Source organism: Rhodoferax sp. TS-BS-61-7, from assembly GCF_002943465.1.
Taxonomy (GTDB): domain Bacteria; phylum Pseudomonadota; class Gammaproteobacteria; order Burkholderiales; family Burkholderiaceae_C; genus Allorhodoferax.
In genome coordinates this window covers 1-227,001 of the sequence record NZ_PTQY01000005.1, presented here as the reverse complement: position 1 = coordinate 227,001, position 227,001 = coordinate 1, and the positions used below count along the sequence as shown (strand labels likewise).

Sequence of the window (227,001 nt, the reverse complement as noted above, 5' to 3'; positions counted from 1 at the left end):
GCCCGCTGAAAGTTCGCCATTCTGCCTGATGACAACTCCCAACACAGGCCCCTCAGATGTCGGCAACCCCCTCCCCCGTACTTGAAGAAGAAATCGACGATGACGGCCCCTCGGCCTGCGTCATGGCCTTCAACGCCAACGACCCCAGCGGCGGCGGCGGCACCTCCGCAGACCTCAGCGCGATCGCTTCCGTCGGTGCCCATGCACTCCCCGTCGTCACCGGGGTCTACGCCCGCGACACCTCAGAGATCGTGGACCACTTCCCTCTGGACGACGAGGCCGTGACCGAACAAGCCCGGGTGATTCTGGAGGACGTGCCCGCCCAGGTTTTCAAGGTCGGTTTTGTGGGCACCCCCGAGAACCTGAGCGCCATTGCCGAACTGGCATCCGACTATGCCGACGTGCCCTTGGTGGCCTACATGCCCGACCTCTCATGGTGGCAAGAAGACCAAATTGACCTGTACCAGGACGCTTGCACAGAGTTACTTTTGCCGCAGACCACAGTGTTGGTTGGAAACCACAGCACACTCGCGCGCTGGCTCTTGCCGGACTGGAGTTCCGACAAAAGCCCAAGCGCACGCGACATCGCCAAGGCCGCCAATGCCTTTGGTGTGCCCTACACCCTGGTCACCGGCATCCCGCTGCCCGACCAGTTCATCGACAACGTGCTGGCATCCCCCACCGCAGTTTTGTGCAGCGAGAAGTTTGAACGTTTCGAAGCCGTGTTTACCGGCGCGGGCGACACCTTGTCCGCCGCCCTGGCCGCCCTGATTGCCAGCGGCACCGAGCTCACCGAGGCGGTGACCGAGGCCCTAAGTTACCTGGACCGCTGCCTGGAAAGCGGCTTTCGCCCCGGCATGGGGCAGGTCATCCCGGACCGCCTGTTTTGGGCCCACCCAGAAACCGACGACGAAGACACCCCCGACGATGTGGACTTCGACCTGCCGCCACACGCCACACGCCACTGATCTCTCTTTTCCCTTCTTATGTCCATCGACCGCAACCAAACCCTCTTCGACCGCGCCAAACACGTCATCCCCGGCGGCGTGAACTCCCCCGTGCGCGCCTTCAAGGCCGTGGGTGGCACGCCCCGTTTTGTGCAGCGTGCCCAGGGCGCCTATTTTTGGGACGCCAATGGCAAGCGCCATATTGATTACATCGGATCCTGGGGCCCCATGATCCTGGGCCACGGCCACCCGGCGGTGCTGGAGGCCGTGCAAAAGGCCGCACTGGATGGCTTCTCCTTCGGCGCACCGACCGAGCGTGAAGTGGAACTGGCCGAAGCGATTCTGGAACGCGTGCCCAGCATGGACATGGTGCGCCTGGTCAGCAGCGGCACCGAAGCCGGTATGAGCGCCATCCGCCTGGCGCGCGGCGCCACCGGCCGCAGCAAGATTTTGAAGTTTGAAGGCTGCTACCACGGCCATGCCGATGCACTGCTGGTCAAGGCCGGCTCCGGCCTGGCCACCTTTGGCAACCCCACCAGTGCCGGCGTGCCGCCCGAGGTGGTGCAACACACGCTGGTGCTGGAGTACAACAACATCCAGCAACTGGAAGAAGCATTCGCGCTGCATGGCCAAGAACTCGCCTGCCTGATGATCGAACCAATCGCCGGCAACATGAACTTCGTACGTGCCAGCGTGCCCTTTATGCGGCGCTGCCGCGAGCTGTGCACCCAGTACGGCGCGCTGTTTGTGTTTGACGAGGTGATGACCGGCCTGCGCGTGGCCTTGGGCAGCGCCCAAAGCGTGTACGCCCGCAGCATCCCCGGCTTTGAGCCCGACATGACCGTGCTGGGCAAAGTCATCGGCGGCGGCATGCCACTGGCCGCCTTTGGTGGCAAACGCGCGGTGATGGAGCAGCTCGCACCACTCGGCCCGGTCTACCAGGCCGGCACCCTGTCGGGTAACCCCGTGGCCACGGCCTGCGGCTTGGCCACGCTCAAAGAAATTGGCAAACCCGGCTTCTACGAAGACCTGGGCCGCAAGACACAGCTGCTGATCAGCGGCCTGCAAGCCGAGGCCGACAAGGCCGGTGTGGACTTCTGCGGCGACAGCGAGGGCGGCATGTTCGGCTTCTTCCTGTTCAAGGAGTTGCCACAGAACTACGCCAAGGTGATGACCACCGACAACGCACGCTTCAACACCCTGTTCCACGGCCTGCTGGACCGCGGCGTCTACATTGCCCCGGCGCTGTACGAGGCCGGCTTTATGAGTGCGGCACACACTGATGCCGACATTGCAGAGACCGTGACCGCGGCGGCTGAAGTGTTTAAGTTGCTATCAAAATAGAAGCTTCTCGCGCATATCAAATAAGGGCTAGAGGCCAATTTGGCTCCTAGCCCTTATTTTTTATCTCAACGCCGAGGGCCTACCCGAGGGTTTTACTCGCCCACGTAGTTCTCGGGAAAGAAGTGGCGCTCGATCAGCTCGATCAGGATGTGCAGCACCTTGATGTGCAGCTCCTGCACACGGTCGGCATACGTACCACCTGGGGTGCATACGTACACATCACTCAGAGGCTCCAGCTTATCGCTGCGTTTGCCACTCAGGATGATGACTGTCATGCCCAGCGCCTTGGCGGCCTCGGCGGCCTTGATCACGTTTTTGCTGGTCCCGCTGGTGCTCAGCGCCACCAGGCAATCGCCGGGACGGCCATGGCCTTCGATGTAGCGGGCAAACACGTTGTCGTAGCCGTGGTCGTTGCCCACGCAGGTCAGGTGGCCGGCGTCACTGATGGCGGTGGCGCCCAGCGCCTTGCGGTCTTTGCGGTAACGGCCAGTCAGCTCTTCGGCAAAGTGCATCGCGTCACACATGGAGCCGCCGTTGCCGCAGGAGTAAACACGACCCTGCTTCTCAAACGTGGCAATCAGCAGCTGCGCCGCCTGCTCGACGGTCGCCAACGCGGCCGGGTTGGCCAGCAAGTTGGTTAATGCGGAGTGCGCCTCTTGCAGGCTGGAGGTGATGTGGTTTTGCATAACGCGCATTTTCCCCCAATCACTTCCCACGCTCCGCACACCCGCAGAACACACCTGCGCCCAAAGGGTGGATGGCACCCAATTTGCTATTAAAACAGGAGCTGCTTGCGCATACTCTACCTGGGCTAGAGACTCATTTGGCATAAAAAAGGCCGCCCGAGGGCGGCCTGTGCACGGCGGTTCCGGGCAATCCGGGTTAGTGGCGGAAGTGGCGCACGCCGCTGAACACCATGGACACGCCGCGTTCGTTGGCGGCGTCAATCACCTCTTGGTCGCGCATGGAGCCGCCGGGCTGGATGACGCAGGTGGCGCCCTGGTCGACCACTACGTCAAGACCATCACGGAACGGGAAGAAGGCGTCGCTGGCCACCACAGTGCCTGCCAGTGACAGGTTCGCGTGGCCGGCCTTGATGCTGGCGATGCGGGCCGAGTCCAGGCGGCTCATCTGGCCGGCGCCCACGCCCATGGTCATGCCGCCCTTGCAGAAGACGATGGCGTTGGACTTGACGTACTTGGCCACGGTCCAGGCGAACAGCAGGTCGTTCAGTTCTTCGGCGGTCGGTTGTTTGGTGGTCACGACTTTCAGGTCGCTCAACGCCAGCTCATGGTTGTCGGCGGTTTGCAGCAGGATGCCGGAGCCGATGCGTTTCATGTCCATGAGGTTGCGGCCCTGGTCCCACGCCGTCGATCCGCCCTTGGGCAGGTCAATTTGCAAAATGCGCACATTCACCTTGGACTTGAAGACCTCCAGTGCGGCAGGTGTGAAGCTGGGGGCCATCAACACTTCAACAAACTGTTTGGAGATTTGCTGGGCACCGGCTTCGTCCAACTCGCAGTTCAGCGCGATGATGCCGCCGAAGGCGCTGGTGGGGTCGGTCTGGAAGGCCTTGCTGTAGGCCTCCAGCGCGTGGGCTCCCACAGCCACGCCGCAGGGGTTCGCGTGTTTGACGATCACGCAGGCCGGGGTGTTGAAACTCTTCACACATTCCCACGCGGCATCCGCATCGGCAATGTTGTTGTAGCTCAGCTCTTTGCCTTGCAACTGCTTGGCGGTGACCAGCGAACCGGGCGCAGGGTACAGGTCGCGGTACAGCGCGGCCTGCTGGTGGCTGTTTTCGCCATAGCGAAGGTCTTGCACTTTGACGAAACGGCCATTGCTCTGGCCGGGGAACAGGTCCAGCGTGGGGGCCTTGTCGCCTGCGGGTACTGACTCGCCAATCTGGATGGCCGACAGGTAGTCGCTGATCGCACCGTCGTACTGGCTGATGCGGTTGAACGCGGCGATGGACAGGCCCAGCTTGGTCTTGTCGCTCACTTTGCCGTTGGCTTTCAGCTCGGCGATCACGGTGGTGTACTGGGCGGCGTCGGTCAGCACCGCCACGTCTTTCCAGTTCTTGGCGGCGCTGCGCACCATGGCGGGGCCGCCGATGTCGATGTTTTCGATCGCATCTTCCAGCGTGCAGCCGGCCTTGGCTACGGTGGCTTCAAACGGGTAAAGGTTCACCACGAGGAAATCGATGGTGTTGATGTCGTGTTCTTTCAAAGCCGCCATGTGTGCAGGAAAGTCGCGGCGCGCCAGCAGGCCACCGTGCACGCGCGGGTGCAGGGTCTTCACGCGGCCGTCCAGCATTTCGGGGAAGCCGGTCATCTCGGCCACTTCGGTCACAGGCAGACCTTTTTCGGCCAGCAGCTTGGCCGTGCCGCCGGTGGACAGGAGCTTGACGCCTTGGGCGTGCAGGGCCTGGGCGAGTTCGACGATGCCGGTCTTGTCGGAGACCGACAGCAATGCAGTGTGTTGTGCGTTCATGGTGCGGGGTAAAGTAAAAAGCAGAAAAGCGATTCACCAGCCCCGCGCCATGGCGGGGCCTGGCAGCGAGGGTTAAGAGAGCAGCTTGTGCTCGACCAGTTTTTTGCGCAAGGTGTTGCGGTTCAGGCCCAGCCACTGGGCCGCTTTGGATTGGTTGTGGTCGGCCTGGGCCATCACCACTTCGAGCAAGGGTTTCTCTACCGCGCGCACCAGCATGTCGTACATGCCATCAGGTTCGGTGCCGCCCAGGTCAGCGAAATACAACTCCAGGCTCGCGCGCACGCACTCATCAATGTGCTTCTTGCTCATGCTGCCAATTCCATCATGTCATGTCCCCTTGCCAGACTGGACGCGTGCCCCCGGCGCGGGATGCGGTCCATTTTTTCGTTCAGTTGATCCAAATAGTTTTCCACCGCCGCCACCTGTGCAGCACTGTCTTCGAGCAGGTTCATGCGCTGGCGGAAGTCTTCGCCCCCCGGCAGTTCGCGCAGGTACCAGCCAATGTGTTTGCGGGCCGAGCGCACACCGATGAACTCGTCGTACAGGCTGTAGTGGTCGTGCAGATGCTCGACCAGCAGACGTTTGACTTCACTCACCAGCGGTGGTGCAAGGTGCGTGCCAGTGGCCAGAAAATGCGCCACCTCGCGAAAGATCCAGGGGTAGCCCTGGGCGGCGCGGCCAATCATGATGGCGTCGGCGCCGGTGGCCTGCAGCACCTCGCGTGCTTTTTCGGGGCTGGTGATGTCACCATTGGCCACCACTGGGATCTTCAGCGCGGTTTTCACAGCGGCAATCGTGTCGTACTCGGCCGCGCCCTTGTAGCCCTGCTCACGCGTGCGGCCATGTACCGTCACCATCTGCACGCCCGCGGCCTCGGCCGCGCGCGCCAGCACCACGGCGTTCTTCTCGGCCTGGCACCAGCCGGTGCGCATCTTCAGCGTGACCGGCACGTTGCGCGGAGCGCAGGCCTCCACCACGGCTTCCACAATGTCGATGGCCAGTTGCTCGTCCTGCATCAGCGCGGAGCCGGCCCACTTGTTGCACACCTTCTTGGCCGGGCAGCCCATGTTGATGTCGATGATTTGCGCGCCGCGGTCAATGTTGTAGACGGCAGCCTCGGCCATCATGGCGGCCTCGGTGCCGGCAATCTGCACGGCAATCGGGCCGGGCTCACCGTCGTGGTTGGCGCGGCGGGAAGTCTTGAGGGTGTTCCACAGGTCTTTGCGCGAGGTGACCATCTCGCTCACCGCGTAGCCCGCGCCCAGGCGCTTGCACAGCTGCCGGAAGGGGCGGTCGGTCACCCCCGCCATGGGCGCGACAAAGAGGTGATTCGCCAACGCGAATGGACCGATGTGCATGGGCTGTGTGTGAAACGGGAGTGGCTTAAAAAGACAAGGGCCCCAGGACGTTGGGGCCGGCCTGCATTCTAACTGCCCAAAATTTCAGCAATTGAAATTCGCCTGCTGCAGCGCAGCGAAGCTGCACCCTGCCTATACTGCGCACGCCATGGACACCTGGATACCCAACCTGTTGAATCTGCTTGCGCTGCCCGAGTACAGCCTGGGCACCGTGTTTGTGGTGTCCTTCATCTCCGCCACGCTGTTGCCCATGGGGTCCGAGCCGGTGGTGTTCGGGCTGGTGCAGCTGAACCCCGACCTGTTTTGGCCCGTGGTGCTGGTGGCCACGGCGGGCAACACCCTGGGCGGCGCGGTGAGCTGGTGGATGGGGTATGGCGCACACCGTGTGGCCGACCACTATGGCAAAAGCGCACACCACCTGCGTGCATTGGACTGGCTGCGCAAGCTGGGCCCCAAAGCCTGCTTGCTGGCCTGGCTGCCTTTGGTGGGTGACCCGCTGTGCGCGGTGGCGGGTTGGCTCAAGCTGCCGTTCTGGCCCTGTGTGGCCTACATGGCGGTAGGCAAGCTGGCGCGGTACACCCTCATGACCGCCGCCCTTAGCGGATTGGCAACTCTTTGGTAAGCCGCACTAGATCTACGCAATTCGCTATTAATTCAATAGCTACTTGCGCAACATCCATGCCCCCTACCGCACCAAAACAAGTGCAGTCCCCAGCACGGTAAGCGCGGCACCCCACCAGGCGCCACGCGCGGGTGCACGCCCCAAGTGCCACCACAGCAAGGGCAGCACCAGCACGGGCGAGACGGACGACAGGATGCCCACCATGCCCACGTCGCCATAACGCAGGGCCAGCAAAATCAGGCTCATACCCAGCCCCATGCCAATCATGCCGCTCAGGGCCACCCAGGCCAGCACGCGGACTGACAGCGCGTTCTGCGTGCGCGCCACACCCACGCCCGCCCACAACAAAACCAGGTGCACCACACAGGTCGCGCCCACACGCACCACCGTGGCGGTGACCGGGTCCACACCGGCAGCCATGATGGGTTTGGCAATCAACGAGCCCAGTGCCTGGCACAGCGCAGCCAGCAGGCCCAGTGCCACACCCAGCGGCCAGTGACCGCGTGTGACTTCCAGCGCATGCGATTCGTTTTTGTGCGCGCCCAGCGCCACGGCCATCATCACGCCGCCCACCACCAGCGCACCACCCAACAGGGCCTGAGCGCCCATGCGCTCGTCCAGCACGGCAAAACCCAGCAGGGCACTGAAACAGGCATGGGTGGCAAACAACACGCCAGTGCGGCGCGGGCCCAGCCGGTTCATGGAGGCAAACAGCGCGGTGTCGCCCACAAAAATGCCTATCAAGCCGCTGAACGCCAGCACACCAAAGGAAGCCCAGGATAGCGTGTGCCAGCCCCCACTGAACACCACCACCGGCAGCAGCATGAGGAACACCAGCCCCATGCGCCAGCGCGTAAATGCAAACGCGCCCAGATGGCGCGCTTGCGGGGCCGAGAGCAGCCCGGTGACGGCCCAGCAGGCCGCAGCCCCCAGGGCCAGCCAGTCGTAGGACAGGGTCACGTTGTGGGGAAAAAGATGGCTTAGGAGCTGAACAGGAAGTTCATCACGTCGCCATCCTTGACGACGTATTCCTTGCCTTCGGCGCGCATCTTGCCCGCGTCTTTGGCGCCCTGCTCGCCCTTATTGGCGATGAAATCGTCAAACGCGATGGTCTGGGCACGGATGTAGCCTTTTTCGAAATCGGTGTGGATCACGCCGGCCGCTTGTGGCCCGGTGTCGCCCACATGGATGGTCCAGGCGCGCACTTCCTTCACACCGGCAGTAAAGTAGGTTTGCAGGCCCAGCAGCGTGTAGGCGGAGCGGATCAGGCGGTTCAAGCCCGGCTCGCTTTGCCCCAGCTCTTGCAGGAACTCGAGCCGGTCGGCATCTTCCATTTCCGACAGCTCGGCTTCGATCTTGGCGCAAATGGCCACCACGGGCGCGTTCTGCTTGGCGGCAAAGGCTTTCAGGCGGTCGAGGAAGGGGTTGTTCTCGAAGCCGTCTTCGGAGACGTTGGCCACAAACATCGCGGGTTTGGCGGTGATCAGAAAGAATTGCTTGAGCAGCGGCTGCTCTTCCTTGCTGAAGTCCAGTGTGCGCACGGGCTTGGCTTCGTTCAGCGCGGCCTGGCATTTCTCCAGAATCGCCACCAGCTTGATGGATTCCTTGTCGCCCGAGCGGGCCAGCTTGGTCACGCGGTGCAAGGCTTTCTCTACCGCACCCAAGTCGGCCAGGCACAGCTCGGTCTGGATCACTTCGATGTCGGCGATCGGGTCCACCTTGCCGGCCACGTGGATCACGTTGTCGTCTTCAAAGCAGCGCACCACGTTGATGGTGGCGTCGGTCTCACGGATGTGCGCCAGGAACTTGTTGCCCAGGCCTTCGCCGGTGCTGGCGCCGGCCACCAGGCCGGCAATGTCCACAAACTCCACAATCGCCGGCACGATGCGCTCGGGCGTGATGATGTCGGCCAACTGCTGCAGGCGCGGGTCCGGCACTTCCACTACGCCCACATTGGGCTCGATGGTGCAAAACGGATAATTTTCTGCAGCAATGCCCGCCTTGGTCAGGGCGTTGAACAGGGTACTTTTCCCTACATTGGGCAGGCCTACAATGCCACACTTCAAACTCATAACAAACCTCTAAAAACTGGGTGCCAAGTGTATGCCATACCTGCTTTTGCGCTTGATGCTGGCCCTGGCACTCGGCTTTGGCATGGGGTTGGCGCCTGTCTGGGCCGCCGCACCCGCAGTGCCAGAGACCCTGGTTTTGGGGGACGGCAACACGGCATTGGAGCTCACGGGTTCAGTGCCCACCTGGCTCGAAGGCGGCACGCGCGCCAGCATTGACGAGGTGGCCGCGGCCCCGCAGGCCTTTACCCCGGCATCGGCCCTGGCACGCCATGCCCTCAACGACGGCAATACCCTCTGGCTGCACCTGCGCCTGGTGCGCGCTGCCGGCAACACCGCGCACTGGACCCTGAATGTGCCCGCTCCTTTTGTGGACGCTGTCACGCTCTACCAGCGCAGCGACGCCAAGCAGTGGGTCGCCCAGTCGGCCGGCGACACGCTGCCCCAGACGCTGTGGAGCCGGCGCGGACTCTACCCCGAGTTCACCCTGGACCTGCCCAGCGGCGTGCCGCAAGATGTGTACTTGCAGGTGCGCAACTTCAAACATTTGAGCCTGCCGATACGCCTGGCCACAGCCCCGCTGCGTGACGGCCAGCGCCAACTCGAAAGCGTAGGCCTGGGCCTGGTGATCGGCACCCTGCTCACACTGGCCGCGCTGTCGGTCATCCGCCACTACGAGCACAAAAACCCGTTTGACCTCAAGGCCGCCTGGTACGGGCTGCTGGTCGCGATGTCGGTGGCGCAGGTCAATGGCGTGCTCAACGCTCTGCTGTGGAGCGCCTGGCCCACCTGGGCTGACTATGCCAACAGCATCCTGCCGCTGGTGGCCGTGGGCACATCGCTGCTGTTTGTGCGCAAGCTGTATGCGCTGTCCACCCACTTCCACCGTTACGACAAGGCGCTGGAAGTGATTGCCTGGGGCACCCTGGGCGCGGTGGTGGCGTATGTGCTGCTGGGGCGTGACATGGCGGATCGCATTGGCACCGTCGCCCTGCTGGTGGCCACCACCGCCGGCCTGCTGATCACGGTGATGAGCTGGCGCGGCGGCTCCACCATTGGTACCTGGCTGATGCTGGCCTATGTACCCCAGTTTCTCTGCCTGATGTGGCTGGTGGCCGAAGCCTTTGGCATGGTCACCACGCAGTGGGAAATGCGCTACTTCATGTCGCTAAGCGTGGCCCTGTCGGTCCCCACCCTCATTTACGCCCTGAGCCGCGCCACCCACGACCGCAAGGAAGTGGCCCTGCGCGCCGACCAGTTGCCCACGCAGGACGCCCTGACCGGGTTGCTGACCGCGCAAGCCTTTCAGAGCCATGTGGAAGACGCCTACCAGCGCGCCATTGGCACACGCGAACCCGTGGCCTTGGTCCTGGTAAGCGTGACCAACCTGGAGCGCATCCGCAGCACCATGGGCGACACCACGGCCGAGCAGTGCATGCTGCGGGCGGTGATCAAGCTGCACCGCATCTTGCGTGATGTGGACCCGGCGGCCCGCATTGGCACCGAACGTTTTGGCATGGTGTTGGAGGGCGTAGCCTCCCGCCAGGCACTGACCGAACGGCTGGTCAAGTTGGTGGCCTCGGGCCTGATTCCGCTGCAGGGGCTGCAGCCCGAAGTGACCCTGCAGTTCCAGGCCGCCTGCGTGTTGCTGCACGACAACCCGGTACCGCCCGAACGGGTGCTGGACGATTTGTCCGAGGTGCTGGCCGGCATTTCGCCACGCACGCGCCGCCCTATCCGGTTCCTGGAACCGGTGCCCACGCTGGCCGCGCCGCTGGCCCCACTGGCAGAGTCTGCATGACAGCGGGGACCGCACTGCGCAGCTGGTTTACGGGGTGTTTGCTCCTGTGCTGGGTTTGTGTGGGTGCGGCGCATGCACAAATTAATGCGCTGATCCTGTTGGACAGTGCCCATCCCAGCCTGCAGATTGGCGGCACCCTGGAGGTACTGACTGAAAGCGGCCCCAGTGCAGGCATCGACACGATCAGTAAAAAGTCTCGCGCCAGCTTTTCCCCCCTGCCTGCGGACCACCAATTTGGATTGCGCGACGAACGCACGCTGTGGATACGCCTGCGCTTGCAACGCGATGCCGGCGCGCCTGCCGACTGGACGCTGCACTTGCCACTGCCCTACCTGGACTACGCCGCCCTCTACCAACCCAACGCCAAGGGCGGCTGGAACCGACAACTGGCCGGCGATACCACGGCAGTGGCGCAATGGGACCACCCTTCGCTGTACCCAGACTTTGCCATCACCCTGCCCGAGCAAGGCGTGCACGAGGTGTACCTGGAAGTACGCAACTTCAAATCCGCCATGCTGCCCCTGCGCCTGGCCACCAAAAGCGTGCGCGACCGGCAGCAGGAGCTGGAGAACCTGGGCCTGGGCACCTTGATGGGCATGCTGCTCATGTTGGTCGGGGGGTGTGCCATCCACTACCTGCAAAGCCGCAGCGCAGTCGATGGCTGGTATACCGGCTACGCCGTGCTGGTGTCCCTGGTCACCACCAATGCCACAGGCCTCTCGGGTATGTGGTTGTGGCCCACCTCTCCCCTGTGGTCCAACTATGCCCACATGGCCCTGCCCGTATTGGGCGTGGGCGGCACACTGCTGTTTGTGCGCCACCTGTCCTCGCTGGACGTGGGTTACCCGCGTTTGGCCAAAGGGCTATACGCCTGCGGTCTGGCGTCCATGCCCATTGCACTGCTCACCGCTGCCATCGACCGCCAAATTGCTGACTACTTCAACTCGGTCTACCTGACCGCTGGCCCCATCCTCACCGTCATGTGCACCGCACTGACCTGGCGACGCGGCTATGCCGTGAGCAAATGGCTGTTCATGGCCTATGTGCCGCAGGCCCTGGCGGTGTTGGTGCTGGTGGCGCAGATGTGGCACCTGATTCCCGACTGGTGGCAAACACGTTACATGCTGGTGCTGGCCATCGCCATCACCGTACCTTTGTTGCAGCAGGCCCTGCATACCCGCATCCGTGAACGCCGCGAGGCCGAGGAACGTGCCAAGGCCCTGCCTACCCAAGACGCGCTGACTGGCTTGCTGACGGCGCCGCTGCTGCAACAGCAGGTGGCGCACGCCGTAAACCGGGCTCGGCACGACGGCGAGCCCTCGGCCATCGTGCTGGTGGATGTGGTGAATTTCAAATTCCTGCGCGAATCCTACGGCGACGCTGTGGCCGAACAGTGCCTGCTACGTGCCGCCGTCAAGCTGCACCGCGTGCTGCGCGATGTGGACCCGGCTGGCCGCCTGGATACGGCCCGCTTTGGCCTGGTGCTGGATGGTGTGACCGACCGCCAGGTGCTGACCGAGCGCATGGTGCGCCTGATTGCATCCGGTCTGATCCCGCTGCCCGGCCTCAAACCCGAGGTGACCTTGCAGTTCCACGTGGCCTGCGTGCTGCTGCACGAGGTCATTCCCTCGGCCGACAGCATTCTGGAAGAGCTGGGCAATGTGCTCGAAGGCATCTCGCCGCGCACGCGCCGCCCCATCCGTTTTCTGGAAGCGCCACACACCGAACCCGCCCCCCTGTCCTCGCTGCACTCCCGGCATGGCGCCAGCAGCGAAATGCCGACTCAACCGAACGCGTAGTCGCCGCGCACGGCCTGGCCCACCCGCAGCACGGTGCCGGCGCCATGGGTCACGATGGCGTTCATGCCAAAGGTAATGGCACCATTCACCCGCGCATCCTGGCGGTAGGCCTGCAGGGCATCCCCCACGCCAGGGTGGCTCTCGGCTGTCGCCGGGTCGATGTTCGGAATCGGGCAGCGCGCACAGGGCTTGACCAACTGCAGGCCGGCGAGCACGGCACCGTCTTCGGTCAGACACTCCAGCGGGCCCAGGTGGTCTTCGTCATGCGGCAGCAGGCCGCTGAGCACCACATTGGGCCGAAAGCGATCCATACCCACCGCCGGGTGGCCCTGGGCCGCCAGTCGGGTGTTGAGTTCGTCCATGGCACTGTCGGTGGTCACCAGCACCGGGTAACCGTCGGCAAACTGGGTGCTGGCGGCCACACCGCCGGTCCATTTCGTGCTGCAGGCGCGCTGCGCGGCGGGGTCAAAGCGCACCAGGCGCTGGGCTGGCGCGCCCAGAAACGTCTGCAGCCACTGGGCCGCCTCTGGCCCCATGTCCAGCGCGTCCACCACGTCGTCCCAGACCTGCACACGCAGACTGGGGCCACCCGCCTGCAGCGACACGCGTAACTGCGGCATGCCGGGCACCTGCAGCAGCAGCGCGTCAGGCGTGAGCTGCGGGTGAATCAGCGCCATACGTGCACATTCCCGCTGGCTCACAAACAGGCCCTCCGCGTCCACCACCATCCAGTAGCGGTCCCACTGCAGGCCGGTGTCCAGCAGCACCGCCTCGGTCACGGCCACTCCGGCGCAAGATTTCACCGGGTAAATCATCAGCTGGGCAATCTGCCCCAACACATCGCTGGCACCTTCACTCATCGGGGTCTTCCTGTTGCGGTCAAAGGGGCATGGTACCCGGCCTCCTACAATGGCCGCATGGCTTCTTCTTACGACATTGGCATCCGCGGCGCAGGCATTGTGGGGCGCACCCTGGCCCTGCATTTGGCAGCCAAACGGCTGCGCGTAGCGCTGTACGCGGCGCCCTCCACCCCGGCCGAGTCCGATGTGCGCGCCTACGCGCTGAACCAGCCCGCACGTGCGCTGCTAGAAGGTGTGCGCTGCTGGCCCGAGGCAGCCCAAGCTACGCCGGTGCTGCGCATGGAAGTGCATGGCGACCAGGGTGGCGAAGTGGCCTTTGATACCGCCCTGCAGGGCACGGACGCACTGAACTGGATCGTGGACGTGCCTGCACTGGAGGCCCAACTGGCCGAGGCAGTGCGTTTTCAACCCCTCATTGAAGTGGTGGACACCCCACCCCAAGCCACCCTCACCGTGGTGTGCGAAGGCCGGGCCAGCCGCACGCGCGAAGAACTGGGCGTGGACTTTGACGTCACGCCCTACGGCCAATGGGCGCTGGCCGCCCGCGTGACCTGCGCCCAGGGCCACGGCCAGGTGGCACGGCAGTGGTTCTCGCAGGGTGAGATCCTGGCCTTTCTGCCCATGGGTGGGCCGGATGGGAACTTATGCGCCGTGGTGTGGTCAGTCTCTCCAGACCGGGCCACTGCCCTGCAAGCCGCTACCGATATGGAATTTACCGATGCCCTGCAAGCCGCCAGCCACGATGCCCTGGGTGCCGTGACGCTGGAGAGCGCACGCAAAGTGTGGCCGCTGCAACATGCGCTGGCACGCCGCTGGAGCGGCCAATTCGCCCAAGCCAGCGCCACCGGTGCCTGGGTGCTGGCCGGCGACGCCGCCCACAATGTGCACCCGCTGGCCGGCCAGGGCCTGAACCTGGGCCTGGGCGATGTGGCCGAGCTGGTGCGTGTGCTGGACACCCGCCCCTACTGGCGCAGCGTGGCCGACCCCAAACTGCTGCGCAGCTACGAGCGCGCCCGCAAGGCCGACTTTGCCTTGGTAGGCGGCACGGGCGATGCCCTGCAACAACTGTTTGCCCACCCCCACGCAGCAGCGGCCGGCCTGCGCAACTGGGGCATGCAACGCTTCAATGCCAGCGGCCTGCTCAAACATTGGGTAGCGCGACGTGCCATGGGCGCCGCACACCTGTAATCCATTCCCTCACCACGAGACCTAAGCTGTGAAACTCTCCACCTCTCTTCTGGCCGCCGCACTGGCCCTTTGCACCCTGGGCAGCAACCTGCACGCCCAAGAGGCCGCTATCCGTGCCAACATCGGCAAACGCATTCCGCAGCTCAAAGAGATTGACGAGGTGCGCAAGACCAATATCCCCGGCATCTACGAAATCCGCGTGAATGGTGCTGAGGTCTACTACACAGACGCCAGCGGCGACCACCTCTTCCAGGGCAACCTGTTTTCCACCAAAGGCAAGGAACTGCGCAACCTGACCGAGGAGCGCATCAACAAACTCACCGCCGTCAAGTTCGACAGCCTGCCCTTCAAGGACGCCTTCACCATCGTGCGGGGCAATGGCCAGCGCAAGGTGGCGGTGTTTGAAGACCCCAACTGCGGCTACTGCAAACGCTTTGAGCGCGACCTGCAGAAGGTCGACAACGTCACCATCTACATGTTCCTCTACCCCATCCTGGGTGCAGACTCCACCGAAAAATCCAAGGCCATCTGGTGCGCCAAGGACAAGGTCACCGCCTGGCAAGACTGGATGCTGCGCGACCAGGCCGCCCCGACCGCGGCTGCCATGTGTGACGTGAGCCCGCTGGCGCGCAATGTGGAATTTGGCAAAACCTACCGCATCAACGGCACACCCACACTGATCTTCCAGGATGGCAACCGTGTGCCCGGCGCCATTGACGCACCGCAAATCGAGAAACACCTGGCTGCGGCCAAGGGCTAAGACCAACGCAGCACCCAGGGGCCGCAGATCGGCCCCCTTCCACTCCTGTTTTAATAGCTGCTTGCGCAGCATCCACAAGGGCTAGCGGCCTGTTTGACATGAAAATCACCTCCTCGCCCCGAAAAGCCGCTACCCCCATTCACTACCAGGTGGAGGTGCTGGACCCAGCCACCCACCTGTTCCAGGTCACCCTGACCGTACCCACCCCCGCTGCCACGCAAACCCTGCGCCTGCCGGTGTGGATTCCGGGGAGTTACCTGGTGCGCGAATTTGCCAAACACCTGCAAAAGCTGGAGGCCCGCCAAGCCGGCAAACGGGCGGCTGTGGTGCAGCAAGACAAGGCGACCTGGGAGGTGACATGCACCCCCGGCACGCCGCTGCAGGTGCAGTACGAGGTCTACGCGTTCGACAACTCGGTGCGTACTGCCTGGCTGGACGCCACGCGCGGCTTTTTCAACGGCACCAGCCTGTGCCTGCAGGTGGCCGGGCAAGCCGATGCCCCGCACACGCTGGCGCTGACGGCCAGCGACGCCCTCAAAGGCTGGAGCGTGGCCACCGGGCTGGAGCCGGTGCGCGTGACCAAGGCCGGCTTTGGCCTGTACCGCGCCGACAACTACGACACCTTGGTGGATTGCCCGGTGGAGATGGGCCCGTTCTGGAGCGGCAGCTTTGTGGCCTGCGGCATTCCGCACCGTTTTGTAGTGGCGGGTGCGCCGCCCAGTTTTGACGGCGCCCAGCTGCTGGCCGACACCCAGGCCATCTGCGAGGCCGAGCTGCGCTTCTGGCATGGCGATGCGGTCAGCACAGACATCAAAAAAGTGAGCGCCTCGCGCAAGCAGGACGGGGGGCAGAGCCCGATTCCATTCAAAAACTACGTCTTCATGCTAAATGCCGTGCACGACGGCTACGGTGGCCTGGAGCACAAAAACTCTACCGCGCTGATCTGCAACCGCAAGGACCTGCCACGCCAGCCGCGCAGCACGCTGGCCCCCACCACACACAAGCAGCCCGAGGGCTACACCACGCTGCTGGGCCTGATCAGCCACGAGTACTTCCACACCTGGAACGTCAAACGCCTGCGCCCGGCCGAACTGGCCACGTATGACTACACCCAAGAGAACTACACACAGCTGCTGTGGTTCTTTGAGGGCTTCACCAGCTATTTTGATGACCTGCTGCTGCGCCGCGCCAAACGCATCGACAACGCCACCTACCTCAAGCTGCTCACCAAAACCCTCAACCAGGTGGCCCAGACGCCGGGCCGCTTGGTGCAAAGCGTGGCGCAAAGCAGCTTTGACGCCTGGGTGAAGTACTACCGCCAGGACGAAAACACCGCCAACGCCACGGTGAGCTACTACACCAAGGGCTCACTGGTCGGCCTGTGCCTGGACCTGACGCTGCGCGCCGAAGGCAAAACCACACTGGACGCCGTGATGCGTGGCCTGTGGGCGCGCTGCGCTGGCGGCCCCATGGCCGAGGCCGACCTGCTGGCCGTGCTGCAGGCGCTGGGTGGCCGTTCGTTTGCCAAAGACATCGCCCACTGGGTGCACAGCACCAAAGAGCTGCCCGTGGCCGAACTGCTGGAGCAGCACGGCGTGCAGGTGAACCGCGAGACCGACCAGGTGGCCCAGCAACTGGGCCTGCGCGTGAAGGAAAACGGTGGCCTGTTTATCCAGCAAGTGCTGCGCGGCGGTGCTGCGGAGAAAGCGGGTTTTGCTGCCAATGACGAATGGCTGGCGGTGCAAACCGAAGGCGAGCCCTGGCGCATGCAGGCGCTGGACGATTTGACGCTGTACACCGGCAAAGCCAAGAAGGTCAGCGCACTGGTGTCACGCGACAAGCGATTGATGAGCTTGACACTGACCATGCCCGCCCCAAGCACCGCTGTGCGCCTGTCCATCCGCGACACGGTAGCAGTCGGCAAGTGGCTGGACGGCGCCTCCGGTATTGCCTGAACGACAACCGACACGCACCGCACGCCGAAGCGGGTGGGGCCGGGGCCCGATTTCTGGCCAGCAGGACAGTATGAGGGCCCCGGCCCCACCCGCTTCGGCGCACCAACCATGCAGGCAAGACGCGGCTAGCTCCCCGTGAACTTGGGAAGCCGTTTCTCGCGGAAAGCGCGTACCCCCTCCACATAATCATCGGTCCGCCCCATGGCACTTTGCGCATCGCGCTCGGCATCCAACTGCTGGTTCAACGTGCGCGCGGTGCCGTCCCGCAGCAAATGCCGCGTCGCTACCAGCGCCTGCGTGGGCATGGCGGCCAGGCGCTGCGCCATCTCCAGAGCCGCGGCCACACAGTCGTCGGCCACCTCCCAAATCAGCCCCCATTCTTTGGCCTGCGCGGCCATCAGCTTGTCGCCCGTCATGGCCAGCGCCAGCGCGCGTGGCATGCCCAGGCGCTGCGGCAAAAACCAGGTGCTGCCCGCATCGGGAATCAGGCCAATCTTGCTAAAGGCCTGGATGAAGCTGGCGCCGGGTGCCGCAATGGCAACGTCGCAGGCCAGCGCGAACGACATGCCAGCCCCGGCCGCCACGCCATTCACCGCCACCACTGTAGGCATGCGCAGCGCCTGCAGGCGGCGGGTGGTGGGGTTGAAAGCCTGCTCGATGCTCACCCCAGGATCGGGCCGCCCGGCCGGATGGGCGTCTGGCCCCAGCTCGCCGGTATTGAGGTCCGCCCCCGCGCAGAAGCCACGCCCTGCGCCCGTCAGCACCACAGCGCGGATGGCAGGATTGGCCTCCGCCCGGTCCAGCGTGGCCCACAGCGCGTGGTGCATCTCGCGGGTGAAGGCGTTGAGCGCGGCCGGGCGGTTCAGCGTGAGCATGGCCACGCCGCCGTGCTCGGCGTAAAGAACCAAAGCTTCCTGGGAGGAAGTCGTACCGGTGTCAGTCATGTGCAAACCCTCTTCGCTATAGTGCCAAGACGCAAAAATCTGGAGACCCCATCATGAGCTACGAATGCATCACCACCCGTATCGAAGGCGACAAGGTTGCCGTCATCACGCTGAACCGCCCCAAGGCGCTGAACGCGCTGAACGACCAGCTCATGGACGAGCTGGGCGCCGCGCTCAAGGGTTTTGACGCCGACCCGGCGATTGGCTGCATCGTGCTCACCGGCAGCGAAAAGGCCTTTGCTGCGGGCGCCGACATCACCGTGATGGCCAAGTTCAGCTTTGCCGATGCCTACAAGGGCGACTTCATCACCCGCAACTGGGAAACCATCCGCAGCGTGCGCAAGCCGGTGATTGCCGCAGTCAGCGGCTTCGCCCTGGGCGGCGGTTGTGAACTGGCCATGATGTGTGACTTCATCATCGCCGCCGACAACGCCAAGTTCGGCCAACCCGAAATCAAGCTGGGCATCATCCCTGGCGCCGGTGGTACGCAGCGCCTGCCCCGCGCCGTGGGCAAAGCCAAGGCCATGGACCTGGCGCTGACCGGCCGCATGATGGACGCGGCGGAAGCCGAGCGCGCCGGGCTGGTGAGCCGTGTGGTGCCGCTGGACAAACTGCAAGACGAAGCCCTGGGCGCCGCGCTGCAGATTTGTGCCTTCTCGCAAATCGCCACGATGGCGGCCAAAGAGGCTGTGAACCGGGCATTTGAAGGCACGTTGGCCGACGGGATTGTGTTTGAACGCCGCCTGTTCCACGCGCTGTTTGCCACCGCCGACCAGAAGGAAGGCATGGACGCCTTCGTAAACAAGCGCGCAGCCCAATTTACCCACCAATAATTTTTGGTCTATAATTCTGGGCTTCGGTCGTATAGCTCAGTTGGTTAGAGCGCAGCATTCATAATGCTGATGTCGGTGGTTCAAATCCACCTACGACCACCAAATTAAAAACCCGTAATTGTTCACACAATTACGGGTTTTTTCATTCTGGCGACCGGCCCGTACCAGGCCGTCGCAGCCCCAGACATACAACTCCTGAAAACGATGCCATAACGCAACGTTAGCCTCTTTTAGGCCTAAATGAAAGTAGATCTCAGGTGTGGAATCCCGAACAAGTGGCAGCAACAGCCACAGCAGTCCTTGTTGAGTACCTTGGTGTAGCCGCTCAGTTCGTTGTGGACGATGCCATGGAAGCCACAACCACAGGAGACAGCTTGCTACAGGCCAGCGAAGAAGTTCACCTGCGCTCCTTTTTGATCAACCTGCTCCAACAATTGCCAGCCGGCTTGCCCAGTGAGCGCATTCGCCAAGCTGTCTTGGAGCAATGTGGTCACAAAACACTCGCCAACACCCAACAAAAGAAGTAACCCATGAAAACCATCTCTATCAACCGCAATCTGATGATCGGCCTCGTAGCCATCATTGCGTTTTTTGTACTGCAGGCAGTCGGTGTGCTGACCATGGGACGCTACACCGAGCGGGAAGTCGTCGAGGTGGCTCGAAAAAATACCGTTGCACAGGTTGGCTTGGCTGAACTGTCTACCTTGGCGCAGCAGATTCGCCGATACGAAAAAGAGTACTTTATTTACGTCGACAACCCTGAGAAGCGCGCGCAGTACCAAAAAGAGTGGACAGGCACGATGGAAAAAATAAGCACGTTGCTGAGCCGCATGCGCGCGAATACGGACAGCGCCCTGAACGGGGATGATGTGACCCAGGTCGAAAAATGGACCGGTGCCAGTGCGTTCTACGCAGCAGAAATGACCAAAGTGTTTGCCGAAGTAAATGCCCGGGCCGACAAAATTCAACAAGAAACAGCACAAGCGCAAGCATTGGCAGCAGAAGTTGCGGCCAACAGCAAAGGTGCCAAAACCAAAGAGGTAACACCGCCTGTGTCGAATACACGCATGCTGATGCCCGATGAGGCCAACGACCTCATCAAGGCTGGCAAGGATCGCTTTTCCGCGGACCTGATCAAAGGCGTGGCAGAAACCTTTGCCCAAAAGAGCCAGGCCACATTGGCACTGACCACCGTGACCAATGAGGGTTTTAACAAGATGATCTATGGCGTGATGGCCACCGTGTTGATTGGTATTGCCATTGGCGTCTATCTCTTGATCAGCCTGCCCAAAAGTGTGTCTGAGCCTATTCAGACGTTGACAGAAATGGTCGACGCACTCAGCCGCGGAGAGTCCGCCAAGCCCGTCGCCAGTATCAAAGTTCAAGAGTTCAAAAACTTGTCTGCGGCCGTGGAGCGCATGCGCATTGCGCAAGAATTGATGCTGCAGCGCCTTAAAAAGCCCCGCTGAACAGCAAGGCCGGTAAAATCGGCGCCTTCCTCCACAGCCTCTGGATACACACCATGAACCGCTGCATTCGCGCCCTGAGCGCACTCTCTCTGCTGGCCGCCCTGCCTCTGGGCGGCATGGCGCAAACCAGCCCCACCACCCAACAGCTGACCGACAGCACCGGCACGGCAGTGGTGGCGGTACGGTCCTTCCCGCCCAAATCCTTGCGCGGCACGCTGCAGGTACTGGCACCGCCCGAGGTGCTGCTGAACAACAAGGTAGCGCGCCTCTCGCCCGGTGCCCGCATCCGCGGCGCCAATGGCATGCTGGCTATGTCGTCCGCCATGGTAGGCCTGACCCTGCCCGTGGTCTACCTGCTGGAGCCGCAAGGCATGTTGCATGAAGTGTGGGTGCTGACCGAGGTGGAAGCCAAACTCATGCCCACCGCGCCGGCCTACTCCACGCAGTAAGCGCCACCGCGCTACTTTCAAGCCAAATCGGCCTTTAGCCCTCGCCAGTACTGCGCGAGAAGCTCCTTTATTCATAGCATTTCTTCGGGATACATCATGTCCAAAAAAGTCTTTATCAAAACCTTTGGTTGCCAGATGAACGAGTACGACTCGGACAAGATGGTGGACGTGCTGGGCGCAGCCCAGGGTTACGAGCCCACACAAAACGTGGACGAGGCGGACCTGATTTTGTTCAACACCTGCTCGGTGCGTGAAAAGGCGCAGGAGAAGGTGTTTTCCGACCTGGGCCGCATCAAACACTTGAAGAAAAAAGGCGTGCAGATTGGTGTGGGTGGCTGTGTGGCCAGCCAAGAGGGCGCAGAGATTATCAAGCGCGCGCCCTATGTAGACGTGGTGTTTGGCCCGCAAACCCTGCACCGCCTGCCCGAGCTGCTCAACGCCCGCAAGGCGCTGGACAAACCGCAGGTAGACATCAGCTTCCCCGAGATTGAAAAGTTCGACCACCTGCCTCCCGCCAAGCTGGACGGTGCCAGCGCGTTTGTGAGCATCATGGAAGGCTGCTCCAAGTACTGCAGTTATTGCGTGGTGCCCTACACGCGTGGCGAGGAAGTGAACCGCCCGTTTGAAGACGTGCTGGTGGAGATTGCCGGCCTGGCCGACCAGGGCGTGAAGGAGGTGAACCTGCTGGGCCAGAACGTGAACGCCTGGCGCCACACCATGGGCGGCACCAACGAGATGGCCGACTTTGCAACGCTGCTGGAATACGTGAGCGACATTCCCGGCATCGAGCGCATCCGCTACACCACCAGCCACCCCAACGAGTTCACGCCCAGCCTGATTGCGGCCTACGACAAGTTACCCAAGCTGGTGAGTCACCTGCACCTGCCCGTGCAGCACGGTAGCGACAAGATTCTGATGGCCATGAAGCGCGGCTACACCGCCATGGAATACAAAAGCACCATCCGCAAGCTGCGCGCCATCCGCCCCGACATGTCGATCAGCTCGGACTTCATCGTCGGCTTCCCCGGCGAGACCGACGACGACTTTGCCAAGATGATGAAGCTGATTGCCGACATCGGCTTTGACAACTCCTTCAGCTTCATCTTCAGCCCCCGCCCCGGCACGCCCGCGGCCAATCTGCATGACGAGACCCCGCACGAGGTGAAGCTGGCGCGTTTGCAGGAGCTACAGGCGGCGATCAACGCCAACATCGCCACCATCAGCAACCAGCGCCTCGGCACGGTACAGCGCATTCTGGTGGAAGGCGCCAGCAAGCGTGACAACGGCGAACTGATGGGCCGCACCGAGTGCAACCGTGTGGTGAACTTTGCTGGCCAGCCACGCCTGGTGGGCCAGCTGGTGGATGTGACCATCACCGAGACCCGCAGCTACACGCTGCGCGGCGAGGTGCTGACGCAGGAGCTGGTGGGCGCCTAAGCCTGCACGACTTGACGCGCCAGCAGCGCCCTCAATTGCTATTATTTCAGGAGCTGCTTGCGCAATACCGGTAAGGGCTAGAGGCTGATTTCATCCAAAGTCAGTGCTCCGGCGGCTCCGCCGATGCGCGGCTTTCGTGCGCCGTGAGCAAGGCGCCCGCAGCACCACACACCGCAATCAGGCCCATGCCCGCCAGTGACCAGTGGTCGGGCACATGCGAGAACAGCAACCAGCCGCCCAGCATGGCAAAACCGATCTGCGCATACATATAGGGCATGAGGGTGGCCGCTGGCGCGCGCTTGAAGGCCAGGATGAACAGGAAGTGGCCGACCGTGCCCATCACGCCCATCAATAACAAGCCGCCCCACACCGCAGGTGCCGTGATCTCGACCCACACCCAGGGCAAGGCCAAGGCCGGCAACAACGCGCCCACCCAGCCGGTGTAGAACTGCATGGTCATGGGGTCTTCGGTGCGCGCCATGCGGCTGGTGAGCAGCTGAAACCCCGCATTTGCCACCACCACGCCCACCGGGAACAGCAAGGCCCAAGTAAAGTCTTGCCCGCCCGGGCGCACGATGGTCAAGGTACCGATGAAACCACCGGCCACCAGCAGCTTGCGCAGCGGCGACACGGTTTCGCGCAACATGCGCGCCGCCAGCAGCGTGACCACCAGGGGGGTGATCAGCACAATCGCCGTGAACTCGCCCACCGGCATGTGTTTGAGGCTGAGAAAGGCCAGCAGGCTGGTGGTGAGCAACAAGACTCCGCGCGCAATATGCAAGCCCAGGTGCCGGGTATGCAACAGCGCCCGCCCACGCTGGGGGTACACCGCCACCGTGGTGGCCACGGCCTGGAACAGGTAGCGAAACCCAATCGCCATCATCAGCGGCACACCCAGCGACACCCATTTGGTGGTGGTATCCAAGACCGCAAAACAGGCCATGGCCAACACGGCCAAGCCAATACCCGCCAAGGTGTTGGGGCGGGGGGATGACCTCAAAACGGCATTTTGGGCATGCCTTTCATGCCACCCATGCGTTTCATCATCTTCATCATGCCGCCGCCCTTCATCTTCTTCATCATGTCCTGCATCTGCTCAAACTCCTTGAGCATGCGGTTGACCTCTTGCACCTGCACGCCGGCACCGGCGGCAATGCGGCGCTTGCGCGTAGCCTTGATGAGATCGGGCTTGCGGCGCTCCAGCGGCGTCATGCTGTGGATGATGCCTTCCTTGCGTTTGATGTCTTTTTCGGCCTTGTCCATGTCCACCTGACCGGCCTTGGCCGCCATGGCGGCGGGCAGCTTGTCCATGAGGCTGGAGAGACCGCCCATTTGTTTCATCTGCTGGATCTGGGCCAGGAAGTCATTGAGGTCAAACCCCGCACCACTCTTGACCTTGGCCGCCAGCTTTTGTGCGGCTTCGATATTGACGCCGGCGGTGACCTGCTCCACCAGCGCCACGATGTCGCCCATGCCCAGGATGCGACCCGCATGGCGCTCGGCGTCGAACACCTCCAGGCCGTCCAGCTTTTCACTGGTACCGGCAAACTTGATGGGCGCACCGGTGACCTGGCGCACCGACAGCGCCGCACCGCCACGCGAATCACCATCGGTCTTGGTCAGGATGATGCCGGTCAGCGGCAGCGCTTCCTTGAAGGCCTTGGCGGTGTTCACCGCATCCTGGCCCTGCATGGCGTCCACCACGAACAGCGTTTCCACCGGGTTCAGCGCGGCGTGCAAGTTCTTGATTTCCAGCATCAGCGCTTCGTCAATCGCCAAGCGGCCCGCGGTGTCGACCAGCAACACGTCAAAGAAATGCTTCTTGGCGTAGTCCAGCGCGGCACGGCCAATGTCCACCGGGTTCTGGTCTGGCGTGCTGGGGAACCATTCGGCACCGGCCTGGGCCGTCACCGTCTTGAGCTGCTCGATGGCGGCCGGGCGGTACACGTCGCCCGACACCGTCAGCACTTTCTTTTTGCGCTTTTCGATCAGGTGTTTGGCCAGCTTGGCCGTGGTGGTGGTTTTACCCGCACCTTGCAAACCGGCCATCAGGATGACGGCGGGCGGTTGGGCCGCGAGGTTGATGTCGCTCACCCCCTCGCCCATGGTGGCGGCGAGCTCGCGGTTCACGATGCTGACCAGCACCTGGCCGGGCTGGAGTGAGCCCAGCACTTCCTGGCCCAGGGCCTTGTCTTTGACGCGGGCAATGAAGTCGCGCACCACCGGCAAGGCCACGTCGGCCTCCAGCAGCGCCATGCGCACCTCGCGCAGCATGTCGGTGACGTTGCTCTCGGTGATGCGGCCTTGGCCACGCAGGTCTTTGACGAGGCGGGAGAGTTTGTCGGTGAGGGCGGAGGCCATAAGACGTATTCCGGCAAGCGGAACCTGTGGTGAGGGCCAGCGGGGGCTGGCAGGGAGCAAAACGCTAAACTGTGGGCATGATTTTAGCCAGTGCGTCCCCCATCAGCCTGACCCTGTCGGTTTTGGCCGCCAGCGCCTACGCGTGGACGGCTCTGCGCGCGGCCCATCTGTCGGTGGGCGCGGCGCGGGCCTGGGTGGCCGTGGCCTGGGTGCTGCATGGCGTGGTGCTGGCCTGGGGCCTGCTGGGCGAGACCGTGCATTTCGGGTTTGCCCCCGCGCTGTCGGGCACCGCCTGGCTGGTGGCTGCGGTCTATACCGTGGAAAGCCAGGTGTTCCCCCAGCTGCAAACCCGCTGGGCCCTGGCCGCCCTGGGAGCCTTGGCCGTGGCGCTGGCCTTTGTGTTTCCCGGCACGGCCCTGTCGTCCTCGGCCTCCATCTGGCTGCCCCTGCATTTGTTGTTGGGGGTCGCCAGCTACGGCCTGTTTGGCACCGCCGTGGTACATGCCTGGTTCATGACCCGCGCGGAAACCCGGATTCGCCAGGCGGCTGACCCGCACAGTGGCTTGCCGTTGTTGACGCTGGAGCGTCTGACCTACCGCTTTGTCGCAGCCGGGTTTGTTTTGCTGAGTGCCACGCTGGTGATGGGGTTTGGGTTTGGTGACGTGGTGTATGGGCCGGCCCACGCCTGGCGCTGGGACCACAAGACGGTGTTTTCCGTGCTGGCCTGGCTCACCTTTGCCGTTTTGCTGGTCGGCCGTTACCAGTTTGGCTGGCGCGGCAAACAGGCCAACCGCATGTTGTACACCGGCACGGTGTTGCTGCTGCTGGCCTATGTGGGCTCGCGGTTTGTGCTCGAAGTGGTTTTGGGGCGCGGCGCATGAAGTATTTCATTGTCTTGGCCGTGGTGTTTCTGGTCGCCTGGCGCTGGCGCAGTGCGCGCAGCAGCACCCTGGAACACCAACAGCAACAAAAAGCCAAAGCGCAGGCGGGGCCAGCGGACATGGTGGCCTGCCGCCACTGCGGCCTGCACTTGCCAGAATCTGAATCGCTCCGTGGCCAACACGGTGTTTACTGCAGCCCAGCGCACCGCCAAGCGGCGGAGGGGTGATGCCCACCAACGCGCTTCCCGAGCACTCGTGGTTCGGCCCGGCGGCGCTGGAGCCCACGCCCGAGCCCCCCGAGGGCACCCAAGAGTTCTCACGCCTGTGGCAAGCCTTCATGACGGCGCGACTCACGCTGGGCTTGGTGTTGCTGGTACTGCAAGCGGGTCTGTATGCCACAGGGTCGGCCCAAAGTCGCACCCTCATCGGGATCTGCGCCGCGTACTTTCTGGGCACCCTGGCGGCAAAACGCTTGGTACGTCCGCGTTACCTCGGCCAGGCTTTCAACCGTGCCTGGGGGGTGCTGATCGGGCTGGACATTGGCGTGTTCTCGGCCTTGCAATGGCTACAGGGCGGCAACCTCAACTACACCCCCCTGTTTGCACTGCCCATTTTGCTGGCATCGGTACTGGGGTCCTTGCGCTTGGCGCTGGGCACGGCGGCGGGGGTCAGCATGCTGCTCCTGGGCGGTACCTTTTGGATATACAGCGACGCCCCTGGAGATGCCACCCCGGCGTTTGTGCAGGCGGCGCTGGCTGGCGCTGGTTATTTTTTAATTGCACTGCTGGCCAACCAGTTGGCGACCCGCCTGGCCAGCGAGGGAAAACGCGCACGCCTGAGCCAATTGGCAGCGACCATACAGCGCCAGGTGAATGAGTTGGTGATTGAGTCCCTGCCCGATGGGGTGCTCATTGTGGATGCGCAGGGCCTAGTACGGGCCGCCAACCCCGCTGCCCGCATGCTGTTGGGCAGCCCGCAACGGCCATTGCGCTCGGCCATGTTCGACCTCAAAGGCAGCCCTGCCTGGCAGCCCTTGCTGCACCTGACCCGCATGAGCACAGGCACCGGCCGCGCCCAGCAGGCAGAGGTCACCATCCACCACGCAGACAGCGGGCCGCGCCGGGTGATGGTTCGCACCAGCCTGGCGGCACCACAAGGCATCGCTCAAGACAGTTTGTGTGTTCTGTTCCTGCAAGACCAGCGCGAGCAGGAAGCCCGCTTGCGCACCGAAAAACTGGCCAGCATGGGGCGACTCTCCACCGCGGTGGCGCACGAAATACGCAATCCGTTGGCCGCCATTGCCCAGGCCAATGCCTTGCTGGACGAAGACATCAGTGACCCACGCCAGAAAAAACTGACCGCGATGGTGTCCCAAAACGCCAAACGGCTTGAAAAAATCGTGGATGACATCCTCAACGTGTCCCGTGTGCGCGGCAACGATCCCGCCTTGCTGGCCCAGCACATTCTTTTGCACGAGCTGGTACACCGCATTGCGTCGGATTGGGGACAGCAATCGGGGTACCTGCCTCAGTTGCATATTGAAGTCGATACCGAAGCGCTCCCGGTGCACTTTGATGCGGATCACCTGCGCCAGATTCTGGTGAATCTGCTGGAAAACGCACGGCGCTACGCCAGCAAGCGTGCCACCAGCATCCAGATACTGAGCCAGCGCTATGACCGCGTAGCACGCGTGACAGTGTGGAGCGATGGAGCCCCCATGGACGCGTCTGTGCAACGCCACCTGTTTGAACCGTTTTTCTCCTCCGAGAGCCGCTCCAGCGGTCTGGGTCTGTATATTTGCAGAGAGCTGTGCGAGCGCCATGGTGCCACCCTGGCCTACCACCGCAGCGCGCAGCCTATGGCGGGCCAAGCCACCGACGGCAATGCGTTTTCGATTACCTTGCCACTGATCGAGGACACAAGGCCAAACGACAATACGGAAGCACCATGGCAAACCTCCCTGTACTGAACGACGCGCGCATTCTGGTCATTGACGATGAACCAGACCTGCGCACGCTGTACGAGCTGACGCTGCTACGCGAGGGTTACCGTGTAGAGACCGCCGGTAGCGTGCAAGAGGCCAGGGACCAATTGGGTCAACAACGTTTTGACGCGATCATTACCGACATGCGCCTGCCCGATGGCTCGGGCACCGACATTCTGGCCCAGTTGCGGGCGGAGCAGCGCCCGGAGCGCTGCGTCGTGATTACCGCCTATGGGTCTGCTGAAAACGCCGTGGAGTCACTCAAAGCCGGGGCGTTTGACTACCTCTCCAAACCGGTTGACCTGAAACAGTTTCGCGCCGTCGTGGCCAACGCCCTGCAGGGCAATGCATTCACCCCACCGGTCCCGTCACGCAACCCGCCCCTGAAAACACCGCACAGTGGCGCCACCGCCAGTGCGGAAGCCGCGCTGGCCAAAATGGTCGGCACCTCCGGCGTCATGACGCAAGTGAAGGACCGGATCGTCAAGGTGGCCCGCAGCATGGCCCCGGTGCTTATCCGCGGTGAATCGGGTACCGGCAAAGAGCTGGTTGCAGGCGCCATCCACGCCAACAGCCACCGCGTCCAGGGACCCTGGGTTCCCGTGAACTGCAGCGCCATTCCGGAGAACCTGCTGGAAGCCGAGTTTTTTGGCGCCCGCAAAGGCGCATACACCGGTGCGAATCAGGACCGCGTCGGCTTTTTCCAAGCCGCCCATGGTGGCACCTTGTTTTTGGACGAAATTGGCGACCTGCCCCTGGCCATGCAGTCCAAGCTGCTACGCGCGATCCAGGAACGCAGCGTGCGGCCCCTGGGAGCGTTACAAGAAGAGCAGGTGGATGTCCGCATCGTCAGTGCCACCCACAAAGACTTGGCGGCCGAAGTACAGGCCGGACGGTTTCGACAGGACCTGTATTACCGCCTCAACGTCATCGACATTTACATCCCCCCTCTGCGCGAGCGCTGCGAAGACCTGCCAGCCTTGTGCCGGGCCCTGTTGATCAGGATCGCCGCTGAGTCCGGCATACCAGCACCTCAGCTGTCCGCCCCCGCCCTGGCGCAAATCTGCACACTGCCCCTGCCGGGCAATGTCCGGGAGCTGGAGAACGTGCTGCACCGCGCCATGGCGCTCTCCGAGGGGCCGGTACTTGAACTCGACACCCATGCGCTGAACACGCAGCCACAAGCTCTGCGCGAGGAGCCAGAACAGCCCGCGGCCCCTGACATCGCAGCGGCGCTTGCCCTGCCCTTACCTTTGGCAAGCAGCCTGCCAGAGTCCATCCCGAGTGACTTGCAAGTGCATCTGGATCGGATTGAGCGCGACATTCTGGTGCGTACCCTGCGTGAAACCCGCTTTAACCGCACCTCCGCAGCCCAGCGACTGGGCATCAGCCTGCGTCAAATCCGCTATCGAATGGCTCGCCTGCAAATTGACGTCCCCAATGCCTCCGACGAGCCCTCCGATGCCTGAAGAAGCACCTTCCTTATGGAAAGAGGGCTGGTATCGCTTCGCGCACCAATGCGCCTCACCCAATTTCGGCCCGCGGCCCGCCGGAGCATTGATCGATCTGGTGGTGCTGCACTCCATCAGTCTGCCACCCGGACAGTACGGCACCTCCCATGTCGCAGAGCTGTTCACCAATCGCCTGGATTGGGAGGCCCACCCTTACTTCAAGTCCATCGAAGGTTTGCAGGTGTCTGCCCATTTTTTCATCACACGACAGGGGGACCTTTGGCAGTTTGTGAGTTGCAAGGACCGCGCGTGGCACGCAGGGGTCTCCGCCTACCGAGGAAGAAGCAATTGCAATGACGACTCCATCGGCATTGAACTGGAGGGGCTGGAGGGGGACACCTTTGCACCAGCACAGTACGAGACATTGCAATCGCTGATTCCAGCCCTCAGCACACACTACCCGGTGCGGCACATTGCGGGCCATGAGCACATTGCCCCCGGACGCAAAGAAGATCCAGGCCCAGGCTTGCGATGGGACCTTTTGCGCAAAAGCCTGGGCTTTTCAGATGCCTGTTATCCACCCAGCACACGCAAGCAGCCTGGCTGAAAATATTTTTTCAGTGCCGTTTTGATAGGGTTTTCCAGCCGCGCACTGCGCTGGTTTTGCAAGAGGCGCTGATTCCATGCGCCTTTGCCGACCAAACGCGCTCGCAGAACGCGTCAAACCTCGCGATCGCCCCCCAAAGCTCCATTTCACGCGCGCCTCCCGATGCTGTTTTCCGGCATGTAATCCGCATGCCCCAACAGCAAGACCCCGCCAAGCGTCAATAGCAGCCTGTACACTACCTGTAGTGGCTTGCCTCCACCATAGACCCCAGATATAGTGTGTGCTGTTAGTGAAAACGACTGGCCCACGCAAGCAATAAGGGGCCGTTCATGCGCAACGACAAGCCCCAAAAAATACCGATTTAGACGAGGAAATCATGGAATCTGTTTCTACCGCAACGCCCACCCCCTCCAGCACGCTGCTGACTGCCCACAGCAGCAACAACGCCGAAGGTGGCATGGCCAACACCCTGGCCCACTACCAGATCATTCGCCGCAACGGCGCAGTGGTTCCCTTCGAGCCCAACAAAATTGCGGTTGCCCTGATGAAGGCATTCCTGGCCGTGCACGGCACCCAGGGCGCGGCCTCGGCCAGTGTGCGCGAAACAGTGGACGGATTGACCCAGCAGGTCATTCGCGCACTGATGCGCTCGCGCCCCGGTGGCGGCACCTTCCACATTGAAGATGTGCAAGACCAGGTCGAGCTGGGCCTGATGCGCGGCGGCCACCATGAGATCGCCCGCGCCTACGTGCTCTACCGCGAGCGCCGCACGCAAGAGCGTGCCAAGCAAGTGGCACAAACAGCACCAGCCTTGCCCACCATCCACGTGCTGGAAGGCGGTCAGCGTATTGCATTGGACTTGAACCAGCTGCAATCCCGCATTGAAACCGCATGCTCGGGTCTGGGCGCAGATGTCAAAGCCGACCCCATCGTCGCCGAAACCATGCGCAACCTGTACGACGGCGTACCCATGGACGAGGTCTACAAGGCCTCCATCCTGGCCGCCCGTACCCTGATCGAAAAAGACCCGGACTACACCTACGCGACAGCGCGTCTGCTGTTCCACACGATTTCCCGCGAAGTGCTGGGGCGCGATGTGGCCCAGGCCGACATGCAAGAGGCTTACGCCGACTACTTCCCTGGTTTTATCAAGCGCGGCGTGGATGCCGAGCTGCTGGACGAAAAGCTGCTGCAGTTCGACCTGAAGCGCCTGGGCGCCGCCCTCAAGGCCAGCCGCGACCTGCAATTTGATTACCTCGGTCTGCAGACGCTGTATGACCGCTACTTCCTGCACGAAGGCAAGACCCGCATCGAATTGCCCCAGGCTTTCTTCATGCGTGTGGCCATGGGCCTGTCGCTCAACGAGATCGACCGCGAAACCCGCGCCATCGAGTTCTACGAAGTGCTGTCCAGCTTCGACTTCATGTCCAGCACGCCCACGCTGTTCAACAGCGGCACGCTGCGCTCGCAACTCTCCAGCTGCTACCTGACCACCGTGCCCGACGACCTGGACGGCATTTACGAGTCCATCAAAGAAAACGCGCTGCTGTCCAAATTTGCCGGCGGCCTGGGTAACGACTGGACCCGTGTGCGTGCCCTGGGCTCCCATATCAAGGGCACCAACGGTGAATCCCAAGGCGTGGTCCCCTTCCTGAAAGTGGTGAACGACACCGCTGTGGCGGTAAACCAGGGTGGCAAGCGCAAGGGTGCGGTGTGCACCTACCTGGAAACTTGGCACCTGGACATCGAAGAGTTCCTGGAACTGCGCAAGAACACCGGCGATGACCGCCGCCGCACGCACGACATGAACACCGCCAACTGGATTCCCGATCTGTTCATGCGCCGCGTGATGGAGAAAGGTAGCTGGACCCTGTTCTCGCCCTCCAACGTCCCCGACCTGCACGACCTGTTTGGCGCCGACTTCGAAAAGGCCTATGTGGCCTACGAAGCCAAGGCCGCCCGCGGCGAGATCAAACCCTCGCGCACCATTGAGGCCAGCGACCTGTGGCGCAAGATGCTGACCATGCTGTTTGAAACCGGCCACCCCTGGATCACGTTCAAGGATGCCTGCAATGTGCGTTCGCCCCAGCAGCACGCTGGAGTCGTGCATTCGTCCAACCTGTGCACCGAGATCACACTCAACACCAGCGACACCGAAACCGCAGTCTGCAACCTGGGCTCGGTCAACCTGCGCCAGCATTTGAAAGACGGCAAGCTGGACCACGACAAACTCAAGCGCACCATAGCCACGGCCATGCGTATGTTGGACAACGTGATCGACATCAACTACTACGCGGTCAAGAAGGCACGTGATTCGAACATGCGCCACCGCCCCGTGGGTCTGGGTGTGATGGCCTTCCAGGACAGCCTGTACGCCCTGCGCATCCCTTACGCCAGCGATGCTGCCGTCCAGTTTGCTGACGAATCCATGGAAGCCATCAGTTACTACGCCTACTGGGCGTCTACGGAGTTGGCCCGTGAACGCGGCCAGTACTCCAGCTTCAAGGGCTCGCTGTGGGACAAGGGCATCCTGCCCCCCGACACCCTGGACATGCTGGCCCAGGCCCGTGGTGGTTATGTGGAAGTGGACCGTTCCTCCACCCTGGACTGGGATGCGCTGCGCAAGAAAATTGCCGCAGACGGCATGCGCAACTCCAACTGCGTAGCCATCGCGCCCACCGCCACCATCTCCAACATCATTGGTGTGGACGCGTCTATCGAACCTTGCTTCGGCAACCTGTCAGTGAAGTCCAATCTGTCGGGTGAATTCACCGTCATCAACAGCTATCTGGTGCGTGACCTCAAGGCCCTGGGCCTGTGGGACGACGTGATGGTGATGGACCTGAAACACTTCGACGGATCGCTGAGCCCCATCGACCGCGTGCCCCAAGAGATCAAGCAGCTCTACGCTACCGCGTTTGAAGTGGAAACCCGTTGGTTGGTGGAAGCTGCCGCACGTCGCCAGAAATGGATTGATCAGGCGCAATCGCTGAACATCTACATGGCCGGCGCATCGGGCAAGAAGCTCGACGAGACCTACAAGCTGGCGTGGTTGCGTGGTCTGAAAACCACCTACTACCTCCGCACCATGTCGGCCACCCACGTGGAGAAATCCACGGTCGCCGCGGGCCGCATGAATGCCGTGTCGTCGGGCAACGATGCACAAGGCTCCACCAAAATGTCCAGCGCATTGGAAGCCGCAGCAGCTGCAGCACAAGCGCAGATGGAGTTATCCAGCAACGCCGCAACAGACATCAAGTTCTGCGGTGTGGATGACCCCACCTGCGAGTCCTGCCAGTAACAAGAGAGGCGCATCGCGAGCACCATTGCGATGCAATTGAGCAACACAAATGGGCGGCGAAATGCATGACTTCTTTTCAATTCATTTCGCTGCTCTCATAATCCGCTGATTGGAATCATCTATGTTGACCTGGGACGAAGAAGTCAAGCCCACATCGCCGAGCAACTTTGCGCGCAACCCGTCTGAACAGCTGTCGGTTGCGCAGGCATCGGTCACTCCAGTTTCCGTGCAAACACCTGCTGCTGTAGCCGCTGTTATGCAGACCGGCACACCACGCCGCATCCGCGCCGATGACAAACGCATCATCAATGGCCAGACCGATGTGAACCAGCTGGTGCCCTTCAAGTACAAGTGGGCTTGGGAAAAATACTTGGCTTCCTGCGCCAACCACTGGATGCCGCAAGAAGTCAACATGACACGCGACATCGCCTTGTGGAAAGACCCCAATGGCCTGACCGAAGACGAACGCCGCATCGTCAAACGCAACCTCGGCTTCTTTGTCACCGCCGATTCGCTGGCTGCTAACAACATCGTGTTGGGCACCTACCGCCACATCACGGCGCCCGAGTGCCGCCAGTTTCTGTTGCGCCAGGCCTTTGAAGAAGCCATCCACACCCACGCTTACCAGTACATCGTGGAATCGCTGGGCCTGGATGAGAGCGAGATTTTCAACGCGTACAACGAAGTCCAATCCATCCGCGACAAAGACGAGTTCCTGATCCCGTTCATCTCGGCCATCATGGACCCCAACTTCCACACCGGCACTGCCGAGACCGACCAGACGCTACTCAAGTCGCTGATCGTGTTTGCCTGCCTGATGGAAGGCCTGTTCTTCTACGTGGGCTTTACGCAAATCTTGGCATTGGGTCGCCAGAACAAGATGACCGGTGCTGCAGAGCAGTACCAGTACATCCTGCGCGACGAGTCCATGCACTGCAACTTTGGCATCGACCTGATCAACCAGCTCAAGCTGGAAAACCCCCACCTGTGGACGGCGGAGTTCAAGGCAGAGATCAAGGCCCTGTTCGAGAAAGCTGTGGAACTGGAATACCGCTACGCGGAAGACACCATGCCACGTGGCGTGTTGGGCATGAACGCCTCCATGTTCAAAGGCTACCTGCGCTACATCGCCAACCGCCGTGCCACGCAGATTGGGCTGGAGCCCCTGTTCCCGAACGAGGAAAATCCCTTCCCCTGGATGAGCGAAATGATTGACTTGAAGAAGGAACGCAACTTCTTCGAAACCCGCGTGATCGAGTACCAATCGGGCGGCGCCCTGTCTTGGGATTGAAACGCTGATTATGTTTTCTAGAACTTCACGCCTCCAGCACCGCAGCACAGACTGCGGACTGGGAGCGTGTCACCGCGTTCATGTTGCTGGGACTGCGCCCAACAACATGAATCGCTTCTTGCACCCAACTGGCAAGAAGTGCTCTTTGTAAATTGATCAAGGAGAAAATCATGGCAACTGCAAAAAAACCGGCCGCAAAAAAGGCCGCTCCCGCGAAGAAAGCTGCTCCCGCTAAAAAAGTAGCAGCAAAGAAGGCAGCTCCTGCTAAAAAAGCCGCTCCCGCCAAAAAGGTAGCAGCGAAGAAGGCAGCTCCCGCTAAGAAAGCCGCTCCCGCCAAAAAGGTAGCAGCGAAGAAGGCAGCTCCCGCTAAAAAGGTAGCAGCGAAGAAGGCAGCTCCCGCTAAGAAAGCCGCTCCCGCCAAAAAGGTAGCAGCAAAGAAGGCAGCGCCTGCGAAAAAAGCAGCCGCGAAAAAGGCCCCAGCGAAGAAAGCCGCTGTTGCCAAAAAGCCTGCAGCGAAGAAGCCCGTAGCCAAAAAAGCAGCGAAGAAGCCCGCTGCGAAGAAAGCCGCGAAAGCACCCGCTGCCAAAGCTGCCCCTGCAGCCCCTGCGGCGCAAACCACGCTGAATCCGCAAGCGGCCTGGCCGTTTCCGACTTCCAGCAAGCCCTGAGCGTTTACGCCCTAGGCTCCAAAGCCCGACACCGCAAGGTCTCGGGCTTTTTTCATGGCGAGGTCAGGGGTAAAAAGCCAGCAAGCGGTAACCCGAAATGCGTTCGGTATTGCTGCCGGGTTTGACGGTGATGGGGATTGCTGTGGTGAGTTCGGCACCCGCGTCCAATGTGTCCTTGCCGCTGCCCAACTCCGACGCCAACAGCACACGGCGCACCACCGCCTGGTCCTGCAAATCGGTCAGGGTCAACTCCAGCGAGGGCACCGCCAGGGCAATCGCCGCGGTACTTTTCAGCGTGAAATTCAAACGGTACACGTCCGCACGCACTTTGGTGAAAGAGGAGCTGTCAATCACTACCGACTCGATCTGCCGAACGGGCAACACCTTGCAATCCAGCCACGCACAGACCGCCAGCAAAGCCTCTTTCGCAGCGGGCTCCGTGGCCGCAATGCGGTCGCGCTCATGCACCACCACCTGCAAGGCCAAAGCAGCCACCAGCACCAAGGCCACCAACGACAGCAGCACACGCACACTGGTGCGTTGCCACGCACTGGCCCCACGTGCCTGGCGCATGAACGACAACTTGGGGGTATCTGTGGGTTCTACCGTTTTAACCTGCACTTGCGCATACCGCGGCTCGACAGTTTGTGCCGGCTTGGCCAACACCGGAGACACCTCCTCTGGAGCTTCGGGCTCATCTCGTGCATGGCCGGGTCGCAAGTCCAACAGGTCATCCAGCCCAGGCTCCTGCACAAAGGGCGTCGCGTAACCATGCGGTGCTGCGCCCTCCGCCGCAGCGCCATCGCGGACGTCCAGCACGTCCACCACTGCAGCCTCGTTCAAGCCAAAGGTGGCCTCGTCAGCCGGGGGGGCAGTCTCTTGTTGCTCGTTGGCAAACCGCAGGGAAGACTTCCAATCGCCGCGGGCATCATCCGCCAGCACCGCCTCTTGAGCGGTTGGCTCTGGCTGCTGCTGGGGATCGGCGTAGAGGTGGGCGTTGGCGTCGAAGACTTCGTCGCACTGCCCACAACGCACCCAACCGTCCGAAATGCGCAACTGGTCTGGCACGACCTTGAACATCGTGGCGCAGGCAGGGCATTGGGTAATCAGGCTCATCGCGTCACATTGTAGAGCCGAGGTAGCCGCCGTCAGAGGGTGGCAGTCATCAGAATCCAGCCGTCTTCTTCGTCTGCCACCGACAGCGTGCAATAGGGGACATAGGCGGCAATCAACTCGTCGGCCTGCCGGGCCAGAATGCCCGCCAACACCAAATGCCCGCCCGCTTTCACATGCGCGCACAACAGCGGCGCCAGCACCTTGAGCGGCGTGGCGAGGATGTTGGCCAGCACCAGGGCATACACCCCCTCCGCCTTGTCGGGCAAGCCGGCCAACAGCTGCACGGCATTGGCATCGGCGTTCAGCACCGTGGACTGCACGGCTGCTTCATCAATATCCACCGCCACCACGTGCTTGGCACCAAACTTGGCCGCACCAATGGCCAAGATACCGGAGCCACAACCGTAGTCCAACACCTCGGACTGGTTCGGGTGGCCCGCGACCCAGCGCAGGCACATACGTGTAGTTGGATGGGTCCCGGTCCCAAAGGCCAAGCCCGGGTCCAGGCGAATGACCTGTTTGGCTTGCGCCGGAGGCTCATGCCAGGTGGGAACAATCCAGAACTCGGGCGTGATTTCCACGGGCACGAACTGCGACTGCGTCAAACGCACCCAATCCTGGTCTGCCACGGCAGCAATGCCCAGCACTTGGCAACCCGCAAAAAAGTCTTGTGCTTGCAACAGACGCGCGGCATCGTCGGCCAGCGCCTGGTCGGCAAACAGGGCAATCACGCGGGAACGCTGCCAACCGTCTTTGGGCGGCGGCATGCCGGGTTCGCCAAACAGGGCTTGCTCGGCATCGGTCTGGGCGTCCGCATCTTCCACGCTCACGCTCAGGGCGTCCAACGCGTCCAGCGCATCGCTCAGGCTTTCGACCCGGTCTTCGGGACACATCAAACGCAATTCAAACATGCCAGCCTTTACCGTTTGTGCTGTTCCAGCCAGTGTTCCAGGTAGTGGATGTTGGTTCCACCGTCCATGAACTTGGCGTCCACCATCAACTCGCGGTGCAGCGGGATGTTGGTGTTGATACCTTCCACCACCGTCTCGGCCAGCGCCGTGCGCATGCGGGCCATGGCCTGCTCGCGGGTGTCACCGTGCACAATGATTTTGCCAATCATGGAGTCGTAGTTGGGCGGCACAAAGTAGTTGGTGTAGACGTGTGAATCCACACGCACACCGGGGCCACCGGGCGCATGCCACATGGTCACACGGCCGGGCGACGGGATGAACTTGTAGGGGTCCTCGGCGTTCACACGGCACTCGATGGCGTGGCCACGCACCTCGATCTGGCGCTGGGTGAACGGCAGTTTCTCACCGGCAGCCACCATGATCTGGGTTTTGACAATGTCAATGCCCGTCACCATTTCGGTCACCGGGTGCTCCACCTGCACGCGGGTGTTCATTTCAATAAAGTAGAACTCACCGTCTTCATAGAGGAACTCGAAGGTACCGGCGCCGCGGTAACCAATCTTCTTGCAAGCCGCGACACAGCGCTCGCCAATACGCTCGATCAGCTTACGGTTGATGCCAGGCGCAGGGGATTCTTCCAACACCTTCTGGTGGCGGCGCTGCATGGAGCAGTCGCGTTCACCCAGGTAAACCGCATTCTTGTGTTTGTCTGCGAGGATCTGGATTTCAATGTGGCGTGGGTTCTGGAGAAACTTCTCCATATACACCGCCGGGTTGCCAAAGGCAGCTCCAGCTTCGGCCTTGGTCATGGCCACGGCGTTCACCAGCGCAGCTTCGGTGTGGACCACGCGCATGCCGCGCCCACCACCGCCGCCAGCCGCCTTGATGATGACAGGATAACCAACCGACTTGGCCATGCGTTTGATCAGTACGGGATCGTCCGGCAATTCGCCTTCAGAGCCTGGCACACAAGGCACACCGGCGCGGATCATGGCCTGCTTGGCCGAGACCTTGTCGCCCATGATGCGGATCGACTCAGGGGTAGGGCCGATAAACTGGAAACCGCTTTTCTCGACGCGCTCGGCAAAGTCGGCGTTTTCGCTCAAAAAGCCGTAGCCGGGGTGGATGGCCTCGGCATCCGTCACCTCGGCGGCCGAGATGATGGCCGGCATGTTGAGGTAACTCTGGGCCGACGGCGCGGGGCCGATGCACACCGCCTCTTCGGCCAGCTTGACGTATTTGGCTTCGCGGTCCGCCTCGGAATAGACCATGACGGCCTTGATACCCAGCTCGCGACAGGCGCGCTGGATACGCAAGGCAATCTCGCCACGGTTGGCGACCAGGATTTTCTTGAACATGGATGCGTGTGCTTATTCGATGGTGAACAAAGGCTGGCCGTATTCGACAGCCTGTCCGTTTTCACACAGGATTTGGGTCACGGTGCCCGACTTGTCGGCTTCGATCTCGTTGAGGATCTTCATGGCCTCAATGATGCAAATCGTCTCGCCCTGCTTGATAGTGTCGCCAATTTCCACGAAAGGCTTGGCACCGGGAGCAGACGACCGGTAGAACGTTCCGACCATAGGGGATTTCACGGCGTGGCCAGCGGGCACTTCCACCACAGGTGCAGCCACGGCGGCTGGCGCAGCTGCTGGTGCGGCAGGTGCATTCACGGGAGGGGCGGCGTACACAGGCTGTGCATAGCCTTGAACCACCGCACCACCGCCCTTGACGATACGCACCTTGCCTTCGGCTTCGGTGATTTCGAGTTCCGACACATTGGAATCCGAGACCAGGTCAATCAGGGTTTTGAGTTTGCGTAAATCCATGGAATCTCCAACAACCGACATTTGTGAAGCGGCGAATTTACCGCAAAAATGCCGGCATCTGCCGATAATTTTATTGATCTCTGGATAAATGAGGTCATTTCTGGCCATTTACCCCAGACGAAGGGTGGCTGCAAGCACCACCGGGGACGACACACCCACTAGGGTGAGCGCTCTATTTTAGCCCAGCCCAAGCCTGCAGGTCGGCGGGCAGCACGCGCCCCATTTTTCGCTGCTGTACCACCCCGTCACCCGACAGGACCACCGTGAACGGCAGACCACCGGTCAGATTGCCGAGGCTGCGCCCCAAGTCGGCGCCCGCCATACCTGCCAACGCCACCGGAAAATCCAGCGGCATACGCTGCAAAAAAGCCTGCACCGGCGCCTTCTTGTCGATAGCCAATGCCAACACTTGCCAACCGTTAGACCGATTTTCGCGGTAAAACTGATTGATCAGCGGCAACTCCTCCACACAGGGCGGACACCATGTGGCCCAAAAGTTGATCAGCAGCGGGCGCCCTTGAAAACCCTGTAATACCACCGGCGCGCCCTCGGGCGACTCCCAACGCTGGGCCCAAAATCCGGGCACTGGCTCCGCCACAGACGGACCAGCACCTTTCCAAACCGCAACGCCTGCACCTGCCAGGGCAGCACCAGCGGCCAGCCCCCTGAGCAACCAACGGCGCGAATGGGCGGCGGACGCCGATTCGGCCTGATCGGGGAGATGAGACGACTCAGTCATGGGCGGCATCCTGCAACAAACGGCGCAGCGCAGCGGCATCACCACGCGGACGGCGCCCGCGCGCATCGGGCTGGAGGGCGCCGCGCACATCGTCCAGGTCATACACCAACAGGTGCACACCAACCTGCTCGTTCAGCGGGCGGCACAGGGCATGCACACTCAGGGCATCCACCATCTCGCCATGCAAGCCCGGCACCGACCGGGCCTCAAAACGCACGCCACCATCAATCAGCGCAATTTCGGCCGATTTGGGGTCATCACAAAACAACTGCAGGTAAATGTCGGATCGGCGCGTGGCCGTGCCATGCCAGACCGCCCCGCCTACATGCGGGCGAAACGGGGCCAGGCGCTCCATCCACTCCAACGCCAGCTGGCGCAGGGCCTGCAGCTCCTGTGGCTGGGTGTCCGCACAAAACAGGGCGATGTACTCCTGCACCGCGGCTTCCAGCTGGTCGTTGTCTGGCAGGGCCGCACGCGCCGACACGCCCAACTGCTTGGCCGCACGGCGTTTGGCGGAGCCGTATTCCAGCCCCTCTTCCACCACCATGCGGGCGGCGGTGGCGGCGATTTCTTCTTTCAGGTCGTCCATAGCGCCATGGTACCGCGCCCCCTGTGACCCCGGTGCCGCACCGGGATTGCTTCAGTTTTGATAGCTGCTTGCGCAGATTACACGGGGGCTAGAGGCATAAAAGGCTTAAAAATTCCGCACCCCATAGGCACGTAAAATAAGCCCATGCATATTCATATTCTTGGTATTTGTGGCACCTTCATGGGCGGTTTGGCCGCCCTGGCCCGCGAGGCCGGCCACCGCGTCACGGGCTGCGACGCCGGTGTTTACCCCCCCATGAGCGACCAGCTGCGCGCCCTGGGCATTGAACTGATTGAAGGCTTTGGCGCCGACCAGATGGCGTTAAACCCCGACATGTTTGTCATCGGCAACGTGGTGAGCCGCGCCCACCTGGCCGACGGCACGCCCAAGTTCCCACTGATGGAAGCGATTCTGGACGCCGGCGCCCCCTACACCAGCGGCCCGCAGTGGTTGGCCGAGAATGTGCTGCAGGGTCGCCACGTGCTGGCTGTGGCTGGCACCCATGGCAAAACCACCACCACCGCCATGCTGACATGGATCTTGGAAAGCGCAGGCCTGCAACCCGGCTTCCTGGTTGGCGGCGTGCCCATGAACTTCGGCATCTCCGCGCGCTTGGGAGGCGGGACGGCACCGTCTTCTGCTCCGTGTCCCCCGCCCGCTTTGCGGGCTCCTCCTTTACCTACGCAGAACCCGGTGCCGTCCCATCTCCCCGTTTTTGTGATTGAAGCGGACGAATACGACACCGCCTTCTTCGACAAACGCAGCAAGTTTGTGCACTACCACCCGCGCACAGCCGTGCTCAACAACCTGGAATTCGACCACGCCGACATCTTTGACGATCTGGCCGCGATCGAACGCCAGTTCCACCACCTGGTGCGCACCGTACCCAGCACCGGGCGTGTGGTGGTGAATGGCCTGGAAGAAAGCCTGACCCGCGTGTTGCACCAGGGCTGCTGGAGCGAAGTGCGCAGCTTTGGCGCCGCCGTGAGCGACTTCACCGCCGTGGGCGAACCGCATGACTTTGCGGTGCACTACCAGGACCAACCAGTGGCCCATGTGCAGTGGGGCCTGGGCGGGGTGCACAACCAACTCAACGCACTGGCCGCAATCGCCGCGGCCGACCACGTGGGCGTGAGCCCGGCCATAGCGGCACAAGCACTGGCCAGCTTTGAAAACGTCAAGCGCCGCATGGAAGTGCGCGGCCAGGTCAGCCTGCGCAGCGGCGGCGCGCCCGTCACCGTATACGACGACTTTGCCCACCACCCCACCGCCATCCACACCACAGTCAACGGCCTGCGCCGCAAGGTCGGCGCGGCCCGCATCCTCGCCGTGTTCGAACCCCGCTCCAACACCATGAAGCTGGGCGCCATGAAAGCGCAGCTGCCCTGGAGCCTGGAAGAAACCGACTTGGCCTTTTGCCACAGCGGAGGCCTGGGCTGGGACGCAGCGGATGCGATGGCGCACATGGGCCCACGCGCCGTGGTGTCCGACTCCATTGACGACCTGGTCCGCCAGGTGGTGGCACAGGCCCGCCCGGGCGACCACATCCTCTGCATGAGCAATGGCGGCTTTGGCGGCATCCACGCCAAGCTGCTGAATTTGCTACAAAAACAGTAGCTACTTGCGCAGGCAGGACGGGGAAATTTCGCCATTTTGTCGATGAATTTCCGGGAATACCCTGAGCATGGACTGCGGAGATGCACTAAAAAAGAATGCCCGTGCCCGCTAAGATGCACTGACGAGTTAGCCGCCTTCACTGCATACCATGTCCCCAGTAGCCAAGCCCAAGAAGCGCAGCACCAGCCAGATCAAGACCTCGCAGTTCACACCCCATGGCGTGGTGGACATCTGGATGGAAGGCAGTCTGATGCACTACGAAGCGACTGGTCCGTTCAACACCGAGCTGGTGGACTGCCTGGCCATTGCCCAGCGTGACTACTTGCTGGCCACCCGGCCACAAGGGGCCTGGGTCAGTGTGTGCACCGTGGTGGGCAATGCCATGAGCAGCCCGGACGGTATTGCGCGTTATGCCGCCATCATGGCCGCGCCCAAGCCCGACAACATGATCCCCGTGGCTACGGCCTTTGTAATGGCGCCGGATGTGGAGGGTGGCAGCATCATGGCGCCGCAGTTCACCAAGATTTACGCCGACATTGGCCGCCCGTTCCAGATTTTTGAAACCATGGCGGCCGCCCAGGTATGGGCTGACGCCATGCTTGAACAAGCCCGCACGGCCCCAACCGCGCCGACCTGACCCCGCCGCTTATTTCAGCGCGCGGCGCGCCTGCACGGCCGCCGACAAGACCTCCAGCGACTCCATCGAATCGTCCCAGCCCAGGCAGGCGTCGGTAATGCTCTTGCCGTACTCCAGCTTGGTGGAGTCGTCTTTGCCAGGGGTGAACTTCTGGGCCCCGGCATTCAGGTGGCTTTCCACCATCACCCCAAACACACTCGTCGATCCGCCGCGAATCTGACCGGCGATGTCCTTGGCGACTTCCAGTTGTTTCTCATGCTGCTTGCTGCTGTTGGCGTGGCTGCAGTCCACCATCAGGGTCTGGGGCAGCTTGGCCTTGGCCAGGTCGGCGCAGGCGGCGGCCACGTTGGCGGCGTCGTAGTTGGGCGTCTTGCCACCGCGCAGGATGACGTGGCAGTCCGGGTTGCCATTGGTTTGCACAATCGCCACCTGGCCGTTTTTGTGCACCGACAGGAAGTGGTGCCCGCCAGCTGCGGCCTGGATGGCGTCAGTCGCGATCTTGATGTTGCCGTCGGTGCCGTTCTTGAAACCGATGGGGGCCGAGATACCGGAGGCCAGCTCGCGGTGCACCTGGCTCTCCGTCGTGCGCGCACCAATCGCGCCCCAGGAGATCAGGTCGCCCAGGTACTGGGGAGAAATCACGTCCAGGAACTCGCTGCCGGCGGGCAGGCCCAGGCGGTTGATTTCGATCAGCAGCTGGCGCGCAATGCGCAGGCCTTCGTCGATACGGAAGCTCTCGTCCAGGTAGGGGTCGTTGATCAGGCCCTTCCAGCCCACGGTAGTGCGGGGTTTTTCGAAGTACACGCGCATCACGATCTCCAGCGTGTCTTTGTACTTCTCGCGCTCAACCTTGAGGCGGCGCGCATAGTCCAGCGCGGCAGCCGGATCGTGGATGGAGCAGGGCCCGATGATGACCAGCAGGCGATCATCCTTGCCGGCCATGATGTTCTGGATGGCAGCGCGGGTGTCGGTGATCAGGGTCTCCACCGCGCTGCCGCGGATGGGGAAAAAGCGGATGAGGTGCTCAGGAGGTGGCAACACGGTGATGTCCTTGATGCGTTCGTCGTCGGTCTTGCTGGTGCGGTCGGCGGGATGGGATTGGCCGTACCAGTCACCGGTGGCCGTAGCGTGTGCATTCATGGGTCGCTCCTGAGGTCAAAGTTAAAGAGAAAAAGGCATAAAAAAACCGCCGGGGGTGCCGGCGGTTTTTGGGGAGATTCAGGACGTTTTTTTTGGGTACGTTCAGATCTCTCGACCGCCGGATGCGCGTGAGAACCAAAAGTAGCTAAAAAAGAAACGTGCTGAATGCATGGCTTCAATGTAGCACAGGTTGAAAACAGCGGGCTGACTGCCCGGTTCAGGCCGTGCCGCCCACGGTCAGGCCGTCAATGCGCAAGGTGGGCTGGCCCACACCCACGGGCACGCTTTGGCCCTCTTTGCCACAGGTGCCGACGCCGCTGTCCAGCTTCATGTCGTTGCCGATGAGGGAGACGCGTTTGAGGCACTCCGGGCCGCTGCCCACAATGGTGGCGCCCTTCACGGGGTACTGGATCTTGCCGTTTTCCACCCAATAGGCTTCCGAGGCCGAGAACACGAACTTGCCACTGGTGATGTCCACCTGACCACCGCCGAAGTTGACCGCATACAAGCCCTTCTTGATGCTCTTGACGATTTCCTGCGGGTCCTTGTCGCCACCTAGCATGTAGGTGTTGGTCATGCGGGGCATGGGCACGTGGGCGTAGCTTTCACGCCGGCCGTTGCCGGTCGGCGCCACGCCCATCAGGCGCGCGTTCATGCTGTCCTGGATGTAGCCCTTCAGGATGCCGTCTTCGATCAGCACATTGCGTTGGCTGGCATTGCCCTCGTCGTCCACGTTGAGCGAACCGCGGCGGTCGGCAATGGTGCCGTCATCGAGCACGGTCACGCCCTTGGCGGCGACGCGCTGGCCAATGCGGCCGCTGAAGGCGCTGCTGCCCTTGCGGTTGAAGTCACCCTCCAGCCCGTGGCCAATGGCCTCGTGCAGCAGGATGCCGGGCCAGCCAGAACCCAGCACCACGGTCATCTCGCCGGCCGGTGCAGGGCGTGCGTCCAGGTTGGTCAGCGCGGCGTGCACGGCCTGGTTCACATACTCTTCAATCTGCGCGTCGGTGAAATAGGCCAGGCCAAAACGGCCGCCACCGCCGCTGGAGCCGACTTCGCGCCGCCCCTTTTGCTCGGCAATCACGGTGACCGACAGGCGCACCAGTGGGCGCACATCGGCGGCAATGGTGCCGTCGGCGCGCGCCACCATCACCACGTCGTATTCGCTGGCCAGGCCGGCCATCACCTGGATGACGCGCGGGTCTTTGGCGCGGGCCAGCTTTTCCACCTTGCCCAGCAGTTCCACCTTGGTAGTGCTGTCCAGCGTGGAGATCGGGTCCACGCCGGCGTAGAGCTTGCGGCTGCTGGCGATTTTGGTGCTGGGGGTTTTGGTCCGCTTGGACTGGGCCGCGCTGGAGATGGTGCGCACGGTGCGTGCGGCGTCTAGCAGGCTGGCTTCGGAAATGTCGTCGGAGTAGGCGAAGGCGGTTTTCTCGCCGCTCACGGCGCGCACGCCCACGCCCTGGTCAATGCTGAAGGAACCCGTCTTCACAATGCCCTCTTCCAGGCTCCAGCCCTCGGAGCGCGTGTACTGGAAGTAGAGGTCTGCCTCATCCACCTGGTGCGCCTTGATTTCGTTCAGGGCACGGGTGAGATGGCTCTCATCCAGCCCAAACGGGGTCAGCAGCAGGGACTTGGCCGTGGCCAGGCGTTCAATGGTGGGTTCGCGAGAGATCATTCGGCCATTTTAGGCCGCTGCAGGAATGCCAGCAGGGCGCCGTCATCCAGCCCTTCCAGCCCTGCGGCTACTGCGGCGGCAAACACCGCACTGGCGTGGGCGCCCAGTGGCCCGGCAAAACCCGCGTGGGCTGCGGCCTCTTGCGCCAGGCGTGTGTCCTTGGCCAGCAGCGTCATGTGCGCACGCGGCGCCAGGTCTCCCGCAATCGCGCGGCGCATGCGGTCGCTGCCAATCCAGCTCTGGCCGCTAGACTGCTCCACCACGTCCAGCGTGCGGTTCAGGTCCAGGCCCAAACGGCTGGCCAGCGCCATCACCTCGGCTGCGCCCACCAGGTTGATGCCGGCCAGCAGGTTGTTGACGAGTTTGGTGCGCGCACCGTCGCCCACACGCTGGCTGATGCGAAACACCTTGCCCGAGAGCGCATCCAGCAACGGCTGCACACGCGCCACCACGGCGTCTTCGCCCGCCACCATCAGGCTCATGCTGCCGTCGCGTGCCCGCGCCGGGCCGCCGGACATGGGGGCGTCGATGGAGTGGATGCCGCGCTCGGCCAATTGGGCGGCAATGGATTCCACATCTTGTGGGGCGATGGTGGGGCACAGCAGCACCACATGGCCAGCGGGCAGGTGTGGGGCCAGCCCCTGGGGGCCGAAGAGTACGTCGCGGGTCTGTGCAGCATCCACCACACAGACGATGATTGCTACAGATTCAGTAGCTGCTTGCGCAATATCCACGGGGGCTATAGCACCAAAAGGCACCAAATCCTGCACCTTGGCAGTGTCCACATCGTGCACCCACGGCGCCCAGCGCAGTGCGCACAGGCGCTGCGCCATGGCGCCGCCCATATTGCCCACACCGATGATGCCAATCTTGCAGGTCATATCAAGATTGGACCAAGCGCTTGGAGTTGGCAATCGACATCAAAATTCCCAGCGCCAGCCCCAGCGTCACCATGGCGGTGCCGCCATAACTGATGAAAGGTAGCGGCACACCCACCACGGGCAGGATGCCACTGACCATGCCCATGTTCACAAAGGCGTAGGTGAAGAAGATCATGGTCACGGCCCCGGCCAGCAGGCGCGAGAACAGCGTGGGCGCCTCCAGCGCAATGGCCAAGCCCCGCAAAATCAGGAAGACAAAAGCGGCCAGCAGGCACAGGTTGCCGATCAGGCCAAACTCTTCCGAGAAGGCCGCAAAAATAAAGTCCGTGGTGCGCTCGGGAATGAACTCCAGATGGGTCTGTGTACCCTTCATGAAGCCCATACCGGTGATGCCACCGGAGCCAATGGCGATCATGCCCTGGATGATGTGAAAGCCCTTGCCCAGCGGGTCGCGCGTGGGGTCCAGCAGGGTGCAGATGCGTTGCTGCTGGTAGTCGTGCAACACGGCCCAGCGCATGCCGTCGGCGCACAGCTTGGGCTCAAACACCACCAACAGGACAATGCCCACCAACGCGATCGCCACCGGCGGAATCACCAGTTTCCAGCTCATGCCGGCAAAAAAGATCACTGCCAGCCCCGCCGCCAGCACCAGCAGCGAGGTGCCCAGGTCCGGCTGGCGCATGATCAGCCCCACGGGCAGCAGCAGCAGCAGGCCCGCCACCACAAAGTCCAACGGGCGCAGCTGGCCCTCGCGCTTCTGAAACCACCAGGCCAACATCAGCGGCATGGCGATCTTGAGAATCTCGCTGGGCTGGATCACGATGCCCACGTTCACCCAGCGCCGCGCACCCTTTTTGGTGATGCCAAACACCGCCACCGCCACCAGCAGCGCCACGCCCACCAGGTACAGCGGAACGGCCACCGCCATCAGGCGCTGCGGCGGCACCTGGGCCACCACAAACATGATGGTGGCAGCAATCAGCATGTTGCGGCCATGGTCCTCAAACCGCGTGCCATGGTCGTACCCCGACGAATACATGGTGAGCATGCCGGCGCAGGCCAGCATAAAGACCGCAAACGCCAGCGGCCCGTCGAAACCCGCAAACCAGGGCGCAATGCGCTGGCGCAGGGAGACTTTTCCAAATTGGTAAGACATAGGGGTCGAATTATCCCGCCAACTATCATGGCCCCATGGCTTCTCCCCCAACCACCCACCTGCTTTACTTGCACGGTTTCCGCTCCTCGCCCCAGTCCACCAAGGCGCGCACCCTGGCCGCCCACATGGCGGCCCACCACCCCCAGGTGCACTGGTGGTGCCCACAGCTGCCGCCCTCGCCCCGGGCCGCCATGGACATGTTGCTGAAGGGCATATCCCAATGGCCGCGGCAGACCATGGCTGCCGTGGGCTCCTCCTTGGGCGGTTTTTATGCCACCGGTGTGGCCGAACACACGGGCTGCCGAGCCGTGCTGGTCAACCCCGCGGTGGACCCGGCGCGGGACCTGGCCAAGTACATCGGTGAGCAAACCAGCTGGCACGACCCCGAGGAGCGCTTTTTCTTCCAACCCGAGTACGTGGACGAGCTGCGCGCCCTGGCCTGCGGCCCGCTGGCCCACCCGGAACGGTATTTGGCCTTTATCGCCAAGGGCGACGAGGTGCTGGACTGGCGCGAAATGCATGGGCGCTATGCCAGCAGCCCCCAGGTACTGCTGGAGGGCGGCGACCACGCGCTGAGCGACTTTGACACCCACCTGCCCCGGTTTCTGGGCTTTTTGGGAGTGGCCTGAAACGAGCCTCCCGAGCCGGTCGCAATTTGCAGGGACAATCTACCCCCTATGTTTGTACTGTTTGAAGAAGCCGGAAAGTTCATGGCCGGTCGTGTGCTGTCGGAGGCGGAAGCCTCTGCACAGGTGGAGCTGGATTCCGGCAAACGCGTCAAGGTCAAGGGCGCCAACATCCTGATCAAGTTCGAGAAACCCGCCCCGGCGGAGCTGATGGCGGCCGCCCAGGCCCAGGCCGAAGCCATCGAACTGGACATGGCCTATGAATTTGCACCCGAGACGGAATTCGGCTTTGCCGACTTGGCCAAAGACTATTTCTCGGCCAACGCTACCTTGACCGAGCAGGCCGGCATGTTGTTCAAGCTGTTCGACACGCCGCACTACTTCCGTCGCGCGGGCAAGGGCCGCTTCAAGAAGGCGCCGGCCGACATCATTGCACAGGCCTTGGCCGCGATTGAGAAAAAACGCGTGATCGCAGAGCAGATCGCCCAGTGGGCGACCGACCTGGGCGCGGGCACCTGCCCCGAGCCGATCAAAGAGCAGCTTTACAAAATTCTGTTCAAGCCCGACAAAAACGCACCCGAATACAAGGCGGTGGTCGAGGCCAGCCGCGCCACATACACCGCGCCGCTGGAACTGCTGCAAAAGGCCGGTGCAATCGCCTCGCCCTACCAGTTCCACTGGAAACGCTTTTTGCTGGAGAACTTCCCCAAAGGCACCGGCTTCCCGGCCATCACCGCGCCCGCCATTGCGGACGAGCTGCCCTTGGCGCCGGTGCAGGCCTATTCCATCGACGATTCGCAAACCACCGAGATTGACGACGCGCTGAGCCTGCAGGGTCTGGGCAGCGGCACGGTCACCATCGGCATCCACATCGCCGCGCCCGGACTGGCCGTGCAGCCCGGCAGCCCCATCGACATGCTGGGCCGCGCACGCCTGTCTACCGTCTACATGCCGGGCTACAAGGTCACCATGCTGCCCGACGACGTGGTGCAGACCTACACGCTGCAGGAAGGGCGCGACTGCCCGGCCCTGTCGCTGTATGTGACACTGGACGAGGCCACGCTGGAGATCAAGGCCAGCGAGACGAAACTGGAACGTGTGCCAATTGCACACAACCTGCGCCACGACCAGCTCGACGCCGTGGTCACCGAACCCTGGCTGCTGGACCCCGCGTTTGAGCATCAAATGACGCCCCAGCCCTTGCCAGCATTGCGCGAGCAGCTATCATTTTTATACCGCTTGGCGCGCGACCTGAAAGCCAAGCGCGAGGTGGTGCGCGGTAAACCCGAGACTTTCAACCGGCCGGACTACAACTTCCGCCTGGTGCGTGAGGCCGGTGCACAAGGTACCGAACCGCAAGGCCACGAAGAAGTGCAAATCAGCATCCGCCAACGCGGCGCGCCGCTGGACCTGATCGTGGCCGAGGCCATGATTTTGGCCAACAGCACCTGGGGCAACCTGATGGCCGAGATGGGCGTGCCCGCCATCTACCGCAGCCAGGCCAGCCTGGCACCCGGCGTGAAGGTGCGCATGGGCACCAAAGCGCTGCCGCACGCGGGCATTGGGGTCAAGAGTTACGCCTGGGCCACCTCGCCGCTGCGCCGCTACACCGACTTGGTGAACCAGTGGCAAATCATGGCCTGCGCACGCCACGGCAAGACCGCGGCACTGGTCGCACCGTTCAAGCCCAAAGACGCCGAGCTGTTCGCCATCATCTCGGCCTTTGACACGGCCTACAGCGCCTACAACGGCTACCAGGGCGCCATGGAGCGCTTCTGGACCATGCGCTATGTGCAGCAGCACGGCATCACCGAGTTGGTGGCCACGGTGTTCAAGGAAAACATGGTGCGCGCCGACGACATTCCGCTGGTGCTGCCCGTGATGGGCGCGCAAGGCCTGCCGCGCAACGCCAAGGTGCGTATCAAGCTGGGTGAGATGGACCTGATCACGCTGGACGTGCACGGCACGGTGGTGGAGCGCCTGGATGCCCCGGCCGAAACCCCGAACACCGAAGTGGACGAGAGCGAAGACGAAGACGATGTGGCCGGCCCGATTGCGATTGCCGTGGATGTGAACGAAGCGCCCGAGGGCGGCAGCGATAATTCCGCCTCGTGAAGCTGCACAACATCACCACCCTCCAATGGGCGCTGGGCGCCTCCCTCGCGGTCCACGCGGTGCTGCTGACCGTGCGTTTTGTCGACCCCGAGTCCTTCAACCGCGTGTTCGAAGACACGCCGCTGGAAGTGATTCTGGTCAACGCCAAGAGCAACGAGAAGCCCGACAAGGCCACGGCCATTGCGCAAGCCTCGCTGGCCGGGGGTGGGGATGCCGACAAAGGCCGCGCCAGCAGCCCCCTGCCACCGTCCTTGCTGACCGATGTAGGGGATGCGCTGGAAGAAGAAACAGCGCGCAAGTTGCAAACCCTGCAGGAGCAGCAGAACCTGCTGCTGGCCCAGGTGAAGAACCAACTGGCCGCCCTGCCCCCGCCCGACCCCAGCCAGGCCGCCAACAAGGCCGAGCAAGCCGAGCGCGAAGAGAAGCGCCGCCAGCTCATCAAGCTGCTGGCCGAGATTGAGCGGCGCATCAACATGGAAAACGCGCGGCCCAAGAAGCGCTACATCAGCCCCGCAGTGCGTGAGGAGGTGTACGCGGTGTATTACGACGGCCTGCGCCGTGCGATTGAAGACCGGGGCACTGAGAACTTTCCGCAAAGCGGTGGCAAAAAGCTGTACGGCGAATTGACCATGATCGTCACGGTGAACCATGACGGCCGCGTGATCGACACCGATGTGGTGCAAAGCTCCGGCAACACCGTACTGGACAAGCGCGCCGAAGCCATTGCCCGCACCGCCGGCCCCTTTGGCACCTTCAGCGCGGCCATGCGCCGCCAGGCAGACCAGATTCTGGTGGTCTCACGTTTCAAATTCACCCGCGAAGAGACCCTGGAAGCCAAGGTTTCCGCCTCGCAATGAAGAGCCTGTGGCGTTGGATTTGGCTGTGTGTGCTGGCCCTGCTGGCGCTGCAGCTGTACTTTGTCGGCCGTATCGCCGCCATGGCCGTGGTAGCGCCGCAAAGCACGGCGTTTGAACGCTCCGAGGCCTGGCGTGTGGTCACTGAAAAAGGTGAACTGCGTTGGCGCCAGCAGTGGGTGGACTACGCGCAAATCTCCGACCACCTCAAACGCGCGGTGATCGCCTCGGAAGACGACGGTTTCAGCCAGCACGACGGCGTGGACTGGGAAGCATTGGAAAATGCCTGGGCCAAAAACGCCAAGGCGGAGCAGCGCGCCGAGCAGAAGAAGACCACCAAACCGCCCAAAATTGTGGGTGGCTCCACCATCACGCAGCAGTTGGCCAAGAACCTGTTTTTGTCCGGCGAGCGCACGCTGATGCGCAAGGGACAGGAGTTTGTGCTGACGCTGCTGCTGGAGCAGTTGCTGAGCAAGCGGCGCATTCTGGAGATTTACCTCAACAGCGTGGAGTGGGGGGAAGGTGTGTTTGGCGCCGAAGCCGCCGCCCAGCACTATTTCCGCAAACCCGCCAGCAAGCTCAGCGCGTACGAGGCCGCGCGTCTGGCCGTGATGTTGCCGCGACCCAAGTACTTTGAGAAGGTACCCAACTCGGGTTACCTGGCCAACCGCGCGGGGACGATTGTGGCGCGCATGTCGGACGCGCAGCTGCCCTAGATTTCGGTTCTGCGTTTTTTCCGTTGCACGCAGCGGACCAGGGGTGAGCCCCGCCGCTCGTGTCCCCCGGGCCGTGAGGGCCCTCCTCCTTTACCTCGCTTTGGTGCTCACCCCTGGTCCGCTGCTCGGGTTGCGTGTGTAACGCTCACCCGCCAAACCGGCTCCGGTGGGTGGGGTGCTTCGCGCAGTGAGGTAAAGGAGGAGGCCCTGGAGGGCCGGGGGACACGAACGGAGCGAAGTACCCCGCCCGCCGGAGACAGCGAGAGAGAAAACCCCCAGCACCAGAGCCACAACCCCTAGGTATCATCCCCGCCATGCTAGCCAAGTTGATGAGTTACTTTTTGCTCGGTTTGATCCGGGTGCTGACCGGTGCGCAAGCGCGCTGGCACGGCTGCCCGCCCAAGGCCGAGCAGCGCATTTATTTTGCCAACCACCAAAGCCACGCCGACCTGGTGATGATCTGGGCCGCCCTGCCCAAAGAGCTACGCCACATCACCCGCGCCATTGCCGCCAAAGACTACTGGACCAAGACACCCTTCAAGAAATGGCTGACCACCGAAGTGTTCAACGTCATCTACGTCTCGCGCGACCGCACCGCTGATGAAGACCCGCTGGAACCGCTGATGGACGCACTCACCAATGGGGACTCGATCATCCTATTCCCCGAAGGCACACGCGGCCACTTTGAGGAACCGCAGGCCTTCAAGGCCGGGCTCTACAACCTGGCGACCAAGTTCCCCCACGTCGTGTTGGTCCCCGCGTGGATCAACAACGTGCAACACGTGTTGCCCAAAGGCGAAGTGGTGCCCGTCCCGGTGTTGTGCTCGGTCACCTTTGGCGCGCCCATGCAGGTGCAGGCCGGTGAAGACCACCGCAGCTTCCTGACCCGCGCACGCAATGCCGTCATCGCCCTGCGCGACGTCTAAGGGCTTCCATGTACTTTTATCTGAAGAACCTCACAGCCACGCAGCAGATTGGCGCGCTGTTCATCATCGTGTTCGGCCTGCTACTGCTCTCCAGCATCGTGGCCTTTGTGCTGTCGCTGCGCGAACATGCGGACGATGCCGCGGGCGACCTGCGCCGCAAGGAGCTGAAAAGCCTGGACGGCGTGATTCGCACCAGCTGGTTCATGATGTTTGTGTTCTGGATCGGTTGGGTGGCGGGCGACTGGGTCGCGCTCACGCTGTTTGGCCTGGTGTCCTTCTTCGCGCTGCGCGAATTCCTCACGCTGTCCCCCACACGCCGGGGCGACCACCGCAGCCTGGTGCTGGCCTTTTTTGTGGTGCTGCCGCTGCAGTACTGGCTGGTGGGCACCGAACACTTTGACATGTTTGCGGTGTTCATCCCGGTCTACGTGTTTCTGGCGTTACCGCTGACTAGTGCGCTGGCCAACGACCCACTGCGTTTTCTGGAGCGCAATGCCAAGCTGCAGTGGGGGATCATGGTCTGCATCTACGGCATGAGCCATGTGCCCGCGCTGCTGATGCTGAACTTCCCCGGATACGACAACAAAAATGCCTTCATGGTGTTTTTTCTGGTGCTGGTGGTGCAGACCTGCATGGCCACCCAACACCTGGTCTCGCGCAAGCTCATGCGCCCGCCCGTGGCACCGGCCATCAGCCAGAGTTTCAACTGGCCGAGCTGGTGGATTGGCATGGTGGTGGCCAGCCTGTTTGGTGCGCTTTTGGCCGGTATCACGCCCTGGGTGCCGGGCACCGCGTTTGCCTTCAGCTTCATCGCCTGCCTGGCGGGCTCCATGGGGCACTTTGTGATGAAGGCGCTGAAACGTGACCGCGGCATCCCCAGCTGGGGCAACGAAGGCAAGGGGGTCACCGGGGCCGGTGGCCTGCTGGACCGGGTCGATGCGCTGTGTTTTGCAGCACCCGTGTTTTTTCACTCAGCCAGGTGGTATTTTGACCTCTAGCACCCGTAGAACCTGCGCGAGCAGCTCCTGAAACCATAGCATGCGAATTCTTGGCATTGACCCCGGCCTGCGCACCACCGGCTTTGGTGTGGTGGACGTGGTGGGCGCCGACGTGCGTTATGTAGCCAGCGGCACCATCGGCACCCAGCACCTGGACACGCGCGCCCTGCCCGAGCGCCTGAAGGTGCTGTTTGACGGCATGGGCGAGGTGGTGCAGCGTTACCAGCCCACCTGCGCGTCGATCGAGATCGTGTTCGTCAACGTCAACCCGCAGTCCACCCTGCTGCTGGGCCAAGCGCGCGGCGCGCTGATCACCGCACTGGTCACCGCCGGGCTGCCGGTGGCCGAATACACCGCGCTGCAAATGAAACAGGCCGTGGCCGGCCACGGCCGCGCGCAGAAGGACCAGATCCAGGAGATGGTGAAACGCCTGCTGAGCCTGCCGGGCTTGCCCGGGCCCGACGCGGCTGATGCCCTGGGCCTGGCCATCACCCACGCCCATGCGGGCAAGGCCATGGCCCGGCTGGCCGCCGCGGACGGCCTGGGTGGCAATGGCAAGGTGTCCTACCGTGCTGGCCGGCGGCATTAAGCGCGCCTGGTTTGATCCAGCGTAAGACTGACGACATGGCCTGCCTGTAGTATCTAAACGCTGCACATTCCTTTCTGGTCCATGCCTTCTTCCCTGACGCGCAACTGCCTTCTCTCCCTGTCCATCGGGCTGCTCGCCTGGACTGCTGGGGCCGCCCCAGGTGGGGCCAACAGCCTGGTGGCCTACACCGAACAATGGCCACCCTACAACTTTGCCGAAGCGGGCAAGGTGCAGGGCATTGCCACCGATGTGCTGCGCGCCGCCTGTGAGCTGGCCCAGTTGCGCTGCAGCTTTCAGGTCGTGCCCTGGGCCCGCGGCTACAAAGTCGTGCGCCACACCCCCAACACCGTGCTCTACACCACCGCGCGCAAACCTGCACGGGAAGACCAGTTTCTCTGGGTCGGCCCTTTGCTGCCGCGCACCACCTGGGTCTACACCCGCAACATCCCCGGTGCGCCCATTCGGGATGCCAAAGAGCTGGCCCAACTGCGCATTGGCGTAGTGCGCGAGGAAGCCGCCCAGCAAGACCTGCTAGCCGCCGGTGTACCCGCAAGCGCACTGGTGGAAGAAAGCTCCAACGACGCGGTGTTTCGCATGTTGATGGGGGACTTGGTGCACGCCATGGTGGACACCGAGGTGGGCATGGCCTGGAATTTGCGCAGCGTGGGTCGCCCCGCAGGCAGTGTCAACAAGCTGCTCAAGCTCAGTGAAGACGGTGGCTACTACTTCGCTCTGAACCTGCAGACCGACCCGCACGTGGTGCGCAAACTGCAGCAGGCGATAGACAAACTCCGCGCGGAGGGGCGCCTGGACGCCATCGTCAAAAACTACGAACCAGCGCCTTAGGCCTTGGTGTCCAGCAAGGCGCCGGCCATCTGGTTACTCGTCTTGAACACCGCCAGGTTGGCAATAAAGCTGTGTTTGGCCTGCAGCTGGGTCACCACATCGGTCTCCAGCGCGTTACCTGCAACTTCGGCCTGACGTACCTCGGTGCTGACGCCGCCACCGGGCTGCTCGGTTTGCACAGTTTCCTGGCGTTTAAAACCTTCGGTGGCCAGGTTGGCCACGTTGTGGGCGCTGGTGTTGAGCGAAGTTTGGGCCGCGTTCATGCCCGAGAGGGCGATGGAAGACAAGGAGTTCATGGGGCAATCCTTTCGCGGCAGGGCCAGAGGTAGCAGAGCCTATTATGCAACCCGCTCCATGATGAGCACCGTGAAAAATCCCCCTGCGGCCAGCAGGGTCCATTTCAAAGTGACCCAACCATAGTGTTTGAAGCGCGGATTTCCGGTGCCAACATAGAAGGCAAAGCACACCGCCGCGCCCAGCAAACACAAAAGGATCAGCCAACGGAACAGCAGCATGGTGAGTGGGTACTTACCAAGCTCGCACGGGCTGGGCAAAGCCCACGGGCGCTTGTTTGACGTCTTCGAAGGTCACCACTTCCCAGCACTCAGGGTGGGCCTGCAGCTCGCGCAGCAGCTTGTTGTTCAGCGCATGGCCGGAGCGGCGCGCGCTGTAGGCCGCCAGCAGGGGCTTGCCCACGATGTAGAGGTCGCCCATGGCGTCCAGGATCTTGTGTTTGACGAACTCGTCGTCGTAACGCAGACCGTCGGCGTTCAGCACCTTGTAGTCGTCCATCACGATGGCGTTGTCCAGACCGCCGCCCAGGGCCAAGCCGTTGGAGCGCATCATTTCCACGTCTTTGGTAAAACCAAAGGTGCGGGCGCGTGCAATGTCACGCGAATACGAGCCGGTGCTCAGGTCAAACTCCACGCGCTGACCGGTAGAGTCCACCGCCGGGTGGTTGAAGTCGATCTCAAAACTGAGCTTGTAGCCGTGGTACGGATCCAGGCGCGCCCATTTCTCGTTGGCGCCCTCGCCTTCGCGCACTTCCACCGGTTTGATGAGCCGGATGAAGCGGCGCGGCGCGTTCTGCATCTCGATGCCCGCACTTTGCAGCAAGAACACAAACGAGGCGGCAGAACCGTCCAGGATCGGGATCTCTTCGGCCGTGATGTCCACAAACAGGTTGTCCACCCCCAGGCCGGCGCAGGCCGACATGAGGTGTTCCACCGTGTGCACCTTGGCATTGCCGCAGGACAGCGTGGACGCCAGGCGTGTATCGGTCACCGACTCGGCCGAGACCACAATGTCCGGCGCGTTCGGCAAATCCACCCGGCGAAACACAATGCCCGTATCCGGCGCAGCCGGGCGCAACGTGATTTCCACACGCTGGCCACTGTGCAGGCCCACGCCTACGGCGCGGGTCAGGGATTTGAGAGTTCGTTGTTTCAGCACAGACTGGATTTTACCGGGGCGCCAATTCACCTTCAGTCAGCCTGTTTACGGAGAAAGGCAGGGATTTCGTAATCATCCATGCCGCCGCTGGACAACGCGTCCACCTTGGCTGCGGCTTGCGTGCGGTTGGTGCGCCACACGCTGGGCGTGGCCATGCTGCCGTAGTCGGGCTGGCTGGCCGTGTGGCCCGTGCCACCCAAGGCCGCTGCGGCGCCGGAGGGCGAAGCAATGGTGTTGAGCGTGGGCACGTGGAAAGGCACGTTGTCGGTTCCGGTGCGCAGCACTTGCAGCGGAGGCGCTGTGCGGCGCGCGCCTTGGCGGCTCAAACCGGTAGCGACCACGGTCACACGAATTTCTTCACCCAACGAGTCGTCGTACGCAGTGCCGTAGATCACGTGTGCATCGGGCGATGCGTAGGCGCGGATGGTGTTCATCGCCAGCTTGGACTCGGACAGCTTGAGGCTGCCCTTGGCCGCGGTGATCAGCACCAACACGCCCTTGGCGCCCGACAGGTCGATGCCTTCGAGCAGCGGGCAGGCCACGGCCTGTTCGGCGGCGATGCGGGCGCGGTCCGGACCCTTGGCCACGGCCGTGCCCATCATGGCTTTGCCGGGTTCACCCATCACGGTGCGCACGTCTTCAAAGTCGACATTCACATGGCCGGGCACGTTGATGATTTCGGCAATGCCGCCCACGGCGTTTTTCAGCACGTCGTTGGCATGGGCAAAGGCTTCGTCCTGGCTCACATCGTCGCCCAGCACTTCCAGCAGCTTTTCGTTCAGCACCACGATCAGCGAATCCACATTGGCTTCGAGTTCAGCCAAGCCGGCATCGGCATTGGTCATGCGGCGACCACCTTCGAAGTCGAAGGGTTTGGTCACCACGCCCACCGTCAAGATGCCCATCTCTTTGGCCACACGCGCAATCACGGGGGCGGCGCCAGTACCGGTGCCACCGCCCATGCCGGCGGTGATGAACAACATGTGCGCGCCTTCGATGGCGGTGCGGATGTCCGCCTCGGCCTGATCGGCTGCCTCACGCCCCTTGTCGGGTTTGCTGCCGGCGCCCAGACCACTGCCACCCAGCTGGATGGTCTTGTGCGCGCTGCTGCGGGACAGGGCTTGCGCATCGGTGTTGGCGCAGATGAATTCCACACCGCCCACGGCGGTCTGGATCATGTGCTCAACGGCGTTACCGCCGCCACCGCCCACGCCGATGACCTTGATTTGGGTGCCTTGGTTAAACGCTTCTTCTTCGATCATTTCGATTGGCATGTTGTTACTCCTGAAAAACTATTTGAATGAATGGGTTGGGTTCTGTAAATCTGTTTGGGGGTGCGTGTTCATTTATGAAGGCGGACTCCCCCGTGCAAGCCAAAGTCTGTGTTTCATGGTTAAAAGTTCCCCACGAACCAGTCCTTGACGGAACCGAATGCTGTTTTCATCGAACCAGCTTTTTGCGCCACCTTGTAGCCGCGCATGCGGGCCAGGCGGGCTTCTTCCAGCAGGCCCATGACGGTGGCCGCACGGGGCTGCGCCACCATGTCAGCCAGCGCGCTGTTGTATTTGGGAATGCCACGGCGCACGGGTTTGAGGAAGATGTCCTCGCCCAGCTCGACCATGCCCGGCATGATGCAGCTGCCGCCGGTGAGCACGATGCCGCTGGACAACACCTCTTCATAGCCCGACTCGCGCATCACCTGGTTCACCAGGCTGAAGATTTCCTCGATGCGCGGTTCGATCACCCCAGCCAGCGCCTGGCGGCTCAGCATGCGCGGGCCGCGGTCACCCAGGCCGGGTACTTCCACCTGCACCTCGGGGTCCACCAGCAACTGCTTGGCGTGGCCGCTCTCGACCTTGATCTCTTCGGCGTCCTTGGTCGGTGTGCGCAGTGCCATGGCAATGTCGCTGGTGATCAGGTCCCCGGCAATCGGAATCACAGCGGTATGGCGGATTGCACCGTTGGTGAAGATCGCCACATCCGTCGTACCCGCGCCAATGTCCACCAGTGCTACGCCCAGCTCGCGCTCGTCTTCGGTCAACACGCTGAGGCTGCTGGCCAGCGGATTGAGCATGAGCTGCTCGACTTCCAGACCACAGCGGCGCACACACTTGATGATGTTCTCGGCCGCGCTCTGGGCGCCGGTCACGATATGCACCTTGGCTTCCAGACGGATGCCGCTCATGCCAATGGGTTCGCGCACATCCTGGCCGTCGATGATGAATTCCTGTGGCTCCACCAACAGTAGGCGCTGGTCGGTGCTGATGTTGATCGCCTTGGCGGTTTCCACCACGCGCGCCACATCGGCCTGCGTCACTTCGCGGTCTTTCACCGCCACCATGCCACTGCTGTTGATGCCACGGATATGGCTGCCCGTGATGCCGGTGTAGACACGGCTGATCTTGCAGTCGGCCATCAGCTCGGCCTCTTTCAGGGCCTGCTGGATGCTCGCCACCGTGGCGTCGATGTTGACCACCACGCCCCGCTTAAGGCCATTGCTGGGTGCAATGCCCAGGCCGGCCAGCTTGAGCTCGCCCCCGGGCATGACCTCGGCCACCACCGCCATCACCTTGGCGGTGCCGATGTCCAAACCGACTACCAAATCTTTGTACTCTTTTGCCATATGTGGTCCTGCAATGCCTTGTGCGCTACTTTTTGGGCGCATCCGCTACCAGCGTGCTCACGCCGCGCAGCTTGATGGCATACCCGTTTTCATGGCGCAGGTCTGCCGACTCCACGGCCTGCAGCGGCCGTGCGTAGCGGGAAGTCACCTGCGTCAAGGTTTTCAAAAATCGTTGCACGCGTGTATCCACCTCGGCCACCGTGCCGCGGCCCAGCTCCAGGCTGGCACCAGTGTCCAGGCGCGCGCGCCAACTGCCGCGGCCAGTCAGCTCCAGCTGCTCCAGCGGCATTTCCATCGTGGCGAACTGCGGCTCCAGCGTGCGATACATGGCCAACACCTCGGCGCTCTGCCCCTCAGGCCCGTGGAGGCGCGGCAGGCCCTCTTGCTCGACCTCCCCGACGTTGGCCTCAAACACCTCCCCCTGCTGGTTAATCAAGCGCGATTCAGCCTCCGCCCCCCAGTACGCCACCGCCTGGTGCTCCTGCAGATTCACATGCAGGCGGTTGGGAAACTCGCGGCGCACCACGGCACGGCGCACCCAGGGCACCGACTCAAAGGCCGAGCGCACCCGCGCCAGGTCCACCGTGAAGAACGTGCCGCTCAAACTGGGTGCCACATTGGCACGCAGGGTCAACGGGTTGTTGTGGTTCATGTCACCCGACACGCTGATGCCCTGCAAGTCAAACGCCGGCAGGCGCGACACCCAACGCCCTGCGGCCAACAGCGCCAGGCCGGCAAACGCCAGGAACAGCACCGCAGCGGTGGTGTTCATGAGTTTGACGTCCAGCGGTGTAGCCGCAGCAGCGTTCATTTCGATACGCTCCCGTCAGTACTGGTACTTTGCAGCAAACGCACACACAGGTCTTCGTAGCTGATGCCGGCGGCCTTGGCTGACATGGGCACCAACGAGTGGCCGGTCATGCCCGGCGAGGTGTTGATCTCCAGCAGGTAGGGCGTGCGTGTCTTGGCGTCGATCATCACGTCAGCCCGCGCCCAGCCGCGGCAGCCCAGCACCTGGTAGGCCTTGCTGACCAAGGCGCGAATCGCCGCCTCCTCGCCGTCGGGCAGACCGGCGGGCACGAGGTACTGCGTCACATCGGTGAAGTACTTGTTCTGGTAGTCGTAGTTGCCCTCGGGCGCCACGATGCGGATCACCGGGAAGGCCTCGGGCTGCTCGTTGGGGCCCAGCACCGGGCAGGTCACCTCATCACCGGCAATGAACTGCTCACACAGCACCATGGGGTCATGCTGCGAGGCCAGCGCGTAAGCCGCATCGCACTGGTCCGCCGACATCACCTTGGTGAAACCGATGGAAGACCCTTCACGCGCAGGCTTCACGATCATGGGCGCGCCCAGGGCGGCAAACGCCGCATGGGTTTGCGCCGCACTGCTGACCTGCTGCCAGGCCGGCGTGGACAGCCCCTCGAAGCGCCAGATGCGCTTGGTCATGACCTTGTCCATGGAGATGGCGGACGCCATGACGCCCGAGCCGGTGTAGGGAATGCCCAGCAATTCGAGCGCACCCTGCACCGTGCCGTCTTCACCAAAACGGCCATGCAGCGCGATGAAACAGCGCGCAAAACCTTCGCGCTTCAGATCATCCAGCGGACGCTGGGACGGGTCGAACGCATGCGCGTCCACCCCCTTGGACTGCAGCGCCTTGAGCACGCCACTACCCGACATGAGCGACACCTCACGCTCCGCCGAGGCGCCGCCCATCAGCACAGCCACCTTGCCCAAATTTGAATGATTTTGGCCCATAGCCCTTATCCCTTCTGCGCGAGCAGCTCCTGTTTTTGTAGCATGTCAGCAATTTTTCCGGGTACGGCACCAATCGACCCGGCGCCCATACACACCAGCACATCGCCGTCGCGGGCGTTGTCGATCGCGGCCTGCGGCATCGCGGCAATTTCGTCCACAAAGATCGGCTCCACCTTGCCGCCGATACGCAGCGCGCGCGCCAGCGAACGGCCATCGGCCGCCACGATGGGAGCTTCACCTGCGGCATAGACCTCGGCCAACAGCACGGCGTCGGCGCCCGCGCCAATCACCTTCACAAAGTCTTCAAAACAGTCCCGCGTGCGGGTGTAGCGGTGCGGCTGGAAGGCCAGTACCAGGCGGCGCCCCGGGAAGGCCCCGCGTGCAGCAGCCAGCGTGGCCGCCATTTCGACCGGGTGGTGGCCGTAGTCGTCGATGACGGTGACCGTGCCGCCCTGGGGCAAGGGCAGATCGCCATACCGCTGGAAGCGGCGGCCCACGCCCTTGAACTCGGCCAGCGCCTTGACCACGGCCGCATCAGGAATGTTGAGCTCCACCGCCACGGCAATGGCCGACAGCGCGTTGAGCACGTTGTGCAGACCGGGCAGGTTCAGCACCACCTCCAGGTCGGGCAGCACCACGCCGTTGCGGCGCTGCACCGTGAAGTGCATCTGCCCACCCACGGCACGTACGTTCACGGCGCGCACTTCGGCTTCTTCGTTGAAGCCGTAGCTGGTGATGGGGCACGTAACCTGTTCACAGATGTCGCGCACAGCGGCGTCATCGGTACAGAGGATGGCGGCGCCGTAAAACGGCATGCGGTGCAGGAAATCAACAAAGGCTTTTTTGAGCTTGCCGAAGTCGTGACCATAAGTTTCCATGTGGTCGGCGTCGATATTGGTCACCACGGCCATCACGGGCAGCAGGTTCAGGAAGGACGCATCACTTTCGTCGGCTTCCACCACGATGTAGTCACCACTGCCCAAGCGGGCGTTGGCACCGGCACTGTTCAGGCGGCCGCCAATCACAAAGGTAGGGTCCAGCCCGGCCTCGGCCAACACACTGGCCACCAGGCTGGTGGTGGTGGTTTTGCCGTGGGTGCCGGCAATGGCAATGCCCTGCTTGAGGCGCATCAGCTCCGCCAACATCAGCGCACGCGGCACGATGGGAATCTTCATCTCGCGGGCGCGGATGACTTCGGGGTTGTCCGACTGCACGGCGGTAGACGTGACCACCGCATCGGCCCCCGCCACGTTGTCGGCTGCGTGGCCTACGTACGTTGTGATGCCCAATGCCGCGAGGCGCTGGGTGGTGGCGTTGTCGGCCAGGTCGGAGCCCGAAATGACGTAGCCCAGGTTGCTCAGCACCTCGGCAATGCCGGACATGCCGGAGCCACCGACACCGACGAAATGAATGTGCTTGACGGCGTGTTTCATGTTGCGAGCTCCTCGCAGGCAGCCACCACCGCTTCGGTGGCATTCAGTTTTTGCATCTTTTTGGCCTCTAGCCCCCGTTGAATCAGCGCGGGGCGCTCTGTTTTCTGTAGCAATGTGGCCAATGCCTCGGGTGTCATCTCCGCCTGGGGCAGCAGCCAGCCGCCACCCTGGTCGACCAGGAAGCGGGCGTTGAAGGTCTGGTGGTCGTCCACCGCAGCGGGGAAAGGCACAAACACGGCGGCGGCGCCCACGGCGGCAATCTCGGTCACGGTGCTGGCGCCGGCGCGGCAGATCACCAGGTCGGCATCGGCAAACGCCTGGGCCGTGTTGTCGATGAATGGGGTCAGTGTGGCCAACACGCCGGCAGCAGCATAGTTGGCGCGCAGCTCGTCGATCTGTTTCTCGCCGGCCTGGTGCGTCACCACGGGGCGCTGCGCTTCGGGGATCAGCGCCAGTGCCAGCGGCACCATGGTGTTGAGCGCGCGCGCCCCCAGGCTGCCGCCCACCACCAACACCTTGAGCGGACCACTGCGGCCGGCAAAACGCGCATCGGGTGCGGGCAGGTTCAAAAACTCGGTACGCAGCGGGTTGCCTACCCACTCAGCTTTTTTCAGCACGTTCGGGAAAGCGGCAAACACACGATCCGCCACGCCGGCCAGCACCTTGTTGGCCATGCCAGCCACGGAGTTTTGCTCGTGCAGCACCAGGGGTTTGCCGCAGAGCACGCCCATCATGCCGCCGGGGAAGGTGATGTAGCCACCCAGACCCACCACCACATCGGGCTTCACGCGGCGCACCACCTGCAGGCTCTGCCAGAAGGCGCGCAGCAGCTTGAAGGGCAACAGCGCCAAGGTGGTGAGCCCCTTGCCACGCACCCCGCCAAAATCCACCAGCTCCAGCGGAATGCCGCGGGCAGGGACGATACGGCTTTCCATGCTGCCGGGCGCGCCCAGCCAGTGCACGCGCCAGCCCTTATCCCGCAAGGCCTGCGCCACGGCCAGGCCGGGGAAGATGTGGCCACCCGTGCCGCCGGCCATGATGAGGGCGCACTTCTGCGTCATACGCGCCCCCCGTGCATCAATTGTCTATTCTCATAGTCCACGCGCAGCACCACCGCAATCGCCACCAGGTTCAGCAAGATGGCCGATCCGCCGTAACTCATCAGTGGCAGGGTCAAGCCCTTGGTGGGCAGCGCGCCCAAGTTCACACCCATGTTGATAAAGGCCTGGAAGCCCATCCAGATGCCCACACCCTGCGCCACCAGACCGGCAAACACGCGGTCCAGCGCGATGGCCTGGCGGCCGATGTGCATGATCCGGCGCGTGAGCCACAGGAACAGGCCGATGACCACAACCACTCCGATCAGGCCGAACTCTTCGCCAATCACGGCCAGCAAAAAGTCGGTGTGGGCTTCGGGCAACCAGTGCAGTTTCTCGACGCTGCCGCCCAGGCCCACGCCAAACACCTCACCGCGACCAATCGCGATCAAAGAGTGCGACAACTGGTAACCCTTGCCCAGCGTCAGCTTTTCGTCCCAGGGATTCAAGTAGGCAAAAATGCGCTCGCGCCGCCATTCGGAGGTGGCAATTACGACGGCAAAAATCATCACCATCAGCGTGGCCATCAGGAAAAACATGCGGGCATTCACGCCGCCCAGGAACAGGATGCCCATGGCGATCACGGCAATCACCATGAAGGCGCCCATGTCGGGCTCAGCCAGCAGCAGCAGGCCAATCACCGCCACCGCCACCGCCATCGGGGCCACTGCGCGGAAGAAACGCTCCTTCACGTCCATCTTGCGCACCATGTAGTCGGCCGCATACAGCAGCACGGCAAACTTGGCCAGCTCGGACGGCTGGAAGTTCATGACGCCCAGCGAGATCCAGCGGCGGGCACCGTTCACGCCCTTGCCAATAAACGGCATCAGCACGGCAATCAACAGCACCAGCGACAGCACAAACAGCCAGGGTGCCAGCTTCTCCCAGGTCTGCATGGGGAACTGGAAGGCGATCAACGCGGCCACAAACGCCACCATGATGGAGAACGAATGCCGCACCACAAAGTGGGTGTGGGCGTAGTTGGAAAACTTGGGGTTGTCGGGCATGGCAATCGATGCCGAATACACCATGACCAAGCCCCACAGCAACAAGGCCACGGTGACCCACACCAGCGGCTGGTCGAACCCTTTCACCTGCGTGGGGGTGGTGTTGGCCGCAAACGAGCCACGCCCGCCCAGGCGCACCGGCAAGGCGCCCGAGGCCCCATCGGCCTTGGGGCTGAACCAGCCCATCAGGGTTTGGCGCAAGGCGGTCATGCCAGGTGCTCCATGTCCACACCGCTGGACAGGGCCAGCTCTTTCACCGCGGCACAGAAGACCTGGGCGCGGTGTTCGTAGTTCTTGAACATGTCAAAACTGGCGCAGGCCGGTGACATCAACACCGCGTCCCCCGCATGGGCGCGGGCGTTGGCCAGGGTCACGGCGGCTTCCATCGAATCGGCATCGACCAGCGGCACCTCGGCCGACACAATCGCCTCGCGGATCAGCGGCGCATCGCGGCCGATCAGCACCACGGCACGTGCGTAGCGGGCCAGCGGTGCGGCCAGCGGCGTGAAGTCCTGGCCCTTGCCCTCGCCGCCCAGAATCACCACCAGCTTGCGGTCGGCCCCAAGGCCCTGCAAGGCGGCCACGGTGGCACCCACATTGGTGCCCTTGCTGTCGTCAAAAAACTCCACGTCGTTGAGGATGCCAATGGGCTCCACGCGGTGCGGCTCGCCGCGGTACTCGCGCAGGCCAAACAAAATGGGGCCCAGTGCACAGCCTGCTGCGGCGCACAGCGCCAAGGCGGCCAGCGCATTGCTGGCGTTGTGGCGGCCACGGATGCGCAGTGCGTCGGCCGGCATCAGGCGCTGGAAGTGCAACTCTTCGGCTTCCTCCTTGCGCTTGCGGCGGGTTTCGTCGGCCTCCAGCGCACGCACCAGCCAGACCATGCCGTTGACTTCTTCCAGTCCAAAGTCGCCGGGGCGCTGGGGCATGTCGCTGCCAAAGGTGACGTGGGCGCGCTCCTGCGGGCGCTGCAGCTTGACGCGCACCGGCTCTGGCAGCATGGCCATCACGGCCGCATCGTCGCGGTTCAGCACCATCAGGCCCTGCTGGCCAAAGATGCGGGACTTGGCCTCGGCATAGGCTGGCATGCTGCCGTGCCAGTCCAGGTGGTCCTGCGTCACGTTGAGCACCACGGCCGCTGTGGGCTCAAAACCAGTCACGCCGTCCAGCTGAAAGCTGGACAACTCCAGCACCCAGACTTCGGGCAGGGTGTTGGCATCGAGGTGGCCCGACAGCGTGTCCAGCAGCGTGGGGCCAATGTTGCCGGCCACGGCCACGGTTTTGCCCGCATGGGCCACCAGTTGGCCGGTGAGCGAGGTGACGGTGGTTTTGCCATTGGTGCCGGTGATGGCCAACACCGCGGGGGCATAACCCTGGGCGCTGTGCAAGGCCTGCAAGGCCATGGCATACAAGCCCAATTCGCCTCCAACATAGATCCCTATTGCGCGAGCAGCTCCTAAAACAGGAGCAATCTCGTCCGAACTCAAACCCGGCGAACGGTACACGGCGTGCAGGGTCTGGCCCTCCACCAGGGCTGCGGAGAAGGCGCCGGGCACAAAACGCACGAGGGGCAATTCTTGTTGCAGCGTGGCCAGTTGGGGCGGCGCGTTGCGCGTGTCGGCCACGGTGATGCTGGCCGCACCGGTGCGGGCACACCAGCGCGCCATGGCCAGACCTGATGCACCCAGGCCCAGGATCAGAACGTGCTGGCCGGCCAGCGGCGCAAAGGGGGCATCAGCCGCTGCCGGCACGGCGTCAGGGCCCGCGTCGGGCGAACTCTCATCAGCAGGCGCCACGGCGGCGTCAGCCTGCAGCGTGGGCTCGGCCTTGTCTGCCTGCACATCGGCAAAAATCTGCGCCACAAAGGCTGCGGCGTCGCGCGCGGCCGTCAGCGTGGTGGGCAGACCACGGGCCTCTTTGACAGGTTCTGCCGCCAGCGGTACGGCCTGCGCCGCAGACGCCAATACCTCAGGCGCCTCCGACGCTGTGGGCGCATCCGCCAGTTCTGGCACCGTCACCGAAGCGGCATCGGACACAGGCTCCTGGACCTCTTCGGGCGGCAGTCCCTCGTGCACACGCGGCTCCACCCCGCCGTCCTGGGTGGACGCTGCGGGGTGTTCGCCGGGCAGGTGTGCTTCGTGTTCGTTCATCGCAACTTCAGGGTGGACAAGCCCACCAGGCACAAAAGCATGGTGATGATCCAGAAGCGGACCACCACCTGGGTTTCTTTCCACCCCGATTTTTCGAAGTGGTGGTGCAGCGGCGCCATCTTCAGCAAGCGGCGGCCTTCACCAAACTTCTTTTTGGTGTATTTGAAGTAGGTCACTTGCAGCATCACCGACAGGGCCTCGGCCACAAAAATGCCGCCCATGATGGCCAGCACAATTTCCTGGCGCACGATGATGGCAATGGTGCCCAGCGCACCGCCCAGGGCCAGCGCGCCCACGTCACCCATGAACACCTGCGCAGGATGGGTGTTGAACCACAAAAAGGCCAGGCCGGCACCGGCCATGGCGGCGCAGAAAATCATCAGTTCACCTGAACCCGGAATGTGCGGAAAAAACAGGTACTTGGAGTACACGGCGCTGCCCGTCACATAGGCAAACACGCCCAGCGCCGAGCCCACCATCACCACCGGCATGATGGCCAGGCCATCCAGCCCGTCAGTCAGATTCACAGCGTTGCTGGAGCCCACGATGACCAGGTAAGTCAGCACCACAAAGCCCAGCACCCCCAGCGGGTAACTCACCTCTTTGATAAAGGGCAACAAGAGACCGGCCTTGGGTGGCAGGTTCACGTCAAACCCGGAACGCACCCAGTTGAAAAACAGCTCCAACACGCGCAGATTGGAGCTCTCTGAAATGCTGAACACCAGATACAGAGCGGCCAGCAGGCCAATCACCGATTGCCAGAAATACTTCTCGCGCGAGCGCATGCCTTCGGGGTCTTTGTGCACCACCTTGCGCCAGTCGTCGGCCCAGCCAATGGCGCCAAAACCCAGCGTCACCAGCAGCACGATCCAGACAAAACGATTCGACAGGTCGGCCCACAGCAGGGTGGAGATGGCGATCGACAAGAGAATCAGCACCCCGCCCATGGTGGGCGTGCCACTTTTGCTCAGGTGGGTTTCCATGCCGTAGCCGCGAATGGGTTGGCCAATCTTGAGTTCACGCAGGCGGCGAATCACAAACGGACCTGCCGCCAACCCAATCAACAAGGCCGTCAAGGCGGCCAACACCGCACGGAAGGTGAGGTACTGGAAGACGCGAAAAAACCCGAATTCGGGCGACAGGGTTTGCAGCCATTGGGCCAGGCTCAGCAGCATGAAAACGCTCCAAAAATATCAAACAGCATGGGTGCCCCCTGCAGGGGCGGGCGCGGCGTGGGCCAGGGCCTCCACCACACGCTCCATGCGCATAAAACGCGATCCCTTGACCAACACACTGGCCACACCAGGCAACAGGGCACGGGCGCGCACCAGCAGCGCCTCGACGTCGGCAAAGTGCTCCGCCCCCGGGGAGGCCTGGACGGCGTGCACTGCCATTTCGCCCAAGGCCAACACATGGGTGATGCCCTGCGCGTGTGCAAAACGGCCGGCTTCGGCATGGAATTCGGGGCCTTGCTGACCCACTTCACCCATGTCGCCAAGCACCAGCAAACGCGGGCCTGGCAAGTCGGCCAGCACCTGAATAGCGGCACGCATGGAGTCGGGGTTGGCGTTGTAGGTGTCGTCCACCAGCGTGGCATGCAGCCCGCTGTGGCTGATCAACAGGGCACGGCAGCGGCCCTTGACCGGCACAAAGGCCTGCAGGCCCTGCGCCACCGCCTGGGTGCTGGCACCCGCGGCCAAGGCGCAGGCGGCCGCGGCCAGCGAGTTCTTCACGTTGTGGCGCCCGGCAATCGCCAAGCGGTAGCTCAGGGCGCCCCAGGGCGTGCTGGCCTGGACTTGCCAGGCACCATCCACCCACTCGGCGTCCGTGCACAGCACCTCTTGCACGGCACCGGCAGACTGCCAACCAAACTGCACGGTCTTGCGGTTCGCGGCCAGGCCTTGCCACACCGCGGTGTAGTCATCGTCCAGCGGGAAAACCGCCACACCGTCAGCAGGCAAGGCGGCAAGCACCGTGCCGTTTTCCTGGGCCACGGCCTCTACGGTGTGCATGAACTCCAGGTGCTCACGCTGCGCGTTGTTGACCAGGGCCACAGTGGGTTGGGCCATGGCGGCCAGCCCGGCGATCTCGCCAGGGTGGTTCATGCCCAGCTCGACCACAGCCAGGCGGTGCTCACTACGCAGGCGCAGCAGGGTCAGCGGCACACCAATGTCGTTGTTGAAGTTGCCACGCGTGGCCAGCGCCGCACCACCGGGGGCCTGTGCCTCCAGAATGGCGGCCACCATTTGTGTGACCGTGGTTTTGCCGTTGCTGCCGGTGACCGCCACCAGGGGCAAGGTGAACTGGGCGCGCCATGCGGTGGCCAACTGGGCCAGGGCCTGCTTGGTGTCGGCCACTTCGATGCGCGGCAAGCCTGCGGGGTAGGCCGAAGATTCCAGCCCGGCATGGCACAACACGGCCGTGGCACCTTGGGCCTGGGCATCGGGCAAAAAAGCATTCGCATCAAAACGCTCGCCCTGCAGGGCCACAAACAGATCACCGGCCTCAATCGTGCGGGTATCGGTGTGCACCCGTTGCACCGACAGGTCCGCCGGGCCCACCAGGTGCGCACCGTCCAACCAAGTGGCCACCTGGGCCAAAGTCATCATGGCACTCACGCAGCACCCCCGGATGTGGTTTGGCGAGCCTGCAACGCCGCCAGGGCATGTGCATGATCCGAAAAAGCATGCTTCACACCCGCCAGCTCCTGGGTTTCTTCATGGCCTTTGCCAGCCAGCAAAATCACATCGTTTGCCGCGGCCTCGCCCACGGTGCTGCGGATGGCCAATGCGCGGTCCACTTCCACGTCCACCCCTTTGTTGTCCACCAAGCCCAACAGGATTTGCGCCACGATGGCCTCGGGGCGTTCGCTGCGCGGGTTGTCACTGGTCACCACCACGCGGTCGGCATGCTGGGCGGCGATCGCCCCCATCAGCGGGCGTTTGGAGGCATCGCGGTCACCGCCACAGCCAAACACGGCCCAGAGCTGGCCGGCACGCGCTTGCGCCATGGGGCGCAGGGCTTGCAGGGCCTGGGCCAGCGCATCTGGCGTGTGGGCATAGTCAATTGCCACCAGGGGCTCGCCCTGCCCGCCCACACACTCCATGCGACCCGGTACGGGCAGCAGGGTGCTGCAGGCGGCCACGGCGGCGGCCAGCGGCACACCCAGGCAACGCATGGCGGCAATCACACCCAGCAAATTGGAAACGTTGTAATGGCCGATGACCTGGGACTGCAGGGTGCAAGACACATCGCCCTCCACCACCTCAAAGGCCATGCCACTGGCGGTGTGGCGCAATTGCTGGGCGCGCAGGCGTGCCGGCTGCTGGCTCGACACCGTCCACAGGTCCAGCGTGCCCGCCAGTTCGTCGGCCAGGATCGCACCATATCCGTCGTCGATGTTCACCACCGCATGGGCCAGGCCCGGCCAGGCAAACAGCTTGCGCTTGGCGACCCAATAGGCCTCCATGCTGCCGTGGTAATCCAGGTGGTCCTGGGTAAAGTTGGTAAACACCGCGACCTGGAGTTGGGTGCCGGCCAGGCGTTGCTCTTCAATCCCGATAGACGACGCTTCCATGGCACAGGCGCGTAAGCCCTGGTCTACAAACTGGCGCAATGTCTGTTGCACGCGCACGGGGTCGGGCGTCGTCAGCCCGGTGGACAACACATGGGGCGGCTGCCCTACGCCCAGCGTGCCAATCACCCCACACGGCAGCGCTTGCCCCGCAGGCAAAACACCCAGCGCCTGGGCCAACCACCAAGCGGTGCTGGTTTTGCCATTGGTGCCGGTCACCGCCACCACGGGCAGGGTCTGCGAGGGCTGGCCATAAAACTGGGCGGCAATCAGGCCCGCATCGGCCTTGAGACCGGCGTAACTGGCCACATGGTGGGCATCCAGCGCAAAAGCAGACGCACCGTCTTGCTCCACCAGGCAGGCCACCGCGCCACGGGCCAAGGCCTGGGGCGCAAAACTGCGGCCATCTACCGCGGCGCCTGGCCAGGCAATAAAAGCTTCCCCCGCCACCAGCTGCCGGCTGTCGGTGCGCAGAGCACCCGCCCCGCGCTCGCGCAGCCATTGCACCGCCTCTTGGGGTGACGTGAGGTGGCGCATCAGAAACTTTCCTCCACCGCGTCCGTCACGATCTGTGGGCGCACCGCCATGTCGGGCTGCACGCCCAACATGCGCAGGGTTTGCTGCACGGTTTCGCTGAACACGGGCGCCGCCACATCACCGCCAAAGTATTTGCCATTGCTGGGCTCGTCAATCATCACGGCCACCACAATGCGCGGGTTATCAATCGGGGCGACACCTACGAAGAAGCCGCGGTACTTTTTGTCCGCATACCCCTTGCCCTCTTGCTTGTGGGCGGTGCCGGTTTTGCCACCCACAGAGTAACCCATGGTCTGGGCTTTGGGCGCAGTGCCACCAGGGCCTGCGGCCATGTGCAACATGTTGAGCACGGACTTGGCATGGCGCGCCTCAAACACCCGCACACCGGCCACCTGCTCCGAAGTTTTGAGCAGGGTCACCGGCACCAACTCGCCATCCCGTGCAAACACACTGTAGGCGCGCGCCAGCTGAAACAGGCTGGCCGAGAGGCCGTAGCCATAACTCATGGTGGCCTGCTCAATCGGGCGCCAGGTCTTGTAGGCACGCAGACGACCACTCACCACACCAGGGAAAGGCACCTGGGGCTTTTGCCCCAACCCAACCTGGCTGAACATGTCCCACATCTCGTGGGGCTCCATTTGCATGGCCAACTTGACGGTGCCCACGTTGCTGGACTTCTGGATCACCTCACTCACGGACAACACGCCGTGGGGGTGCGAATCGGTGATGGTGGAACCCGTGATCGTGATGCGCCCCGGTGCGGTCTGGATCGGTGTCTCGGGCCGAACCATGCCCTGCTCCAGCGCCAAGGCCACCACAAACGGCTTCATGGTGGAGCCAGGCTCAAAGGTGTCGGTGAGCGCCCGGTTGCGCAACTGGGCACCCGTCAGATTGGCACGTTTGGCGGGTGAGTAGCTGGGGTAGTTGGCCAGCGCCAGCACTTCCCCTGTCAACACATCGAGTACCACCACGCTGCCCGCCTTGGCCTTGTTCTCCACAACGGCATCGCGCAGCTTCTGGTAGGCAAAAAACTGCACTTTGCTGTCGATGCTAAGTTGCAGGTCCTTGCCTTCGAGTGGCGGAATCTGGTCTCCTACGTCCTCCACCACCCGGCCCAAGCGGTCCTTGATCACGCGGCGTGAACCGCTACGACCGGCCAGCTCTTTGTTGAAGGTGAGCTCCACACCCTCCTGACCCTTGTCTTCCACATTGGTAAAGCCCACCACATGGACAGCGGACTCCCCCTCAGGGTACTCGCGCTTGTACTCCTTGCGCTGGTAGATGCCCTTGATGTTGAGCTCGGCAATTTGTTTGGCCACGGCAGCGTCCACCTGGCGCTTGATCCAGACAAAGGTCTTGTCCTCATTCGCCAGCTTGCGCGAAATGTCGGCCGCCGGCATCTCCAACAACTTGGCCAAACGCTGCAATTGCGCCTTGTCCATTTCCACGTCTTCGGGAATCGCCCAAATGCTGGGCGCGGGTACGCTGGAGGCTAGGATCAGCCCATTGCGGTCCAGAATGCGGCCGCGGTTGGCCGGCAAATCCAGTGTGCGCGCAAACCGCACCTCGCCCTGGCGCTGGAAAAAATCGTTCGCCACCACCTGGATATAGGCCGCACGGGCGGCCAGCCCCACAAAGCCCAGCGCAATCACGCCCACCACAAACTTGCTGCGCCACACCGGGGTGCGGCTGGCCAGCAGAGGACTGGAGGTGTACAACACGCTACGGCTCACGGCGTGGCCCCTGGCGCGGTGTAAGTCACGTAGGTGGTGATACCCGGTGTGGCCTGGCGCATTTGCAGCTGATCTTTGGCCAGGCGCTCCACGCGCGCAGGCGTTGCCTGGCCGCGTTTTTCCACCTGCAGGCGCTCAAACTCCGTCTCCAGCCGGCGCGCTTCGGCGCGCGCGCGCTCCAGCTCCACGAAGACACGGCGCGATTCGTACTGCATGCCCACCAAATACAAGGCGCTGGCCACCACAGCAAGGAGCAACACGAGATTCAACCGAATCACGCCGCCATCCTTTGCGCCACGCGCAAGATGGCACTGCGCGAGCGCGGATTGCCCGCCACTTCGGCCGCACTGGGCTTGATGCGGTCCAACGCTTTAAGCTTCATGACCTTGGGGGCGGCAAACGGCGCGCGGCGGTCGTACTCGTCTTTGGAGTGTTTGGCAATGAACTGCTTGACGATGCGGTCTTCCAGCGAATGGAAGCTGATCACCGCCAGGCGCCCACCGACCTCCAGCACGTCCAGGCTGGCGTCTAGCGCTTGTTGCAGCTCCTCAAGCTCGGCGTTGATGAAAATCCGAAGAGCCTGAAATGTGCGCGTTGCAGGGTTCTGGCCCTGCTCGCGGGTTTTGACCGTGTCAGCCACGAGTTGGGCCAGCTCGGAGGTGGTTGAAATTGGCCCCCGTTCCTGTCGGCGAGCAGCAATCGCCTTTGCAATTGGCCCAGCAAACCGTTCTTCACCATATTCACGTATCACCTCCGCGATTTGATTGATCTCGGCTGTTGCCAGCCACTGGGCCACACTCTCACCGCGCGTGGTATCCATGCGCATATCCAGGGGACCTTCAAAGCGGAAGCTGAAGCCCCGCTGTGGGTTGTCAATTTGGGGGGAACTCACGCCCAGGTCCATCAACACACCAGCCAGGCTGGCCGCAGGCAATTCACCCAAATGGGAGAAACCTTCGTGGCGGATGGAAAAACGGGGGTCGGTGATGCTGGCGGACTGCGCCACGGCGTCAGGGTCGCGGTCAAAGGCAACCAGGCGACCGGTGGGACTCAACTGCTCAAGAATGCGGCGCGAATGGCCGCCACGGCCAAAGGTCGCATCGACATAGGTGCCGTCCGCCGCGCCCGCATAGGGCAAACCGTCGTTGCTGAACAATGCGTCTACTGCTTCGTTCAACAAGACGGTGGTGTGGGTCCAAGGAGCTTCCACCGTCACACCTTAGAAAGAAAAGTCTTTAAAGACATCGGGCATTTCGCCCTGCATGGCCTTGGCCTCTTGGGCGTCGTAGGTGGCCTTGTCCCACAGCTCAAAGTGGTTGCCCATGCCCAGCAACATGGTGTCTTTGGCAATGCCAGCAGCTTCGCGCAGCTCGGGCGAAACCAACACGCGCCCCGTGGCGTCCATTTCCACGTCCATCGCGTTGCCCAGGAAGATGCGCTTCCACCACTGGGCCGACATCGGCAGGGCTGCAATACGTTCGCGGAATTTTTCCCACTCGGGGCGGGGAAACACCATCAGGCACCCGTGGGGGTGTTTGGTGATCGTGAGTTGGCCAGCCGCTGTCGCGCTCAAGACGTCACGATGCCGGGTCGGTACTGATAACCGACCCTTTGCATCCAGACTGAGAGACGAGGCCCCTTGGAACACCGTGAAATACCTACTTTTGTTGCGACAGCGTGGAAATAGCAATTGCGCGGCACTTTTCACCACTAAATTGCACTTTTTTGCACTGTATCAGCAAAAGCCGCGCTGGCAAGAGGGCTTGCGCGAAAATTTTCCAATGAAATCAAGGACTTAGAAGCGTTTTTGCAGGCGAATGGCAGGCAAAAATCGTTCTAAATTAAGCACTTAGCGCGCCTTATGAAAGTGATGCATGAAACACCCACCTCCCCTACCGTTTGTCCGAACGGCTTACAGGATGTAACGTGAAAGATCCTCGTTCTGGCTCAGCTCACCCAGGCGCGCATCCACATACACCGCATCAATCGACACGGTTTGCCCGGCCAAAGACGTAGCACCAAAGCTGACTTCGTCCAGCAGACGCTCCATCACGGTGGACAAGCGGCGCGCGCCGATATTCTCCGTGCGTTCGTTGATCTCAAAGGCAATCTGCGCCAGGCGCGTAATGCCCTCGGGGGTAAACGCCAACGTCACCTGCTCGGTGGCCAGCAGCGCCTGGTATTGCTTGACCAACGAGGCATGGGTCTGCGTGAGGATGGCTTCAAAGTCCTGCACGGACAGCGACTGCAGCTCCACCCGAATCGGGAAGCGCCCCTGCAGCTCCGGAATCAGGTCACTGGGTTTGCTCAGATGGAAAGCGCCGGACGCCACAAACAGAATGTGGTCGGTCTTGACCATGCCGTATTTGGTAGACACCGTGGTGCCCTCCACCAGCGGTAACAAATCTCGCTGCACACCTTGGCGCGACACCTCGGCCCCGCTGCCCTCACTGCGCGACGTGACCTTGTCGATTTCATCGATGAAAACAATGCCGTTCTGTTCCAGCAGGTGCAAGGCCTGGCTTTTGATATCTTCTTCGTTGACGAGTTTGGCGGCCTCTTCGTCCACCAGCAGCTTGTGGGCTTCGCTGATCTTGAGCTTGCGCGTCTGGCGTTTGTTCTGGCCCAGTTGGCCAAACATGCCACGCAGCTGCTCGGTCATTTCCTCCATGCCGGCAGGCCCCATGACTTCGAGCTGGGGTGTGGGCGCTGCCACGTCGATGTCGATCTCGCGATCGGCCAACAGGCCTTCGCGCAGTTTTTTGCGGAAGGTCTGGCGTGCCGTGTTTTCAGGCGTATCCGTGGCTGCCGCAAAACCAAATTCGCTACGGGGCGGTGGCACCAGAATGTCCAGAATCCGCTCTTCCGCCGCATCTTCGGCGCGGGCGCGCACCTTGGTTTTTTCGGCCTCACGGGTTTGTTTGACGGCAATGTCGGCCAGGTCGCGGATGATGGCATCCACATCCTTGCCCACGTAACCTACCTCCGTGAATTTGGTGGCCTCGACCTTGATAAAAGGCGCATCGGCCAGACGCGCCAGGCGGCGGGCGATCTCTGTCTTGCCCACCCCGGTGGGGCCAATCATCAGAATGTTTTTGGGCGTGATTTCACTGCGCAGCGCAGCGTCCACCATTTGCCGGCGCCAGCGGTTGCGCAGGGCAATCGCTACGGCGCGTTTGGCCTGGGCTTGTCCAACGATGTGTTTGTCCAGCTCGGCAACGATGTCCTGGGGTGTCATGGCGTGCATATCGGTCACAGGGTCTCAATGGTGTGGTGCATATTGGTGTAGATGCACAGTTCGCCCGCAATCTCCAGCGAACGTTTCACGATGTCTGCCGCGGGCAGTTCGGTGTGGTTGAGCAGCGCTACGGCCGCCGCCTGGGCGTAGGCACCGCCAGAACCAATGGTCACGATGCCGTTTTCGGGCTCCAGCACATCCCCGTTGCCCGTGATGATGAGGGAGGCATCTTTGTCGGCCACCGCCAGCATGGCTTCCAGCCGGCGCAACACGCGATCAGTGCGCCAGTCTTTCGTCAGTTCGATGGCGGCACGCACCAGATGCCCCTGGTGTTTGTCGAGTTTGGCCTCGAAGCGCTCAAACAGGGTGAAGGCGTCAGCCGTGGCACCGGCAAAACCCGCCAGCACCTTGCCGTGGTGCAACTTGCGCACCTTGCGGGCCGAGCCCTTGACCACGATATTGCCCAAAGTGACCTGGCCATCGCCGCCGATGGCGACCTGGTCGCCCTGCGGCGTCTTGCGCCGGACACTGATGATGGTGGTGCCGTGAAATTGTTCCATGGTGTGAAGGTGTGGTGGGTCGCACCAAAATCAAGCCCATGCGCACAAGGTGCGCACAATCACATGGCGCGGGGGACGACCCTGGCATGCTCATTGATGCCAATAACGTTGAAAAATGCAGCCACCAGGCGGTGAACGTCCTGGAACTGCACCAAGCTCCCCTCGGATTGGCGCAGGGCCACCCAGTTGAGGATGCTGCCCGCGGCGGAAAAATCCACTCGAATCAGACTGCGACAGGACACCACAATGCGCCCGCCTTCGTCGCGCGCGGCATCTAGGCCCGCCAGGGCCTGCGTGGCATCACCCAGAACATCACCACGCAGCTCCAGGCCAGAAACTGACACGCTGTCCATCAGCCCCATCGGCACTGTGGCCGCAGACTCAAAACTGGACGGCGACATGCCGGCACCTGGGGCGGCAATTTCTGCCGGCTCGTAATGGCAGCGGGCAGACTCCCAGGCCGGGGGCGAGACCTCGTAGGTCACGCAATAGTCCAGCGCGGCCAACTCAAACTCATCGAGCATCTGCATGGTGCGCAGCGCATTCAGGCGCACCGCCCACCAGGCCGGATCCACCGCACGATCGCCGGAGGGCGTTGTGGCACGCAAGGCCAGCACCAAGCTATCGGCACCACCAAACTGCAAGGCCACGGCCTCGTCACACAGACTACTGAACAGGCCGCCCAGCAAAGGCATGGCCTCCGCATCCAGAGCCGCCACAGCCGACCAGTCGATCACCCAGGGCATGGGCTGGGTGGACATGGCTTCGCGTAAATCTTCCATCGCCAGTGCGGTCAGCCGGGGCGGGCAGTGCCAGATCGCGTGGGTAACCCCCAGCACGCTGCGACCTGAACCCGAGGCAGAAAAAGGGGCTGCCGCGGTGGTGTCCATGCCTTGCGATGGCTCGGCCAGTGTGGCCCAGACGGGCACCGCATGGCCCCACACATGGGCCAGCTCCACCACCGCCCAATCAAAGCGCGCACGGTTGTTGGTGGCGCGGTACAAGTCCATCAGCGCCGCAGCCCAGGAGGTGGAAGCCTCCGGGGTGGCCGTGATGCTTTGCAAGGCGTTCAGCAACCCCGTTTCAGCCCCGGCATCGTCTCCATTGGCAAAACGGATGGCGGCCTCCTCCAACTCGGGGTCGGTGGCCATATCGTCCACCTCCATGGCAAACAACTTGGAGGTCGAAAAAGTCAGGTCAGTACCCCCATCCCCACCGCGGGTCGATGCGCTTGGCGCGGCACGTCCGGGCAAGGGCACATGGCTGGACATGGGCGGAGGCATGCCCATACCCATCTGCGTGGGGGCGTATTCAGAAGGGGCTGGCACAGCACCCGACACACTGGAGTGCAGCTCAGACGACTCCGTCGCCTCAAACCGCGATGACAAGGTGGCTGCTACCGTGGGCGCCGAAGCATGGATGGACACGGGCTCGGCGGGGGCCGTAGCATTACCTGCCACCGGGAAACCGCCCTGGGCCGCGGCGGCATCCTGCTTGCCTTTCCACCACTGCTTGGACATCTGCGCTTCGATTTCGTCGATTTTCTTCAGCGTCACCGCACGGCCATCGGGGTCCGTGGGAATACTGGTCTGAAAAAACGAAGGGCGGGCCAACGCTGCGGTGGCGGAGGGGTCGCGGTTGCGCAGCTTGCGCAACTGGTCAAATTCACGCTTGCGGACAAAATCGTTTTGCCGCTTGCGCTCAATCATGGCCTTCAGGGCCTGTTTGTCATACCCGCTGTCCTGTTCGGGCTCTGCGCGGTCCAACTCCGACCAATCCTTGGTCGGGTTGCGCACAAACATCGCCACCTTGGACAATAAACCGGGTCGATCGTCTTTGGTCGCCATAAATCAGGGGGCTTGCTCCGTAGGCTCAGGACTGGCGATTAATCGCCAAACATCTTCTGCTTGAGCTCGCGGCGCTGCTGCGCTTCGAGCGACAAGGTGGCCGTAGGACGGGCCAGCAGACGGCCGACGCCGATAGGCTCGCCGGTTTCATCGCAGTAGCCATAGTCACCTGCGTCGATGCGGGAGATCGACTGCTCAATTTTCTTGAGCAGCTTGCGTTCGCGGTCCCGGGTGCGCAGTTCCAGCGCGTGTTCTTCTTCAATCGTGGCGCGGTCTGCCGGGTCCGGCACCACCGAGGTGTCTTCCCGCAGGTGCTCGGTCGTTTCACCCGCACTGTTGAGGATGTCGCGCTTGAGGATGGAGAGCTTGAGGCGGAAGGCCGCCAGCTGCACATCGTTCATGTACTCGGAGTCGGGCATGGCCAGCAACTCGGCATCGGTCAACTCGGCCACCGGTTTGGACTTCCAGTTGTTGACAAGCTTGGCGTCTTTTTTGACGGCGGCGGGAATCACGGGGGCAATCACGGGGGAAGTCATGGTAAGGGTATAGCTGGCTTTGGCGGCTGTGGATGCCACAGATTGCGCCATGGAAGGCACGGTAAGTTGGGCCAACCGGGAGGATGGGCGTCCTGACTTGGCAGGCACCGCAGCCGCAGAAGCGGGTACAGGAGCCACTGCGGGAGCTTTGGCCACCACAGCAGCCACGGCCGCTTTGGCGGATGTGGTTTTGGCAGGGGCTGACACTTTGGCAGTGGGTTTGGCCGCCGGTTTCGCGGCAGCGGGTTTGATTTTAACTGCAGGCGCCTTGGCGGCTACTTTGGCCACCGGCTTGGCAGCGGGTTTGGCTGCCGCTTTGACCACGGGTTTCACCGCCGCCTTGGCGATCACCTTGGGGGCCGCTTTCGCAGCGGGCTTGGTAGGCGCCTTGGCCGCCGGTTTGGCACTCACTTTGGCCTTGGGGGCCGCCGCTTTGGCCACGGGTTTGCTCACAGTTTTGGGCGCCGCCTTTTTGGCTGCAGTTGGGGCTTGCACCTTCACTACCGGTTTGGCAGCCACTTTGGCTGCAGGTTTGGCCTTGACGTCTTTGGATTTCACGTCTTTGGCTTTGGTGTCTTTCCCGGATGTCGCTTTCACTTCTTGTCTCCTGGCAGTACTCGCCTGCGCACGGTCCCTGGTGGCTGCTTCCGTTTTTACCGCCTTGGAGGGCGGTGAAACGGGGGTTTCTTCGGCGCGCGAGTGTACAGGTTTCCCCATCGGGAAACCCATCAGTTGCAAAAGCGAGACAATCATTTGGCTCCCAGCCGGTATTTGGTGTGGTCTTGTGAAGGCGTATCAGACCAGGGACTGCTCCATGCCCTGCAAGAAGATGTCCTTGGGCAAATCAATGCCGATAAAGACCATTTTGCTGCACTTCTGCTCCCCCTCGGCCCAGGCGGGACCCAGATCGCTGCCCATGAGCTGGTGCACGCCCTGGAAGATCACCTTGCGTTCCGTTCCCTTCATAAAGAGCACACCTTTGTAACGCAGCATGCGCGGGCCATAGATGTTGACGATGGCGCCCAAAAAGTCTTCCAGTTTGGCCGGGTCAAAGGCGCGGTCGGACTTGAACACAAAACTTTTCACATCGTCATCGTGACGGTGGTGGTGGCCATGGCCGCCGTGGTCCCCATGCGCGTGGTCGTGCTGGTGCGAGGGGTGGTCGCAATGCTCACCGTGGGCATGGTCGTGATCGTGGTGGTCGTCTTCCTTGAGGAAGTCGGGGTCAATGTCCAGCTTGGCGTTCAGGTTAAACCCGCGCAGGTCAAACACCTCTTTCAGCGACACGTCACCAAAATGCACTGCCTTTTGCGGCGCACGCGGGTTCATGTGTTTGATGCGGTGCGTCAGCGCGTCCAGCTCGTCCTTGGACACCAGATCCGACTTGCTGATGAAGATCTGGTCGGCAAAACCGATCTGGCGGCGCGCTTCCTGGCGGTCGTTGAGCTGTTGCTCCGCATGTTTGGCGTCTACCAGCGTCAGGATGGAGTCCAACAGGTAGGTTTCTGCGATTTCGTCGTCCATGAAGAAGGTCTGCGCCACCGGGCCGGGGTCGGCCACGCCGGTGGTTTCGATCACGACACGCTCAAAGTCCAGTTCACCCTTGCGTTTTTTCTCGGCCAGGTCTTTCAGCGTGGTGCGCAGGTCCTCGCGGATGGTGCAGCAGACGCAGCCGTTGCTCATCTGGATGATTTGTTCATTGGTGTCGCTCACCAGAATGTCGCTGTCGATGTTTTCCTCACCGAACTCGTTCTCAATAACGGCGATCTTCTGGCCATGGGCCTCGGCCAACACGCGCTTCAAGAGCGTGGTTTTGCCGGAACCCAGAAAGCCGGTCAGGATGGTGGCGGGAATCAAGCTCATCGTGGTATCCAAAAATGGTGCACTGCAAAAAGAAGACAACTGCGAAGTGTAGTCAGCAATTCAAGGTTTCGCTGAGGCGGCCTTAACGCCGCATCACCACCAGCCCCTTGAGGTACTCGCCCTCGGGGAAGGCAATCGTCATCGGGTGGTCGGGCGCGCCGCCCATGCGCTCGGTGATGTAACCGTCCACCCCGGCGTCCGAGCCAGCCCCAGCAATGATTTTGTGGAACAGGTCGGCGCTGATGCCGCCCGAGCAGCTATAGGTAAACAACACGCCACCGGGCTCCAGCAGCTTGAAGGCCAGGCGGTTGATGTCTTTGTAGGCGCGGGCCGCCCGCTCCGCATGGGCCACGGTGGGGGCAAACTTGGGCGGGTCCAGGATGATGGCGTCAAAGGTGCGGCCCTCGGCCCCAAAGGCACGCAGGCTGGCGTTCACGTCGGCGTCCATGAAGGTGGCGCGGCTGGCGTCAAAGCCGTTCATCGCCACGTTGGCCGCGGCTTTTTCAATCGCCGGGCCGCTGGAGTCGATGGAGGTGACATGGCCTGCACCGCCCGACAGGGCCGCCACGGAGAAACCACCGGTATAGCAATAACAGTTGAGCACGCGCTGGAAGCCCAGGCGGCGCGTGGTCTCGGCAAAACGTTTGCGGCTGTCGCGTTGGTCCAGGTAAAAGCCGGTCTTGTGGCCTTCGGCGATGGACAGGGCCAGCTTCCACTCGTGCTCTTGCAGCACCAGGTCGGTAGGGCCGTCGCCACGCAGCCATCCCGTCACTTCGGGCAGGCCCTCCAGGGCACGGCTGCTGGCGTCCGAGCGCTCATACAGCTTGGTGAGGCCGGTGGCCACCAACAGCGCATCAGCAATCACGTCTTTCCACTTGTCTACGCCGGCCGAGGTGAACTGCGCCACCAGGGTGTCGCCATAGCGGTCCACGATCAGGCCGGGTAGGCCATCGGATTCGCCATGAACCAGGCGCACACCGTCACTTTTTATATCAAATCGGCCTCTAGCCCTTATGGATACTGCGCAAGCAGCTATAAAAAAGCTAGCGTCGATGCGCTGCGTTTCGTCAAAACTCCAGACCCGGGCGCGGATTTTGGACTGCGGACTGAACGCCGCCCAGCCCAGAAACTGACCCTCGGCCGACTCCACCCGCACGGTCTCGCCGCTGTCGCCCCCGCCCTTGGCGATGGCGGACTCAAAAATCCAGGGGTGGCGGCGCAACAGGGAGCGCTCTTTTCCGGCGCGCAGACGAATGGTTTTCATAGGCCAGTATTGTCGCTTGCGAGCGCGCCGCCTGTGGAATGGGCCTGCGGGCGGCCTCATACTGCCAAACGCACAGAAATCGGCCGCCCGCAGGCCCACTCCACAGGCTCGGAGCCTCGGCAGGCGTAGGGGAGTTAGGACCCTTTTTTCAACTTCGCCCGCGGGTGCGCCGCGTCATAGGCCTTGGCCAGGTGCTGGAAGTCCAGCCGCGTGTAGACCTGCGTGGTCGTGATGTTGGCGTGGCCCAGCAGCTCCTGCACCGCGCGCAAATCGCCACTGCTTTGCAGCACATGGCTGGCAAACGAGTGGCGCAGCATGTGCGGGTGCACCGGGGTGTTGAGGCCGGCCAACTGGCTGCGGCGTTTGAGGCGCTGCCAGATGCTTTGCGCGGTCAGGCGCGTGCCATTGCGCCCGGTGAACAGGGCCGCGCTGGCATTGGCCAGTGCGGCGGGCACCGGCGCGGCGCTGGCCGTGCCGCTAGGGCCGCGCAGGTCCAGCCAGCGCTGCAGCGCGGCTAGGGCCGAGGCGCCCACCGGCACCGTGCGGCGCTTGCTGCCCTTGCCCAGCACATGGGCCTCGGCCGCCTGCAGATCCACCCAGCCTTTGGCGTCTTTGCCCGCCACCACGTCCAGCCCCACGAGCTCGCCCACGCGCAGGCCACTGCCGTAGAGCAGCTCCACCATGGCCGCGTCACGCGCTTCCAGCCAGGCGTTGTCGTCGCTCTCAAAATTGGCAAATTGCACCGCGTCGTCCACGCCCAGGGCCTTGGGCAAGGGCTTGGGGGCTTTGGGGGAACGCACGTCTTGCACCGGGTTGCTGGCCACCAGGCCTTGCCGGCCCAGCCAGGTGTAGAAGCCGCGCCAGCCCGACAGGATGAGCGCAATGCCACGGCCGCTGCGCCCGCCGCTGTGCATCTGCGCCACCCAGCGGCGGATGTGGTGGTTCTTCACCTCGCGCAGTGCTATTTGGGCCTGGGTGGCGTTGGCCGCCAGCTTGCTCAGGTCCAGCGCGTACAGTTCCACCGTGCGCGTAGCCAAGCGTTTTTCGACGCGGACGTACTCCAGGTATTTTTCAACCAGGGCGGTGTCGTCCGCAGTCACGGCAATCGGGCGTTAACGCAGGCGCGACAGCGCGGCGCTGGCCAATTCGCCAATGCGCGCCAAAAATTCGGTGCCCATGCCGCTGTTGAAGCGGTGGGCATCGCTAGAGGCCAGCACCAGCATGCCAAAGGCCGGAGCACTGCTGCCCGCCACGCCGCTGCGCAGCGGAATCAGGGCCAGCGAGCTCACGTTGTGGGCGTCTTCCAGCCAGCTCACGGCTTCAAAGCCGGTGTTCAGGCCACAAAAGGGTTCGGTCAGAGAGCTGGCAAACACCTTGGCGTCGTCGCTCACGCCTTGCACACAACCCAGGCTGGCAAATTCGTCTGCCACGCCCCACAGGCGCAGGCCGACCTGCGGCACGGCGAACTGGTCCTTGATCTCCTGCACGATTTCCAGGGGCAGGTCGGCCAGGTTGGTGGTGAGGAACAACGAGCGCGCCCAGCGCAGGATCTTGTCGGACAACATGACGTTCTCGTTGCCGTTGCGGATCATTTCCATGATGCGCTGCTCCAGCAGCTTGATCTTCTCGCGCAGCATCTCGGCCTGGCGCTCTTGCAGGCTCACAGCGCGGTGGCTGTGTGGGCTGGTGAATTGCACCGTGGCCAGCAACTCGGCATGGCGCTGGAAGAAGTCGGGCGTGTTGGCCAGGTAGTTGGCGATGTCGTCTTCGGTGATGGGGTTGGCCAGAGCCTGGTTCACGAGAGTGGTCATGGTGTAGTGCGGTCGAATCGGGTTGGGTTATTCGGGAAGGTCAATTTCGCCGTGGAACACGGTGGTGGCGGGGCCGGTCATGAACACCGAGGCGTCGCCACCCGCCCATTCAATGGTGAGCACGCCGCCGTGGGTTTGCACCTCCACGCTGGCGTCCAGCAGGCCCAGGCGGATGCCGGAGACCACGGCCGCGCAGGCGCCGGTGCCGCAGGCGAGGGTCTCGCCCACGCCACGCTCATACACACGCAGGCGCACGTGGCTGCGGTCCACGACCTGCAAAAAACCCACGTTCACACCCTGCGGAAAGCGCGGGCTGGCCTGCACGGCCGGGCCCAGTGTGGCCACGGGGGCGGTGTCCACGTTGTCGACCAGCGTCACCGCATGGGGGTTGCCCATGGATACAGTTGCTACCAAAAGATGAGCTGCTTGCGCAGCATCCATAAGGGCTAGAGGCCAATTTCCCCATGAACCCATGGGCTGCAGCGTCAGGCCGCCGGCGTCAAACGGAATGTCGGCGGGCGCGAACACCGGGGCGCCCATGTCCACGGTCACGCGGCCGTCGGCGTTCAGGCGCGGTTCGATCACGCCCTTCATGGTCTGCACGCGGATACGGTCTTTGGTGGTCAGGCCCTTGTCGTGCACAAAGCGGGCAAAGCAGCGCGAACCGTTGCCACACTGCTCCACCTCGTTGCCGTCGGCGTTGTGGATCACGTATTCGAAGTCGATGCCCTCGGCGGGCGAGGGGCGCACCGTGAGGATCTGGTCGGCGCCCACGCCAAAATGGCGGTCGCCCAGAAAGCGGTAGTGCGCCTCAGTCAGGCCCAGGCGGCCACGCGTTTCGTCGAGCACGACAAAGTCATTGCCCGCGCCCTGCATTTTGGTGAACGGAATTCGCATGGCCGAATTATCCGCGTTTGGCCGTACCATCCCCCGCATGGTTAGACCCACCCACATCCTGCCTGCGGATACTTCCCCCGCAGCCGCCTCGCTGATAGCCGCTTGGCAAACCGACCGCCCCACCCCGCTGCTGCGCAACGTGCTGCGCCTGACCGCCCCGAATCCGGGCGTGATGACCGGCCCCGGCACCAACAGCTACCTGGTGGGCGAGCCCGCCACCGGCTTCACGGTGATCGACCCCGGCCCGGCCGACGCCGACCACCTGCAACGCCTGTGGCAGGCCGCGGCGTTTGAAGACGGCAGCGGCGGCAACATCCTGCGCATCGTCTGCACCCACTCGCACCCCGACCATTCGCCGGGCGCAGCGCCGCTGCAGGCGCTGTGTCAGGGCGGCCCGCCCATTCTGGGCCTGCCGTCGGCACCCACAGCCCGCGCTGCCAGCGACTTCACTCCGGATCGTCCGCTATTAAATCAGGAACTACTTGCGCATATGCTGCCTGGGCCAGACGTGCAAAGCGCTCTAAAACCCGTGCACACGCTGCAGGTGATTTACACGCCTGGCCATGCGGCCAACCACGTCTGCCTGCTGCTGGAGGAAGACGGCCTGCTGTTCAGCGGCGACCACATCCTCAACGGCAGCACCACGGTGATCGACCCGCCCGACGGCAATATGGCCGACTACCTGGATTCGCTGGACGCGCTGACCGCGGCCTGCACCGAACTGGGCGTGCAGTACATCCTGCCGGCCCACGGCCATGTGATCGACGGCGCACTCGACGCAATTGCCAAGCTCAAAGCCCACCGCCTGGCGCGCGAAGCCAAGATTGCCGCCGTGATGCGCGCCAACCCCCATGGCAGCCTGGACGACTGGCTGCCCCTGGCCTATGACGATGTGGATGCGCGCATCTGGCCCGTGGCCAAACGTTCGTTGTTGGCCCATGTGGAGCGCATTTACGCCTTGGACAACCCAGGCAACCCCAAAAACCAAGAAGGCCAGCCATGAGCAGCTCTGACTCCAAACCCCCACGCCCCACGCTCACCAAGCCTGTCAAACCGCCGCGCCCCGTAGTGGCGCCTGCACCCGTGGCGCCCCGACCTGCCCATGCGGCCCACACCGCCCCGCCCCCCCGAGGGCAAGCCACGGCGTACCGCCCGGGCCCCGCCGCGTACCGGCCCGGCCCAACGGCGCCAGCCCCCATGCCTGCGCCGTCCACCAAAAAACCGCGTTTCCGCAAACCGCGCAAAGAGCCCGTGGTGGAAGCCCCGGTGGTGGAGACGGGCGAACGCCTGTCCAAACACGTGATGGCACTCAAAGACTGCTCGCGCAAAGAGGCCGAGCAGTACATCGAGGGTGGCTGGGTGCGCGTGAACGGCGTGGTGGTGGAAGAACCCGCACACCGCGCGAACCGCGACGCCGTCACGCTGGATCCGGAGGCTAGCCTGCTGAACCTGACGACCGTGACCCTGCTGTTGAACAAACCTGCGGGTTACGCGGATGGCACCGAAGAAGTGGAGCCCGTGCGTGGGCGCAAGACGCCGCCCGATGCGCGCAGCCTGCTGACCCCGCAAACCCATTGGGAACACGACCCCACTGAGACCCCGGTGCTCAAACGCCACTTCAACCACCTGGAAGCCGACATCGAACTCGAAAACGGCGCCACCGGGCTGGTGGTGTTCACCCAAGACTGGCGCACCACACGCAAGCTGACCGAAGACATGGGCACCATGGAGCACGAGTTTCTGGTGGAGGTGAAGGGCGAAGTGGCGCCCGAGGCGCTCAAACCGATTGGCTACGCCCTGAAGGACGAACGCCTGGACCTGCCAACGGTGAAAGTGAGCGTGAGCAGCAGCACCCCCGAAATGAGCCGCCTGCGTTTTGCCATCAAGGGCTCACACCCCGGCCTGGTGGCCTACCTGTGCGGGCTGGCGAATCTGGAAATGCTGGCCATGCGCCGCGTCCGCCTGGGCCGCGTCACGCTGGCCGACCTGCCCGTGGGGCAATGGCGCTTTCTGGCCGGCTACGAGAAATTCTAGTTTCAGCGCAGGGCCGCCCCTAGCTGAAACGCGCCTCCTCGGGGCGGCAGCGACCCGCGCAGCGGCGGAGCGTGGGAGCCTTATGAAGCGATGTAGTTTTGCAGTTGGGTGATGGTGAGTTCGCGGTCCTGGATGATGTTGTCCATCAGGTCGCGGATGGACACCATGCCCACCACCTTGCTGCCGTCTACCACCGGCAAGTGGCGAATCTTGTTCTGGCTCATCAGGGCCATGCAATCGTCGGTAGAGGTTTTCGGGGTCACGGTGAGCACCTGGGCGGTCATGATGTCTTTGACCTGGGTGTCTTTGGAGGAGCGCCCCGCCAGCGCGATCTTGCGGGTGTAGTCACGCTCCGAGAACACGCCCACCAGCTTGTCACCGTCCATCACCATGAGCGCACCGACGTTGCAGTCGGCCAGCATTTCCAGTGCGTTGTAGACGCTGTCCCCGGGGCTCAGGCTCCAGATGGCGCCACCTTGTTTTTCCAACAGTTCAAGAATCGGTCGCATGGCTCCATCTCCCAATGACTGTGAAGACCTAACCATACAACAAAAAAAGTGTGAAGCCCACCGATAAGCCGGATTCTGTGCATGGGGGTTTCCCCCCACGTGACCACCATTACTCTGGGCCGCTGGTCACCCAAACGGCTCGATGCTACCTACCCGCCAACTCCGGGGGCCCCGTCAACGTTGGCCTACTTGGTATTGCTGCGCGTAGAGATTGCCCGTTTCACCCGATGTGGCTTCGCCCATCGGGTGGCTATGCGCACCCGGTTGCCCGGGGCGCGGCTTGCGCCGCGCTGCACGCATAGAACACCCAAAGGTTTGTCCCATCGACTCGTCTCTGTTGCTCTAATCCTCACCTTAGGGCCATGCACTTGCGTGCACAGCTTGTCAGTGGACAGTCGTTAACTGCTACGCTGCCCTATGCAGTCCGGACGTTCCTCCAGTGCCTGGTTTCCCAGATTGCACCAGCGGTGGTCTGGCGGGCTTCACCCCCCGATTATCGCGCCTCGCCACCAGCCTCGCGCGCGGCGGCATATGGATATGCCCAAAGTGTCGCAAGGAATTCAAACATTGGGTCCAAAATGGCTGCTTGATTCCTCACTCGGAGACACTTCATGGCATTCGACAACGTCCTGCAAACCATTGGCAACACGCCGGTCATTCGCATCAACAAACTGTTTGGCACCACGCACCAGGTTTTCGTGAAGAGTGAGCGCAGCAACCCCGGCGGCTCCATCAAGGACCGCATTGCCCTGGCCATGGTGGAAGATGCCGAGAAAAGCGGCGTCCTTAAACCCGGCGCCACCATCATCGAGCCCACCTCGGGCAACACCGGCGTGGGCCTGGCCCTGGTGGCCGCGGTCAAGGGCTACAAGCTGATTCTGGTCATGCCCGACAGCATGTCGATCGAGCGCCGCCGCCTGATGCTGGCCTATGGCGCCAGCTTTGACCTGACTCCCCGCGAAAAAGGCATGAAGGGCGCCATTGCCCGCGCCCAAGAGCTGGCCGAGCAAACCCCAGGGGCGTGGATTCCCCAGCAGTTTGAGAACCCCGCCAACATCGACGTGCATGTACGCACCACCGCGCAAGAAATCTTGAAAGACTTCCCGAAGGGCGTGGACGTGCTCATCACCGGCGTGGGTACGGGTGGCCACATCAGCGGCGTGGCCCAGGTGCTCAAGGCCCAATGGCCCCAGCTCAAGGTCTATGCCGTGGAGCCCACAGCGTCTCCCGTGATCAGCGGCGGCGCCCCTGCGCCCCACCCCATCCAGGGCATTGGCGCCGGTTTCATTCCCAAGAACCTGAAGACCGAGCTGCTGGACGGCGTGATCCAGGTGGATGCCGAACCCGCGCGGGAATACGGCCGCCGCAGCGCGCGCGAAGAAGGCCTGCTGGTGGGTATTTCCAGCGGCGCCACGCTGGCCGCCATTGCCCAAAAACTGCCTGAAATTCCCGCCGGCAGCACCGTGCTGGGCTTTAACTACGACACCGGCGAACGCTATTTGTCGGTGGACGGCTACCTGCCCGCCTGAGGCAAAAACCCGGGCTAGGCCAGCAGAAAGTTGGCCCGGCCTGAAGCCGTCAGCGCCTGATCGCCCGTATCGTCTTTCAGGTCCACCCCCGAAAGCCGGCGCTGGCGCGCCTGGGTCAGCAGGTAGTGCAACTTGAACGCCGCCGCCTCGTAGCCCAGCCCCGCTGGGCGTACGTTGGAAATGCAGTTGCGGCTGGCGTCGCTCAGGCCCACGCGCGGCATCCAGGTCAGGTACAGACCCATGCTGTCGGGCGAGCTCAGACCGGGGCGTTCCCCAATCAACACCACCACCGCCTTGGCGCCCAGGCGCTCACCTACCTCGTCGCCCAGGGCGACACGCGCTTGTTGGGCAATGCACAACGGGGCCACGCGCCAACCGTCCGCCTGCAGGCGGCTGTGCAAGGCGGCCAAAAAAGGCACGGCATTCTGTGCAATGGCCAGGGCCGACAGGCCATCGGCTACCACCAAGGCCAGATCGTAGGGACGCGCCCCCTCGCCCGCGCTATCCCCCAAACTGCCCGCAGGCCGGTACAACCCCTCCAGCAAGGCCACCGAGGCCGCATCCAGGCGGCGGCCCAGGTCGGGGCGCTGCAGGTAGTGGTTGCGGTCCAGCGCCGCACTGTGCAGCAGCAGGCAGGGGGGCGGCGCCTCGGGCCAGGCCGCGTGCAGGGCTTCGGCCAGGGCCGGGGCGTCCAGTGCAATGTGCACCGCATCGCGGGCCTGGGCGTGCGCCAGTTGGAAGGCCAACTGTGCCGCCGTGGGCAGACTCACGCCAGAGCGCCCCAAGGCAATGCGTGCATCGGTGAACTGGCGCAGGCTGGCCCAGGGGTTGGGGGTGACTGGGGCGTGCGGGTCGCTCATGGACGTCATGCCAGCTGCAACAGGGCTTTTTGGAAGGCCGGGGGCACGTCCGTGTGCAGGGCAAAGTCCGCGCTGGCCTCGCTGAAGATTTGCATGCGCTGCAGCCAGGCCTCGAACTCGGGCGCAGGCCGCAGGCCCAGCACGCGGCGCACGTAGAGCGCGTCGTGGAAGGAGGTGGTCTGGTAGTTCAGCATGATGTCGTCCGAGCCCGGAATACCCATCACAAAATTGCAACCCGCCGTGCCCAGCAGGGTGAGCAACACGTCCATGTCGTTCTGGTCCGCCTCGGCGTGGTTGGTGTAACAAACATCACACCCCATGGGCAGGCCCAGCAGCTTGGCGCAGAAGTGGTCTTCCAGCCCGGCGCGGATGATCTGCTTGCCGTCAAACAAATACTCGGGGCCAATGAAGCCCACCACGGTGTTGACCAGCAGCGGCTTGTAGTGGCGCGCCACCGCGTAGGCACGGGCCTCGCAGGTCTGCTGGTCCATGCCATGGTGCGCGTTGGCTGACAGGGCGCTGCCCTGCCCGGTTTCGAAATACATCACGTTGTCGCCTACGGTGCCACGATTCAACGACAGGGCGGCACTGCGCGCCTCGGTCAGCAGCGCCAGGTTCAGGCCAAAGCTACTGTTGGTGGCCTCGGTGCCGCCGATGGACTGGAACACCAAATCCACTGGCGCCCCCCGCTCAATCGCCTGCATGGAGTTGGTCACGTGCGTCAGCACGCAGGACTGGGTGGGGATGGCGTAGTGGCGAATGATGTCGTCCATCATGTGCACCAGTTTGACCACCTGGGCCACGTTGTCGGTGGCGGGGTTGATGCCAATCACTGCATCGCCACTGCCATAGAGCAGGCCGTCCAGCAGGCTGGCGGCGATGCCGGTGGTGTCGTCGGTCGGGTGGTTGGGCTGCAGGCGCGTGGCCATGCGGCCGGCCAGGCCGATGGTGCTGCGGAAAGCGGTGATCACGCGGCACTTCTTGGCCACCAGAATCAAGTCCTGGTTGCGCATGATCTTGCTTACTGCGGCAGCCATTTCTGGCGTGATACCCGGAGCAATGGCGGCCAGCGTGGCGCTGTCCACCGCGTCGCCCAGCAGCCAGTTGCGAAAGTCGCCCACCGTCAGATGGCGGATGGGGGCAAACGCGGCGGCGTCGTGGCTGTCGAGGATGAGGCGGGTGACCTCGTCCTCCTCGTAGGGCACCAGCGCCTCGTTCAAAAAGGTGCGCAATGGCAGTCCAGCCAGCACCATTTGCGCCACCACCCGCTCCTGGGCGCTGTGGGCGGCCACACCGGCCAGCACATCGCCCGAGCGCAGCGGCGTGGCCTTGGCCATGAGGTCTTTGAGATCGCGAAACCCGTAGGTACGGGAACCCAGGGTGTGGGAATAGGGGTGGCTGGGCACGTGGGGCATGGTGGTGGATGGCGGCGCAACACACCAAGCAATCAACGTGCCTGCGCGCACTGCGGCGCGCTCCCCTTTAAAATCCCGGCCTTGCTTGATAACCACGAGCCCCAGCATGATCCGCCTCACCGAACTCAAACTCCCCCTCTCCGCCCTGCCCGTGGAGGCGCGTCGCGCCGCTGACGCCCCCACCGAGACCGAGGCCGACCGTGCGCCCGTGGCGCACCCGATGGACGCGCTGAAACGCCTATGCGCCCAAGCGCTGGGCATAGACGTGGCGGCTATCGCCGACCTGCAGGTGTTCAAACGCAGCTTTGATGCGCGCAAGGCGGATTTGCTGGCCGTCTACATCGTGGACATCACGCTGGTTGACCCGGCCCTCGTGGCCCCGGTGTTGGCCCAGTTCCCGAACCATCCGCACATCGGCGCCACGCCCGACATGGCCTACCGCTTTGTCGCCCAGGCGCCGGCCGCACTGCCAGAGCGCCCCGTGGTGGTGGGTTTTGGGCCCTGCGGTATGTTTGCGGCGCTGGTGCTGGCGCAGATGGGGTTCAAGCCCATCGTGCTGGAGCGTGGCAAACCGGTGCGCGAACGCACCAAGGACACCTGGGGCCTGTGGCGCAAAAAGACGCTGAACCCCGAGAGCAACGTGCAGTTTGGTGAAGGCGGGGCGGGCACGTTTTCGGACGGCAAGCTCTACAGCCAGATCAAGGACCCGCGCTTTCTGGGCCGCAAGGTGATGCACGAATTTGTGCAACACGGCGCGCCGGCCGAGATCCTGTACGAAGCGCACCCCCACATCGGCACCTTCAAGCTGGTGAAGGTGGTGGAAGGCATCCGCGAGCAGATCATCGCGCTAGGCGGCGAAATTCGCTTTGAGCAACGCGTGAGCGATGTGCTATTAAATCAGGAGCTGTCTGCGCAATCTCTACGCGGGCTAGAGGTCGAAAACCTTCAAAATGGCAGCCGCTACAAGCTGCCTGCCAGCCACGTGGTCATGGCGCTGGGCCACAGTTCGCGCGACACCTTTGCCATGCTCTACGAGCGCGGCGTGGCCATGCATGCCAAGCCCTTCTCGGTGGGCTTTCGCATCGAGCACCCGCAGGGCGTGATCGACCGCGCACGCTGGGGCCGCCACGCGGGCCACCCGCTGCTGGGCGCGGCCGACTACAAGCTGGTACACCACGCGGCCAATGGGCGTGCGGTCTACAGCTTCTGCATGTGCCCTGGTGGCACCGTGGTGGCCGCCACCAGCGAGCCGGGCCGTGTGGTCACCAACGGCATGAGCCAGTACTCACGCAACGAACGCAATGCCAACGCCGGCATGGTGGTGGGCATCGACCCACCCGACTACCCGGATGACGTGGCCGCCTTTGTGCACGCCTTTGGTGACGACAAAGGCCAGCGCTACGCGGCCGAGGCGGCGGCGATGAAAGCGAAGGACCCGAAAGCCGCGCACCCCATGTCAGGCATTGCGTTTCAGCGCCAGCTGGAGAGTGGCGCTTACACGCTGGGCGGTGGCACCTACGAGGCGCCGGGCCAACTGGTGGGCGACTTCATTGCCGCCAAACCCTCCACAGAATTTGGCAGCGTCACCCCGTCGTACAAACCCGGCGTGAAGCTGGGCGACCTGGCGCCCAGCCTGCCTGGCTACGCGATTGCCGCGCTGCGGGAGGCGCTGCCCGCCTTTGGCAAGAAGATCAAAGGCTTTGACATGGCCGATGCAGTGTTGACCGGTGTGGAAACCCGCACCTCCAGCCCCATCAAGATGCCGCGTGGGGACGACCTGCAAAGCACCAATGTGCGCGGCCTGTACCCGGCGGGAGAAGGCGCCAGCTACGCAGGCGGCATTCTGTCCGCCGGGGTGGATGGCATCAAGGTGGCGGAGGCCCTGGCGTTGGACTGGCTCAAACAGTCCGTTTAACGAAACAGCTGGAACAGGGTGAGCGCCTCCGGGTTCATGCGCTGGATGCCGTATCCCACGCCACCGCACACCACCATCATGAGCAGACCAACAAGCCAAGTTTTTCGCAGCGTGATGCCCCAGTAATCCTCCAGTACGCGGGGCTTGAGCACCCGCCGCGCGATGACAGCACCGATCACAAACTCCAGAATGACCTCGGCAAGGAAGCTGGCGAAGGCATCGGTTGCAAGGACGGGCAAGTAACCCATCAATAGCGCGAGGACCACCACCACACCGAGCAGCATGAACACCGCCAGCAGTGCACTGAGGGGATCGTCACCCAGCGATCCAAAATCGCCCAACCCGTCGAACCATTCGAACTTCTTGCGCGCGGCCTCTTCCGCTTGTTGGTATTCCAGCACCTCCGCGGTGCTGGCATGCTCCGGCATGTCTGCGACCAGGCCGCGCCGGGCATTCCACCATTTGGCGTACCACCAGCCGCCCAGCACAAAGCCTACGAAGTACACCGCCCCCGCACCCAGCGTGTAGCGCAGCGCCAGGGAGTGCACGGCACCGGCATGCAACAACAAGGCACTGGTGACAAAGCCCACGCTGGCCGCCCAAGCCATGAGGAGCCAGCCGTGCAAGCGCAATACGCTGCGGCTGCGGGGGGCGATGTGCGCAATCGACATAGGGCGGCGGCTTAGCCTTGCGCGTTTTGCAGCGCGGCAATGCGCTCTTCAATCGGCGGATGGGTGGAGAACAGCTGGCCAATGCCGCCAGCAATGCCCATGGCCGCCACGCTCTTGGGCAGCTCGCCGGGGGTCATGCCGCCCAGGCGGGCCAGCGCGTTCATCATGGGTTGCTTGCGGCCCATCAACTGTGCGGCACCCGCGTCGGCGCGGAACTCGCGCTGGCGGCTGAACCAGGCCACCACGATGGCAGCGGCAAAACCGAGCACGATGTCCAGCACGATGGTGGTGATGTAGTAACCAATGCCGGGGCCGGAGCTGCGGTCGTCACCCTTGCGCAGAAAGCTGTCCACCGCGTAACCGATCACGCGGCTCAGGAACACCACAAAGGTATTCATCACGCCCTGGATCAGCGTCATAGTGACCATGTCGCCGTTGGCGATGTGGGCCACCTCGTGGCCAATCACGGCCTCGATTTCTTCGCGGGTCATGCCTTGCAGCAGGCCGGTGCTCACGGCCACCAAGGCCGAGTTTTTGAAGGCACCGGTGGCAAAGGCGTTGGGCGCGCCGTCAAAAATGCCGACTTCGGGCATGCCAATGCCAGCCTTGTCGGCGAACTTGCGCACGGTGTCCACAATCCAGGCTTCGTCCATGTTTTGCGGCTGGTCGATCACACGCACACCCGAGGTCCACTTGGCCATGGGTTTGCTGATCAAGAGCGAAATGATGGCGCCACCAAAACCCATGACCAGAGCGAAGCCCAGCAGGGCGCCCAGATTCAGGCCATTGGCGGTCAAAAAGCGGTTGACCCCCAACAGGCTGGCCACCACGCCCAACACCAGCACCACGGCGAGGTTGGTCAATACAAACAAGACAATACGTTTCATGGTTCTTCTTTCGGAAAGCGACGGTGTTCCCGTCGTTGACACGGATGGTAGGGGCGCCCGCGCTGAATTCAAGCTTTTGCGGGGCCTTGGGCCCACGAAGTTTATGGACTTTTGGCGTCCCCAACGTCGATGCGCGGGTGAAGCGTCACCAAACGCACCTAAGATGTGCCCCTTCCCTTGCTTCCAAGCGCGCCCATACCGCGTCACACCATGACCCAATTCCAACGCCGTCGCATCATCACCGGACTGACTGCCGCTGCCCTCTCTGGTGCGGTGCTGCCCAGCTGGAGCCAAACCGCCAAACCGGCCGCACCTGGCAAACCCAAGGCGGCCAACAAGCTGGCGGCCAAACTGCGCATCGTCATCCCCGCCAACCCGGGCGGCGGCTGGGACCAGACTGGCCGCGCCCTGGGCACCGCCATGATCTCTGCTGGCGTGATTGACGAAGTGGAATACGAAAACAAGGGCGGCAAAGGCGGCACGCTGGGCCTGGCCCACTACGCAGAAAAATACAACGCCGATGCCAACACGCTGCTGATGGGCGGCACCGTCATGGTGGGCGCCGTGGCCTTGCAGAAGCCGGCGGTGGACCTGACGGCTATCCACCCCGTGGCACGCCTGACCAGCGACTACCTGGTCATGGTGGTGGCGGCCAACTCGCCCATCAAAAGCGTGGCCGACCTCACGGCCAGCATGAAAGCCAACCTCAAGGGCGTGCCGGTAGCCGGTGGCTCGGCCGGTGGCGTGGACCATATTTTTGCCGGCGTGTTTGCGCGGGCAGCCGGGGCCAACCCGGAAGACCTGAACTACCAGCCCTTTGCCAGCGGGGTGGACGTGGTGTCTGCCGTGCTGTCGGGCAAAGCGGCTGTGGGGATCTCGGGTTACAGCGAATTCAGCGCCCAACTGGCTGGCGGCCAGCTGCGCGCCATTGGTGTGTCTTCGCGCAAACCCTCGTTTGGTATTCCTGCCATCCGCGAGCAGGGGGTGCAGGCCGAAATGTCCAACTGGCGGGCCGTGTTCACCGGCAAAAACGTGCCCGCAGGCCGCCAGGCCGAGATGCTGGAGGCGGTGCGCCTGGCCACCCAACACGACACCTGGAAAGCCACCCTCAAGCAAAACCACTGGGATGCCTCGTGGATGGCAGGCAAAGACCTGATTAACCTGATCGACCTGGACTTGACCACCGCCCGCGTCATGGTCCACTTGCTCAAGCTCAAGGCCTGAAAGCTTAGCCCCCACGCTCCGCCGCTCTGCGGGTCGCTGCCCCCCCAGACTCAGGAGCGGGTGGGCGTGGCGCCCGGAATACGCTGGGGTCGGCATAAAACTCGGGCATTGCGTTGTCGGGCCACCAGCCCGGGACGCCCAGCACCGGCAAATGTGCAAACGGCTTGCTGGCCAAGAGCGGCGCCGACAGGGTTTGGGCCAACCAGGCGTCCAGATCCGCTATGGATTCGATAGCTGCTTGCGCAATGAATACATGGGCTGTGATCGGTTTTCTTGGGTAAACCAGCTTTTCCAGCAGCGCGTGGCCAAACAACACCAGCGAGGCCTGGGCCCAGAGCGGGCGCAATCGGCCAAACAGTGCATCCCAGTCCTTGGCCTGCAGGGCCAGCCACAGCGGCTCGGGGGCCACCAGCAAGGCGGCGTTTTCGTCAAACACCGTGAGTGCATCACGCGCCGGGCCGCGCACCGGCTGGATGCCAGTCTGCGCGATCTGCTCGGCCTGCAACTGGTTCAGCTTGCGCTTGGCCAAGGGAAAGTGCAGCCAGCATAGGCCGTTGAAGAAGTCGTGCAGGCCGTCGCGCGTGGGCACGCGGCCAGTGTCAAAGATGTACTGCTCGTAGGCCATGCCCTCGGGCAACTCGGCCTGCGGCACAAACTGCACCGGGGCACGCTGGGTCGCATTGAGGGCCTGCGCCACTGACAGGCCGTCATTCACCTGGGCCGCCAGCCCCTCGCCCACCGCGCGCCAGGGTGCCAGCCACGGCGCAGACCAGTCAATGGCCTCTAAACCATGCGCCACTGCAATGCTTCGCCCGCGGCCAGGGGTTTGAGGGAGGTTTCGCCAAACGCAAAACTCTCAGGGGGCGTCCAGCTTTCGCGCTTGAGCGTGAGGGTGCCGGTGTTGCGCGGCAGGCTGTAAAAGTCCGCGCCATGGAAGCTGGCAAAACCTTCGAGCTTGTCCAAGGCCCCCGCCGCGTCAAACGCCTGGGCGTACAGCTCCATGGCGGCGTGGGCGGTGTAGCAGCCGGCGCAACCCGAGGCGTGTTCTTTCAGATGCGCAGGGTGCGGTGCACTGTCGGTGCCCAGGAAGAATTTATTGCTGCCACCGGTGGCGGCTTGTACCAGCGCCTGGCGGTGCGTTTCGCGCTTGAGCACCGGCAGGCAGTAGTAGTGCGGGCGAATGCCGCCGGTGAAGATGGCGTTGCGGTTGTAGAGCAGGTGGTGGGCGGTGATGCTGGCCGCGGTGAAGCGGTCACTGTCGGCCACGTACTGCGCGGCTTCTTGGGTGGTGATGTGCTCGAACACGATCTTCAGCTCAGGAAAGTCGCGGCGCAGTGGAATGAGCTGCGTGTCGATGAACACGGCCTCGCGGTCGAACAGGTCGATGTCGCTGCTGGTCACTTCGCCGTGCACCAGCAGCAGCAAGCCCGCTTTTTGCATGGCCTCCAAGGTCTTGTAGGTCTTGCGCAGGTCGGTCACGCCAGCATCACTATTAGTGGTGGCACCTGCAGGGTAGAGCTTGGCAGCCACCACACCGGCGTCTTTGGCGCGCGCGATTTCGTCGGCGGGCAGGTTGTCGGTCAGGTACAGCGTCATCAGTGGCTCAAAGGCCATGCCTGCGGGCACCGCGGCCTGGATGCGCGCCTTGTAGGCTAGCGCCTGCTCCGCGGTGGTCACCGGCGGCTTCAGGTTGGGCATGATGATGGCGCGGCCGAACTGGGCGGCGGTGTGCGGCACCACGGTGTGCAGGGCGGCACCGTCGCGCACATGCAGGTGCCAGTCGTCGGGGCGGGTGATGGTGAGGGTGTTGGGGGCGTGCGTCATGGGCACTATTGTCCCAAAACCCGCCAGCCCCTCCGGCGCATCAGAACGGCACAAAGTCGCTGGGGTACTTCCAGAAGTCCTTGAGCAGGTAACTCACGGGCAGGTTCAGCGCTTTGTCGTTGGGCGGAATGGGTTTCAAAAACCACTTGTCGTAAATCGGCTGAATCTCTTTGCTCACGATCAGGCGGCGCATTTCCTCGTCGATGAGTTTTTTGAACTCGGGGTCGTTTTTGGGCAGCATGATGGCCAGCGGCTCGGTGGTGAGGAACTTGCCCACCACTTTCAGGGCCTCGGGCTTGGCGCGGTTGGCGGCCAGGCCATACAGCAACACGTCGTCCATCACAAAGGCATCAGCCTCGCCTTTTTCCACCATTTCCACCGCCTTGGCGTGGTCGGGGGCTTCCAGGATAGTGATGTGCAACAGGCGCTCACGGTTGGCCTGGTCGGCCGCCTTCAGCGGTGTGGTGCCCTTGGTGGACACCAGCCTTTTGCCATACAGGTCTTCAATGCGGTCGACCCGGCTCTCGGCACGCACCAGCATGCGCGCGCCGGTGATGAAGTGGGGAATGGTGAAAGCGACCTTTTGGCGCCGTTCGGCGTTGTTGGTGGTGGAGCCGCACTCCAGGTCGGCCTTGCCGGTTTCGACCATGGCAATGCGGTTGGCCGGTGTCACCTGCAAAAACTCCACCGGCATATTTTTGGCGCCGGTTTTCTTGCGCACCGCCTCGGCCAGCTTGAGGCACAGGTCTACCGCGTAGCCCACGGCCTCTTTTTTGCCGTCCAGGTAGGAAAAGGGAATGGACGACTCGCGGTGCGCCACCACCAGGGCCCCACCCGCAGCAACACGCTCCAGCACACCCGCGCGGCCTGCGCCAGAGGCCAGGACGGCCAGACCCACCACGCCCAGCAGGCGCCACACATTTTTTTGCATACAGACTCCAACGACCAAGGTTGCCCGAAGCTGGCGACTCTAGCCAGCCCCTAGTCCCGCTGCCAATGCCGATTGCTTGGCGCGGCATGCAAAAACGGAATGCAACTTCTATGCCGCGGTGCCTTGGGTCAGCAAATAGTCCCACAGCGCCTGGGCCGAGCCCTTGGGTGTCCGGGTCTGGGCGCGCTGGGCCGCGCTCAGGCCGCGGGCGGCCTCGCGGCTGGAGATGCGCTCACGGTAGGCGCGCACCTCCATGGTGATTTGCAGACCCTTCATGTGGGCAGGCAAGGCGCTCACCAGCTTCTTGGCACGCAAGTCTTTCTTGACCGCGCTATGGGGCAGGAACGCCACGCCGTGGCCTTCCAGCGCCATCGCCTTCAGGCCCTCGGCCATGTCGGTCTCGTACACCCGGTCGAAGTGGATGGCCACGTCGGCTTGTTTGAGGATCAGCTCCACCATCTGCCCCAGGTAGGCGCCGGGCGCGTAGCCCAGGTAAGGCAGCGGCTGCCCCACCTTGCCAGGCAGGGTGAACAGCGGGCTGCCATCGGCGTCGGGTTTGGAATACGGCGCCAGCACCTCTTCGCCCAGGCTCACCATCTCGTAGCGGTCGGCATCTAGCTGGTAGGGCTGCGAGGGGTGGTGGTAGGCGATGAGCAGGTCGCAGCTGCCTTCCACCAGGCGCATCACGGCGTCGTGCACATTGAGGGCGATGAGCCGGCTCTTGAGCGGGCCAAACTTCTCGCGCAGCTCGGACACCCAGGCCGGGAAGAAGGTGAAGGCCAGTGTGTGCGGCACAGCAAACTCCACCACGTCCTGCGCGGCAGTGGTGTGGCCACGCAGCATGGCGCGGGTGCTTTGCAGGGCCTGCAGCACTTCCAGCGACTGGTCGTAAAGGGTTTCACCCGCCGGGGTCAGGCGCGTGGGGTAGCTGCTGCGGTCCACCAGATCGGTGCCCGCCCAAGCCTCCAGCGACTGGATGCGCCGCGAGAACGCGGGCTGGGTAACGTGGCGCAATTGCGCGGAGCGGCTGAAACTGCGGGTCTCAGCCAGAGACACAAAGTCTTCAAGCCATTTGGTTTCCATGGGGCGCGATTATGCGCGGAATGCATGGATTACGCAGGCGGCAGCGTTGGCCGCACGCCGCGGCGCACCATCATGTCCTCGGCCATAGCCCGCACGGCGGCGCCCGACAGGGCTGCCTGCGCTGCCGGGTAGGCCAGCCCTTCTTCATGCAGGATGTGTTGCCCATACAGGGCGGAGAACTGGTCCAGCTGGGCGATTTCGGTGGCATCCAGGGTGCGTGTGCCCGTGGTGTCGTCGGCAACGGCCTGCAGCACGGCGCGGGCCTGCACCCAGCCGGCTTCCATGGCGCGGTGGTCTTGCATGAGCTGGCGCACCAGGCTGCGCAGGGCGGCATCGGCCCCCAGCAACAGGGGCGGGAACACATGCAGCTCCTCGTCCTGGTGGTGCAGCGGCGCGGCCACGTCGAAGTAACGCAGCACATCGCGGGCGGCCTGGCGGGCGTTGTCGTCGCAGCCCACATCCTGCAGGTGCTGCTGCAGACGCGCCATCAGCGCCAGGCTGCGCTGCACCCGTTCGTGGCAGGCCTGCAGCATCTCAAACGGTGCTTCAAAACCAGCTTGGGGGGCGGGGTGGGCTAGCAGTGCCATGGTGGGGAGTGTAGCCGCCAGGCCAGCCCCCCCAAAGCATTCAAATACTCCTATTTTCATAGCTGCTTGCGCAGTATCCGCAAGGGCTAGGGGCCTAAAACGCTTTTAAACTGGTGGTTTAAACCTCTGCACCGCCAGCGCACCTTGGCTGGCATGGTCTGGTTGCCGACCCGGGTCAAAACGCCCAGAGCAGCTTGGTCGACAAGGTCTGGTTGAGGAACTGCTCACGCTGCTCCGCGTCGTAGCGGCCCGTGACTTCAAAACCACGGCCGTCCTTGTAGACCACGCCCGCGCCCACCTGTGCGAGCCACGGGTTTTGCGCCATGCCGTTGGTCGTAAACGCGGCGCCCGGTGCGCCGGCGAAGGCGGCGGTGATGCTGCTGCGCTTGTTGATGGTGTCGTAACCCAACCCTGCGCTGGCCACCAGGCTCGTGCGTGTGCTGAGCTTGTGGTCAACGGCCACATCGGCCCCCAACACCAGCGCATCGGTAGAGCGGCCGTCTACCGCCAGATTCAGCAGCCCTGCACCGGTCTCGGTGTAGCTGCTGTCCTTGATCCAGGTGTAATCCGCACGGATGGACGGCACGACTGTGGTTTGTGGATTCATCGCATACGCACGGCTGCCGCGCACACCCGCATGCACCGTCTGGCTGGTGTAGCTGGCCTGTGCCACGCGGGACGCCAGCGGAATGTCGCGGCTGGCGGTATTGTTGTTTTGGCCGATGTCCATCTGCACGCTGACCGCGGTGCGTTCGTCCAGGCTGTAGGTGCCGTAGCCAATGAACTGGTAAGCGTCTACGTTCAGGGTCTGGGGGGCTGCGGCGGAGTTGCCGTCCACCTTGCTGTGCGCCGTGGCAAAGGCACCGCCTACGCGCCACTGGGGCGAAATGCTGCCGTCCACGCCCAAGGCCACACCGCCGGTCGTGGCCTTAAAGCCGGAGACACCGCCCAGATCACCCTGCTTGGCGTAGGAACCAAACGGTTTGATCCAGAAGTTTTGGTTGCTGAACTCATCACCCGAAGACAGGCCGCTGGTGGCGGCGATGCGCGACTGCACGGTCTGGTTCATGCCAAACAGGATGGTTTGGGCAGCGGCCGTGGAGCCACCGGTCAGCAAGGGCAAGCTCTGCGAGGCGGCATCGGAATACTGCTGTGTGGTGCTGATGCCGGTGAACAGCGCATTGATGTTGGTATTGGCGTCCAGTACCGCAGCGGCTCCGCCAGCGGGGGTGTTGGCCAGTGCGGTGGTTGCGCTGGCGTAGGTCACCGTGGGGGCGACAACTCCATTTCCGACCGCCAGATCCCATGCTGCGCCGTCATAGTGCAGCGTCCAGCTATAGGTAAGCCCACCGGATACGAAGGTTCCCGTTTTGTCCGTCGTGTTGTTAAACGTCGAGCCACCGGACTTGATGATGACATCCTGGTAGGTGGTACTGGCAGTCACAGCAGACCCGGTAGCGATACCGTAATTGATCGTACTGAAATCCCATGCGGTGTTGTTGACCAATTCGAGCGTTCCGAATGTGGTCGTATTGACGATGTAGATGTTGTAAGTAACGGGCGCACTGCCCTCGTATTTCAAACCGACTTGCCTGTTGTTCAGCGTAGTAATGGTGCCGACATTCCAGATGCCGGAACCTCCAGAGATAGCCCCCATATTCGTAAGCGTCGTGATCGTTCCGTAGTTATGAATGCCTCTCCTAGTTCCGCTAATCGAACCGGCATTGGTGAGTGTCGTGATCGTGCCTTCATTGGAGATGCCATAACTAGTCCCACCACTCCCCTCAATCATCGCGCCCGCCTGGTTGTTGAGGCTAGAAACACTGGCCACATTGGTCAAAGCGATGCCGCCCCTAAAACCAGCCGTCGACTTAAGGGTGCCTGCGTTTGTAATGGTGACGCCAGTTGCCGTGACGTTGACTCCATTGGAGCCAACGACAGTTGACGTAATGTTCCCGGTCGAAGTAGTCGTGACACTATCACCGTTAGTTTCGAGTGAGCAGTTATCCGTACCCACCTGCGTCGCGCTGATGGTGGTCGACGCTGTCGTGCAGACATCTGCCGCCATAACAGCAGGCGCAACACCCGACATAAGCAAAGCCGCCGCCCAGGCGACGGGGGTGGGGTTGCGACGCCAATGGGGAGATGTGTATTTTGTCATGTGCTGCATCCAACGCTAGTTAACTGGAGCAGACACGGTACGAAACACCGAAGATTGAAACTGACGAATCCTGACGTGCGCCTCGTTGCTATTTTTTTGATAGCTTCTCGCGCACAACTGACGGTAGCTAGAGCGCTAAATGGCCACCAACCGCACGCAGAGCTGGTAGCCCTGGCTGCGAATGGCCTTGACGGGATGTTCCCCGGCTCCAGCCTGCACCAGCTTTTTGCGCAGGCGGGTGATCTGCGCTTCCAGGGTGTTTTTCTTCAGATCTTCGGACATGGCCATCAGTTGCCAATGGTCCAGCCGCTGCTCGGGCGCGCGGGTAAAGGCGGCCAGCAGTCCCGCCTCCAGCGCCGACAGACCCACCACCTGCTGAGCGCCCCGCAGCGTCAGCGCGGCCTGGTCCAGCAGCAGGTCTGCCATGTCGGGTTTGGGGTGTTTGATGCGCCGGGCCAGGGCCAACACGGCGGCACCCAGCTCTTCCACCGACGTGGGTTTGGTGAGGTAGATATCGGCCCCGCTGTCGTAACCGGCCAGCTTGTCGGTGATCTGGTTGCGTGCGGTAAGCATGATGATGCCCACGTGGGGCTGCGCCGCACGAAAACGCCGAGCCAGGCTGATGCCGTTTTCGCCGGGCAGGTTCAGGTCCAGCACCAAGAGGTCAATGGGGCGCACGCCAATCTCGTCTACCAGGGCTTCGGCGCTGTCGGCACCGCGCACGTCGTGGCCCATGCCGCGCAGCGACTTGACGGTGATCTCGCGCAGGGCATCGTGGTCTTCCACCACAACAATGTTCAAACGGGTATCCATACTTCGAAACGAACCTCATCGTTAACGGGCGCATAACGCACCCAGCCGCCAAGCAGCTGCAGCATGCCGAACACCAGGTACAGCCCCAGGCCGGAGCCGGTCTGGCTGTAGGCACCGGCACTGCGGTAGTACTTGGCAAACACACGGGTGGCATCGGGCATGCCGGCCGCGCCCGACGCGTTGGCCACACACACGCCCACACCGGCCCGCCCTCCATGCGTCTGCGGCTGCGCGGTGACCCGCACCGTGCTGTGCGGCGCGGCGTATTTGAGGGCGTTGTCCAGCAGGTTGCCCAGCGCCATGCGCAGCAGCGGGTAGTCGGTCTGCACCAGGGGCAGGGCCTGGCAAGTGATGCGCAAGCGCTGCGGCGCCTGGCTGGCCAGTTGCAGCTCGTCCAGCAAGGCATCCACCTGGCAAGGCTGGCGTTGGGGTGTGAGCTGGCCCTGCTCCAGGCGGTCGGCCTGCAGGCTACGCTCCACAATCGCGTCGATGTCCATCACCGAGCGCTGCGCGCCCTGCCGGTCGGCTGGGCTGATGTCGGGCAGGCCCAGCGTCATGCGTATGACGGACAGCGGTGTCTTGAGCTCGTGGTTGAGCATGGCCATGAAACGGTTTTGCTGCTCACGCAGACCCTGCTCGGTGCGCAGGGTCTGCTCCACCCGCACCAGATCCAGCTTGACAAGCGCGCCCTCGCGCTGCAACTGGCGCGAGCGCAACTGCAACAGCACAAACATCAGGCACACCGCCACCAAGCCATGCAACAGCGTGGCCTGCAGATTCCACTCAATCGCCTGCACCCAGCCCAGCAGCGCCAGCATGGACAACAACAACGACAGCGCGTAGAGCAGGTACATGGTGCGCAACACACGTCGCCCGGGTGGGGCATCGCGGCGCGCCAGCAGCGCCACCACCACCAGCAAGGGCGCGGCGGCCAGCACACCCAGTGCATTGATCTGCAGCCCGGCACGCACCTGGCCACTGGCCATGACCGCCAGCGCCAGCGGAAACACCAGCGCCAGCAGGTCGAGCGCACGCAGGGCCAGGCGCGGCGGATCAAACAGCGCCAGCACGGCCCGGTTGACCCGCAGGCTGATGAACGCCATGCCACACAGCAGCCCGGAGGTGATGCCGTCCAGCGCACCCGGAGGTGCCGTGGGCCACAGCAGCGCCACGTAGCCCAGCAGGGTCAGGTTGTAGGGCACATAGGCCACCAAATACAGCACGAACCACAGCAACACCCGGTCGCGCTGCGTGCGGTAGTTGACAAGCACCACCGCAAGCAGCCCGACCATGAAGCCGATGTAGGAAAGCTGAAACAGGTTGAGCCGCAGCTCGCGGGCTTCGGCCTCTTGCGGCTGCAGCGCTTCCACGTTGAGCAGTGTGGCGCTGGTGGTCTGCACGCGCAGGTAGTAGGTGGTTTGCGGCGCGGTGGGGTGCACGGTAAACCCCAACGTCACGGCCGCGCGCTCCCGCGCCGGGAACGGCACACGGTCACCCGTGGTGCGCACCTTCCAGCCGCCGCCTGGGGCAGGCTCAAACAGCGTCACCGTGTCAATAAAGGTGGGGCGGATGCGCAGCACCAGCTCGTCACCCTGCGTGGGCGCACGCACCACCAGGCGCAGCCAGTGCGCAGAGTCGGTATACCCTTTGGTGAGAATTGGGCCCACGGGCTGGAAGTCTGCGCGGGTCGCCGCATCCACAGAAAGCGTGCCAGTCGGGTCTTCCAGCACGGCACGGGACACCATGAAATCTTCGCATAGGGCCACGGGAGAAAATGCCAGACTGGCTACACACACCATGAACACGAAGAATGAACGCATGGGGCGCATCCTAATGGACCCGCCCGGCACGCACTGGCAACAAGGCTTGCGGGCGGGCCTGGTGTGCGCCGTGCTGGCGCTCACGGGCTGGATCACCGGCTGCGCCCCGCTGTCGGGCGAGAGCCGCTGGCAACGGGCAGATGCGCTGGCTACCCAGGCGCGCTGGCACCCGCAGCGTATCGTGACTGCGCCTTTTGTACTGCGCGCCTATGTGCCGCAGCAGCGCGTACGCGCCGATACCCTGACGGTCTACATCGAAGGTGATGGTCTGGCCTGGCTCAGCCCGACCGAGATCTCTGCCGACCCCACGCCGCGCACACCCGTAGCACTACAAATGGCGTTGCGCCACCCGAATGCAGCCGCAGCCTACCTGGCGCGCCCCTGCCAGTACGTGGCCGCGGCCGATGCGCAGCACTGCGACCCACGTTTTTGGACCAGCGCCCGTTTTGCCCCCGAGGTGGTACAGGCCACCGACCAGGCGCTGACCACGCTGATGCAGGACGTGGGCGCACGCCAGTTGGTGCTGGTGGGTTACTCGGGCGGAGGTGCGGTGGCCGCGCTGGTGGCGGCACGGCGCAAGGACGTGTTGCGCCTGGTCACCGTAGCCGGCAATCTAGACCACGCCGCATGGACACGCTGGCACAAGGTAACGCCCTTGTCCGGCTCGCTGAACCCGGCCAACGAATGGGAACGGCTGCGCGATGTGCCACAAATTCACTTGGCGGGCGCGCTGGACACCGTGGTGCCGCCACCGCTGACCCAGGCGTATGTAGACCGCTACCCCGCAGGCCAACGGCCGCAACTGCGCGTGTTACCCGGGCAGGACCACAGTTGTTGCTGGGCCAATGCCTGGCCAGTGCTGGCAGCGCAGGTGTTGCCCCCGCCCGATTAACAGCGGCCCCTAGCCCAGATTTCCACGCAGCAGGGCTTCGTACCGTGTGCGGGTGGCGGGCGCCACCGACTCCAACACCTGGGCATACGGCGTCTTGTGCCGCGCCAGTAGCCGGGCCGAGGCCACCGCCTTGGAACGGCAATACCAGTGGCAGGTGTGTTGCATCAAAAACAGTTCGGCCGACAAGGTAAACGCCTTGGCCTTTTGGCTGCGCTGGTTGCGGTTCTCCACCGCGTCGGCAATCGCCTGGGCGTGGATTGCAAAGGCCTGGCGCAGGTCAAACGTGGCCGCGGGCAGGAGCGTGGTGGCAAACGGCAGGGCCACGGGCAGCTTGCTGACCCGGGTGAGCGCCGCGTCCTCGCCCGCAAACTCGGCCGCAAAGGCCTGGAACTGGTCGCGCAGCTTGACCTCCTGCGCATCCAGAAAACTCCACACCTGCGCCTGGCGCTCGGCATCGGCTTCGCCCAACGCGCGCAGGTAACCCTCGGTCAGGCCTTCCATGAGTTTTTCGATGTCGTAACGCGACAGATGGCTGCCCAGCAACACGATGCGCTGGCGCTGGTCGCGGGTTTTGAGCACCAACACGCCAATCACCAGCGCGGCAAAAATCAGAAGGTCCATGGGGAGAAAGAATCAGACAAGCAGGCGGCGAAATAGCCGGCGCAGAGTGTACGCGGCAACGAATCAACCTTAGAAATCACCGCAACACATATATACGCAACTAACGTACAATTTATCCGCATGAAAGCGACCTTTGTTGAGCTTCCGCCTTTCGAGCGGCACCGCAAAACCTATCTGGATGACGATGCCTACCGCCTGCTGCAGCAGGAGTTGATGGCCAATCCCGAAATGGGGGATGTCATGGAAGGCACGGGTGGCTTGCGAAAGCTGAGGCAACCAGACCCGCGGCGGGGCAAAGGTAAACGTGGCGGCTTGCGCGTCATTTATTACTGGTGGCTGGGTGGCGACCAGTTCTGGCTGTTTACCGTGTACGACAAAGACGAAGCCGACGACTTGACCCCGGCGCAGCGCAAGATACTGAAGCAGTTGTTGAAGACCGAGTTGGAACAACGTCACCCCAAATAATGGAGCAGACCATGACAAAAAAACGCGACATCTTTGCTGAATTGACCGAAGGGCTGGACGCGCTGAAATCGCAGCGCGAAGGCAAGGTCACCCTGCGCACCTTCAAAGCGGAAAGCAAACCCGCCCCCGTGCTGTCCCCACAAGACGTACTCGACGTCCGCGAAAAACTGCACCTCTCACGCCCGGTGTTTGCACGCTACCTGCGCACCAACCCGCGCACGCTGGAAAACTGGGAACAAGGGCGAGCAAAACCCAATGCGCAGGCGGCACTGTTGATTCGAATGGTGGCGCAGTTTCCGGATATGGTGCAGAGACTTGAGGCGGTTTAAAAAAACTGTCCGAGCAGCATTGCATTCATACCGACATTACGCTGAACCAATACTGTGATATGCCGAATATTCCTATTACTGATACGGTTGTACATGCATTTGCCCAGTTGGTAGACGACTCGGGCAACAACGGAAGCTATCGAGAGCCGTCGCATTCGGACATCGAATTTCAAGTCAATGTTTCTGGGTTGACGAGTTTCGATCCCAAGCAACAGGGGCAGCTGATAGGGAAGGCCAAGCGGGTCAGGGCTGTGTTGTACGAGGCAATGACAGCAAATCCCATCGCCGCCTCCCAGTTCGCCATGGGCCTTCTGGGGAAGATTCGTGCATGTGGCGGCTTCCGCGCTGGTGCACCAAACTTCGTTGGCTCCGAGACAATCGCGAACGCCAAGTCGGCCTGCGATAGCGTTGGCTTTGTCCTCGCAGACGACGGGACGCTTGCCCCCAAAGTACTCGCATCTCTTCGTGGCCAGGAACTGACAGATGCACTGTTGGGCTACGCACGGCGAGCACAACAAGGCGCAGAGGATGCGGCCCTTGTGGCTGGAACGAGCAAGGACCTTCTTGGGGCAACTGCAGCCCACGTGCTCATGACAATGCGGGGCAGCTATCCCACGGGTGCTAACTTTCAGGCTTTATTGGGCATGGCGTTCATCGCGCTAGACCTTGCGGTACCGGAGATACCTGAAACTCAGGGCGAGTCGCCTGTCCGCTCTATGGAGCGAGGCCTGTTCGCCACCGCGCTCGGTGTTAACCGCGTCCGGAACAAGCAGGGCACTGGCCATGGGCGACCATGGCTACCGACGCTCACAGATGCTGAGGCCAAGGCCGCGATTGAGTCTGTTGGCACGGTCGCCAGCTACTTGCTAGCAAAGTTGGTGACACACCGAAGGTAGTCTCTACCATCACGCCATGATTGACCTGCTTCCCGTCCTAGTCCAAGCCACTGCGACAACGCGATTGCAGCTGAAGCAGTGGTTCGCTCGCTATCCAGCTGGCATGCCTTGGTCAGTGGTCTCGGACTACTGCATTGGCGACGTCAATAAGGGGAACGATGTTTTCAGCTTTGTAGTCGTCGCCCCGCATGACAAGGCCGAGAACATCTGTGAGTACATAGCCAAAACGGCACCCAAGGATCTGAAGAACACGAACAAGGTTCCGCTCGGCCTGGTTCAGTACCTGACCTGCGAGATACCTGTGACGTTTAGTGTCTCGTTCGTCATGAGCCGGGAAAATGCGCTTCTGCGCGACTACCTGAGCGTAGAGGCTATGAGCGCGCTAGCCACCGGAGCAATATCCTTCTTGGAGGACCGCCTTTCGCTCTACCAGGATGCGCGCGACATCGACTTTCACCGGAGCGCCATCAAGCGATTGCAGGCCTTCGAGCGAGACCTGGGTCACAAGGGCGTGAACGCGAAGTTGGCCAGGCAGATTCATCTGACAGCCGCGATGGTGGCGACCCTCTGCAACATGCTGAACCAGGCAGTGTGTGCCAGGGCAATCCGTTGGATTTCTGATAGAGATGCACTCTTTGAGCGCCATGACGCAGTGGTAACTGATTTGGCGTACGTGTATTACCTGACCCAGGCAATCGAGTTCGCAACACCTGAGCAGCGGGAGGCTCAGAATCTTGGCGCATCTCTGGCCACTCTTGGCTTTGAGATTCCCGAGAAGACCGGCAAGCACCGCTTCGACGAGCTAGTCAGGCTCCCGGACTACCTTGCTGGAACGCTGGCCGACCTAAACAGCGAGACCATGGCCGTATCCAGGGACAAGTTCGACGTCCTGCTGAACAACGTCTTCGTCAACTCAAAGAACAATTGGTTGGTTCAACTGCTGTCAACCGGCGAGCGAATAACGGCGCGCTCGGCCCTGTTTTGCGGCGGGAACTAGCAGCGGCAACGAAAAGCGCAGATCTCACTCGAGACTGACAACAATAACTATCAGTGCATCCGGTGTTCAGCAATAAACACGAATGCTTATATTTTCATAGCAGCTTACGCAATATCCACGGGCGCTAGAGGCCTAAAAAACCCTCAACTCACTCCGCACTTTGCTGCAGTGCCCACATCGCCGCATACCGACCGTTGGTTGCCAGCAGTTGGGCGTGGGTGCCGCGTTCGATGATGTGGCCGGCGTCCATCACCAGTATCTCGTGCGCGTCCACCACGGTGGAGAGGCGGTGGGCGATGACCAGGGTGGTCTTGTTCTGCGACACGCCTTGTAATTCAGCCTGGATGGCGCGCTCGTTGGCGCTGTCCAGTGCGCTGGTGGCTTCGTCAAAAATCATCACGGGCGGGTTCTTCAGCAGCGTGCGGGCAATCGCCACGCGCTGCTTCTCGCCACCGCTGAGCTTCAGGCCGCGCTCGCCGACCATGGTGTCGTAGGCCTTGGGCGCTGCGGCAATGAAGGCGTGGATGTGGGCAGCCTTGGCAGCGGCTTCCACCTCGGTGCGTGTGGCGCCGGGGCGGCCGTAGGCAATGTTGTATTCCACCGTGTCGTTGAACAGCACGGTGTCTTGCGGCACGATGCCGATGGCCTGGCGCACGCTGCTTTGCGTGACCTTTTTGATGTCCTGCCCGGCAATAGTGATGCGGCCCTGCTGCACGTCATAAAAGCGGAACAGCAGGCGCGCCAGCGTGGACTTGCCCGAACCGCTGGGACCGACCACGGCCACGGTTTTACCGGCCGGAATCTCGAAACTGATGCTGTGCAGGATGGTGCGCGCTGTGGTGCCCGCAGCAGCAGCGCTGCCGGCCGGGTCGTAGCTGAAGGTGACGTTCTCAAAACGCACGGCCGCATCTGCGCCACTGGCGGCCAGCTGCAAGGGCTGGGCGCCGGGCACGTCGGCAATCTCGCGTTCGCGCTCCATGAGCGTGAACATCTTTTCCAAGTCGGTCAGGCTTTGTTTGATCTCACGGTAGATCACGCCCAGAAAGTTCAGCGGAATGTAGAGCTGGATCATGAAGGCGTTAACCATGACCAGGTCGCCCAACGTCATGCGCCCGTCCACCACGCCCTGCGTGGCACGCCACAACATGGTGACCAGGGCCGCCGCGATGATGAGCTGCTGTCCGGTGTTGAGCAGAGAGAGCGTGGTCTGGCTCTTGACGGCGGCGCGGCGGTACTTCTCCAGGTTTTCGTCGTAACGCTGGGCTTCAAACTCTTCGTTGTTGAAGTACTTCACCGTTTCGTAGTTCAAGAGCGAATCGATGGCGCGGCTGTGGGCCGTGCTGTCCATGTCGTTCATCTTCTTGCGAAACTGCGTGCGCCACTCGGTCACGGTGATGGTGAAGGCGATGTAGACCACCAAGGCCACGATGGTGATCCAGGCAAACCAGACGTCGAACTTGACCGCCAGCAACGTCAGCACCAGCGTTACTTCGATCAGCGTGGGGATGATGCTGTAGAGCGAATAGCTGATGAGCGAATGCACACCGCGCGTGCCGCGCTCGATGTCGCGTGTCATGCCGCCGGTCTGGCGCTCCAGGTGGAAACGCAGGCTCATGGCGTGCAGGTGGCGGAATACCTCCAGGCTGATGCTGCGCGCCGCGCCCTCGGTGGCCTTGGCAAACACCAACTCGCGCAACTCGGTGAACAGCGAGGTGGACAGGCGCAGCGCGCCATAACCCAGCAGCAGTGCCGCGGGTACCACCAGCAGCGCGGTGGGGTCGCCGGGCTTGAGCGTCATGGCGTCCACCAGGTTTTTGAGCAGCAGCGGCACGCCCACGTTGGCCATCTTGGCGCCCACCATGAAGGCCAGCGCGGCGATCACGCGCCATTTGTAGATCCACAGGTAGGGGAACAGGCGGCGCAGCGTGTCCCAGTCAGACTTGGGGGGCACCGCGGCCGCGGCACCCGTGGCAGAGGTGTGGGCCAAGGGGGCGGCAGCGGGAAGACCTGAGGGGCGCATGGGGGACAATCCGGGATAAGTTTCAAGTCAGGATTGTGCCCATGTCTACCAATACCAGCCCGTTGCTCGTTCAATTACCCACAGACCAGGAGCTGGTGCTCAAAGTCATTCCCATGCCCGGCGACTGCAATGCCAACGGCGACATCTTTGGCGGCTGGGTCATGGCCCAGGTCGACCTGGCCGGCTCTGTGCTGCCGGCGCGTTACACCCAGGGCCGCATGGCCACGGTGGCGGTGAACGAGTTTGTCTTCAAGCAGCCGGTGCGCGTGGGCGACATTTTGAGTTTCTTCAGCAAGGTCAGCCGCATTGGCCGCACCTCCATCACCGTGAAGGTGGAGGTGTATGCCGAGCGTTTTCGCAGCCAGGGGCAGTACATCAAAGTCACCGAAGCGTCATTGACCTATGTGGCCATTGACGACAACGGACAGCCCCGCGAGATCCCGGTTCGCACCCTATAACGCTACATTTTTAGTAGCTGTTTGCGCAATATCCACGGGGATTACAGGCCAATTCTCCTTAAATTCTGCGTGGCCCATTCCTCGCAGCCGATAGCCCCACGCTAAGGGTCTACGAGATCAGTGAGAACCCTATCGGTAAAACAGGGGGCTCCCGCTATAACCGAACTGCACAACACGAGGAGGCAAGGTGCAGTTCCTTCAATTGCTGATCAGCGGCGTCGCACAGGGGTGCATTTACGGCCTGATCGCACTGGGCTTCGTGCTCATTTACAAAGCGACCGAGACCGTCAGCTTCGCCCAGGGTGAGCTGATGATGCTGGGCGCCTTTGGCGGCCTGGTGGGCATGACCATGCTGGGCTTCCCCTACTGGGTGGCGGTGCCCAGCGCCATCGTGGCCATGGCGGTGTTCGGCATCCTGCTGGAGCGGGTGGTCATCCGCCCCATCCTGGGACAACCGGCTTTCTCCATCGTCATGCTGACCATCGGCATTGGTTATGTGGCGCGCGGCCTGATCACCATGATCCCCGGCATTGGCACCGACACCAATGCCTTGCCCGTGCCCTACAAGGACGAAATTCTCAAATTTGGTGGCAACGAGATGGGCATTGGGGCACTGGTGCTGAACGTGGAGCACCTGGTCATCATCGGCGCCACCGGCATTTTGTGTGTGTTGCTGTTTGCGCTGTTTCGCTACAGCAAGGTGGGGCTAGCCATGCAGGCCGCCTCGCAAAACCAACTGGCCGCCTACTACATGGGCATTCCGGTGCAGCGGCTCAACGGCATGGCATGGGGCTTGGCAGCGGCGGTGGCGGCTATTGCCGGCATCCTGCTGGCGCCCATTACCTTTGTGCACGCCAACATGGGCTTTATTGGGCTCAAGGCCTTTCCGGCCGCGGTGGTGGGTGGTTTTGGCAGCCTGCCCGGCGCCATTGTGGGCGGGCTGGTGATTGGCCTGGTGGAGTCGTTTGCCGGCTTCTACCTGCCCGACGGCTTCAAGGACACCGCGGCCTATGTGGTGGTGCTGGTCATGCTGATGGTCAAACCCAACGGCCTGTTTGGCGAAAAACTGCGGAAGAAAGTATGACCCCCACGTTTGTCACTGCGTGTACTGCACTGCCCCCCAAGGGGGCCTATTCCCCTAGGGGCGGCCCGTCGGGGAATTAAATATGCGTTTCATATTCAAGACTGACTATGCGCAGGACATCAAGCTTGCCAAACATGGCGGGCATGTGTTCTGGTACAGCGTGCTGGCGGCTTTTTTGCTGGCCGCGCCCTGGCTGCTCACCGAGTACAGCCTGGCCCAGCTCAACCTGGTGCTGATCTACGCGGTGGCCGGGCTGGGGCTGATGCTGCTGGCCGGGTTTACCGGGCAGTTCTCGCTGGGGCATGCAGCCTTTTTGGGCGTGGGTGCGTATACCCAGGCTTACCTCACCGGGGTCGGCCTGCCCTTCTTTTTGTCGCTGGGCGTCTCGGGCTTTTTGTCGGCACTCATCGGCATTGTGGTGGGCTTGCCCGCGCTGCGGCTCAAGGGCATTTACCTGGGCATGGCCACATTGTCCTTTGGCTTCATCATCGAAGAGGTGTTTGCGCGCTGGGAGTCGGTCACCGGCGGCAACGCGGGCAAGTCGGTCGCGGCCATCAAGCTGCTGGGTTACGACCTGGGCAGCGGTGCCGGTTTTTACTTTGTCTGCCTGCTGGTCACCGTGGTCTGCACGCTGGGCATTCTGAACCTGCTGCGCGCACCCACGGGCCGGGCCTTTGTGGCGATCCGCGACTCCGAAATCTCGGCACAAAGCATGGGCATCCACCTGGCCTATTACAAGACGCTGTCGTTCTCCATCTCCGCGGCCCTGGCCGGCATGGCAGGGGCGCTGTACGCGCACAACCTGCGCTTCATCTCGCCCGACCAGTTCAACCTGATGCAGTCCATCGACCTGCTGCTGATGATTGTGATTGGCGGCCTGGGCTCCATTCACGGCGTGTTTCTGGGCGCCATCTTCCTGATCATCCTGCCGCAGGGCATCTCGGCGGTGAAAGAGTTTCTGCCCGATTTCATTGGCCAGGCGCCAGGGCTTAAGAGCGTGATCTACGGCAGCATGCTGATCGCCTTTGTGCTGTTCGAACCCATGGGCCTGTACGGCCGCTGGCTCAAGGTGCGCACCTATTTGCAGATGTTCCCGTTCTACCGCAAGGGCATGTTCAAGCGGCAGAAATCGTTCCAAAAGTCAGATCGCTTGAAATGACCCCCACGCTCGCTTTCTCATGACCCCCGACACCCTACTTTCCGCCAACAACCTCAGCGTACGCTTTGGCGGCGTGCTGGCCGTCAACGGTGTGTCATTTGACGTCAAGCAGGGCGAGGTTTTCACCCTGATTGGCCCCAACGGCGCCGGCAAAACCACAGTGTTTAACCTGATCAGCCGCATCTACACGCCAACCACAGGCGACATCGACTACCTGGGACCCCAGGGCCCGCTCAAGCTCACAGCGCAGCCGCCGCAGGATGTGGCCTCGCTGGGCATTGCGCGCACCTTCCAGAACATCGAGCTGTTTGAACATGCCAGCGTGCTGCACAACCTGCTGATTGGCCGCCACACGCACCGTCGCACGGGGCTGTGGCAAGACCTGTTTTTCACCTCCGCCGTGCGCGAAGCCGAACTCCAGGCCCGTGAAAAAGCGGAAGAAGTGATCGAGTTTCTGGACCTGCAGCACCACCGCGATGCACTGGTGGCCGGCCTGCCCTATGGCGTGCGCAAGGTGGTGGAAATGGCGCGTGCCCTGTGCACTGAACCCAAACTGCTGCTGCTGGACGAACCGTCCAGCGGTTTGAACGTGGAAGAGACCGATGACATGGCCTTTTGGATCCAGGACATCAAGAACGAGCTGGGCATCACCGTGCTGATGGTGGAACACGACATGAGCCTGGTGTCCAAGGTGAGCGACCGCGTGTTGGCCATGAACCAGGGCGAGGTGCTGGCCATGGGCACACCGCGCGAGGTGCAGGCAGACCCCGGCGTAGTGGAGGCCTACCTGGGCTCCATCGACGATGTGTCGTCGCTGCGCCGCCAAAACACCACGGAGGCCGCATGAGCACCCAGCCGCCCCCTATCAGTGACCAACCGGTGCTCAAGCTGCTGAACGTGGAGAGCGCCTACGGCCCCATCAAGGCCATCCGCGGCGTGAGCCTGCAGGTGCGCCGTGGCGAGATTGCCACCGTGCTGGGCAGCAACGGCGCGGGCAAAACCACCATCCTCAAGACCATCTCCGGCATCATCGACCCGCGCAAGGGCTCGGTGGAGTTCAAGGGTGAAGACATCACCGCCAAAGATCCGTCCTACATCGTGGAAGAAGGCCTGAGCCACGTGCCCGAGGGGCGCGAGGTGTTCCCCCTGCTCAGCGTGCGCGACAACCTGCTCATGGGCGCCTACACGCGTGCGGACCGCGACGGTGTGGCCAAGGACATCGAAACGGTGTACGGCTACTTCCCCATCCTCAAAGAGCGTGCCACCCAGGACGCGGGCCTGCTCTCGGGCGGGCAGCAGCAGATGCTGGCCATCAGCCGCGCGCTGATGGCCAACCCCGACCTGATCCTGCTGGACGAACCCAGCCTGGGCCTGAGCCCGAAGCTCACCAAAGAGATCTTCGAGATTGTGGTGCGCATCAACCGCGAACGCGGCACCACCATCCTGCTGGTGGAGCAAAACGCCAACATGGCGCTCAACGCCTCGGACTACGGCTATGTGCTGGAGAACGGCCGTATCGTCATGGAAGACACCTGTGCCCACCTGCGCGAGAAGGACGACATCAAGGAGTTCTACCTGGGCATGAAGGAAGACGGCGTGCGCGGCGAGCGGCGTTGGAAGAAAAAGAAAACATGGCGGTGAACACATGAGCGGACTTTGGGACACCTCACACATTCAACCGCGCAGTGACATCGTCATGGCGGGTGACACCATTCCTGCCATGTTCTGGAACGCGGTGGCGCAGCGCGGCCCGAATATCTGGATGCGCCAGAAGCACCTGGGTCTGTGGCGCAGCTGGACCTGGAACCAGACCGCCGACGCCGTGCGCGAGATTGCTGGCGGCCTGATGAGTTTGGGGTTTCAGAAAGGCGACACGGCTTCGGTGCTGGCCAACACCGTGGTGGAGTGGGTCTGGGCAGACCTGGGCGTGTTGTCCGCCGGTGGCGTGTCCAACGGCGTCTACCCCACCGACGCGGCCAGCCAGGTGCACTACCTGTGCGAAGACTCCTCCACCAGCATCCTGTTTGTGGAAGACGACGAACAACTCGACAAGGCGCTGGAGGTACGTGACCAGTGCCCCCAACTGCGCAAGATTGTGGTGTTTGACATGGAAGGCCTGCGCGGGCTGGATGACCCCGGCGTGATCAGCCTGGACGCGCTGCGTGCCTTGGGCCGCGCCTACAACGCCACCCATCCGCAGGCGGTGCAACAGCGTGTGGACGCCTGCAAACCGCAAGACCTGGCGATTCTGGTCTACACCTCGGGCACCACGGGCAAACCCAAAGGCGCCATGCATTTGCACCAGGGCTTGGTCTACACGGTGCGCGGCTTCAATACCCTGATTGCCCAAAGCGACCAGGACGAACGCATGTGTTTTCTGCCGCTGTGCCACATTGCCGAACGCATGGGCGGCGAATACTTCGCGCTCTACACGGGTGCCAAGCTCAACTTTGTGGAGAACCCCGAGACCATCCCCGAGAACGTGCGCGAGATTGCACCCACGGTCTTCACCGCGGTGCCGCGTGTGTGGGAAAAGTTTTACTCGGGTGTGATGATCGGGCTCAAGGAGGCCGGCTTCATCCAGCAGGCGGCCTACGGCTGGGCCATTGGGGTGGGCACGCGTATTGCGGACCGGGTGCTGGCGGGCCAGCCCGTGGGTGGCTGGCTGAAGCTGCAGTTTCGTGTGGCGCAAGTGCTGGCGCTCAACAATGTGCGCAAACTCATTGGCATCCACCGCGCGCGTTACCTGGTCACCGGGGCGGCCCCCATCTCGCCCGACCTGGTGCGCTGGTACCTCGCTTTGGGCGTGCCCATGCTGGAGGTCTGGGGTATGACCGAGACCTGCGGCGCCTCCACCGGTGTGCCGGCCAACAAGATCAAACCCGGCTCGATTGGCCCTGCTGCGGGTTTTAACGAGGTGAAGCTGGACCCGGCCACCGGTGAAATTCTGGTGCGTGGCCACAACGTGTTTGCCGGCTACCTGAACTTGCCAGAGAAGACTGCCGAAACCCTCACGGCGGATGGCTGGCTGCACACGGGTGACGTGGGGGTGGAGGACGAAGACGGCTACTTCCGCATCACCGACCGCATGAAGGACATCATCATCACCGCGGGTGGCAAAAACATCACGCCCAGCGAGCTGGAGAACGACCTGAAGTTCTCGCCCTACATCACCGATGCGGTGGTGATTGGTGACAAACGCGCCTACCTCACGGTGATTGTGATGATCGACCAGGAAAACGTGGAGAAGTTTGCCCAGGACGCCGATGTGCCGTTCAGCAACTACACGTCGCTGACCCGCGCGCCTGAGGTGCAGGCGCTGATCCAGGCCGAGCTGGACCGGGTGAACAAGAAGTTTGCGCGCGTGGAGCAGATCAAGAAGTTCTTCCTGCTGGAAAACCAGCTCACGGCAGAAGACGAGGAACTCACCCCCACCATGAAGCTCAAACGCAAGCTGGTGGAGAAAAAATACGAAGCCCAGATCGAGGCCATGTACCGTTGATTGCGTGTGTAACTAATTAATCCAGGAGACAAACCATGAAACTGAGAACCGCCCTATCCCTCGCCACCCTGGCCCTCGCGGCCACCGGAGCCAACGCCCAACAAGGCGTCAGCAAGGACGAAATCCTGCTCGGCTCCATCCAGGACTTGTCCGGCCCCATCGCCGGTTTTGGCAAGCAGGCCCGCTTAGGCATGCTGCTGGCCGTGGACGAGATCAATGAACAAGGCGGCATCAATGGGCGCAAGGTCAAGATCCTCGTCGAGGACTCGGCCTACGACCCCAAGAAAGCGGTGCTGGCAGCCCAGAAACTAGTCAACCAAGACAAGATTTTCATGATGGTGGGCCACATTGGCACGGCGCAAAACATGGCCGCCATGCCGGTGCAGTTTGAGAAAAACGTGGCCAACTTCTTCCCCATCACGGCCGCACGCGAGATGTACGAGCCCTTCCACAAGCTCAAGTACTCGTATGCCGCCCCCTACTACGACCAGATGCGCCTGGCGGTCCCCAAGTTGGTGAAAGAAAAAAGCGCCAAAAAAGTCTGCACCCTGTACCAGGACGACGACTTTGGCCTGGAAGTGCTCAAGGGCGGTGAGGATGGCCTCAAGACCATCGGCATGGAGTTTGCCGAGAAAACCTCGTACAAACGGGGCGCCACCGACTTCTCGTCCCAGGTCTCCAAGATGCAGGCCAGCGGCTGTGACTTCATCGTGCTGGGCACCATCATCCGCGAGACCATTGGCGCCGTGGCCACGGCCCGCAAGCTGGGCTACAACCCCACCTTTATCGGGACCAGTGCGGCCTACACCGACCTGATCCACAAGCTGGGTGGCCCTGCCATGAACGGTGTGTACGCCACCATGACCGTGCAAAACCCCTACACCGATGAGCAGTCCCCGGCCATCCGTTTCTGGGCCAACAAGTACAAGACCAAGTTCAACGAAGACCCCACCGTCTTCTCGGTCTACGGCTACAGCATCGTCAACATTTTTGCCAGTGTGGCCAACAAGGCGGGCAAGAACCTGAGCACCGACGGCTTCATCAAGGTGATGGACACCCTGACCATCCAGCCCGACATGTTTGGCTCACCGTTGCAGACCTTCACGGCCACCAAACGTCTGGGCAGCGCGGCATCCCGCCTGTCCCAGATCACCGATGGCAAATGGAAAGTGATGTCGGAGTACGTGGGCGATATGCCTGCCAAGAAATAAGGGGCCCGCTCCTTGCAGGACAAAGCCACCGCAAGGTGGCTTTTTTTCGTCTCAGGCGCTCCAGGTGCTGCCGTTGCGGGCCTGCGCAAAACTCGCGTACTGCTGGGCCGCCTTGAGCAGGGCGTTTTGTTGCATCTGCAAAACGGTGGCTTTGCTCGACAAGGTGTTGACCGATTGGCCAATACCCCCGCCGCTCCCCAGCTCTTTGGTGGCCACCTTGTCCACCAGACCGCCCAGCTTGGACAAGGTATCCAACACAGCCGTTGGCGATGCCTTGAACGCAGCCTCCAGCTTGCTGTTGTCCAGCTTCAGACTGCCGTCGCTGGCCTTGGTAAATCCCATCTGGCGCAGCGCGTCCACCCGGGAAAAGTCGGCGGTCATGGCACGCGTCATGCCGCGGCTGATGCGCTCGACGCCACTGCTGGCCGCAGCGGCCGACTGGGTGGACGCCACCATGGTGTTGAAGGTGCTGACGAAGCTGGCCAGAGCCTTTTTCACATCGTCGCTGCTGGCCGTGTCTTTGAGGGTGCCCAGGGCCTTGGCAGCGGTTTGGCTGGCAGCCACCGAGGCCTTGAATTTACCCAGCGTGGAGAGGCTGGCGGTGGCTGTGTCCAGCATGCTCTGCAGCTTGGTGCTGGACTTTTGCAAACCGGCCGTGATGGGGTCGGCCTTCTCCGCAGCCTGTGCGGCGGTTTGGCTGTTGGTGGTGGCGGTGCTGGTGAGCGCGCTGCTCAGTGGGCTGATGGTCATGCGGGGTCCCTGTGCAAGCCGGAATCTTGTCCACTCTTGCGCCCCCTAAACGGCCGATGTGGCAGGGGAAGGCCGTTTATTTCATCAAAATTGAATGAAATCAGCCCCTAGCCCCGGTGGAATATGCGCAAACAGCTCCTGATTTAATAGCAAATCAGGAGACGATATAGGCAGCCGATGCCGTGGACAGCAACTTGCCGTCGGCGCCCAGAAACTCCATGCGGGTGGACGCCACGCGCGAGCCCAGGCGCATGACTTCGGCGTGCAGGTCAAAGTGCTCGCCAATGCCGGGGCGCAGGTAGTCCACACGCAGGTCGATGGTGCCCAGCTTGGCAAAACGATGCAGGCGTTGCTCGGGCGCCTCGTCCATATGGCGCGCGCCAATGGCCGCCATCACCGCCAGGCCGCCCATGGCGTCCAGCCCCGCGCTGATAACGCCACCGTGGATGCGGTTGTAGCTGTAGTGCCCGACCAGCTCGTGGCGCATGGCGATGCGTGCCGTCACCTTGGCCGGAGTGATGCCGGTGATCTTGAGACCCAGCACCTGGTTGAAGACAATGCTTTCTTCAAAAATACGGGTCAAGCCGGCGATGAACTCGGGCTCGAACTGCAACGCCGCATCGGGCGCCACATCAACAGAGGGGGGTTTAGGCATGGGGCATTCTCACAGGCCGAGCTGACGGCTGGCCAACTCTTTCATGATCTCTTCGGCCCCGCCGCCAATCATCATCACCTTCACTTCGCGGTAGATGCGCTCGCAGGCCGTGCCGCGCATAAAGCCCATGCCACCCAGAATCTGCACGCCTTGGTCGGCGCAGAACTGCATGGTCTGTGTAGCGTGGTTCTTCAGCAGGCAGACCTGCGCCACCCACTCGGCACCCTTGGCCGATTTGTCGCCGCGGTCACCCGCATCTGCACGGGCCGACACGGCGTTGAGCCAGGCGCGGGTCGACTCAATGCGCATCTTCATGTCCATCAGTTTGTGGCGAATCACCTGGTGGTCGATGAGCGCGGTTCCAAAGGTCTTGCGCTGCTGCGCCCAACCCAGCGCCTCGTCGTAACAACACTCGGCAAACCCCAGCGCCATGGCGGCCATGGAGAGGCGCTCACCGTTGAAGTTGGTCAGGATGATCTTGAAGCCCGCCCCCTCCTCGCCCACCAGATTGGCAGCCGGCACGCGCACACCGTCAAAGCGCAGGTGCGCCGTGTCCGAGCAGAGCCAGCCCATTTTTTTGAGCGGGCTGCGCGACAGGCCCACCGCATCGCCCGGCACCATGAGCATGGAGATGCCCATGGGCCCCTTGTTCTGCAGGTCGGTGCGCACCGCCACCGTGATCCAGTCAGCACGCATGCCGGAGGTGATGAAGACTTTTTCGCCGTCCACCACGTAGGTGTCACCCTCCAGGCGCGCCGTGGTTTTGAGGGCCGATACATCGGTGCCACCGCCGGGCTCGGTAATGGCCAGGGCGGCAATTTTTTTACCGGCCAACACATCGGGAACCACGCGCTGCTGCAGCGCGGGCGACCCATGGCGCAGCACCGGCGGCAGGCCAATGTTGTGGCTGAACAGGCTGGCCATAAGGCCGCCACTGCCACCCGTGCGGGCCAGCGCAACCGTCATGGCATTGCGCAGCGCCCAGGGTGCGGGCGTGCCGCCCAGCGCCTCGGGATAGCCCAGGCCCAGCCAGCCCAAGTCTGCCGCGCGTTGGTACAGCGCGCGCGGAAATTCGCCTGCCTCCTCCCAGTCGTTCAGGTGTGGCGCCACCTCGGTGCGGATGAAGCGGCGCGCGGCGTCTTCCACCGCCGCAATGTCTTCAGGCCCCACATTCAGGGCCGTGTCCAGCACCGCGCTCATGGGGCAAACACCTTGGGCAGCTTGGCGCGGTGAAAGCCGTTGAAGGGTTTGATGCCATCGCGCGCCTGGGCTTTTTCGTCAGCCACACGCATGGGGTAGCCCAAACGGGCCTGCGGGCGCGCACCGTCGATACGCAGCGTGCTGCCGCTGATGAAGGACGCGGCAGGGCTGAGCAAAAACACAATGCCGGCCGCCGTTTCGGCCTCGGTGCCAAAGCGGCCCACGGGCACGGTCTTGGCCATCTCACGCACCATGGGCGCCATCTCGGCCGGGTAGTGGTCCATGCCGCTGGAGGCGATGTAGCCCGGGGCCACCGCGTTCACACGCACACCGCGGTTAGCCCACTCCACGGCCGCGGTTTCGGTAAAACTCACCATGCCGGCCCGCGCCGCACCGCTGTGGCCCATGCCGGGCATGGAGCCCCACATGTCGGCCACGATGTTGACGATGGCGCCGCCGTGTTTGGCCATGGTCTGGGTGTAACACTCGCGCGACATCAAAAAGCCGCCGGTCAGGTTGGAGTGAACAACCGCCTCCCAACCTTTGGCAGTGATGGCCTCCAGCGGCGTCATGTACTGGCCGCCCGCGTTGTTCACCAGCCCATCAATGCGGCCATGCTGGGCCAGGATGTCGGCCACGGTTTGTTTCACCGTTTCTTCTTGGCGGATGTCGCAGCTGTGGATGCTGGCGCTGCCACCGTCTTCCGCAATCTCGGCCTGCACGGCCTGCAACTTCTCCAGCTTGCGGCCCACCAGCGCGAGCGTTGCACCCAGTGCCGACAACTCATGCGCCACACAGCGCCCGATGCCGGAACCCCCACCGGTCACCACCACCACCTTGCCCGCAAACAAGCCGGGCGCAAAAACCGAAGCGTAAGACATCAGGACTCCTTCAAAAACAGGGACACGGCGGCATTGCCAAGCTCTTCGATGGATGCGCCCTTGCGCGCATCGAACCATTGCACCGACCAGTTCAGCGCACCCAGCATCAGCAGGCGCGCCAGGCCCACCGGGGCCTTGAGCTCACCGCTGGCGTGCAGCGCGGTCAGCACCGGCATCCACAGGGCTTCGTAGTCGGCAATCAGCTTGGCCAACACCTTGCGTTGGCGCACATTGAGCGAGCGCCATTCGTACAGCATCACGGGCACAAAGTCGTTGCCCGGGCCCAGCAGCACCGCAAAGTGCGCGTGCACCAGTGCGCGCAGCTGCTGTGCCGGTGGCAGCGCCGCATAGCCCGGCACGCCAAATGCGGCCTGCTGGTTGGCCAGCGCGGTGTGCATGCCCTGCTCCATGACGGCGAACAGCAGCGCGTCTTTGCTTTTGAAGTGGTAGAACGGCGAGCCACTTTGCATGCCGGCGGCGGCTGCAATGTCACGCGTGGTGGTGGCGGCAAAGCCCTTGCGGCGGAACAGCTGGGCGGCGGCGCTCAGCAGCTCGTGGCGGCGGTTGCCGTCGTCGCGTTCGTCCACGGTTTTGCGCGGGCGGCCGCGGGGGCGTTTGGGGGCGTCGGCGGACGGGCTGGTATCGGGTTCGGGCAGGAGGGTCAGGCTGTCGGGGAGCGTCATGCCCACACCTTACCAAAGCCTTTTATTTTTAGCAAGCAATTGCTTGGTAAAAATAAAGAGGTGTCACTAACGGCTATTGGGGGCGGGCCTGCAGGGTACGGGTCGCGCCGATGGGCATGACAAAAAACTGCGCATCGGGCAGTTGCCGGGCCCGCTTGGCATCGGTCAGGTCTTGCGGCGGTTGGTCCAGCGGTTCATCGGTCAGCGGGAAGGTGCCCCAGTGCATGCCCACGCTGTGTTTGGCGCCCAGGTCCAGGTGGGCCTGCACGGCCTCCTCGGGGTTCATGTGCTGCTCACGCATGAACCAGCGCGGCGCGTAGGCCCCGATGGGCAACAACGCAATGTCAAAGCCGCCACCCAGGGCCTCGGTCTGGCGTGTGGCCAGGCGCAGGCGGGTGTCCAGAAAGTCTTTGCTGTAGCCCGCATCGCCGCCAAAGTACCAGTGCAGATCACGCGCAAGCACGGCCCAGCCGCCCCACAAGGTGGTGCTACGGTCTGCCACCCCGCGGGCCGACCAGTGCTGCACCGGCGTGAGCACAAAGTCCACGCCGCGCACCGTGTGTTGCTGCCACCAGTCCAGCTCCACCACATTGTCGATACCAATGGCCGTGAACCAGGGCTTTTGCCCCAGTGGCACCAGAAACAAGGTGCTGTGACCAGCTGCCAGGGCCTGCTGGTGCAAGGCGAACACGCTGGCACGGTCCAGGTGGTCGTAATGGTTGTGGGAAATCAGCACCACGTCGATGGGTGGCAACGCGTCCAGCGCCACACCAGGCGCCACCACCCGTTTGGGACCAAACAGCTGCACCGGCGAGGCGCGTTCGCTGAAGATGGGGTCGGTCAGCACATTCAGGCCCCCGGCCTGCACCAGCAGGCTGGCGTGCCCCACCCAGGTGATGGCCGGTGGCGACGCGGACTGGCCCGCCGTGCTGTCGGGCGCCGTGCGCTGGTAGCCCTGGATGTGCGGCAGATCGGGGGCGACCTGCGGCGTGGGAGTCTGGGCAGGTTTGGGCAGCCCTTCGCGCCAAGACTCCCACTGCCAGCGCAGCAACTCGGTGAGCGGTTTGTTGACCGCGCCCACGTAATTGTTGCGAAAGCCGTCTGGCGCGTGGTGCGGCTTGCTGGGGTCGTAGTAGGGGTTGGCGGCGACCAGCGTGGCCGTGCATAGCGCTACAAAAATAATAGCTGCTTGCACAATACCTACGGGGGCTAGAGGCCTTTTTGACATAAATTCCGCGCTTCAGGCCACTCAGACCTTGCTGAAGTCTGGCTTGCGTTTCTCCATGAAGGCGGTAAACGCTTCCTTGGCAGCGGGTTGGCCCAGCATGGTGCCAAAACTCACCGCTTCTTCGTCAATACGCGCCAGCACCTGCTCCATCTGCCCCTTCTTGAGCAGGCGTTTGGTTTCGATCAGCGAGGCCAGTGGCTTGGCGGCCAGCTTGTGCGCTTGCAGCTGGGCAATGCCATTGGCTTCCAGCGGTGGCACCACGCGGTTGGCCAGGCCCACTTCGAGCGCGGCCTCGGCCATGAAGGGTTCGCCCAGCAGCAGCGCCTCGGCCGCGCGGTGGTAACCCAGCATCTGCGGCACCAGCAGGCTGGACGCCGCCTCAGGGCACAGGCCCAGGTTCACAAACGGCATGGAAAACGCGGCGTTGTCGCCCGCATAGACCAGGTCGCAGTGGAACAACATGGTGGTGCCAATGCCCACGGCCGGGCCACACACGGCCGCCACGATGGGCTTGGGGAAGGACGCAATGGCGCGCAAAAAGCGGAACACCGGCGCGTCCTGCGTATTGGGCGCGTTGCTCAAAAAGTCGCCAATGTCATTGCCCGCGCTGAACACGGTGGCATCGCCCTGGAACACCACCACGCGCACGGTCGCATCGGCCGCGGCGGCTTCCAGCGCATCGGCGCAGGTGGCGTACATGGCCTGGGTGAAGGAGTTTTTCTTTTCCACCCGGTTCAGGGTGATGGTGGTCACGCCGGCGTCGGCGTGGATCAGGATGTCTGGCATGGTCTGTCTCTCAAGAAAAAGGAGTGCTCCGATTGGATCACTGTTTGTAATAGACGATCTGGTGGGTGGTCACCAGCAGCACACCGGCTTCGTTCCAGAGCTGGCTGCTCTGGTCAAAGAAGCCGTTGCGAAAGGCCTGTGCCTGCGCCTGGCCCAGCAGGTAGCCGGTGCCGGTAGCCGCCAGTTGCGCAGCGCTGGCGTGGAAGTACACCGTGAGCGACACGGTGCCCACCGGCACATGGGTGGCGCGGCGGATGAACACACGCGGAAAAAAGATGTCCGAGATGGAGGCCAGCGAAGCGAAGTCCAGCGGGCGCGGCGGGTTGTCGCGCACCCAGACCTGCGAGAGGCTGCTGTGGCCCGAACCATCCCACACGGAGGGAATATTGCCCGTGATGGCGCGTTGCTCGTAACGCTGCACAAAGGCCATGGGCGCAGTGGCGCTGGGCAGGGGCACGTCTTGGGGTGGCGGGCACAGGGGCATGGGTTCTTCGTCCACGCCCCAGGTCTCGCGGCGCACGGCGGTCACGGCCGTGGCGGTGACCACGGTTTGCCCATCCTGCAGCATTTCGATGGCCCAGTGCTGGGTGGAGCGGTTGGTGCGCGCGGGCCGGGCCTGCAGCGTGAAGGCGCCATCGGCCACGGCGGCACAGAAGTTAACCGTGAGCGAGACCGGTTCGCCCAGGCGGTCCGGGTGCTGCAATACGGCGTTAAGCACCTGCGCCGTGGTGATACCGCCGAAAGGCCCCACCATATTGGCGTAGGCCGCGCTGGTCTGGCCCAGCCAGCTGCCATCGGGCTGCGGCTGCAGGGCAATGGCTTCATCAAAAACGTGTGTACTCATTCAACTCATCTCCAGGTGCCGCGGAGCATACCGCCCCATGCAAAAGGCCACCCGAAGGTGGCCTTGGTCTGGCGCTATTTACACGCGCTCAAAAATGCCGGCAGCCCCTTGCCCGGTACCTACGCACATGGTCACCATGCCGTACTTCAGGTTGTTGCGGCGCAGCGCGTGGATGACGGTCGCCGCACGGATGGCACCGGTGGCGCCCAGTGGGTGGCCCAGCGCAATGGCGCCGCCCATGGGGTTGACCTTGGAGGGGTCCAGGCCCAGGGTGTTGATGACTGCCAGCGACTGGGCGGCAAAGGCTTCATTCAGCTCAAACCAGTCGATATCTGAGTGCTGCAGACCGGCATAACGCAGGGCAGCGGGAATCGCCTCGATGGGGCCGATGCCCATGATTTCGGGAGGCACGCCGCGTGCGGCAAAGCTCACAAAGCGAGCCAGGGGTGTCAGGCCAAACTGCTTGACCGCCTTTTCGCTCGCCAGAATCAGCGCACCGGCGCCATCGCTGGTTTGCGAGCTGTTGCCGGCGGTGACACTGCCACGGGCCGCGAACACGGGCTTGAGCTTGGCCAGGCCTTCGAGCGAGGTGTCGGGGCGGGGGCCTTCGTCCAGGCTCACGGTGCGGGTGCGGGTCGACACTTCACCGGTCACCAGGTTCGGCGTGCGTTCGATCACGTCGATGGGCGTGATTTCGTTGGCAAACTCACCGGCCTGCTGGGCCTTGATGGCACGCAGGTGGGATTCCAGCGCAAAGGCGTCCTGCATCTCGCGGCTCACCTTCCACTGCTGGGCCACCTTCTCGGCGGTCAGGCCCATGCCGTAGGCAATGCCGACGTTTTCGTCACGCGCAAACACTTCGGGGTTGAAGGAGGGCTTGCCACCGCCCATGGGCACCATGCTCATGGACTCGGCACCGCCGGCGATCAACACATCGGCCTCGCCCACACGGATGCGGTCGGCGGCCATCTGGATGGCGGAGATGCCTGAGGCGCAGAAGCGGTTGACGGTGATGCCGCCCACCGGGTGGTCAAAGGCCAGGCCCACGGCCACGCGGGCCATGTTCATGCCCTGCTCGCCTTCGGGGAAGGAGCAGCCAATGATGGCGTCTTCAATCGCCTTGGGGTCCAGCGTGGGAACCTGCAGCATGGCGCTGCGCAAGGCGGCCACCAGCAGCTCGTCAGGACGGGTGTTGCGGAAAAAACCGCGGCCGGAGCGCCCGATGGGGGTGCGCGTGGCGGCAACAATGTAAGCGTCTTGGACTTGTTTCATAAAAACTCCTAATCAATTGGGGACAGCGCTTGCGACTACGCCGTGGCGGTCTGTCCCGCCATGTTTTTCGGCTTGGGGGTGGGGGTCCACGCCCAGATAAATTCACACTGGATGGGCTGTTCGCCCGACTCGTCACTGACCAACACCGGCACGCTGACCTCACCCTTGTCGCTTTGCTGCATCAACAGGCGTTGCGCGTCGGACAGCGTGGCCACGGCGCGCAGGGCGCCCTGGGCACGGCGTTTGAAGTCAATGTGCATGGTCTTGGCCAACGGCAAGCAGTCGTCGCGCACATTCATGCCCACCACCATGCCGGTGGCCGTTTCGGCCAGCAGCGCCATGGCCGCGGCGTGCACGCCTTGGATGTGGTTTTGCACGCGGCGCACATTGGCCACGGCAATCTCCACCCGCTCGGGCGCCATGTGCGCAAAGTCCAGACCGGCCGTGCCCGTGAAAGGCACGGCGCGGCCCATGACCTTGTTGCGCAGCCAGGGGCGCAGTGCGGCAGGCACGCGGTCCAGCTTGGCGACCGAACGGGCAAGGCGGTTGGGCTGGGCCATCTCAGTTACGCACCGGTTTGCCGGTGGACATCATGCCCATGATGCGCTCTTGCGTCTTGGGGTGGGTCAGCAGACCGCAAAAGGCCTTGCGTTCCATGGCCATCAGGTATTCCTCGGTCACCAGAGTGCCCGCATCCACCTGGCCACCGCAGACCACCTCGGCGATCAGCAGGCCGATGTGGAAATCGTGCGCGCTGATGAAACCACCGTCGCGCATGTTGACCAGTTGCGCCCGGATGGTGGCAATACCACTGCGGCCGGCCACCGGGAAGCTGCGCTTGTGTGGCGCACGGTAGCCAGAGGCGTACATGGCCTTGGCCTCGTTGATCGCCACAAACAACAGCTCGTCCTTGTGCGGCACCACGATGTCACTGTCCAGCAGGTAACCCAGCTTGCGGCTTTCCAGTGCGCTGGTGCCGACCTTGGCCATGGCCGCGGCGGTGAAACCTTCGGTCAGGAAGGGCAACACGTCTTTGGACGTGGACAGGGCCATGTTTTCGGCCGCACGGCGGGCGATGTAGGTCAGGCCGCCGGCGCCAGGCACCAGTCCCACACCCACTTCGACCAGACCGATGTAACTTTCCATCGCGGCCACGCGTTTGCTGGAATACACGGCCAGCTCGCAACCACCGCCCAGCGCCAGGCCACGGATGGCGGAGACCACGGGCACGTTGGAGTAACGCAGCTTGAGCATGGCGTTTTGCAGCTCGGCCTCGGCGCCTTCAATCGCTTTGGCACCGCCCATGATGAAGGCGGGCATCATGCCTTGCAGGTCGGCACCGGCGGAGAACATCTCGTCGGGCGACCAGACCACCAAGCCTTGGTATTCCTTCTCGGCCAACTCTTGCGCTTGCAGCAAGCCTTCGATGACACCACCACCGATGGCGTGCATCTTGGTCTTGATGCTGGCGATCAGCACTTCTTCATCCAGCGTCCACAGGCGGATGGACTCGTCTTCGAACACGGTCTTGCCGGCAGTTTCGGCCTTGGGCGCGTTGGCACCCAACACGCTCTCGGGGAAGTGTTGGCGCTCGTACACGGGCAGCTGGCGCACCGGCGCAAAGGTGCCGGTGGTGGGGTTCCACGAACCGGCAGACGTGTGCACACCACCGGCGTCGGCCACGGGGCCTTTGAACACCCAGTCGGGCAGCGGTGCCTTGCACAGGGCTTTGCCAGCATCGATGTCTTCCTGGATCATCTTGGCCACTTCGAGCCAACCGGCTTCTTGCCAGAGCTCGAAGGGGCCTTGCTTCATGCCGAAGCCCCAGCGCATGCAGAAATCCACATCGCGGGCGTTGTCAGCAATGGCGGCCAGGTGGATGGCAGCGTAGTGGAAGCTGTTGCGCAGAATGGCCCAGAGGAACTGGCCTTGTTTGCCTTCGGCATTGCGCAGCAGTTTCAGGCGCTCGGCGGCAGGCTTCTTGAGCATACGGCCATACACCTCGTCGGCCTTCTCACCGCCGGCCACGTATTCCTTGCTCTCGCCATCAAAGCGCAGCACGTCGCGGCCGACCTTCTTGAAGAAACCGGCCTTGGTCTTCTGGCCCAGATTACCCATCTCCAGCAGGGTCTTGAGCACCGTGGGGGTGGCAAAACTTTCGTAAAAGGGATCAGTCTCGATGCTGAGCGTGTCCTGCAGCGTCTTGATCACGTGGGCCATGGTGTCCAAGCCCACTACGTCCGCGGTGCGGAAGGTGCCGCTGGACGCACGGCCCAGCTTCTTGCCGGTCAGGTCGTCCACCACGTCGTAGGTCAGACCAAAGTTTTCCACTTCTTTCATGGTGGCCAACATTCCGGCAATGCCGACGCGGTTGGCGATGAAGTTGGGGGAGTCTTTGGCACGCACCACGCCCTTGCCCAGGTTGCTGGTGACAAAACCTTCCAGCGCGTCCAGGTAGGAGGCTTGGGTGGTGGGGGTGTTGATCAGCTCCACCAGCGCCATGTAGCGGGGTGGGTTGAAGAAGTGGATGCCGCAGAAGCGCGGCTTGACTTCCTCGGGCAGGGCTTCACTCAGCTTGGCGATCGACAGGCCCGAGGTGTTGGATGCCACGATGGTGTTGGCGCCAATGAAGGGGGCTATCTTTTTGTAGAGGTCCAGCTTCCAGTCCATGCGCTCGGCGATAGCCTCGATGATGAGGTCGCAGTCACGCAGTTGCTCCAGATGCTCTTCGTAGTTGGCCTGGCCAATCAGCGCTGCGTCATCCACCACACCCAGGGGGGCCGGCTTGAGCTTCTTGAGGTTGTCGATGGCTTTGGTGACGATGCCGTTTTTGGGGCCTTCTTTGGCAGGCAGGTCGAACAGCACCACCGGCACCTTGACGTTGACGAGGTGGGCCGCAATTTGCGCACCCATCACGCCTGCGCCGAGCACGGCGACTTTTTTCACTTGGAAGCGGGACATAAAAATTCCTGAAAGAGGTTACTGGACGCGAATCCAGGTTTGGGTGCGGTAGAAGAAACCGATGTAGCCGCGCATCTCGATCTTCTTGCCCCCTTCGATGGGGGTCATGGTCATCTTGTAAACCTTGCCACTGGAGGGTTCGACAATCGTGCCGCCCTCCCAGATGTCCTTGCCCTCGGTTTTCTTCAAACCGCGGATAAGTTCAAGACCGATGATGGGCTGGTCTTTGCGGTCGTCCTTGCACTCGTCGCACTTGTCATCGGGCTTGGCCTTGGGGTTCAGGTCGCGTTCGATCTTGCCCGAGACCACGCCACCGTTGTCCACAATGCGGATCTCGGACTTGGCCGAACCGTCCTTGTCATCAATCGTTTTCCACAAACCTACGGGCGTCATTTGTGCCATGGCTGTCAATGCACTCAAACCCAGGGTTGCCACCAAAGTATTGCGAATCATCGTTGTCTCCTCTTTTTTAATAACGGGATTGCGGAATGCGGCGGGGCTCAGGCCAGCGCGGCGTCGGTGTCCATCAAAACCTTGGAGCCGGTGCGGGCAGTGCGCATCAGCGTTGCGGTCTCGGGGAACAGCTTGGAGAAATAGAAGCGTGCGGTTTGCAGCTTGGCCACGTAGAAGGGGTCGGTGTTGCCGGCCGCGATTTCACGCAGCGCGACTTGCGCCATACGGGCGAAGAAGTAACCAAACACCAGGTGGCCGGCCACGCGCAGGTAGTCCACGGCAGCAGCGCCCACTTCGTCGGGGTTCTGGAAACCCTTGAAGCCGATCTCGGTGGTGAACTTGGTCATCTGCTCACCCAGGATGGCGATGGGGGTGATGAACTCGGCCATCTTTTCATTGACGCCCTCTTCTGCCACCAGTGCGCCCACCAGCTTGCCAAATTTCTTCAGCGTGGCGCCGTTGTTGCCCAGGATCTTGCGGCCCAGCAGGTCCAGCGACTGGATGGTGTTGGTGCCTTCGTAGATCATGTTGATGCGGTTGTCGCGCACGAACTGCTCCATGCCCCATTCCTTGATGAAGCCGTGGCCGCCAAACACTTGCATGCAGGCGTTGGTGGCGATGTGGCCGTTGTCGGTCAGGAAGGCCTTGGCGATGGGCGTGAGCATAGCCAGCAGTTCGCCGGAGTCTTTGCGCACTTTTTCATCGGCGTGGCCGTGTTCTTTTTCCAGCAGCATGGCGCAGTAGGCCTGCAGCATGCGGCCACCTTCGGCATAGGCTTTGGCGGTCAGCAGCATCTTGCGCACATCGGGGTGCACGATGATGGGGTCAGCCGGTTTGTCCTTGGCCTTGGTGCCGGTCAGGCTGCGCATCTGGATGCGGTCCTTGGCGTAAGCCAGCGCGTTCTGGAAGGCCACTTCGGTCAGGCCCAGGGACTGGTTGCCCACGCCCAGACGGGCCGAGTTCATCATCACAAACATGCCTTGCATGCCCTTGTTGGGCTGGCCGATCATGGTGCCGATGGCGTCTTCCATGACGATCTGGGCGGTCGCGTTGGACTTGATGCCCATCTTGTGCTCCAGACCACCGCAGTAGATGCCGTTGCGCTCACCCAAGGAGCCGTCCTTGTTCACATGGAACTTGGGCACCACAAACAGGCTCACGCCTTTGATGCCGGGAGGCGCATCGGGCAGACGGGCCAACACCAAATGGATGATGTTGTCGGCCATGTCGTGTTCACCAGCGCTGATGAAGATCTTGTTGCCGGTGATCTTGTAGGTGCCGTCGGCCTGGGGCTCGGCCTTGGTGCGCATCAGGCCCAGGTCGGTGCCGCAATGGGGTTCGGTCAAGCACATGGTGCCGGTCCACTCGCCACTGGTCATTTTGTGCAGGTAGGTCTGCTGTTGCTCAGGCGTGCCGTAGGTGTGCAGCGCGTGGTAGGCACCGTGCGTCAAGCCGGGGTACATGGTCCAGGCCTGGTTGGCGCTGTTGAGCATTTCGTAGAACATGCCGTTGACCACCAGGGGCAGGCCCTGGCCACCGAACTCGGGGTCGCAACCCAGGGCAGCCCAACCACCATCGATGTACGTTTTGTAGGCTTCCTTGAAACCCTTGGGCGTGGTCACCGCGTGGGTCTTGGTGTCCAGCGTGCAGCCTTCGGCATCGCCCGAAATGTTCAGCGGAAAAATCACTTCGGAGGCGAACTTGCCACCCTCTTCAAGCACCGCGTTGATGGTGTCCGCGTCGATGTCGGCGTGCTGGGGAATCTGCTTGAGCTCATCCACGACTTTGAGCACTTCGTGCATCACAAACTGCATGTCGCGCAGTGGGGGGGTATACGTTGGCATGGTGCGTCTCCTTGGGGTAACTGAAAGAAATCAGGGGTTAAGCGGACTTGGCGCCGTAGCGCACGAGGATGTTGGCGAAGCCTTGGTTGGCGCGCGCAATGGAACCGGGGTTTTTCAGGAAGCGGGCTTCGTAGTGCAGGGCCAGGATCAGGCCGTGGATTTCAAACGCCATTTGTTGTTCGTCCGCATTGGCATGCAGGTGGCCACACTGCTTGGCCAGCACCACAGCGCGGTACAGCGCGCTGAGCCAGGTTTGCACCGAGGTGGCCAGCGCGTCGCGCACGGGGCCGGGCCGGTCGTCAAACTCGACCGCGCCGCTGATAAAGATGCAGCCGGACTGGATTTCCACGGCCACGCGCTTCATCCAGTTGCCGAACAATGCCTCCACGCGCGGCAGCCCGCGGTCGGCATGCAGGGCGGGGTAAAACACCTCTTGCTCGAAGCGGCCAAAGTATTCGCGGATCACCGAAATCTGGAGTTCTTCACGCGAGCCAAAGTGGGCAAAAACGCCAGACTTGCTCATTTGCGTGACTTCGGCCAGCACACCAATGCTCAGGCCTTCCAGACCAATCTGGGTGGCCAGGCCCAAGGCGGCCTCGACGATGGCGGCCTTGGTTTGCTGTCCTTTTTGCATGGCGCGCTTGGAGGGCGCGCGCTTGACCGGCGCATCTGGCGCGGGCTGGGGCAGGCTGGAAACCGAAGCAAGGGACATGGATAAAAGCACCACAAAATAGAACGATCGTGCTATTTTGCAGCATTTCCACCAACCGCCCCCATAACCCTGCTGTTCTAGAGGGTTACTCCTAAGCAATCTACGGGTTTACCCCAGTATGACCTGCAGCGCGGGCTCCAGATGTTCGGAGGGCAGGCGCTTGAAACCCGAGCGTGCAAAACGCTGCAGGCGGCCCGCGACAAAGGCGGTCAGAGTGGTGGCGCGCACCTGCGCATCTACGGTGGGGGTGGCTGAGGCCTGGGCCACAGCGCTGTCGCGCAGGCACTGCTTGAGCGCGGCTTCCACCTTGTCAAACAGCTGGTTCATGCGCTGCTGCAGGCGTTCGTTTTCCAGCACCAGGGCGTCGCCCACCATGACGCGGGCCATGCCGGGGTTCTTTTCGGCAAACTGGACCAGCATGGTGGCAATCCGCGCAGCCTGGCGCTCGCCATGGCCAGCGCCCGAAACGGGCTCCCGCTCCACGATCTGGTTGATCAGGCTGAACACGCTTTCTTCAATGAAATCGATCAGGCCCTCGAACATCTGGGCCTTGCTGGCAAAGTGGCGGTACAGCGCGGCCTCACTCACCTCCAACCGTGCGGCCAGGGCCGCGGTGGTGATGCGCTCACCACCAGGCTGCTCCAGCATGCTGGCCAGGGTTTGCAGAATTTGCACCCGCCGCTCGCCAGGCTTGGGACGCTTGCGCCCGGAGGTGGCGGGCGCGGAATCGGCCGGTTCGGCAAGCGGGGCGTTGGCGTCGGGCATGGTGGATTCTGCGTTGGGTTCGGATGATTCTCGCACAGGGTTTTGGGCGCCTAGAGTGGAAAATTCAGCCACACCCGCAGGCCACGCCCCCCCGTCCCGCTGGCCAACTGCAAGTGGCTGCGGTGCACGCGGGCAATTTCATCGGCAATGGCCAGGCCCAGGCCATTGCCCTCGATGGCGGTTCCAGGCACCCGGTAAAACCGCTCCAGCACCCGGCGCTGCTCATGCGGGGCGATGCCGGGGCCATCGTCTTCCACCTCCAGAAAAGGCGTGGGGGCGGCGTCAGCTGCGGCAGGGCGCTGGCCGCAGCGCAGGGTGACACGCCCGCCCGCGGGGGTGTATTTGAGGGCGTTGTCAGCCAGGTTAACCAGCAGCTCGCGCAGCAGCCACTCCTGCCCACTGATATGGGCGTGCGCGGCGTCCAGACCGAAGTCGATGTCTTTGCGCATGGCGGCTTCCAGCAGAGACTCCAACACGGCCTCACACAATTGCTGCAGATCCACGCGCTGCAGCGGTTGGGCCTGGGCGCTGCGGGCGTCGGCACGCGACAGGGCCAGCAACTGGTTCGCCAACTGGGAGGTGCGCCGCGTGGCATGCCGCAGACGCAGCACCTGATCCGCTCCTAAAGTAATAGCTGCTTGCGCAGTATCCACGGGCGCCAGTGGCATATTGACATGATTTTTGGTGCCCGTAACGGCCTGGGCCCAGGCCTCCACCTGGGCCTGCAGTCCCGCTAACGGGGTGCGCAGTTGGTGGGCTGCATCGGCCACAAAACGGGCTTGGCTTTCGGCCTGGGCGTTGACCATGCCGAACAGGCGGTTGAGCGAGAGCACCAGGGGCCGCACTTCGTCGGGCGAGGCATCGGGGTCCAGCGCCGAGAGGTCGCGCGGGGAGCGGCGCTCCACGGCATCGCGCAACTCCAGCAAGGGGCGCAAGGCCGTGCGCACCGCCCAGTTCACCGCAAAAAAACCCCCAATGGCCAGCACCAGGTTGGGCAGCAGCACCTTGAGGGCCAGCAGGGCCAACCATTGCTGGCGGGGGTCGGAGCCATCGGCCAGGCGCACCACCAGCTCACCGGCAACTGTTTTGACGCGCTGGCTGACGATGCGGTAGGTGATGCCCTGGTGTTCTTCGCTGGAAAACTCCGCCTCTTTGGTGGTGGGGGGCAGTCCGGTCAACCAGTCATTGCCGACCAGCACCTTGCCTTCCAGGCTGACCACCGCAAAGGCCGCCAAGTCGGGGCGGATGCTGAGGAATTCGTCCACCGGCGGAGCCACCAGCAACACCGGCGGAGTTTCGGCATTGCTGCCGCCAGCGATGACCGAGTCGGCCAACAAAGGCGCCAGGTTCAGCAGTTGGCGGTCTTGGGCCAGCGCAGCGCTGTCGGCGCTGCGAAAGTCGAACCAGGTATTCAGCATGGCCAGCAGTAACAAGGGCAGCAACAGCAAGAGCAGCAGGCGCCGCTGCAAGCCGGAAGACATGCCGCTGGTCATGGCAGGCTCAGGGGGCCAAGAGTTCCAAGCGGTAGCCAAAGCCGCGGATGGAGCGCAGCGCAATGCCATGTGGCTCCAGTTTGCCGCGCAGGCGGGAGATGTAGACCTCCACCGCGTTGGGCGTGATTTCCTTGTCCCAGCCCGTCAGGGCCTGCAGCAACTTGTCTTTGTTGGCGGGTTTGGGGGATTGCAGCAGCAAGTACTCCATCACCGTCCATTCCCGCGGGCCCAGTTCAATCGGCTGGGCGCTACCGCCGGGGGGGCGTATGCAAGCAAGCCGCTGGGCGGTATCCAGCTCCAGCGGACCAAAACTAAGCGTGGCCGAGGTAGCGGCCTGCGAGCGGCGCAACAGCGCGCGCAGCCGGGCCAGCAACTCGGGCAGCTCGAAGGGTTTGACCATGTAGTCGTCAGCCCCCATGTCCAGGCCCTGCACCCGGTCTTGCAGGGCGTCGCGTGCGGTGAGAATCAGCACGGGCATGGTGTGCCCATTTTTTCGCAACACCTGGGTGAGCGCCAGGCCATCCATCAGCGGCAGGCCGATGTCGACCACGGCCACGTCAAACGACTCCGACTGGGTCACCTCCAGCGCACGTTCGGCACTGCCCACCCAGTCCACCGCATAGCCGGCGTCCGACAGGCCCAGTTTGATGCCGCTGGCCACCATCACATCGTCTTCCACCAGCAACAGTCTCATAGTGTTTTTGGCCTCTGAAGCTTATGGAGTAAGCGCAAGCAGCTACTAATTCAATAGCAAATTAATGCGAGCGAATCATGGTACCGAAGGCCTGGTCGGTCAGGATTTCGAGCAGCAGCACGTGCGGCACGCGGCCGTCAATGATGTGCACCGAGTTCACACCGCTCTTGGCTGCATCCAGCGCGCCGGCAATCTTGGGCAACATGCCGCCGCTGATGGTGCCGTCAACAAACAGCTCGTCGATGCGCTTGGCGGTCAGGTCGGTCATCAACTGACCGGCCTTGTCGAGCACACCGCTGATGTTGGTGAGCATCATGAGTTTCTCGGCCTGCAGCACGGTGGCCAGCTTGGCGGCGACCACATCGGCATTGATGTTGTAACTCTCATTGTGTTCGCCAAAGCCGATGGGGCTGATGACGGGAATGAAAGCATCGTCCTGCAGCGCTTTGACCACGCTGGGGTCCACGCTGACGATGTCGCCCACCTGGCCCACGTCGTGCTCTTTGCTCGGGTCGTTGTTGTCCAGCATCTTGAGTTTGCGCGCGCGGATCATGGCGCCGTCGCGCCCGGTCAGGCCCACGGCCTTGCCGCCGGCCTGGTTGATCAGGCCCACGATGTCCTGCTGCACCTCGCCGCCCAGCACCCACTCCACCACGTCCATGGTGGGGCCGTCAGTGACGCGCATGCCCTGGATGAACTGGCCCTGCATACCCAAGCGCTTGAGCGCGCTCTCGATCTGCGGACCGCCACCGTGCACCACCACCGGGTTGATGCCCACCAGTTTGAGCAGCACCACGTCTTCGGCAAAGGCTTTTTGCAGGGCCGGGTCGGTCATGGCGTTGCCGCCGTACTTGATGACCATGGTCTTGCCGTGGAACTTGCGGATGTAAGGCAAGGCCTGGGCCAGGATCTGGGCTTTGTCAAAAGGGGCGATAGGGGCGGCGACGCTGGAGTCAGACATGGTCAAAGTCCGTAGTGGGTTCGGGGGATGAAGCGCAAATTGTGCCGCATTGCCAGAGCCGTATGCTTGCGGCATCCCTACGGCATGCTGCAGCTAGGCGGGCTGGTAGCCCTGCACATGCTGGACCATGAAGGCCTTGATGGCCCCCGCGTCATTGGCGTTGGCCGCCTGCAGTAGCACCTGCAACTCCTGCTGCAGCACCGCCCAAGGCGTGAACGGCTCGTGGGCTTTCATGATGCGCGGGTGGTCCGTGGGCTGCGGGTTGTCACCGATCAGCAGCTCTTCGTACAATTTTTCGCCAACGCGCAGGCCGGTCACCGCAATCTCGATATCCCCCGTAGGGTGCGCCGCATCTCGCACCGACAGGCCCGAGAGCTGGACCATGCGTCGCGCCAGGTCCATGATCTTGACGGGTTGGCCCATGTCCAACACAAACACGTCACCGCCCTGCCCCATAGCCCCGGCCTGCAACACCAACTGTGCGGCCTCAGGAATGGTCATGAAGTAGCGCGTGACCTCTTCGTGGGTCACCGTGAGCGGCCCACCGGCTGCGAGCTGCTTGCGGAACAGGGGGACTACGCTGCCGCTGGAGCCCAACACGTTACCAAAACGGACCATGGAAAAACAGGTGCCCGCGTGTTCTTGCGCCAAAGCCTGCAAGACCAGTTCGGCCACCCGCTTGGTGGCACCCATCACATTGGTGGGGCGCACGGCCTTGTCGGTGCTGATCAAGACGAAGCGCCGCGCACCACTGGCGGCAGCAGCTTGTGCCATATTCAGCGTTCCGAACACGTTATTGCGCACGCCTTCGCCAGGGTTGTCTTCCACCATGGGCACGTGTTTGTAGGCGGCAGCGTGGTAGACGGTGGCGGGGCGGTGGGTATTGCAGATTGCTGCCAATCGCTCAGGATTGGAGACGCTGCCAAGTAAAGGCACCAGCTCCACGGACAACTGCTGAGCCTTGCACACCGCCTCCAGCTCCTGGTGGATGGCGTAGAGACCGAATTCGTTGTGCTCCAGAAGCAGCAGCTGCCGAGGACGTTGTTGCACGATCTGGCGCGTCAACTCCCCGCCAATGCTGCCGCCAGCACCACTGACCAGCACCACTTGCCCCGCAAGGTCCTTGGCTAACAGGGCAGCATTGGGCGGAACCGGCTCGCGCCCCAACAAATCCTCCACATCCAGCTCGTGGATGTCTTGTACCGTGACCTTGCCGCTGGCCAGATCGGCCATGCTAGGCAAGGTACGCACGTGTACGGGCAAGCCTTGTAAGGATTCAATGATCTGGTTACGCCGCTCGCGGGTCGCGTTGGGCATGGCGAGCAGGATGTCGGTGACTCGCTCACGTTCGACGAGTGACAACAGGTTCGTAGACAAGAACACAGGGGCACCGTTGATACTGCGCCCCGCCTTGTTGGCGTTGTCATCGACAAAGCCGACCAAGGCGTACTGCCGTGCAATACCCAGTGCCGCAGCGGTCTGTGCACCAGCGGTTCCAGCACCAAAGATGAGCAACCGCCCCGTACCAGGGCGTGACTTCGCGGCCAAGCCTGCCAGCCAAAATCGCGCAAAAGCACGGCTAGCACCCACCAGCAAGAGGAACACCAAAGGTTGCAACAGTCCCAAGCTTCGCGGCACCATGGTCCATTGCTGCCATACCAAGATACAAGAAAGCAGCGCGGCGTACACCATGACCGCCGTCCCTGTGGCTAGCAGCGCCGCTTGCCCGGTGTAGCGAAAAATAGCGCGGTACAGGCCAAACCGCACAAACACGGGCACCGCAAGCACTGGCGTTAGCGCATAAACCCACCACTGCATGCCAGCGGGTTGGTGCAGGCCGTCCAGGCGCAAAGAAAACGCAATCCAAGTTGCCAGCAGCGCCAACACCATATCCAGCCCAATCACGACCAAGCGCTTGGCCGCACGCGGCCAAGCCAGCACACGGCTATGCATTGATCGCGAACGATTCCTTGGGTTGGCCTTGGGCAATCAAGGCAGCCAGCCACTTGGGCGTCAGGCCACGGCCAGACCAAGTTTCACCATTGGGGCCGCGAAACTTGGGTGCCACGGCGGCCGTGGATTTTTTAGGCGCTTTAGGAGTTTTTTCAGCGCCCACTTTGGCTTTGCGCCCGGCTTTTCCAGCCTTCGCGGGCTTGGCCGTTTGCAAATCTTTGACGGTGATGCCGAAGGCCTGCATTTTTGCGAGGATTTCCTGCACCGTGCTGCTGAACTCTTTGGACTTGATTTCATTAGCCTGCTTTTGCAGCTTTTCGATTTGGCTTTGGATATCGATTAAATTATTCACGAGTTTCTCCTCTACAAGATTGAAATCAATGAGCGACACTTTCCCGCTTTAATACTTTGGCAATGGTAAGTGCAATTATCTTTAAATCCAAACCAAATGAGCGTCGGTGCAAATATTCTTCATCCAACGTCACTTTTTGTCGAATCGGTAAGTCATCACGCCCATTGATCTGCGCCCAGCCTGTCAAACCGGGTACCAAAACGTGGACACCCCTGGCCGTTCGCAGGCCTATTAAATCGTCTTGATTAAAGAGCGCGGGGCGGGGCCCGACAAAGCTCATATCCCCGCACAAAATGCACCACAGTTGCGGCAGCTCGTCCAAACTGCTTTTCCGAAGAAAAGAACCTATTGGCGTCAACCATTGATCGGGGTTTTCTAATAAGTGCGTTGCCACCGCGGGGGTATCCACACGCATGCTGCGGAATTTGGGCATTTTGAAGATGCGGTTGTAACGCCCCACCCGATCAGACCAATACAGGGCAGGGCCACTGGACGTCATGCGCACAGCTAGTGCGGTAACGGCTAGAGGGAAGAACAAGAACGCTCCAGCGCTGAGCGCCAGGGCAATATCAAAAAAACGTTTCAATTTGGGGCCATTTTGTCCATTTTGGATCCAATACCTTCAAAGATTTTATGAGAAGGCTGACAGTGCGGTGATAATAATAACGAAGGAAACGCTGACGACACACCATCGCATCTTTCATTAACAAACGATGCTCAGTGTGCATTTTCGAAAAAAATGCAGTAAAACCCTTTGCAAAAGCAGTGCAATAAATGATGCGTAGAGCAAATTTAGCGACCAGAACAGCCGCGTTGATGAAAAAGCAAATCCTCTGCACACGACCGCTTCAGCGCTGCTACGCTTATTCACGTCTGCTTCTCGAGTGTTGCTGAATAAAACTCTTGCCATGCGACGCTTACAGCGGTACTAGAAAAATTGGTAACGGCCCGTTGATGCGCCGCTTCACCAAGTTTTTCCAACAGGTCGCTTGCAATTCCAAGTCTAATCATTGCAACCGAAAGCCCAAAAACATCCCCCTTATCGACAAAGAGTCCCGTGGAATCTTCAACAATTGCATCAATGACTCCATCGATCCGATATGCAATGCAGGGAATGCCGCAAGCGGCCGCTTCAATAATCACAGAACCGAAGCCTTCTCGGTAACTAGGCAAAACAAATACATCAGCAGCAACCATGTAGCGTTCGGGACAGGGAGTCGGACCAAACCAACGGATACGTACTCCTAATTGTTCACCGCGCGCCCTCAATTCGGCTAGCAGGCCATCTTCATCAGGACCGACTATCCACATTTCCCAGTTCGAATGATGGGCATTTACCAAAGCGAAAGCATCGACTAAATCGAATACCCCCTTGTCACGGACCAAACGGCCTACAAAGATGAAAACCGGAGTGTCGCTGTCGATTCCTGCCGCAGCCCGAAATATTGCGCGCGCAGTTGGATCTGGCCTAAACCGATCCAAATCGACGCCAGCGATAGACCCTGCGCCGAGAACGGTGGCGCCCCCCCCGCGCACAACATGCTCCCGCTCTAAAAACCTACACTGTGATGCGCTGTCAGCAAAGACCCTGCTGGCAAAAGCAACGATCAAACTATCGATAGCCTTTAGGATGGCACGACCGATGCCAGACTTATTCGCCCAGATCTGTCCTGTAAATGTGTGAAAACGCCAAGGAACACCCACCAACCAAGCTGCCAACATCGCCAGCAAGCCAGCCTTTGGCGTAATGCTGTGTACAACTACTGGTCGGATCGCTCTGAAGCAATGAAGCAACTGAAGCAACGCGCGCAAATCCTGCCAAGGTGCAATCTTGCGTGTGATGTCGATATTACGCACACGAACGGCACGGGCAATATCGTCAACCAACGGATAGGCGGCCGTGTTGACACATAACGTTACGTCATAGGTCTCGGCCAATGCAAGCAAATGTGTTCGCAAAAAGGCGTTAGCAGCGAAAGGCGTGGTAACGACAAAAACAAGGGAGCGTTTCATAATCTATCGTGAGAGCACCCAGACACCCAGCGCACAACAAACGCAGCATTTACTGTTGCAAGCCCAAAAATCAGTTTTCATTGGGGGGGCGACAAGAGCGCATCTACACTACTTTTCACCATAGGGTGCTCTCGATTTCTGCGCTCCCAATAGAAACCCCCAGAGATCCACTCTCGCGCGTTTCCACTTCATCAAGTACATGGACAGAATCGTCGCCAAACGTTGCCTCATTCATTAATACTTGAAGACTAAATACGAGGTACTTTAGGCGGAGAGCCCGAAAGACTCTAAGTAGAATCCAGCCCGGCAACGGGACAACGTGCACTCGTCTTCCCGTCTTTGACATGTAAGACTCAAGTACGGCAGACCAAAGCAAACTCTCAGAAAACTGATACAGCGGTGCAAGTTTGCTTGGACTGCTTACGAGCTGCGCGATACAGATCTGTAGTTTTTCCAGCCTGATGCAAGGTAATGATGCAGAAGGCGCCCCCAACTCTGGGAAAAATCCACGGTCCAAAAAGTACCGAAGTTTTTTGAAAACTTGCGCCGACATGTCCACACTTAGCACCATAGGAATTCTCACTACGGAGAACTCGATACCGGAAGCCTCAAGAATCGCACGCATATCTATTTCTGCAGCATATCTCGATTTTCCATATGGCGACGAAGGCTTTGGCAGTACCGCCTTGTCTATGGTTGCACCCGCTGTAAGGCAGGCATCAGTAATTGCATCCCCATACACTCCAACGGTAGACACCATCAAGACTCGAACAACTCGCGCTCTGACAGCCGCAGCCGCCAACCGGTTAGCAGCCTGCACAAACTGTGAGTAATCATCGGCAATGCTGCCTGCGCAATGCACAAGAACTGATATACCCACCAATGCGGACACCATTTCGTCTTCGTTCGCAGTAAAGCTCATGCACCTCATCGGTACTTTTTTGCCATTAGCAAAAATTGGCTTGTCTACGCTACGGTTAAGAACACATACAGCCATCTGATGCTCAGCAAAGCTACTCACGATAGCTCTACCAACCAAACCCGCCCCCCAAACACCAATCGTCATGGCTCTCGAAGCCTCCATCTAACACCGTCCCACAAACCCAAAAAATAATTAAGAATCAACGAAGGCGAACGGTTTCGCACGGTCTGGAACAAAGACTCCAAAAATAACCCCACAAGCAACCATAACAATGACGCTCTAGCCCACTGCCACCCCTTGCGCTTTTTGTAAAAAACAATGTACTCGCGTATCTTACGTCGCTGCCTAGAAGTGAGTTTTTCACGATTTACAGGCGAGACTCGATGGTCCAATCTTGCATTTGGATTAACATAAAATCGGTTTCCAAACACCCTCGCCGCGCGCGTAGAAAACTCTATATCTTCCAACATAAAGAAATCGTTAGAAATATCAAATTTAACCGAATTAAATATCCCTCTGCGCCAAGCGGAGAGTCCACCAGAGAGCGCATGACTCGGAATCAAGGCATGACCTTTACCAACTACATGCCCATGCACACCAACCCTTGGGTCAAAAAAAATGCCGCGATGAAAAAGCTGGAAGTAGCTGACATACCCCTTGATGCTTTTCCCCATGTCTGCTACGAGCCCACAGCACCCCAGCATATCTTGATTTGCCAAAAACCCCGCTTCTATCTCAGCAAGATAATCTAATTCAAGAACTACATCATCCTCAAGAAAACAAATGACATCCCCATTTGCATAACGCAAAGATTCAGATTTGGCAGCGACCAATCCGCAAATGGCTGCATCGAGAATATAGACCACCTGGATTTCAGCACCCTTTGCTATATGCTCCACCGCCCTCCTACCCTGATCACTATCACTTTGGTCGACAACCACCAATGTCGAAGGTTTTTTCGTCTGCGCAATGATCGACCGCACCGCAAGCACGAGATCATCAGGACGATTTTTTGTTGGAATTACTACAGCTAAATTCAAAGCGTTTTGCATTTTTTGACTCAATCAGATTGAAATGATTTTCACTCTTTAAATACATACCCGATACGAGTTTCTTAAGCGGTCTTTCTTGCTTGGGCCATTATTAAAATTAACATGCACCGCACCCGGCAGATGTCACCAATATTATGATTGCTGCCACAACGCGCCACCGATACTCAATGAAATGAGGCGCGACGCATTCAACTCGAACTAAACGCATACCGCGCTGATTGCAGCTTTTTACACCTCTCACCACACTAGATTACAGTTCAACAAAGGCAATACATTCAAAGGGCCGTGTAACATAATAACATGCCACTCAATGAATAAGTGCCACAAAGTTTAGCCCCCCCCCCCCACACACACACATGGAACGCCCCCTCAATTACAAGGATCGCTGGCATCAAAAATCAAGAATCTGCACAATCGATATATTCTATATTTCGCATCAAGCGACTTTCCGCGAATCACAGGCCACCACTGGCCGACATACCTCACAGACGTGAAGTTACTTTAGAATCCACCGAAAGGTTCCGCAACCTGAATCGAGAGAAAACAAATTGATACCGCCAATCAACATCAAGTCGATATTGCTTAACTTCTCCAACGCAGATTGCCGCAGACTGTTCAATTTTAGCTCCGGACACGCTGGAGCCTTGCCCATCCAAGGACATCGATTGGCAATTGCATTACAGCCAAACACAGCAATTGATTACATTTTTTTGCTCAAGATTCTTGTGAATGCGGCCATCGGGCTAGTGATAGAGATCATTCTGCCACTCAGGCATACCTGGCTTATTGCAAGAATCACCCTTCGCAAATTTAGGGCATGTTTTGATGAAGAGCCATCTCATGATTTGAGTGTTGTTTCGATTGGCGCAAATTTGCCGAACAAAGATGCATATTTGGGCAAGCTGCTTGAAGAAATTCGAGCGCCATTTAACTACATCACCATGGCAGCCGGAAGTACGACTCACAGCCCAGAAAACATTCTTATAGAATCACTTCTTCCAGCAAGAACAATAGCATTCCTTTGGCTATCCTTGCCACTGCGAGCTCCTTGGCTTTTATTTCAGCTACTTTGCTGCACCCGGAAACTAAAAAACATCCATGAGAAAATAGTTTTCATTTGCTTCGGCTCAATGGAAATCACTGCAGGAAGGGTACTGGGACAACAAATTGCAGTTGCGGCAATCTCCCATCACCTCAATCAAGGAAAAACAAGAACTCTTTTGTTTCCCATGGAAGCCAGAAACTGGGAAAAATGTATCGTCGCCGCAGCAAAATCTGCACAAGTACACACAATTGGGTATGTGCACTGTGCATTAACTCCGCGCCATTTTGGTCTACGGGACAACTGCTTTCTCAGCGAAATTGAAACCCCAGATCGCATTATTGCACCGAGTGAAATGGCATACAATATTATTAGAACCCAATATGGCGATCGTACCGCCAAGGGGTACTTTCTTCGGGGTTTGAATTCGCCCCCGCGACTCACATCGAGTAAGAAAAATTACTTACTTTTCGCTCTAATTGGGGATATGTCAGAATCCGAAAAAATTATAGAAGCAGTTGCGAGCTTGCGAAATCTGCTAAAACAACATCTTGTCATACGCATAAACCCAAATACGGCCTCATTTCCCCACCTAAAGAGCTCCGTCACCTTCCATGGCCTGTCACTTTACGATCCTATTGCCATGGGCCTTCCAGAAGTATGCTTTTTTCGTTCGTCGTCTGTGGCAATTGAGTATCTCCGGCAAAACGTAAAGCCCGTGTACCTGGCTATCGACGAACCAATCAGCAACAACGTATTTGAACTTGACAACAAATTTGGCATCACCTCTGTTAAAGTAGATGGTACGTTCGCCCAAGCCATGACGCAACTAGTTGCCGAAGACCACTACGTGCGAGGAAGCGAGATTGCCGCCTACTACCTAGATGCAGACTTTACGCCCTCGGATCTTCTAAATCTAATTTACTTACCAAAAGTATGATCAAAGTGTTTATCGGTTTCGACCCGAAGGAAGAAGTGGTGTATCACGTACTGTGTGCCTCGATACTCCGTCGCTCTTCGGTTCCTGTTCAATTTATTCCTGTCGCCCTCTCAACTCTTAAAGGAATATTTAATCGCGAGCGAAACCCTCTTCAATCGACCGAGTTCTCATTTTCGCGATTCCTGGTGCCATACCTCTCAGACTACGAAGGCTGGTCTATTTTCATGGACAACGACATGTTGGTACTCGATGACATCGCGAAGCTCTGGGAACTGCGAGACGATCGATACTCCGTCATGTGCGTTCAGCATGAACACACGCCCATGGAAGACACCAAGTTCCGTAATCAAGTGCAGACCAAGTACGAGCGAAAGAACTGGTCCAGCGTGATGTTGATGAATAACGCAAAATGCACTGCGCTGACGCCAAGCTATGTCGAGACGGCTAGCGGACTAGATTTACACCGGTTTAGATGGCTGGCTGACGAGACCATCGGCAAGCTACCTGCTCGGTGGAATCATCTGGTCGACTACGATCCTCAGTTGCCACTCGATAACATCTCAAATTTACACTATACAGAGGGCGGCCCTTATTTCCCAGATTATCGCAATTGTGGCTATGCGAACGAATGGCTTACCGAATACAAAAAAACTATTTTTCCATTTGTAAACGACATTTAAAACCAGTCAATTGGCTGGCAATCGAACAACGCAATTAGTAATATGCCTCAAAATAAGGTGAAGGTCTTTTTTGATCGACTGGATTATTTAAAAAACAGTAGCGATCGTATCGACATACGCGCTCGTGTGGTCCGCCAGTTTCTGGGCGAAATAGGTAACTTGAAAATTCTGGACATCGGTTGCGGTGATGGCAGCCTGTCTCTGCCGATGCTGAATGAAAGTAACCGTATCACTATGGTGGACATCTCTGATCAGATGATTGCGCAAGCGCAAAAGAATGTCCCCGACCATCTGGCTTGTAATGTCGATCTAATAAATGGCTCTTTTGAAATTATCTCTGATGCTCTTCAGTTCGATATCGTGCTGTGCGTAGGAGTTATTGCACATGTGCCAGACGTAGCGCGGCTTTGGCGGAAGATTGCAAACGTCCTGAAACCTGGCGGTCTATTGATCATTGAAACAACACCGAACCCCTACCCCATTGGCAAGCTGCTTTTTCCCTACTACTTTGTCCGCAATCTCCTTTCCGGCAAGACTCCTCAGTATGCAAAGAACCGAGTCAAAGTTGCCGACTTACTCGAGGCAGCAAAAGGCATTGGCCTAGAATCCCTTCAATCCGTCAGATACAGCTTTCCGCTCCCCGGGATGACCCATTGGTCGCACAAGGCAAAAATGCGATATACGCTATTCACTCTCAACAATAAGTTTGCTTCCCGCTTCGGATCAGAGCATATTTTCCTGTTGCAAAGAACTGCAATGGAGACCACGCACACATGACAGAACATTTTTTTGGCGGCAAGACTCATCAATCGGATTCCATCCATCTGATATCCGATAGGTTCCGCCCGCACGACAAATCTTATCTTCCTCTGAGCAAAGTACAGGAAAAAACACGCCAGGATGTGCTGTCCAAGTTGACGAATGGCACGTACCAGCTAACTCTACATAAGTGCCCATTGTGCGACTCCAATGAGTTTGCAGCCATCGCCGAGCGTGACCGCTACTCGCTGCCGGTCCAGACATTAGCATGCCGTCGGTGCGGGCTGCTCCTGACAAATCCTCTCATGCGCGGCAGTGACTATGCAGATTTCTACCAAAATCACTACACATCTCTGTACGAAGGCTTCCAGTGTTCTCCAGCGGAGTTCTTCGAAGGGCAGCAAGGTGCAGGCAAGCGCCTTTACGACACCATCAGCAAGCATGTAAACATACGCGAAATGCGCGTCGCCGAGGTAGGTTGTGCCGCCGGCGGCATTCTGTCGTACTTCCAGTCTTACTGTAGGGACGTAGTTGGCTGCGATTTCGGAACAGACTTCATGGCCTACGGCAAGACACGCGGCCTGAAACTCAAGGTAGGCGGCGTGGAAACGCTACGGGAGGAACATCCTGATGCCATCATCTACAGTCATGTGCTTGAACACATACTCGATATCAATGCCGAACTGGAGACAGTTGCCGACATACTCCCCCCTGAAGGCATACTGATCATCGACGTTCCTGGCGTCTACAACATCCCCAACGCCTACGAATCCGATTTTCTGCGTTATCTTCAGAACGCGCATCTGGTCCATTTCACAGCTGAGACTCTGACGGCCGTTATGGCCAAGCACGGCTTTTCTAAGGTTCATGCTGACGAAAGGTGCATCGCAGTATTCCGCAAGACGGGTATGCGCCAAGCACCGCAAATTGCGGCAGAAGGCAATGCCCACCTCAAGGCAATACAGTTCCTGAAAGAAGTAGAAAGCTCCCGCCTGATAGTCAAGGCAAGACGCTTTCCACGCAAAGTTATAGTCGCTACTCTAAAAGCGCTGGGCATTCATACCATGGCGCGGCGTATATATCGCAAACTATCCTCACAGGGATAATCTTGAGAGAGAGCGCCATGAGTTTGCTTAAAGAGCCCGCCAACCACAAACTTCTGCATCTGGTTTCAACTCCGATCGCAATTATGGCTAGGCAGGGCTTGAAAACCTTTGCTGGCGTCACCGGTGACGACCCCTCCAATGCGCGCAACGCGGGCATTAGTTTTCTAGTGTTGTTAAGCGTGTTCGGGCAAGGCCGATTACTTGGCCGCATCATGGTCAGCACCGTCGCCGCTCACGAGCACTACTTCATTGATATAGATGCAGAAGTCGCTAAGCAGGGCTGGACAGACATCGCCAGCCTCTGTGCCGTGCACCGGATTCCTTCCCAATATGTCTCGGGAGACAGTCTTATCGACAACATCGTCACGGAAACGCATGGCGATTTCACTATGTATCGGACCGTTGTCCAATACGCCATTGAAGACAAGGGAATGGGCAGCGTTATTTACGAGACACCGCCAAATCTCAACGTAACAGGCAGAAAGCCGCATTTCCTGTCATTTTCTAACAAGATCTATCTGCATCCAGATACAGAAAACCACATCTGTCTTCTCAACTACTCCGTTAGTCCTGACTATTCGCAGTCTGCCGATGTGAAGATTGTGTTTCGTGACGCCAGTGGCGCCTGTATCGGGCGCGAGAGTATCACTGTCTCGGCTTTTGATTTCGGTTGCGTGCAGGTCGACAAGTTCGTCCGGGCCGGGCCCTCGACCTTCGTAAGTTTCACTGCCGCCTCAGTAAGCTCCGCGCTGATTCCCCTCAGCGTCGTCGTCAATAGGGCTTCGGGTGGCGTTTCTGTCGAACACTCCCACCCCCCGCAGGAGTACATGATGACTGACTGGTCCGTCATCAACGGCATCAAGCTCCAGGCCGCGAAATCTCTTTTCGGCAACTAACATGCTCAGAACACTCTATCGTCATCTGCCTCTACCGAAGGCTGCCAAGCCGTGGCTTAAGAGCAGGATGCCACTCGCATGGCAACGTCAGCGGCAATTTCGAAAGTACGGATCTATCAACGAGCTCTATTTCTGGCGCTTGGATCAAGGTATTGATACTGTTGCCCCAATCCAGAACTATTTTTCCAGCTTGTTCCCCGATCTCGATACCGCGACGCGGGGACAGGTGTGGATTTTCAACAGTGATGGCAACGAGATTGCATCTCATGAGTTCAACCTGCCTGTTCACGGCATGCACCCATTGCGCATCAGTGAGCTTGTTGGGCACGGAAACAGCTACGGCACCTTCATGTGGCATATCCGCATACCGGACAGTGTCGCAAGCTTGGAAGTCGTCCGTAAGAATCTCATCTATTTCACCGATCGTGGCTACATTTGCTACGAAAGAGACCACAGCCAACCTGCGTTTATGCATGGAGTAGATCGCTATGCAGTGTTCCAGGAACAGTGCATGCAGAGTAGCGAGCTTTTTTACGGACAGACTGAAGGTAAGCATGATTGGACGCCAGAGTTCCCAATTCAAGGCGGTATGCAATCGGCCATTGATGTCATGCTGTTGAATCGCACAAAAAGACCGTGCGACTGCTTAATCACACTCTATCGCAACGGCGGCATCAAAATTTTTGAAACAACCCAAAAAGTCATGCCGCGCGGGGGAGCCATCCTTCCACTCGGCGACGACATACTTGCGCAATTGCAAGACAGCGGCGGCTATTTCAAGGTTTCCGGCCTACCGACCCAATGGGGCCGGCCAGCTATCACACGCCACTACTCCTGCGGTGCCATTTCCGTAATGCACTGTTAATCGCGCCCGCTCCGGATCAGGCCAACAAATAAATACTCCATGCGCTCGCTGCTCAAACAACTTGTCTCTCTGCCCATCGTCATTCTTGACGCAATTGCGCAAGCCTATATGTCGGCACTTTCGGCCATATTTCCTAGTCGAGTACCATTTTGGCTCGATATCCAAAGCCGTCGCATTGCCGCCCGCAAGTCATCAACTACACATGAAACAGCCGGAAGGCCGCAAGAGTTCGTATTTCATACCCCCAATGGCTTGTGCCAGTGGCGTGTAAACACCTTCTCGACCAAAGAGCCCGAAACACTTGAATGGATTGACCAATATGGCGGCGACGGAGTCCTTTTCGACATAGGGGCAAACGTCGGCCTCTATTCGATCTACTACGCGAAGACAAAACCCGGCAGAGTTTATGCGTTCGAGCCGTCGGTGTTCAATCTCGCTTTGCTGGCGAAGAATATCAATGCCAATCAGGTCCAGGACAAAATTCGTATTGTTACCAATCCTCTGACCGCGCAGAACGAGTTTGCCAACTTCAACCTCCAAGTCACCGATGAGGGAGGCGCGCTTTCTGCGTTCGGTGTTGAGCACGGACAAGACGGCAAGCCGTTGCAAAAAGTGCTGTCTTACCAGACATGCGGTTTTTCGCTGGACTATTTGATCGAACAACACATCGTTCCTGATTACCCAAGCCTCATCAAGGCAGATGTCGACGGTATCGAACATCTGATTTTGCGCGGAGCCCGCAAGACTTTGGCCCACCCGCAATGTCACACAGTCCTCATTGAAGTTCATACAGACTTTGAAGCCCTGTCGAAAGAAGTTCCAGCCATTCTTACCGAGGCAGGATTTCAACTGACAACGCGCGACAGTGTGAACCAGATATGGGTAAAACCCCCGACGGCCTAAAATTTAGCAGACCATGCTGGCGAATTCAATCAGGTGCTACTGCATCTCAGCTTCGTTTGGGTTACCGAACATGCGCAGCCTTTTTGCCTTGTAGGTATTGGCCAATTGCTCGGTTAGAGCAGCGACCCCAGACGCAAATGAAACGCCCTGAGCTGGCTCGAAATTCGGGCGCATTTCCTCTGTCGGATCAAAATATATGCATGGGATCCCTAACGCACTGGCAATGCACGCAGGCGAAGAGTTCGGAATCACAACTACGACATCGCTTTCCGCAACGAATTTGTAGATGTCAGTATTGAATGGAGCCAGTTTTACTTGCCCGTCTTCCGAACGGCTTGCCACTAATTCAATATATCTTCTGTCATGAGTTGGGGAATACTGGCGCTTATGTTTCAGATTTACCTTGCACTCAACCGCGTCCAAACCGCGCAAAACTGCCGTTGCCTTGAGAACATCCTCCAAAAAACCGATAGCGGTAGAGGGGCAATAGTAGTTTCCTAGCAGGCCAATTGATTCAGCATAGGCATCGCTGATCGGAGTGACATCAAATACAGCGACATTGAAAGAGGCTGTCACATTCTTACCCAATGTACCGGGCAGGTACCACATCACAGGACCAACTACTTCAGCACATTGAAGTCGGCCACCACGCTCCAGCAGATATCGGCGAAAACCCTCAGTCCATACCCAATGCGTATCCACTTGCATGTATCGGTAATTGGGAAGATCTGCAGCAAAGTCGTCTGCCTTCATGACAAATGGGATCACATTCTGGGAATACCACACCATGTGGGTCGCATAGGTACGAGGGGCACGCGCCCAGAGTGGCTGAATCGAGTAATTGGAATTAGTAAAAACTATGGCCTCGATCTGACCCGCTCGGTCAAGTGCCGCCAACAGCGGCGCCACAGCATAGTCGCGGCTAAGCAGGGCCAAGTGTCTGCAACGGACAATGCCCCAGACATATCGTGCGGGGATAATCAAGTGCCGTCCGAGCAGGCTGAGTCGCTCAGGCCAAGACAACCGTGTCTCTCGAGCCAATTGCACGAATGGGTGTCGTGCATAGCTTAGCCTTGCATCAGAGTAGGAACCTTTGTGGGTCAAATCCTGGACGATCAGCCTTGAAGCAGAACTAAGAGGCCCAATCGGGCCTTTTGCACAATACTCAGCAAAACGCTGGTCATCGTCACCATAGAAAAGACTTTCCCCCCCCACGCCAAACACCAGGGTCGCCTTACCGCGAGGCGCACATGTACCGATAAACAGAATTGAATACAGGGCATGCAGCCAGTGCGCGCCGAAATCAATACAGGCACGCATCAATAACAGGGCGGTCAGCGTTACCTTGCCAGACTGCGTATTGATCGTGATGCCATTTAAATTGAGGCACGCCCCCTCTGGATGCAAAAACGGCTCATTTTGGCGCAGATGTTGTGCTAGTTGGGAGACAAATGGCGCCAGAGTCAGCTCAATTAGGCGCTGAATCAGTCGATGCCTCACAGTACCCGCATCGCAACCCAGCACCGGGTGAATCTGCGGCACTATCCAGCGCTCCACCTTTGAGATACGTGCATCAAAAGCCGCGTAGGCATGAATGGAATGATGTTTGGTTACCAACCCTGCCTCCGTCAAAGATGCCAAACCATAGAACAAGCGGCAACCGCATCGACTGGTACCAATGGGTGAAATTCGTCCACAAAGCCCAATTTCTTGTAAGCATGAATAGCGGGGAGATTGTCCCGATCCACGCCCAAAACTATCGTTTTTATGCCGCGGTTGTCCCGCAGCCAATATGCAGAGGAACCAATGACCTCACCAGCAACGCCAAGGCCACGCCATGCAGCCTCTCCAATCAGGATACCGAGAACTGCAACCGAACGGACGCTATCAATCGGCTCATACTTAATGTTTCCAATATGCGTACCATCGTGAGTGAAGATACCGAGAAACAAGAGATCATCACGTGCCTCGCGTTGTGATACGTAGCTACGCAGCTCGTCCATGTCATTGTCGCCATGGGCGCCAATGATGAATCTCTGCGCTATCTCATCTCGTAGCCAAGAGAGATAGCGCTCCGATACGTCAGCGACAGACAATTGACGCAAATAAAATCTAGCTGTGGAAATCAATACTTTATCAACCTAGTAGATCAAAGCTGAGCGGCGCGCCCCTCTTTACAGCGTATTTCAAAGTCTTTCGCATATCGACATCAATGAAATTGTGTGGCAATCCCATTCCGGGGCAAATGGTGTGAAGCCAAGTTTCCATATTGTCGTCAATGCGTGTGGCTTCGTCTCCGACCTTTTCTTTCGAAAGCGATAAGAACTTCATCATAAGCAATGGCAATACAGTCTCGGCCCACTGGTCAAGTAACATGATATGTGGTTTGTGCGTATATGGTTAACTTGAAGAGTTCAACACCGATTCGGCAATGGCATCGAAGTCGGCAACATAAACATCGGGAGCAAGGCCCAAACCAACAGCTTCGCCCTTGATATCGGGAATCAGCGGTTTAATTTTAAAGTTTCGCAGGCCCGGAACACGGGTTATGTAGGGCCTCCCTTCAAAAGGGTATGATACGCCATCGCATATAAAATTCTTTAAGCAAAGGCAAAGCTTCTTTCCACGCCTGTAAAGTTACTTTCAACACAGGATCGTCGTGTGCACTTACCGGGCAAAACAAGCCTTGGAAAAGCTGCTTGCGGGCAATAAGTTCTTGCAACGGTAGGTTTGTGTGCGCCCGAATTTTAAATAACCGACGCGAAAAAGCAATTGGCTCCAATCAGATAAGTGTGTACGTCGAGACCATTTGCAGCAATTTCTACTGTGAGGTCTTTTATGCGTTTTACCCCTATTTTCCAAGCGGGTTAGATGGGTTTCGTCCCGTAGATCTCGAGCTTCTGGAGAAGCGATGCGAGCTGCGGAATTTCGACCCAGTGAGTGAGATCGACAGAAACACTTTGGGCTTGTCGTGCAAAACTGCACGAGTTCCATGATGTCGCGGCGACCGATGAGTACGCGCACCGAATGTCTATTCGACATGCCCTTGCCCCAAGTTTACTGATCAGCATCGATACTATACATTTTTGCCGCGCCCCCTCTGATCAGTTTGTCTCTGGAATCAACATATTCCCGATAGAAAACCAGTTTTGCCGTCCCCTACAATGCATCCGGATGGTCTCCCTTTGACAGCAGGCATTTCCACGAAGCGGGGAAAAGCGTGGCCGCCAATCCTCACCACATGCGTCAACTCTGCTCCAAATGCTAGCGAATGCTGGTGTAAACAAGCTCTGCAAATCGCCAATCGTCCATCGTGTCGATGTCAATCGCCTGATGGCGCTGAATCGGATAACCCAGAAAACCCTCATCGCTACCGGCGCCAACCGTTGACAAAATGCGCTGGCTGGACATAAAGCAAAACTGGCCTGCATCGTAGTAGGCAGAGGAAAGATCCTGGGAGCGAACGGAGAACATTCCTGGCTGCGTCGGCACAAGCACACCGCTCGGTTCGCGCCGAAATGCCCACTCAATGGGACAGGGATACTCGGCCACGCCGAGGACAGCCCGCTTTCCTTTTAGCGAATCGTATAAAGCTGCGCCACCTCGCAAATCTTCTGCCGTGATCATTGGCGCACAGGCCATGAGCATTGCGACGGTATCAAATGACAACCCCTGCCCCTGATATTCCTCGAGCACGTATTTCAGCACCGGCATAATAGGCGTATGGTCGTCTGCCAAATGCGGAGGTCGCATAAAGGCGACCTTAAGGCCCAGCTCCGCCACCACTTTGACAATCTCTTTGCTATCCGTTGAAACATGTATTTCGTCAAAAAGACCGCTGCTCAATGCAGCTGAAATGATGTGGGCAACCATTGGTTCGCCACAAAAGCTACGTATGTTCTTGTCCGGAATACGTTTGGAGCCGCCACGGGCTGGAATAATTGCAATACGCTTCACTCAATTACCTCTATTCCTTGCTTTAGAAGCTCTGCACTGCGTTCACCACAATTGAATATTAAGTCTATCGCTGACATGAAGGGGAGAAAATCACCAAACAATTGAGGATAGACCGGATGATGAAAATTAAAGTAGCGAATTGGTAAGCCAATTTGCTCGAAAGCAGTGGATTCATCCAAATATGCTTTCGATCCTGGTGCCGAAATATATTCGGTTGCTTCCAACTCTACACATAATGAGGCGAGTAAGTCGGCCTTGGTCCCGCACCCATGCAAATCACTTGAGCACAATAGTTGGGTCTTTATGTCAAATAGTCCGCAGAGAAATTTCACAATTCCTATATTTAAGTCCACAAGTCTAGTTTTCTTTGGATCAATACAGGACAAAACACCTGACCCTAGCTCCCTGAAGTAAGGAGCTCTAGCGTAATTCATTTCTATTGACTTTCGGTGGACGTCAATAATATTCCCGCCAGTATCGATTTCGACTTCGTTAATCAATTGATCACGTTTACCTTTACTAATTACCGGGACAGACAACCACTGCGCGCCTTGAGGAGTCTTAACTTGATTACGCTGTTGCCAAGATCGCTTCGCAAATTGAACGGAATCAAGGAAGACAAAAATGTCAACAGCTTGCATCAAGGCAAAATAGCCGCACCAAGGCAGATAGGTGGGCTGCATGATCGCTACGCGTGTCATTCAGACACCGCCAGTCCGATGCCGTCGAAGCCGTAGTTGTTCCCGTTATAGAACATAAAGTGCCTGCCGTCGTGTTTGACGATGGCAGCGTATTCCGTCATTGCGCTGTCAAACCCCGAGAGGCTGACGTCGATGCCGGCGAGGTGATCGAGGCGTTCCCAGTGGAGTCCGTCACTAGATTCGGCGTATCCGATCCGGTAGTCGGCTCTCTTGTACGAAAACCACATGCGCCACAGGCCGTCTTCCAGCACCACATAGGGCCGCGCCAGCGCATGCTCGTTCTCATCCCGGAAGTCGAGGCAGACGTGGCCTTCGCGTACCCAGTTCTTGCCGTCCCGGGAATAGCCGGTCTTGATGTTGTAGCGCGGCAGGTCCTTGTGCAGCCACTCGTAACCGGACACGTAGAAGATTCGGTAGCCGTCGCCGTGGCGAACCACCCATGGCGCTGTGTTCAGGTAGGGGTCGGTGCGCGTGCGCTCAAGGATGGGCGCGCGCGACCAGCGTTCGAAGGTCTTGCCCTGGTCCTTGCTAATCGCCAGGCCGCCGAAGATATGCATGCGCACGGTCGAACCCGGATTCCAGCCGATGTAATACAGGCCCAGCTCACCGTCCGGCAGGTCGACAACACAGGACGGCGTGACGCCGTTGTCGTCGAAGCAGCCCAGCGCGCCCGGCGTCAGCACCGCCGCGGACGGGTAGTCGACGATCTGGCCGTCGCGATTCAGGTCCACGATCGCGTGGCCGACGTGCGAGCGGTTCAGCGCGTCGCGACCGGAGAAAAACACCTTCACCAAGCCGTCGCCCAAAACCTGCGGCGTCGGCACCATGCAGTGTGTCTGCGTCCATGGCAGGCGCCGGTCCGGCTGAATGATCAGCCCGAGCTTGCGCCACTGCTGCACGCTCCTGTTCTGCATCGCGTTTATTCGATGATGATGAAAGTGCGGTCGGTCATGAACTGCGATTTTTTGACGTGGTATTTCATGTCCTTGAAGACTTCCTTGAACGCCCGCGTCTCGCCGGGATAGTCCTTGTTGTTCAACTCGTCGAGCATGACCACGCTGCCCGGCACCAGGCTGGACTTGATCGCCTCGAGCGCGGCCTTTGTCGGCTCATAGAGCGCCATGTCGAAGTAGGCCAGCGCGACGATCACGTCGTCGTTCTTGGCGAACCAAACTGGCGCGCTCTTGCTGACGTCGCCCTCGACCAGTTCATGCTTCTTGATCGCGGCGAGAACGTTGTTTTTCTCGTGGTAGTCGATCAGCCCCTCGAGGTACTCGCGGTAGTTCTCCGCGACCTTGTAGCCGCCGATCTTGATGGTCTCGCTGCCGCGGTCCTTTTCCGAAATTTCCGGGTATCCCTTGAAAGTATCGAAACCGATGACACGGCGGCTCTGGTTGAAGGGCTCGTAGATCGCGCGCAGGTTCTCGAACAGCACGATGTTCTGGCCCCACCAGGTGCCGAACTCGACGATCACGCCGGGCTGGTTGAGGATGAGTTGGTAGGCTTCGTTGACGAACAGGATTTTCGTCAACGCCGAGCTGCGCATGAACAGGCCCAGACAGATCAGCAACTGGTCGTCCGGCATCGGCCGGTCCTTGAACATCTGGTACAGCAATTCGCGATGCTCGAGGTTCTGCGCGCTTGCCTTGGTTTCCATGGTGTAACCGAAATCTTTATTACTGGACATTCCCAGGCCTCGATCTTTCTTTAAATTTTAAAATACATGCGTTTGAGCGCTTTTGCGCGGCGATCGTCTTCAGCGTAAACCTCGGCCTGCGGCGCCAGGGCGACCGAGCCGTCCGGCATGTCGCGGGCTACAGCCGCGTCCATGGCGATGAAGCAGTCGTTGCCGATCGTGCAGAAGTCGCGAAGCGTGGAGTTTACGCCGAAGAAGTTGCGTTGCCCGATCTTGCAATGCCCCGAAATCACCACATGCGAGGCGATATAAGTATGGTCGCCGATCACGCTGCCGTGTCCGAGATGGTTGCCCGACCAGATCATCACGTTGTTGCCGATGCGCACGCCCGGCTGGATGGTCTGGTTCTCGAGGATGAAGCAGTTGTCGCCTAGCATCAGCCCGGGCCAGCTCACCGACTTGCTGGACACATAAGAAGCCAGCGTATAACCGGCCGCCCTGGCCTGCTCGTACTTTTCCTGGCGCAGGCGATTCAGGCGCGCATAAGACAGCGCGACGTGCATGCCGTATTCGGCCGGCGGGAAATGTTTGACGACCTCGCTGAACGGCACCAGCGGCAAACCCTGGAAACTGTCGCCCTCGACAAAACCATCGTCCGCCGTAAAGGCGACGACCCGGTACTCGCTGTCATGCTCGAAATAAAACCGGGCGAGCTCGGCCATTTCCGCGGTGCCGAAGATGACGAGGGGTTTGCTCATGTGCGGTTCAACGGCACAGCGCAATCAGAAAATCGAGCGGCAGCTTCATCAGTTTCTCGGTCGAGCGACCGGTTTCCACGGTCTCGAACACCTGCTCGCAATAATGCTGCAGATAGCGTTCGGAATCGCAAAAGAAAAACTCTTCGCCGTTGCGGAAGTCGAAGTCGCGGATTCGGTAACGATGGTCGCCCAACATCTCGGCGCGCCGGTAGATCTCGTGCTCGGGACCCACGGTGGAGATGTAGACGCCGCCGCCCGGCTTCAGGACGCGGCGGAATTCCTTCAGCGCCGCCAGGAAGTTTTCCTCGCTGCCCTCGTAGTGCAGCGTGTTCACCGATAACAGCAGATCGAAGTGCGCGTCGGGATACGGCAAGGCGCGGTTGCTGCCGGCCTGGATTTTGGTCTTGTAGCCGCGCTCGTCCATGATCTCCTGGACCGTGGCCGCCATTTCAGGGTGCAGGTCCACGCCATGGCATTCGCAGCCGATGTCGGCGAAGGGCACGAGGTTATTTGCAAAGCCGCAGCCTACATCAAGCACACGCCATGAAGGCTCCGGCTTGAATGGGGACTTCAAATAATTGCTGCCACCGAAAAGGAGCTTAAGCATCACCTCGTTGGGCCACTTCGGGTATTTGTGCTGATGCTTTTGCCGATGAATTTCCTTATTCCACTCATCGGTGGCGCGATTCGTGTTACTCATTTTGCACCACCGAAAGTCAGGACACTCCAGTCCAGCGGCAGGTCTTTGTCCGCCGCACGGGTCAGCTTGGCACCAACGACAGCCGCCGCGTAACGGGCGCGCAGGCCGACTGCCGGGCGCTTGATGACGATATCGGCGGCGCTTATCGTTTCGCCTGCGGCCATGTTTCGCGCCAGATACAGACCCTCGCGGCGGCCGAGTTCGCGCTCCTTGGGCAGCATCCGCTTCTCGCTGGAGCCGAGCGCTTCGTGCGCTTCCCGCACGCCGGTGACATAGGCTTTCAGCTCGTGCGGCTCCAGCGCGTAGAAGTGGTCCGGGCCGGCGCCCTTCTTGTCCAGGGTGTAGTGCTTCTCGAAGACCGTCGCACCGAGACCGACCGCGGCGATCGCTGCGGTCAGGCCCAGGGTGTGGTCGGAGAAACCAACCGGGCAATTGAAGCGCTGCGCCAGCGACTGAATCACACGCAGGTTGACCAGCTCGTTGGGCAAGGGATACATCGCACCGCACTGCAGCAGGACGATCTGGTCGTTACCGGTGCCCAGGCAGGCGTTGACGGCTTCCTCGACATCGACCATGTCGCACATGCCGGTCGAGATGATCACGGGCTTGCCGGTCGAAGCCAACTTGTGCAGGAATCCGAGGTTGGTGGTTTCCGACGACGCCACCTTGTGGGCCGGCGTGTTGACGGCTTCGAGCACGTCGACGGATTTCAGGTCGAAGGCGGAAGCCAGGAATTGCAGGCCCTGGTCACGCGCATGTTTCTCGAGAATCGGCACCCACTCGGGGTCCAGTTCGATAGACTTGAATATGTCGTGGAGTTCGCCGCCGTTCGGGTACAGGAAGTCGGCGCGGAACAACTGGAACTTGACGGCATTGGCGCCAGCCTCGGCGGCCACGTCGATGAGCTTGCGCGCCTTGTCCAGGTTCTTGTCGAAATTCGACCCGATCTCTGCGATCACATACGGGGCTGCTGCGCCGCCAACCGGTGTTCCGGCAATCTTCAACTCGTTCTTTAACAAAGCAACTCCTTCTTTATTTCGTCAAACAGGCGTTGTGCGCCCACCCCATCCACCAATGCACTGCCGCGCGCCGCCATTTCGCTGCGCAAGACGACATCGCTCAACAATCTTTCGGCTTCCCGGCTCACGGTCTCGGCCGATATGCCGATGCCGAGGTGAGCCGCCGTCTTCTTCGCCGCGAATGGGCGATTGACCTCTTCGTGATGCGCGTCGATGGAAAACAACAGCGACGGCGTCGCGGTCGCCGCCAGCTCGTACTTGGTGAGCCCGTTCGCGCCTATCGCCATGTCGCACCACAGCATGTCATGCCGCAGCGAGGACGCCACCTTCACCGGGGTGACCGCATGCCGGGACTCGTCCACCAGCACTTGTATTTGCTGCCGCAGCGCGGCGCCGAACAGCGGCCCTATCACGACACGGACCTCGATCCGTCGCGTCAGGCGCTCCAGCCCCCTCAAAACCTCGGCAGTGTAACCCTTCGGGTCGCTGCCGCCGCAACTGACCAGCACCCGGCTGGCGCTGTTACGCTGGGTGCGCGCCGGCAAGCCGGCATAGTCGGGAGAAAGCAGCGCGTAACGCGCGCCTTCGATAAAGCGCCAGCGGCGCCCGGACGTTTCCACAGGCGTCGCCACGTAGGGGCTCACGAGCAGATCGACGGGCACTTCGGGGAAACGCCGCGCCAATGAAGCTTCGCCCAACACGTCAATGGCCGTCAGCAGGCGGCCCAAGCCGCGCAGGCGCCCGAACAGTCCTTCGACATCGCGGCAAACGCGGTCGAAGCCCGGGAAAATCATGTCGGCCATCACCGCATCCGCACGCAGGTGCGCGGTTTGCGGCCAATGGCCGGCGTTCAGGGCCGACTCATCGAGCCGGATGCAGGCAAAGCCGGCCCCCTTGATGCGATCTTCCGCGGCATCGCCGCCAAACACCAGAAAACCGATATCGGCATGGCGCTTTTGCGCATGAGCCGCCAGCGCGAGGCAACGGCTCAGATGTCCGAAACCGATCGCCTGACTGGCGACGGTGACGAAGAGGATGTGCAGGGAGGCCAGATCGGTTTGCATGCCCAACGTTCGCAGTTTTTCAGTTCAGCCGCTTGAAGCCGGCATGGCAAATCGGGCCCTTGAGCAGCGACATCACATCACGCCCCTGCTCGCACTCCTTGATCAGGCTGAAGATCGGATCCAGCGCGTTGAAATAGCCGTCGACCACGTCGGGCGTATGTGCAAGACTGGAGAAGATCAGGTTGCTGGCGAGGTAGCCCTTGCCCAGCATTTCCTGCGTAATCAGGGTCTTGTAGGCCAGCGCGTTGGGGCCGTCAAAGCCGAAACTGGCGATCGACGGCAAACCGGCCACATTGACCGTCAAGCCATGCTTCTTCGCGAGCGCCTGCCAGCCCGCCATGATGCCGGTGCCGGTCTCGGTGATGCGTTCCCAGGACTTCTCACGCTCCATGACTTCCAGAGTTTTCAGCGCCGCGGTCGGGCCGATGCGCTCGGTCCAGAAGGTGCTACTGATAAAGGTGGACTGCGCACTTTCCATGATTTCACGGCGGCCGATGGTGGCGGTCATCGCATAGCCGTTGCCCAGCGCCTTGCCGAACATGGCCATGTCGGGTTCGACACCGTACATTTTGTGAATGCCGCCGAAAGTCTGGCGAAAGCCCGAGGTGCATTCGTCGAAGATCAACACGATTCCGCGCTTGGTCGCCAGGTCACGCACGCGCTGCAGGAAGTTGTCCTCGGGGCCCTTATTGCGCATGACCTCCATCTTGATAACGCCAATGTCGTTGTTGTTGACGATCTCTTCGAGCTCGGCGTAGTTGTTGTAGTTGAACGGGTAGACCGTGCCGCGCAGGCTCTGGGGCACACCCTTGGGATCGAGGCCCGGCAGCAAATGGCCGGCCAGGTGGTTGCCGTCGCCGAGGTTGGCGGCCAGGTACCAGTCGTGCCAGCCGTGATAACCGCAGATAGCGACTTTGTCCTTGCCCGAGGCGGCACGTGCGATGCGGATCGCGATGGCATTGGCTTCGCCGCCTGAGCGCGCAAACCTCACCATGTCTGCCCACGGGTGAATTTCAACCAATTTTTCGGCGAGGTAGACTTCCTCGGGGCAGTTGAATGTAGACATGTTTCCCGCATCCACAGCAGCCAGCACTGCGCCATCTACTTCTGGGTTGCCATAACCCAAAGTATTGGTACCTATGCCCATGATGCACATGTCGATGTACTCTTTGCCGTCGAGGTCCCACACCTTGCAGCCTTTTGCCTTACTGAAATACGCGGGCCATTGATCCGGTAAAAACATTTCCGCTCTTTTGGAAAGCAGCATGTTCCCCCCGGGAATCAGCTTCTTGGCGCGCTTCCAGAGTTTCTGGCCGGAACCGAGTTCGGCGCCCTCGTTCCGCTCGATGTATTCATTTGCATTTTCCAAGTTTTTCTCCTTTTGACGTATTTCCAGAATTTCTCTCTGTATTCCGAAATAAGCCAGTTCACTGAAGTAGGAAGTTTAGTGTCCAGATCTCAAGTGTGCGGCGGCAGGCATATCCGACATTACCCTGCATGTTGGGCTTGCAAGATCTCACTAATTTTCACTCTTCATCAATATTGATTTTAATTAAAGAGCGCCCGCGCCTCCCCAAGATGACTGAGTTGAACCACCAGCACCTTGTTCCATTTTTTCTCGCCATTCTCAAGATTGAGGCGCAATATGCTGCAGATTCGTCTCAATACCTCAGCAACCGCAAAATCACCAAAATGCGGCACCCACTCTCGCGCGCCAGGGCAGGTACGCAACAAATGATCTGCGTAAAGTGAACCGACAAAGCGTGGGTTAGTCGGCAAACCACTTAGCGACATCGCCTGCCGACACTGTTTGAGCGCAGCAAAGCCCAGTGCAAAACCAACCGGCATCACTTTACATGCCTCAAAATCCAGCACTGCTACAACCCTGCTGTCTGTTACAAGCAGGTTGTGGGGGTGTAGATCAAAATGTGCCGCTTGGATTCGGCTGCTTGGCAGCCTGGTGACACTCAGGCTTTCCCACTCAGAAATTATCAAGGGCCACGATAGAGCAAGAAGTGCGGCAAGGTCCTCACCCAACAAAGCATCCCAAGTGCGGAAAGCACTCTTCATACGAGCCAAAATCGCTCCATCCGCAACCGTCAAATGCGCGGGCCCCTTAGTGGGTAGACAACCAGCAGGAAGCGGCAACAAAGTTTCCATGAGGCTGCCAGTAGCTTCCGCCGCAGAATGGAGCTCATCGTCTGCACCGGAAAAATAAGCGCCTTCCACAAACGGAAATAGACTCCACCTGCCAGACCCCACTGAAAGAGCGAAACTGTCCCCCTGCAGTGCGACTGGTGCAGGTACAGGCAATTGCTGGGACACCAACCAAGCCATTATGGACAATGTGTTGCTAATCTCCAAGGGGCTAGCTTGGTCTGACCATCGCTTGAGCACGAAGACGCCTCTGGCAGTGTTTAGCCGAAAATTTTTTGAATTGATGCCAAGTGCATCGGACTGTTCCGGGTCGCCTTGCAAAGGAAGAAGAGCTTTCGGAAGCCGGGACAAAACTTCATCCAGCGCAGATATTTGGGCAAGGTCCAGCTTGACCCATCCGGGCCGCGACATGGAAAACAAATCCGGCTGGAACAGCACTTTAGGTATACGCTTTCGTCAGTGCGCCATCAACGGAAAGACTGACGCCGTTCACGTATCCGCCCCTTTCGGAGGCCAGGAAAAGAATCACGTCGGCAATTTCCTCTGGCTCAGCAAACCGTTTGGCGGGGATGGATGCCAGACTCTCCTGCAGAACTTCCTGGTATTCCCTTTTCTCGCGATTGGCCCTTGCTAGCAGCAGACTCACAAGGCGGTCCGTCAGAACGCCGCCTGGGCATATGACGTTCACGGAGATATTGAACTGGGCTAGTTCGATGGCCAGCGTCTTGGAAAATGCGGAGACGCCTGCCCTGGTGGTTGCGGACAAGACCATCGCGGGCGACGGCTCCTTTGCAACGGTGGACGTAATGGAAATGATGCGTCCCCAGTTCCTCGACTTCATGTCGGGAGCAACCGCTTTGCAAAAGCGCACTACGCTCAGGAGATTGGTCTGGATCGCCGTCTCCCACGCCTTGCCGTCATGCTCCAGGAACGAGCCCATGGGAGGGCCGCCGGCGTTGTTGACGAGGATGTCGACCGGACCCCACAATGCGTTGCAGCGATCAACGGCAAGCTGCGCGAGGTCGGGATTGCGTACATCACCCGCATAGGCCTCAACCACTCCGCCTTCGGCCGCGATTGCCTTGGCGGCGGCCTCCAGCGCGGATGGGTCACGCGCAACCATGAGGACCTTCGCACGATGCAGTGCCAGGGCTTTCGCGCTGGCAAAGCCCATTCCCTTGCTGGCACCACAGACGATGGCCACACGGCCGTCAATACCCAGATTCATGTTTCTTCTTTCAGGTTAGTAGCGGCTGGGCGTTCGATGAATCCGGTTGAATGGCAATCCTGGACCAGATTCCGCATATAGGCAGTCAGCGAGGGCAACGATGCCTCCGTCATGGGGAGAACAAAATCCTCTATCTCCGCGAGGTACTTTTCCCTCACGGATGCGTCGGGATTGAGACCCAGCACGAAAAGGTTGTCGAGCTTGTCGACGATTTTCACGACACGTACAGATAGTGGACCAGCCACCAACCCGCCGTAGTAGCCCTCTTTGTAAGTTTTGTCCCATTGAACGTCCCGGTCAACAGTCAGCGTTTCTATCTGGTTTGATATGTCGCTGCCGAAAGTCTCCGACAGTATGTCCACGGACACGTCGGACACCTCCAGGACATTGTGCAAAACCGCAAGTACGCCAGTCCCGGCATCACGCGCGCCCGAAATCAGTATCGCCAGGGCCGCGACCCTCAGCGGATGCGAAAAATAGATGTCGCTTGTCAGGCCGACATGGTGGTATTTGAGTCCCTTGGCGAACCGGAAGGCATGGGCAAGCCGGCTCCGTTCCGCGTCGTCATGTAGGGCGGCCATGGCACGTTTCCACAATACGAGCGCATGCGGATCTGGTTCCAGCAAGCCCATAAGGCGCCGCATCCTTTCAAGCCGTATGTCATTCAACGTGTCTGATAAATTCATTAGAGCTGTAGCCAAGCAAGCGGGTTGAGAAGTTCTTCATCTTCGGTGGCCAAGTCCGTTGACCAGTCTGGGCCATTATCTGTTCGCGCGCTGAGTATCTCCTTAATGTGGATCAGGCCATTCACGCCGACTACTACATGCTGAACCTCGGGAATCGCCGACACATAGGCTAGATTGGCCTCTAGCGGCGACAAGCCGCTGGCCGCGACCCACGCATGGTAACAATCCCATAGGCCGGCCCAGCGGGCAAACTTTCCAGGCCGTTGATCCGCCGACATCAACAGAAGCCCTTGAAGAAAAACGGAGCGGGCGTGGACCTCCACTCCACGATCTGCTAACCGATCAAGCCAGCCCGATGTAATGAGACGTCTATCCAGCACGCTGAGTGGCGACTGAACCAAGTCAAACTCCCCGACGGAGAAAACGCCCTCAAGCTCGGACGGCTGGTAAATCGAGACACCTATTTTCTCCACTAGGCCGTCGGCCTTCAGGCGCTGCAAGGCGGCATAGATTTCCGTGCCATTGCCGCCAAGAAGCTGGGCCGGACGATGAAGAAGCAAGCCGTACAGTGAGTCAATTTTTAGTTTTTCAAGCGATGACTTCACCGCACTGTTGATCCAGGCTGCTGCATTTCCCCCATCCGGCACTTCCGGAAGTTTGGAAATGACCTTCCACGCATCGACGCCAATTTCGCCGAGCCGGGCTTCACTTTCGCCATAGCCCATCGCAGTGTCCAGAACGGTCATGCCTTGAGCTGCTGCGTAATCGACAACGGCCTTCGACTCCGCAAACGAAATCTGTGGCTGCGGGTTGGCGATACCGTAGGCTAAGCCAAACTGGACGGTGCCGAGCGCCAGTTTCATCCAAGCACCTCCAGCAATAAGGCGATGACCGAGTCCTGTTGCGCGTCGGTCAAATCGACGTACAGCGGCAGGCTCAGCGCTTGGGCGTAGTAGGCGTTGGCCTGCGGATAGTCAGCGTTGACGCTGCCCAGCCGCTGGTAAAAAGGCTGCATGGTCACGGGGATGTAGTGGACCTGCGCGATCAAGCCGCGCTGGCGCAGCTCACCCATACACACCGCTCGAGTGGTGCCCGCTGCGGCAAAGTCGATACGCACCGGGTAAAGGTGGTGCGCGCTGCAGTCGCGGCCTGCCGTCTGGGCGGGTTTGATCAACTTTGAACCGGCAAAGGCCGCGTCGTAGCGCTTGGCGAGCGCGCGCCGGCGCGAAACAAAGGTGTCGAGCTTTTTCATTTGCGACACGCCGAGCGCGCATTGGATGTCGGTGATCCGGTAATGAAAGCCCAGCTCCTGCATCTCGTGGTACCAGGGATTGGGAACGCCATCGGTCTGCGCGTTCTCCGGCAGCTGGTAGGTGTCCACTTCCTTGTTAATGCCGTGGCTGCGCAAGCGCAGCAGCTTACGGTATGTCTCCTCATCGTTGGTGGTGATCAACCCGCCTTCCCCGGTGGTGATGGACTTCACGGGATGGAAGGAAAAGACGGTCATCAGCGAGTACTTGCAGTTGCCCACTGGCGAACCGTCGGCATAACGCGAACCCAGGGCGTGGGCAGCGTCCTCCACGATCACCGCGCCGGCCCCATCGGCCATATTCTTGATTGCTTCCATGTCGCATGGCAGACCCGAAAAATGCACGGGGCTTATAACCCTTATCTCGGGGTGCTCCGCCAGTTTCTTTTCGATGGCTGCGGGAGAAATGTTGACGGTATCCGCATCCACGTCGGCGAACAGCGGCGTCCCGCCCGCGTACACCGCAGCGTTCGAGGTCGCCACAAAAGTGATGGGAGAGGTCAGGAGCGCATTGCCGGGGCCTACGCCGGCGGCCAACGCAGCCATGTGCAGACCAGCCGTCCCGCTTGATACCGCCACCGCATAACGCGCGCCTACATAGTCGGCGACAGCTTGCTCAAATTGAGCAACCATGGGTCCCTGCGTCAGGGCATTGCTGCGCAGGCAATCAACGACTGCTTGGATATCCTCGTCATCAATATGCTGTCGCCCATAAGAAATTATGTTCACGATATCGTCCGTTTCATATACTCGCTCACCGCACCGTAAAGCTCTACACGCCGCCCATCCAACTCTTGCTGTCGTAGTGCAATCAAAAAATCGTCTACAGTGCCAAGACCACCATCCAATACTAGTTGTACTTTTTTATTAGATAAAGACATGTCACGTGGACGCGCTGCCAAGAGCTCTGCGCGAACAATTTGATTGCGCCGAATTAGTTTCTCGGGAAGTGCGAAATGCTGAGAAAGCTTCACAGCAAACTCGTACTTTGAAATTCGTTCATCGCCCACAACATTAAATATACCTACAGCTTTCTTCTCCAGTAGTTTATGTACTGCAATGGCCAATGAATCGGCCAAAATTGGAGTGAAAAAAACGTCGTCGAATAAAGTGAGTGGAACCCCTGCACGAAGGTTGTAAATAAGCCAGTCACTAAACGACTGTCTATTTACATGTCCCCAACCAAAAAAATTGGTTCGAATAATTAATGCGGAAGGGTTGACCGCCTGCACTCGCTCCTCGGCCATTGCCTTAGTAAAGCCATAATAATTTAAAGGCGATACCGGCTCTGATTCAACAATAAAACTGTGTTGACCTTGAAAGAGATGGTCCGTAGAGATGTGAACTAGTTCAATCCCCAAAACAGCTGCAGCCGTGGCGATGTACCCAGAGAGTTCTACATTGACGCGTTTTGCCTCTTCATGCCGAATCTCGCACTCATCGACACTAGTCATTCCAGCTGCATGAATGATTACATCGGGTGCCATCGCAGCCAATTGGCGAGTCAATAGCTCAGTATTTGTTAAGGCGAGAGGAACGGTTGTTACCCCACTGAGGCATACCTCTTGCCGATGTGTGCCAAGCACGACATCCCAGGTTTCTCGCAACAAACATGCCCAGTTGAGCCCAAGCAATCCGCTGCCACCAGTAATGAGAATTCGTTTTTTTTTCATATCGCCGATGGATCAGCAACCACTCAAAGCAACCTCTAACACTCCGTCAAATTAATTCAAAGAATGTGTGCATTGCATTAAATAGCACCAATCTTCCCCGCATTGAGTTCAACCCAATTCTGAAGTGCGGCAACGGACATCCAATCGGGATTGTTGCATGAGGTATAAGTAAAATCTTCAGGCACTCGCGTTCCATTCTTAATACGCATTGGATCAGTAGACCACTTATGTATCATCGGAAGAATTTTGTAGTGATCCAAGTATTCAAAAGTATGTGGCGCATCCTCAGCACCAATCATCTGTTCATGTAACTTCTCACCCGGGCGAACACCTATTATCTTGTGCTCAGCATCTGGTGCTACAGCTTGGGCTATATCAAGAATAGTCATGGACGGGATTTTCTTCACATAAATCTCCCCCCCTAACATGTCATCCAATGCGTGCCAGACTAACTCCACGCCTTGCTCTAACGTGATCATGAATCGCGTCATCCGCGGGTCTGTAATTGGAAGAACTCCGGATTGCATCAATGACCGAAAGAACGGAATGACGGACCCCCGTGAGCCCATTACATTCCCGTATCTGACTACAGAGAATCTAGTCGCATGTGTTCCCGCATATGAATTGCCAGCTACAAAGAGCTTATCCGAAGCAAGCTTCGTGGCACCATACAAATTAATTGGATTGCTCGCCTTATCTGTAGAAAGTGCGACGACCTTTTTAATGCCATGATCGATACATGCATCAATTAGATTCATTGCACCATCGATGTTGGTCTTAACGCATTCGAAAGGGTTGTATTCTGCAGTCGGCACAATTTTAGTTGCGGCTGCATGCACTACATAATCAATACCGTCCAAGGATCGTGCCAACCGATGTTTATCGCGAACATCACCAATAATAAAAGAAACCCGATCGTCGCCGGCGAATTTCTGAGCCATTTCCCACTGCTTCATCTCATCCCTCGAATAAATTACCAATCGCTTCGGATTGTATTTTTCGAGTGTCATCGGGATAAATGTCCCCCCAAAAGAGCCCGTGCCACCGGTAATGAGAATAGAGGCATTACTTAACATATGCAAAACTTTCTTAATTTCAAATTATTAATTAGACATTAATATGTTGATTAACATCCACATGTTCGACGCCACTACCCCCCACTCGAACAATAAGTGTGCAATTCTTCAAAGTAGTCACTCGATGCGCAATGATGAAGATTGTCAAGTCTTTATCGAGATCGTCAATCGACCGCATTACAGCCTCTTCTGTCACCATATCCAGTGCACTAGTCGCCTCATCAAATATAATGACATCAGCTCGCTTGTAAAGCGCTCGGGCAATTCCGATGCGTTGACGCTGACCGCCAGAAAGACGCACACCCCGCTCGCCGACCATAGTATCGTATTTGAGGGGCAAAGAATCTACAAACTCCGTCAACTGCGCCTTTGCCACAGCATACCTGAGCCTATCTACATCAATGCCTCCCCGGGAAACGCCGAAAGCGATGTTCTCCTTAATAGAGGCATCCGACAAAAAAATATTCTGCGGAACATGCGCAACGCGCGCCTGCCAAGATCGCTGATTACTCTCAATAATCTGCTGGCCATCCACATGGATCGCACCTTCTGAGGGAGATAGCAATCCAGTGACAATATCTACCAAAGTGCTCTTTCCACTCCCGGTTTTTCCGACCAAACCAACGCGACTCCCCTTAGGGATTTTTAAACTAACATTTCGAAAAATCCAGTCATTTTGCTGCGCATGACGAAACCCGACATCGCGCAACCAAATGGAATCTACAAAAGTGAGTGGCACACTCTCTTTTTGAGAGGCATATACTGGCATAGGTTGATTCAGTAAATTCAAAGTATCTTGGAGCGAGGCCTGCCCACCTCTTATGCTAGACCATGAAACGTACGCCTGCTGAAGCACAGGAAGCAAGCGTTGCGCACCCAGGGCTAGTGCACCCAAGACAGGAATGGCGCCACCCACCCCTCCAGATTTTGAAGCAAGGAAATATGCAAGCGCAATAATTACTAGCATGCCAAATACCTCCATACCATAACGGGGGCTTTGGCCAATAAAAAGACTATCCCCTTGTGCATGGCGCAAATCACTGTCTGCCTGCCTGTATGCTTTGGTGTAGATACCTTGACTTCCATCTATCAATACGTCTCGAATCCCCCCAAGTCCCTCTTGCAATATTTTTATCACTTTTGTTGATTGACGAGCGATGCTCACACTATTTCGTTTCAGTCGCCCCTTGGTTAAAAAAACAAGTAACAAATAAACAATACTAAAACCAGAAAAAGCTATTAGTGCAACTATAGGATCAATTACCAGTAAAACTGCAAGGATTGCTACCAGCATCAGAAATGCACTACACAAATTCAAAACAGGAAGAATCGTAGTATAAACAATGCCATTTGACTTGCCAGTAATGGCTCCAATCAAGTCACTACTGTTTAATTCGATATGTACGGAGTATGGTTGATACAAAGTTTTTTCATAAACCTGCCCACTTAAGTCGGCTCCCGTGGCGAATGACAATCTAGTCGTAGCCCACAAAAGCAATAACCGCACAAACCCGGCAACCAGAACCGCAGATCCAAACAAGACGGCCAAAGGAAATAGAATTTGATCGGGAGAATCAACACCGATTTTTTGAATTAATGGCTGTATCAAAGCGTGAGAGAAGACCAAATCCGGAGCAGCCAAGGCACCAAGGAATGGCAAAACCGCTCCAATTGAGACAACCTCAAGTAAGGAAGCAAAGAACATTAGTGCCAGCAGCAATACAAGCTGACGTCTACGGATTGGAGAAATATGCCTCCATAGATCTCTAAGAAGAACTGTTATAGATAGATTAGAAGTCACTTGACGCAAGTTACTCGTATTTATTCATAGAGACTCCTGGAGTCATCCGACATCGACCAGCACTAAGCCAATCAACAAAGAAAGCTCCGCCCGCTGGCGCATCAAGAAATACGCTCGTATAAAGAAACGAAGACTCGATTAGAGCAACTTTATTTTCGCACATCAACGCAAGACATATCGACATGCACACAACTGGCCGCGAATTGAGTGTGCCGTGAGCTTAATTCACCTGCGCTTAGGCCGACTCAGGCTTCATGAGAATTGGTTTTGAGTACCAACTAGCCTCTGCCAAGCTCCCCGTTATTTCAAGGGGGTTATTCCACCGGCACATATATCTCGCATCAGAAATGTATCCCCCGCATCATCTGCTGCATAGCAATCGCCTCCGCCGACAACTTCGGCTTTTCCCCGGGCTTCGCGCCCTTGGCAGCCGATGAATCCGGGAACATGCGGAAGCTTGTATTCATGGCGATCTGGGCGATGCGGGGCACCAAGGCATGCAGCACCTGGCCAGTGATGCCTAAGCGGGTGGCAATGCGTACGGGCTTGCTGATGCAGGCGTCGGCCACCATATCGGCGGCTTGCTCGGGTGACAGCGTAGGCACGTTGTTGTAGATGCCCGTGGGTGCAATCATGGGGGTGCGCACCAATGGCATGTTGATGGTCGTAAAGCTAATGCCCTGGTCGGCAAACTCGCTGGACGCGCAACGGGTCCAGGCATCGAGTGCGGCTTTTGACGCGACATAGGCGCTAAAACGCGGGGCGTTGGTCAGCACACCGATGGAGCTGATGTTGACCACGTGGCCCTTCTTTTTCGTCACCATACCGGGCAACAATCCCATGGTCACGCGCAAGCAGCCAAAATAATTGAGCTGCATGGTGCGTTCGTAGTCGTGGAAGCGGTCGTAGCTCGACTCAATCGCGCGGCGGATGGAGCGGCCTGCGTTGTTGATCAGGAAGTCCACACCACCGTGGTTCTCAATCAGCACCTGCACGAAACGGTCGCAATCGGCCATGTCGGCAATGTCAGCCGGGTACGCAACAAAGTTGTAGCCCTTGGCCTTGGCCTCCTTGCATGCCTCTTCCAGCTTGTCGACATCGCGGCCACAAATGATGGTGGTGGCGCCCGCTTCGGCAAACTTGTGCGCTGCGGCCAAGCCGATGCCGGACGATCCACCGGTAATCAAGACCACCTTACCCCCCACGGTGCCACGCAGGCTTCGGTCGATGTGCAGATCGGGATCGAGGTGGCGTTCCCAGTAATCCCACAGGCGCCAGGCGTAGTCCTTCAGGTTGGGGCACTCCACCCCACTGCCTTTAAGCATGGCCTGCGTGTCCCGGCAGTCAAAACGCGTAGGGTAGTTCACAAACGTGAGCATGTCTTCGGGCAGGCTCAGGTCCTTCATGATCGCATTGCGCACGCGGCGCACGGGCGCCAGCGCCATCAGGCTTTTGGTGACGCTGCGCGGGATAAAGCCCAACAGCGCCGCATTCACAAACACATTCATCTTGGGCGCATGGGCGGCCTTGCTGAAGATGTCCAGCACATCACCCACGCGGTAACCCACGGGGTCCACCAAGTGATAACACTTTTTGGAAATACCGGCCTTGTGGCTGATGGTGTCCAGCGCATCCACCACAAAGTCCACCGGCACGATGTTGATGCGCCCACCTTCCAGGCCAATGGCCGGCATCCAAGGCGGTAGCAGCTGGCGCATGCGCTGAATCAGCTTAAAGAAGTAATACGGACCGTCGATCTTGTCCATCTCGCCAGTCTGGCTGTCACCCACCACCATGGCGGGGCGGTACACCGACCAGGGCACCTTGCAGTCCTTGCGCACGATTTTTTCGCTCTCGTGCTTGGTCATGAAGTAGGGGTGGTCGTAGTTCTCGGCCTCTTCAAACATGTCTTCGCGGAAGACACCTTCGTACAAGCCCGCTGCGGCGATGGACGACACATGGTGAAAATGCCCGGCATCAATCGCCTTGGCAAAATCCACCGTATTGCGTGTGCCCTCAATGTTCACTGCAATCTGCGACTCCTCATCCGCGCCCAGGTCATACACCGCAGCCAAGTGGTAGAAGTGGTCTACGTTGCCTTTCAAGGCCTTGACCACATCACCAGCCACACCCAGCTTCTTGGAAGTCAGGTCACCAAACACCGGCACCGCACGCGCAGCGCCCTTGGCATCTTTCAGGCCCCAAAACTCACGCAAGTCAGCAACTTTGCCCTCACTCTCCTTGCGAAGGAGAAAGTGCACCACCGCGCCCTTGCGCTCCAGTAGTTTTTTTACAAGGCGCTTGCCAATAAAGCCGGTGGCTCCCGTCACAAAGTACTGCATACATACTCCAAATAATCAAACCATTCTGACCGACTTTACAAGCCATCCCGTTCATCGTAAACCCGCAAACACACACTGTTAGTTAGGCCCACCTACACAGGCGGCGCCTCTGCGCTTAGAGTCTCGGCTAAAGTTACCCATCCGACACATTCTCAGGAGCACCCATGGTCAAGAAACTGCAAAAAAACAAGCCAACCAAGGCAGCTGGCATCCACCTCTCCGGCTCTGTCAAAGACTCTGCCCAGCAGATCTGGCAAGCCGGCCTGGGTGCCTTCACCCGAGCACAGGCCGAGGGCAGCAAGGCCTTTGAATCCCTGGTCAAGGAAGGCGTGAGCATCCAGCGCAAGACACAGGCCGCCGCAGAAGAGAAGATCTCAGAAGCCACATCCAAGATGTCCACCATGGCCACGGACATCTCCACCAAGGCCTCTGGCCAGTGGGACAAACTGGAAAACATCTTTGAAGAGCGCGTGGCCAAGGCCCTGAACAAGCTGGGCGTGCCCTCCGCCAAGGACGTCGCTGCCCTGATCGCCCGCATCGACGAACTGAACAAGGCCGTGCAAAAGCTGTCCACCAAGGCACCTGCCGCGGCCAAAGCGCCCGCTGCACAGCCGGCCAAGAAACCAGCCGCCAAGAAGGCCGCAGCTCCCGCAGCCAAAAAGACCGCGAAAGCGCCCGCCAAGAAAGCGGCCGCACCTGCCAAAAAGGCCGTCGCCAAACGCGTCACACCCGCTGCCAAACCAGCAGCCCCCGGCGCAGCAGAAACACCTGCAACACCAGTTTGATACCGGTGCTGGCACGCTAACCACCAGGGCGCTTCGGCGCCCTTTTTTGCGCGCCATCACCACTGCTGCAACGCAACAAAAACAAGGTGCACTCGCATCTACACTTTCAGACCATGACCGTACATAAAAATACCGCCCCCAAGATTGCGCTTGCACTGGCCGGAGGTGGTCCCTTGGGGGCGATTTACGAGGTCGGCGCCATGTGCGCGCTGGAGGAATCGCTGCAAGGCCTGAACTTCAACCAACTGCACCACTACATCGGTGTGTCGGCCGGTGGTTTTATTGCAGCGGCCCTGGCCAACGGCCTCACGCCACGGGACATGTGTGCGTCCTTCATCGAAAACGACAGCACCCCGTCCGACACCTTTGACCCCTCTTGGCTCATGGAGCCGGCCTACGGTGAATTTGCACGCCGCGGCATCATGCTGCCGGGCTTGGCACTGCAAGTGGCCTGGCAAGTAGTCAGTGGCCGCAGCTCCCTGCTGCGCGCGCTGGAGCGCCTGAGCCCGGGCTTGCCCACCGGCGTGTTCTCCAACGCGCAAGTGAATACCCAGCTAGCACGCCTGTTCAGCCAGGAAGGTCGCACCAACGATTTCCGCCAGCTAAAAACCCGGCTCACGCTGGTGGCCACCAACCTGGACAGTGGCGAGGCAGCCCCCTTTGGGCGCCCCGGGTTTGACCACATCCCCATCTCCCAGGCCGTGCAGGCCAGTTCGGCCCTGCCGGGGCTGTTCCCCCCGGTCGAAATTGAGGACCAGTACTACGTGGATGGCGCCCTCAAAAAGACCATGCATGCCTCGGTGGCTCTGGAGGAGGGAATCGACCTGATGATCTGTCTGAACCCGCTGGTGCCCTTTGACGCCACCGCTCCGCAGTTCGACAAGGTGATGCAGCGCGGTGTGCCGCAAGAGAAACGCAAAATCCCGCGTATTGTGGACGGTGGCCTGCCGGCCGTGCTGAGCCAGACTTTCCGCTCCATGATCCACTCGCGCATGGAACTGGGCATGAAACACTACGAACACGCCTACCCCGACACCGACATCATCTGGATCGAGCCCGACCACCGCGACCCCGAGTTGTACCTGGCCAACACCTTCAGTTATGCGCAGCGTCGCCACCTGGCCGAGCACGCCTACCAGCAGACCCGCCAGATGCTGCGCTCACGCCAAACCGGCCTCTCCGCCAAACTGGCCCGTCACGGCATCAGCCTCAACCATGCGGCCCTGGACGACCCCAAACGCCACCTGTGCCTGCCCAAGAAGGCCCCGACCGAACTCGGCCGCGCGATTGCCTCTCTGCAAGAGCTGATGGACGATCTGGGCCACCTGGTGGCCGCACCCACTGCCGCCAAGGCCCTGCACTGAAGGCACCCGATGGTCAAAAAAGCCCCTCGCCGCACCGCCGAACGGATTCTCGAAGTCACGCTGGAACTGTTCAACCGCTTTGGTGAACCCAACGTCTCCACCACGCTGATTTCGGCCGAACTGGGCATCAGCCCCGGCAACCTCTACTACCACTACCCGGCCAAAGACGAGCTGATCAACTCGTTGTTTGACCGCTACGAGCGCTCGCTCAACGAAGTGCTCAACGCCAGCGACAACGTGCGTGATGTGGAAGACGCCTGGTTCTTCATGCACACCCTGTTCGAGCTGATCTGGCAGTACCGCTTTTTGTACCGCGACCTCAACGACCTGCTGAGCAAAAATCGCCGCCTGGAGACCCATTTCCAGAGCGTGCTGAAAAACAAGACCCGCTCCATCCGCGCCCTGCTAGAGAGCATGGCGCGCTCGGGCGCGCTGCGCATGGACGCGCGCGAGATGGAACCCACCGCCACCAGCATGGTGGTGGTGCTCACCTACTGGCTGAGTTTTGAATACGTGCGCGACCCGCGCAACGCACTGGAGCCGGCCAGCGCCCAGGCCGCACTGATGCGCGGGGCCCACCATGTGCTCAACCTGCTGGTGCCCTACCTGGAGCCCCAGCAACGCACCCACCTGCTCACCCTGGCAGGGGCTTACACCAGCCCTTGACGCGCCATGACCACCTGGACCGCCTTCCCCCACCCCGAGCAGCACCCGTTTGATGCCACGGGCCTGCGCGCGCAATGGGCGGTGCTGCACCGTGGGGACCAGGAGCCCCTGCCCAGCGACCCACGGGTGCTGGATGCCTGGGTGCTCTACCACCGCGGCGAATTCCAGGCCGCGGCCCTTGCGGGCGACGCACTGGGGGTGGCAGGTGCCATCGTCGCCAACAAGGCGCGCCTGATCTACGCGGACTATCTGGAACCCGGCGAGAAAACACGCCTGGACCTGTTCATGGACGTGGCCAAACGCTGCGAAGCCCTGGCCGCGCAAACCCCCGACTGCGCCAATGCCCACTACCTGCATGGCTACGCGCTGGGGCGCTACAGCCAGGGCGTGAGTGTGGCCAAGGCCCTGGCCAAGGGCATGGGTGCCAAGGTCAAAACGGCGTTTGAAACCACCTTGGCCCTGCAGCCCGAACACGCCGACGCCTACATCGCACTGGCCGCATTCCATGCCGAAGTCATTGACAAGGTGGGCGCCCTGATCGGGCAGCTCACCTATGGCGCCAAACGGGAAACCGCACTGAGCCTGTTTGCCGAAGGCATGGCCCGCATCCCCCAGGCCGCCATTGCGCTCACCGAGTACGGCAAGGCCTTGCTGATGCTGGAAGGTGAGGCGCGCATGGCCGAGGCCCAACGCCTGTTTGATGCGGCCGCCAGCGTGCATCCCATGGACGCCATGGAACACCTGGGCGTGGCCCGCGTACAGGCCGAACTCAGCACCTGAGCCCGGCCTCAGCCCGCAAGGGGCTTATTCGCCCCAGGGCAACATCAGCGTGAGCATGGAGAGCTTGGCAAACTCGGGCTCAAACTGGTCGATGATTTTCTGCGGATCCGGGCACAGCTTGGCGTCCGACACCACGCCAAACTGCACACCACCACCGTAGCTCAATATGGACACACCCAGTCCCACGGAGCCGCTTTGGGGCACCCAGAACAGAGTTTCCTCGATGGTGGATCCGCAAATCTTGAGCTTCTCGCGCGGCCCCGGCACATTGGTCATCACGGCCGTGGTTTTTTTGGAGAACAGGTTCAGCAGAGCGTCCTGCGCCGGCTTGATCAACAAACCCGCCACCGCCAGCAGGCCAAAGGCCAGCAAGGGCTGCATGCTGCCCTTGAGCCCCCGCATGCGGGCACGCACCTCGTAGACACGCTCCACCGGGTTCTCCACACCAATCGGCAGCACCAACGGAGCCAGGCCAAACTGGTTGCCCAGCTTGTAGGCCTGCTCCATGGGCCGCAGGTTCACCGGCACCATGGCGCGAATCTCCTTGCCCGTGACCACCTCGCCCTGCTCTTTCAGGTACTCCCCAATGGCGCCGGCCACACAGCTCAGCAACACATCGTTGATCGAACAGTTCAGCGCTTTGCCCACGGCCTTCACCTCTTCCAGCGGAATCGGCGGGCACCAGGCCACGCGTTTGCGGTTGCCAGGCATGCCCTTCAGGCGGGTCGGCGAGTCGTCGGGCATCAAGGCCAGCGCGGCCAGGTCGCTCACCACCTGGTAGGCCATCTTGGCGGCATCCACCGAGTTGTGCATGCCCTGCTCCATGCCTTTTTGCGGCTCCATCAGCAGGCCCATGGACCGGGCTGCGCCCTCACCCGCGGCGCCCAGGGCCTTGACCGTCATGCTGGTGAAGGGTTTAAGCAAGGCATTGGCAATCCACTCTTCAGCGCCCTCCAGCCCATCGGCGCGGGCCTCGCGCGGCGTACGCTGGGGCGGCGGTGCGCCGCCATCCACCAGCGACTGGGTCACCGAGATCAGGGCAATGCCATCGGCAATGCAATGGTGGATACGCACCATCAGAGCGGAGCCCCCTTTGTAGTCCTCCACCAAATGGAATTGCCACAGCGGGTGCTGCTTGTCCAGTGGCTCCATGGTCAGCTGGGCCAAGCGGTCCTGCAAGGCCTCTTGCTCGCGGCCGACCGGTTTTTTGGCCAAGGTCTCAGTCACCAGGTGGTTGCGAATATCGAAGGCCGGGTCTTTCACCCAGGTGGCACCCGCCCCGTCTTCCACGGCGCACTGCACAAAACGCGGGTACTTGAGCAGACGCTCTTCCACGCGCAGTTGCAGGTCGGCCAGCTTGAGCTTGGGGTGGATCACCCACACGCCCACAATCATCATCAGGTTGGCGGCCGAGTCCATGCGCAGCCAGGCGGTGTCCACCTTGCTCATGCGTTCGCCATGCAGACCCAAGGAGCCCACCACCGCATCGGTCACGTTTTTTTGCACTACACGTGCGGCCTTCTGGGTCTGGCGTTTCGCCTTCTGGGCAACATCTTTGGCAAGAACTCGGGTGACCATGGATTCTCCGGGCTGAACAGGGGTTGGGGGTGCTTGCCTATTCTGCAGTGAAAACGCACCGTAAGATACGCGGGTAACCATCAATGGAGAACACCATGGCCGACCTGAAAGCCGCTTTTGAAGCCGCCGTTGCAAATTCCAAAAACCTGAGCGAGCGCCCCGACAACGGCACCCTGCTCAAGATCTATGCGCTCTACAAACAAGCCACCGCCGGCGACAACGCCGAAAAGAAACCCGGCTTTGCCGACATGGTGGGCCGCGCCAAGTGGGATGCCTGGAATGGCTTCAAGGGCATCAGCAACGACGAGGCGATGCAGCAATACATCGATCTGATCGAATCTTTGAGCTAAATCAGGCCCTAGCCCGCATAGCTACTGCGCAAGCAGCTATCAAAAAAGTAGCGTTTTACGCTACTTTTTTTTCGCCGCTGCTTTGGGCTTGGCGGCCTTGGGGGCCAGCAACTGGTCCAGATTCTTGACAATTTCGGCCTCGATCTTGTCCTTGAATGCGCCCAGCAGAAAGCCCAACTTGGCGTTCAGCTCGAACTGGTCTTGGGTCACCAACAAGGTGCCGTTCACACCCGAGCGCTTGAAACTCACCTCGTCTTCGGTCTTGCCTTCGGTGTAGACACATTCCATGTCGAACTCCTGCTCCACCTGCTCGGCCCACTCGAAGGCAATTTTGCGGGCACCGGCCAGGCCCAGGCTGTGTTCGCGAAGAAGGTGAAGGTCTGCCACGGTGCTGCTCCTCGGGTGATTTGTGTTTGGGGTAAAAGGGTGGGCACATTGCACCATAAAACCGGGGTCCATCGCCATGCTCTACAAGTTCAAATCCAAGGTCACCAGCGACGTCATCATGCTCGAACCCAATGGTCGCCAGATCCTGCAGATCTGGGGCAAGTTCGAGGAAGGGGCCCCGGCCAGAGGCATCCTCTTGCCTGAGGACATGCCGGCTGCCAAAGCGGCACTGGAAGCGGCGATTGCCGCCGAAGACGCCCAGCGCGCCCAGGCCGCACGCGACGCACAGGCGAACGGCGAGGACACCCAGGTAGCCGGTATCTCGCTGCGCCAGCGCGCCACGCCCTTGCTGGACATGCTGCAACGCAGCCTGAAGGCCCAAAAAGAAATCGTCTGGGGCACCTAGGCGCCACCAGACGATGGAGGGTCTCAGCCCCAGACGGGGCTAAAAGACGGGGGCTTAGTCGGCGTAGACGCCCGCGGCCTTGATCACAGGGCTCCACTTGGCGATTTCAGCAGCCACAAATTTCTTGTGTTCCGCCGGCTCAACACGTTTGTCGGTAATCACCACAGCGCCCAAAGCCTCTTGTTTCTTGATGAACTCGGGGTCCTTCAAAGCGGTCTTCAAGGCGGCGTTCAGCTTGGTCAACACGTCGGCGGGGGTGCCCTTGGGGGCATAAATTCCGTGCCAGATGGTGACTTCAAAACCCTTCAGGCCAGAGTCTTGCAACGTGGGCAGGCTCTTGAGGGCGGGGGTGGTCAGGGGCTTGGCGGTGGTCACGGCATAGGCAATGACCTTTTTGCCTTCGATCTGCTGTGTGGTGTTGGTGGTCTGGTCACACATCAGGTCAATCTGGCCGCCCATCAGGTCGGTCATGGCGGGGGCCGTGCCCTTGTAGGGGATGGTGGTCATGTCGGTGGCCACGGCGTTCTGGAACAGCAAACCACACAGGTGGGAGGCAGAACCGATGCCGGCGTTACCCAGGTTGATCTTGCCCTTGTTCTGCGCAATCCAGCCGCTCAGGTCTTTGTAGTTCTGGGCGGGCAGCGTGGGGCGGCCAATCAGGGTCATGGGCACGTCGTTGATCATGCCCACGTACTCAAAGTCAGACTCGACCTTGAACGGCATGTTGCGCAACAGCGAAGGCATGGTGCCCATGGCGATGTGGTTCACCAGCAGGGTGTAACCATCGGGAGCGGCCTTGGCCACCTTGTTGGAACCGATGGAGCTGCCGGCGCCGGCCACGTTGTCGATGATGATGCTCACGCCGCCCAGGGGCTTGCGCATGGCTTCGGCCAGGTCACGGGCCACACGGTCGGTAGGACCGCCTGCAGCGAAGGGCACCACGATGGAAATGGGCTTGGACGGGAAGTCTTGTGCCTGGGCACCAACAGCAGCCATTGCGGCCACAACGACGAGTAGTTTTTTCATGGGTCAGTCTCCTAGTTAATGTGTGCAGTCTAGCTTGCACCACTGCCCGCTGTCATGCGGAAAGCACCTAGTGGGCAGGGGTATTAAAGATGTGAAATCTAGAATGCGCCGAACGAAGGTTATCCACGCCTGCACCGCTTGGTAACTGTGGTGTTCAACAGCTCGGGAAAACCCTTATCGGTGCTTGCACTGCAACCGCTGCCCTAGCGATAGCTGCGGGCATCCTCGATCACCTTGCCGTCGTTGGGCAGGCTGCCGGGCGCCACCAGCACCACGTCACCGCGCAGCTTAGTCACGTCCCGAATCGCCTCGCCCACCCGGCTGGCCAGCCCGTCCGGGCTGCCCAACACCTCGATGTGCAAGGCCATGGCGTCGCTGGCCATCTCACCGCTCACCACCAGCCGGGCGCGGCCTACTTCGGGGAAACGTTTGGCAATCTCGTCTACTTGTTTGGGGTGCACAAACATGCCACGCACCTTGGTGGTCTGGTCGGCCCGGCCCATCCAGCCCTTGATGCGGGTGTTGGTGCGGCCCGTCGGGCACGGCCCGGCCAGCACGGCCGACAAATCCCCCGTGCCAAAACGCACCAGCGGGTAGCCTGCGCTTAGAGTGGTCACCACCACCTCGCCCACTTCGCCTTCCGCCACCGGATCGCCGGTCCCGGGGCGCACAATTTCCACCACCACGCCTTCGTCCAGCACCAGGCCCTCGCGGGCCGTGGTCTCGTAGGCAATCAGGCCCAGGTCGGCCGTGGCGTAACACTGATAACCGTCCACGCCCTGGGCGCTGAACCAGTCGCGCAAGCTGGGCGGAAACGCCTCGCCGCCAAACATGGCCTTGGTCACGCTGGGAATGGTCACGCCCATCTCGGCCGCTTTTTCCAGAATGATCTTCAGAAAACTGGGCGTGCCGATGTAACCCGCGGGCTGCAGCTCGCGCATGGCTTGCACCTGCTGCTCGGTCTGGCCAGTGCCGCCGGGGAACACAGTGCAACCCAGCGCGTGGGCGCCGGTTTCCATCATCGAGCCGGCCGGCACAAAGTGGTAACTGAAACTGTTGTGGATCAACTCGCCCGGTCGAAAGCCCGCGGCATAGATAGCGCGTGCCATGCGCCAATAGTCCTGGCCCGTACCTTCGGGTTCATAGATCGGCCCCGGGCTGGCAAACACACGTGGCATGGCGGCGCCAAACCCCAGCGCGCTGAAGCCACCAAACACGCTGCCGCCTTCGGCCCGTGCGGCCTGCTGCAGGGCCTGCAACTCCGACTTGCGTGTGACGGGCAGCCGGGCCAGCGCGGCGCGGTCCACCACCTGCGTGGCATCCACACCGTCCAGAATGCGGGCGAAGGCCGGGGCCTGGCGCTGGGCATAGGCCACCTGCGCGGGCAGGGCCGCCATCAGCGCGGCTTCGCGGGCGTCGGGGGAGCGGGTTTCCAGGGCGTCGTAGGGTCGGGTCATGGTGGTCTGCCGAGGGGTTTAAGGGTGTTTTAGGGCTCTAGCCCACGTGGAATATGCGCAAACAGCTACTAAAACCATAGCAAGTCAGGCCAGCCAGCGTTTGCGGCGTTTGTAACTTTTCACGTCCTTGAAGCTCTTGCGCTCGCCGCCGCCCACACCCAGGTAGAACTCTTTCACGTCCTCATTGGTGCGCAGGTCCTCGGCCGCACCGTCCATCACGACCCGGCCGCTTTCCATGATGTAGCCGTAGTCGGCGTACTTGAGCGCCATATTGGTGTTTTGCTCGGCCAGCAAAAAGGTCACACGTTCCTTGGCGTTCAGGTCTTTCACAATCTCGAACACTTCTTCAACGATCTGCGGCGCCAGCCCCATGGACGGCTCATCCAGCAGCACCATGCTGGGGTTGGCCATCAGCGCACGGCCAATGGCGCACATCTGCTGCTCGCCGCCGGAGGTGTAGGCCGCCTGGCTGGTGCGGCGGGTCTTGAGGCGCGGAAAGTAGGCGTAGACCTTCTCCAGGTTCGCCGCCACCTCGGCCTTGCTCTTGCGCGTGTAGCCGCCGGTCAACAGGTTTTCTTCAATCGTCAGGTGGGCAAAACAATGCCGCCCTTCCATCACCTGCACCACACCGCGCTGCACCAGGTCCGCCGGGCTCAGGTTCTCGATGCGCTCGCCGCGTAGCTCGATGCTGCCTTTGGTCACCGCGCCGCGCTCACCGGCAAGCAGATTGGACACCGCGCGCAAGGTGGTGGTCTTGCCTGCACCGTTGCCGCCCAAGATGGCGACGATGCCGCCCTCGGGCACCTGCAGCGACACGCCCTTGAGCACCAGGATGACGTGGTTGTAAATGACCTCGATGCCATTCACGTTGAGAACAATGTTTTTCGCGTCCATAGGTTTGCCTTTACCAATCGACAGGCCTGCAGCACAAGCCTGTCGATTGGCAGCCCTTGCGGGCCGCCAATCTATTAGCTCTGGCAATCTGCGGGAGTGCGTGGTGTCAGCTTCTTCTCGGTGGCGTACTTGGCGGCCGTGCTCTTGACCAGGGGTTTGATGATTTGCTCATCACCCTGCAGCCAGTCAGACGTGAACTGCCAGGCCTTGCCATCCCAGGTATGGATACGGGCCCAGGAGGCGCCCATGTGGTCCACACACGAGGTGCTGATGGGGCGCATCACGCCAGCAAAGCCCAGGGCGTCCAGCTTGGGCTGGGTCAGATTCAGGTTTTCCAGGCCCCAGCGCACTTGTTCGCCGGTCATGACCTTGCCCTTGCCAAAGCGGTCTTGCGCAGAACGCACACCTTCAATGGCCAGCATGGCGCTCATGGCACCCCGCATGTAGAGCACCTGGCCCACTTCTTCCTTGGGTCCGGTGCCTTGGCCCTTGCTGTGCACCATGGCCATCACGTCTTTCACCAACTTGGAGTTGGGTTCGGCGCCGTGTTGCATGGTCACTGCGTTGTAACCCTTGGCACCGTCGGCCACGTCTTTCACGTCCGGCTCAGCGCCGGCCCACCACACGCCATACATCTTCTCGCGCGGGTAACCGGTGGCTTGCGCTTCTTTGATGGCGGTGCTGTTCATAATGCCCCAGCCCCACAGGACGACAAAGTCTGGGCGGTTCTGGCGCACCTGCAGCCAGGTGGCTTTTTGCTCCACGCCGGGTGCTGTCACGGGCAGCAGCGTCAGCGTGAAGCCGTGCATGGCCGCACGCTCCTGCAGCAGCGGAATGGGCTCTTTGCCAAACGGGCTGTCGTGGTAGACCAGCGAAATTTTCTTGCCCTTGAGCTTGTCAAATCCGCCTTCCTTCTTGGCGATGGCCTGCAGGATGGCGTCTGCCGCCACCCAGTAAGTACCGGCGATGGGGAAGTTCCACTTGAACACCGTGCCGTCTGCGCTTTCGCTGCGGCCATAACCGACGGTCACCACCGAAATCTTGTCGGCCGGAGCCTTCTCGGTAATGGCAAACGTAGCGCCCGTAGACAGCGGCTGCACAAACGAGGCGCCGCCGTTTTTGCCCTTCAGGCGCTCGTAACACTCGACGCTGCGGGCCGTGTCGTAACCGGTCTCGCATTCTTCAAACGAGAACTTCACACCATTGATACCACCGCGCGCGTTGGTCAGCTTGATGTAGTCCACATACCCGTTGGCCCATGGCACACCGTTGGGCGCATACGGCCCGGTACGATAGGACAACACGGGAATGAACTGCTCCTTGGCCTGGGCCATGGCCTGGCCAGCCGCCAGCCCGGAGGCCAGCGCGACTGTTGCGAGAACGAGTTTAGAAAGCTTCATTTGTCTCTCCTGTAATTAAGTGTTGAAGCACGGGGAAAACACGGGAACCAGCGCGAAGGCCCTAATGGGGGAAAGGCCAGAGGCGCAGTTTTTGTTTGGCAATCGACCACAACTTGGCCAGACCATGCGGCTCCACGATCAGGAACCACACAATCAGACCGCCAAAAATCATCAGCTCGGCATGTGAGATACCCGCGGTGGAAATCTCGATACCAAACAGGCTGGCCAGCACGGGCAGGAACTGGCTCAGAAAAATAGGCAACACCACAATAAAGGCCGCGCCAAAAAAGGCCCCGGCGATGGAACCCATGCCACCAATGATGACCATGAACAACAGGCGAAACGACTGGTCTACCGAGAAGGCTGCGGGCTCCCAGGCCCCCAGGTAAATAAAGCCCCACAGCGCACCGGCCACGCCCACGATGAAGGAGCTGACCGCAAACGCGCTGAGCTTGGCGTACATGGGGCGAATGCCAATCACGGCGGCCGCCACGTCCATGTCGCGAATCGCCATCCACTCGCGGCCCACGGCGCCACGCACCAGGTTTTTGGCCAGCAGCGCAATAACAGCCAGCAGGCTCAGGCAAAACACATACTTGGCAACCGGGCTCTCCAACGAGAAACCAAACACCTGCAGATTGGACACCGACACCGAACCCGATGGGGAATTGTTCGTAAACCATTGAATCCGCAGAAACATCCAGTCCGCAAAAAACTGCGCCGCCAGCGTGGCCACCGCCAGGTACAGCCCCTTCACACGTAAGCTGGGCAACCCAAACACCATGCCAAACAGCATAGAACTCACCCCGCCCAGCAGCAGCGCCACCAGCAATGGCATGCCTTCAATACGCACAAAGAAGTTGTAAGCCGCGTAGGCCCCCACCGCCATAAAGGCGCCCGAGCCCAGCGAGATTTGCCCGCAGTAGCCCACCAGAATGTTCACGCCCACCGCGGCCAGCGAGAAGATCAAGAAGGGAATTAGGATGGCGCGGAACATGTAGTCGCTGGCCAGCATAGGCACCACCGCAAACGCCACCACCAGCAGGGCAAGGATGGCGATGCGGTCCTGCGCAATCGGAAAGATCTGCTGATCCGCGCGGTAGGTGGTTTTGAATTGGCCGTTTTCTCTGTAGAACATGGTTGTCTCTTATCGTTGTAACGGGTTCAAACGCGGTCGATGATCTTCTCTCCGAAGAGACCCTGTGGCCTGATCAGGAGGAAGCCAAGCGCCAGCACGTAGGCAAACCAGATTTCGATGCCGCCACCCACGTAAGGCCCGAGATACACCTCGGACAGCTTCTCACCCACACCGATGATCAAGCCGCCCACAATGGCGCCGGGCACCGAGGTCAGCCCGCCCAAAATCACCACCGGCAAGGCACGCAGCGCCACCGTGGTCAATGAAAACTGCACGCCCAACTTGCTGCCCCAGATCATTCCGGCCACCAGCGCCACCACACCGGCCACACACCAGACGATGACCCAGATGCGGTTGAGCGGAATGCCGATGGATTGCGCGGCCTGGTGGTCATCGGCCACGGCGCGCAGGGCCCGGCCGGTGGCCGTTTTCTGGAAGAACACGCTGAGCAGCGCCACCAGGGCGGCGGCAATGATGGCGGCGTAAAAGTCTTCCTTGTTGATCAGGATGCCGCCTTCAAAGGTGCTCTCCAAAATCATCACCGGGTCTTTGGGCATGCCAATGTCGATCTTGTAGATGCTGCTGCCAAAGATGGTTTGGCCCAGACCCTCCATGAAGTAGGTGATGCCCAGCGTGGCCATCAGCAGCGTGGTGCCTTCCTGGTTGACCAGGTGGCGCAGCACCAGACGTTCGATGATCCAGGCGACCACAAACATCACCATACCGGCCCCGATAAACGCCAGCACATTGGCGGCCACCGGGTTGGCAATGCCCAGGTGCAGCGGAATCCATTCCGCAAAGCGGGCCATGGCCAATGCCGCAAACAGCACCATGGCGCCCTGCGCAAAGTTGAACACGCCAGAGGCCTTGAAGATCAGCACAAAGCCCAGCGCGACCAGCGAATACAGCATGCCCGCCATCAGGCCGCCGAGAAGAGTTTCCAGAAAAAATGCCATGGTCTTGTCTTTCAGTGGCTGGTGCCGAGGTAGGCGCTGATGACGTCGGGGTTGTTGCGCACCTCGTCGGGTGTGCCGTCACCAATCTTTTTGCCGTAGTCCAGCACCACCACGCGGTCGCTGATGTCCATGACCACACCCATGTCGTGTTCGATCAACACCACCGTGGTGCCAAACTCGTCGTTCACGTCCAGCACAAAACGGCACATGTCCTGCTTCTCTTCCACGTTCATGCCGGCCATGGGTTCGTCCAGCAGCAGCACCTGCGGCTCCATGGCCAGGGCGCGGCCCAGGTCCACGCGTTTTTGCAGGCCATAGGGCAACTGACCCACGGGGGTTTTGCGGTAGGCCTGGATTTCCAGGAAGTCGATGATGCGTTCCACCGCCTCGCGGTGCTGGATCTCTTCGCGCTCCGCCGGGCCAATGCGCAGCGCCTGCAGCAGGATGTTGCTTTTGATCTTGAGATTGCGCCCAGACATGATGTTGTCCAGCACACTCATGCCCTTGAACAACGCCAGGTTCTGGAAAGTACGCGCCACGCCCATGCTGGCCACCTGGTGGCTGTTCATGTGTTTGAAGGTGTGGCCGCGGAAGGTGATGGCACCGTCTTGTGGCGCGTACACACCGTTGATGCAGTTCAGCATCGAGCTTTTGCCCGCACCGTTGGGGCCGATGATGGCGCGGATCTCATGCTCGCGCACATCAAAGCTGATGTCGGTCAGCGCCTTCACGCCGCCAAATCGCAGGGAGATGTTTTTGACGTCGAGGATGACGTCGCCAATTTTTTTCTTCGTCATGCTGCTGCCTTCACGGGGGCAAAGGTTTTGCTGTCGTCAATCCGCAGCGTGGCGCTCACGCTGCCGGTGCGCCCGTCTTCAAACTTGACCTGGGTTTCAATGAACTGGCTGGTCTTGCCGCCGTAGAGGGCGTCCACCAGCACGCTGTATTTGTCGGCAATAAAGCCGCGGCGCACTTTGTTGGTCCGCGTCAGTTCACCATCGTCGGCGTCCAGCTCTTTGTGCAGCACCAGGAAGCGGCTCACCTGGCTGCCAGCCAGCAGCGCGTCCGCACTCAGGTCGGCATTGACCTTTTCCACACATTCCTTGATGAGCTGGTAAACCTCGGGCTTCTGCGCCAGGTCGGTGTAGCCCGCATAGGGCAGGTTGCGGCGTTCGGCCCAGTTGCCCACCGCGTCAAAGTCGATGTTGATGAGCACACACACCTGCTCACGGCCATCGCCGTAGGCCACCACTTCTTTGATGTGCTGGAAGAACTTGAGTTTGTTCTCCACGTACTTGGGCGCGAACATGGCGCCGTCGTTGGCGCCACCCTTGATACGGCCCACGTCTTTCACGCGGTCGATTATCTTGAGGTGGCCCTGCGCGTCGATGAAACCCGCGTCGCTGGTGTGGTACCAGCCGTCTGCGGTCAGCACCTCGGCCGTGGCGGCGGGGTTTTTGTAGTACTCCTTCAAGAGGCCGGGCGACTTGACCAGAATCTCGCCGTTGTCGGCCACCTTGATCTCCACCCCCGCGCAAGGCACCCCCACGGTGTCGGCACGCGCTTGGTTGTCGGGCTGCAGGCACACAAACACCGCCGTCTCGGTCGAGCCGTAGAGTTGTTTGAGGTTGATGCCGATGGAGCGGTAGAAGGTAAACAGGTCCGGCCCAATCGCCTCGCCCGCGGTGTAGGCCACACGCACGCGGCTGAAGCCCAGCGTGTTGCGCAGCGGACCGTACACCAGCACATTGCCCAGCGCATACAGCGCGCGATCGGCGGCTGACACCGGCAAGCCGTCCATCAGCGCCGGGCCGACCTTCTTGGCCACGCCCATGAAGTAATGGAACAGCTTGCGCTTGATGGTGCCCGCGTCTTCCATGCGGATCATCACCGTGGTGAGCATGCCCTCGAACACACGCGGCGGCGCAAAGTAGTAGGTCGGGCCAATCTCTTTCAGGTCGATGGTGGCGGTGGCGCTGCTCTCGGGGCAATTCACCACATACCCACACGACAGCCACTGCGCGTAGCTGAAGATGTTTTGCCCAATCCAGGCCGGTGGCATGTAGGCCAACACATCTTCGTCGCTGGTCAGGCGGTCAAACTCGGCGCCGGCACGGGCGCGGTTCAACAGCGAGTCATGCGTGTGCACCACACCTTTGGGGTTGCCCGTGGTGCCGGACGTAAAAAACATGGCCGCCACATCGGTGTGCGCGACTTTGGTGACCTCGGCCTGAAAGAAGCCAGGATGCAGCGCCACAAATGCCTTGCCCGCCGCTTGCAGTTCGTCCATGGCGGCCAAGCCGGGTTCGTCGTAATTGCGCAGGCCACGCGGGTCGTCAAAGTAAATGTGGGCCAGCTGCGGGCACTGCTCCCGCACCTCCAGCAGCTTGTCGACCTGCTCCTGGTCTTCGGCAAAGGCAAATCGCACTTCGGCGTTGTTGATGGGGAACACACACTCGGGTGCGGCCGCATCCTGGTACAACGGAATGGGCACGGCGCCCAGGCTTTGCGCGGCCAGCATGGTGGCGTACAGGCGGGGCCGGTTGGCGCCCACCACCACCATGTGGTCGTGGCGCTGCAGGCCGGCCTGGTGCAGGCCCGCGGCAATCTGCTCCACCATCTGCGCCAGCTCGGCCCAGGTTAGCGCTTGCCATATGCCGTATTCCTTTTCACGCATGGCCGGCGCCTGCGGGCGCTGGCTGGCGTGCTGCAGCAACAGCTGCGGAAATGTCGTGTGCGTACCCATTGCGTGTCACCTCGTTATGGCCCCCGGCATGCGCCAGAGGGCTTTTGGTATGGGGCGAATGGTAGGACTGCATTTGACGCCAAGTTGTCGTTTGGACGACAATTTGCGCATTTCTCGGTAGGTGTTTTCCCTTCACTTATTGGCAACTTACAAGGCCTCCTTATGACCGCCGACCCCAGCCTGCACCAGCGCCGCCGCCCGCTTACCGACGTGGAGTTGGCCGCCATTCCGTGGCTGCAAGTGCTGCTGCCCGATGAGCGCCAGCGTGCCGTGGACGACCTGCGCATTGCCGAGGCCGCGCCGGGCGAATACCTGTGCCGCATGGGCCGCCCGGTGACGTATTGGTTTGGCGTGGTGGACGGCCTGCTGAAGATGAGCACCGACAACGCCGAAGGCCAGACCATGACCTTCACCGGCGTGCCACCCGGCGGCTGGTTTGGCGAAGGCACCGCCCTCAAGCGCGAGACCTACCGCTACAACATCCAGGCGCTGCGCAAGAGCCTGGTGGCGGGCCTGCATGTAGACACCTTCCACTGGCTGCTGGACCACTCGATCGGCTTCAACCGTTTTGTGATGAACCAGCTCAACGAACGCCTGGGCCAGTTCATCGCCGCGCGCGAAATCGACCGCATGACCAACCCCGACATCCGCGTGGCGCGCAGCCTGGCGTCGCTCTTCAACCCCGTGCTCTACCCCGGCGTGGGCGAGGTGCTGCGCATCACCCAGCAAGAGCTGGCCTACCTGGTGGGCCTGTCCCGCCAGCGGGTGAACGAGGCCCTGAACGCACTGGAGGCGCAGGCCTTTATTCGCGTGGAATACGGCGGGCTGCGGGTGCTGGACCTGCAAGCGCTGCGGTCACGCGTGTTTACACGTCAAATCACTGCCTAGCGCTTATGGAATAAGCGCAATAAGCTATTTTTTTATAGCGAATCAAGTCCATCCCCTTCGCCGTTTTGGCTTGCCGCGCACAATGAAAAACGGGAGCCGCAGCTCCCGTCTGTCGCGATCCAAAAGAAATTACACAGTCAAATTCTTTTGCTTGCGGCGACGGGCAAGCGCTCCCATCAAGCCCAAACCGGCTAGCAGCATGGCGTAGGTTTCGGGCTCCGGAACCGCAGCGGTAAAGGTCATGCTCCGGAACATCGGGGACGGATTTCCGGAGGACGTCAACTCAAAACTGGCGATATTGGCTGCGCCCATTTGAATGCCGCGAAATTGAAATGCATTGCTGGAAATAGGGGCAGTTGCATTCAGTTCGTACTGCTCCAGGATGTTGTGACCCGCGTCGTAAGCCACCAAGGAGACGGGGCCAAATGCGGGTGCGTAATTCATCAGGAAACCCACCCCCGCGACGGAACCACCCAAGAAGTCAAACCGCAAAGTGCCTTGCTGGTTTATACCGACGGAAGGACCAGATGCCGAGCCGTTGGAACCCAGCCCCCAGCCACTGTAGTCAAAGTACAGGCCATCAGTGCCTGTGTAGCCCATGTTGATGTTGTAGCTACCGGGAATCAGGGCATTGAAGGAATTCACACTGGTGTTGTGCAGACCAAAATCTGTCACGGTGACTTGCGGCGACGACAGCCCCCCTACATCGGTCACCAACGCTGCATGGGCCACAGACGAGAACAGTGCAGCAGATGCGATGGAAATCGCGAAAACAAATTTCTTCATAAAAATATTCTTCAAGAGTTGAAAAGGGATGCGTGACGGCGGCGATTTTTATCGAGCTCAGAGACCGCGGGAATAGTCCAAATGGACTTAGACGGCCCCTCTGTGTGCGGATTGTTACGAACGGTAACTCTTTGACCATAGAGCAAGCCCTGCTGGGCTTACGTTGCGGGCGTGACGTGCGTTTGCGCACAGAGTCGGAAGGCTTGGGAGCTAGGCTTACCTAGAGCCCAGAGCAATACCGCAACTCGCAGTTGCTGTGGTGCGGGTTCGTTGGCCAGACAGTACATGGCTGACAAACACTGGGCCATCGAACTTCTCTGAATGAGGGCGTAGACCGTGACACCAAACAATGCTTCAGACACTCCTGCTCCGGATTGGCAGACCCTGACCCAGGCACTGGAAGACATCAGAGACTCCTGGCTCTTGGTTTCATGCAGCTTGACCGACTTCATAGCGGAGCTGCCCTCCCCTCGGCGTGATGAAGCCGCGGTCACAACAGAGAGATGCCTCCATGGATTTCGCATTGCACATCAAAACAAAGATGTACCTTCCTAGGCCACGTGCAGCACCGTTGCCACATGGCAACCGCATGCTGCCGCTGGCCTTGGTGTTGGCGTTCGTATCTCCGGGCGCATTGGCAACGCCCGTTTGCCGCTGGGTGGATGCGTCGGGGCAGACGCATGTGGCGGACACGGTGCCATCGGCATACCAGGCCGGCGCAAGCTGCACGGACTCTGATCAGTTCGAGCTGACGCCGGCACAGCAACGGGATGCCGAACGGCGCACGGCGGACGAGCAATTCCGGGCGCGCAATCTTGGCGTCTTGCCGCCCGCGGGAGCGGCGTCTGGCTTACCGCGCGCGCCACGCAGCGCAAAGCGGCCCACCGACGCCATTACCGACGCCACCGATTGCCCCACGTGGTGGCGCATCTACGACGAAAGCAGCGCGTGTTTTGGCCCCTTCCGAACAACCCAAGGGGGCATCAAACCGGAGGCGTTTGACCAATGCAACGAGGTGGCCAGCCCCGAGCTGAAATGTGGCCCGCGACGCAATTGACGCGTTAAGCACCGTCCAATCGCGTGTCCGAAAGCGGCCAGACACGGCGCCGCTTCCACCGTACCGTTCACCCCAGCGCGCCACATGGGCCGCGCAAACACAAGGGGAGTGAAACATGGACATTGTTCTTCTACATGGCAGCTGGCATGGCGCGTGGTGCTGGCACAAGGTGGTGCCGCCGCTGGAAGCTGCGGGGCACCAAGTGCATGTGCCCGACCTGCCGGCGCACGGCACCCAGTGGCGCTGGCTGCGCGGGCGCACCACGCTTCAACAAATGGCACGCGCCGTGTGTGACCTGCTGGACCCGCTGCCAGAACCCGCGCTGCTGCTGGCGCACAGCCGGGGTGGCATTGTGGCGTCTGCCGTGGCCGAAATGCGGCCCGACAAGGTGGTGGCTTGTGTGTACCTGGCGGCCTATTTGCTGCGGGATGGTGAGCGGGTGGCGGACTACTTTCGCCAGGACAAAGACTCGCTGGTGCGCCGCCACATCCAGATCAGCCGCCGCACGCTGACCGATGCGCTGCCGCCGGCCGCGCGGCAGGCCACGCTCTATGCCGACTGCGATGCGGCGGATGTGGCGCTGGCGCACAGCCTGCTGACGCCCGAGCCTTCGCTGCCGGCGCTGACCCGGCTGCGGCTGACGGACGCGCGCTATGGCCGAGTGCCGCGGCACTACATCGAGTTGACGCAGGACCGCGCCATCACCCCCGAGCTGCAGCGCCGCATGGTGGCGCAGTCGCCCTGCGCGTCGGTGCAGCAGATCGAGGCCAGCCACTCGGCCTACTTCTCCCAACCGGCAGCGCTGTCTGCCGCCATCGGGCGGATTGCTGCCGACACGGCCCGGGCAGGCCGTGTCTGAGTACCTGTTCTTCAGCCCTTGGCGGGCGAAACGGCCATGTGGTCTACGCGTTGGTCCAGGATTTCTTCGGGCGCTTGGGCCTCTTGCTGGGTGGGATGGTCCAGCCCCGCCTGCAGGCGCTGCATGTCCAGGTCGCCAGTCCACTTGGCCACCACCAACGTGGCCACGCCATTGCCCACCAGGTTGGTCAGGGCGCGGGCTTCGCTCATGAAGCGGTCAATGCCCAGGATGAGTGCCAGGCCCGCCACGGGCACGCCGCCCACAGCCGACAAGGTGGCAGCCAGCACGATGAAGCCGCTGCCGGTGATGCCCGCCGCGCCCTTGGAGGTGAGCAGCAGCACGGCCAGCAGTGTGAGCTGCTGCGTCAGGCTCATGGGCGTGTCGGTGGCCTGGGCAATGAAGACCGCAGCCATGGTGAGGTAAATGGAGGTGCCGTCCAGGTTGAACGAGTAGCCGGTGGGAATGACCAGGCCGACCACGGATTTGCGGGCGCCCAGGTTCTCCAGCTTTTCCATCATGCGGGGCAGCACAGATTCGCTGGACGAGGTGCCGAGCACGATGAGCAGCTCTTCCTTGATGTAGCGCACAAACTTGAACACGCTAAAGCCATGCAGCTTGGCAATCAGGCCCAGCACACCAAATACGAAGAACAGGCAGGTGAGGTAAAACGCGCCCATGAGCTTGCCCAGCGAGAACAGCGAATCCACGCCGTACTTGCCGATGGTGAACGCCATGGCGCCAAACGCACCAATGGGCGCCACCTTCATGACGATGCCCACGATGTCGAACAACACGTGCGAGGTTTTTTCGATGAAGTCGAACACCATGGTGCCGCGGCCGCCAAACTTGTGCAGCGCAAAACCAAACAGCACCGAGAACAGCAGCACCTGCAAGATCTCGCCCTTGGCAAACGCATCCACCACCGAGGTGGGAATGACATTGAGCAAAAAGTCCACCGTGCCCTGCATCTTGCCGGGTGCGGTGTAGGCCGCAATGCTCTTGGTGTCCAGCGAAGCGGCGTCCACATGCATGCCTGCGCCGGGCTGCAGCACGTTGACCACCACGAGGCCGATGATGAGCGCCAACGTGGACACCACCTCAAAGTACAGCAGGGCCAGGCCACCGGTTTTTCCAACCTTTTTCATGTCCTCCATGCCGGCAATGCCCACCACCACGGTGCAGAAGATGATGGGCGCAATGATCATCTTGATGAGCTTGATGAAACCATCGCCCAGCGGTTTCATGTCGGTACCGAGCTGGGGGTAAAAGTGACCGAGCAACACGCCTACCGTAACGGCAAACAGAACCTGGACGTAAAGGGATTGGTAGAGCGGCTTGCGCGCAACGGTCGCTGACATGGCAGAGGGGCCTTTGGAGAGTACAAAAACAGGGCGCGACGATACGGATTGCCCCGCCAGGCGCCTACTGTTGCGTTCAACAGTAGGGTTTACCCTATGCACCCTATTTCGCCTTGGCCACGCCTTCGGGAAAGGCCGCGCCCAGGTGATTTATGCAACAAATTGGCACCCAGCCCCCGTAAAATATGCGCAAGCAGCTCCTAAAAATATAGCAACCATGACCGACCAGAAACCGCCCGCCCCCACCTTCCGCCGCGCCGCGCCCCCGCCGAGCAAAGCACCGGGCAACCGCGCCATCCCCCAGGGCCAAACCAACACCGCCGCCCAGGGCGCAGGCGGCACCGTGCGCCTGAACAAACGCATGGCCGAGCTGGGCATGGCCTCGCGCCGCGAGGCCGACGAGTGGATTGGCAAGGGCTGGGTGAAAGTGAACGGCAAGGTGGCCGAAATGGGCATGCAGGTGCTGCCCGGCGTGCGCATCGAGATCGACAAACAGGCCCAGGGCCAGCAGGCCAACCAGGTCACCATCCTACTGAACAAGCCCATTGGCCTGGTCAGCGGCCAGGCCGAAGACGGGCACGAGCCTGCCATCACACTCATCCAGCCGCAAAACCGCTGGGCCGAGGACAACGCCCGTTTCTTCTTCCACGGCAGCCAGCTCAAGAGCCTGGTGCCCGCCGGCCGGCTGGACATTGATTCCACCGGCCTGCTGGTGATGACGCAGGACGGCCGTGTGGCGCGCCAGCTGATTGGCGAAGACTCGGTGATGGAAAAAGAATACTTGGTGCGCGTGGTCTACACCGGCGTGGCCAACAGCGCCGCGGCCAACTCGCCCGCTGCCACCTACGGCGGCAAGGTGCAGCAGCTCAGCCGCATTGACGATGACGACCCGGTGAGCAGCGATGTGCAAAGCGTGTTCCCGCCCGAGAAGCTGCGCCTGCTGCGCCACGGCCTGCGCTTGGATGACCAGGCCCTGAAGCCCGCCCAGGTGGAATGGCAAAACCCCGAGCAGCTGCGTTTTGTGCTGACCGAGGGCAAAAAACGCCAGATCCGCCGCATGTGCGAGCTGGTGGGCCTGCGCGTGGTGGGCCTCAAGCGCGTGCGTGTGGGCAAAGTCATGCTGGGCAACCTGCCGGTGGGCCAGTGGCGCTACCTGCAGCCGCACGAAAAGTTTTAACGTCTCTTCCAAAGGCCTTTATGCCCTTGCCTCCGCGGCCCAAGGCCTTGCAGCACTTTCGGGCGTCTGACCTGCGCGGCGTGGTGCAACTGGCCACCCAGGCCACCCGCGGCGTGGCCCGCATGGCCGAGGGGGTGCACCAGTCGGTCTGGGGCAGCATGGGCGTGCCGGGCGGCAAAACCGCTGGCACCACGCGCGGCCTGACCGGGCTGATCTACCAGACCGTGCAAGGTGTGACGCAGCTGGTGGGCAGTGGTGCCGAAGCCATCTTGGGCAAGCTGCAGCCGCTGCTGGACGCGGCCGATACCGCTTTACCCGACACCCCGCAGCGCGAGGCCGTGCTGGCCGCGCTGAACGGCGTGCTGGGCGACCGCCTGGCCGCCAGCGGCAACCCACTGGCCACCCGCCTGCAGCTGCGCCACGCCGGCCGGGCGCTGGACTGGACCCGCCCCGCCACCTTGCCCGCCAAGGGCACCGTGGGCGGCAAGCTGCTTGTCGTCATCCACGGCCTGTGCATGAACGACCTGCAGTGGACGCACACCACCGCCACCGGCGAGGTGCGCAGCCACGCCACCGCCCTAGCCACACTGGGCTACACCCCGGTTTATGTGCGCTACAACACCGGCCTGCACACCTCGGACAACGGTGCAGCGCTGGCGGAGGAGCTGGACCAGTTGGTGGCCCACTGGCCGGTGCCGGTGAGCGAGATCACCGTGCTGGCGCACAGCATGGGTGGACTGGTCACACGCAGCGCGGTGCAGCAGACGCGCACGGCCGATCCGTCTGCGCCCTGGCTGAAAGTCTTGAAGAACGTCATTTTTCTGGGCACGCCACACCACGGTGCGCCGCTGGAGCGCGCGGGCAACTGGGTGGATGTGATTCTGGGCGCCACGCCCTACTCGCGCCCCTTTGCCAAGCTGGGCCAGCTACGCAGCGCCGGCATCACCGACCTGCGTTATGGCTTTGTCAGCCCACAAGACTGGCAGGGCCGCAACCGCTTTCAGAAAGGACCGGACCGCCGCACGCCCGTGCCGCTGCCCGAGGGCGTGGCCTGCTACACCGTGGCGGCCACCACGGCCAGCCAACGCAGCGCGCTGGCCGACCGGTTGCTGGGGGATGGACTGGTGCCGCTGCGCAGCGCGCTGGGCCTGCACGACGAGGCAAAACGCAATCTGGTGTTTGCCAAGCCCAGCCTGTGCATTGCCTACCGCATGAACCATATGGAACTGCTGCACCGACCCGAGGTGACCGCGCAACTGCTGGCTTGGCTAACACCGGGCGCGGGGTCAACCTAGCTTTTGTCGGGGGCCGGCTCGCCGTCCAGGCCCGCGGGCTCGGTAGGTTCGTAGCCATGGGGTGGCGGGGCTTCGGGCGGCGCCTTGCCCTCTTGCAGAAAGCCCCCCACGCTGGCCTCCCACAGGCCCCAAGCGGTATCGGTATCGCTCTCAGAAACTTCGGGCACAGGCAGGGGGTCCAGCAAGCCGTCAAACGGCTTGGGGGCGGGGGAAGAGGTAGCCGCCCGCTTGTCAGAGGGCGGCACAGGCTGGTCCGGTTTCATGGCGTTGGGCTTCCCTGGGTGCTTTTTTTGCAATGTAGCGCTAACGCCCGCGCGGGGGAAGGGGGGTGGGCAAGCCCCTTGGGCCTAGTCGTCTTTTATGGCCAGTACAGGCCCGCGCTTGAAAAGCCCAGCCTCGCCCATAATTGTGGGTTGCCCGCGCCACAGGTACTGCCTGACAGGCGCGCGAACCGTTTTATTGAGACTCAGAGACCTATCTATGACCAAGCAAACCATGAATTTCCAGGCCGAAGTGGCGCAGCTGCTGCACCTGGTGACCCACTCGCTGTACTCCAACAAGGAAATTTTCCTGCGCGAGCTGATCTCCAACGCGTCCGACGCCTGCGACAAGCTGCGCTTTGAGGCCATCAACAACAGCGGCCTGTACGAGAACGACCCTGAACTGAAGGTCAAGGTCACCTTCGACAAAGACGCGAAGACGCTGACCATTACGGACAACGGCATTGGTTTGAGCCAGCAGGAAGCCATCGACAACCTGGGCACGATTGCCAAGAGCGGCACCAAAGACTTTGTCAGCAAGCTGTCGGGCGACCAGAAGGCCGACTCGCAGCTCATCGGCCAGTTCGGCGTGGGCTTCTACTCCGGCTTCATCGTGGCCGACAAGATCACCGTCGAATCACGCCGTGCCGGCTTGCCCGCGAACGAAGCCGTGCGCTGGGTCAGCGACGGTGGCGCCAGCGGTGGCGGCGCGTTTGAGGTGGAAAGCATCACCCGCGAAGCGCGTGGCACCAGCGTCATCCTGCACCTGCGCGACGACGCCCAAGACTACACCCAAGCCTGGAAGGTCAAGGGCATCATCAACAAGTACTCCGACCACATCAGCCTGCCCATCCAGATGGAAAAGGAAGAGTGGAAAGACGGCGAACTGCTGGTGCCCGGTGACGAGAACGGTGGCCGCCAACCAGGCGTCATGGTCAAGACCGGCGAATGGGAAACGGTCAACAAGGCCAACGCCATCTGGTCGCGCGCCAAGAAGGACATCACCCAGGAACAGTACGACGACTTCTACAAGCAGATCAGCCACGACTTTGAAGCCCCGCTGACCCACACGCACAACCGCGTGGAAGGCAGCACCGAATACACCCAGCTGCTGTACATCCCCGGCAAGGCGCCCGTGGACCTGTACAACCGCGACCACAAAGCCGGCCTCAAGCTGTATGTGAAGCGCGTCTTCATCATGGACGACGCCGAAGCCCTGCTGCCCAGCTACCTGCGCTTTGTGAAGGGTGTGGTCGACAGCGCTGACCTGCCTCTGAACGTGAGCCGCGAGCTGCTGCAGGAAAGCCGCGACGTGAAAGCCATTCGCGACGGCAACACCAAGCGTGTGCTCTCCATGCTGGAGACGCTGGCCAAGAACGACAAGCTGCCTGAAGCCGGCGCAGATGGCGTGACCGATGTGGTTAGCGCTGAAGAGAAGGCAGAGCAGGAAGCCAACGTCGGCAAGTACAGCAAGTTCTACGCAGAATTTGGCGCCGTGCTAAAAGAAGGCCTGAGTGAAGACTTTGGCAACAAGGACCGCCTGTCCAAGCTGCTGCGTTTTGCCTCCAGCACCACCGACAGCGTGAGCGTGTCGCTGGCCGACTACAAGGCGCGCATGAAGGAAGGCCAGGAGGCCATCTACTACATCACCGCCGACAACGCGGCCGCCGCCAAGAACAGCCCGCAGCTCGAAGTGTTCAAGAAGAAGGGCATTGAAGTGCTCTTGATGACGGACCGCGTGGACGAGTGGGCACTGAACTATCTGCACGACTTTGACGGCACGCCCATGCAATCCGTCGCCAAGGGCGCGGTGGACTTGGGCAGCCTGCAGGACGACGCCGAGAAGAAGGCCGCCGAAGAAGCTGCCGAAGCCTTCAAGCCCCTGCTCGCCAAGCTGAAGGAAGCGCTGAAAGACAAGGCCGACGACGTACGCGTGACCACGCGCCTGGTCGACAGCCCCGCCTGCCTGGTGGTGCAAGATCACGGCATGAGCACCCAACTGGCCCGCATGCTCAAGCAAGCCGGCCAGCAAGCGCCCGAAGTGAAGCCCGTGCTGGAAGTGAACGCCGAACACGCGCTGGTGAAGAAGCTGGACGGCTCGGTGCACTTCAATGACCTGGCCCACATCCTGTTCGACCAAGCGCTGCTGGCCGAAGGCGGACTGCCTGCGGACCCTGCGGCGTACGTGAAACGGGTGAATGCCTTGCTGGTGTGATGCTCGAGGGGTTAAGAGGCTAAATCGGCCTATAGCTCCCGTGGAATATGCGCCAACAGCTACTAAATTAGTAGCAATTGACTCGTAAAAAAAGCCCCACAGTCGCAAGACTGGCGGGGCTTTTTGTTGGAGCTATGGGAGCGGGAAAGGCTGAACTGGGCCAGATGCTGCCACCCGCGAATGACAGCATTGGCGCAGCGAACTAGCCTACCAACAGCAAACTAGTTGCCTGACATTCACCACTGGCATCTTCGTGCTCCCAGCAGTTTCATGCCGCAGGAAAGAGGGAAAACCCGCTTCCAGCGAATGGCCCTGTGTCGAGCCAGATGTACTGAAACGAGCGACTTTTGAAGAGCCAATCGTCACCAGATCGCTGCAACTTATCAAATGCAATACAGTGATTGCGGTAGTATTTTTCGCCAGGACCGCGCGCTGCTTCATGCACGAATGTGCGCGTGGTCGCTTCGTCGCCGTCAATCAAGATGACACCAGGAAGCGCGAACTGCACGAAGAATTCTTTGCCTGTTCGCAACTTGCGAAGAAGCGTAACGTTCTCATCTGCACCTATCGAGTGTTGACCATGGGGAGCATTTCCGATAATGAATTCACCATCATCGGTCCATACCGTTTTGAACATAGCGTAATCAGCACGAGTTGCACTATCGGCGAAGCGGGCAATCGTGTTGCGGATGGAGGCTTCGTCCATAAATTTCTGCAAGCGGGCTTGTGGGTTGGTCATTTTTTTCCTTTGTTTAAGCATTGATACGATGCCGCTGACTATTCCAGTCGTTCGAAAAATTCGCAATCTCGATCGCTCCAAAGACTTGCCTGATCCTGCCAAAATTGGTATTTTGACAGTTCATAAAAAAAGCTAGTCACCAAAAGAGCCACTCATCACATGCTGAAAAATCTCATAACAATTGCTACCAAACACGGTAGTTCTTCAGGCATGCCATCCGAGTACCCCAGACTCGTAATCAGGTCAACAATGGCACCAACGCCGCCGGCGCCGGCTTTGTTTGAGCCCAAGTTTTATCTATTGCTACAAGGCGCGAAGCGGATGACCATTGCGGGCAGAACGTTTGACTGTTCTGCTGGAACATGCGCGGTGGCATCGATAGGTCTACCGTTCGTTAGTGAAGTAGTGGAGGCAAGCCCAACCCAGCCTTATCTAAGCGTCGAATTGACCCTGGATGCCGGGATCGTTGCAAGCTTACTTCTCGATATGCGTGAACAAAATCCCACCGAATGGCAGGCGGGCGCAATGTCGCTGGCACAAGTGGATGAGGGCCTTGTTGAACCGCTAGGACGGCTTATGAACCTGTTGGACGCACCTTTCGAAATCCCGGTGCTAGCTGCTCAGTTTGAGCGCGAGTTGTATTACCGACTGTTGTCAGGTCCGTTAGGTGGAAGACTTCGTCAGATCGGTGCGAACAATTCCAGGTTTGCTCAGATCAAGATGGCTGCGGAGTGGATAGGTGAGAACGCCAAAACTTCCATGAGTGTGGAATGGCTAGCGTCGCACGTGGGTATGAGTGTCACATCCTTCCATAGACATTTCAAAGCGGTTACTGCATCGAGCCCGCTTGCTTACCAGCGACAACTACGTCTGCTAGAGGCAAGGCGCCAGCTTGCATCAGGCGAAGCGAATGTGACCGAGACCGCTTATACCAGCGGGTATGTCAGTGCTTCTCAGTTCAGCCGTGAGTACAAGAAAACGTTTGGTGTTCCTCCGAGCCAGCATGCCGCGCTGCTACGACGGTAAGTCGGCTAATAGGCGCTGCATTTGAAGAGTTTCAAGATTGCCGTGGGTCGAATACTGCGGCGAGATTGGACCAGTAGCGGGCGCCTACGAGCGCCCGCTTTGTAGATGTGGACTCACGCATGAGTGTTCTCTACTCAGAGCCCAAGCTCCGACAGTCCTGGATGGTCATCAGGGCGGCGGCCAAGCGGCCAGTGGAACTTCCGATCCGACTCTTTAATTGGCATATCGTTGATGCAGGCGTAGCGACGCTGCATAAGCCCGCTGGCCTCAAACTCCCAGTTCTCGTTGCCGTACGACCGGAACCAGTTCCCTGCGTCGTCATGCCACTCATAGGCATACCGAACGGCGATGCGGTTGCTGTCGTAGACCCAAAGTTCTTTGATGAGCCGGTATTCAAGTTCTTTCTTCCATTTCCTGTCGAGGAATGCTTGAGCTTCCGCACGGTTATTGGCGAACTCCGCACGATTTCGCCACTTCGTGTCGAGGGTGTAAGCCAGGGCAACCTTGGCCGCGTCGCGAGTGTTCCAACCGTCCTCGGCTAGTCGGACTTTTTGGATGGCAGTTTCTTGTGTAAACGGAGGGAGGGGTGGGCGTGTTTCCATGGTGTGACCTCAGTAAGTGATGTAGACAGATCGTTCTACATGGCAAATATTAGTCGATGTGGAACGATCTGTCTACAATGGATGTATGCAATCGTCTACGCAAACTTTGGCCTCATTGCCTCCCAGGGAACGCATCTTGGAAGCAGCCCACAAACTCTTCTACAGTGAGGGAATCAGGGCGACAGGGGTTGACAGAATCATTGAGCAGTCGTCCGTGAGTAAAGTGACCTTCTACCGGCAGTACGCAAGTAAAGACGATCTGATTCGTGCATATCTCGACTATCGGCACGAAAACTGGATTTCCTGGTTCAAAAGTAGCTTGAAGGAAAAGAGTCGCAACGGTTCGATTGCCGCGGACGCATTGGTTGCAACACTTCGCTCCTGGTTTGTTCAGCCCGACTTCAGGGGGTGCGCGTTTCTGAATGCAGCTGCTGAACTAGGCTCTGCTGACCCCGAGATATTGAGGGTTGTTTGTCGGCACAAGCAAGACATGTCATCTGTTCTGGATGAGTTCTTCAGTGGACGCAACTTGTCATTAGGGCGTATTTTGTCAGTCGTGATAGACGGCGCAATCGTCCATGCACAGATGGGTAGGCCTGTTGAGGAAGTGTTGGAAGACTTCAAAACTTCAGTCAAAGCAATCATGGCCTGACAGACTAACTGCAAACTGGGAGTCCATCATTGTGCGAATGCTGTTTCTTGAATCATGCCAGGAGGCATCCATAGCCTGGCAACAATGAAGGACCGCTACAGAGCGCAGAAACTGATCGGTTGGATTTCTGCTTTGGGTCGACTACAGCCACCCCACCCAGCACAAAAACGAGCTGACACAAACGCACATTAGGCGGTGCAGAGTTCTTACCTCTTAAGCCCTCCTGCTTAAGTCGTACAGCCCCAACTCCATCCGCAGAACCTATAGAGTCAAATCGGCCTCTAGCCCCCGTGTATATTGCGCAAGCAGCTATACAAAAAGTAGCAACTACCAACTCAAGAAGCCCCCGGCTCGTCATACCGGTAGCCCACGCCATGCACGGTGGCAATGATGGCGGGGGCCTTGGGGTCGCGCTCAATGAGTTTGCGTAGCTTGGAGATGTGTTGGTCTAACGTGCGGCTGTTGGGGAAGTAATCTCGCCCCCAGCAGTGGTTAAACAGGCTGTCGCGGTCCACCACGTTGCCTTGGTGTTGCAACAGGTGCTGCAAGATTTTTACGTCGCGCAGGCTCAGGTCGATTTGCATGTCGCCCCGGCGGGCGCGCAGTTGCGATGGGTACAGCTCCAAGTCGCCAATGCGCACGGCATCTGTCGCAAGCTCTGGCGTGGGCGTGCGCGCCAGTGTGCGGCGCGTTACCGCGCGGATGCGTGCCACCACTTCGCGCACGCCAAAGGGTTTCATGATGTAGTCGTCGGCCCCCAGCTCCAGGCCCAGCACGCGGTCTATCTCTTCGGACTTGGCGCTGATGAAGATGACGGGCACGTCGTTGTCCACGCGCCGTATCTCGCGGCACACGGTGTAGCCGTCACGCTTGGGCATCATGATGTCCAGCAGCACCAGTTGCGGCCGCTGCACATGAAACAGTGCCAGTGCCTGCTCCCCATCGCTGGCCAACATGGGGGTGTAGCCTTCGGCCTCCACCACGTCGCGCAGGCCCTCCCCAATGTGCAGGTCGTCTTCAGCGATCAATACTTTCATGGCGTCTGTTCCACAAACTCGGTGCGCAGGGTTACGCGAAAGTGCGCGCCGGCCTGCGCGGCTTGCAGGGTGACGTCGCCGCCGTGCTGGCGGGCCAACTGGCGGGCAATGTCCAGCCCAATGCCGGTGCCAGCCACGCCATCGGTCAGCTTGGAGCTGATGCGGTAAAAAGGCTCAAACACCCGTTCGCACTCGCTGGCAGGAATACCGGGGCCCAAGTCGCGCACGTCGATGGTGCTCACGCCATGGGCTTGTGTGGTCTCTAGTTGGATGGCGCCACCGCTGGCGGCATATTTCTCGGCGTTGCTCAAGAGGTTGTTCAAAATTTGCTCCAGCGCCTGCGCGTCCAGCATGACCACGCGCGCTGCCTGCGCTGTGCATTGCACGGTGATGGACTTGGCCTCCAGCGCGGGGCGGAATGCGGCAATGCAGCGGGCTACGACCTCGTCCACCACGCCTTGTTGCAAGGCCAGTGTGAACTGTGCTTTTTGGAGTTGCCCCAGGCTGAGCACGTTGGCAATCAAGCGCGAGAGGCGTTGGCTCTCGGCGGTGATGATGCCCAGGTACCGGTGCGCTTTGCTACCGCCTGCGGCCTGCTCGTCCACCGCAGGGTCCAACTCATCTTCCATCAGCTCTGCGTACAGGCGGATGTTGGTTAAGGGTGTCTTTAGCTCATGCGACACCTGGTTTACAAAGTTGACCCGCTGCTGGGCCAGACGCATTTCGCGCGTGTGTTCGCGGTACAGATACAGGGCCAAGCCCACCAACGCAAGGGCTAACCCCAACAAGCCGGCTACCAAACCCCAGGTATTCACCACGCCCGCTGTGGCCAGCGCGGGGCCAAAGTATTCGAGCTTCCAGGTGCCCAAGGGGTGGCTCAGTGGGCGCATGGCCAAACTCTTTTCGCCACTGGCGGGCTGGTAGCTTCCCCACTCGTACACCACCTGCCCATTGCCATTCACCAAACGGGTGCTGCTCTTGGCCTGGGTGCCATCCGCATTGGTAGAGGGCAGCAGAGCAATGATGTCTGCCACCAGCGCCACGGGCGTTAGCTCCACCCCTACCAGGCGGTTCTGCGCATCGCGCAGCCAAAAGATGTGGTGCAGCTCAGCATTCCAGTGCCATGTGTACCAGCCCCACTGCGCCGGGCCCGCATCGGCGCTGACTGCGCTAGCGATATAGCGTTTGGACGCAAGACTATTTGCATTTGCGCTTCCCACCACGCCACCAATCGATGCCCCTTGGGTGAGCAGCCCGGGGTTGTCCCAAAGGGCTGCTGTGCGCTGGACAAACTGTTTTTGTGACTCAGTCAGGGCGGCAGAGGATGAGGGATACACACGCTGGCCGTCTGCACCAATGACAAAGGCTTGCTGCACCACGCCCAGCTCCTGCGGCAAGTTGGCAAGCGCCTGGGTGCCGAGCGGCTGTGCTCGGAGCCGAATCACCCAGTCGTCTTGTAACGCGCGGAAGTAGGCGTTGATAGTGTCATCCACGTTGCCCAGTTGGGACTGCACCAGTTCTTGCACCTGCGCTGCCGCCACCCGTTGTTCGTTGTTGGCCATGCGCAGGCCCAGCCACGCCAGCAGCCCCACGGGCAGCAGCACGATCAACAACAGAATGACGACAATCTTCTTTTGCAAACCTACTCCTACTTTTTTGCTACTTTTGCTGCTTTTCCAGCTTGTATTGATCGGCCTTGATGGACTTGCGAGACGCCTTCCACTCGGCACTGTCATTCGACTCCATCTTGGAGGCTTGCGCTTTTGTACTAGCCTCCATTTCCTGCAACGCGGGGGCAGGGGCTCCCGCGCTTCCCAGAGCGGCGGCATTCGTGCTCAAGTAGCTTCTATTTTCTTCCAATACCTTCTTGGCTTCCTCTACCTTGCCTTCGTCACGCAAGCGCAGGGCGTCTTTGCTCTTTTCGTTGGCGACTTGTTGCACCGCAGAGATCATGGTCTTCTTGTCGGTCGCGCTGGCCACGGCTTGTTCAGAATCGGTAAAGCTGACATTCACCGTGCGGTTCATCCGTTCGGTAGATTTGCTATGCATGTTCAGGTATGACACGTCCACATCGGCCAGGTCCATGGTTTGTCCGGCCTTGCGGGCTGGCACCGCTACCTCCAGCACCACGTATTTTTCTTGCTGACTGTAGAGCTGGCTCATACGCAAGCGCACCACGCCATCGGCAATTTCACCCTCACGGCCCAGAATGCGAATGGGGCGGATGCCGGGTTTGAGGCGAATGGTGACATCCACCTCTTGCGCGACGACAGAGCCCACATCACCAAACTCGCGCTGGAAAATGCTTGCAAGATCGCGTGAATTGTCCACAAACATGTGGTTGCCATCACTGTAAGAGGCAAGCTGGGTCATCAAGTCTTCGTTGTAGTCGCGGCCCAAGCCAATGGTGGTCACGCTCATGCCCTGGCGCGCCAGCGTGGCACCCAGCTGCCCCAACTCGGCAGGGGAGCTGGGGCCAATGTTGGCCTGACCGTCGGAGAGCAAGATGACACGGTTGACCCGGTTCTTGTCCAGAAACTTGCGCACCTCTGCGGCACCTTTGCTCACACCGGCAAACAAGCCTGTTCCACCATTGACATAAATGCCGCGAATGGCCCGCGCAATGCGTTCCTTGTCCGACACCTTGGTGGCGGGGGTGACCACCTCCACGGTGTTGTCAAAGGCCACCACCGAGACGATGTCGTTGGACTGCAAGGTGTTGACCGCCATGATGGCGGCCTCTTTGGCGCGCTCAATGCGCTCCCCGCCCATAGAACCCGATTTGTCTATGACGATGGCTACGTTGGCCAGTGGCCTATCGCCCTGTGCCTGCAACTCAAAGCCCGTCAAGGCCACCTTAAGAAAGGTAGTTTGCGCACGCCCAGCCTGCACCACAGGCGTGCCCAAACGTGCGTCAAAGTCAATGGACTTGGCCTGCACGCCCGATGCCGCCGCAAGGCCCAAAGGCACCAGCAGCGCACCGCACAGTCGACTCAGTATTTCTTTCATTTCAAGACCCCTTAGGATTGGATGGTAAGTGCGAAATTTGCCAATCCAGTTTCTTGAAAATGCGTTTGTGACTGGTGAGATTAGTTTGAGGAATTTGTAAAAAGTTTGTATTGCGAGCCCTTTGCAAGAGATCCGCTGTCGCATAAACGCATCACCAATGCATTGCCCATTTGCCACACACCGCATCCCCCGCTAAAGTCGCGCCCTGCAGTTTTCGCCAAGGCATTTCACCTTCACGCGAACACTGCACTCCCCACCCTTTCATCCACCTAGCAGGAGAACAACATGCAAAAGAACACGACCTCCCTGTGGGCTGGGTCAGCGGTGGCGGGGCTTATCAACTAAGCCACTCCCGCCTTTTCTAGCGCGCCACGGCGCGCGGTACAACGCTTGATGCGTGTACTGCGCAGCGTCGGCGTGCGCGTCTGTCCCGGTCTGGTTTCAACGACTTTTGAATCTGGATTTTTATGGGCAATTTTGTCAAACACGTGTCGGACCGCGCCTGCGTGGTCGCGTCTGACGCTACGTGGATGGAAGACGCTGCCATTGCGCAGCTCATCACCACATCGCAACTGGAGGGCATGCAGCGCGTAGCGGGCATGCCTGACTTGCACCCTGGGCGCGGCTATCCGGTAGGGGCCGCATTTTTCTCAACGAACCTGTTCTACCCCGCCTTGGTGGGCAATGACATTGGCTGCGGCATGGCGCTGTGGCAAACCGACATGCGCGCCAGTGCTATCAAGCTCGACAAACTGGAAAAGCGCGTGGGCAATATCGATGGCCCCATGGAGGACACTGTGGCGATGGCGCAAGCCATGGTGAGCTGCGGGGTGCAACCCAGTGGCCACGAGGCCTCTCTGGGCACCATTGGTGGTGGCAACCACTTTGCGGAGTTTCAGCAAGTAGACACGGTGCACGACCCGGAAGCGCTTGCCGCGCTGGGCATCGACAAGCAGCACCTGCTGCTGTTGGTGCACAGCGGCTCGCGTGGCTTGGGCGAACGCATCTTGCGCCAGCATGTGGATGCCTTTGGTCACCGCGGTTTGCAGGCGGACACCGCGGAAGCGACTGACTACTTGGAGCAGCACGACGCAGCCTTGCGCTTTGCGCGCTGCAACCGCCAACTGGTGGCGCAGCGACTGCTGGCCAATGTGCGGGCTGATGGCCGCTGTGTGCTGGACGTGCACCACAACTTTGTGGCCAGCGCCAACATCCACGGCCAAGCGGGCTGGCTGCACCGCAAGGGCGCCACGCCGTCGGACCAAGGTGCAGTACTGATACCCGGCTCGCGCGGGGACTACAGCTACCTGGTGCGCCCCACGCGCTTGTGCCACGACACGCTGCTGTCACTGGCGCATGGTGCGGGGCGCAAGTGGATTCGTTCGGCCTGCAAAGACCGCTTGTTCAAGCTGATGACGCCCACGCAGATGGGCCGCACGGCACTGGGCAGCCGCGTCATCTGCAACGACAAGCAACTGATCTACGAGGAAGCACCGCAGGCCTACAAAAGCATCGACAGTGTGGTGCACGCGCTGGTGGGCGCCGGGTTGGTGGAACTCTTGGCGCGGACCAAGCCGGTGCTGACTTACAAAACCCGTGGGGAGTGCTGCGAATGATCTTGCTACAACTGACAGCCAACACCGGCCCGGAAGAATGCTGCCTGGCCGTGCGCAAGGCTTTGCAACTTGTGCTGCGCGAATGCACGAACGCCGGCGTCAGCGTTCAACTCTTGGAGGACGTGCCCGGCGACCAGCCGGGCAACTTGCGATCCGTGCTGTTGGCGCTGGAAGGCGACGCGGCCCATGCCGTGGCACTACGCTGGCGCGGAAGCTTGCAGTGGAGCTGCCCCAGCCCCTACCGGCCAGGGCACAAGCGCAAAAATTGGTTCATCGGTGCGGAGGTGTTTGAGCCCGATGCGCCAAACACCAGTGAAGCGGTGCAGGAGAAAGACCTGCGCTTCGAAACCCTGCGTGCCAGCGGCCCCGGCGGCCAGCACGTCAACAAGACAGACTCTGCCGTGCGCGCCACGCACGTACCCACCGGCCTGAGCGTGAAGGTGCAAACCGAGCGCAGCCAGCACGCTAACAAGCGCCTGGCCCGCGCGCTGCTGGCACACAAGCTGGCGAATGCGGCGGCCAATGACGCCAACGCCGCGCGTGCAGAACGCTGGCTACAGCACTACGGGGTGGAGCGGGGTAACGCGGGGCGAGTATTCAAAGGAGAAAAATTTATAGAGAAATAGGCCTGCAACCCGCCTAAAATAATCGCCATCATCTACTAAATTAGTAGCAAATCAGTGCCAAAAAAAGCCCCGGAGTCGCAAGACTAACGGGGCTTTCTCTTTCAGACGAGCCTCTCACAGGCACGCCTCCATGAAATGACCAGGACACCTGCTCAAGGAGATACGCGCGCAAAAACCTTCCATTGGCCGGCTTCGCGCTTTAGCACCACCGCCTCACCCGAGGCAGGCACCACACCGGTTATCGCGGTGATGTTGACTTGGTGCGTGACCACCACCAACAGCCCCGTGCCCTGCCATGCGTTCAACAGGGCCCTGGCCGCGCGGGTTTGGTCAGGCGCGCTGTCCGGTTCGCCGAAAAATGAATTGAATGCCGCTTTGTCAACGCGCAGTCCCGGAAAGGCTACGTCCGCCGTTTCACGCGTGCGGCACCACTGAGAAGACCAGACTGCGTCCACCGGCACGCGTTGCTGGCGAAAAAATTCTCCGATGCGCGCCGCTTGCGCGCGGCCCTCGTCATTCAGATTGCGCTGGGTCTTACAGTCATTCAGCGCAAACGCAGCAGGGTCACCCACACCGGGCGCTTGTGCGTGGCGAATCAGCACCACACTGCCCGGCTGCAACTGGTTGCCAAAGGGTTGCGCGCCCGCTATCGCAGCGGCCGACGCCAATAGAACGAAGACCGCAAGTAGGCGCTGGGTTGCAAAAAACATATGCATTTGCCAATTCTTTCAGTTCCGAAAGACCCGCACTTGCCATCGCCTTTGATCGCGAAACATGGCCCCCAGTGCTCCCTCATGTTGCTCTTTGGTCACAGGCATGCCAGCGCCATGTGCTGCGCCGAACAGACCTCTTGCCCCACCCCACCCATAGTCGGCCCGCGCCAGCGATGGCGAGATCGGGCACGTCCAGGCCACAGATGGTGAAATTGGCCACGTGGACGGCTATCCGGTGGATGAGATGACCCAGGCTATCCGCTACCTGGTGGTGAACACCAGCAACTGGTGGGCCACCAGGTTTTGGTCGCACCGCCTTGGATTAACGGGGTGCAGCCAAAGCCTCGCCGCCCTACGATCCGAAGGTACTGATGGATCGCCACTGGGAAGACGCGTTGCACCAGCACTACGGCCGCACGGGCTACGGGGCACACGCCGAAAAGACCCTGCTTTAACGCCCCTGCTTGGCCGCCTTGGTGCGCCATGCAGTCTGCCGTATGGGTAGTTCGGGATGATGTAATCGCAGCATCCTGAACAACCCACGACAACAATGCCTTTGCCTCTTACCGCGGCCCATTTCCCCAAACCCGTCTGGCTATTGCTGGCCGTGTACTTCATCGCCAGCCTCACGCACTTTGCGCACAACGCGGAGTACATCGCCTACTACCCCAACATGCCCGCCTTCATCACGCGGGAGACGGTGTATTGGGCTTGGCTGGCGGTGAGCAGCTTGGGGGTGGCCGGGCTGATCGTTAGCCGCATGGGCCTGCATGCGCTGGGAGCACTGCTGCTAATGGCCTATGGCGCCTGCGGGCTCGACGGGCTGTTGCACTACACACTGGCGCTGTGCAGCGAGCACACCTTGGCCACCAACCTGACGATCTGGTTTGAGGTGCTGGCAGGGGTTGCACTCGCTCTGGCCAGTTTGGCCATGCTGGCACGCAAATCGAATATCACGCGTCACTGGCAGCGGGTATAGCGGAAGGGTCTGGCTTGGCGCCTAATACGTTGGGCAATTTCAGTTGTTGAGCCTTCTGCGACAGAGAGTCCGGGTCGGCAGCAAGACCAGCGACGCTGCGCAGCCAAATACCCCGCCATGCGGCAGTCCAGAGATAAAAAACGAAAAGTAAGCAAAGCAGCAGCATCAGCATGCCGCTGACAGCATCCTGCTTGTCACCGAACATCGCGCCAATCACCATCAATGCCACTGCGGCTAGCAGGGGGGCAAAAAAAATGCACATCCCCACACATAGCAACCTCTGGTTGCTCCAGCGGTAGTTGTCTTTGGCTTTAGACCTGCGCCAACCCCACACCAGAAATAGTGCAGCGAACAATGCGCATGCGCTAAACGCCACCGTCGCAAACGCCGCACCCAGAGCCACAGTTTGCCGCCAGCCCCGCAGGCTGCCAGTACCTGGATTGCGCAACGTGTACCCAACCTGGTCACGTGCTCTATCTAAATTCGCGATATAGACATCCATTGCGGCCGGATCGACGTGGTCTGCAAGGCTACGATAGCGATAGCTCAGCGCCAGAGTATTGGCCTTTGTGACGGTTCTCTGGCTGAAAAACTCAAAGGCGGGATCTTTGACCTCCACACGTTGATCCTTGCCCGAGACAGACTCGGGCAGTCGCGCTGAGAGGGAAACGACCACTTCTTCGGGATGTTGTCGTGCATAAGGTGCAGTACGCACGCGGTCATCCGGTTGTTCGAGCAAAGAAACCATGTCTGGAACGCGAAAACGAGCACTGAATGACTGTTCATTTGACGAAGCAGGCATGAAGGGAGGGACTTCGTAATACTCGTGCAGGGTCAAACGGTTCTCCTGCTCGTCATCCCTGAAAGAGAAGGGTTTTTCGGTTCGAAGGCCAGGGTAATAGCGGAGGTAAAAATTGAGGTAACTGCGTTGCAGGTCTGCCAAGTTGTCATCGCTCAAGGTTTGGCGCATGCGGTCTGCTGCTGCCCCCTGGTAAACGGACTCAATCACCAGCGGTGCTGGATGCTCGTATCCTTTGGACACATCCAAGGTCATGGCTATGCGCCGACGATGCCACGACGCCTCTGTTATCGGCATAGAGCTAAGCTCTTGTGAAGCACCATCCAGTACCAGCGCCTGGCCAAAATTGACCTGCGCAATGCGTTCGATGCTCCCTTTCTGGGGCGACTGGGTGGGGTCCAGCCAGTAGTCCAGCCCATCCACTTGGGCCTTCAGAATCACATGGTTGAATGCCGCTGGTGTGGGCAGCAAGTCGGCAACAGTCTGGCGACGTTTGGTGTGTACCAATGCGGGATAGGCCCGCACGCCGAGAGCACGCAGCATGGTGACGGCCAACAGCACCTTGTCCTTGCAATCGCCATAACGATTGATCAAAACAGTATCGGGGGACCTGGGGCGGTACGACCCTTGTCCCATTTCAATGCCCAGATAGCGAATCTCTGACTGCACAAAATCAAGTACAGCCAAAAGCCGCTTGGCAGGATCTGCATGGGCTGCAGCGATACGATCAATTTCTTTTTGCAGCGCACGGCTAGGGCGACTGGGCACCGCGTACAGCGGCTCGGCCCACCGGGCGAGCGCAGCCCAATCGGCAAACATGCTCCACTGCACCATGGCAAAAGGGCTGAACCAACTGGGCACATTGCGCTGTCCCGGGACAGGTGCCACTTGATTGGCACGCCAGACATGCTCAGTCCAGCCGGCCAGGCTGGTCGTTTCCACCGGTGTGCCCTCCAGATTTGATCGGATATGTAGCGGCAAATTCGCAGGCACTCTCAGCCGGCGATGCAACTGATGTACAGGTACGCGCCACTGCATGTCCATGCGACCAGACTCCAGTCCGGCCAGAACCGGATTGCTGCCGCGCACACTGTAGGCATAGTCCACCAAGTCCCCGGGGCGCACGTCCTGCAACACCACGTCGACCGTCTTGCTCCCGTCGTACACGCGATATTCCAGCTCTGTCTCGCGCTGCAGCACTTTGATCTGTGATGTCGGCAGGCGATCCTGCACGCGGCCATCACGGTACAGATTTACCGCATGCAACGTAAGCGTCTGGTACGTGGGGTCAAAATCAATCGAGATATGCGCTGCAGATTCCGCACCACGGGCATTCAAAACCCGGCTGGCGAACCTGCGGTAAGACACCATCCCGGCCGGCTCCAGTTGGGTTTGCTGGTCCACCAGCAAATAGTGCAAACCATCGAGCACCTGACCCAAGGGCGGCTGCGCACGCAGATCCAACACCTGTGGATTTACCCATGCCGGTGCAGGCGCACGCAGGTAATCGGCTGCCCGCGTTGCGGACGCCCCCATCAGCAAGGTACAAGCCAGCCCCCACACCAGCCACAGACGCCTCCATCCGGCGCGCACCTGACGCACCGCTCCCTTGATTGCCATTTTTTAACTCCCTGTGCAAAGTCTTGTCATCGCAGACTCTTGCTACATATTCTCTGCGGAAAACCGCCCCTCTTTGTTCACACACACTGCGACAATGACTCTCTTTTCTACCTTTCACCGACTTTTCATGACTCTGCACACACCGACCCTGCTCCTTGCTCTGGCCCTGTCATCGACAACCTCTTTGTGGGCCCAAAACGCCACAACCGCCGCGTCAGCCAAGGAAGACGGCGCCGTGGTCAGCAGCACTGGTCTGGTCTACCGCGCGCTGAAAGAAGGCACCGGTGCCAGCCCGAAGGCCAGCGACACGGTGAAGGTGCACTACCGCGGCACGCTGCCGGATGGCAAGGAGTTCGACAGCTCGTACAAACGTGGCGAGCCGATCGAGTTTCCGCTGGGCCGCGTGATTGCCTGCTGGACCGAAGGCGTGCAGCGCATGAAGGTGGGCGGCAAGGCCAAACTGACCTGCCCGCCACAAATTGCCTATGGCGAGCGCGGCGCCGGCGGCGTGATTCCGCCCAATGCCACGCTGCTGTTTGAGGTGGAGCTACTGGGCATTAACGGCAAATAAGCCCCAGCCTCAGGGCGGGGCAACGGCCAAGCCACACAGGGTGAACGTGGCGCCAGCCCCTGCCGCGGAGGCCAGGCGAATATCGCACCCCAGGTAAGTGGCTTGCGCCTTGGCAATGGCCAGGCCAAGCCCATGGCTCTCGCTGGCAGCGCGGTCGTCAAAGCTGCGGTAGGCCTCAAAAATTTGCGGCTGCAAGTGGCTGGCGATGCCGGTGCCACTGTCGCGCACCTCAAGGCAGAGCTGGCGACCCTCTGGGTAGTCCAGTCGCACACGGGTGCCCACATACACCGCGCCAGCAGGGGTGTGCTTGATCGCATTACTCACCAGGTTTTGCAAAATGGACTCCAGCAGGCGCCGGTCTGCCCACACCGCAGCATGTCGTCGCTCGCTGGTGTTGGCGAAGTGCAGGCGAATGCCTTTGTTGCGGGCCTGATCTCCAAACAAGGCGTTCAAGCCCGCAAACAGCGGCTGCAGCGCGACCTGCTCCATGTGCAATTGCAAAGCCCCAGACTCCAGGCGCGACAACTCCAGCAGCCGGGACACCTGCCCGTGTAATTCGGCCAGGGCCTTCTCCATTTTTGGCACCACACTGGCCAACGCTGTGGCCTGAGCCGTCGGCTCGGTGTGCTGCAACACACCGAGGTACAGGCCCATGGCGCGAATGGGTTGCTTCAGGTCGTGGCTGACACCCGCAAGAAACAGCGATTTGGTTTGGGACGCGCCCTCTGCGGCGGCTTTGCGTTCCCCCAGCACCTCGATCAGCTGCTGGTTCTCGTACCGCAGCCGCATGGACTCGCGATGCAACCGGTGGGTCACATGGGCATAACCGGAAATAGAGGCAAGAAAAACCACGATGAGCCCCGCCAGCACACTGTGTTCAACCGTGCCCACCCACGCCAAAAGAATGGCAAAAGGCACAACGGTTGGCAACACTCCGGCGTAATAGGCGGGTAGAAAGATGGAAACCGGCGTCACCGTGCCACCCGCCAACCCCGCCAACACAAAACCGATCATCAGCAAGGACAGCGGCCGCCCAGCGTCGAAGTACATCCAGGTGAACGCACCCCACGTCGCGCCAGTCAAAAGGGAGGAGAGCGTGAACCCCCAGAGAACCTCGCGATACCCCTCCCCCTTGGCCAAACGCGGCTTCATCCTCCACACAAAAACTTCGCGCAACACGGACAACACGCCGCCCACACAAAACCAGATCGCGATGTAGGGGGTCGGGACGTGCCCATACATCAGCCAAGCACAGGCAAGCGCAATCACCGTCACGCCGATATAGGGGAACGGAATTTCGTAGGCAAAATACAGTGCGAACGCTTTTTCTTCATAGGCCTGCCGGGCCAGAGACTTTGTTTTCTTCCACCCCATTGCAGACCACTCCCTGATTGCATCGTTATGCCAAGCGTACGCATTTTTATTGCCGAAGACCACGCCATGCTGGCCGATGCACTGCAAATGCTCATCGACACCCAGGCCGACATGGACTGTATAGGCCTGGCCAACGATGGTGCCAGCGCGCTGGCGCAGGTGCTGGCCTTGGCCCCGGACGTGCTGCTGTTGGACCTGGGCTTGCCCCAGCTCGATGGCCTGGCTGTCATGCAGGCCCTGCGCACAGCCCACTGCCCCACCCGCACACTGGTGGTCACCGCCCGCATGGACGCTGCGTCGGTGCGCGCAGCCCTCGCACTGGGTGCTGCGGGTTATGTGCCCAAGAACGAAAGCAGCCACGAACTGCTGCAAGCCATCCGGCGGATTGCCCAAGGCAGGCGTTATGTCAGCAATGACATTGCGGCCCTGTTCATCCAGGACCCCGCGGTGCCCGGACCGGAAGCCAAACTCACCCAGAGCGAAACCGTGATCCTGAAGCTGGTGGGCGAAGGCCTCACCAGCAAAGAAATGGGCGCCAAACTAGGCATCAGCGAAGCCACCGCCCGCAAACACCGCGAGAACATCCGCAGCAAACTGGGCCTGCGCAACAGCGCCGAGATGGCGGCCTATGCCATTCGGGCCGAAAACGCCAACACCGCGCCGGGCGCCCTGTAGCGCGACCACACCTACGCCCAAGTGCGTACACACCGGCCGCGGCCTACGCAGACGGACCCATTGCACAAGTGGTGGCCATGTAGGTAGCATGGCGCGAGGCACAGCGCCACATGCACCACCAACCCGAGGGGAATCTCCATGCCACACCGTCGCAGCATTCTTCAGGCGCTGGGCGCCGTCAGCTTGTCGTCTTACATGGTGCAGGTGATGTCGATGGGCACACGCCCGCTAACCCCAGGCATCCGCAGCCTCAAAGGCACGGTGCGCATCAACGGCAGCGCGGCCAAAGAAGGGCAGCTGGTGCTGACGGGTGACACCATTGCCACCGGCAAGGCCAGCGAAGTCATTTATGTGATGGGCAACAATGCCTACCTCATGCGCGAAGACAGCCAGGTGCAGTTCACCAGCGAAGGCATCACGTCGGTGCTGCGGGTGGTTACCGGCAAGGTGCTGGCCGTGTTTGGCCCTGGCAACAAACGCATCGACATGCCCACCGCCACCGCCGGCATACGCGGCACGGCCTGCTATATCGAGGCCACAGACACGCAAACCTACTTTTGCCTGTGTTACGGCACCGCAGACCTGAGCCCCAGAGCCGACCCGGGCCAGGCACGCACCGTGGTGACCCGCTACCACGACTCACCGTTCTTTATTGGCACAGAGACATCCGCACCTTTGTTGAAGGCGGCCCCGGTGATCAACCACCGCGACTACGAGCTCACCATGCTCGAAGCCCTGGTGGGCCGCCAGCCGCCCTTCGCGGGCAAAGAAAGCGTGAGCTACTAGGAATGACGGCCTAGTCTGAATGGACTACAGCCTGAGATTGGGCGGCGTTTTCTACGCTGAACTGCGTAGGAAACGGCCGCAGCCTACGCAGTCAGGCCCATTGTTGCTTTGTCCTGCGCCTTTTAGCCTCTCCCCTGAAGTCATCGCACTTCGCAACAGGGCACACCGCCCTTACTTCAGGGAGTTTTCATGTCATTCAGAAAATTACTTTCCCGCGCAGCCATCGCGGCAAGCTGCGCCCTATCGATGGCGCACGCAGCAAACACGTTTCACATGCCCGCTGGTGGCACCAGTTGGGTCGAACTCAGCAGCAACTCCTGCACGGGCGACTGCACTGGCAGCCCCCTGTCGATAGGGCCCGGTAGCTTCGGCTTGCCGGGTTACGGAAGGATCAGCGCTGAAGGCAGCGTCACCGCGTACAGCACCGTGCTGTCGCAGCAGGTGAATGGCAATACCGGTGGAAGCACGTTTCTGTGGGGTGCTACCGGAGGCACCTTTACCTTGCACGGCAGCGGGGCGTCGCCAGTCACCGTGACAGCCCAGATGGACGTCACCGGGTCATTGACGCGGGCCGACAATCGCCAGCTGGCCCTGGTCAACATTCGCATGGGAGATTGGAGCTATGCCGGCTCCTTGGACTTTGCCTCTTACAGCGACCTGAACTTCCGGGTAGGAAGGCAGCACGACTCATCCTCAGGCGGCTTCAGCATAAGGCAGGGTTCTGCAGGTACCTTCGACTTCCATCAAGAGCTGGACTATTCCATGGCCCTGTTGCCCGGCAGCTCCTTCAATCTGGGGTTTCGCACAGAGACGAACTTGATGGATACAACCATCAACGGAACCTCCATTGCCGCGACATCACGCTACGGCTTTGCGCTCCCACAAGGTTATTACATCACTGGGGACAACGGCTTCGATAGCCGAACACTCGCCGCTGTACCCGAGCCCGAAACCTACGCCATGCTGCTGGCCGGGCTGGGGCTGATGGGCGCCGTGGCCCGCAAGCGCCAGATGGGTAAATCGGCCTAGGCGCTCCACTGCAGCAGTGGCTGCAGCACGCTGGCGCCCAGCTTTTTGGAGCGTTCGCCGCTCCAGCCTACCAGCGGGTCCGGCAGGTCGGCGTTGTCCTTAAATGGCATCTCCACAGTGAAAGCCATGCAGCCAAACCGCTGGGCAATCCAGTGGGTAGCCAGCGTCATGTTGGCTTGGCCGGGTGCCGTCTTGCCGTAGTTCACCCGGTCCTGAAAATCCGGGCAGCTCGCGGCCCAAGCCGCCTTGAAGGCGTCTTCCAGCGCGGCCACGCGCGGGCTGTAGCCGGGCGTGCCCTCAGACCCCACCACAAAGTTGTAGGGCAGGCCCTCATCGCCATGCACATCCAGGTTCAGGTCCACGCCGATGTCCAGCATGGCCTGGCGCACCAGCAGCACCTCGGGCGAGCGTTCGGCCGTGGGGGCGGCCCACTCGCGGTTCAGGTTGGCACCAGCGGCGTTGGTGCGCAGGTTGCCCAGCACCGCACCGTCGGGGTTCATGTGCGGCACCACGTAAAAGACACAACGGTCGCGCAGCACGCGGGCCACCGCATCGTCGGCGTCCAGCAGGCGCTCCAGAAAACCTTCCACAAACCACTCGGCCATGGTCTCGCCGGGGTGCTGGCGGGCAATCATCCAGACCTTCCTTTTCTGCTCGGGCGGCGTGTTGCCCGCTTCGTCGGTAATGCGCAATAGCGTCATGTCGCGGCCCTGCACGGTGCTGCCCAGGCGCTGCTGCGTGACCCAGGGCGAGGTGGCAGCCGAGGCCAGTAGGTCCAGGTGCTGTTCGTACGAGTAGGGCTCGAAGTAGGCAAAGTACACCGCCTGCGCCATGGGCGTGAGGCGCGCCGTCATCTCTGTGCCATCAAACTGCGTGTCAATGCGCGTCCACTCCTGGCGGTCGTAGCTGGCCACCACTTGGTAGCCGTCCCAGCCCTTGGGGTAGGCGCTTTCAGAGGCGTTCAAGAACCGCAAGGTCACGGGCTGAAAGGCCGCGCCATGCAAGCAAAAGTGAAACCATTGGGCAAAGTCCGCCGCGCTGTCCTTGCGGATACGCAGCTGAATATCGTCGGCGCGCTCCAGGCGCACCACGTCAATAGCGCCGGAGTCAAACTGGGTGGAGATGTGCAGTTTATGCATGAAATTGGCCTCTAGCCCCCGTGCTTATTGCGCGAGCAGCTCCTGTATTAATAGCAATTAAAGGGGATCCACCACTTTGACCAGCTGCCCCACCTTGGGCTCGCCACCGCCGTAGTAACCGTTGATCAGGCGCAGCTGCTGCTCGGGCCGCACAATAGGCGACGCTTTGGCCAGCTCGGCAAACCCGCCCTTGGGGTAGGGCACGGTTTTGATGCCCCAGGGCCGCGCGGCGGCGCGGTCTTGGGCCGTGAGGGCACGGAAGCTGCCTTCCACCTCGCGCACCTGGGCACGCGCGCGTTGCAGCGCATTGGCATCTTTGGCGCTGGTTTGCAGCAGGTAGATGGTGTCGCCCGGGCCAGTAATCACCGTGGCTTCCAGCGCCTGGCTCTGGCCATTGCTGGCGGTGCGGGCACCGGCAAACCGCGTGGCCTGCAGGCCGTTGAGCGTGGTGGTTTCTGTGCGGCCCTGTGTGGGCTTAAGCAGGGTGCGGATCACGTCCGTGTGTGTTTTGCCCGCCTGCGCGGGCGCCACGCGCACCACCACGGCCGCGTCACGTGCGGTGTTCAGCAAGGCCAGTTGGTCGGCGTCGTTCTGGATGTACCAGCCCGTGGGCGCAGTGAGCGCAATGCCCAGGGGCTCGTGGTAAAAATTGCGCCCGCGCACCAGGCCCTGGCTCGGGCTGTCGCCAAAAGTCATGCCGCTGATGAGCTTGAGGTAACGCTCGCGCCCCTCGCTGTTGTAGTTGCCCTGGTCTTTGTACTGGGCCGACAGCGCGGTGATGGCCTGCAAGCGCTGGTCGTTGCTGGGGTGCGAGGCCAGCCAGTCGCCGCCACTGGGCACCGGGCGGCCTTCGGCCTTGGCCTGGTCGGCGGCAAACCGCTCCTGGTTTTTCAGCACATTAATCACGTCCACCATGTTGCGCGGGTCGTAGCGTGTGCGCGCCAGGTACTCCGCGCCCAGGCCGTCGGCCTGCAGCTCCTGCTCGCGCCCGTACGACGCTACATACCCCGCCGCCACGCTTTGCGAGGCCTGGCTGGCCAGCTGCCCGGCTCCGCCAAAACCCTGGCTCTCCAGCACGGCGCCCAGCACGCTGGCGGCGAATACCCCCAGTCCGGCGTTCTGCTGGCGCGTGGCACGCTGGGCCCCATGGCGCGCTGTCACGTGGCCAATCTCGTGCCCAATCACGCCGGCCAGATCGGCCTCACTCTCCATATAAGCCATGATGCCGCGCGTCACGTACACATACCCGCCCGGCAACGCAAAGGCGTTGATCTCGGGGCTGTCGAGCACGGTGAAGTGCCATTGCAACTGGTTGCGGTGGCTTTGCGCGGCCAGCGCCTGGCCCAGGTTGGTCACATAACGCTGCACGGCGGCGTTGTTGTAGGCACCATATTCCTTCAGCACCTCCGCATGCGCCTTGGCCCCCTCGGCCACCTCATCCTCTTCACTCATCACCGAACGCTCGGTCTGCCCGGTGACCGGGTTGACCGTAGTAGTGCCGCAGGCGGAGAGCAACAGGGCGGTGAGCAGGAGGCTGGGGAGTTTGAGGTTCATGGAGTTACTGTGGGTGGCGATGGTTGCATTTTAGGGAGGGCTGGGGTTTGAGGCTCCCCCGCTTGGCTATAGGTTTGGTGGGCAGGTAGCCCGTGCACCCGTTCTCCGGCCTCGTCGCAGGTGGCTGCTTTGGGTTCGCTTTGGTTGTTGCGTAAATGCCGTGGCTGGTGCGCCGACTCTGTGGCAACCGCGAGTGGGGCCTGCGCCCGGGTACACGGGCTACCTGCCTGACGTGGCGTATTTGAAAGATGGGCATGGGAAGAATCACCCGAACAGGGGATGTTCAGGTGAACAGCAAACGAACACAATGCGGCGGAAGCGGTCTTCCCTATATTGCTGCTACAACCTCAAATCACTGCAACCTATTCAGGCAAGAGAGTGCCAGCTGAAAAAAGTCATGCAAACAGAGAATTTCCGGCTACTTTATTCCAAACTTATTTGGGCCCAATCAAATTGGATTGCTCACAGGAAAGTTGCTGCATTGACGGTACTTGCGTCAGTTCTTGCTTCATTTTGGACGCTCTCACATGCCCACGAGTCCTGTCCATATTTATGCAGCACTATTGCAGAATGTACAAGCCGGGCAGAGTGGATTGTCGAAGGAACCATTGAAGAAATCATCGATGAAGGTAGTAGAAATACCTGTGAAACGGGCCCTGTAGCCCCTATGTGTCGGGAAATCAAAGAACCTGAAACGATAAAGGTCTCCAATGCCAAGGTGTTGAAAGGGAAATTTCAACTGAGCCCAAATCGCATCGCATTTATTCCCCGCAAGTACACCTGTTTCAACGGCGTTCTTAGCTTCATGAATAGCAAGCCAGAAGCTGAAAAAATTGGAGTTCGAATTCGATTCTTTGGAAACAACGATAGATCGCCAATATATGTGAGGCCCGGTTATTACTTCTTGGAAGACGCAGCGGCGAAATAAGGTGAGTTTTGAAGTCATTTTTACTGAACACGGCCAAGCCGAAGTTCAAAATTGCATCCAAGCCCACTAACCCAGGCGGGTGGTGGGGCCCGCGGGCGCAGGCCGCACTCGCGGTTGCCACAGAGCAGGCGCCCCCACCAAGGCGTTGACGCAGTAACCCCAACCCTCCAAAAACAGCCGCCCGCCGTGCGCCCACCAATCCCCAGCAAGGCCGATTACATATAAAACAAGCCTCTAGCGCCCATGGAATATGCGCAAGCAGCTACCAAAACCATAGCATCTAGGCGCACCAGCCAACCATTGCAGACCCCAGCCACCGATAATCGGGGCATGACTGCTTTCTCCTCTCTCCCCCTCTCCCCCACCACCCTGGCCAATCTGCAACAACTGGGCTACGAATCCATGACGCCCATCCAGGCTGCCAGCCTGCCCGTGGCGCTGGCCGGCCAAGACCTGATTGCCCAGGCCAAGACCGGCAGCGGCAAGACGGCGGCCTTTGCGCTGGCGCTGCTGGCCAAGCTGAACCCGCGCTGGTTTGCCGTGCAAGCCATGGTGCTGTGCCCCACGCGCGAGCTGGCGGACCAGGTGACGGTGGAAATTCGCCGCCTGGCGCGGGCCGAAGAAAACATCAAGGTGGTGACGCTGTGCGGTGGCGTGGCCACGCGCGGCCAGCGCGCGTCTCTTGAGAACGGCGCCCACATCGTGGTCGGTACGCCGGGCCGCATCATGGACCTGCTGGAGCGTGAATACCTCTCGCTGGAAAACCTGAACACCCTGGTGCTGGACGAAGCCGACCGCATGCTGGACATGGGCTTCTTCGACGACATTGCCACGGTGGTCAAACAAACCCCCAAGGAGCGCCAGACCCTGCTGTTCTCAGCCACCTACCCCGAGGGCATTGCCAAGCTGGCGCAGCAGTTCATGCGCGACCCGCAGCAGATCACCGTGAAGGCCCCGGCGACTGAGAACACCATTGAGCAGCGCTTTTACGAGGTGGAGCGCAGCAACCGGCTGGACACCGTGGCCCTGCTGCTCAACCACTTCCGCCCCGTCAGCACCATCGCCTTTTGCAACACGCGCCAGCAGTGCAACGAGCTGGTGACGCTGCTGCAAGGCCAGGGTTTTGTGGCGCAGGCCCTGCACGGTGACCTGGAGCAGCGCGAGCGCGACCAGGTGCTGGCGCAGTTTGCCAACCGCAGCTGCTCGGTGCTGGTGGCGACCGATGTGGCCTCGCGCGGGCTGGATGTGAAAGAGCTGGACCTGGTCATCAACGTGGACATCACGCCCGACGCCGAGGTGCATGTGCACCGCGTGGGCCGCACCGGCCGCGCGGGCCAGTCGGGCTTGGCGGTGAGCCTGGTGACCATGAACGAGATGGGATCGGTCGGCAAGATCGAGCAGTACCAAAACGCCCCCTCGGTCTGGTTCAAGCGCGACGAGCTGACACCTATGGGCCAGGGCCGCCTGCTGCCGCCCATGGTGACCGTGCAGATTGCCGGTGGCCGCAAAGAGAAGATCCGCCCCGGCGATGTGCTGGGCGCCCTCACCAGCACCGACGGTGGCCCGGCCTACACGCGCGAGCAGATTGGCAAGATTGCGGTGACTGAGTACTGCACCTTTGTGGCCGTGGAACGCAGCATTGCCAAAGACGCCTGCGCCAAGCTCAACGCGGGCAAGGTGAAGGGCAAGAGCGTGCGGGCGCGCTTGCTCTGAGGCCGCAGGCAGAGATGGGCGGCAAAGAGCCGGTTTATTCTGCTTTGTAGGGCAAATTCCTACATGCTTTACAGCGTGTGACCGACTCCAGTTCCCCGGGGGCGTGACTACAGTTCATTCAAGCGCCAAAGTCATTGGACAGCGCAATGAACCCACTGGAGAACGCCATGAAAGACACCGCCGCTGCCCTGAACCCCTTCAGCCTGATGATGGAGCCCGAGCTGGTTTTGCAGACCATGGAGCGCTCCCAGCAGCTGCGCGGCCTGCGCCGCCACAAGCTGCGCCCGCTGGACAAGCCCCTGATCCCCTACACCAAGGAAGCCATCGCCGCCCGCGCTGCGTTTGACGCCGCCATCGACGCCGAGGACTTTGAAGACCAGGCCGACAGCTACCTGCTGAACTAAGCCACCCCACATTTCCGGCCCTTGCAGGGCCGGGTGCGAAGCCGGATGGGCCGATAATGTTTCGGTCTCACCCCATCCCACAAAGGAAGCTTCGCAATGTCCCTCGCCCGTCTTGCCTCCCTGCGCCTTGTCGCTGCTGCCGCTCTGGCCACCTGCTCTGTGGCCGCCATGGCCCAGTCCACCGAACCCGTGCGCGTGGGCCTGCTGAGCACTTTGTCCGGCCCCGGCGCCGGTTTGGGCGTGGACATTCGCGATGGCTTCCAGCTCGCCGTCAAGCTGAACGACGGCAAGCTCGGTGGCCGCGCCGCCGAAGTGATCGTGGCCGATGACCAGGCCAACCCCGACGTGGGCCGCCAAACTGCAGACCGCCTGGTCAAGCGCGACAAGGTGGACTTCCTCACCGGCATCGTGTTTTCCAACGTGATGCTGGCCGTGGGCACCCCCACCTTCCAGTCCAAGACTTTCTACATCAGCGCCAACGCCGGCCCCTCGCAGTACGCGGGCGAGCAGTGCAGCCCCTATTTCTTTAGCGCCTCGTACCAAAACGACAACATGCACGAGGCCGTGGGTAAGACGGTGACTGACAAGGGTTTCAAGCGTGTGGCGCTGATCGCACCCAACTACCCCGCTGGCAAGGACGCACTCACCGGCTTCAAGCGTTTCTTCAAAGGCGAGGTGGCGTCTGAAACCTACACCGCGCTGAACCAGCTGGACTACAGCGCTGAACTCTCCAAGCTGCGCGCCAGCAAGCCCGACGCGGTCTACATCTTCCTGCCCGGTGGCTTGGGCATCAACTTCATCAAGCAGTTTGTCGGTGCCGGCCTGTCCAAGGACATCACGCTGTTTGGCCCGGGTTTTTCGGGCGACGAGGACGTGATCAAGGCGGTGGGCGACCCCATGCTGGGCATGTTCAATACCTCGCAGTGGGGCCACGACATGGACAACGCGGCCAACAAGAAGTTTGTGGCCGAGTTTGAAAAGGCCTATGGCCGCCTGCCCACGCTGTACGCGGCCCAGGGCTACGACGCAGCCCGCCTGATGGACGCCGCCGTGCGCGACAGCAAGGGCAAGCTGGACGACAAGGCCGCCGTGAAGAAGGCACTGGAAGCGGCCAAGTTCGACTCTGTGCGTGGCGCCTTCAAGTTCAACAGCAACCACTTCCCCATCCAGGACTACTACCTGCGCGTCATCACCAAGGACGCCAAGGGCCGCGTGACCAACCGCACACTGGGCACCGTGTTCAAAAACCACGCCGACGCCTACGTGGGCAACTGCAAGATGCCCGCCCTGTAAACCACGCGCCTGACCCGAAACGATGGGGATTTTGTTGCTGGAGCAGGCCCTGAACGGCCTGCAGCTGGGGCTCATGCTGTTTCTGCTGGCCGCCGGCCTCACGTTGGTGTTCGGCATCATGGACATGGTGAACCTGGCCCACGGTTCGCTCTACATGGTGGGCGCCTATTTGATTGCCACCGTGTCAGCCGCCGCGGATTCCTTCTGGGTGGGCCTGGGCGTGGGCGTGCTGGCCACCGCGGTGCTGGGCATGCTGCTGGAAGTGACCGTGCTGCGCCGCCTGTACCGCCGTGACCACGTCACGCAGGTACTGGGCACCTTTGCCATATTGCTGATGTGCAACGAGGGCGTGCGCATGGTGTGGGGTTCACAGCCCATCTCGCTGAACCCACCTGCGGGCTTGGCTGGCCCGGTGGAGCTGCTGCCCGGTTTTTATTACCCCGCGTTTCGCCTGCTCATCATTGGGGTGGGCCTGGCTACGGCCCTGGTGCTCTACCTGCTGGTCACGCGCACGCGCATGGGCATGCAGGTGCGCGCCGGAGCCTCCAACCGCGACATGGCGCTGGCCATGGGCACCAATGTGCAGCGCCTGTTCACCGCCGTGTTTGGCCTGGGTGCCGCGCTGTGTGCGCTGGCCGGCGGCATGCTGGGGCCGCTGCTGGCGGTGCAGGTGGGCATGGGTGAGAGCATCCTCATCCTGGCCTTTGTGGTCATCGTGATTGGTGGCATTGGCTCCATCCGCGGGGCACTGGTGGGCGCGTTGCTGGTGGGTCTGGTGGACTCCGGCGGGCGCACGCTGCTGCCCATGCTGTTCGAGACACTGTTCAGCCCGCAGGTGGCAACGGACGCGGCGCCAGCCGTGGCCTCCATCCTCATTTACCTGCTGATGGCCGCGGTGCTGGCTTTCAAGCCGCGTGGACTGTTTCCCGCCCATGGTTGAGTCCGCACCGTCATCCCCTAGCCTGTTGCAGCACAGCCTGAACCTGCGCTGGACGCTACCACTGCTGGCCGCGCTGTGCGCCCTGCCCTGGGTGGCGGCGGCGTTGGGCGACAGTTTTTACGTGACGCTGGCCACGCGCATTCTGGTGTTTGCACTGGCCGCCACCAGCCTGAACCTCATCCTCGGCTTTGGCGGCATGGTGAGTTTTGGCCACGCGGCCTTTGTGGGCGTGGGCGCCTACACCGTTGGCATCCTCATGCAGCATGGCATCACCAGCGCCTGGCTGGCCTGGCCGCTGGCCATGGCGGTGAGTGCGCTGCTGGCGCTGCTCATCGGCGCCATCAGCCTGCGCACACAGGGCGTGTACTTCATCATGATCACGCTGGCCTTTGCGCAGATGCTGTACTACCTGGCCGTGTCGCTCAAGGCCTATGGCGGGGACGACGGGCTCTCGCTGCCCGGCCGCTCCAAACCGGGATTCGAGCTCACCGATACCGCGCTTTATTACGTGACGCTCACCCTGCTGGTGGCCACCATCGTTTGCATCACCCGCCTGCTCAACGCGCGCTTTGGCCAGGCCCTGCAGGCCATCCGCGAGAACGAGGTGCGCATGGCGGCACTGGGCTACGCGGTGCTGCGCTACAAGCTGGTAGCCTTCACGCTGGCCGGCGCACTGGCCGGCCTGGCAGGTGCGCTGCTGGCCAACCAGGGCAGCTTTGTCAGCCCGTCGCTCATGCAGTGGAGCCAGTCGGGCATGCTCATGGTGATGGTAATTCTGGGCGGCGTGGGCCATGTGCTGGGCGGCCTGGTGGGCGCCGCGGCCTTTTTGCTCATGGAAGAGTTTTTGGGCCACATGACGGAACACTGGCAGCTGGGCTTGGGCGCGCTGCTCTTGCTGGTGGTGCTGGTGGCACCGCAAGGCCTGATGAGCCTGCTGAAGCGGAGGGTGCCATGAGCACCGCACCGCTGCTGCAGGTGAATGGTCTGGTGAAGCGCTTTGGTGCACTGGCTGCCACCGACCATGCCAACTTGACGGTAGAGCCCGGCCAGATCCACGCGCTGATTGGCCCCAACGGCGCGGGCAAAACCACGCTGATCCACCAGATCTCGGGCGCGCTGAAACCCGACGCCGGACGCATCGTGTTCGATAGCCAGGACGTCACCACCCTACCCATCCACCGCCGTGTGCACCGCGGCCTGGCGCGCAGCTACCAGATCACCAATGTGTTTTTACGCCTCAGCGTGCTGGACAACCTGGCACTGGCCCTGCAGGCCGTGGACGGCAGCAGCCTGCGTTTCTGGAAGGCCGCGCATGCCGAGGCGCAGCGTTTGGACCGTGCCGCCACTGTGGCACGCCGTGTGGGCCTGGGCGCGCGGCTGGACGCGCTGGCCGGCGCACTCTCACACGCCGAGCAGCGCCAGCTGGAAGTGGGCCTGGCGCTGGCCAGTGGCCCCAAACTGCTGTTGCTGGACGAACCGCTGGCCGGCATGGGGCCCGATGAATCGCAGCGCATGGTGGCGCTGCTAAACAGCCTGCGCAGCGAGACCACGCTGCTGCTGGTGGAGCACGACATGGACGCGGTGTTTCAACTGGCCGACGCCATCTCGGTGCTGGTGTTTGGCAAGGTGATTGCCAGCGGCGCGCCTGCCGCCATCCGCGAAGACGCCGAGGTGCGCCGCGCGTACCTCGGCGATGAGGTCTGACAACATGGCCACAGAAACCCTGCTCGCCATCACCGACCTGGACACCGCCTATGGCAGCAGCCAGGTGCTGTTTGGCCTGAACCTGCACATTCCCGCCGGTGGCGTGGCCACGCTCTTGGGGCGCAACGGCATGGGCAAGACCACCACGGTGCGCAGCATCCTGGGCCTCACGCCGGCGCGCAGCGGCAGCATCCGTTTTCGGGGTGAGCGCATTGACCAGCTCAGCCCCGACCGCATTGCGCGCATGGGCGTGGCCGTGGTGCCCGAGGGGCGGCAGATTTTCCCCAATCTCACGGTGCTGGAAAACCTCAAAGCCTTTGCCGCGCAGCGCAACGCCAGCCCCACACCGTGGACGCTGGAGCGCATCTACCACCTGTTCCCCGTGCTGGAGAAGCGCGCCCGCAACATGGGCAACCAGCTCTCGGGTGGCGAGCAGCAGATGCTGGCCATAGGCCGCGCGCTGATGACCAACCCGCACCTCTTGATATTGGACGAGGCCACCGAAGGCCTGGCGCCGCTGATCCGCGAAGACATCTGGGCCTGCCTGGCCACGCTGCGCGCGCAGGGCCAGAGCATTCTGGTCATCGACAAATACGTGCAGCGCCTGTTGCCGCTGGCCCAGCAGCACACCCTCATCGAGCGTGGCCGCGTGGTGTGGAGCGGTGACTCCCCCACGCTGGCGGCGCAGCCCGACCTCTGGCACCAGTACGTTGGCATCTAACCGCAGGAACCCGACATGCCCAAGCTCTACCGCGACTTTGACACCCAGGCGCAAATCGACGCGCAGTACAACCCGTCCATCGCGCTGGCCGACGCCACCGCACCGGGCAAACACTTTGTGGCGCAGGCCGCCAAGGCACGCAGCACGCTCAAGAACCATTTGGACATTCCGTTCGGTCCTACGGTGCACGAGACGCTGGACATCTTTCCGGCCGACCAGCCCAACGCGCCGGTCTTCGTCTTCATCCACGGCGGCTACTGGCGCGCCATGTCGTCCAAGGAGTTCAGCGGCGTGGCGCTGGGCCTGCAGCCGCTGGGCATCACCACCGTAGTGGTGAACTACGCGCTGTGCCCTTTTGTCACCATTGCCGAGATCACGCGCCAGTGCCGCGCGGCCGTGGCCTGGACGCTGCGCAACATCGCCCAATATGGCGGCGACCCAACGCGCGTAGCCGTAGGTGGCCATTCCGCCGGCGGCCACCTGAGCGCCATGTGCCTGGAAACCGCCTGGGACACCGACTACGGCCTGCCGCGCGACCCGCTGAAGGCGGCAGTACTGATCAGCGGCCTGCACGACCTGGAACCCCTGCGCTACAGCTACCTGCAACCCATGATCCAGCTGGATGAACAGACGGTGCGCCACTACTCGCCCGCGGCCAATGTGCGCGCCTGCCCCACGCCCACCTGGGTGACCTGGGGCGGGGCTGAGAGCAGCGAGTTTGCCCGCCAGTCCGCGCTGTACCATGCCGCCGCGCAGGCCCTGGGCAACCCCACCGAGCTGCGCGACGAGCCAGGTGCAGACCACTTCACCATCGTGCACGAGCTGGAGCGCAGCGACAGCCCCATGGCGCAGTGGTTGAACCGGCAGTTGCGCGCCTAAGGCGACCAACCGGCACATTTTCAAGCCAAATCTTGATTTCTAGTTCGAATCGCGACATTGGTTGCGCAGTTCCGAGAGTACCTCAGCAGGGGTCTTGAAGCCCAAGCATGCACGCGGTCTGGAGTTAAGCAGGCGTTCAATGCGCGCAATCGAGCGTT

General features: G+C 60.9%; 213 protein-coding genes, 1 tRNA gene, 1 other RNA gene and 1 pseudogene. 86 read left to right on the top strand and 130 right to left on the bottom strand.

From position 1 onward, the window contains the following. Positions 1-56: 56 nt before the first annotated feature. Both C5F53_RS14780 and hemL read left to right on the top strand, forming a co-directional pair. Positions 57-968 (top strand): bifunctional hydroxymethylpyrimidine kinase/phosphomethylpyrimidine kinase, encoded by a 912-nt coding sequence (locus C5F53_RS14780; RefSeq protein WP_105262144.1) that lies wholly within the window; start codon positions 57-59, stop codon positions 966-968. Between the two features lie 18 nt (positions 969-986). Continuing rightward, positions 987-2,291: a glutamate-1-semialdehyde 2,1-aminomutase gene (gene hemL / locus C5F53_RS14775; RefSeq protein ID WP_105262143.1), complete on the top strand. Its 1,305-nt coding sequence runs from the start codon at positions 987-989 to the stop codon at positions 2,289-2,291. Between the two features lie 92 nt (positions 2,292-2,383). Here hemL and C5F53_RS14770 read toward each other — a convergent pair whose 3' ends face one another. The 4 genes from C5F53_RS14770 to dusB all read right to left on the bottom strand — a co-directional run bounded on the left by C5F53_RS14770 (position 2,384) and on the right by dusB (position 6,142). Beyond that, positions 2,384-2,977, bottom strand: coding sequence for an SIS domain-containing protein (locus C5F53_RS14770; protein WP_105262142.1), 594 nt, complete (start codon positions 2,975-2,977; stop codon positions 2,384-2,386). A gap of 196 nt (positions 2,978-3,173) precedes the next feature. Continuing rightward, entirely contained in the window at positions 3,174-4,784 is a 1,611-nt protein-coding gene (purH, locus tag C5F53_RS14765) for a bifunctional phosphoribosylaminoimidazolecarboxamide formyltransferase/IMP cyclohydrolase (RefSeq protein ID WP_105262141.1), read from the bottom strand. A 72-nt stretch (positions 4,785-4,856) separates the two neighbouring features. Further along, positions 4,857-5,093, bottom strand: a complete 237-nt coding sequence (locus C5F53_RS14760; protein WP_105262140.1) for a Fis family transcriptional regulator — start codon at positions 5,091-5,093, stop codon at positions 4,857-4,859. Then, positions 5,090-6,142 (bottom strand): tRNA dihydrouridine synthase DusB, encoded by a 1,053-nt coding sequence (gene dusB, locus C5F53_RS14755; protein ID WP_105262139.1) that lies wholly within the window; start codon positions 6,140-6,142, stop codon positions 5,090-5,092. The genes C5F53_RS14760 and dusB overlap by 4 nt, the downstream gene beginning before the upstream one ends. A gap of 148 nt (positions 6,143-6,290) precedes the next feature. Between dusB and C5F53_RS14750 the strand changes: the two genes are divergently transcribed. Continuing rightward, positions 6,291-6,764, top strand: coding sequence for a YqaA family protein (locus C5F53_RS14750; RefSeq protein ID WP_105262274.1), 474 nt, complete (start codon positions 6,291-6,293; stop codon positions 6,762-6,764). A gap of 63 nt (positions 6,765-6,827) precedes the next feature. On the opposite strand, the gene C5F53_RS14745 is transcribed toward C5F53_RS14750, so the two are convergent. Both C5F53_RS14745 and ychF read right to left on the bottom strand, forming a co-directional pair. Further along, positions 6,828-7,724: a DMT family transporter gene (locus C5F53_RS14745; RefSeq protein WP_105262138.1), complete on the bottom strand. Its 897-nt coding sequence runs from the start codon at positions 7,722-7,724 to the stop codon at positions 6,828-6,830. Between the two features lie 20 nt (positions 7,725-7,744). Continuing rightward, positions 7,745-8,836 (bottom strand): redox-regulated ATPase YchF, encoded by a 1,092-nt coding sequence (gene ychF, locus C5F53_RS14740; protein WP_105262137.1) that lies wholly within the window; start codon positions 8,834-8,836, stop codon positions 7,745-7,747. A gap of 31 nt (positions 8,837-8,867) precedes the next feature. Between ychF and C5F53_RS14735 the strand changes: the two genes are divergently transcribed. Then, positions 8,868-10,634, top strand: a complete 1,767-nt coding sequence (locus C5F53_RS14735; protein ID WP_105262136.1) for a 7TM-DISM domain-containing protein — start codon at positions 8,868-8,870, stop codon at positions 10,632-10,634. Beyond that, positions 10,631-12,433: a 7TM diverse intracellular signaling domain-containing protein gene (locus C5F53_RS14730; RefSeq protein WP_105262135.1), complete on the top strand. Its 1,803-nt coding sequence runs from the start codon at positions 10,631-10,633 to the stop codon at positions 12,431-12,433. Before C5F53_RS14735 ends, C5F53_RS14730 begins: the two co-directional genes overlap by 4 nt. Here the strand turns inward: C5F53_RS14730 and C5F53_RS14725 are convergent. Then, positions 12,418-13,293 (bottom strand): MOSC domain-containing protein, encoded by an 876-nt coding sequence (locus tag C5F53_RS14725; protein WP_105262134.1) that lies wholly within the window; start codon positions 13,291-13,293, stop codon positions 12,418-12,420. The genes C5F53_RS14730 and C5F53_RS14725 overlap by 16 nt on opposite strands. A 57-nt stretch (positions 13,294-13,350) precedes the next feature. Here C5F53_RS14725 and C5F53_RS14720 point away from each other — a divergent pair, with 57 nt between their 5' ends. The 3 genes from C5F53_RS14720 (at position 13,351) to C5F53_RS14710 (ending at position 17,196) form a co-directional block, all read left to right on the top strand. Further along, complete coding sequence (locus tag C5F53_RS14720) at positions 13,351-14,481, top strand: FAD-dependent monooxygenase (RefSeq protein ID WP_105262133.1); 1,131 nt, start codon at positions 13,351-13,353, stop codon at positions 14,479-14,481. Between the two features lie 28 nt (positions 14,482-14,509). Continuing rightward, positions 14,510-15,241, top strand: coding sequence for a DsbC family protein (locus C5F53_RS14715; RefSeq protein ID WP_105262132.1), 732 nt, complete (start codon positions 14,510-14,512; stop codon positions 15,239-15,241). Positions 15,242-15,339: 98 nt separating this feature from the next. Further along, positions 15,340-17,196, top strand: a complete 1,857-nt coding sequence (locus C5F53_RS14710) for a M61 family metallopeptidase (RefSeq protein WP_105262131.1) — start codon at positions 15,340-15,342, stop codon at positions 17,194-17,196. 125 nt (positions 17,197-17,321) lie between these two features. Here C5F53_RS14710 and C5F53_RS14705 read toward each other — a convergent pair whose 3' ends face one another. Next, positions 17,322-18,140: an enoyl-CoA hydratase-related protein gene (locus tag C5F53_RS14705; protein ID WP_105262130.1), complete on the bottom strand. Its 819-nt coding sequence runs from the start codon at positions 18,138-18,140 to the stop codon at positions 17,322-17,324. 53 nt (positions 18,141-18,193) lie between these two features. Here C5F53_RS14705 and C5F53_RS14700 point away from each other — a divergent pair, with 53 nt between their 5' ends. The 6 genes from C5F53_RS14700 to miaB all read left to right on the top strand — a co-directional run bounded on the left by C5F53_RS14700 (position 18,194) and on the right by miaB (position 22,328). Continuing rightward, the gene (locus C5F53_RS14700) at positions 18,194-18,973 is read left to right on the top strand and encodes an enoyl-CoA hydratase (RefSeq protein WP_105262129.1); all 780 of its coding nucleotides are present in this window, start codon (positions 18,194-18,196) and stop codon (positions 18,971-18,973) included. Positions 18,974-18,998: 25 nt separating this feature from the next. After that, a tRNA-Met gene (locus tag C5F53_RS14695) sits at positions 18,999-19,075 on the top strand. A gap of 245 nt (positions 19,076-19,320) precedes the next feature. Then, positions 19,321-19,500: a hypothetical protein gene (locus C5F53_RS14690; protein ID WP_146097370.1), complete on the top strand. Its 180-nt coding sequence runs from the start codon at positions 19,321-19,323 to the stop codon at positions 19,498-19,500. 3 nt (positions 19,501-19,503) lie between these two features. Further along, positions 19,504-20,442, top strand: coding sequence for a hypothetical protein (locus C5F53_RS14685; protein ID WP_105262127.1), 939 nt, complete (start codon positions 19,504-19,506; stop codon positions 20,440-20,442). A gap of 53 nt (positions 20,443-20,495) precedes the next feature. Then, entirely contained in the window at positions 20,496-20,891 is a 396-nt protein-coding gene (locus C5F53_RS14680) for a hypothetical protein (protein ID WP_105262126.1), read from the top strand. A gap of 96 nt (positions 20,892-20,987) precedes the next feature. Then, a complete protein-coding gene (gene miaB, locus C5F53_RS14675; protein ID WP_105262125.1) occupies positions 20,988-22,328 on the top strand; it encodes a tRNA (N6-isopentenyl adenosine(37)-C2)-methylthiotransferase MiaB in 1,341 nt (446 codons plus the stop codon). A gap of 100 nt (positions 22,329-22,428) precedes the next feature. On the opposite strand, the gene C5F53_RS14670 is transcribed toward miaB, so the two are convergent. Next, positions 22,429-23,328, bottom strand: a complete 900-nt coding sequence (locus C5F53_RS14670; RefSeq protein WP_255413711.1) for a DMT family transporter — start codon at positions 23,326-23,328, stop codon at positions 22,429-22,431. Next, entirely contained in the window at positions 23,325-24,689 is a 1,365-nt protein-coding gene (ffh, locus tag C5F53_RS14665; protein ID WP_105262124.1) for a signal recognition particle protein, read from the bottom strand. Before ffh ends, C5F53_RS14670 begins: the two co-directional genes overlap by 4 nt. A gap of 77 nt (positions 24,690-24,766) precedes the next feature. Here ffh and C5F53_RS14660 point away from each other — a divergent pair, with 77 nt between their 5' ends. From C5F53_RS14660 to C5F53_RS14625, 8 genes are all read left to right on the top strand, one after another. Next, positions 24,767-25,570 carry an inner membrane protein YpjD gene (locus C5F53_RS14660; protein ID WP_105262123.1) on the top strand — a complete coding sequence of 268 codons (804 nt, stop codon included), beginning with the start codon at positions 24,767-24,769 and terminating at the stop codon, positions 25,568-25,570. Beyond that, entirely contained in the window at positions 25,567-25,797 is a 231-nt protein-coding gene (locus tag C5F53_RS14655) for a PP0621 family protein (RefSeq protein WP_105262122.1), read from the top strand. Before C5F53_RS14660 ends, C5F53_RS14655 begins: the two co-directional genes overlap by 4 nt. Beyond that, on the top strand, positions 25,797-27,539 hold the full coding sequence (locus C5F53_RS14650; RefSeq protein ID WP_105262121.1) for a nitrogen regulation protein NR(II): 1,743 nt from the start codon (positions 25,797-25,799) through the stop codon (positions 27,537-27,539). Before C5F53_RS14655 ends, C5F53_RS14650 begins: the two co-directional genes overlap by 1 nt. Further along, positions 27,518-29,023, top strand: coding sequence for a sigma-54 dependent transcriptional regulator (locus tag C5F53_RS14645; protein ID WP_105262120.1), 1,506 nt, complete (start codon positions 27,518-27,520; stop codon positions 29,021-29,023). Before C5F53_RS14650 ends, C5F53_RS14645 begins: the two co-directional genes overlap by 22 nt. Beyond that, a complete protein-coding gene (gene ampD, locus C5F53_RS14640) occupies positions 28,995-29,612 on the top strand; it encodes a 1,6-anhydro-N-acetylmuramyl-L-alanine amidase AmpD (RefSeq protein ID WP_105262119.1) in 618 nt (205 codons plus the stop codon). Before C5F53_RS14645 ends, ampD begins: the two co-directional genes overlap by 29 nt. Before the next feature lie 376 nt (positions 29,613-29,988). Beyond that, positions 29,989-32,913 (top strand): ribonucleoside-diphosphate reductase subunit alpha, encoded by a 2,925-nt coding sequence (locus tag C5F53_RS14635; RefSeq protein ID WP_105262118.1) that lies wholly within the window; start codon positions 29,989-29,991, stop codon positions 32,911-32,913. A 121-nt stretch (positions 32,914-33,034) separates the two neighbouring features. Next, positions 33,035-34,204: a ribonucleotide-diphosphate reductase subunit beta gene (locus C5F53_RS14630; protein ID WP_105262117.1), complete on the top strand. Its 1,170-nt coding sequence runs from the start codon at positions 33,035-33,037 to the stop codon at positions 34,202-34,204. 170 nt (positions 34,205-34,374) lie between these two features. Further along, a complete protein-coding gene (locus C5F53_RS14625) occupies positions 34,375-34,872 on the top strand; it encodes a histone H1-like DNA-binding protein (protein WP_105262272.1) in 498 nt (165 codons plus the stop codon). Between the two features lie 63 nt (positions 34,873-34,935). Here the strand turns inward: C5F53_RS14625 and C5F53_RS20285 are convergent, their stop codons facing one another. From C5F53_RS20285 to C5F53_RS14595, 6 genes are all read right to left on the bottom strand, one after another. Continuing rightward, entirely contained in the window at positions 34,936-35,988 is a 1,053-nt protein-coding gene (locus C5F53_RS20285; protein ID WP_161499945.1) for a zinc-ribbon and DUF3426 domain-containing protein, read from the bottom strand. Between the two features lie 32 nt (positions 35,989-36,020). Beyond that, entirely contained in the window at positions 36,021-36,899 is an 879-nt protein-coding gene (gene prmA / locus C5F53_RS14615) for a 50S ribosomal protein L11 methyltransferase (RefSeq protein ID WP_105262116.1), read from the bottom strand. A gap of 8 nt (positions 36,900-36,907) precedes the next feature. Further along, a complete protein-coding gene (accC, locus tag C5F53_RS14610; RefSeq protein WP_105262115.1) occupies positions 36,908-38,257 on the bottom strand; it encodes an acetyl-CoA carboxylase biotin carboxylase subunit in 1,350 nt (449 codons plus the stop codon). Between the two features lie 12 nt (positions 38,258-38,269). After that, on the bottom strand, positions 38,270-38,728 hold the full coding sequence (gene accB, locus C5F53_RS14605) for an acetyl-CoA carboxylase biotin carboxyl carrier protein (protein WP_105262114.1): 459 nt from the start codon (positions 38,726-38,728) through the stop codon (positions 38,270-38,272). 172 nt (positions 38,729-38,900) lie between these two features. Continuing rightward, positions 38,901-39,467: a TlpA disulfide reductase family protein gene (locus tag C5F53_RS14600; protein WP_105262113.1), complete on the bottom strand. Its 567-nt coding sequence runs from the start codon at positions 39,465-39,467 to the stop codon at positions 38,901-38,903. Then, positions 39,460-40,056, bottom strand: a complete 597-nt coding sequence (locus C5F53_RS14595; RefSeq protein ID WP_105262112.1) for a hypothetical protein — start codon at positions 40,054-40,056, stop codon at positions 39,460-39,462. The genes C5F53_RS14600 and C5F53_RS14595 overlap by 8 nt, the downstream gene beginning before the upstream one ends. Before the next feature lie 144 nt (positions 40,057-40,200). Between C5F53_RS14595 and mpl the strand changes: the two genes are divergently transcribed. Together mpl and C5F53_RS14585 are read left to right on the top strand one after the other, a co-directional pair. Then, entirely contained in the window at positions 40,201-41,673 is a 1,473-nt protein-coding gene (mpl, locus tag C5F53_RS14590) for a UDP-N-acetylmuramate:L-alanyl-gamma-D-glutamyl-meso-diaminopimelate ligase (protein WP_105262111.1), read from the top strand. 148 nt (positions 41,674-41,821) lie between these two features. Beyond that, on the top strand, positions 41,822-42,310 hold the full coding sequence (locus C5F53_RS14585) for a hypothetical protein (RefSeq protein ID WP_105262110.1): 489 nt from the start codon (positions 41,822-41,824) through the stop codon (positions 42,308-42,310). A 9-nt stretch (positions 42,311-42,319) separates the two neighbouring features. On the opposite strand, the gene C5F53_RS14580 is transcribed toward C5F53_RS14585, so the two are convergent. The 4 genes from C5F53_RS14580 to rodA form a co-directional block, all read right to left on the bottom strand. Then, complete coding sequence (locus C5F53_RS14580; protein ID WP_105262109.1) at positions 42,320-43,450, bottom strand: 3-deoxy-7-phosphoheptulonate synthase; 1,131 nt, start codon at positions 43,448-43,450, stop codon at positions 42,320-42,322. A gap of 217 nt (positions 43,451-43,667) precedes the next feature. Further along, positions 43,668-45,128 carry a metalloprotease TldD gene (gene tldD, locus C5F53_RS14575; RefSeq protein WP_105262108.1) on the bottom strand — a complete coding sequence of 487 codons (1,461 nt, stop codon included), beginning with the start codon at positions 45,126-45,128 and terminating at the stop codon, positions 43,668-43,670. Further along, positions 45,125-46,009, bottom strand: a complete 885-nt coding sequence (locus C5F53_RS14570; RefSeq protein ID WP_105262107.1) for an NAD(P)-dependent oxidoreductase — start codon at positions 46,007-46,009, stop codon at positions 45,125-45,127. Before C5F53_RS14570 ends, tldD begins: the two co-directional genes overlap by 4 nt. A 1-nt stretch (position 46,010) precedes the next feature. Continuing rightward, positions 46,011-47,165: a rod shape-determining protein RodA gene (gene rodA, locus C5F53_RS14565; RefSeq protein WP_105262106.1), complete on the bottom strand. Its 1,155-nt coding sequence runs from the start codon at positions 47,163-47,165 to the stop codon at positions 46,011-46,013. Between the two features lie 35 nt (positions 47,166-47,200). On the opposite strand from rodA, the gene C5F53_RS14560 reads away from it, so the two are divergent. From C5F53_RS14560 to C5F53_RS14525, 8 genes are all read left to right on the top strand, one after another. Then, positions 47,201-47,794, top strand: a complete 594-nt coding sequence (locus tag C5F53_RS14560) for a YqiA/YcfP family alpha/beta fold hydrolase (protein WP_105262105.1) — start codon at positions 47,201-47,203, stop codon at positions 47,792-47,794. 48 nt (positions 47,795-47,842) lie between these two features. Then, positions 47,843-49,906, top strand: coding sequence for a ribonuclease catalytic domain-containing protein (locus tag C5F53_RS14555; RefSeq protein ID WP_105262104.1), 2,064 nt, complete (start codon positions 47,843-47,845; stop codon positions 49,904-49,906). Beyond that, the gene (locus tag C5F53_RS14550) at positions 49,903-50,763 is read left to right on the top strand and encodes an energy transducer TonB (protein WP_370446735.1); all 861 of its coding nucleotides are present in this window, start codon (positions 49,903-49,905) and stop codon (positions 50,761-50,763) included. Before C5F53_RS14555 ends, C5F53_RS14550 begins: the two co-directional genes overlap by 4 nt. After that, entirely contained in the window at positions 50,760-51,476 is a 717-nt protein-coding gene (gene mtgA, locus C5F53_RS14545) for a monofunctional biosynthetic peptidoglycan transglycosylase (protein ID WP_105262103.1), read from the top strand. Before C5F53_RS14550 ends, mtgA begins: the two co-directional genes overlap by 4 nt. A 314-nt stretch (positions 51,477-51,790) precedes the next feature. Next, positions 51,791-52,402: a 1-acyl-sn-glycerol-3-phosphate acyltransferase gene (locus C5F53_RS14540; protein ID WP_105262102.1), complete on the top strand. Its 612-nt coding sequence runs from the start codon at positions 51,791-51,793 to the stop codon at positions 52,400-52,402. An 8-nt stretch (positions 52,403-52,410) separates the two neighbouring features. Beyond that, positions 52,411-53,400, top strand: coding sequence for a phosphatidate cytidylyltransferase (locus C5F53_RS14535; RefSeq protein ID WP_105262101.1), 990 nt, complete (start codon positions 52,411-52,413; stop codon positions 53,398-53,400). Positions 53,401-53,440: 40 nt separating this feature from the next. Next, on the top strand, positions 53,441-53,989 hold the full coding sequence (gene ruvC / locus C5F53_RS14530; protein WP_105262100.1) for a crossover junction endodeoxyribonuclease RuvC: 549 nt from the start codon (positions 53,441-53,443) through the stop codon (positions 53,987-53,989). An 81-nt stretch (positions 53,990-54,070) separates the two neighbouring features. Beyond that, the gene (locus C5F53_RS14525; protein ID WP_105262099.1) at positions 54,071-54,835 is read left to right on the top strand and encodes an ABC transporter substrate-binding protein; all 765 of its coding nucleotides are present in this window, start codon (positions 54,071-54,073) and stop codon (positions 54,833-54,835) included. Here C5F53_RS14525 and C5F53_RS14520 read toward each other — a convergent pair. From C5F53_RS14520 to dapF, 27 genes are all read right to left on the bottom strand, one after another. Next, the gene (locus C5F53_RS14520; protein ID WP_105262098.1) at positions 54,832-55,131 is read right to left on the bottom strand and encodes a flagellar basal body protein; all 300 of its coding nucleotides are present in this window, start codon (positions 55,129-55,131) and stop codon (positions 54,832-54,834) included. The genes C5F53_RS14525 and C5F53_RS14520 overlap by 4 nt on opposite strands. Positions 55,132-55,173: 42 nt before the next feature. Further along, positions 55,174-55,350 carry a hypothetical protein gene (locus C5F53_RS20355; protein WP_201740863.1) on the bottom strand — a complete coding sequence of 59 codons (177 nt, stop codon included), beginning with the start codon at positions 55,348-55,350 and terminating at the stop codon, positions 55,174-55,176. 13 nt (positions 55,351-55,363) lie between these two features. After that, positions 55,364-56,287: a UDP-3-O-acyl-N-acetylglucosamine deacetylase gene (gene lpxC, locus C5F53_RS14515; protein WP_105262270.1), complete on the bottom strand. Its 924-nt coding sequence runs from the start codon at positions 56,285-56,287 to the stop codon at positions 55,364-55,366. 32 nt (positions 56,288-56,319) lie between these two features. Further along, the gene (gene ftsZ / locus C5F53_RS14510) at positions 56,320-57,561 is read right to left on the bottom strand and encodes a cell division protein FtsZ (protein ID WP_105262097.1); all 1,242 of its coding nucleotides are present in this window, start codon (positions 57,559-57,561) and stop codon (positions 56,320-56,322) included. A gap of 119 nt (positions 57,562-57,680) precedes the next feature. Further along, the gene (ftsA, locus tag C5F53_RS14505; RefSeq protein ID WP_105262096.1) at positions 57,681-58,910 is read right to left on the bottom strand and encodes a cell division protein FtsA; all 1,230 of its coding nucleotides are present in this window, start codon (positions 58,908-58,910) and stop codon (positions 57,681-57,683) included. A gap of 25 nt (positions 58,911-58,935) precedes the next feature. Next, entirely contained in the window at positions 58,936-59,721 is a 786-nt protein-coding gene (locus C5F53_RS14500; RefSeq protein ID WP_105262095.1) for a cell division protein FtsQ/DivIB, read from the bottom strand. Next, a complete protein-coding gene (locus tag C5F53_RS14495) occupies positions 59,718-60,671 on the bottom strand; it encodes a D-alanine--D-alanine ligase (protein WP_105262094.1) in 954 nt (317 codons plus the stop codon). Before C5F53_RS14495 ends, C5F53_RS14500 begins: the two co-directional genes overlap by 4 nt. A gap of 5 nt (positions 60,672-60,676) precedes the next feature. After that, a complete protein-coding gene (murC, locus tag C5F53_RS14490) occupies positions 60,677-62,104 on the bottom strand; it encodes a UDP-N-acetylmuramate--L-alanine ligase (protein WP_105262093.1) in 1,428 nt (475 codons plus the stop codon). Beyond that, positions 62,101-63,165: an undecaprenyldiphospho-muramoylpentapeptide beta-N-acetylglucosaminyltransferase gene (gene murG / locus C5F53_RS14485; RefSeq protein WP_105262092.1), complete on the bottom strand. Its 1,065-nt coding sequence runs from the start codon at positions 63,163-63,165 to the stop codon at positions 62,101-62,103. The genes murC and murG overlap by 4 nt, the downstream gene beginning before the upstream one ends. Continuing rightward, positions 63,162-64,418, bottom strand: a complete 1,257-nt coding sequence (gene ftsW / locus C5F53_RS14480) for a putative lipid II flippase FtsW (protein ID WP_105262091.1) — start codon at positions 64,416-64,418, stop codon at positions 63,162-63,164. Before ftsW ends, murG begins: the two co-directional genes overlap by 4 nt. Continuing rightward, positions 64,415-66,358: a UDP-N-acetylmuramoyl-L-alanine--D-glutamate ligase gene (gene murD, locus C5F53_RS14475; RefSeq protein ID WP_105262090.1), complete on the bottom strand. Its 1,944-nt coding sequence runs from the start codon at positions 66,356-66,358 to the stop codon at positions 64,415-64,417. Before murD ends, ftsW begins: the two co-directional genes overlap by 4 nt. Beyond that, positions 66,355-67,533: a phospho-N-acetylmuramoyl-pentapeptide-transferase gene (mraY, locus tag C5F53_RS14470; protein WP_105262089.1), complete on the bottom strand. Its 1,179-nt coding sequence runs from the start codon at positions 67,531-67,533 to the stop codon at positions 66,355-66,357. Before mraY ends, murD begins: the two co-directional genes overlap by 4 nt. An 18-nt stretch (positions 67,534-67,551) precedes the next feature. After that, entirely contained in the window at positions 67,552-68,967 is a 1,416-nt protein-coding gene (gene murF, locus C5F53_RS14465) for a UDP-N-acetylmuramoyl-tripeptide--D-alanyl-D-alanine ligase (protein WP_105262088.1), read from the bottom strand. Between the two features lie 5 nt (positions 68,968-68,972). Next, positions 68,973-70,469, bottom strand: a complete 1,497-nt coding sequence (locus C5F53_RS14460) for a UDP-N-acetylmuramoyl-L-alanyl-D-glutamate--2,6-diaminopimelate ligase (RefSeq protein WP_105262087.1) — start codon at positions 70,467-70,469, stop codon at positions 68,973-68,975. Next, positions 70,469-72,202 carry a penicillin-binding protein 2 gene (locus C5F53_RS14455; protein WP_105262086.1) on the bottom strand — a complete coding sequence of 578 codons (1,734 nt, stop codon included), beginning with the start codon at positions 72,200-72,202 and terminating at the stop codon, positions 70,469-70,471. Before C5F53_RS14455 ends, C5F53_RS14460 begins: the two co-directional genes overlap by 1 nt. Continuing rightward, on the bottom strand, positions 72,199-72,480 hold the full coding sequence (ftsL, locus tag C5F53_RS14450) for a cell division protein FtsL (protein ID WP_105262085.1): 282 nt from the start codon (positions 72,478-72,480) through the stop codon (positions 72,199-72,201). Before ftsL ends, C5F53_RS14455 begins: the two co-directional genes overlap by 4 nt. Then, entirely contained in the window at positions 72,477-73,412 is a 936-nt protein-coding gene (gene rsmH, locus C5F53_RS14445) for a 16S rRNA (cytosine(1402)-N(4))-methyltransferase RsmH (RefSeq protein ID WP_105262269.1), read from the bottom strand. Before rsmH ends, ftsL begins: the two co-directional genes overlap by 4 nt. Before the next feature lie 9 nt (positions 73,413-73,421). After that, on the bottom strand, positions 73,422-73,850 hold the full coding sequence (gene mraZ, locus C5F53_RS14440; protein ID WP_094482051.1) for a division/cell wall cluster transcriptional repressor MraZ: 429 nt from the start codon (positions 73,848-73,850) through the stop codon (positions 73,422-73,424). A 264-nt stretch (positions 73,851-74,114) separates the two neighbouring features. Next, the gene (hslU, locus tag C5F53_RS14435) at positions 74,115-75,449 is read right to left on the bottom strand and encodes an ATP-dependent protease ATPase subunit HslU (protein ID WP_105262084.1); all 1,335 of its coding nucleotides are present in this window, start codon (positions 75,447-75,449) and stop codon (positions 74,115-74,117) included. Positions 75,450-75,454: 5 nt separating this feature from the next. Beyond that, positions 75,455-76,000, bottom strand: coding sequence for an ATP-dependent protease subunit HslV (gene hslV, locus C5F53_RS14430; protein ID WP_105262083.1), 546 nt, complete (start codon positions 75,998-76,000; stop codon positions 75,455-75,457). 59 nt (positions 76,001-76,059) lie between these two features. Continuing rightward, positions 76,060-77,847: an STAS domain-containing protein gene (locus tag C5F53_RS14425; RefSeq protein ID WP_146097369.1), complete on the bottom strand. Its 1,788-nt coding sequence runs from the start codon at positions 77,845-77,847 to the stop codon at positions 76,060-76,062. Positions 77,848-77,885: 38 nt separating this feature from the next. Further along, positions 77,886-78,980 carry an RNA polymerase-binding protein DksA gene (gene dksA / locus C5F53_RS14420; RefSeq protein WP_236635381.1) on the bottom strand — a complete coding sequence of 365 codons (1,095 nt, stop codon included), beginning with the start codon at positions 78,978-78,980 and terminating at the stop codon, positions 77,886-77,888. Positions 78,981-79,178: 198 nt separating this feature from the next. Then, positions 79,179-80,246 carry a GTP-binding protein gene (locus C5F53_RS14415; RefSeq protein WP_105262081.1) on the bottom strand — a complete coding sequence of 356 codons (1,068 nt, stop codon included), beginning with the start codon at positions 80,244-80,246 and terminating at the stop codon, positions 79,179-79,181. Between the two features lie 82 nt (positions 80,247-80,328). Then, entirely contained in the window at positions 80,329-81,510 is a 1,182-nt protein-coding gene (locus C5F53_RS14410) for a class I SAM-dependent rRNA methyltransferase (protein ID WP_105262080.1), read from the bottom strand. Between the two features lie 134 nt (positions 81,511-81,644). Further along, positions 81,645-82,610 (bottom strand): tyrosine recombinase XerC, encoded by a 966-nt coding sequence (locus tag C5F53_RS14405; protein WP_370446734.1) that lies wholly within the window; start codon positions 82,608-82,610, stop codon positions 81,645-81,647. Positions 82,611-82,622: 12 nt separating this feature from the next. Next, entirely contained in the window at positions 82,623-83,321 is a 699-nt protein-coding gene (locus C5F53_RS14400; protein WP_105262078.1) for a DUF484 family protein, read from the bottom strand. 27 nt (positions 83,322-83,348) lie between these two features. Next, a complete protein-coding gene (gene dapF / locus C5F53_RS14395) occupies positions 83,349-84,218 on the bottom strand; it encodes a diaminopimelate epimerase (RefSeq protein ID WP_105262077.1) in 870 nt (289 codons plus the stop codon). Between the two features lie 103 nt (positions 84,219-84,321). Between dapF and C5F53_RS14390 the strand changes: the two are divergent. Both C5F53_RS14390 and C5F53_RS14385 read left to right on the top strand, forming a co-directional pair. Beyond that, positions 84,322-85,221, top strand: a pseudogene (locus tag C5F53_RS14390) (MBL fold metallo-hydrolase); the annotation flags it as partial. Next, positions 85,218-86,252: an RNA pseudouridine synthase gene (locus C5F53_RS14385; RefSeq protein WP_236635380.1), complete on the top strand. Its 1,035-nt coding sequence runs from the start codon at positions 85,218-85,220 to the stop codon at positions 86,250-86,252. The pseudogene C5F53_RS14390 and the gene C5F53_RS14385, both read left to right, overlap by 4 nt. Before the next feature lie 80 nt (positions 86,253-86,332). Here the strand turns inward: C5F53_RS14385 and C5F53_RS14380 are convergent, their stop codons facing one another. Together C5F53_RS14380 and rnpB are read right to left on the bottom strand one after the other, a co-directional pair. Next, a complete protein-coding gene (locus C5F53_RS14380; RefSeq protein ID WP_105262074.1) occupies positions 86,333-86,761 on the bottom strand; it encodes a CBS domain-containing protein in 429 nt (142 codons plus the stop codon). Between the two features lie 48 nt (positions 86,762-86,809). Beyond that, an RNA gene (rnpB, locus tag C5F53_RS14375) (RNase P RNA component class A) lies at positions 86,810-87,245 on the bottom strand. A 127-nt stretch (positions 87,246-87,372) separates the two neighbouring features. Here rnpB and cysK point away from each other — a divergent pair. Next, positions 87,373-88,290 (top strand): cysteine synthase A, encoded by a 918-nt coding sequence (cysK, locus tag C5F53_RS14370; protein WP_105262073.1) that lies wholly within the window; start codon positions 87,373-87,375, stop codon positions 88,288-88,290. Between the two features lie 14 nt (positions 88,291-88,304). On the opposite strand, the gene eutC is transcribed toward cysK, so the two are convergent. Continuing rightward, complete coding sequence (gene eutC / locus C5F53_RS14365; RefSeq protein WP_105262267.1) at positions 88,305-89,150, bottom strand: ethanolamine ammonia-lyase subunit EutC; 846 nt, start codon at positions 89,148-89,150, stop codon at positions 88,305-88,307. A 5-nt stretch (positions 89,151-89,155) separates the two neighbouring features. Further along, positions 89,156-90,565 carry an ethanolamine ammonia-lyase subunit EutB gene (locus tag C5F53_RS14360; RefSeq protein ID WP_201740862.1) on the bottom strand — a complete coding sequence of 470 codons (1,410 nt, stop codon included), beginning with the start codon at positions 90,563-90,565 and terminating at the stop codon, positions 89,156-89,158. A gap of 106 nt (positions 90,566-90,671) precedes the next feature. Between C5F53_RS14360 and C5F53_RS14355 the strand changes: the two genes are divergently transcribed. Beyond that, on the top strand, positions 90,672-92,480 hold the full coding sequence (locus C5F53_RS14355; RefSeq protein ID WP_105262072.1) for an NAD(P)/FAD-dependent oxidoreductase: 1,809 nt from the start codon (positions 90,672-90,674) through the stop codon (positions 92,478-92,480). Here the strand turns inward: C5F53_RS14355 and C5F53_RS14350 are convergent. Continuing rightward, positions 92,477-93,151, bottom strand: a complete 675-nt coding sequence (locus C5F53_RS14350; RefSeq protein WP_105262071.1) for a hypothetical protein — start codon at positions 93,149-93,151, stop codon at positions 92,477-92,479. The genes C5F53_RS14355 and C5F53_RS14350 overlap by 4 nt on opposite strands. Before the next feature lie 11 nt (positions 93,152-93,162). Further along, entirely contained in the window at positions 93,163-94,038 is an 876-nt protein-coding gene (gene htpX, locus C5F53_RS14345; RefSeq protein WP_105262070.1) for a protease HtpX, read from the bottom strand. A gap of 210 nt (positions 94,039-94,248) precedes the next feature. Between htpX and C5F53_RS14340 the strand changes: the two genes are divergently transcribed. Next, entirely contained in the window at positions 94,249-95,262 is a 1,014-nt protein-coding gene (locus C5F53_RS14340; protein WP_105262069.1) for a tripartite tricarboxylate transporter substrate binding protein, read from the top strand. 4 nt (positions 95,263-95,266) lie between these two features. On the opposite strand, the gene C5F53_RS14335 is transcribed toward C5F53_RS14340, so the two are convergent. The 8 genes from C5F53_RS14335 to C5F53_RS14300 all read right to left on the bottom strand — a co-directional run bounded on the left by C5F53_RS14335 (position 95,267) and on the right by C5F53_RS14300 (position 104,481). Continuing rightward, on the bottom strand, positions 95,267-96,061 hold the full coding sequence (locus C5F53_RS14335) for a DUF3025 domain-containing protein (protein ID WP_236635379.1): 795 nt from the start codon (positions 96,059-96,061) through the stop codon (positions 95,267-95,269). Further along, positions 96,046-97,086, bottom strand: coding sequence for a dihydroorotase (gene pyrC, locus C5F53_RS14330; RefSeq protein WP_105262068.1), 1,041 nt, complete (start codon positions 97,084-97,086; stop codon positions 96,046-96,048). The genes C5F53_RS14335 and pyrC overlap by 16 nt, the downstream gene beginning before the upstream one ends. Before the next feature lie 40 nt (positions 97,087-97,126). Beyond that, positions 97,127-98,017 carry an amino acid ABC transporter substrate-binding protein gene (locus C5F53_RS14325; RefSeq protein WP_105262067.1) on the bottom strand — a complete coding sequence of 297 codons (891 nt, stop codon included), beginning with the start codon at positions 98,015-98,017 and terminating at the stop codon, positions 97,127-97,129. Positions 98,018-98,125: 108 nt separating this feature from the next. After that, positions 98,126-99,100, bottom strand: coding sequence for a LysR substrate-binding domain-containing protein (locus C5F53_RS14320; protein WP_105262066.1), 975 nt, complete (start codon positions 99,098-99,100; stop codon positions 98,126-98,128). Between the two features lie 29 nt (positions 99,101-99,129). Then, positions 99,130-99,687, bottom strand: a complete 558-nt coding sequence (locus C5F53_RS14315; protein WP_236635378.1) for a hemerythrin domain-containing protein — start codon at positions 99,685-99,687, stop codon at positions 99,130-99,132. A gap of 175 nt (positions 99,688-99,862) precedes the next feature. Beyond that, positions 99,863-101,344, bottom strand: coding sequence for an autotransporter outer membrane beta-barrel domain-containing protein (locus C5F53_RS14310; protein ID WP_161499944.1), 1,482 nt, complete (start codon positions 101,342-101,344; stop codon positions 99,863-99,865). A 639-nt stretch (positions 101,345-101,983) separates the two neighbouring features. After that, the gene (locus C5F53_RS14305) at positions 101,984-102,649 is read right to left on the bottom strand and encodes a response regulator transcription factor (RefSeq protein WP_201740861.1); all 666 of its coding nucleotides are present in this window, start codon (positions 102,647-102,649) and stop codon (positions 101,984-101,986) included. After that, complete coding sequence (locus C5F53_RS14300; RefSeq protein ID WP_161499943.1) at positions 102,646-104,481, bottom strand: 7TM-DISM domain-containing protein; 1,836 nt, start codon at positions 104,479-104,481, stop codon at positions 102,646-102,648. The genes C5F53_RS14305 and C5F53_RS14300 overlap by 4 nt, the downstream gene beginning before the upstream one ends. Between C5F53_RS14300 and C5F53_RS14295 the strand changes: the two genes are divergently transcribed. Further along, on the top strand, positions 104,459-105,373 hold the full coding sequence (locus tag C5F53_RS14295; RefSeq protein ID WP_201740860.1) for an alpha/beta hydrolase: 915 nt from the start codon (positions 104,459-104,461) through the stop codon (positions 105,371-105,373). The two genes, C5F53_RS14300 and C5F53_RS14295, sit on opposite strands and share 23 nt — an antisense overlap. Positions 105,374-105,382: 9 nt before the next feature. Here C5F53_RS14295 and C5F53_RS14290 read toward each other — a convergent pair whose 3' ends face one another. Beyond that, entirely contained in the window at positions 105,383-105,994 is a 612-nt protein-coding gene (locus C5F53_RS14290; protein WP_105262062.1) for a hypothetical protein, read from the bottom strand. 120 nt (positions 105,995-106,114) lie between these two features. Here C5F53_RS14290 and C5F53_RS14285 point away from each other — a divergent pair, with 120 nt between their 5' ends. Genes C5F53_RS14285 through C5F53_RS14270 form a run of 4 tightly spaced genes read left to right on the top strand, consistent with a single transcriptional unit; the run spans position 106,115 to position 108,681 of the window. Beyond that, positions 106,115-106,459, top strand: coding sequence for a toxin (locus C5F53_RS14285; RefSeq protein WP_105262061.1), 345 nt, complete (start codon positions 106,115-106,117; stop codon positions 106,457-106,459). Next, on the top strand, positions 106,459-106,788 hold the full coding sequence (locus C5F53_RS14280; RefSeq protein WP_236635377.1) for a DNA-binding transcriptional regulator: 330 nt from the start codon (positions 106,459-106,461) through the stop codon (positions 106,786-106,788). The genes C5F53_RS14285 and C5F53_RS14280 overlap by 1 nt, the downstream gene beginning before the upstream one ends. Positions 106,789-106,847: 59 nt before the next feature. After that, positions 106,848-107,684 (top strand): abortive infection family protein, encoded by an 837-nt coding sequence (locus tag C5F53_RS14275; protein ID WP_105262060.1) that lies wholly within the window; start codon positions 106,848-106,850, stop codon positions 107,682-107,684. A 16-nt stretch (positions 107,685-107,700) separates the two neighbouring features. Then, positions 107,701-108,681 (top strand): hypothetical protein, encoded by a 981-nt coding sequence (locus C5F53_RS14270; protein ID WP_105262059.1) that lies wholly within the window; start codon positions 107,701-107,703, stop codon positions 108,679-108,681. Between the two features lie 148 nt (positions 108,682-108,829). On the opposite strand, the gene C5F53_RS14265 is transcribed toward C5F53_RS14270, so the two are convergent. Continuing rightward, positions 108,830-110,701, bottom strand: a complete 1,872-nt coding sequence (locus C5F53_RS14265; protein ID WP_105262058.1) for an ABC transporter ATP-binding protein/permease — start codon at positions 110,699-110,701, stop codon at positions 108,830-108,832. Between the two features lie 41 nt (positions 110,702-110,742). On the opposite strand from C5F53_RS14265, the gene C5F53_RS14260 reads away from it, so the two are divergent. The 7 genes from C5F53_RS14260 to C5F53_RS14230 all read left to right on the top strand — a co-directional run bounded on the left by C5F53_RS14260 (position 110,743) and on the right by C5F53_RS14230 (position 118,115). Continuing rightward, positions 110,743-111,159 (top strand): acyl-CoA thioesterase, encoded by a 417-nt coding sequence (locus C5F53_RS14260; RefSeq protein WP_105262057.1) that lies wholly within the window; start codon positions 110,743-110,745, stop codon positions 111,157-111,159. Between the two features lie 187 nt (positions 111,160-111,346). Further along, complete coding sequence (locus C5F53_RS14255) at positions 111,347-112,243, top strand: branched-chain amino acid ABC transporter permease (RefSeq protein WP_105262056.1); 897 nt, start codon at positions 111,347-111,349, stop codon at positions 112,241-112,243. 82 nt (positions 112,244-112,325) lie between these two features. Next, positions 112,326-113,402: a branched-chain amino acid ABC transporter permease gene (locus tag C5F53_RS14250; RefSeq protein ID WP_105262055.1), complete on the top strand. Its 1,077-nt coding sequence runs from the start codon at positions 112,326-112,328 to the stop codon at positions 113,400-113,402. 19 nt (positions 113,403-113,421) lie between these two features. Then, entirely contained in the window at positions 113,422-114,249 is an 828-nt protein-coding gene (locus C5F53_RS14245) for an ABC transporter ATP-binding protein (protein WP_105262054.1), read from the top strand. Further along, a complete protein-coding gene (locus tag C5F53_RS14240; RefSeq protein WP_105262053.1) occupies positions 114,246-115,043 on the top strand; it encodes an ABC transporter ATP-binding protein in 798 nt (265 codons plus the stop codon). Before C5F53_RS14245 ends, C5F53_RS14240 begins: the two co-directional genes overlap by 4 nt. A 4-nt stretch (positions 115,044-115,047) precedes the next feature. Next, positions 115,048-116,904 carry a long-chain fatty acid--CoA ligase gene (locus tag C5F53_RS14235; protein ID WP_105262052.1) on the top strand — a complete coding sequence of 619 codons (1,857 nt, stop codon included), beginning with the start codon at positions 115,048-115,050 and terminating at the stop codon, positions 116,902-116,904. Between the two features lie 35 nt (positions 116,905-116,939). Beyond that, entirely contained in the window at positions 116,940-118,115 is a 1,176-nt protein-coding gene (locus tag C5F53_RS14230; protein ID WP_105262051.1) for an ABC transporter substrate-binding protein, read from the top strand. 51 nt (positions 118,116-118,166) lie between these two features. On the opposite strand, the gene fliD is transcribed toward C5F53_RS14230, so the two are convergent. The 24 genes from fliD to C5F53_RS14110 all read right to left on the bottom strand — a co-directional run bounded on the left by fliD (position 118,167) and on the right by C5F53_RS14110 (position 142,589). Then, positions 118,167-118,865, bottom strand: a complete 699-nt coding sequence (gene fliD, locus C5F53_RS14225) for a flagellar filament capping protein FliD (RefSeq protein WP_105262050.1) — start codon at positions 118,863-118,865, stop codon at positions 118,167-118,169. Between the two features lie 154 nt (positions 118,866-119,019). Beyond that, on the bottom strand, positions 119,020-119,520 hold the full coding sequence (locus C5F53_RS14220) for a thioesterase family protein (protein ID WP_105262049.1): 501 nt from the start codon (positions 119,518-119,520) through the stop codon (positions 119,020-119,022). Positions 119,521-119,529: 9 nt separating this feature from the next. Beyond that, positions 119,530-120,720, bottom strand: coding sequence for an acyl-CoA dehydrogenase family protein (locus tag C5F53_RS14215; protein ID WP_105262048.1), 1,191 nt, complete (start codon positions 120,718-120,720; stop codon positions 119,530-119,532). Then, positions 120,717-121,601 carry an SDR family oxidoreductase gene (locus C5F53_RS14210; protein WP_105262047.1) on the bottom strand — a complete coding sequence of 295 codons (885 nt, stop codon included), beginning with the start codon at positions 121,599-121,601 and terminating at the stop codon, positions 120,717-120,719. Before C5F53_RS14210 ends, C5F53_RS14215 begins: the two co-directional genes overlap by 4 nt. Beyond that, complete coding sequence (locus tag C5F53_RS14205) at positions 121,601-122,284, bottom strand: TetR/AcrR family transcriptional regulator (RefSeq protein WP_105262046.1); 684 nt, start codon at positions 122,282-122,284, stop codon at positions 121,601-121,603. Before C5F53_RS14205 ends, C5F53_RS14210 begins: the two co-directional genes overlap by 1 nt. Positions 122,285-122,357: 73 nt before the next feature. Further along, positions 122,358-123,512, bottom strand: coding sequence for an MBL fold metallo-hydrolase (locus C5F53_RS14200; protein ID WP_105262045.1), 1,155 nt, complete (start codon positions 123,510-123,512; stop codon positions 122,358-122,360). A 21-nt stretch (positions 123,513-123,533) separates the two neighbouring features. After that, a complete protein-coding gene (locus C5F53_RS14195; protein ID WP_105262044.1) occupies positions 123,534-124,298 on the bottom strand; it encodes an enoyl-CoA hydratase in 765 nt (254 codons plus the stop codon). A gap of 37 nt (positions 124,299-124,335) precedes the next feature. Then, positions 124,336-125,142, bottom strand: a complete 807-nt coding sequence (locus C5F53_RS14190) for an acyl-CoA thioesterase II (RefSeq protein WP_105262043.1) — start codon at positions 125,140-125,142, stop codon at positions 124,336-124,338. 78 nt (positions 125,143-125,220) lie between these two features. Further along, a complete protein-coding gene (locus tag C5F53_RS14185) occupies positions 125,221-126,414 on the bottom strand; it encodes an acetyl-CoA C-acyltransferase (RefSeq protein WP_105262042.1) in 1,194 nt (397 codons plus the stop codon). Positions 126,415-126,449: 35 nt separating this feature from the next. After that, on the bottom strand, positions 126,450-126,974 hold the full coding sequence (locus C5F53_RS14180; RefSeq protein WP_105262041.1) for a DUF4442 domain-containing protein: 525 nt from the start codon (positions 126,972-126,974) through the stop codon (positions 126,450-126,452). Position 126,975: 1 nt separating this feature from the next. Beyond that, positions 126,976-129,375, bottom strand: a complete 2,400-nt coding sequence (locus C5F53_RS14175) for a 3-hydroxyacyl-CoA dehydrogenase/enoyl-CoA hydratase family protein (RefSeq protein WP_105262040.1) — start codon at positions 129,373-129,375, stop codon at positions 126,976-126,978. A gap of 18 nt (positions 129,376-129,393) precedes the next feature. Further along, positions 129,394-129,828, bottom strand: a complete 435-nt coding sequence (locus tag C5F53_RS14170) for a DUF2147 domain-containing protein (RefSeq protein ID WP_105262039.1) — start codon at positions 129,826-129,828, stop codon at positions 129,394-129,396. Positions 129,829-129,875: 47 nt separating this feature from the next. Next, positions 129,876-131,672, bottom strand: a complete 1,797-nt coding sequence (locus C5F53_RS14165; protein WP_105262038.1) for an acyl-CoA dehydrogenase C-terminal domain-containing protein — start codon at positions 131,670-131,672, stop codon at positions 129,876-129,878. A gap of 37 nt (positions 131,673-131,709) precedes the next feature. Beyond that, positions 131,710-132,384, bottom strand: coding sequence for a TetR/AcrR family transcriptional regulator (locus C5F53_RS14160; RefSeq protein WP_105262037.1), 675 nt, complete (start codon positions 132,382-132,384; stop codon positions 131,710-131,712). 108 nt (positions 132,385-132,492) lie between these two features. Next, positions 132,493-133,149, bottom strand: coding sequence for a nucleoid occlusion factor SlmA (slmA, locus tag C5F53_RS14155; RefSeq protein ID WP_105262261.1), 657 nt, complete (start codon positions 133,147-133,149; stop codon positions 132,493-132,495). Between the two features lie 50 nt (positions 133,150-133,199). Then, the gene (locus tag C5F53_RS14150; protein ID WP_105262260.1) at positions 133,200-134,630 is read right to left on the bottom strand and encodes a sensor histidine kinase; all 1,431 of its coding nucleotides are present in this window, start codon (positions 134,628-134,630) and stop codon (positions 133,200-133,202) included. Between the two features lie 19 nt (positions 134,631-134,649). Beyond that, a complete protein-coding gene (locus C5F53_RS14145; RefSeq protein WP_105262036.1) occupies positions 134,650-135,336 on the bottom strand; it encodes a response regulator transcription factor in 687 nt (228 codons plus the stop codon). A gap of 61 nt (positions 135,337-135,397) precedes the next feature. Further along, entirely contained in the window at positions 135,398-136,297 is a 900-nt protein-coding gene (gene argB / locus C5F53_RS14140) for an acetylglutamate kinase (protein WP_105262035.1), read from the bottom strand. Between the two features lie 93 nt (positions 136,298-136,390). After that, positions 136,391-138,250, bottom strand: coding sequence for a nucleoside-diphosphate sugar epimerase/dehydratase (locus C5F53_RS14135; protein ID WP_105262034.1), 1,860 nt, complete (start codon positions 138,248-138,250; stop codon positions 136,391-136,393). Next, the gene (locus C5F53_RS14130) at positions 138,243-138,641 is read right to left on the bottom strand and encodes an H-NS family nucleoid-associated regulatory protein (protein WP_236635376.1); all 399 of its coding nucleotides are present in this window, start codon (positions 138,639-138,641) and stop codon (positions 138,243-138,245) included. The genes C5F53_RS14135 and C5F53_RS14130 overlap by 8 nt, the downstream gene beginning before the upstream one ends. Continuing rightward, positions 138,628-139,188 (bottom strand): sugar transferase, encoded by a 561-nt coding sequence (locus C5F53_RS14125; protein WP_105262033.1) that lies wholly within the window; start codon positions 139,186-139,188, stop codon positions 138,628-138,630. The genes C5F53_RS14130 and C5F53_RS14125 overlap by 14 nt, the downstream gene beginning before the upstream one ends. A gap of 281 nt (positions 139,189-139,469) precedes the next feature. Further along, complete coding sequence (locus C5F53_RS14120) at positions 139,470-140,615, bottom strand: glycosyltransferase family 4 protein (RefSeq protein WP_105262032.1); 1,146 nt, start codon at positions 140,613-140,615, stop codon at positions 139,470-139,472. Between the two features lie 115 nt (positions 140,616-140,730). Next, positions 140,731-141,681, bottom strand: a complete 951-nt coding sequence (locus tag C5F53_RS14115) for an NAD-dependent epimerase/dehydratase family protein (RefSeq protein WP_161499942.1) — start codon at positions 141,679-141,681, stop codon at positions 140,731-140,733. Next, positions 141,678-142,589, bottom strand: a complete 912-nt coding sequence (locus tag C5F53_RS14110) for a glycosyltransferase family 2 protein (RefSeq protein ID WP_105262030.1) — start codon at positions 142,587-142,589, stop codon at positions 141,678-141,680. Before C5F53_RS14110 ends, C5F53_RS14115 begins: the two co-directional genes overlap by 4 nt. 665 nt (positions 142,590-143,254) lie before the next feature. On the opposite strand from C5F53_RS14110, the gene C5F53_RS20155 reads away from it, so the two are divergent. The 7 genes from C5F53_RS20155 to C5F53_RS14075 all read left to right on the top strand — a co-directional run bounded on the left by C5F53_RS20155 (position 143,255) and on the right by C5F53_RS14075 (position 149,780). Next, the gene (locus tag C5F53_RS20155) at positions 143,255-144,571 is read left to right on the top strand and encodes a hypothetical protein (protein WP_146097368.1); all 1,317 of its coding nucleotides are present in this window, start codon (positions 143,255-143,257) and stop codon (positions 144,569-144,571) included. Further along, positions 144,568-145,251 carry a glycosyltransferase gene (locus tag C5F53_RS14100; RefSeq protein WP_105262028.1) on the top strand — a complete coding sequence of 228 codons (684 nt, stop codon included), beginning with the start codon at positions 144,568-144,570 and terminating at the stop codon, positions 145,249-145,251. The genes C5F53_RS20155 and C5F53_RS14100 overlap by 4 nt, the downstream gene beginning before the upstream one ends. Positions 145,252-145,293: 42 nt before the next feature. Then, the gene (locus tag C5F53_RS14095) at positions 145,294-146,028 is read left to right on the top strand and encodes a bifunctional 2-polyprenyl-6-hydroxyphenol methylase/3-demethylubiquinol 3-O-methyltransferase UbiG (protein ID WP_105262027.1); all 735 of its coding nucleotides are present in this window, start codon (positions 145,294-145,296) and stop codon (positions 146,026-146,028) included. Then, positions 146,025-147,116 carry a bifunctional 2-polyprenyl-6-hydroxyphenol methylase/3-demethylubiquinol 3-O-methyltransferase UbiG gene (locus tag C5F53_RS14090; RefSeq protein WP_105262026.1) on the top strand — a complete coding sequence of 364 codons (1,092 nt, stop codon included), beginning with the start codon at positions 146,025-146,027 and terminating at the stop codon, positions 147,114-147,116. Before C5F53_RS14095 ends, C5F53_RS14090 begins: the two co-directional genes overlap by 4 nt. 17 nt (positions 147,117-147,133) lie before the next feature. Further along, positions 147,134-148,012: a hypothetical protein gene (locus C5F53_RS14085; protein ID WP_105262025.1), complete on the top strand. Its 879-nt coding sequence runs from the start codon at positions 147,134-147,136 to the stop codon at positions 148,010-148,012. Between the two features lie 67 nt (positions 148,013-148,079). After that, positions 148,080-148,877, top strand: a complete 798-nt coding sequence (locus tag C5F53_RS14080) for a hypothetical protein (protein ID WP_146097367.1) — start codon at positions 148,080-148,082, stop codon at positions 148,875-148,877. 39 nt (positions 148,878-148,916) lie between these two features. Beyond that, the gene (locus C5F53_RS14075) at positions 148,917-149,780 is read left to right on the top strand and encodes an FkbM family methyltransferase (protein ID WP_105262023.1); all 864 of its coding nucleotides are present in this window, start codon (positions 148,917-148,919) and stop codon (positions 149,778-149,780) included. A 36-nt stretch (positions 149,781-149,816) separates the two neighbouring features. On the opposite strand, the gene C5F53_RS14070 is transcribed toward C5F53_RS14075, so the two are convergent. The 20 genes from C5F53_RS14070 to C5F53_RS13970 form a co-directional block, all read right to left on the bottom strand. Beyond that, entirely contained in the window at positions 149,817-151,397 is a 1,581-nt protein-coding gene (locus C5F53_RS14070) for a polysaccharide biosynthesis PFTS motif protein (RefSeq protein WP_146097366.1), read from the bottom strand. An 11-nt stretch (positions 151,398-151,408) separates the two neighbouring features. Further along, a complete protein-coding gene (locus C5F53_RS14065) occupies positions 151,409-151,885 on the bottom strand; it encodes a GNAT family N-acetyltransferase (protein ID WP_255413714.1) in 477 nt (158 codons plus the stop codon). 1,159 nt (positions 151,886-153,044) lie between these two features. After that, positions 153,045-153,737 (bottom strand): pseudaminic acid cytidylyltransferase, encoded by a 693-nt coding sequence (gene pseF, locus C5F53_RS14055; protein WP_105262019.1) that lies wholly within the window; start codon positions 153,735-153,737, stop codon positions 153,045-153,047. After that, complete coding sequence (locus tag C5F53_RS14050; RefSeq protein ID WP_105262018.1) at positions 153,734-154,438, bottom strand: WbqC family protein; 705 nt, start codon at positions 154,436-154,438, stop codon at positions 153,734-153,736. Before C5F53_RS14050 ends, pseF begins: the two co-directional genes overlap by 4 nt. Beyond that, positions 154,435-155,337 carry a hypothetical protein gene (locus tag C5F53_RS14045; protein WP_146097365.1) on the bottom strand — a complete coding sequence of 301 codons (903 nt, stop codon included), beginning with the start codon at positions 155,335-155,337 and terminating at the stop codon, positions 154,435-154,437. Before C5F53_RS14045 ends, C5F53_RS14050 begins: the two co-directional genes overlap by 4 nt. A 20-nt stretch (positions 155,338-155,357) precedes the next feature. Further along, entirely contained in the window at positions 155,358-156,095 is a 738-nt protein-coding gene (locus C5F53_RS14040) for a TylF/MycF/NovP-related O-methyltransferase (RefSeq protein ID WP_161499941.1), read from the bottom strand. 50 nt (positions 156,096-156,145) lie between these two features. Further along, on the bottom strand, positions 156,146-156,832 hold the full coding sequence (locus C5F53_RS14035; RefSeq protein ID WP_105262015.1) for an acetyltransferase: 687 nt from the start codon (positions 156,830-156,832) through the stop codon (positions 156,146-156,148). Positions 156,833-156,839: 7 nt separating this feature from the next. Then, a complete protein-coding gene (locus C5F53_RS14030) occupies positions 156,840-157,532 on the bottom strand; it encodes a class I SAM-dependent methyltransferase (RefSeq protein WP_105262014.1) in 693 nt (230 codons plus the stop codon). After that, complete coding sequence (locus tag C5F53_RS14025; RefSeq protein WP_105262013.1) at positions 157,529-158,551, bottom strand: N-acetylneuraminate synthase family protein; 1,023 nt, start codon at positions 158,549-158,551, stop codon at positions 157,529-157,531. Before C5F53_RS14025 ends, C5F53_RS14030 begins: the two co-directional genes overlap by 4 nt. Beyond that, the gene (locus C5F53_RS14020) at positions 158,545-159,615 is read right to left on the bottom strand and encodes a hypothetical protein (protein ID WP_105262012.1); all 1,071 of its coding nucleotides are present in this window, start codon (positions 159,613-159,615) and stop codon (positions 158,545-158,547) included. Before C5F53_RS14020 ends, C5F53_RS14025 begins: the two co-directional genes overlap by 7 nt. Before the next feature lie 19 nt (positions 159,616-159,634). Continuing rightward, complete coding sequence (locus C5F53_RS14015) at positions 159,635-160,984, bottom strand: aminotransferase class III-fold pyridoxal phosphate-dependent enzyme (RefSeq protein ID WP_236635375.1); 1,350 nt, start codon at positions 160,982-160,984, stop codon at positions 159,635-159,637. 179 nt (positions 160,985-161,163) lie between these two features. Next, positions 161,164-162,210 carry a phosphotransferase enzyme family protein gene (locus C5F53_RS14010; RefSeq protein WP_105262010.1) on the bottom strand — a complete coding sequence of 349 codons (1,047 nt, stop codon included), beginning with the start codon at positions 162,208-162,210 and terminating at the stop codon, positions 161,164-161,166. Between the two features lies 1 nt (position 162,211). After that, a complete protein-coding gene (locus C5F53_RS14005; protein ID WP_105262009.1) occupies positions 162,212-163,000 on the bottom strand; it encodes an SDR family oxidoreductase in 789 nt (262 codons plus the stop codon). Beyond that, positions 162,997-163,686, bottom strand: coding sequence for an HD domain-containing protein (locus C5F53_RS14000; RefSeq protein ID WP_105262008.1), 690 nt, complete (start codon positions 163,684-163,686; stop codon positions 162,997-162,999). Before C5F53_RS14000 ends, C5F53_RS14005 begins: the two co-directional genes overlap by 4 nt. After that, positions 163,686-164,549, bottom strand: coding sequence for an aldo/keto reductase (locus C5F53_RS13995; protein ID WP_105262007.1), 864 nt, complete (start codon positions 164,547-164,549; stop codon positions 163,686-163,688). The genes C5F53_RS14000 and C5F53_RS13995 overlap by 1 nt, the downstream gene beginning before the upstream one ends. After that, entirely contained in the window at positions 164,546-165,724 is a 1,179-nt protein-coding gene (gene pseC / locus C5F53_RS13990) for a UDP-4-amino-4,6-dideoxy-N-acetyl-beta-L-altrosamine transaminase (RefSeq protein ID WP_236635374.1), read from the bottom strand. Before pseC ends, C5F53_RS13995 begins: the two co-directional genes overlap by 4 nt. Then, positions 165,721-166,668, bottom strand: a complete 948-nt coding sequence (locus tag C5F53_RS13985) for an SDR family oxidoreductase (RefSeq protein WP_105262006.1) — start codon at positions 166,666-166,668, stop codon at positions 165,721-165,723. The genes pseC and C5F53_RS13985 overlap by 4 nt, the downstream gene beginning before the upstream one ends. Before the next feature lie 77 nt (positions 166,669-166,745). After that, on the bottom strand, positions 166,746-167,744 hold the full coding sequence (gene pseB / locus C5F53_RS13980; protein WP_105262005.1) for a UDP-N-acetylglucosamine 4,6-dehydratase (inverting): 999 nt from the start codon (positions 167,742-167,744) through the stop codon (positions 166,746-166,748). 31 nt (positions 167,745-167,775) lie between these two features. Further along, positions 167,776-169,449 carry an ABC transporter ATP-binding protein gene (locus C5F53_RS13975; RefSeq protein ID WP_105262004.1) on the bottom strand — a complete coding sequence of 558 codons (1,674 nt, stop codon included), beginning with the start codon at positions 169,447-169,449 and terminating at the stop codon, positions 167,776-167,778. Positions 169,450-169,886: 437 nt separating this feature from the next. Continuing rightward, a complete protein-coding gene (locus C5F53_RS13970) occupies positions 169,887-171,887 on the bottom strand; it encodes an SDR family oxidoreductase (protein WP_105262003.1) in 2,001 nt (666 codons plus the stop codon). Between the two features lie 164 nt (positions 171,888-172,051). Between C5F53_RS13970 and C5F53_RS13965 the strand changes: the two genes are divergently transcribed. From C5F53_RS13965 to C5F53_RS13950, 4 genes are all read left to right on the top strand, one after another. Beyond that, positions 172,052-172,672: a phasin family protein gene (locus C5F53_RS13965; RefSeq protein ID WP_105262002.1), complete on the top strand. Its 621-nt coding sequence runs from the start codon at positions 172,052-172,054 to the stop codon at positions 172,670-172,672. Between the two features lie 113 nt (positions 172,673-172,785). After that, positions 172,786-174,036, top strand: a complete 1,251-nt coding sequence (locus C5F53_RS13960; RefSeq protein ID WP_105262001.1) for a patatin-like phospholipase family protein — start codon at positions 172,786-172,788, stop codon at positions 174,034-174,036. Between the two features lie 9 nt (positions 174,037-174,045). Continuing rightward, positions 174,046-174,702 carry a TetR/AcrR family transcriptional regulator gene (locus C5F53_RS13955; RefSeq protein WP_094481862.1) on the top strand — a complete coding sequence of 219 codons (657 nt, stop codon included), beginning with the start codon at positions 174,046-174,048 and terminating at the stop codon, positions 174,700-174,702. Positions 174,703-174,708: 6 nt separating this feature from the next. Next, the gene (locus C5F53_RS13950) at positions 174,709-175,482 is read left to right on the top strand and encodes a hypothetical protein (RefSeq protein WP_105262000.1); all 774 of its coding nucleotides are present in this window, start codon (positions 174,709-174,711) and stop codon (positions 175,480-175,482) included. Positions 175,483-175,506: 24 nt separating this feature from the next. Here the strand turns inward: C5F53_RS13950 and C5F53_RS13945 are convergent, their stop codons facing one another. Then, complete coding sequence (locus tag C5F53_RS13945) at positions 175,507-177,060, bottom strand: wax ester/triacylglycerol synthase family O-acyltransferase (RefSeq protein WP_105261999.1); 1,554 nt, start codon at positions 177,058-177,060, stop codon at positions 175,507-175,509. A 95-nt stretch (positions 177,061-177,155) separates the two neighbouring features. Between C5F53_RS13945 and C5F53_RS13940 the strand changes: the two genes are divergently transcribed. Continuing rightward, positions 177,156-177,410, top strand: a complete 255-nt coding sequence (locus C5F53_RS13940; protein WP_105262257.1) for an acyl-CoA-binding protein — start codon at positions 177,156-177,158, stop codon at positions 177,408-177,410. A 60-nt stretch (positions 177,411-177,470) separates the two neighbouring features. Here C5F53_RS13940 and C5F53_RS13935 read toward each other — a convergent pair whose 3' ends face one another. Continuing rightward, positions 177,471-177,797: a polyhydroxyalkanoic acid system family protein gene (locus tag C5F53_RS13935; RefSeq protein WP_105261998.1), complete on the bottom strand. Its 327-nt coding sequence runs from the start codon at positions 177,795-177,797 to the stop codon at positions 177,471-177,473. A 76-nt stretch (positions 177,798-177,873) separates the two neighbouring features. Here C5F53_RS13935 and C5F53_RS13930 point away from each other — a divergent pair, with 76 nt between their 5' ends. After that, positions 177,874-178,203: a DUF1840 domain-containing protein gene (locus C5F53_RS13930; protein ID WP_105261997.1), complete on the top strand. Its 330-nt coding sequence runs from the start codon at positions 177,874-177,876 to the stop codon at positions 178,201-178,203. Between the two features lie 54 nt (positions 178,204-178,257). Here C5F53_RS13930 and C5F53_RS13925 read toward each other — a convergent pair whose 3' ends face one another. The 8 genes from C5F53_RS13925 to C5F53_RS13890 form a co-directional block, all read right to left on the bottom strand. Continuing rightward, entirely contained in the window at positions 178,258-179,229 is a 972-nt protein-coding gene (locus C5F53_RS13925; protein ID WP_105261996.1) for a tripartite tricarboxylate transporter substrate-binding protein, read from the bottom strand. A gap of 203 nt (positions 179,230-179,432) precedes the next feature. Beyond that, a complete protein-coding gene (locus C5F53_RS13920; protein ID WP_105261995.1) occupies positions 179,433-180,686 on the bottom strand; it encodes a phenylacetate--CoA ligase family protein in 1,254 nt (417 codons plus the stop codon). Positions 180,687-180,770: 84 nt separating this feature from the next. Then, positions 180,771-181,580 (bottom strand): ABC transporter ATP-binding protein, encoded by an 810-nt coding sequence (locus C5F53_RS13915; RefSeq protein WP_105261994.1) that lies wholly within the window; start codon positions 181,578-181,580, stop codon positions 180,771-180,773. A 74-nt stretch (positions 181,581-181,654) separates the two neighbouring features. Continuing rightward, positions 181,655-182,980 (bottom strand): ABC transporter substrate-binding protein, encoded by a 1,326-nt coding sequence (locus C5F53_RS13910; RefSeq protein ID WP_105261993.1) that lies wholly within the window; start codon positions 182,978-182,980, stop codon positions 181,655-181,657. Between the two features lie 61 nt (positions 182,981-183,041). Beyond that, positions 183,042-184,118, bottom strand: a complete 1,077-nt coding sequence (locus tag C5F53_RS13905) for a branched-chain amino acid ABC transporter permease (RefSeq protein WP_105261992.1) — start codon at positions 184,116-184,118, stop codon at positions 183,042-183,044. Positions 184,119-184,144: 26 nt separating this feature from the next. Next, positions 184,145-185,074: a branched-chain amino acid ABC transporter permease gene (locus tag C5F53_RS13900; RefSeq protein WP_105261991.1), complete on the bottom strand. Its 930-nt coding sequence runs from the start codon at positions 185,072-185,074 to the stop codon at positions 184,145-184,147. 11 nt (positions 185,075-185,085) lie between these two features. Then, positions 185,086-185,871, bottom strand: a complete 786-nt coding sequence (locus tag C5F53_RS13895) for an ABC transporter ATP-binding protein (RefSeq protein ID WP_105261990.1) — start codon at positions 185,869-185,871, stop codon at positions 185,086-185,088. Further along, on the bottom strand, positions 185,868-187,820 hold the full coding sequence (locus C5F53_RS13890; protein ID WP_105261989.1) for a long-chain fatty acid--CoA ligase: 1,953 nt from the start codon (positions 187,818-187,820) through the stop codon (positions 185,868-185,870). The genes C5F53_RS13895 and C5F53_RS13890 overlap by 4 nt, the downstream gene beginning before the upstream one ends. 162 nt (positions 187,821-187,982) lie before the next feature. Here C5F53_RS13890 and C5F53_RS13885 point away from each other — a divergent pair, with 162 nt between their 5' ends. Then, on the top strand, positions 187,983-188,708 hold the full coding sequence (locus tag C5F53_RS13885; RefSeq protein WP_105261988.1) for a Crp/Fnr family transcriptional regulator: 726 nt from the start codon (positions 187,983-187,985) through the stop codon (positions 188,706-188,708). Between the two features lie 129 nt (positions 188,709-188,837). Here the strand turns inward: C5F53_RS13885 and C5F53_RS13880 are convergent, their stop codons facing one another. After that, a complete protein-coding gene (locus C5F53_RS13880) occupies positions 188,838-189,494 on the bottom strand; it encodes a PEP-CTERM sorting domain-containing protein (protein WP_236635373.1) in 657 nt (218 codons plus the stop codon). A gap of 511 nt (positions 189,495-190,005) precedes the next feature. Here C5F53_RS13880 and C5F53_RS13875 point away from each other — a divergent pair. Together C5F53_RS13875 and C5F53_RS13870 are read left to right on the top strand one after the other, a co-directional pair. After that, positions 190,006-190,551 carry a hypothetical protein gene (locus tag C5F53_RS13875; RefSeq protein WP_161499940.1) on the top strand — a complete coding sequence of 182 codons (546 nt, stop codon included), beginning with the start codon at positions 190,006-190,008 and terminating at the stop codon, positions 190,549-190,551. 115 nt (positions 190,552-190,666) lie between these two features. Further along, the gene (locus tag C5F53_RS13870) at positions 190,667-191,410 is read left to right on the top strand and encodes an alpha/beta fold hydrolase (RefSeq protein WP_105261986.1); all 744 of its coding nucleotides are present in this window, start codon (positions 190,667-190,669) and stop codon (positions 191,408-191,410) included. An 11-nt stretch (positions 191,411-191,421) separates the two neighbouring features. Here the strand turns inward: C5F53_RS13870 and C5F53_RS13865 are convergent, their stop codons facing one another. Beyond that, positions 191,422-192,768 (bottom strand): dicarboxylate/amino acid:cation symporter, encoded by a 1,347-nt coding sequence (locus C5F53_RS13865; protein ID WP_105261985.1) that lies wholly within the window; start codon positions 192,766-192,768, stop codon positions 191,422-191,424. 217 nt (positions 192,769-192,985) lie between these two features. Here C5F53_RS13865 and C5F53_RS13860 point away from each other — a divergent pair, with 217 nt between their 5' ends. Together C5F53_RS13860 and C5F53_RS13855 are read left to right on the top strand one after the other, a co-directional pair. After that, positions 192,986-193,945 carry a pseudouridine synthase gene (locus tag C5F53_RS13860; protein WP_105261984.1) on the top strand — a complete coding sequence of 320 codons (960 nt, stop codon included), beginning with the start codon at positions 192,986-192,988 and terminating at the stop codon, positions 193,943-193,945. A gap of 20 nt (positions 193,946-193,965) precedes the next feature. After that, positions 193,966-195,240 carry a triacylglycerol lipase gene (locus C5F53_RS13855; RefSeq protein ID WP_105261983.1) on the top strand — a complete coding sequence of 425 codons (1,275 nt, stop codon included), beginning with the start codon at positions 193,966-193,968 and terminating at the stop codon, positions 195,238-195,240. Here the strand turns inward: C5F53_RS13855 and C5F53_RS13850 are convergent. Further along, complete coding sequence (locus C5F53_RS13850) at positions 195,237-195,503, bottom strand: hypothetical protein (protein WP_105261982.1); 267 nt, start codon at positions 195,501-195,503, stop codon at positions 195,237-195,239. The two genes, C5F53_RS13855 and C5F53_RS13850, sit on opposite strands and share 4 nt — an antisense overlap. A gap of 217 nt (positions 195,504-195,720) precedes the next feature. On the opposite strand from C5F53_RS13850, the gene htpG reads away from it, so the two are divergent. Then, positions 195,721-197,715: a molecular chaperone HtpG gene (htpG, locus tag C5F53_RS13845; RefSeq protein ID WP_105261981.1), complete on the top strand. Its 1,995-nt coding sequence runs from the start codon at positions 195,721-195,723 to the stop codon at positions 197,713-197,715. A gap of 268 nt (positions 197,716-197,983) precedes the next feature. Here htpG and C5F53_RS13840 read toward each other — a convergent pair whose 3' ends face one another. Further along, on the bottom strand, positions 197,984-198,454 hold the full coding sequence (locus C5F53_RS13840; RefSeq protein WP_161499939.1) for a nuclear transport factor 2 family protein: 471 nt from the start codon (positions 198,452-198,454) through the stop codon (positions 197,984-197,986). A gap of 159 nt (positions 198,455-198,613) precedes the next feature. Between C5F53_RS13840 and C5F53_RS13835 the strand changes: the two genes are divergently transcribed. Further along, a complete protein-coding gene (locus C5F53_RS13835; RefSeq protein ID WP_105261979.1) occupies positions 198,614-199,480 on the top strand; it encodes an AraC family transcriptional regulator in 867 nt (288 codons plus the stop codon). Positions 199,481-199,614: 134 nt separating this feature from the next. On the opposite strand, the gene C5F53_RS13830 is transcribed toward C5F53_RS13835, so the two are convergent. Beyond that, positions 199,615-200,082 (bottom strand): DUF1348 family protein, encoded by a 468-nt coding sequence (locus tag C5F53_RS13830; RefSeq protein WP_105261978.1) that lies wholly within the window; start codon positions 200,080-200,082, stop codon positions 199,615-199,617. An 85-nt stretch (positions 200,083-200,167) separates the two neighbouring features. Here C5F53_RS13830 and C5F53_RS13825 point away from each other — a divergent pair, with 85 nt between their 5' ends. Further along, the gene (locus tag C5F53_RS13825) at positions 200,168-200,734 is read left to right on the top strand and encodes a TetR/AcrR family transcriptional regulator (protein WP_105261977.1); all 567 of its coding nucleotides are present in this window, start codon (positions 200,168-200,170) and stop codon (positions 200,732-200,734) included. 335 nt (positions 200,735-201,069) lie between these two features. On the opposite strand, the gene C5F53_RS13820 is transcribed toward C5F53_RS13825, so the two are convergent. From C5F53_RS13820 to C5F53_RS13810, 3 genes are read right to left on the bottom strand one after another with little or no spacing between them, the layout of a single operon-like run. Beyond that, the gene (locus C5F53_RS13820) at positions 201,070-201,771 is read right to left on the bottom strand and encodes a response regulator transcription factor (RefSeq protein ID WP_105261976.1); all 702 of its coding nucleotides are present in this window, start codon (positions 201,769-201,771) and stop codon (positions 201,070-201,072) included. Next, positions 201,768-203,411 (bottom strand): HAMP domain-containing sensor histidine kinase, encoded by a 1,644-nt coding sequence (locus tag C5F53_RS13815; protein ID WP_161499938.1) that lies wholly within the window; start codon positions 203,409-203,411, stop codon positions 201,768-201,770. Before C5F53_RS13815 ends, C5F53_RS13820 begins: the two co-directional genes overlap by 4 nt. A gap of 19 nt (positions 203,412-203,430) precedes the next feature. Continuing rightward, positions 203,431-204,780 (bottom strand): VWA domain-containing protein, encoded by a 1,350-nt coding sequence (locus tag C5F53_RS13810; RefSeq protein WP_105261974.1) that lies wholly within the window; start codon positions 204,778-204,780, stop codon positions 203,431-203,433. A gap of 467 nt (positions 204,781-205,247) precedes the next feature. Between C5F53_RS13810 and C5F53_RS13805 the strand changes: the two genes are divergently transcribed. Then, positions 205,248-206,396: an RNA ligase RtcB family protein gene (locus C5F53_RS13805; protein ID WP_105261973.1), complete on the top strand. Its 1,149-nt coding sequence runs from the start codon at positions 205,248-205,250 to the stop codon at positions 206,394-206,396. Then, complete coding sequence (gene prfH, locus C5F53_RS13800) at positions 206,393-207,022, top strand: peptide chain release factor H (protein WP_105261972.1); 630 nt, start codon at positions 206,393-206,395, stop codon at positions 207,020-207,022. Before C5F53_RS13805 ends, prfH begins: the two co-directional genes overlap by 4 nt. Positions 207,023-207,174: 152 nt before the next feature. On the opposite strand, the gene C5F53_RS13795 is transcribed toward prfH, so the two are convergent. Beyond that, on the bottom strand, positions 207,175-207,738 hold the full coding sequence (locus C5F53_RS13795) for a histidine phosphatase family protein (protein WP_201740859.1): 564 nt from the start codon (positions 207,736-207,738) through the stop codon (positions 207,175-207,177). 547 nt (positions 207,739-208,285) lie between these two features. On the opposite strand from C5F53_RS13795, the gene C5F53_RS13790 reads away from it, so the two are divergent. Continuing rightward, positions 208,286-208,714: a hypothetical protein gene (locus tag C5F53_RS13790; protein ID WP_146097362.1), complete on the top strand. Its 429-nt coding sequence runs from the start codon at positions 208,286-208,288 to the stop codon at positions 208,712-208,714. Here C5F53_RS13790 and C5F53_RS13785 read toward each other — a convergent pair. Continuing rightward, positions 208,689-211,133 (bottom strand): DUF3857 and transglutaminase domain-containing protein, encoded by a 2,445-nt coding sequence (locus C5F53_RS13785; RefSeq protein ID WP_105261969.1) that lies wholly within the window; start codon positions 211,131-211,133, stop codon positions 208,689-208,691. The genes C5F53_RS13790 and C5F53_RS13785 overlap by 26 nt on opposite strands. Positions 211,134-211,260: 127 nt before the next feature. Here C5F53_RS13785 and C5F53_RS13780 point away from each other — a divergent pair, with 127 nt between their 5' ends. Next, positions 211,261-211,704 carry an FKBP-type peptidyl-prolyl cis-trans isomerase gene (locus C5F53_RS13780; RefSeq protein WP_105261968.1) on the top strand — a complete coding sequence of 148 codons (444 nt, stop codon included), beginning with the start codon at positions 211,261-211,263 and terminating at the stop codon, positions 211,702-211,704. A gap of 9 nt (positions 211,705-211,713) precedes the next feature. Here the strand turns inward: C5F53_RS13780 and C5F53_RS13775 are convergent, their stop codons facing one another. Next, positions 211,714-213,078, bottom strand: a complete 1,365-nt coding sequence (locus C5F53_RS13775; RefSeq protein WP_105261967.1) for a HAMP domain-containing sensor histidine kinase — start codon at positions 213,076-213,078, stop codon at positions 211,714-211,716. Between the two features lie 27 nt (positions 213,079-213,105). Between C5F53_RS13775 and C5F53_RS13770 the strand changes: the two genes are divergently transcribed. The 3 genes from C5F53_RS13770 to C5F53_RS20575 all read left to right on the top strand — a co-directional run bounded on the left by C5F53_RS13770 (position 213,106) and on the right by C5F53_RS20575 (position 215,568). Beyond that, positions 213,106-213,753, top strand: a complete 648-nt coding sequence (locus C5F53_RS13770; protein ID WP_105261966.1) for a response regulator transcription factor — start codon at positions 213,106-213,108, stop codon at positions 213,751-213,753. Between the two features lie 138 nt (positions 213,754-213,891). Beyond that, the gene (locus tag C5F53_RS13765; RefSeq protein WP_105261965.1) at positions 213,892-214,539 is read left to right on the top strand and encodes a FecR domain-containing protein; all 648 of its coding nucleotides are present in this window, start codon (positions 213,892-213,894) and stop codon (positions 214,537-214,539) included. A gap of 246 nt (positions 214,540-214,785) precedes the next feature. After that, positions 214,786-215,568 (top strand): PEP-CTERM sorting domain-containing protein, encoded by a 783-nt coding sequence (locus C5F53_RS20575; RefSeq protein ID WP_236635372.1) that lies wholly within the window; start codon positions 214,786-214,788, stop codon positions 215,566-215,568. Here the strand turns inward: C5F53_RS20575 and C5F53_RS13755 are convergent. Together C5F53_RS13755 and C5F53_RS13750 are read right to left on the bottom strand one after the other, a co-directional pair. Next, positions 215,565-216,707, bottom strand: coding sequence for a M14-type cytosolic carboxypeptidase (locus tag C5F53_RS13755; RefSeq protein WP_105261964.1), 1,143 nt, complete (start codon positions 216,705-216,707; stop codon positions 215,565-215,567). The genes C5F53_RS20575 and C5F53_RS13755 overlap by 4 nt on opposite strands. Before the next feature lie 57 nt (positions 216,708-216,764). Further along, a complete protein-coding gene (locus C5F53_RS13750) occupies positions 216,765-218,261 on the bottom strand; it encodes a M48 family metalloprotease (protein ID WP_105261963.1) in 1,497 nt (498 codons plus the stop codon). 397 nt (positions 218,262-218,658) lie between these two features. Here C5F53_RS13750 and C5F53_RS20150 point away from each other — a divergent pair, with 397 nt between their 5' ends. The 9 genes from C5F53_RS20150 (at position 218,659) to C5F53_RS13710 (ending at position 226,843) form a co-directional block, all read left to right on the top strand. Beyond that, entirely contained in the window at positions 218,659-219,189 is a 531-nt protein-coding gene (locus tag C5F53_RS20150; RefSeq protein ID WP_146097361.1) for a hypothetical protein, read from the top strand. Between the two features lie 330 nt (positions 219,190-219,519). Further along, positions 219,520-220,902 (top strand): ATP-dependent RNA helicase DbpA, encoded by a 1,383-nt coding sequence (gene dbpA / locus C5F53_RS13745; RefSeq protein WP_201740858.1) that lies wholly within the window; start codon positions 219,520-219,522, stop codon positions 220,900-220,902. 167 nt (positions 220,903-221,069) lie between these two features. Beyond that, on the top strand, positions 221,070-221,306 hold the full coding sequence (locus C5F53_RS13740) for a hypothetical protein (RefSeq protein ID WP_105262255.1): 237 nt from the start codon (positions 221,070-221,072) through the stop codon (positions 221,304-221,306). 96 nt (positions 221,307-221,402) lie between these two features. After that, positions 221,403-222,599, top strand: a complete 1,197-nt coding sequence (locus C5F53_RS13735; protein ID WP_105261961.1) for an ABC transporter substrate-binding protein — start codon at positions 221,403-221,405, stop codon at positions 222,597-222,599. 22 nt (positions 222,600-222,621) lie between these two features. After that, positions 222,622-223,539, top strand: a complete 918-nt coding sequence (locus tag C5F53_RS13730; RefSeq protein ID WP_105261960.1) for a branched-chain amino acid ABC transporter permease — start codon at positions 222,622-222,624, stop codon at positions 223,537-223,539. After that, positions 223,532-224,494 carry a branched-chain amino acid ABC transporter permease gene (locus C5F53_RS13725; RefSeq protein ID WP_105261959.1) on the top strand — a complete coding sequence of 321 codons (963 nt, stop codon included), beginning with the start codon at positions 223,532-223,534 and terminating at the stop codon, positions 224,492-224,494. The genes C5F53_RS13730 and C5F53_RS13725 overlap by 8 nt, the downstream gene beginning before the upstream one ends. Next, positions 224,491-225,243, top strand: a complete 753-nt coding sequence (locus C5F53_RS13720; protein WP_105261958.1) for an ABC transporter ATP-binding protein — start codon at positions 224,491-224,493, stop codon at positions 225,241-225,243. The genes C5F53_RS13725 and C5F53_RS13720 overlap by 4 nt, the downstream gene beginning before the upstream one ends. 4 nt (positions 225,244-225,247) lie before the next feature. Next, a complete protein-coding gene (locus tag C5F53_RS13715) occupies positions 225,248-225,964 on the top strand; it encodes an ABC transporter ATP-binding protein (RefSeq protein WP_105261957.1) in 717 nt (238 codons plus the stop codon). A 15-nt stretch (positions 225,965-225,979) separates the two neighbouring features. Beyond that, positions 225,980-226,843, top strand: coding sequence for an alpha/beta hydrolase (locus tag C5F53_RS13710; RefSeq protein WP_105261956.1), 864 nt, complete (start codon positions 225,980-225,982; stop codon positions 226,841-226,843). The last annotated feature ends 158 nt before the right edge of the window (positions 226,844-227,001 follow it).

What these genes read in the sequence shown, in the direction of transcription:
- C5F53_RS14705 (WP_105262130.1), bottom strand. Translation starts at nt 18,140, where the DNA reads ATGACTGACACCGGTACGACTTCCTCCCAGGAAGCTTTGGTTCTTTAC.
- ftsA (WP_105262096.1), bottom strand. Translation starts at nt 58,910, where the DNA reads ATGGCAAAAGAGTACAAAGATTTGGTAGTCGGTTTGGACATCGGCACC.
- purH (WP_105262141.1), bottom strand. Translation starts at nt 4,784, where the DNA reads ATGAACGCACAACACACTGCATTGCTGTCGGTCTCCGACAAGACCGGC.
- C5F53_RS14495 (WP_105262094.1), bottom strand. Translation starts at nt 60,671, where the DNA reads ATGGGCCAAAATCATTCAAATTTGGGCAAGGTGGCTGTGCTGATGGGC.
- fliD (WP_105262050.1), bottom strand. Translation starts at nt 118,865, where the DNA reads ATGACCATCAGCCCACTGAGCAGCGCGCTCACCAGCACCGCCACCACC.
- C5F53_RS13855 (WP_105261983.1), top strand. Translation starts at nt 193,966, where the DNA reads ATGCCCTTGCCTCCGCGGCCCAAGGCCTTGCAGCACTTTCGGGCGTCT.
- C5F53_RS13885 (WP_105261988.1), top strand. Translation starts at nt 187,983, where the DNA reads ATGACCGCCGACCCCAGCCTGCACCAGCGCCGCCGCCCGCTTACCGAC.
- C5F53_RS13835 (WP_105261979.1), top strand. Translation starts at nt 198,614, where the DNA reads ATGCTGAAAAATCTCATAACAATTGCTACCAAACACGGTAGTTCTTCA.
- C5F53_RS14560 (WP_105262105.1), top strand. Translation starts at nt 47,201, where the DNA reads ATGGCTTCTCCCCCAACCACCCACCTGCTTTACTTGCACGGTTTCCGC.
- C5F53_RS14170 (WP_105262039.1), bottom strand. Translation starts at nt 129,828, where the DNA reads ATGATTCGCAATACTTTGGTGGCAACCCTGGGTTTGAGTGCATTGACA.
- C5F53_RS14240 (WP_105262053.1), top strand. Translation starts at nt 114,246, where the DNA reads ATGAGCACCCAGCCGCCCCCTATCAGTGACCAACCGGTGCTCAAGCTG.
- C5F53_RS14340 (WP_105262069.1), top strand. Translation starts at nt 94,249, where the DNA reads ATGACCCAATTCCAACGCCGTCGCATCATCACCGGACTGACTGCCGCT.
- C5F53_RS13895 (WP_105261990.1), bottom strand. Translation starts at nt 185,871, where the DNA reads ATGACGAAGAAAAAAATTGGCGACGTCATCCTCGACGTCAAAAACATC.
- C5F53_RS13715 (WP_105261957.1), top strand. Translation starts at nt 225,248, where the DNA reads ATGGCCACAGAAACCCTGCTCGCCATCACCGACCTGGACACCGCCTAT.
- C5F53_RS14660 (WP_105262123.1), top strand. Translation starts at nt 24,767, where the DNA reads ATGATTTTAGCCAGTGCGTCCCCCATCAGCCTGACCCTGTCGGTTTTG.
- C5F53_RS14525 (WP_105262099.1), top strand. Translation starts at nt 54,071, where the DNA reads ATGCCTTCTTCCCTGACGCGCAACTGCCTTCTCTCCCTGTCCATCGGG.
- C5F53_RS14210 (WP_105262047.1), bottom strand. Translation starts at nt 121,601, where the DNA reads ATGTCTTACGCTTCGGTTTTTGCGCCCGGCTTGTTTGCGGGCAAGGTG.
- C5F53_RS13825 (WP_105261977.1), top strand. Translation starts at nt 200,168, where the DNA reads ATGCAATCGTCTACGCAAACTTTGGCCTCATTGCCTCCCAGGGAACGC.
- mpl (WP_105262111.1), top strand. Translation starts at nt 40,201, where the DNA reads ATGCATATTCATATTCTTGGTATTTGTGGCACCTTCATGGGCGGTTTG.
- rodA (WP_105262106.1), bottom strand. Translation starts at nt 47,165, where the DNA reads ATGTCTTACCAATTTGGAAAAGTCTCCCTGCGCCAGCGCATTGCGCCC.
- C5F53_RS13730 (WP_105261960.1), top strand. Translation starts at nt 222,622, where the DNA reads ATGGGGATTTTGTTGCTGGAGCAGGCCCTGAACGGCCTGCAGCTGGGG.
- C5F53_RS13860 (WP_105261984.1), top strand. Translation starts at nt 192,986, where the DNA reads ATGACCGACCAGAAACCGCCCGCCCCCACCTTCCGCCGCGCCGCGCCC.
- C5F53_RS13975 (WP_105262004.1), bottom strand. Translation starts at nt 169,449, where the DNA reads ATGTTCTTTGCTTCCTTACTTGAGGTTGTCTCAATTGGAGCGGTTTTG.
- C5F53_RS13790 (WP_146097362.1), top strand. Translation starts at nt 208,286, where the DNA reads ATGCCTTTGCCTCTTACCGCGGCCCATTTCCCCAAACCCGTCTGGCTA.
- C5F53_RS13880 (WP_236635373.1), bottom strand. Translation starts at nt 189,494, where the DNA reads ATGAAGAAATTTGTTTTCGCGATTTCCATCGCATCTGCTGCACTGTTC.
- C5F53_RS14410 (WP_105262080.1), bottom strand. Translation starts at nt 81,510, where the DNA reads ATGAAAACCATTCGTCTGCGCGCCGGAAAAGAGCGCTCCCTGTTGCGC.
- C5F53_RS13765 (WP_105261965.1), top strand. Translation starts at nt 213,892, where the DNA reads ATGCCACACCGTCGCAGCATTCTTCAGGCGCTGGGCGCCGTCAGCTTG.
- C5F53_RS14115 (WP_161499942.1), bottom strand. Translation starts at nt 141,681, where the DNA reads ATGACGATTGGTGTTTGGGGGGCGGGTTTGGTTGGTAGAGCTATCGTG.
- htpX (WP_105262070.1), bottom strand. Translation starts at nt 94,038, where the DNA reads ATGAAACGTATTGTCTTGTTTGTATTGACCAACCTCGCCGTGGTGCTG.
- C5F53_RS14280 (WP_236635377.1), top strand. Translation starts at nt 106,459, where the DNA reads ATGGAGCAGACCATGACAAAAAAACGCGACATCTTTGCTGAATTGACC.
- C5F53_RS14135 (WP_105262034.1), bottom strand. Translation starts at nt 138,250, where the DNA reads ATGCATAGCCGTGTGCTGGCTTGGCCGCGTGCGGCCAAGCGCTTGGTC.
- C5F53_RS14250 (WP_105262055.1), top strand. Translation starts at nt 112,326, where the DNA reads ATGCGTTTCATATTCAAGACTGACTATGCGCAGGACATCAAGCTTGCC.
- ruvC (WP_105262100.1), top strand. Translation starts at nt 53,441, where the DNA reads ATGCGAATTCTTGGCATTGACCCCGGCCTGCGCACCACCGGCTTTGGT.
- C5F53_RS13945 (WP_105261999.1), bottom strand. Translation starts at nt 177,060, where the DNA reads ATGGTCACCCGAGTTCTTGCCAAAGATGTTGCCCAGAAGGCGAAACGC.
- C5F53_RS14120 (WP_105262032.1), bottom strand. Translation starts at nt 140,615, where the DNA reads ATGAAACGCTCCCTTGTTTTTGTCGTTACCACGCCTTTCGCTGCTAAC.
- C5F53_RS14020 (WP_105262012.1), bottom strand. Translation starts at nt 159,615, where the DNA reads ATGCAAACCGATCTGGCCTCCCTGCACATCCTCTTCGTCACCGTCGCC.
- C5F53_RS14535 (WP_105262101.1), top strand. Translation starts at nt 52,411, where the DNA reads ATGTACTTTTATCTGAAGAACCTCACAGCCACGCAGCAGATTGGCGCG.
- C5F53_RS13720 (WP_105261958.1), top strand. Translation starts at nt 224,491, where the DNA reads ATGAGCACCGCACCGCTGCTGCAGGTGAATGGTCTGGTGAAGCGCTTT.
- C5F53_RS14350 (WP_105262071.1), bottom strand. Translation starts at nt 93,151, where the DNA reads ATGTCGATTGCGCACATCGCCCCCCGCAGCCGCAGCGTATTGCGCTTG.
- C5F53_RS13810 (WP_105261974.1), bottom strand. Translation starts at nt 204,780, where the DNA reads ATGAAAGAAATACTGAGTCGACTGTGCGGTGCGCTGCTGGTGCCTTTG.
- C5F53_RS14315 (WP_236635378.1), bottom strand. Translation starts at nt 99,687, where the DNA reads ATGGCACTGCTAGCCCACCCCGCCCCCCAAGCTGGTTTTGAAGCACCG.
- mraY (WP_105262089.1), bottom strand. Translation starts at nt 67,533, where the DNA reads ATGCTGCTGAGCCTGGCCCAATGGCTGCAAACCCTGTCGCCCGAATTC.
- C5F53_RS14600 (WP_105262113.1), bottom strand. Translation starts at nt 39,467, where the DNA reads ATGACTGAGTCGTCTCATCTCCCCGATCAGGCCGAATCGGCGTCCGCC.
- accC (WP_105262115.1), bottom strand. Translation starts at nt 38,257, where the DNA reads ATGTTCAAGAAAATCCTGGTCGCCAACCGTGGCGAGATTGCCTTGCGT.
- C5F53_RS14595 (WP_105262112.1), bottom strand. Translation starts at nt 40,056, where the DNA reads ATGGACGACCTGAAAGAAGAAATCGCCGCCACCGCCGCCCGCATGGTG.
- C5F53_RS14500 (WP_105262095.1), bottom strand. Translation starts at nt 59,721, where the DNA reads ATGAACGCTGCTGCGGCTACACCGCTGGACGTCAAACTCATGAACACC.
- C5F53_RS13830 (WP_105261978.1), bottom strand. Translation starts at nt 200,082, where the DNA reads ATGGAAACACGCCCACCCCTCCCTCCGTTTACACAAGAAACTGCCATC.
- C5F53_RS14295 (WP_201740860.1), top strand. Translation starts at nt 104,459, where the DNA reads ATGAACACGAAGAATGAACGCATGGGGCGCATCCTAATGGACCCGCCC.
- C5F53_RS14520 (WP_105262098.1), bottom strand. Translation starts at nt 55,131, where the DNA reads ATGAACTCCTTGTCTTCCATCGCCCTCTCGGGCATGAACGCGGCCCAA.
- C5F53_RS14400 (WP_105262078.1), bottom strand. Translation starts at nt 83,321, where the DNA reads ATGACCACTCTCGTGAACCAGGCTCTGGCCAACCCCATCACCGAAGAC.
- C5F53_RS14195 (WP_105262044.1), bottom strand. Translation starts at nt 124,298, where the DNA reads ATGCCAGACATCCTGATCCACGCCGACGCCGGCGTGACCACCATCACC.
- C5F53_RS13710 (WP_105261956.1), top strand. Translation starts at nt 225,980, where the DNA reads ATGCCCAAGCTCTACCGCGACTTTGACACCCAGGCGCAAATCGACGCG.
- C5F53_RS14165 (WP_105262038.1), bottom strand. Translation starts at nt 131,672, where the DNA reads ATGCCAACGTATACCCCCCCACTGCGCGACATGCAGTTTGTGATGCAC.
- C5F53_RS14145 (WP_105262036.1), bottom strand. Translation starts at nt 135,336, where the DNA reads ATGAGACTGTTGCTGGTGGAAGACGATGTGATGGTGGCCAGCGGCATC.
- ffh (WP_105262124.1), bottom strand. Translation starts at nt 24,689, where the DNA reads ATGGCCTCCGCCCTCACCGACAAACTCTCCCGCCTCGTCAAAGACCTG.
- C5F53_RS20150 (WP_146097361.1), top strand. Translation starts at nt 218,659, where the DNA reads ATGCAAACAGAGAATTTCCGGCTACTTTATTCCAAACTTATTTGGGCC.
- C5F53_RS14325 (WP_105262067.1), bottom strand. Translation starts at nt 98,017, where the DNA reads ATGCAAAAAAATGTGTGGCGCCTGCTGGGCGTGGTGGGTCTGGCCGTC.
- C5F53_RS20285 (WP_161499945.1), bottom strand. Translation starts at nt 35,988, where the DNA reads ATGAGCCTGATTACCCAATGCCCTGCCTGCGCCACGATGTTCAAGGTC.
- C5F53_RS13900 (WP_105261991.1), bottom strand. Translation starts at nt 185,074, where the DNA reads ATGGCATTTTTTCTGGAAACTCTTCTCGGCGGCCTGATGGCGGGCATG.
- pseB (WP_105262005.1), bottom strand. Translation starts at nt 167,744, where the DNA reads ATGTTAAGTAATGCCTCTATTCTCATTACCGGTGGCACGGGCTCTTTT.
- C5F53_RS14655 (WP_105262122.1), top strand. Translation starts at nt 25,567, where the DNA reads ATGAAGTATTTCATTGTCTTGGCCGTGGTGTTTCTGGTCGCCTGGCGC.
- murD (WP_105262090.1), bottom strand. Translation starts at nt 66,358, where the DNA reads ATGAACGAACACGAAGCACACCTGCCCGGCGAACACCCCGCAGCGTCC.
- C5F53_RS14085 (WP_105262025.1), top strand. Translation starts at nt 147,134, where the DNA reads ATGAGTTTGCTTAAAGAGCCCGCCAACCACAAACTTCTGCATCTGGTT.
- C5F53_RS14650 (WP_105262121.1), top strand. Translation starts at nt 25,797, where the DNA reads ATGCCCACCAACGCGCTTCCCGAGCACTCGTGGTTCGGCCCGGCGGCG.
- C5F53_RS14630 (WP_105262117.1), top strand. Translation starts at nt 33,035, where the DNA reads ATGTTGACCTGGGACGAAGAAGTCAAGCCCACATCGCCGAGCAACTTT.
- C5F53_RS14095 (WP_105262027.1), top strand. Translation starts at nt 145,294, where the DNA reads ATGCCTCAAAATAAGGTGAAGGTCTTTTTTGATCGACTGGATTATTTA.
- C5F53_RS14425 (WP_146097369.1), bottom strand. Translation starts at nt 77,847, where the DNA reads ATGGCGACCAAAGACGATCGACCCGGTTTATTGTCCAAGGTGGCGATG.
- C5F53_RS14580 (WP_105262109.1), bottom strand. Translation starts at nt 43,450, where the DNA reads ATGAATGCACACGCTACGGCCACCGGTGACTGGTACGGCCAATCCCAT.
- C5F53_RS14230 (WP_105262051.1), top strand. Translation starts at nt 116,940, where the DNA reads ATGAAACTGAGAACCGCCCTATCCCTCGCCACCCTGGCCCTCGCGGCC.
- C5F53_RS14320 (WP_105262066.1), bottom strand. Translation starts at nt 99,100, where the DNA reads ATGGAAACCAAATGGCTTGAAGACTTTGTGTCTCTGGCTGAGACCCGC.
- C5F53_RS13955 (WP_094481862.1), top strand. Translation starts at nt 174,046, where the DNA reads ATGGTCAAAAAAGCCCCTCGCCGCACCGCCGAACGGATTCTCGAAGTC.
- murF (WP_105262088.1), bottom strand. Translation starts at nt 68,967, where the DNA reads ATGATGACTTTGGCCCAGGTGGCCACTTGGTTGGACGGTGCGCACCTG.
- C5F53_RS13805 (WP_105261973.1), top strand. Translation starts at nt 205,248, where the DNA reads ATGGGCAATTTTGTCAAACACGTGTCGGACCGCGCCTGCGTGGTCGCG.
- C5F53_RS14780 (WP_105262144.1), top strand. Translation starts at nt 57, where the DNA reads ATGTCGGCAACCCCCTCCCCCGTACTTGAAGAAGAAATCGACGATGAC.
- C5F53_RS14150 (WP_105262260.1), bottom strand. Translation starts at nt 134,630, where the DNA reads ATGTCTTCCGGCTTGCAGCGGCGCCTGCTGCTCTTGCTGTTGCTGCCC.
- C5F53_RS13735 (WP_105261961.1), top strand. Translation starts at nt 221,403, where the DNA reads ATGTCCCTCGCCCGTCTTGCCTCCCTGCGCCTTGTCGCTGCTGCCGCT.
- ftsZ (WP_105262097.1), bottom strand. Translation starts at nt 57,561, where the DNA reads ATGCCAATCGAAATGATCGAAGAAGAAGCGTTTAACCAAGGCACCCAA.
- C5F53_RS14355 (WP_105262072.1), top strand. Translation starts at nt 90,672, where the DNA reads ATGATCCGCCTCACCGAACTCAAACTCCCCCTCTCCGCCCTGCCCGTG.
- mtgA (WP_105262103.1), top strand. Translation starts at nt 50,760, where the DNA reads ATGAAGAGCCTGTGGCGTTGGATTTGGCTGTGTGTGCTGGCCCTGCTG.
- C5F53_RS14080 (WP_146097367.1), top strand. Translation starts at nt 148,080, where the DNA reads ATGCCACTCGCATGGCAACGTCAGCGGCAATTTCGAAAGTACGGATCT.
- C5F53_RS13840 (WP_161499939.1), bottom strand. Translation starts at nt 198,454, where the DNA reads ATGACCAACCCACAAGCCCGCTTGCAGAAATTTATGGACGAAGCCTCC.
- cysK (WP_105262073.1), top strand. Translation starts at nt 87,373, where the DNA reads ATGGCATTCGACAACGTCCTGCAAACCATTGGCAACACGCCGGTCATT.
- C5F53_RS14555 (WP_105262104.1), top strand. Translation starts at nt 47,843, where the DNA reads ATGTTTGTACTGTTTGAAGAAGCCGGAAAGTTCATGGCCGGTCGTGTG.
- hslU (WP_105262084.1), bottom strand. Translation starts at nt 75,449, where the DNA reads ATGCACGCCATGACACCCCAGGACATCGTTGCCGAGCTGGACAAACAC.
- slmA (WP_105262261.1), bottom strand. Translation starts at nt 133,149, where the DNA reads ATGCCCGACGCCAACGCCCCGCTTGCCGAACCGGCCGATTCCGCGCCC.
- C5F53_RS14750 (WP_105262274.1), top strand. Translation starts at nt 6,291, where the DNA reads ATGGACACCTGGATACCCAACCTGTTGAATCTGCTTGCGCTGCCCGAG.
- C5F53_RS14700 (WP_105262129.1), top strand. Translation starts at nt 18,194, where the DNA reads ATGAGCTACGAATGCATCACCACCCGTATCGAAGGCGACAAGGTTGCC.
- C5F53_RS13875 (WP_161499940.1), top strand. Translation starts at nt 190,006, where the DNA reads ATGGATTTCGCATTGCACATCAAAACAAAGATGTACCTTCCTAGGCCA.
- dbpA (WP_201740858.1), top strand. Translation starts at nt 219,520, where the DNA reads ATGACTGCTTTCTCCTCTCTCCCCCTCTCCCCCACCACCCTGGCCAAT.
- C5F53_RS13750 (WP_105261963.1), bottom strand. Translation starts at nt 218,261, where the DNA reads ATGAACCTCAAACTCCCCAGCCTCCTGCTCACCGCCCTGTTGCTCTCC.
- C5F53_RS14730 (WP_105262135.1), top strand. Translation starts at nt 10,631, where the DNA reads ATGACAGCGGGGACCGCACTGCGCAGCTGGTTTACGGGGTGTTTGCTC.
- C5F53_RS13780 (WP_105261968.1), top strand. Translation starts at nt 211,261, where the DNA reads ATGACTCTGCACACACCGACCCTGCTCCTTGCTCTGGCCCTGTCATCG.
- C5F53_RS13960 (WP_105262001.1), top strand. Translation starts at nt 172,786, where the DNA reads ATGACCGTACATAAAAATACCGCCCCCAAGATTGCGCTTGCACTGGCC.
- C5F53_RS14260 (WP_105262057.1), top strand. Translation starts at nt 110,743, where the DNA reads ATGTCTACCAATACCAGCCCGTTGCTCGTTCAATTACCCACAGACCAG.
- C5F53_RS14185 (WP_105262042.1), bottom strand. Translation starts at nt 126,414, where the DNA reads ATGAAACAAGTCCAAGACGCTTACATTGTTGCCGCCACGCGCACCCCC.
- C5F53_RS14720 (WP_105262133.1), top strand. Translation starts at nt 13,351, where the DNA reads ATGGCTTCTTCTTACGACATTGGCATCCGCGGCGCAGGCATTGTGGGG.
- C5F53_RS14220 (WP_105262049.1), bottom strand. Translation starts at nt 119,520, where the DNA reads ATGCCTAAACCCCCCTCTGTTGATGTGGCGCCCGATGCGGCGTTGCAG.
- eutC (WP_105262267.1), bottom strand. Translation starts at nt 89,150, where the DNA reads ATGAGCGACCCGCACGCCCCAGTCACCCCCAACCCCTGGGCCAGCCTG.
- C5F53_RS14100 (WP_105262028.1), top strand. Translation starts at nt 144,568, where the DNA reads ATGATCAAAGTGTTTATCGGTTTCGACCCGAAGGAAGAAGTGGTGTAT.
- C5F53_RS14180 (WP_105262041.1), bottom strand. Translation starts at nt 126,974, where the DNA reads ATGGCCCAGCCCAACCGCCTTGCCCGTTCGGTCGCCAAGCTGGACCGC.
- C5F53_RS14385 (WP_236635380.1), top strand. Translation starts at nt 85,218, where the DNA reads ATGAGCAGCTCTGACTCCAAACCCCCACGCCCCACGCTCACCAAGCCT.
- C5F53_RS14310 (WP_161499944.1), bottom strand. Translation starts at nt 101,344, where the DNA reads ATGGGGGCTATCTCTGGAGGTTCCGGCATCTGGAATGTCGGCACCATT.
- dapF (WP_105262077.1), bottom strand. Translation starts at nt 84,218, where the DNA reads ATGCGAATTCCGTTCACCAAAATGCAGGGCGCGGGCAATGACTTTGTC.
- C5F53_RS13915 (WP_105261994.1), bottom strand. Translation starts at nt 181,580, where the DNA reads ATGGACGCGAAAAACATTGTTCTCAACGTGAATGGCATCGAGGTCATT.
- C5F53_RS14760 (WP_105262140.1), bottom strand. Translation starts at nt 5,093, where the DNA reads ATGAGCAAGAAGCACATTGATGAGTGCGTGCGCGCGAGCCTGGAGTTG.
- C5F53_RS13725 (WP_105261959.1), top strand. Translation starts at nt 223,532, where the DNA reads ATGGTTGAGTCCGCACCGTCATCCCCTAGCCTGTTGCAGCACAGCCTG.
- C5F53_RS14000 (WP_105262008.1), bottom strand. Translation starts at nt 163,686, where the DNA reads ATGAATTTATCAGACACGTTGAATGACATACGGCTTGAAAGGATGCGG.
- dusB (WP_105262139.1), bottom strand. Translation starts at nt 6,142, where the DNA reads ATGCACATCGGTCCATTCGCGTTGGCGAATCACCTCTTTGTCGCGCCC.
- C5F53_RS14635 (WP_105262118.1), top strand. Translation starts at nt 29,989, where the DNA reads ATGGAATCTGTTTCTACCGCAACGCCCACCCCCTCCAGCACGCTGCTG.
- prmA (WP_105262116.1), bottom strand. Translation starts at nt 36,899, where the DNA reads ATGTTTGAATTGCGTTTGATGTGTCCCGAAGACCGGGTCGAAAGCCTG.
- C5F53_RS14725 (WP_105262134.1), bottom strand. Translation starts at nt 13,293, where the DNA reads ATGAGTGAAGGTGCCAGCGATGTGTTGGGGCAGATTGCCCAGCTGATG.
- C5F53_RS14380 (WP_105262074.1), bottom strand. Translation starts at nt 86,761, where the DNA reads ATGCGACCGATTCTTGAACTGTTGGAAAAACAAGGTGGCGCCATCTGG.
- C5F53_RS14215 (WP_105262048.1), bottom strand. Translation starts at nt 120,720, where the DNA reads ATGAGCGCGGTGCTGGACACGGCCCTGAATGTGGGGCCTGAAGACATT.
- C5F53_RS14360 (WP_201740862.1), bottom strand. Translation starts at nt 90,565, where the DNA reads ATGCCCCACGTGCCCAGCCACCCCTATTCCCACACCCTGGGTTCCCGT.
- prfH (WP_105261972.1), top strand. Translation starts at nt 206,393, where the DNA reads ATGATCTTGCTACAACTGACAGCCAACACCGGCCCGGAAGAATGCTGC.
- C5F53_RS14030 (WP_105262014.1), bottom strand. Translation starts at nt 157,532, where the DNA reads ATGAGTAACACGAATCGCGCCACCGATGAGTGGAATAAGGAAATTCAT.
- C5F53_RS14770 (WP_105262142.1), bottom strand. Translation starts at nt 2,977, where the DNA reads ATGCAAAACCACATCACCTCCAGCCTGCAAGAGGCGCACTCCGCATTA.
- ychF (WP_105262137.1), bottom strand. Translation starts at nt 8,836, where the DNA reads ATGAGTTTGAAGTGTGGCATTGTAGGCCTGCCCAATGTAGGGAAAAGT.
- C5F53_RS13775 (WP_105261967.1), bottom strand. Translation starts at nt 213,078, where the DNA reads ATGGGGTGGAAGAAAACAAAGTCTCTGGCCCGGCAGGCCTATGAAGAA.
- C5F53_RS20575 (WP_236635372.1), top strand. Translation starts at nt 214,786, where the DNA reads ATGGCGCACGCAGCAAACACGTTTCACATGCCCGCTGGTGGCACCAGT.
- C5F53_RS13755 (WP_105261964.1), bottom strand. Translation starts at nt 216,707, where the DNA reads ATGCATAAACTGCACATCTCCACCCAGTTTGACTCCGGCGCTATTGAC.
- C5F53_RS14205 (WP_105262046.1), bottom strand. Translation starts at nt 122,284, where the DNA reads ATGACGCTCCCCGACAGCCTGACCCTCCTGCCCGAACCCGATACCAGC.
- C5F53_RS14710 (WP_105262131.1), top strand. Translation starts at nt 15,340, where the DNA reads ATGAAAATCACCTCCTCGCCCCGAAAAGCCGCTACCCCCATTCACTAC.
- C5F53_RS14005 (WP_105262009.1), bottom strand. Translation starts at nt 163,000, where the DNA reads ATGAATCTGGGTATTGACGGCCGTGTGGCCATCGTCTGTGGTGCCAGC.
- C5F53_RS14175 (WP_105262040.1), bottom strand. Translation starts at nt 129,375, where the DNA reads ATGTCCCGCTTCCAAGTGAAAAAAGTCGCCGTGCTCGGCGCAGGCGTG.
- C5F53_RS13870 (WP_105261986.1), top strand. Translation starts at nt 190,667, where the DNA reads ATGGACATTGTTCTTCTACATGGCAGCTGGCATGGCGCGTGGTGCTGG.
- C5F53_RS13965 (WP_105262002.1), top strand. Translation starts at nt 172,052, where the DNA reads ATGGTCAAGAAACTGCAAAAAAACAAGCCAACCAAGGCAGCTGGCATC.
- C5F53_RS20355 (WP_201740863.1), bottom strand. Translation starts at nt 55,350, where the DNA reads ATGCTGCTGTTCCGTTGGCTGATCCTTTTGTGTTTGCTGGGCGCGGCG.
- C5F53_RS13890 (WP_105261989.1), bottom strand. Translation starts at nt 187,820, where the DNA reads ATGGGTACGCACACGACATTTCCGCAGCTGTTGCTGCAGCACGCCAGC.
- C5F53_RS14050 (WP_105262018.1), bottom strand. Translation starts at nt 154,438, where the DNA reads ATGACACGCGTAGCGATCATGCAGCCCACCTATCTGCCTTGGTGCGGC.
- C5F53_RS13740 (WP_105262255.1), top strand. Translation starts at nt 221,070, where the DNA reads ATGAAAGACACCGCCGCTGCCCTGAACCCCTTCAGCCTGATGATGGAG.
- C5F53_RS14680 (WP_105262126.1), top strand. Translation starts at nt 20,496, where the DNA reads ATGAACCGCTGCATTCGCGCCCTGAGCGCACTCTCTCTGCTGGCCGCC.
- murG (WP_105262092.1), bottom strand. Translation starts at nt 63,165, where the DNA reads ATGACGCAGAAGTGCGCCCTCATCATGGCCGGCGGCACGGGTGGCCAC.
- ftsW (WP_105262091.1), bottom strand. Translation starts at nt 64,418, where the DNA reads ATGACCGCCTTGCGCCAAACCCTGATGGGCTGGTTCAGCCCCAAGGCC.
- C5F53_RS13985 (WP_105262006.1), bottom strand. Translation starts at nt 166,668, where the DNA reads ATGAAAAAAAAACGAATTCTCATTACTGGTGGCAGCGGATTGCTTGGG.
- C5F53_RS14190 (WP_105262043.1), bottom strand. Translation starts at nt 125,142, where the DNA reads ATGAGTACACACGTTTTTGATGAAGCCATTGCCCTGCAGCCGCAGCCC.
- C5F53_RS14110 (WP_105262030.1), bottom strand. Translation starts at nt 142,589, where the DNA reads ATGCAAAACGCTTTGAATTTAGCTGTAGTAATTCCAACAAAAAATCGT.
- C5F53_RS14245 (WP_105262054.1), top strand. Translation starts at nt 113,422, where the DNA reads ATGACCCCCGACACCCTACTTTCCGCCAACAACCTCAGCGTACGCTTT.
- C5F53_RS13770 (WP_105261966.1), top strand. Translation starts at nt 213,106, where the DNA reads ATGCCAAGCGTACGCATTTTTATTGCCGAAGACCACGCCATGCTGGCC.
- C5F53_RS14570 (WP_105262107.1), bottom strand. Translation starts at nt 46,009, where the DNA reads ATGACCTGCAAGATTGGCATCATCGGTGTGGGCAATATGGGCGGCGCC.
- C5F53_RS13925 (WP_105261996.1), bottom strand. Translation starts at nt 179,229, where the DNA reads ATGAAAAAACTACTCGTCGTTGTGGCCGCAATGGCTGCTGTTGGTGCC.
- C5F53_RS13995 (WP_105262007.1), bottom strand. Translation starts at nt 164,549, where the DNA reads ATGAAACTGGCGCTCGGCACCGTCCAGTTTGGCTTAGCCTACGGTATC.
- C5F53_RS14285 (WP_105262061.1), top strand. Translation starts at nt 106,115, where the DNA reads ATGAAAGCGACCTTTGTTGAGCTTCCGCCTTTCGAGCGGCACCGCAAA.
- htpG (WP_105261981.1), top strand. Translation starts at nt 195,721, where the DNA reads ATGACCAAGCAAACCATGAATTTCCAGGCCGAAGTGGCGCAGCTGCTG.
- accB (WP_105262114.1), bottom strand. Translation starts at nt 38,728, where the DNA reads ATGGATTTACGCAAACTCAAAACCCTGATTGACCTGGTCTCGGATTCC.
- C5F53_RS14690 (WP_146097370.1), top strand. Translation starts at nt 19,321, where the DNA reads ATGGAAGCCACAACCACAGGAGACAGCTTGCTACAGGCCAGCGAAGAA.
- C5F53_RS13970 (WP_105262003.1), bottom strand. Translation starts at nt 171,887, where the DNA reads ATGCAGTACTTTGTGACGGGAGCCACCGGCTTTATTGGCAAGCGCCTT.
- argB (WP_105262035.1), bottom strand. Translation starts at nt 136,297, where the DNA reads ATGTCTGACTCCAGCGTCGCCGCCCCTATCGCCCCTTTTGACAAAGCC.
- C5F53_RS13950 (WP_105262000.1), top strand. Translation starts at nt 174,709, where the DNA reads ATGACCACCTGGACCGCCTTCCCCCACCCCGAGCAGCACCCGTTTGAT.
- C5F53_RS14040 (WP_161499941.1), bottom strand. Translation starts at nt 156,095, where the DNA reads ATGGAAACCAAGGCAAGCGCGCAGAACCTCGAGCATCGCGAATTGCTG.
- C5F53_RS13820 (WP_105261976.1), bottom strand. Translation starts at nt 201,771, where the DNA reads ATGAAAGTATTGATCGCTGAAGACGACCTGCACATTGGGGAGGGCCTG.
- C5F53_RS14035 (WP_105262015.1), bottom strand. Translation starts at nt 156,832, where the DNA reads ATGAGCAAACCCCTCGTCATCTTCGGCACCGCGGAAATGGCCGAGCTC.
- C5F53_RS14265 (WP_105262058.1), bottom strand. Translation starts at nt 110,701, where the DNA reads ATGCGCCCCTCAGGTCTTCCCGCTGCCGCCCCCTTGGCCCACACCTCT.
- murC (WP_105262093.1), bottom strand. Translation starts at nt 62,104, where the DNA reads ATGAAACACGCCGTCAAGCACATTCATTTCGTCGGTGTCGGTGGCTCC.
- pyrC (WP_105262068.1), bottom strand. Translation starts at nt 97,086, where the DNA reads ATGACGCACGCCCCCAACACCCTCACCATCACCCGCCCCGACGACTGG.
- C5F53_RS14540 (WP_105262102.1), top strand. Translation starts at nt 51,791, where the DNA reads ATGCTAGCCAAGTTGATGAGTTACTTTTTGCTCGGTTTGATCCGGGTG.
- C5F53_RS14460 (WP_105262087.1), bottom strand. Translation starts at nt 70,469, where the DNA reads ATGCGCCACCTCACGTCACCCCAAGAGGCGGTGCAATGGCTGCGCGAG.
- C5F53_RS14685 (WP_105262127.1), top strand. Translation starts at nt 19,504, where the DNA reads ATGAAAACCATCTCTATCAACCGCAATCTGATGATCGGCCTCGTAGCC.
- C5F53_RS14270 (WP_105262059.1), top strand. Translation starts at nt 107,701, where the DNA reads ATGATTGACCTGCTTCCCGTCCTAGTCCAAGCCACTGCGACAACGCGA.
- C5F53_RS14625 (WP_105262272.1), top strand. Translation starts at nt 34,375, where the DNA reads ATGGCAACTGCAAAAAAACCGGCCGCAAAAAAGGCCGCTCCCGCGAAG.
- ampD (WP_105262119.1), top strand. Translation starts at nt 28,995, where the DNA reads ATGCCTCCGACGAGCCCTCCGATGCCTGAAGAAGCACCTTCCTTATGG.
- C5F53_RS13920 (WP_105261995.1), bottom strand. Translation starts at nt 180,686, where the DNA reads ATGACCCGACCCTACGACGCCCTGGAAACCCGCTCCCCCGACGCCCGC.
- C5F53_RS13905 (WP_105261992.1), bottom strand. Translation starts at nt 184,118, where the DNA reads ATGTTCTACAGAGAAAACGGCCAATTCAAAACCACCTACCGCGCGGAT.
- C5F53_RS13910 (WP_105261993.1), bottom strand. Translation starts at nt 182,980, where the DNA reads ATGAAGCTTTCTAAACTCGTTCTCGCAACAGTCGCGCTGGCCTCCGGG.
- C5F53_RS14200 (WP_105262045.1), bottom strand. Translation starts at nt 123,512, where the DNA reads ATGTCAAAAAGGCCTCTAGCCCCCGTAGGTATTGTGCAAGCAGCTATT.
- C5F53_RS14290 (WP_105262062.1), bottom strand. Translation starts at nt 105,994, where the DNA reads ATGGACCTTCTGATTTTTGCCGCGCTGGTGATTGGCGTGTTGGTGCTC.
- hslV (WP_105262083.1), bottom strand. Translation starts at nt 76,000, where the DNA reads ATGGAACAATTTCACGGCACCACCATCATCAGTGTCCGGCGCAAGACG.
- C5F53_RS14735 (WP_105262136.1), top strand. Translation starts at nt 8,868, where the DNA reads ATGCCATACCTGCTTTTGCGCTTGATGCTGGCCCTGGCACTCGGCTTT.
- hemL (WP_105262143.1), top strand. Translation starts at nt 987, where the DNA reads ATGTCCATCGACCGCAACCAAACCCTCTTCGACCGCGCCAAACACGTC.
- C5F53_RS13850 (WP_105261982.1), bottom strand. Translation starts at nt 195,503, where the DNA reads ATGAAACCGGACCAGCCTGTGCCGCCCTCTGACAAGCGGGCGGCTACC.
- C5F53_RS14585 (WP_105262110.1), top strand. Translation starts at nt 41,822, where the DNA reads ATGTCCCCAGTAGCCAAGCCCAAGAAGCGCAGCACCAGCCAGATCAAG.
- C5F53_RS13930 (WP_105261997.1), top strand. Translation starts at nt 177,874, where the DNA reads ATGCTCTACAAGTTCAAATCCAAGGTCACCAGCGACGTCATCATGCTC.
- C5F53_RS14275 (WP_105262060.1), top strand. Translation starts at nt 106,848, where the DNA reads ATGCCGAATATTCCTATTACTGATACGGTTGTACATGCATTTGCCCAG.
- C5F53_RS14160 (WP_105262037.1), bottom strand. Translation starts at nt 132,384, where the DNA reads ATGTCCCTTGCTTCGGTTTCCAGCCTGCCCCAGCCCGCGCCAGATGCG.
- miaB (WP_105262125.1), top strand. Translation starts at nt 20,988, where the DNA reads ATGTCCAAAAAAGTCTTTATCAAAACCTTTGGTTGCCAGATGAACGAG.
- C5F53_RS13795 (WP_201740859.1), bottom strand. Translation starts at nt 207,738, where the DNA reads ATGCATATGTTTTTTGCAACCCAGCGCCTACTTGCGGTCTTCGTTCTA.
- C5F53_RS13940 (WP_105262257.1), top strand. Translation starts at nt 177,156, where the DNA reads ATGGCCGACCTGAAAGCCGCTTTTGAAGCCGCCGTTGCAAATTCCAAA.
- C5F53_RS14300 (WP_161499943.1), bottom strand. Translation starts at nt 104,481, where the DNA reads ATGCGTTCATTCTTCGTGTTCATGGTGTGTGTAGCCAGTCTGGCATTT.
- C5F53_RS14645 (WP_105262120.1), top strand. Translation starts at nt 27,518, where the DNA reads ATGGCAAACCTCCCTGTACTGAACGACGCGCGCATTCTGGTCATTGAC.
- C5F53_RS13785 (WP_105261969.1), bottom strand. Translation starts at nt 211,133, where the DNA reads ATGGCAATCAAGGGAGCGGTGCGTCAGGTGCGCGCCGGATGGAGGCGT.
- C5F53_RS13865 (WP_105261985.1), bottom strand. Translation starts at nt 192,768, where the DNA reads ATGTCAGCGACCGTTGCGCGCAAGCCGCTCTACCAATCCCTTTACGTC.
- C5F53_RS14235 (WP_105262052.1), top strand. Translation starts at nt 115,048, where the DNA reads ATGAGCGGACTTTGGGACACCTCACACATTCAACCGCGCAGTGACATC.
- C5F53_RS14090 (WP_105262026.1), top strand. Translation starts at nt 146,025, where the DNA reads ATGACAGAACATTTTTTTGGCGGCAAGACTCATCAATCGGATTCCATC.
- C5F53_RS14075 (WP_105262023.1), top strand. Translation starts at nt 148,917, where the DNA reads ATGCGCTCGCTGCTCAAACAACTTGTCTCTCTGCCCATCGTCATTCTT.
- tldD (WP_105262108.1), bottom strand. Translation starts at nt 45,128, where the DNA reads ATGATCTCTCGCGAACCCACCATTGAACGCCTGGCCACGGCCAAGTCC.
- C5F53_RS14415 (WP_105262081.1), bottom strand. Translation starts at nt 80,246, where the DNA reads ATGAGCTTGATTCCCGCCACCATCCTGACCGGCTTTCTGGGTTCCGGC.